Annotated in this window: 197 protein-coding genes, 1 tRNA gene, 1 rRNA gene, 3 pseudogenes and 1 riboswitch (1 of these 203 cut by a window edge); of the genes and pseudogenes, 102 read left to right on the forward strand and 100 right to left on the reverse strand. The window is 60.9% G+C overall.

All coding sequences use genetic code 11. From position 1 onward, the window contains the following. Both EGM97_RS02255 and tyrS read right to left on the reverse strand, forming a co-directional pair. Window positions 1-184, reverse strand: a 16S ribosomal RNA gene (locus tag EGM97_RS02255); the annotation flags it as partial. A 545-nt stretch (window positions 185-729) separates the two neighbouring features. Continuing rightward, window positions 730-1,929: a tyrosine--tRNA ligase gene (tyrS, locus tag EGM97_RS02260; RefSeq protein ID WP_238962321.1), complete on the reverse strand. Its 1,200-nt coding sequence runs from the start codon at window positions 1,927-1,929 to the stop codon at window positions 730-732. A gap of 210 nt (window positions 1,930-2,139) precedes the next feature. Between tyrS and EGM97_RS02265 the strand changes: the two genes are divergently transcribed. Continuing rightward, window positions 2,140-3,555: a peptidoglycan DD-metalloendopeptidase family protein gene (locus EGM97_RS02265; RefSeq protein WP_238962322.1), complete on the forward strand. Its 1,416-nt coding sequence runs from the start codon at window positions 2,140-2,142 to the stop codon at window positions 3,553-3,555. A 3-nt stretch (window positions 3,556-3,558) separates the two neighbouring features. Next, on the forward strand, window positions 3,559-4,650 hold the full coding sequence (locus tag EGM97_RS02270; RefSeq protein WP_238962323.1) for an anhydro-N-acetylmuramic acid kinase: 1,092 nt from the start codon (window positions 3,559-3,561) through the stop codon (window positions 4,648-4,650). Window positions 4,651-4,731: 81 nt separating this feature from the next. Here EGM97_RS02270 and erpA read toward each other — a convergent pair whose 3' ends face one another. Both erpA and argC read right to left on the reverse strand, forming a co-directional pair. Next, window positions 4,732-5,082 (reverse strand): iron-sulfur cluster insertion protein ErpA, encoded by a 351-nt coding sequence (gene erpA, locus EGM97_RS02275; protein ID WP_053156455.1) that lies wholly within the window; start codon window positions 5,080-5,082, stop codon window positions 4,732-4,734. Window positions 5,083-5,239: 157 nt separating this feature from the next. Continuing rightward, complete coding sequence (gene argC, locus EGM97_RS02280) at window positions 5,240-6,274, reverse strand: N-acetyl-gamma-glutamyl-phosphate reductase (protein WP_232776577.1); 1,035 nt, start codon at window positions 6,272-6,274, stop codon at window positions 5,240-5,242. Window positions 6,275-6,406: 132 nt separating this feature from the next. Between argC and hemJ the strand changes: the two genes are divergently transcribed. The 6 genes from hemJ (at window position 6,407) to coq7 (ending at window position 10,831) form a co-directional block, all read left to right on the forward strand. Further along, a complete protein-coding gene (hemJ, locus tag EGM97_RS02285) occupies window positions 6,407-6,838 on the forward strand; it encodes a protoporphyrinogen oxidase HemJ (RefSeq protein WP_238962324.1) in 432 nt (143 codons plus the stop codon). Between the two features lie 36 nt (window positions 6,839-6,874). Beyond that, entirely contained in the window at window positions 6,875-7,843 is a 969-nt protein-coding gene (locus tag EGM97_RS02290; protein WP_238962325.1) for an NAD(P)H-dependent flavin oxidoreductase, read from the forward strand. 53 nt (window positions 7,844-7,896) lie between these two features. Next, window positions 7,897-8,841 carry a DUF805 domain-containing protein gene (locus EGM97_RS02295; RefSeq protein ID WP_238962326.1) on the forward strand — a complete coding sequence of 315 codons (945 nt, stop codon included), beginning with the start codon at window positions 7,897-7,899 and terminating at the stop codon, window positions 8,839-8,841. Window positions 8,842-8,903: 62 nt separating this feature from the next. Further along, window positions 8,904-9,692 (forward strand): SDR family NAD(P)-dependent oxidoreductase, encoded by a 789-nt coding sequence (locus EGM97_RS02300; RefSeq protein WP_238962327.1) that lies wholly within the window; start codon window positions 8,904-8,906, stop codon window positions 9,690-9,692. Window positions 9,693-9,771: 79 nt separating this feature from the next. Further along, window positions 9,772-10,110, forward strand: coding sequence for a histidine triad nucleotide-binding protein (locus EGM97_RS02305; protein WP_003316306.1), 339 nt, complete (start codon window positions 9,772-9,774; stop codon window positions 10,108-10,110). Window positions 10,111-10,183: 73 nt separating this feature from the next. After that, entirely contained in the window at window positions 10,184-10,831 is a 648-nt protein-coding gene (gene coq7, locus EGM97_RS02310; RefSeq protein ID WP_238962328.1) for a 2-polyprenyl-3-methyl-6-methoxy-1,4-benzoquinone monooxygenase, read from the forward strand. A gap of 102 nt (window positions 10,832-10,933) precedes the next feature. On the opposite strand, the gene EGM97_RS02315 is transcribed toward coq7, so the two are convergent. Further along, window positions 10,934-11,356 carry an OsmC family protein gene (locus EGM97_RS02315; protein WP_042730268.1) on the reverse strand — a complete coding sequence of 141 codons (423 nt, stop codon included), beginning with the start codon at window positions 11,354-11,356 and terminating at the stop codon, window positions 10,934-10,936. A 261-nt stretch (window positions 11,357-11,617) separates the two neighbouring features. Between EGM97_RS02315 and crp the strand changes: the two genes are divergently transcribed. Beyond that, complete coding sequence (crp, locus tag EGM97_RS02320; protein ID WP_053156435.1) at window positions 11,618-12,262, forward strand: cAMP-activated global transcriptional regulator CRP; 645 nt, start codon at window positions 11,618-11,620, stop codon at window positions 12,260-12,262. Here the strand turns inward: crp and EGM97_RS02325 are convergent. From EGM97_RS02325 to EGM97_RS02340, 4 genes are read right to left on the reverse strand one after another with little or no spacing between them, the layout of a single operon-like run. After that, entirely contained in the window at window positions 12,259-12,954 is a 696-nt protein-coding gene (locus EGM97_RS02325; RefSeq protein ID WP_238962329.1) for a lipoate--protein ligase family protein, read from the reverse strand. The genes crp and EGM97_RS02325 overlap by 4 nt on opposite strands. A 4-nt stretch (window positions 12,955-12,958) precedes the next feature. Then, window positions 12,959-13,795, reverse strand: a complete 837-nt coding sequence (trpC, locus tag EGM97_RS02330; RefSeq protein ID WP_238962330.1) for an indole-3-glycerol phosphate synthase TrpC — start codon at window positions 13,793-13,795, stop codon at window positions 12,959-12,961. Beyond that, the gene (gene trpD / locus EGM97_RS02335; protein ID WP_238962331.1) at window positions 13,792-14,841 is read right to left on the reverse strand and encodes an anthranilate phosphoribosyltransferase; all 1,050 of its coding nucleotides are present in this window, start codon (window positions 14,839-14,841) and stop codon (window positions 13,792-13,794) included. The genes trpC and trpD overlap by 4 nt, the downstream gene beginning before the upstream one ends. Window positions 14,842-14,850: 9 nt before the next feature. Continuing rightward, entirely contained in the window at window positions 14,851-15,444 is a 594-nt protein-coding gene (locus EGM97_RS02340; RefSeq protein WP_238962332.1) for an aminodeoxychorismate/anthranilate synthase component II, read from the reverse strand. A gap of 410 nt (window positions 15,445-15,854) precedes the next feature. Between EGM97_RS02340 and estP the strand changes: the two genes are divergently transcribed. Next, window positions 15,855-17,762 (forward strand): esterase EstP, encoded by a 1,908-nt coding sequence (estP, locus tag EGM97_RS02345; protein ID WP_238962333.1) that lies wholly within the window; start codon window positions 15,855-15,857, stop codon window positions 17,760-17,762. 63 nt (window positions 17,763-17,825) lie between these two features. On the opposite strand, the gene trpE is transcribed toward estP, so the two are convergent. The 10 genes from trpE to EGM97_RS02395 all read right to left on the reverse strand — a co-directional run bounded on the left by trpE (window position 17,826) and on the right by EGM97_RS02395 (window position 30,208). Next, window positions 17,826-19,307 carry an anthranilate synthase component I gene (gene trpE, locus EGM97_RS02350; protein ID WP_238962334.1) on the reverse strand — a complete coding sequence of 494 codons (1,482 nt, stop codon included), beginning with the start codon at window positions 19,305-19,307 and terminating at the stop codon, window positions 17,826-17,828. Between the two features lie 71 nt (window positions 19,308-19,378). Continuing rightward, on the reverse strand, window positions 19,379-20,197 hold the full coding sequence (locus EGM97_RS02355) for a phosphoglycolate phosphatase (protein ID WP_238962335.1): 819 nt from the start codon (window positions 20,195-20,197) through the stop codon (window positions 19,379-19,381). Continuing rightward, entirely contained in the window at window positions 20,194-20,868 is a 675-nt protein-coding gene (rpe, locus tag EGM97_RS02360; protein ID WP_238962336.1) for a ribulose-phosphate 3-epimerase, read from the reverse strand. Before rpe ends, EGM97_RS02355 begins: the two co-directional genes overlap by 4 nt. A 78-nt stretch (window positions 20,869-20,946) precedes the next feature. Continuing rightward, window positions 20,947-22,095 (reverse strand): iron-containing alcohol dehydrogenase, encoded by a 1,149-nt coding sequence (locus EGM97_RS02365; RefSeq protein WP_238962337.1) that lies wholly within the window; start codon window positions 22,093-22,095, stop codon window positions 20,947-20,949. A gap of 203 nt (window positions 22,096-22,298) precedes the next feature. Further along, on the reverse strand, window positions 22,299-23,123 hold the full coding sequence (locus tag EGM97_RS02370; RefSeq protein ID WP_238962338.1) for an ABC transporter permease: 825 nt from the start codon (window positions 23,121-23,123) through the stop codon (window positions 22,299-22,301). A gap of 13 nt (window positions 23,124-23,136) precedes the next feature. Further along, entirely contained in the window at window positions 23,137-24,384 is a 1,248-nt protein-coding gene (locus tag EGM97_RS02375) for an ABC transporter permease (protein ID WP_238962339.1), read from the reverse strand. Between the two features lie 202 nt (window positions 24,385-24,586). Further along, window positions 24,587-25,630 carry an ABC transporter substrate-binding protein gene (locus EGM97_RS02380; RefSeq protein WP_232776593.1) on the reverse strand — a complete coding sequence of 348 codons (1,044 nt, stop codon included), beginning with the start codon at window positions 25,628-25,630 and terminating at the stop codon, window positions 24,587-24,589. 49 nt (window positions 25,631-25,679) lie between these two features. Beyond that, complete coding sequence (locus EGM97_RS02385; RefSeq protein ID WP_238962340.1) at window positions 25,680-26,804, reverse strand: ABC transporter ATP-binding protein; 1,125 nt, start codon at window positions 26,802-26,804, stop codon at window positions 25,680-25,682. Window positions 26,805-27,064: 260 nt separating this feature from the next. Then, on the reverse strand, window positions 27,065-27,694 hold the full coding sequence (locus tag EGM97_RS02390; RefSeq protein ID WP_053156383.1) for a response regulator: 630 nt from the start codon (window positions 27,692-27,694) through the stop codon (window positions 27,065-27,067). 117 nt (window positions 27,695-27,811) lie between these two features. After that, window positions 27,812-30,208, reverse strand: coding sequence for a PAS domain-containing sensor histidine kinase (locus EGM97_RS02395; RefSeq protein WP_477788773.1), 2,397 nt, complete (start codon window positions 30,206-30,208; stop codon window positions 27,812-27,814). A gap of 74 nt (window positions 30,209-30,282) precedes the next feature. Between EGM97_RS02395 and EGM97_RS02400 the strand changes: the two genes are divergently transcribed. Beyond that, window positions 30,283-31,278 (forward strand): alpha/beta hydrolase family protein, encoded by a 996-nt coding sequence (locus EGM97_RS02400; RefSeq protein ID WP_238962342.1) that lies wholly within the window; start codon window positions 30,283-30,285, stop codon window positions 31,276-31,278. A 61-nt stretch (window positions 31,279-31,339) separates the two neighbouring features. Here the strand turns inward: EGM97_RS02400 and EGM97_RS02405 are convergent, their stop codons facing one another. From EGM97_RS02405 to EGM97_RS02415, 3 genes are read right to left on the reverse strand one after another with little or no spacing between them, the layout of a single operon-like run. After that, window positions 31,340-32,107: a TerB family tellurite resistance protein gene (locus tag EGM97_RS02405; RefSeq protein WP_238962343.1), complete on the reverse strand. Its 768-nt coding sequence runs from the start codon at window positions 32,105-32,107 to the stop codon at window positions 31,340-31,342. Window position 32,108: 1 nt separating this feature from the next. Then, the gene (murU, locus tag EGM97_RS02410) at window positions 32,109-32,780 is read right to left on the reverse strand and encodes an N-acetylmuramate alpha-1-phosphate uridylyltransferase MurU (RefSeq protein WP_238962344.1); all 672 of its coding nucleotides are present in this window, start codon (window positions 32,778-32,780) and stop codon (window positions 32,109-32,111) included. Next, on the reverse strand, window positions 32,777-33,802 hold the full coding sequence (locus EGM97_RS02415; protein WP_238962345.1) for an aminoglycoside phosphotransferase family protein: 1,026 nt from the start codon (window positions 33,800-33,802) through the stop codon (window positions 32,777-32,779). Before EGM97_RS02415 ends, murU begins: the two co-directional genes overlap by 4 nt. Window positions 33,803-33,932: 130 nt before the next feature. Here EGM97_RS02415 and EGM97_RS02420 point away from each other — a divergent pair, with 130 nt between their 5' ends. The 11 genes from EGM97_RS02420 to EGM97_RS02470 all read left to right on the forward strand — a co-directional run bounded on the left by EGM97_RS02420 (window position 33,933) and on the right by EGM97_RS02470 (window position 47,997). Continuing rightward, complete coding sequence (locus tag EGM97_RS02420; RefSeq protein WP_238962346.1) at window positions 33,933-36,701, forward strand: LPS-assembly protein LptD; 2,769 nt, start codon at window positions 33,933-33,935, stop codon at window positions 36,699-36,701. Next, window positions 36,682-37,998, forward strand: coding sequence for a peptidylprolyl isomerase SurA (surA, locus tag EGM97_RS02425; protein ID WP_156315972.1), 1,317 nt, complete (start codon window positions 36,682-36,684; stop codon window positions 37,996-37,998). The genes EGM97_RS02420 and surA overlap by 20 nt, the downstream gene beginning before the upstream one ends. Continuing rightward, window positions 37,995-38,984, forward strand: coding sequence for a 4-hydroxythreonine-4-phosphate dehydrogenase PdxA (gene pdxA, locus EGM97_RS02430; protein WP_238962347.1), 990 nt, complete (start codon window positions 37,995-37,997; stop codon window positions 38,982-38,984). Before surA ends, pdxA begins: the two co-directional genes overlap by 4 nt. Continuing rightward, window positions 38,981-39,799 (forward strand): 16S rRNA (adenine(1518)-N(6)/adenine(1519)-N(6))-dimethyltransferase RsmA, encoded by an 819-nt coding sequence (gene rsmA / locus EGM97_RS02435; protein ID WP_238962348.1) that lies wholly within the window; start codon window positions 38,981-38,983, stop codon window positions 39,797-39,799. Before pdxA ends, rsmA begins: the two co-directional genes overlap by 4 nt. A gap of 114 nt (window positions 39,800-39,913) precedes the next feature. Beyond that, window positions 39,914-40,294, forward strand: coding sequence for a Co2+/Mg2+ efflux protein ApaG (apaG, locus tag EGM97_RS02440; protein ID WP_238962349.1), 381 nt, complete (start codon window positions 39,914-39,916; stop codon window positions 40,292-40,294). After that, entirely contained in the window at window positions 40,294-41,169 is an 876-nt protein-coding gene (locus EGM97_RS02445; protein ID WP_238962350.1) for a symmetrical bis(5'-nucleosyl)-tetraphosphatase, read from the forward strand. Before apaG ends, EGM97_RS02445 begins: the two co-directional genes overlap by 1 nt. Window positions 41,170-41,200: 31 nt before the next feature. After that, window positions 41,201-41,530, forward strand: a complete 330-nt coding sequence (gene glpE, locus EGM97_RS02450) for a thiosulfate sulfurtransferase GlpE (protein ID WP_238962351.1) — start codon at window positions 41,201-41,203, stop codon at window positions 41,528-41,530. Between the two features lie 300 nt (window positions 41,531-41,830). Then, complete coding sequence (locus EGM97_RS02455) at window positions 41,831-43,753, forward strand: PrkA family serine protein kinase (protein ID WP_053156351.1); 1,923 nt, start codon at window positions 41,831-41,833, stop codon at window positions 43,751-43,753. A gap of 120 nt (window positions 43,754-43,873) precedes the next feature. Further along, window positions 43,874-45,145, forward strand: a complete 1,272-nt coding sequence (locus EGM97_RS02460) for a YeaH/YhbH family protein (RefSeq protein WP_053156348.1) — start codon at window positions 43,874-43,876, stop codon at window positions 45,143-45,145. Beyond that, window positions 45,142-46,707, forward strand: coding sequence for a SpoVR family protein (locus tag EGM97_RS02465; protein ID WP_053156345.1), 1,566 nt, complete (start codon window positions 45,142-45,144; stop codon window positions 46,705-46,707). Before EGM97_RS02460 ends, EGM97_RS02465 begins: the two co-directional genes overlap by 4 nt. A gap of 63 nt (window positions 46,708-46,770) precedes the next feature. Next, a complete protein-coding gene (locus EGM97_RS02470; RefSeq protein WP_238962352.1) occupies window positions 46,771-47,997 on the forward strand; it encodes a multifunctional CCA addition/repair protein in 1,227 nt (408 codons plus the stop codon). 139 nt (window positions 47,998-48,136) lie between these two features. Here the strand turns inward: EGM97_RS02470 and folK are convergent, their stop codons facing one another. Next, window positions 48,137-48,664 (reverse strand): 2-amino-4-hydroxy-6-hydroxymethyldihydropteridine diphosphokinase, encoded by a 528-nt coding sequence (gene folK, locus EGM97_RS02475; RefSeq protein WP_238962353.1) that lies wholly within the window; start codon window positions 48,662-48,664, stop codon window positions 48,137-48,139. Further along, complete coding sequence (gene folB / locus EGM97_RS02480) at window positions 48,655-49,008, reverse strand: dihydroneopterin aldolase (protein WP_238962354.1); 354 nt, start codon at window positions 49,006-49,008, stop codon at window positions 48,655-48,657. Before folB ends, folK begins: the two co-directional genes overlap by 10 nt. A 73-nt stretch (window positions 49,009-49,081) precedes the next feature. Between folB and plsY the strand changes: the two genes are divergently transcribed. Then, window positions 49,082-49,651, forward strand: coding sequence for a glycerol-3-phosphate 1-O-acyltransferase PlsY (gene plsY, locus EGM97_RS02485; RefSeq protein WP_238962355.1), 570 nt, complete (start codon window positions 49,082-49,084; stop codon window positions 49,649-49,651). A gap of 7 nt (window positions 49,652-49,658) precedes the next feature. Here plsY and tsaD read toward each other — a convergent pair whose 3' ends face one another. Beyond that, a complete protein-coding gene (tsaD, locus tag EGM97_RS02490; protein WP_238962390.1) occupies window positions 49,659-50,684 on the reverse strand; it encodes a tRNA (adenosine(37)-N6)-threonylcarbamoyltransferase complex transferase subunit TsaD in 1,026 nt (341 codons plus the stop codon). 198 nt (window positions 50,685-50,882) lie between these two features. Here tsaD and rpsU point away from each other — a divergent pair, with 198 nt between their 5' ends. The 9 genes from rpsU to EGM97_RS02535 all read left to right on the forward strand — a co-directional run bounded on the left by rpsU (window position 50,883) and on the right by EGM97_RS02535 (window position 63,887). Further along, window positions 50,883-51,098 (forward strand): 30S ribosomal protein S21, encoded by a 216-nt coding sequence (gene rpsU, locus EGM97_RS02495; protein ID WP_002551877.1) that lies wholly within the window; start codon window positions 50,883-50,885, stop codon window positions 51,096-51,098. 484 nt (window positions 51,099-51,582) lie between these two features. After that, the gene (dnaG, locus tag EGM97_RS02500; protein ID WP_238962356.1) at window positions 51,583-53,538 is read left to right on the forward strand and encodes a DNA primase; all 1,956 of its coding nucleotides are present in this window, start codon (window positions 51,583-51,585) and stop codon (window positions 53,536-53,538) included. Between the two features lie 67 nt (window positions 53,539-53,605). After that, entirely contained in the window at window positions 53,606-55,453 is a 1,848-nt protein-coding gene (gene rpoD / locus EGM97_RS02505) for an RNA polymerase sigma factor RpoD (protein ID WP_238962357.1), read from the forward strand. 123 nt (window positions 55,454-55,576) lie between these two features. After that, a complete protein-coding gene (locus EGM97_RS02510) occupies window positions 55,577-59,320 on the forward strand; it encodes a bifunctional diguanylate cyclase/phosphodiesterase (RefSeq protein WP_238962358.1) in 3,744 nt (1,247 codons plus the stop codon). Window positions 59,321-59,335: 15 nt separating this feature from the next. After that, window positions 59,336-59,412, forward strand: a tRNA-Ile gene (locus tag EGM97_RS02515). Between the two features lie 249 nt (window positions 59,413-59,661). Continuing rightward, on the forward strand, window positions 59,662-60,117 hold the full coding sequence (locus tag EGM97_RS02520) for a Panacea domain-containing protein (RefSeq protein WP_477788774.1): 456 nt from the start codon (window positions 59,662-59,664) through the stop codon (window positions 60,115-60,117). A gap of 6 nt (window positions 60,118-60,123) precedes the next feature. Then, window positions 60,124-60,573 (forward strand): hypothetical protein, encoded by a 450-nt coding sequence (locus tag EGM97_RS02525; RefSeq protein WP_238962360.1) that lies wholly within the window; start codon window positions 60,124-60,126, stop codon window positions 60,571-60,573. A 415-nt stretch (window positions 60,574-60,988) separates the two neighbouring features. Beyond that, on the forward strand, window positions 60,989-63,391 hold the full coding sequence (locus EGM97_RS02530) for a DUF308 domain-containing protein (protein WP_275300613.1): 2,403 nt from the start codon (window positions 60,989-60,991) through the stop codon (window positions 63,389-63,391). Between the two features lie 34 nt (window positions 63,392-63,425). After that, window positions 63,426-63,887, forward strand: coding sequence for an Lrp/AsnC family transcriptional regulator (locus tag EGM97_RS02535; RefSeq protein ID WP_238962392.1), 462 nt, complete (start codon window positions 63,426-63,428; stop codon window positions 63,885-63,887). Here EGM97_RS02535 and EGM97_RS02540 read toward each other — a convergent pair. Together EGM97_RS02540 and EGM97_RS02545 are read right to left on the reverse strand one after the other, a co-directional pair. Further along, the gene (locus EGM97_RS02540) at window positions 63,875-64,189 is read right to left on the reverse strand and encodes an XRE family transcriptional regulator (RefSeq protein ID WP_238962361.1); all 315 of its coding nucleotides are present in this window, start codon (window positions 64,187-64,189) and stop codon (window positions 63,875-63,877) included. The genes EGM97_RS02535 and EGM97_RS02540 overlap by 13 nt on opposite strands. After that, entirely contained in the window at window positions 64,182-64,547 is a 366-nt protein-coding gene (locus EGM97_RS02545) for a type II toxin-antitoxin system RelE/ParE family toxin (RefSeq protein ID WP_238962362.1), read from the reverse strand. Before EGM97_RS02545 ends, EGM97_RS02540 begins: the two co-directional genes overlap by 8 nt. A 132-nt stretch (window positions 64,548-64,679) precedes the next feature. On the opposite strand from EGM97_RS02545, the pseudogene EGM97_RS02550 reads away from it, so the two are divergent. The 10 genes and pseudogenes from EGM97_RS02550 to EGM97_RS02595 all read left to right on the forward strand — a co-directional run. After that, a pseudogene (locus EGM97_RS02550) lies at window positions 64,680-64,763 on the forward strand (AsnC family transcriptional regulator); the annotation flags it as partial. Window positions 64,764-64,981: 218 nt separating this feature from the next. Next, entirely contained in the window at window positions 64,982-66,664 is a 1,683-nt protein-coding gene (locus EGM97_RS02555; protein ID WP_053156321.1) for a flavin monoamine oxidase family protein, read from the forward strand. A 25-nt stretch (window positions 66,665-66,689) separates the two neighbouring features. Then, window positions 66,690-67,484: a carbon-nitrogen hydrolase family protein gene (locus EGM97_RS02560; RefSeq protein ID WP_238962363.1), complete on the forward strand. Its 795-nt coding sequence runs from the start codon at window positions 66,690-66,692 to the stop codon at window positions 67,482-67,484. Between the two features lie 41 nt (window positions 67,485-67,525). After that, a complete protein-coding gene (gene pqqF, locus EGM97_RS02565) occupies window positions 67,526-69,979 on the forward strand; it encodes a pyrroloquinoline quinone biosynthesis protein PqqF (protein WP_238962364.1) in 2,454 nt (817 codons plus the stop codon). 136 nt (window positions 69,980-70,115) lie between these two features. After that, on the forward strand, window positions 70,116-70,190 hold the full coding sequence (pqqA, locus tag EGM97_RS02570) for a pyrroloquinoline quinone precursor peptide PqqA (protein WP_053156473.1): 75 nt from the start codon (window positions 70,116-70,118) through the stop codon (window positions 70,188-70,190). A gap of 80 nt (window positions 70,191-70,270) precedes the next feature. Continuing rightward, window positions 70,271-71,182, forward strand: coding sequence for a pyrroloquinoline quinone biosynthesis protein PqqB (gene pqqB, locus EGM97_RS02575; protein ID WP_238962365.1), 912 nt, complete (start codon window positions 70,271-70,273; stop codon window positions 71,180-71,182). A 192-nt stretch (window positions 71,183-71,374) separates the two neighbouring features. Next, window positions 71,375-72,127, forward strand: a complete 753-nt coding sequence (gene pqqC / locus EGM97_RS02580; protein ID WP_238962366.1) for a pyrroloquinoline-quinone synthase PqqC — start codon at window positions 71,375-71,377, stop codon at window positions 72,125-72,127. Then, entirely contained in the window at window positions 72,124-72,399 is a 276-nt protein-coding gene (gene pqqD, locus EGM97_RS02585; RefSeq protein WP_053156306.1) for a pyrroloquinoline quinone biosynthesis peptide chaperone PqqD, read from the forward strand. The genes pqqC and pqqD overlap by 4 nt, the downstream gene beginning before the upstream one ends. Further along, complete coding sequence (gene pqqE / locus EGM97_RS02590) at window positions 72,371-73,522, forward strand: pyrroloquinoline quinone biosynthesis protein PqqE (RefSeq protein ID WP_053156303.1); 1,152 nt, start codon at window positions 72,371-72,373, stop codon at window positions 73,520-73,522. Before pqqD ends, pqqE begins: the two co-directional genes overlap by 29 nt. After that, window positions 73,488-75,314: an alpha/beta hydrolase family protein gene (locus tag EGM97_RS02595; protein WP_238962367.1), complete on the forward strand. Its 1,827-nt coding sequence runs from the start codon at window positions 73,488-73,490 to the stop codon at window positions 75,312-75,314. The genes pqqE and EGM97_RS02595 overlap by 35 nt, the downstream gene beginning before the upstream one ends. Before the next feature lie 128 nt (window positions 75,315-75,442). Here EGM97_RS02595 and EGM97_RS02600 read toward each other — a convergent pair whose 3' ends face one another. From EGM97_RS02600 to bioB, 11 genes are all read right to left on the reverse strand, one after another. Next, window positions 75,443-75,601 (reverse strand): YqaE/Pmp3 family membrane protein, encoded by a 159-nt coding sequence (locus EGM97_RS02600; protein WP_003177654.1) that lies wholly within the window; start codon window positions 75,599-75,601, stop codon window positions 75,443-75,445. Window positions 75,602-75,930: 329 nt separating this feature from the next. Beyond that, window positions 75,931-77,709 (reverse strand): acyl-CoA dehydrogenase C-terminal domain-containing protein, encoded by a 1,779-nt coding sequence (locus tag EGM97_RS02605; protein WP_238962368.1) that lies wholly within the window; start codon window positions 77,707-77,709, stop codon window positions 75,931-75,933. Window positions 77,710-77,900: 191 nt separating this feature from the next. Then, window positions 77,901-79,697, reverse strand: a complete 1,797-nt coding sequence (locus tag EGM97_RS02610; protein WP_238962369.1) for an acyl-CoA dehydrogenase C-terminal domain-containing protein — start codon at window positions 79,695-79,697, stop codon at window positions 77,901-77,903. Between the two features lie 91 nt (window positions 79,698-79,788). After that, on the reverse strand, window positions 79,789-81,078 hold the full coding sequence (locus tag EGM97_RS02615; protein WP_238962370.1) for a GGDEF domain-containing protein: 1,290 nt from the start codon (window positions 81,076-81,078) through the stop codon (window positions 79,789-79,791). Between the two features lie 337 nt (window positions 81,079-81,415). Continuing rightward, entirely contained in the window at window positions 81,416-83,221 is a 1,806-nt protein-coding gene (locus EGM97_RS02620) for a phenylacyl-CoA dehydrogenase (RefSeq protein ID WP_238962371.1), read from the reverse strand. 271 nt (window positions 83,222-83,492) lie between these two features. Next, window positions 83,493-83,789, reverse strand: coding sequence for a pyrroloquinoline quinone biosynthesis protein PqqE (locus EGM97_RS02625; RefSeq protein WP_238962372.1), 297 nt, complete (start codon window positions 83,787-83,789; stop codon window positions 83,493-83,495). 108 nt (window positions 83,790-83,897) lie between these two features. Then, entirely contained in the window at window positions 83,898-84,578 is a 681-nt protein-coding gene (bioD, locus tag EGM97_RS02630) for a dethiobiotin synthase (protein WP_238962373.1), read from the reverse strand. Then, window positions 84,575-85,387: a malonyl-ACP O-methyltransferase BioC gene (gene bioC, locus EGM97_RS02635; protein WP_238962374.1), complete on the reverse strand. Its 813-nt coding sequence runs from the start codon at window positions 85,385-85,387 to the stop codon at window positions 84,575-84,577. Before bioC ends, bioD begins: the two co-directional genes overlap by 4 nt. Further along, the gene (locus EGM97_RS02640; protein WP_238962375.1) at window positions 85,380-86,111 is read right to left on the reverse strand and encodes an alpha/beta fold hydrolase; all 732 of its coding nucleotides are present in this window, start codon (window positions 86,109-86,111) and stop codon (window positions 85,380-85,382) included. The genes bioC and EGM97_RS02640 overlap by 8 nt, the downstream gene beginning before the upstream one ends. Further along, the gene (gene bioF / locus EGM97_RS02645; protein ID WP_238962376.1) at window positions 86,104-87,282 is read right to left on the reverse strand and encodes an 8-amino-7-oxononanoate synthase; all 1,179 of its coding nucleotides are present in this window, start codon (window positions 87,280-87,282) and stop codon (window positions 86,104-86,106) included. Before bioF ends, EGM97_RS02640 begins: the two co-directional genes overlap by 8 nt. A gap of 107 nt (window positions 87,283-87,389) precedes the next feature. Continuing rightward, window positions 87,390-88,445 (reverse strand): biotin synthase BioB, encoded by a 1,056-nt coding sequence (gene bioB / locus EGM97_RS02650; protein WP_053156271.1) that lies wholly within the window; start codon window positions 88,443-88,445, stop codon window positions 87,390-87,392. Between the two features lie 91 nt (window positions 88,446-88,536). Here bioB and EGM97_RS02655 point away from each other — a divergent pair, with 91 nt between their 5' ends. From EGM97_RS02655 to rarD, 5 genes are all read left to right on the forward strand, one after another. Then, window positions 88,537-89,277 carry a ComF family protein gene (locus EGM97_RS02655; protein WP_238962377.1) on the forward strand — a complete coding sequence of 247 codons (741 nt, stop codon included), beginning with the start codon at window positions 88,537-88,539 and terminating at the stop codon, window positions 89,275-89,277. A gap of 58 nt (window positions 89,278-89,335) precedes the next feature. Further along, window positions 89,336-90,100 carry a TOBE domain-containing protein gene (locus tag EGM97_RS02660; RefSeq protein ID WP_238962378.1) on the forward strand — a complete coding sequence of 255 codons (765 nt, stop codon included), beginning with the start codon at window positions 89,336-89,338 and terminating at the stop codon, window positions 90,098-90,100. A gap of 66 nt (window positions 90,101-90,166) precedes the next feature. After that, window positions 90,167-92,071 carry a PhoX family protein gene (locus EGM97_RS02665; protein ID WP_238962379.1) on the forward strand — a complete coding sequence of 635 codons (1,905 nt, stop codon included), beginning with the start codon at window positions 90,167-90,169 and terminating at the stop codon, window positions 92,069-92,071. 169 nt (window positions 92,072-92,240) lie between these two features. Next, complete coding sequence (locus EGM97_RS02670) at window positions 92,241-93,215, forward strand: serine/threonine protein kinase (protein WP_238962380.1); 975 nt, start codon at window positions 92,241-92,243, stop codon at window positions 93,213-93,215. A 134-nt stretch (window positions 93,216-93,349) separates the two neighbouring features. Further along, on the forward strand, window positions 93,350-94,237 hold the full coding sequence (gene rarD, locus EGM97_RS02675) for an EamA family transporter RarD (protein WP_232776655.1): 888 nt from the start codon (window positions 93,350-93,352) through the stop codon (window positions 94,235-94,237). Window positions 94,238-94,454: 217 nt separating this feature from the next. Here rarD and EGM97_RS02680 read toward each other — a convergent pair whose 3' ends face one another. Continuing rightward, entirely contained in the window at window positions 94,455-94,973 is a 519-nt protein-coding gene (locus EGM97_RS02680) for a glycine cleavage system transcriptional repressor (RefSeq protein ID WP_238962381.1), read from the reverse strand. 416 nt (window positions 94,974-95,389) lie between these two features. Here EGM97_RS02680 and EGM97_RS02685 point away from each other — a divergent pair, with 416 nt between their 5' ends. Beyond that, window positions 95,390-97,567 carry a malate synthase G gene (locus tag EGM97_RS02685; protein WP_238962382.1) on the forward strand — a complete coding sequence of 726 codons (2,178 nt, stop codon included), beginning with the start codon at window positions 95,390-95,392 and terminating at the stop codon, window positions 97,565-97,567. Between the two features lie 99 nt (window positions 97,568-97,666). On the opposite strand, the gene EGM97_RS02690 is transcribed toward EGM97_RS02685, so the two are convergent. Next, the gene (locus tag EGM97_RS02690) at window positions 97,667-98,113 is read right to left on the reverse strand and encodes a response regulator (RefSeq protein ID WP_030139271.1); all 447 of its coding nucleotides are present in this window, start codon (window positions 98,111-98,113) and stop codon (window positions 97,667-97,669) included. A gap of 251 nt (window positions 98,114-98,364) precedes the next feature. Between EGM97_RS02690 and EGM97_RS02695 the strand changes: the two genes are divergently transcribed. The 8 genes from EGM97_RS02695 (at window position 98,365) to EGM97_RS02730 (ending at window position 107,434) form a co-directional block, all read left to right on the forward strand. Next, a complete protein-coding gene (locus tag EGM97_RS02695; protein WP_238962383.1) occupies window positions 98,365-100,305 on the forward strand; it encodes a putative nucleotidyltransferase substrate binding domain-containing protein in 1,941 nt (646 codons plus the stop codon). Beyond that, entirely contained in the window at window positions 100,302-101,009 is a 708-nt protein-coding gene (locus EGM97_RS02700) for a 3'-5' exonuclease (RefSeq protein WP_238962384.1), read from the forward strand. Before EGM97_RS02695 ends, EGM97_RS02700 begins: the two co-directional genes overlap by 4 nt. A 121-nt stretch (window positions 101,010-101,130) precedes the next feature. Further along, window positions 101,131-101,649, forward strand: coding sequence for an RNA polymerase sigma factor (locus EGM97_RS02705; RefSeq protein ID WP_053156243.1), 519 nt, complete (start codon window positions 101,131-101,133; stop codon window positions 101,647-101,649). Continuing rightward, window positions 101,646-102,626, forward strand: a complete 981-nt coding sequence (locus EGM97_RS02710) for a FecR domain-containing protein (RefSeq protein ID WP_238962385.1) — start codon at window positions 101,646-101,648, stop codon at window positions 102,624-102,626. Before EGM97_RS02705 ends, EGM97_RS02710 begins: the two co-directional genes overlap by 4 nt. A gap of 258 nt (window positions 102,627-102,884) precedes the next feature. Beyond that, the gene (locus EGM97_RS02715) at window positions 102,885-105,323 is read left to right on the forward strand and encodes a TonB-dependent siderophore receptor (protein ID WP_238962386.1); all 2,439 of its coding nucleotides are present in this window, start codon (window positions 102,885-102,887) and stop codon (window positions 105,321-105,323) included. A 92-nt stretch (window positions 105,324-105,415) separates the two neighbouring features. After that, window positions 105,416-106,546, forward strand: coding sequence for a PepSY-associated TM helix domain-containing protein (locus EGM97_RS02720; protein ID WP_238962387.1), 1,131 nt, complete (start codon window positions 105,416-105,418; stop codon window positions 106,544-106,546). Then, window positions 106,543-106,722, forward strand: a complete 180-nt coding sequence (locus tag EGM97_RS02725) for a hypothetical protein (protein WP_238962388.1) — start codon at window positions 106,543-106,545, stop codon at window positions 106,720-106,722. The genes EGM97_RS02720 and EGM97_RS02725 overlap by 4 nt, the downstream gene beginning before the upstream one ends. Window positions 106,723-106,804: 82 nt before the next feature. Beyond that, window positions 106,805-107,434 carry a glutathione S-transferase gene (locus tag EGM97_RS02730; protein ID WP_238962389.1) on the forward strand — a complete coding sequence of 210 codons (630 nt, stop codon included), beginning with the start codon at window positions 106,805-106,807 and terminating at the stop codon, window positions 107,432-107,434. Window positions 107,435-107,545: 111 nt separating this feature from the next. On the opposite strand, the gene creD is transcribed toward EGM97_RS02730, so the two are convergent. The 4 genes from creD to rloA2 all read right to left on the reverse strand — a co-directional run bounded on the left by creD (window position 107,546) and on the right by rloA2 (window position 111,717). After that, window positions 107,546-108,919, reverse strand: coding sequence for a cell envelope integrity protein CreD (gene creD / locus EGM97_RS02735; RefSeq protein ID WP_238960823.1), 1,374 nt, complete (start codon window positions 108,917-108,919; stop codon window positions 107,546-107,548). A gap of 123 nt (window positions 108,920-109,042) precedes the next feature. Continuing rightward, window positions 109,043-110,461 (reverse strand): two-component system sensor histidine kinase CreC, encoded by a 1,419-nt coding sequence (creC, locus tag EGM97_RS02740; RefSeq protein ID WP_238960822.1) that lies wholly within the window; start codon window positions 110,459-110,461, stop codon window positions 109,043-109,045. Continuing rightward, window positions 110,461-111,141 (reverse strand): two-component system response regulator CreB, encoded by a 681-nt coding sequence (gene creB, locus EGM97_RS02745; protein WP_238960821.1) that lies wholly within the window; start codon window positions 111,139-111,141, stop codon window positions 110,461-110,463. Before creB ends, creC begins: the two co-directional genes overlap by 1 nt. 69 nt (window positions 111,142-111,210) lie before the next feature. Beyond that, window positions 111,211-111,717: a retropepsin-like aspartic peptidase RloA2 gene (rloA2, locus tag EGM97_RS02750; protein WP_238960820.1), complete on the reverse strand. Its 507-nt coding sequence runs from the start codon at window positions 111,715-111,717 to the stop codon at window positions 111,211-111,213. Between the two features lie 173 nt (window positions 111,718-111,890). Between rloA2 and EGM97_RS02755 the strand changes: the two genes are divergently transcribed. Beyond that, window positions 111,891-112,778: an acyltransferase gene (locus tag EGM97_RS02755; protein ID WP_238960819.1), complete on the forward strand. Its 888-nt coding sequence runs from the start codon at window positions 111,891-111,893 to the stop codon at window positions 112,776-112,778. Here EGM97_RS02755 and EGM97_RS02760 read toward each other — a convergent pair whose 3' ends face one another. Beyond that, window positions 112,779-113,348 carry a DUF2780 domain-containing protein gene (locus EGM97_RS02760; protein ID WP_238960818.1) on the reverse strand — a complete coding sequence of 190 codons (570 nt, stop codon included), beginning with the start codon at window positions 113,346-113,348 and terminating at the stop codon, window positions 112,779-112,781. It abuts the gene before it with no gap. Window positions 113,349-113,652: 304 nt separating this feature from the next. Here EGM97_RS02760 and EGM97_RS02765 point away from each other — a divergent pair, with 304 nt between their 5' ends. Together EGM97_RS02765 and EGM97_RS02770 are read left to right on the forward strand one after the other, a co-directional pair. Next, the gene (locus EGM97_RS02765) at window positions 113,653-114,075 is read left to right on the forward strand and encodes a DUF3757 domain-containing protein (RefSeq protein ID WP_238960817.1); all 423 of its coding nucleotides are present in this window, start codon (window positions 113,653-113,655) and stop codon (window positions 114,073-114,075) included. A 141-nt stretch (window positions 114,076-114,216) separates the two neighbouring features. Then, a complete protein-coding gene (locus EGM97_RS02770; RefSeq protein WP_238960816.1) occupies window positions 114,217-114,558 on the forward strand; it encodes a hypothetical protein in 342 nt (113 codons plus the stop codon). Window positions 114,559-114,658: 100 nt separating this feature from the next. On the opposite strand, the gene fdhA is transcribed toward EGM97_RS02770, so the two are convergent. The 8 genes from fdhA to EGM97_RS02810 all read right to left on the reverse strand — a co-directional run bounded on the left by fdhA (window position 114,659) and on the right by EGM97_RS02810 (window position 124,508). Continuing rightward, window positions 114,659-115,858 (reverse strand): formaldehyde dehydrogenase, glutathione-independent, encoded by a 1,200-nt coding sequence (gene fdhA / locus EGM97_RS02775; protein ID WP_053151494.1) that lies wholly within the window; start codon window positions 115,856-115,858, stop codon window positions 114,659-114,661. Between the two features lie 128 nt (window positions 115,859-115,986). Next, window positions 115,987-116,844: a formyltetrahydrofolate deformylase gene (gene purU, locus EGM97_RS02780; protein WP_238960815.1), complete on the reverse strand. Its 858-nt coding sequence runs from the start codon at window positions 116,842-116,844 to the stop codon at window positions 115,987-115,989. A gap of 88 nt (window positions 116,845-116,932) precedes the next feature. Continuing rightward, on the reverse strand, window positions 116,933-117,565 hold the full coding sequence (locus EGM97_RS02785; RefSeq protein ID WP_238960814.1) for a sarcosine oxidase subunit gamma: 633 nt from the start codon (window positions 117,563-117,565) through the stop codon (window positions 116,933-116,935). A 164-nt stretch (window positions 117,566-117,729) separates the two neighbouring features. Then, a complete protein-coding gene (locus tag EGM97_RS02790) occupies window positions 117,730-120,747 on the reverse strand; it encodes a sarcosine oxidase subunit alpha (protein WP_238960813.1) in 3,018 nt (1,005 codons plus the stop codon). Continuing rightward, window positions 120,744-121,073: a sarcosine oxidase subunit delta gene (locus tag EGM97_RS02795; protein ID WP_053156193.1), complete on the reverse strand. Its 330-nt coding sequence runs from the start codon at window positions 121,071-121,073 to the stop codon at window positions 120,744-120,746. The genes EGM97_RS02790 and EGM97_RS02795 overlap by 4 nt, the downstream gene beginning before the upstream one ends. A gap of 14 nt (window positions 121,074-121,087) precedes the next feature. Next, window positions 121,088-122,338: a sarcosine oxidase subunit beta gene (locus EGM97_RS02800; RefSeq protein WP_053156190.1), complete on the reverse strand. Its 1,251-nt coding sequence runs from the start codon at window positions 122,336-122,338 to the stop codon at window positions 121,088-121,090. 22 nt (window positions 122,339-122,360) lie between these two features. Then, complete coding sequence (gene glyA, locus EGM97_RS02805; RefSeq protein ID WP_238960812.1) at window positions 122,361-123,614, reverse strand: serine hydroxymethyltransferase; 1,254 nt, start codon at window positions 123,612-123,614, stop codon at window positions 122,361-122,363. Between the two features lie 174 nt (window positions 123,615-123,788). After that, window positions 123,789-124,508 carry a TraX family protein gene (locus EGM97_RS02810; protein ID WP_238960811.1) on the reverse strand — a complete coding sequence of 240 codons (720 nt, stop codon included), beginning with the start codon at window positions 124,506-124,508 and terminating at the stop codon, window positions 123,789-123,791. Between the two features lie 195 nt (window positions 124,509-124,703). Here EGM97_RS02810 and EGM97_RS02815 point away from each other — a divergent pair, with 195 nt between their 5' ends. After that, window positions 124,704-125,744, forward strand: coding sequence for a threonine aldolase family protein (locus EGM97_RS02815; RefSeq protein ID WP_238960810.1), 1,041 nt, complete (start codon window positions 124,704-124,706; stop codon window positions 125,742-125,744). A gap of 111 nt (window positions 125,745-125,855) precedes the next feature. Here EGM97_RS02815 and gbcB read toward each other — a convergent pair whose 3' ends face one another. After that, the gene (gene gbcB, locus EGM97_RS02820; protein WP_072389922.1) at window positions 125,856-126,956 is read right to left on the reverse strand and encodes a glycine-betaine demethylase subunit GbcB; all 1,101 of its coding nucleotides are present in this window, start codon (window positions 126,954-126,956) and stop codon (window positions 125,856-125,858) included. A 283-nt stretch (window positions 126,957-127,239) separates the two neighbouring features. On the opposite strand from gbcB, the gene gbcA reads away from it, so the two are divergent. Next, window positions 127,240-128,535, forward strand: coding sequence for a glycine-betaine demethylase subunit GbcA (gbcA, locus tag EGM97_RS02825; RefSeq protein ID WP_238960809.1), 1,296 nt, complete (start codon window positions 127,240-127,242; stop codon window positions 128,533-128,535). 100 nt (window positions 128,536-128,635) lie between these two features. Here gbcA and EGM97_RS02830 read toward each other — a convergent pair whose 3' ends face one another. The 9 genes from EGM97_RS02830 to EGM97_RS02870 form a co-directional block, all read right to left on the reverse strand. Next, a complete protein-coding gene (locus tag EGM97_RS02830; protein WP_238960808.1) occupies window positions 128,636-129,880 on the reverse strand; it encodes a metallophosphoesterase in 1,245 nt (414 codons plus the stop codon). A gap of 27 nt (window positions 129,881-129,907) precedes the next feature. After that, the gene (locus EGM97_RS02835; protein WP_238960807.1) at window positions 129,908-131,776 is read right to left on the reverse strand and encodes a c-type cytochrome; all 1,869 of its coding nucleotides are present in this window, start codon (window positions 131,774-131,776) and stop codon (window positions 129,908-129,910) included. A gap of 138 nt (window positions 131,777-131,914) precedes the next feature. After that, window positions 131,915-135,367: a GMC oxidoreductase gene (locus tag EGM97_RS02840; RefSeq protein WP_238960806.1), complete on the reverse strand. Its 3,453-nt coding sequence runs from the start codon at window positions 135,365-135,367 to the stop codon at window positions 131,915-131,917. Between the two features lie 1,124 nt (window positions 135,368-136,491). Then, entirely contained in the window at window positions 136,492-137,262 is a 771-nt protein-coding gene (etfB, locus tag EGM97_RS02845) for an electron transfer flavoprotein subunit beta (RefSeq protein WP_238960805.1), read from the reverse strand. Window positions 137,263-137,277: 15 nt separating this feature from the next. Further along, window positions 137,278-138,498 (reverse strand): electron transfer flavoprotein subunit alpha, encoded by a 1,221-nt coding sequence (etfA, locus tag EGM97_RS02850; RefSeq protein WP_238960804.1) that lies wholly within the window; start codon window positions 138,496-138,498, stop codon window positions 137,278-137,280. Then, on the reverse strand, window positions 138,498-140,447 hold the full coding sequence (dgcB, locus tag EGM97_RS02855; protein WP_238960803.1) for a dimethylglycine demethylation protein DgcB: 1,950 nt from the start codon (window positions 140,445-140,447) through the stop codon (window positions 138,498-138,500). The genes etfA and dgcB overlap by 1 nt, the downstream gene beginning before the upstream one ends. 108 nt (window positions 140,448-140,555) lie before the next feature. After that, on the reverse strand, window positions 140,556-142,616 hold the full coding sequence (dgcA, locus tag EGM97_RS02860; protein ID WP_053156152.1) for a dimethylglycine demethylation protein DgcA: 2,061 nt from the start codon (window positions 142,614-142,616) through the stop codon (window positions 140,556-140,558). A gap of 15 nt (window positions 142,617-142,631) precedes the next feature. Then, window positions 142,632-143,162 carry a DUF5943 domain-containing protein gene (locus EGM97_RS02865; protein WP_053156148.1) on the reverse strand — a complete coding sequence of 177 codons (531 nt, stop codon included), beginning with the start codon at window positions 143,160-143,162 and terminating at the stop codon, window positions 142,632-142,634. Between the two features lie 79 nt (window positions 143,163-143,241). Then, window positions 143,242-144,219, reverse strand: a complete 978-nt coding sequence (locus tag EGM97_RS02870; protein WP_053156145.1) for a dipeptidase — start codon at window positions 144,217-144,219, stop codon at window positions 143,242-143,244. A 234-nt stretch (window positions 144,220-144,453) separates the two neighbouring features. Between EGM97_RS02870 and EGM97_RS02875 the strand changes: the two genes are divergently transcribed. From EGM97_RS02875 to EGM97_RS02885, 3 genes are all read left to right on the forward strand, one after another. Next, window positions 144,454-144,855: a lysozyme inhibitor LprI family protein gene (locus tag EGM97_RS02875; RefSeq protein WP_238960802.1), complete on the forward strand. Its 402-nt coding sequence runs from the start codon at window positions 144,454-144,456 to the stop codon at window positions 144,853-144,855. Between the two features lie 104 nt (window positions 144,856-144,959). Further along, window positions 144,960-145,736 (forward strand): bestrophin-like domain, encoded by a 777-nt coding sequence (locus EGM97_RS02880; RefSeq protein ID WP_238960801.1) that lies wholly within the window; start codon window positions 144,960-144,962, stop codon window positions 145,734-145,736. A gap of 74 nt (window positions 145,737-145,810) precedes the next feature. Beyond that, entirely contained in the window at window positions 145,811-146,227 is a 417-nt protein-coding gene (locus EGM97_RS02885) for a DUF3010 family protein (protein WP_238960827.1), read from the forward strand. Window positions 146,228-146,354: 127 nt separating this feature from the next. Here the strand turns inward: EGM97_RS02885 and EGM97_RS02890 are convergent, their stop codons facing one another. Then, on the reverse strand, window positions 146,355-147,296 hold the full coding sequence (locus EGM97_RS02890; RefSeq protein WP_238960800.1) for a GlxA family transcriptional regulator: 942 nt from the start codon (window positions 147,294-147,296) through the stop codon (window positions 146,355-146,357). A 186-nt stretch (window positions 147,297-147,482) separates the two neighbouring features. Between EGM97_RS02890 and choX the strand changes: the two genes are divergently transcribed. The 6 genes from choX to EGM97_RS02920 all read left to right on the forward strand — a co-directional run bounded on the left by choX (window position 147,483) and on the right by EGM97_RS02920 (window position 152,984). Continuing rightward, complete coding sequence (gene choX / locus EGM97_RS02895) at window positions 147,483-148,427, forward strand: choline ABC transporter substrate-binding protein (RefSeq protein ID WP_238960799.1); 945 nt, start codon at window positions 147,483-147,485, stop codon at window positions 148,425-148,427. Window positions 148,428-148,498: 71 nt separating this feature from the next. Next, window positions 148,499-149,383 (forward strand): 3-dehydrocarnitine:acetyl-CoA trimethylamine transferase CdhC, encoded by an 885-nt coding sequence (gene cdhC, locus EGM97_RS02900; RefSeq protein ID WP_238960798.1) that lies wholly within the window; start codon window positions 148,499-148,501, stop codon window positions 149,381-149,383. A gap of 182 nt (window positions 149,384-149,565) precedes the next feature. Further along, window positions 149,566-150,531 (forward strand): L-carnitine dehydrogenase, encoded by a 966-nt coding sequence (locus EGM97_RS02905; RefSeq protein ID WP_238960797.1) that lies wholly within the window; start codon window positions 149,566-149,568, stop codon window positions 150,529-150,531. A 162-nt stretch (window positions 150,532-150,693) separates the two neighbouring features. Then, on the forward strand, window positions 150,694-151,170 hold the full coding sequence (locus EGM97_RS02910) for a thioesterase family protein (RefSeq protein WP_238960793.1): 477 nt from the start codon (window positions 150,694-150,696) through the stop codon (window positions 151,168-151,170). Window positions 151,171-151,184: 14 nt separating this feature from the next. After that, window positions 151,185-152,348, forward strand: a complete 1,164-nt coding sequence (locus EGM97_RS02915; protein WP_238960791.1) for a gamma-butyrobetaine dioxygenase — start codon at window positions 151,185-151,187, stop codon at window positions 152,346-152,348. Window positions 152,349-152,720: 372 nt separating this feature from the next. Continuing rightward, window positions 152,721-152,984 (forward strand): hypothetical protein, encoded by a 264-nt coding sequence (locus tag EGM97_RS02920; RefSeq protein WP_053156105.1) that lies wholly within the window; start codon window positions 152,721-152,723, stop codon window positions 152,982-152,984. Between the two features lie 112 nt (window positions 152,985-153,096). Here EGM97_RS02920 and gbdR read toward each other — a convergent pair whose 3' ends face one another. After that, a complete protein-coding gene (gene gbdR, locus EGM97_RS02925) occupies window positions 153,097-154,200 on the reverse strand; it encodes a choline metabolism transcriptional regulator GbdR (protein ID WP_053156102.1) in 1,104 nt (367 codons plus the stop codon). A gap of 560 nt (window positions 154,201-154,760) precedes the next feature. Then, entirely contained in the window at window positions 154,761-156,137 is a 1,377-nt protein-coding gene (locus EGM97_RS02930; protein ID WP_238960785.1) for an L-serine ammonia-lyase, read from the reverse strand. A gap of 416 nt (window positions 156,138-156,553) precedes the next feature. Here EGM97_RS02930 and EGM97_RS02935 point away from each other — a divergent pair, with 416 nt between their 5' ends. The 3 genes from EGM97_RS02935 to choV all read left to right on the forward strand — a co-directional run bounded on the left by EGM97_RS02935 (window position 156,554) and on the right by choV (window position 159,585). Continuing rightward, window positions 156,554-157,501 carry a choline ABC transporter substrate-binding protein gene (locus tag EGM97_RS02935; RefSeq protein ID WP_238960783.1) on the forward strand — a complete coding sequence of 316 codons (948 nt, stop codon included), beginning with the start codon at window positions 156,554-156,556 and terminating at the stop codon, window positions 157,499-157,501. A 63-nt stretch (window positions 157,502-157,564) separates the two neighbouring features. Beyond that, on the forward strand, window positions 157,565-158,410 hold the full coding sequence (gene choW / locus EGM97_RS02940; protein ID WP_053156093.1) for a choline ABC transporter permease subunit: 846 nt from the start codon (window positions 157,565-157,567) through the stop codon (window positions 158,408-158,410). Further along, on the forward strand, window positions 158,407-159,585 hold the full coding sequence (choV, locus tag EGM97_RS02945) for a choline ABC transporter ATP-binding protein (RefSeq protein WP_238960782.1): 1,179 nt from the start codon (window positions 158,407-158,409) through the stop codon (window positions 159,583-159,585). The genes choW and choV overlap by 4 nt, the downstream gene beginning before the upstream one ends. 228 nt (window positions 159,586-159,813) lie before the next feature. On the opposite strand, the gene EGM97_RS02950 is transcribed toward choV, so the two are convergent. Beyond that, the gene (locus EGM97_RS02950; protein ID WP_238960826.1) at window positions 159,814-161,382 is read right to left on the reverse strand and encodes a BCCT family transporter; all 1,569 of its coding nucleotides are present in this window, start codon (window positions 161,380-161,382) and stop codon (window positions 159,814-159,816) included. Between the two features lie 361 nt (window positions 161,383-161,743). Between EGM97_RS02950 and betI the strand changes: the two genes are divergently transcribed. From betI to yccS, 9 genes are all read left to right on the forward strand, one after another. Next, the gene (gene betI / locus EGM97_RS02955) at window positions 161,744-162,364 is read left to right on the forward strand and encodes a transcriptional regulator BetI (protein ID WP_232776710.1); all 621 of its coding nucleotides are present in this window, start codon (window positions 161,744-161,746) and stop codon (window positions 162,362-162,364) included. Between the two features lie 80 nt (window positions 162,365-162,444). Beyond that, complete coding sequence (gene betB, locus EGM97_RS02960) at window positions 162,445-163,917, forward strand: betaine-aldehyde dehydrogenase (protein WP_238960780.1); 1,473 nt, start codon at window positions 162,445-162,447, stop codon at window positions 163,915-163,917. Between the two features lie 223 nt (window positions 163,918-164,140). After that, entirely contained in the window at window positions 164,141-165,832 is a 1,692-nt protein-coding gene (betA, locus tag EGM97_RS02965) for a choline dehydrogenase (RefSeq protein ID WP_238960779.1), read from the forward strand. Window positions 165,833-166,145: 313 nt separating this feature from the next. Continuing rightward, entirely contained in the window at window positions 166,146-167,588 is a 1,443-nt protein-coding gene (locus tag EGM97_RS02970; protein WP_238960776.1) for a TldD/PmbA family protein, read from the forward strand. Further along, window positions 167,588-168,925 (forward strand): TldD/PmbA family protein, encoded by a 1,338-nt coding sequence (locus tag EGM97_RS02975; protein WP_238960775.1) that lies wholly within the window; start codon window positions 167,588-167,590, stop codon window positions 168,923-168,925. Before EGM97_RS02970 ends, EGM97_RS02975 begins: the two co-directional genes overlap by 1 nt. 206 nt (window positions 168,926-169,131) lie before the next feature. Further along, window positions 169,132-170,559 (forward strand): multidrug transporter subunit MdtD, encoded by a 1,428-nt coding sequence (mdtD, locus tag EGM97_RS02980; RefSeq protein ID WP_238960773.1) that lies wholly within the window; start codon window positions 169,132-169,134, stop codon window positions 170,557-170,559. 138 nt (window positions 170,560-170,697) lie between these two features. Further along, the gene (dbpA, locus tag EGM97_RS02985; protein ID WP_238960825.1) at window positions 170,698-172,035 is read left to right on the forward strand and encodes an ATP-dependent RNA helicase DbpA; all 1,338 of its coding nucleotides are present in this window, start codon (window positions 170,698-170,700) and stop codon (window positions 172,033-172,035) included. 150 nt (window positions 172,036-172,185) lie between these two features. After that, entirely contained in the window at window positions 172,186-173,364 is a 1,179-nt protein-coding gene (locus EGM97_RS02990) for a BaiN/RdsA family NAD(P)/FAD-dependent oxidoreductase (protein ID WP_238960772.1), read from the forward strand. A 236-nt stretch (window positions 173,365-173,600) separates the two neighbouring features. Next, the gene (gene yccS, locus EGM97_RS02995; protein WP_238960770.1) at window positions 173,601-175,784 is read left to right on the forward strand and encodes a YccS family putative transporter; all 2,184 of its coding nucleotides are present in this window, start codon (window positions 173,601-173,603) and stop codon (window positions 175,782-175,784) included. A gap of 26 nt (window positions 175,785-175,810) precedes the next feature. Here the strand turns inward: yccS and EGM97_RS03000 are convergent, their stop codons facing one another. Then, window positions 175,811-176,548 (reverse strand): substrate-binding periplasmic protein, encoded by a 738-nt coding sequence (locus EGM97_RS03000; protein WP_238960768.1) that lies wholly within the window; start codon window positions 176,546-176,548, stop codon window positions 175,811-175,813. 254 nt (window positions 176,549-176,802) lie between these two features. On the opposite strand from EGM97_RS03000, the gene EGM97_RS03005 reads away from it, so the two are divergent. After that, a complete protein-coding gene (locus EGM97_RS03005) occupies window positions 176,803-177,255 on the forward strand; it encodes a GNAT family N-acetyltransferase (protein ID WP_238960767.1) in 453 nt (150 codons plus the stop codon). Window positions 177,256-177,353: 98 nt separating this feature from the next. Here the strand turns inward: EGM97_RS03005 and EGM97_RS03010 are convergent, their stop codons facing one another. From EGM97_RS03010 to EGM97_RS03020, 3 genes are read right to left on the reverse strand one after another with little or no spacing between them, the layout of a single operon-like run. Next, complete coding sequence (locus EGM97_RS03010) at window positions 177,354-177,650, reverse strand: winged helix-turn-helix domain-containing protein (protein WP_238960766.1); 297 nt, start codon at window positions 177,648-177,650, stop codon at window positions 177,354-177,356. Window positions 177,651-177,654: 4 nt separating this feature from the next. Continuing rightward, a complete protein-coding gene (locus EGM97_RS03015; protein ID WP_053156468.1) occupies window positions 177,655-178,158 on the reverse strand; it encodes a M48 family metallopeptidase in 504 nt (167 codons plus the stop codon). Between the two features lie 41 nt (window positions 178,159-178,199). Further along, the gene (locus EGM97_RS03020) at window positions 178,200-180,323 is read right to left on the reverse strand and encodes a putative bifunctional diguanylate cyclase/phosphodiesterase (RefSeq protein WP_238960763.1); all 2,124 of its coding nucleotides are present in this window, start codon (window positions 180,321-180,323) and stop codon (window positions 178,200-178,202) included. Between the two features lie 316 nt (window positions 180,324-180,639). Between EGM97_RS03020 and EGM97_RS03025 the strand changes: the two genes are divergently transcribed. The 4 genes and pseudogenes from EGM97_RS03025 (at window position 180,640) to EGM97_RS03040 (ending at window position 183,951) form a co-directional block, all read left to right on the forward strand. Then, window positions 180,640-181,308: a polysaccharide lyase family 7 protein gene (locus tag EGM97_RS03025; protein ID WP_238960762.1), complete on the forward strand. Its 669-nt coding sequence runs from the start codon at window positions 180,640-180,642 to the stop codon at window positions 181,306-181,308. Between the two features lie 255 nt (window positions 181,309-181,563). After that, window positions 181,564-182,232 (forward strand): polysaccharide lyase family 7 protein, encoded by a 669-nt coding sequence (locus EGM97_RS03030; protein ID WP_238960761.1) that lies wholly within the window; start codon window positions 181,564-181,566, stop codon window positions 182,230-182,232. 932 nt (window positions 182,233-183,164) lie between these two features. Further along, window positions 183,165-183,448 (forward strand): annotated as a pseudogene (locus EGM97_RS03035) (fructose-bisphosphate aldolase). 212 nt (window positions 183,449-183,660) lie between these two features. After that, window positions 183,661-183,951, forward strand: coding sequence for an I78 family peptidase inhibitor (locus EGM97_RS03040; RefSeq protein WP_238960760.1), 291 nt, complete (start codon window positions 183,661-183,663; stop codon window positions 183,949-183,951). Window positions 183,952-184,010: 59 nt separating this feature from the next. Here the strand turns inward: EGM97_RS03040 and fba are convergent, their stop codons facing one another. The 6 genes from fba to tkt form a co-directional block, all read right to left on the reverse strand. Next, window positions 184,011-185,075, reverse strand: coding sequence for a class II fructose-bisphosphate aldolase (gene fba, locus EGM97_RS03045; protein ID WP_238960759.1), 1,065 nt, complete (start codon window positions 185,073-185,075; stop codon window positions 184,011-184,013). A 244-nt stretch (window positions 185,076-185,319) separates the two neighbouring features. Then, a complete protein-coding gene (locus tag EGM97_RS03050) occupies window positions 185,320-185,652 on the reverse strand; it encodes an MliC family protein (protein ID WP_238960758.1) in 333 nt (110 codons plus the stop codon). A gap of 57 nt (window positions 185,653-185,709) precedes the next feature. Further along, entirely contained in the window at window positions 185,710-185,931 is a 222-nt protein-coding gene (locus tag EGM97_RS03055; protein WP_238960757.1) for a hypothetical protein, read from the reverse strand. Between the two features lie 30 nt (window positions 185,932-185,961). After that, window positions 185,962-187,125, reverse strand: a complete 1,164-nt coding sequence (locus EGM97_RS03060; RefSeq protein WP_238960756.1) for a phosphoglycerate kinase — start codon at window positions 187,123-187,125, stop codon at window positions 185,962-185,964. A gap of 28 nt (window positions 187,126-187,153) precedes the next feature. Continuing rightward, a complete protein-coding gene (epd, locus tag EGM97_RS03065) occupies window positions 187,154-188,224 on the reverse strand; it encodes an erythrose-4-phosphate dehydrogenase (RefSeq protein ID WP_238960755.1) in 1,071 nt (356 codons plus the stop codon). A 151-nt stretch (window positions 188,225-188,375) separates the two neighbouring features. Beyond that, complete coding sequence (gene tkt, locus EGM97_RS03070; RefSeq protein WP_238960753.1) at window positions 188,376-190,373, reverse strand: transketolase; 1,998 nt, start codon at window positions 190,371-190,373, stop codon at window positions 188,376-188,378. Window positions 190,374-190,640: 267 nt separating this feature from the next. On the opposite strand from tkt, the gene EGM97_RS03075 reads away from it, so the two are divergent. Beyond that, window positions 190,641-191,636, forward strand: a complete 996-nt coding sequence (locus EGM97_RS03075; RefSeq protein WP_238960752.1) for an ArsR/SmtB family transcription factor — start codon at window positions 190,641-190,643, stop codon at window positions 191,634-191,636. Window positions 191,637-191,655: 19 nt separating this feature from the next. After that, window positions 191,656-192,846 (forward strand): methionine adenosyltransferase, encoded by a 1,191-nt coding sequence (gene metK, locus EGM97_RS03080; protein WP_053156023.1) that lies wholly within the window; start codon window positions 191,656-191,658, stop codon window positions 192,844-192,846. 91 nt (window positions 192,847-192,937) lie between these two features. Here metK and EGM97_RS03085 read toward each other — a convergent pair whose 3' ends face one another. Continuing rightward, window positions 192,938-193,558: a LysE family translocator gene (locus EGM97_RS03085; RefSeq protein ID WP_238960749.1), complete on the reverse strand. Its 621-nt coding sequence runs from the start codon at window positions 193,556-193,558 to the stop codon at window positions 192,938-192,940. Between the two features lie 206 nt (window positions 193,559-193,764). Here EGM97_RS03085 and ligB point away from each other — a divergent pair, with 206 nt between their 5' ends. Both ligB and EGM97_RS03095 read left to right on the forward strand, forming a co-directional pair. Then, on the forward strand, window positions 193,765-195,438 hold the full coding sequence (ligB, locus tag EGM97_RS03090) for an NAD-dependent DNA ligase LigB (RefSeq protein WP_238960748.1): 1,674 nt from the start codon (window positions 193,765-193,767) through the stop codon (window positions 195,436-195,438). A 101-nt stretch (window positions 195,439-195,539) separates the two neighbouring features. Next, window positions 195,540-195,935 (forward strand): DUF1090 domain-containing protein, encoded by a 396-nt coding sequence (locus EGM97_RS03095; RefSeq protein ID WP_238960747.1) that lies wholly within the window; start codon window positions 195,540-195,542, stop codon window positions 195,933-195,935. Between the two features lie 10 nt (window positions 195,936-195,945). On the opposite strand, the gene EGM97_RS03100 is transcribed toward EGM97_RS03095, so the two are convergent. Further along, complete coding sequence (locus EGM97_RS03100; protein WP_238960746.1) at window positions 195,946-196,395, reverse strand: c-type cytochrome; 450 nt, start codon at window positions 196,393-196,395, stop codon at window positions 195,946-195,948. Between the two features lie 125 nt (window positions 196,396-196,520). On the opposite strand from EGM97_RS03100, the gene mltA reads away from it, so the two are divergent. Then, complete coding sequence (mltA, locus tag EGM97_RS03105) at window positions 196,521-197,705, forward strand: murein transglycosylase A (RefSeq protein ID WP_238960744.1); 1,185 nt, start codon at window positions 196,521-196,523, stop codon at window positions 197,703-197,705. Window positions 197,706-197,754: 49 nt separating this feature from the next. On the opposite strand, the gene EGM97_RS03110 is transcribed toward mltA, so the two are convergent. Together EGM97_RS03110 and EGM97_RS03115 are read right to left on the reverse strand one after the other, a co-directional pair. Beyond that, window positions 197,755-198,138: an MAPEG family protein gene (locus tag EGM97_RS03110; protein WP_053156004.1), complete on the reverse strand. Its 384-nt coding sequence runs from the start codon at window positions 198,136-198,138 to the stop codon at window positions 197,755-197,757. Window positions 198,139-198,190: 52 nt separating this feature from the next. Beyond that, window positions 198,191-198,277 (reverse strand): annotated as a pseudogene (locus EGM97_RS03115) (EamA family transporter); the annotation flags it as partial. Window positions 198,278-198,443: 166 nt separating this feature from the next. Between EGM97_RS03115 and EGM97_RS03120 the strand changes: the two are divergent. Continuing rightward, the gene (locus EGM97_RS03120) at window positions 198,444-199,613 is read left to right on the forward strand and encodes an MFS transporter (protein WP_238960743.1); all 1,170 of its coding nucleotides are present in this window, start codon (window positions 198,444-198,446) and stop codon (window positions 199,611-199,613) included. Here the strand turns inward: EGM97_RS03120 and EGM97_RS03125 are convergent. After that, on the reverse strand, window positions 199,564-200,445 hold the full coding sequence (locus tag EGM97_RS03125; protein ID WP_238960742.1) for a formate/nitrite transporter family protein: 882 nt from the start codon (window positions 200,443-200,445) through the stop codon (window positions 199,564-199,566). The genes EGM97_RS03120 and EGM97_RS03125 overlap by 50 nt on opposite strands. A 131-nt stretch (window positions 200,446-200,576) precedes the next feature. Then, window positions 200,577-200,978 (reverse strand): acyl-CoA thioesterase, encoded by a 402-nt coding sequence (locus EGM97_RS03130; protein ID WP_275300478.1) that lies wholly within the window; start codon window positions 200,976-200,978, stop codon window positions 200,577-200,579. A 189-nt stretch (window positions 200,979-201,167) separates the two neighbouring features. Beyond that, a riboswitch (S-adenosyl-L-homocysteine riboswitch) is annotated at window positions 201,168-201,273 on the forward strand. Window positions 201,274-201,296: 23 nt separating this feature from the next. Here EGM97_RS03130 and ahcY point away from each other — a divergent pair. From ahcY to EGM97_RS03155, 5 genes are all read left to right on the forward strand, one after another. Continuing rightward, window positions 201,297-202,706: an adenosylhomocysteinase gene (ahcY, locus tag EGM97_RS03135; RefSeq protein WP_238960741.1), complete on the forward strand. Its 1,410-nt coding sequence runs from the start codon at window positions 201,297-201,299 to the stop codon at window positions 202,704-202,706. 179 nt (window positions 202,707-202,885) lie between these two features. Then, on the forward strand, window positions 202,886-203,731 hold the full coding sequence (metF, locus tag EGM97_RS03140; RefSeq protein WP_238960740.1) for a methylenetetrahydrofolate reductase [NAD(P)H]: 846 nt from the start codon (window positions 202,886-202,888) through the stop codon (window positions 203,729-203,731). Window positions 203,732-203,810: 79 nt separating this feature from the next. Then, entirely contained in the window at window positions 203,811-204,893 is a 1,083-nt protein-coding gene (locus EGM97_RS03145) for a hypothetical protein (protein WP_238960739.1), read from the forward strand. A 55-nt stretch (window positions 204,894-204,948) separates the two neighbouring features. Next, window positions 204,949-205,701, forward strand: a complete 753-nt coding sequence (locus EGM97_RS03150) for a substrate-binding periplasmic protein (RefSeq protein WP_238960738.1) — start codon at window positions 204,949-204,951, stop codon at window positions 205,699-205,701. A 261-nt stretch (window positions 205,702-205,962) separates the two neighbouring features. Next, window positions 205,963-207,816 (forward strand): RNA helicase RhlE2, encoded by a 1,854-nt coding sequence (locus EGM97_RS03155; RefSeq protein ID WP_238960737.1) that lies wholly within the window; start codon window positions 205,963-205,965, stop codon window positions 207,814-207,816. Window positions 207,817-208,068: 252 nt separating this feature from the next. Here the strand turns inward: EGM97_RS03155 and EGM97_RS03160 are convergent, their stop codons facing one another. The 3 genes from EGM97_RS03160 to EGM97_RS03170 form a co-directional block, all read right to left on the reverse strand. Next, window positions 208,069-208,665 (reverse strand): YceI family protein, encoded by a 597-nt coding sequence (locus tag EGM97_RS03160; RefSeq protein WP_238960736.1) that lies wholly within the window; start codon window positions 208,663-208,665, stop codon window positions 208,069-208,071. Between the two features lie 32 nt (window positions 208,666-208,697). After that, window positions 208,698-209,249 carry a cytochrome b gene (locus EGM97_RS03165; protein WP_238960735.1) on the reverse strand — a complete coding sequence of 184 codons (552 nt, stop codon included), beginning with the start codon at window positions 209,247-209,249 and terminating at the stop codon, window positions 208,698-208,700. A gap of 310 nt (window positions 209,250-209,559) precedes the next feature. Continuing rightward, window positions 209,560-211,329 carry a flavin monoamine oxidase family protein gene (locus EGM97_RS03170; protein WP_238960734.1) on the reverse strand — a complete coding sequence of 590 codons (1,770 nt, stop codon included), beginning with the start codon at window positions 211,327-211,329 and terminating at the stop codon, window positions 209,560-209,562. Window positions 211,330-211,556: 227 nt separating this feature from the next. Between EGM97_RS03170 and EGM97_RS03175 the strand changes: the two genes are divergently transcribed. Continuing rightward, the gene (locus EGM97_RS03175) at window positions 211,557-212,963 is read left to right on the forward strand and encodes an adenosylmethionine--8-amino-7-oxononanoate transaminase (protein ID WP_238960733.1); all 1,407 of its coding nucleotides are present in this window, start codon (window positions 211,557-211,559) and stop codon (window positions 212,961-212,963) included. 195 nt (window positions 212,964-213,158) lie between these two features. Next, window positions 213,159-213,878: a 16S rRNA (uracil(1498)-N(3))-methyltransferase gene (locus EGM97_RS03180; protein WP_238960732.1), complete on the forward strand. Its 720-nt coding sequence runs from the start codon at window positions 213,159-213,161 to the stop codon at window positions 213,876-213,878. A 128-nt stretch (window positions 213,879-214,006) separates the two neighbouring features. Here the strand turns inward: EGM97_RS03180 and EGM97_RS03185 are convergent, their stop codons facing one another. Both EGM97_RS03185 and EGM97_RS03190 read right to left on the reverse strand, forming a co-directional pair. Continuing rightward, complete coding sequence (locus EGM97_RS03185; protein ID WP_238960731.1) at window positions 214,007-214,909, reverse strand: transporter substrate-binding domain-containing protein; 903 nt, start codon at window positions 214,907-214,909, stop codon at window positions 214,007-214,009. Between the two features lie 23 nt (window positions 214,910-214,932). Then, window positions 214,933-216,174 carry a D-amino acid dehydrogenase gene (locus EGM97_RS03190; protein ID WP_238960730.1) on the reverse strand — a complete coding sequence of 414 codons (1,242 nt, stop codon included), beginning with the start codon at window positions 216,172-216,174 and terminating at the stop codon, window positions 214,933-214,935. 105 nt (window positions 216,175-216,279) lie between these two features. Here EGM97_RS03190 and EGM97_RS03195 point away from each other — a divergent pair, with 105 nt between their 5' ends. After that, window positions 216,280-217,188 (forward strand): LysR family transcriptional regulator, encoded by a 909-nt coding sequence (locus EGM97_RS03195; RefSeq protein WP_238960729.1) that lies wholly within the window; start codon window positions 216,280-216,282, stop codon window positions 217,186-217,188. Here EGM97_RS03195 and trhA read toward each other — a convergent pair. Then, on the reverse strand, window positions 217,185-217,802 hold the full coding sequence (gene trhA, locus EGM97_RS03200) for a PAQR family membrane homeostasis protein TrhA (RefSeq protein WP_238960728.1): 618 nt from the start codon (window positions 217,800-217,802) through the stop codon (window positions 217,185-217,187). The two genes, EGM97_RS03195 and trhA, sit on opposite strands and share 4 nt — an antisense overlap. Before the next feature lie 132 nt (window positions 217,803-217,934). Between trhA and EGM97_RS03205 the strand changes: the two genes are divergently transcribed. Then, window positions 217,935-218,849, forward strand: a complete 915-nt coding sequence (locus tag EGM97_RS03205; RefSeq protein ID WP_238960727.1) for a LysR family transcriptional regulator — start codon at window positions 217,935-217,937, stop codon at window positions 218,847-218,849. Window positions 218,850-218,963: 114 nt separating this feature from the next. Here EGM97_RS03205 and madM read toward each other — a convergent pair whose 3' ends face one another. The 11 genes from madM to EGM97_RS03260 form a co-directional block, all read right to left on the reverse strand. After that, on the reverse strand, window positions 218,964-219,728 hold the full coding sequence (gene madM, locus EGM97_RS03210) for a malonate transporter subunit MadM (RefSeq protein ID WP_238960726.1): 765 nt from the start codon (window positions 219,726-219,728) through the stop codon (window positions 218,964-218,966). 1 nt (window position 219,729) lies between these two features. Next, window positions 219,730-220,146 carry a malonate transporter subunit MadL gene (madL, locus tag EGM97_RS03215; protein WP_238960725.1) on the reverse strand — a complete coding sequence of 139 codons (417 nt, stop codon included), beginning with the start codon at window positions 220,144-220,146 and terminating at the stop codon, window positions 219,730-219,732. Window positions 220,147-220,212: 66 nt separating this feature from the next. Further along, entirely contained in the window at window positions 220,213-221,130 is a 918-nt protein-coding gene (mdcH, locus tag EGM97_RS03220) for a malonate decarboxylase subunit epsilon (protein ID WP_238960724.1), read from the reverse strand. Then, window positions 221,127-221,747, reverse strand: coding sequence for a malonate decarboxylase holo-ACP synthase (locus tag EGM97_RS03225; RefSeq protein ID WP_238960723.1), 621 nt, complete (start codon window positions 221,745-221,747; stop codon window positions 221,127-221,129). Before EGM97_RS03225 ends, mdcH begins: the two co-directional genes overlap by 4 nt. Then, the gene (gene mdcE / locus EGM97_RS03230; protein ID WP_238960722.1) at window positions 221,744-222,547 is read right to left on the reverse strand and encodes a biotin-independent malonate decarboxylase subunit gamma; all 804 of its coding nucleotides are present in this window, start codon (window positions 222,545-222,547) and stop codon (window positions 221,744-221,746) included. Before mdcE ends, EGM97_RS03225 begins: the two co-directional genes overlap by 4 nt. Continuing rightward, window positions 222,544-223,395, reverse strand: a complete 852-nt coding sequence (locus EGM97_RS03235; RefSeq protein ID WP_238960721.1) for a biotin-independent malonate decarboxylase subunit beta — start codon at window positions 223,393-223,395, stop codon at window positions 222,544-222,546. The genes mdcE and EGM97_RS03235 overlap by 4 nt, the downstream gene beginning before the upstream one ends. Continuing rightward, window positions 223,388-223,687: a malonate decarboxylase subunit delta gene (locus tag EGM97_RS03240; RefSeq protein ID WP_238960720.1), complete on the reverse strand. Its 300-nt coding sequence runs from the start codon at window positions 223,685-223,687 to the stop codon at window positions 223,388-223,390. Before EGM97_RS03240 ends, EGM97_RS03235 begins: the two co-directional genes overlap by 8 nt. Continuing rightward, the gene (locus EGM97_RS03245; RefSeq protein WP_238960719.1) at window positions 223,687-224,562 is read right to left on the reverse strand and encodes a triphosphoribosyl-dephospho-CoA synthase; all 876 of its coding nucleotides are present in this window, start codon (window positions 224,560-224,562) and stop codon (window positions 223,687-223,689) included. The genes EGM97_RS03240 and EGM97_RS03245 overlap by 1 nt, the downstream gene beginning before the upstream one ends. After that, window positions 224,563-226,233, reverse strand: coding sequence for a malonate decarboxylase subunit alpha (mdcA, locus tag EGM97_RS03250; RefSeq protein WP_238960718.1), 1,671 nt, complete (start codon window positions 226,231-226,233; stop codon window positions 224,563-224,565). It lies immediately after the preceding gene. Between the two features lie 229 nt (window positions 226,234-226,462). Further along, window positions 226,463-226,933, reverse strand: a complete 471-nt coding sequence (locus EGM97_RS03255) for a chemotaxis protein CheW (protein WP_238960717.1) — start codon at window positions 226,931-226,933, stop codon at window positions 226,463-226,465. Further along, window positions 226,926-230,686: the 3' portion of an Hpt domain-containing protein gene (locus EGM97_RS03260; RefSeq protein ID WP_238960716.1), read on the reverse strand. 2,146 nt of this gene lie beyond the right edge of the window; the window shows 3,761 of its 5,907 coding nt (coding positions 2,147-5,907); its start codon lies beyond the right edge, outside the window; its stop codon occupies window positions 226,926-226,928. Before EGM97_RS03260 ends, EGM97_RS03255 begins: the two co-directional genes overlap by 8 nt.

Consider the following 230,686-nt stretch of genomic DNA (forward strand, 5'->3'; position numbering starts at 1 on the left):
CGTAGGACGTATGCGGTATTAGCGTCCGTTTCCGAGCGTTATCCCCCACTACCAGGCAGATTCCTAGGCATTACTCACCCGTCCGCCGCTCTCAAGAGGTGCAAGCACCTCCCTACCGCTCGACTTGCATGTGTTAGGCCTGCCGCCAGCGTTCAATCTGAGCCATGATCAAACTCTTCAGTTCAAACATCTTTGGGTTTTGAGAAAACCCTAAACTTGGCTCAGCAATCGTTGGTTACATCTTTGATTTCTCGCGGAGTAACTTGTGATGCTGATAATCTGTTGACTAGCAGTCTGACTCCACAAGCACCCACACGAATTGCTTGATTCAGTTGTTAAAGAGCGGTTGGCTGAGGCTTTCGTCTCAACCGAGGCGCGCATTCTACAGCGCCCCGTGTATCTGTCAAGTGATTATTTTCGAAGTTTTCAAAATTTCTTTTTCAACTTCAACCACTTGCGCTTTCGATCTCTCGTTAGCGGGAGGCGAATTCTACAGCGTTAGTCGCTGCTGTCAACACCTCTTTTTTGCCGCTTTCGACCGAGAAGATCGAACCGTCGACCGAGCCAAGAAACCGCTCTAGCGACTCCTTCCGTGCTTCGATGATTGAAGCCCTGCTCCGCCGAAACTTACTTAACTCATTGAATTTCAAGGAGTTTTCCGTTTCGACTGCGCCGGAAGTGGGGCGAATTATAGAGACTCAGAATCTGCCGTCAACACCTATTTTCAATTTATTCCGGTTTCAGCGTAATGCGCGCAAAAGCCTTCTTACCCGCCTGGCAGACATGGGTAGCGCCAAGCTTATATATATAGGAGCGATCGACAACCTCACCATCCACGCGCACCCCACCCGACCCCAGGAGATCTCGCGCTACCGCCGCATTTTTAACCAGCCCCGCCTTATTAAGGACAGCCGCAATCGGCATATCTTCGCTGGCAGCCAACTCGATCTCAGGCAAATCATCTGGCAACTCACCATCCTTCATGCGATTACCTGCTGCACGGTGAGCATTAGCCGCAGCCTCTTCGCCATGGAAGCGAGCGACTATCTCTTCGGCCAGCTTGATCTTGATATCCCGCGGGTTAGCTCCAGCCTCGACGTCCGCGCGGAACGCGCTGATCTCATCCATGGAGCGGAAGCTAAGCAATTCGAAATAGCGCCACATCAGCGCATCAGGTATGGAAACCAGCTTGCCATACATAACTCCCGGCGCTTCCTGGATGCCGACATAGTTGCCCAACGACTTGGACATCTTCTTCACACCATCCAACCCCTCCAACAGCGGCATAGTCAGGATGCACTGGGCCTCCTGGCCATAGCCACGCTGCAGTTCACGCCCCATTAACAGGTTGAACTTCTGGTCAGTACCACCAAGCTCGACGTCGGCGCGCAACGCAACCGAGTCATACCCCTGGACCAGCGGATAGAGGAACTCATGAATGGCAATCGGCTGATTGGTCGTGTAGCGCTTGTCAAAGTCATCGCGCTCAAGCATGCGAGCCACGGTGTACTGCGAGGTGAGGCGAATAAAGTCCGCAGGCCCCATCTTATCCATCCAGGTAGAGTTGAACGCCACCTCGGTCCTGGCCGGATCAAGAATCTTGAAAACCTGAGCCTTATAGGTTTCGGCATTCTCGAGCACCTGCTCGCGAGTCAACGGCGGACGCGTTGCGCTCTTCCCACTCGGATCACCGATCATCCCGGTGAAATCACCTATAAGGAAGATGACCTGGTGCCCCAGCTCCTGAAACTGACGCAGCTTGTTGATCAGAACGGTGTGCCCCAGATGCAGATCCGGTGCCGTCGGGTCGAAACCAGCCTTGATACGGAGCGGCTGCCCACGCTTGAGCTTTTCGATCAGCTCGGACTCGACCAACAGTTCTTCCGCACCACGTTTGATCAGCGCTAGCTGCTCTTCAACCGACTTCATAACAGACCCGCAAGGCTCAGATTCAAAGGGCCCCAACCATACAAGATCGCGCACCAAATACAAGGTTTGCCCGGCGCACGGAGACCAATCCACAGACAGAGCGTCTGCGGGCTTGCTTCGAAGGGGATTTGGTTATATTTTATACAGTTATTTCATCTTCATCATGTCATTCATCTTTTCCAATTCATCTTTTTAAAAGTCAAATTACTCATGACCACAGAACCGTCTAAAGCGCCACCGCTTTACCCAAAAACCCACTTGCTGGCCGCAAGCGGAATCGCCGCCCTCCTCAGCCTGGCGCTTTTGGTCTTCCCTTCCAGCGACGTTGAAGCCAAAAAGACGACTCTGAGCCTGGAACTGGAAAGCCCCGCCGAACAACTGACACAAGATCAAGACGCTGCCGAAGCCGTCCAAGCCACAAACGAACCGACCGCATCACCTTTCGCGCAAATCGAAAGCAGCTCCGACGACATCACCGAGACCGCCCAGACCGAGCCCGCGGTCGTGGAAGAAAAGAAAGAGCCAGGCCATCGCGAGGTGATCGTGGCCAAGGGCGATACTCTTTCCACCCTGTTTGAAAAGGTTGGCCTGCCCGCGACCTCGGTCCACGAAATTCTGGCCAGCGACAAGCAAGCCAAGCAATTCACCCAGTTGCAACGCGGTCAAAAACTCGAATTCGAACTCAATCCGAATGGAGAGCTGATCAATCTACACACCAAGCTGAGCGACTTGGAAAGCATAACCCTGACCAAAAATGACAAGGGCTATGCATTCAATCGGATTACAACCAAGCCTACCGTTCGATCGGCCTACGTCCACGGTGTCATCAACAGCTCACTGTCGCAGTCGGCCGCACGCGCAGGCCTTTCCCATAGCCTGACCATGGACATGGCCAACGTGTTTGGCTACGACATTGATTTCGCCCAGGATATTCGCCAGGGCGATGAATTCGACGTGATCTACGAACAGAAAGTGGTCAACGGAAAAAGCGTCGGCAACGGCCCTATTCTTTCTGCACGCTTCACCAATCGCGGCAAGACATATACCGCAGTGCGCTATACCAACAAACAAGGCAACAGCAGTTACTACACCGCCGACGGAAACAGCATGCGCAAGGCGTTCATCCGCACACCGGTTGACTTCGCTCGCATCAGCTCGAAATTTTCCGCGGGCCGCAAGCATCCTATCCTGAACAAGATTCGCGCCCATAAAGGTGTCGACTATGCAGCTCCCCGCGGCACGCCAATCAAAGCTGCCGGCGACGGCAAGGTATTGCTGGCCGGCCGTCGTGGCGGTTATGGCAACACCGTCATCATCCAGCACGGCAATACTTACCAGACGCTGTACGGTCATATGCAAGGCTTCGCCAAGGGTGTGAAGACGGGCAGTAGCGTCAAGCAAGGTCAGATCATCGGTTATATCGGCACCACAGGGCTGTCGACCGGGCCACACCTTCACTATGAGTTCCAGGTCAATGGCGTTCACGTCGACCCGCTCGGCCAGAAGCTGCCGATGGCTGACCCGATCGCCAAGTCGGAGCGCGCCCGCTTCCTGGCTCAAAGCCAGCCGTTAATGGCTCGCATGGATCAAGAAAAGGCCACGCTGCTGGCTTCGAGCAAGCGCTAGGCCATGGCACTTTATATCGGTGTGATGTCCGGCACGAGCCTGGATGGGCTGGATATCGCGCTGGTTGAATTGACCTCGGCGATCAGATTGATCGCCACGCATTACACCCCAATGCCCGACGCCTTGCGCAGCGAGCTGCTCGGCCTCTGCACCAGCGGACCCGATGAAATAGCCCGCTCAGCCATCGCCCAGCAAAACTGGGTACAGCTCGCCGCCCTAGGCATCAATGCGCTGCTTGAACATCAGAATGTCAAACCCGAGGATGTAAGAGCAATCGGCAGCCACGGCCAGACTATTCGTCACGAACCAGCCCGAGGCTTCACCGTTCAGATTGGCAACCCCGCCTTACTGAGCGAACTGACCGGCATCACCGTCGTCAGCGATTTTCGCAGCCGCGACGTGGCGGCTGGTGGGCAGGGCGCTCCATTAGTCCCGGCATTTCACGAAGCATTGTTCGAGAAGCGTGATGGCAACCGCGCCGTGTTGAATGTCGGCGGCTTCAGCAATCTCAGCCTGATAGAACCGGGAAAGCCCGTTGCCGGTTTTGATTGCGGCCCTGGCAACGTATTGCTTGATGCCTGGATTTACCAACAGCGCAATGAGCATTTCGACCGCGACGGCCGATGGGCTGCCAGCGGGACAGTAGAGCCAGCTCTGCTCAAGGCCATGCTTAGCGATCCATTTTTTGTCACCAAGGGACCGAAGAGCACGGGGCGGGAAGTGTTCAATCTACCTTGGCTGACCCGACACCTGTCGTGCCTGCCCCCTTTCGCCGCCGAGAATGTGCAGGCAACCCTGCTCGAACTCACAGCCCTGACCATCGTCGAGTCTCTGCAAAATGCCCTGGCTGATACCCGAGAATTGCTGGTATGTGGCGGCGGTGCCCACAACCTCGCCCTCATGGAACGCCTGGCCGAGCTTATGCCGAGCACAAAGGTCAGCAACACCGCAGCCTATGGCGTAGACCCGGACTGGGTCGAGGCGATGGCTTTCGCATGGCTCGCTCACTGCTGCCTTGAAAACATTCCTGCGAATCGCCCCAGCGTCACGGGAGCTCGAGGCCTGCGGATACTCGGCGCCATTTATCCCGCCTGAGCTTTCCTGCACCCTCGGACAACAAAAAGCCGCAGGGCCTCTAAGGCTCTGCGGCTTTTTTCGCTGAAGCTGTCGCGACAATCAGATCGAGAACGACGAACCGCAACCACAGGTAGTCGTGGCATTCGGATTCTTGATCACGAAACGTGACCCTTCCAGACCTTCCTGATAATCCACCTCGGCACCTGCCAGGTATTGGAAGCTCATCGGATCGACGACCAGACTGACGCCTTCGCGCTCGACGACAGTGTCATCCTCAGCCACTTCTTCATCGAACGTGAAGCCATACTGAAAACCTGAACAGCCGCCGCCCGTCACAAACACCCGTAGCTTCAAACGATCATTCCCCTCCTCGTCGACCAGGCTCTTCACCTTGTGCGCAGCACCGTGGGTGAATTGCAAAGCCGTGGGGGTGAAGGTTTCGACGCTCATGCTGAATATCTCCCGGCGTTTACGCCGCCATAATGCGTGATGGCAGGCATTATCCGCTTCTCCTACAAAATCGGTCAACTATTTGAGGAGCAGCGGTGAACCACAACGTTTAAGAGCTGCAAACCGTTAGCCTTGAGCTTGCAGCCTGTAATTATAGTTACGGCAACATCCCCGCATGGGACAAGCCCAGCCGTTCATCCAGCCCGAACAGGATGTTGAGGTTCTGCACTGCCTGGCCAGAGGCGCCCTTGACCAGGTTATCAATGACCGACAACACCACGACCAGATCGCCATCCTGCGGGCGATGCACCGCAATCCGGCAAACGTTCGCACCCCGAACGCTACGGGTCTCCGGATGACTCCCGGCCGGCATCACATCGACGAAGGGCTCGTCGGCATAGCGTTTTTCGAACAATGCCTGCAGGTCTACGGAGCGATCGGCGACGGTCGCGTAAAGGGTGGAATGGATCCCACGGATCATGGGGGTCAGGTGCGGCACGAATGTAAGACCGACCTCTTTACCCGCTGCCCGGCGCAACCCCTGGCGAATTTCCGGCAGGTGGCGATGCCCTTTCACGGCATACGCCTTCAGGCTTTCCGACGTCTCGCTGTACAACGAACCGACGCTGGCACCACGACCGGCGCCACTGACACCGGATTTGCAGTCAGCAATCAGACGTGAAGTATCGGCGAGCCCAGCCTCGAGCAATGGCAAGAAGCCCAGTTGCGTCGCGGTCGGATAGCAACCCGGCACCGCGATCAACCGCGCCTGCCTGATTTTCTCGCGATTGACTTCCGGCAATCCATAGACCGCTTCATCCAGCAGCTCCGGCGCCCCGTGGGGCTGGCCGTACCACTTGGCCCATTCGTCCGCATCCTGCAGTCGGAAGTCCGCCGACAGGTCAATGACCTTGGTCCCGGCCGCCAGCAATTCGCCCGCCAGGGCATGGGCGACGCCATGCGGCGTGGCGAAGAACACCACATCGCAGGCACCGAGAGTCTTGATATCTGGAACGCTGAATGCCAGGCCATCATAGTGGCCTCGCAGGTTAGGGTACATATCGGCCACGGCCAGGCCTGCCTCGGATCGGGAGGTGATGACCACTACTTCAGCCTGCGGATGTTGTGCCAACAGACGCAGCAGTTCGACACCGGTGTAACCCGTGCCGCCGACGATACCGACCTTGACCATAAACCTGCCCTCAACGAACCACTGGAAAACCGTCGATGATAGGGCTGGCGCGGCGCTGCGACAACCGCCAAGGTGACGTGTGGCGACTCTAACCTCTACTATCGGGCTACCGTGAATCCTGGAATCGACAAAATGCTTTATCTATGGCTCAAAGCGCTGCATATCGTCAGCATGGTCTGCTGGTTCGCCGGCCTGTTTTATCTACCTCGCCTTTTTGTCTATCACGCCCAGAGCGAAGACAGCATCAGCAAGGAACGCTTCACCATCATGGAGCGCAAGTTATATCGCGGCATCATGGGCCCAGCGATGATCGCGACCCTGGTGTTCGGCGTCTGGCTGCTCAGCCTCAACGCCGGCGCTTACTTCACCCAGGCCGGGTGGATGCATGCCAAATTGACCCTGGTCGTGTTGTTGATAGGCTATCACCACATGTGCGGTGCCCAACTGAAGCGCTTCGCCCGTGGCGAGAACACCCGCAGCCATGTCTTTTATCGCTGGTTCAATGAAGTGCCGGTATTGATATTGCTGGCTATCGTAATTCTGGTCGTGGTTCGGCCGTTCTAACTTCCAATCGACGAATCTTATCCGGGGTACTTCCAGATGACGTTACCCGCTCTGCTTGAACAACGCCTGCGCCTGCCCGTCGTGGCGGCGCCGATGTTCCTGATTTCCAACCCGCAGCTGGTGCTGGCGTGTTGTCGCAACGGTATCGTCGGCAGCTTCCCCGCGTTGAATCAGCGCGAAAGCAGTGGCTTCAAGGCCTGGCTGGAGGAAATTGAAGCGGGTCTGAGGACGATGGAAAACCCTGCCCCCTATGCCGTCAACCTGATCGTCCACCAAAGCAATCCGAGGCTCGAGGCTGACTTGGCGATCTGCATCGAGCACAAGGTACCGATTGTCATCACCAGCCTCGGCGCAGTGAAAGAGCTGGTGGATGCGGTCCACGGCTATGGGGGCCTGGTGTTCCATGATGTGACCACACGCCGCCATGCCGAGAAGGCGGCCGCCGCCGGTGTCGATGGATTGATCGCCGTGGCTGCCGGCGCGGGCGGGCACGCCGGCACATGGAGCCCGTTTGCGCTGATCGCGGAAATCAGGCAATTCTTCGACAAGGCCCTGCTGCTGGCGGGATGCCTGAACCACGGCCATGAGATTCTGGCAGCTCAATTGCTCGGCGCGGACCTGGCCTACTTGGGAACGCGCTTTATCGGTACGACCGAAAGTCATGCGCCTGACGCTTATAAGGAGATGTTGCTCACATCCCGCGCCGCGGACATCGTGCATACTCCCGCAGTCTCCGGAGTGCCTGCGAGCTTCATGCGACAAAGCCTGGAAAACGCCGGTTTCGACCCGGCCGCCCTGCAACGCAAAGGGGAGGTGGACTTTGGTTCGAAACTCAAGCCGCTGAACGATGAAGCCAAGGCCTGGAAAACCGTGTGGTCCGCAGGCCAGGGTGTAGGTGAAATCCACGACTTGCCAAGTGTCGACCAATTGGTCAGACGCCTGGATGAAGAATACCGTCAGGCGCAGGCCCGGGCGGTGCGGCTTGGCGGTCAATGGCCTCGCTGAGACTAACTGATCACAACACAAATACTTAAATTCGAATGACAAGGATGCCCGGCATGAGCGAACCCCGTTTCAACATCGTATTCGACGGAGCCCTGCTGCCGGGCGTCGATACGAACACAGCCAAGCTCAATCTCGCTGAGCTGTTCAAGAGCGACGTCAGCGCCATCGAGCGATTGTTTGGCGGGCACAAGGTAGCCCTCAAAAGCAACCTGTCCCAGACCGAAGCGCAGAAATACCTGGAAGCCCTCAATAAGAGCGGAATCGATGCGCGCATCGAAGCAGAGCCATCCCTCCAACTGAATCTGAACGAAGTGCGGCACTCGCCACAGCAACCGCAGCCCCATGAATCAGTCATCGAACCCGCGTCGCCCTATGCGCCCCCACGGGCACAGGTCGGAGAAGCGGTCGCCGAGTTTGGCACGCTCAAGCCATTCAGCTTCGAAGGCCGTATCGGGCGGCTGCGATACCTGGCCTGGACCATGTCGCTGACGCTGGTCATGATGTTGATCGTCGGCGTGGCCTTTGCGCTCGGTGCGGCCTGGATTTTCACCTCCGCCTCGACGGCGGCCATGATCGTCGGCGGCCTGCTGGCGTTGATTGTCTTCCTCGGCTTTGCCTATGTAAGCATTCAGTTCAACGTCCAGCGCCTGCATGACCTGGGCTGGTCCGGGTGGCTTTGGCTGCTCACCCTTGTTCCGTTCGTGGGTAGCATCTTCCCGTTTGTGCTCATCATTGCTCCCGGCAACGAAGGGCCCAATCGCTATGGCCCACCGCCACCGCGCAACTCCACAGCGGTGAAAGTTCTGGCATCGCTCTGGCTGGTAATGATCGTGCTGATATTCTTCGCCACGCTGGCCGGTGTCTTCAGCGCTATCGAGGAACAATACGGCAGCAGTTCGCTCAGCAGCTACGAAAGCAGCGAGTACACCGATGACGCCGCTGCAGAACCCGCCGCCGAACCCGCCGAGCCTTCTGTAGACTATGAGGAGGAACAATAAGCGCGCTTCGCGCCGGTGACGGCTCAGTTCACTGGTAGCGGGCCGTTGCGATGGAGAACTGCATGACCCGTTACGCTCTGATCACCGGTGCTTCCAGCGGCATCGGCCTTGCCATGGCCGAAGCCCTGGCCCGGCGCGGCCGAAACCTGATCTTGGTGGCCCGCCAGCGTGATCGGCTGGAAAGTATTGCAATAGAGCTGACTCAACGGTTTGACGTGGAGGTCTTGTTCCGGGCATGCGACCTGGGGGAGCCACTGAGACTGTCTGGTTTTCTGCTGGAGCTGGAGGAAGGTGAACGGCAGATCGATCTGCTGGTCAACTGCGCCGGCATGGGCACCTGCGGTCCGTTCCTGGGCCAGGACTGGATGACCGAACAAGACCTGATCGAAGTCAACATCCTCGCCCTGACACGCCTCTGTCACGCCGTCGGCAATAGCATGGCCCTGCATGGCGGCGGACAGATCCTGAACGTTGCCTCGATCGCGGCGTTCCAGCCAGGCCCCTGGATGAGTACCTATTACGCCAGTAAAGCCTATGTACTGCACTTCTCCGAAGCCCTGCGGGTCGAGCTGAAGAAATGCGCAATCAAGGTATCGGTACTTTGCCCCGGACCGACCCGGACCGAGTTTTTCGCCAGGGCACAGCTGAACGAACGAAAACTCATCGACAGCCAGCCACTGATGAGCCCCGAGGAAGTAGCGCTTTATGCCGTACGCGCCCTGGACAAGAACCGGGCAATCATCATTCCGGGACGGCGCAACCGCTGGTTGGCCCGGTTACCGCGACTGGGGCCACGCTGGCTGGTCAGGTCTCTCGCAGGCATGATCAACAAGGCTTACTGTCCCCGTTGAATAAAACCAGAAGCGAAACCGAGCCCACCCGCCGAACCTTCAGTACACTCGAGCTCCACGACCCTAGGGAGAAACTGCTGTGGATACTCTGTTTACCAAGATCATCAACCGGGAGATCCCGGCCAAGATCATTTACGAGGATGATCAGGTCCTGGCCTTCCATGACATCGCCCCGCAGGCACCGGTACATTTTCTGGTCATTCCAAAGAAACCGATCCGCACCCTCAATGATTTGACCGAAGAAGACAAGGGACTGGCCGGGCATATTCTGTTCACTGCCCAACGCCTGGCGCTTGAGCTCGGTTGCGAGGAAGGATTTCGCGTCGTGATGAATTGCAATGAACTTGGCGGACAGACCGTCTATCACATCCATATGCATGTATTGGGACAGCGCCAGATGAACTGGCCACCGGGTTGATACCCTGATTCAACGCAAATCCTGAACGGCCGGTTGGGTTAAACTGGTCGCCATGATTTTTCCGGAGGTAAGCATGACCACCCAACGTCACTACTCGCCGATCGACCGCCTGTTGCTGCAAGCCGATACCGCGATGCGCACGCTACTGCCCTTCAGTGGTCAGCCGTACCGCCCTTCACCGGCAATCCTGCAGCCGGACGCGCAACTGAGTGACGAGCAGTCCCGCCACGTTGCGGGACTGATGCGCATCAACCACACCGGCGAAGTCTGCGCCCAGGCGCTGTATCAGGGCCAAGCCCTGACAGCGAAGCTGCCGCAGGTGCGCGAGGCGATGGAGCATGCAGCAGAGGAAGAAGTCGACCATCTGGTCTGGTGCGAACAGCGCATTCGCCAATTGGGCAGCCATACCAGCGTATTGAACCCACTGTTCTACGGTATGTCATTTGGAATAGGCGCAGTGGCTGGGTTGATCAGCGACAAAGTCAGCCTGGGATTCGTCGCGGCGACGGAACATCAGGTATGCAAACATCTGGACGAGCATCTTGAGCAACTGCCACCAGAGGATGAAAAGTCCCGAGCGATTCTGGAGCAGATGCGCGAGGACGAGGAACACCATGCGCAAAGTGCTCTCGAGGCCGGCGGTTTCCGTTTTCCGTCGCCGGTAAAGTTCGGCATGAGCCTGCTGGCCAAGGTCATGACCAAGAGCACCTATCGGATCTGATGACCGCGTCGCCTGTCAGAACGAAGCAGCACTACAAAAAAAGCGAGGGCCCAAACAGGGCCCTCGCTTTTTTTGTCCGGACGCGGCATGTTGCCTACCGGCTCAACCCAACTCGATGATTTCATAATCATGGGTGATTTCAACGCCGGCGGCGCCCAGCATGATCGACGCCGAGCAGTATTTTTCGGCGGACAATTCAATGGCACGCTTGACCTGGGCCTCCTTCAAGGCGCGTCCCTTGACCACGAAATGCATGTGGATCTTGGTGAACACCTTCGGATCTTCAGTCGCACGCTCTGCCTCCAGAAAAGCCTCGCAACTTTCGACAGCCTGGCGCGACTTCTTGAGAATGCTGACCACATCGAAGTTACTGCAGCCACCCACGCCCAGCAGGAGCATTTCCATCGGCCGTACACCCAGGTTCCGACCACCGGCATCGGGCGGGCCGTCCATCACGACCACATGACCGCTGCCAGACTCACCGAGGAACATGGCTTCGCCAGCCCATTGGATGCGTGCCTTCATCGCCAAGACTCCACTGTCTAAAAAAGGGTCGCCAGCTTAGCACAGCGCTCCTCCTGGCAGTCTTCAGCGTGCGATGCCAACACCATTCGTCAAGGAAACCCGCTTGCGGGACGGGGCGCTAGGTAAATTCTCGAATCAATTCAGAGAGCTCTGTTAAGCTGGCGGCCATTCGCTGGCGTATCGCCAGCTTTTAGCGATAGCCATTCGCATCCATAAAAAAAACCAAACCAACATATATCGCGCAGTCTTTCGGGATCAACCATGGTTGCCATTACTCCCACGTTCAAGATCAAGAACCTCGACAAGCTCTTGATGCATTGCCAGCGTCGCCGCTACCCGGCCAAACACAACATCATCTGCGCCGGCGATCGTTCCGATACGCTGTTTTTCATCATCAAGGGGTCGGTCACTATCCTGATCGAAGACGAAGATGGGCGAGAAATGATCATCGCCTACCTTAACTCAGGGGACTTCTTCGGTGAGCTGGGGTTATTCGAGCAGGCGGGCAAGGAGCAGGAGCGCAGCGCCTGGGTGCGGACCAAGATCGAATGCGAAGTTGCAGAAATCAGCTACAGCAAATTCCGGGAGTTGTCCCTCCAGGACCCGGACATCCTTTATGTACTCGGCGGCCAGATCGCCCAGCGCCTACGCAATACCACCCGCAAGGTGGGCGACCTCGCCTTCTTTGACGTGACCGGTCGTGTCGCCCGCTGCCTGTTGGAGCTGTGCAAGCAGCCCGATGCCATGACTCACCCGGACGGCATGCAGATCAAGGTAACCCGACAGGAAATCGGTCGCATAGTGGGTTGCTCAAGGGAAATGGTCGGCCGCGTGCTCAAGGACCTGGAAGAGCGCAATCTGGTAAGCGTGAAGGGAAAGACAATGGTGGTGTTCGGTACGCGCTAGAACAGCTCACCCGCCAGATCCCGATACAGCGCCTCGAGCCGCTCCAGCGCGTGAGGGGCGGGGAATTTCTCATGCAGGGCGATGTGGCTCTCGGCCCGGACCCGCTGCTCCAGGCCACAGGCTTCGTTGAAACGATTGACCGCGGCAACCATCGACTCTCGTTCGTTGTCCAGCAACAGCGCCCCATGCACCAGACCTACAGGACGTTGGCCACCCTTGCTCTGGCGCCAGCGCTGAGCGGTGCCAACCATTTTCCGACCATCGAGATTGACATTGAATCGACCGTCGCAAAATGCCCCGTCGACTTCCCCCAGCGAAGCCACTCCACCGAGCTCATCCAACAGCTGGCATATGGGATCGCACAATCGGCGATACGCGGTTTCAATCCGACCGTGATCACCTTCACTGCGTGGAGGTGCATAAACAAGGGCGATGTTGACAGTGGCAGCAGACTGCGGCACCGGCTCTCCTCCCGTTTCGCGCAGCAACACCGGCCAACCGTTCGCTGCCGATACGTCACAGGCGTGCTCGAATCCCGGCAAGCGACTCAAACGGCGCGGCATGACCAGCGCACGGTCGTCGGGGCGCCAGAATAGCAGGCCGAACTCGGCATCACCGGCACAGATACTGGCCAACAAATCCTGTTCGGCTTCCAGGCCAGTCTCTACGGCGAGGGAGATCACCGGTGACATGGCATCAATCAAGCGTCGAACCGCTCACCGGAATGCCACGCTCGGGAAAGAACAGGCGTTGCAGCTCCGTGCCCGGGCTTTCGGCGCGCATGAAGGCCTCGCCCACCAGGAACGAGTACACGTCGTTGACTTCCATCAGCTCGACGTCGGCACGGTTGAGGATGCCGCTTTCGGTAATGACCAGCCGATCACGCGGGATGCGTGGCAGCAAGTCCAGGGTGGTTTCCAGGCTGACGTCAAAGGTATGCAGGTTGCGGTTGTTAATGCCCACCAGCCGGGTGTCCAGGGTCTTCAGGGCCCGATCCAGCTCTTCGCCGTCATGCACCTCTACCAGCACGTCCAGGCCCACGCTCTTGGCAACGGCCGCCAGCTCAGCCATTTTCACATCGTCCAGGGCGGAGACAATCAGCAACACACAGTCGGCGCCCAGCGCACGGGCTTCAATGATCTGATACGGATCGATCATGAAATCCTTGCGAATCACCGGCAGATTGCATGCGCCACGCGCCTGCTTGAGGTAATCGTCGGCACCTTGGAAAAAGTCGATGTCGGTGAGTACCGAGAGGCAAGTCGCTCCGCCCTTCTCATAACTCCTGGCGATGTCGGCCGGAATGAAATGTTCGCGGATCACGCCCTTGCTGGGGGAAGCCTTCTTGATCTCGGCAATCACCGCCGGCTGCTTTTTCTTCGCTTGATCAATCAGTGACTTGGCGAAACCACGAGGCGCATCCGCCGAACGTGCCAGGTTTTCCAGCTCGGCCAGACTGACCCGGGCACTGCGCTCGGCCACTTCCTCAGCCTTGCGAGCCAGGATTTTTTCCAGAACCGTTGGCACGCTCATCCTTCGTTCTCCACTTTGAATACGGCGGTAAATGCACCCAGCTCTTCCAGCTTCTCCCGAGCCAGGCCAGTGTGCAAGGCATCATGGGCCAGTTCCACGCCCTGCTTGAGGGTGCTGGCGTGGTCGGCGGCATACAACGCCGCACCGGCGTTGAGCGTGATCATCTCAGCGGCCTTCTGGCCATTCTCGGTCTTGCGACGCCCCAGGGCATCACGGATCAGCTCCAGCGACTGGGCCGGCCCCTCCACGGCCAGACCATGCAAGCTCTGGCTCTTCATACCCAGGTCTTCAGGTTCGACCCAATATTCGCTGATCTGATCATTCTTCAGCTCAGCCACGAAAGTGGGGGCCGCCAGACTGAACTCGTCCAGGCCATCCTTCGAATGGACCACCAGCACATGCTTGCTACCCAAACGTTGCAGCACCTCCGCCAACGGCCGGCACAACGCCTGGCTGAACACTCCAACCACCTGATGTTTCACGCCGGCCGGATTCGTAAGCGGGCCAAGCATGTTGAACAGCGTGCGAAGGCCCAGTTCACGACGCGGTGCAGCGGCATGCTTCATGGCACTGTGATGAGTCTGGGCGAACATAAAGCCGATGCCGACATTGTCGATGCAGCGCGCCACCTGGACGGGCGTGAGGTTCAGGTAGATACCGGCGGCTTCCAGCAGGTCAGCGCTGCCGCTCTTGCCCGAGACCGCGCGATTGCCATGCTTGGCCACGGTGCAACCGGCCGCCGCAACGACAAATGCCGAAGCGGTGGACACGTTGAAGATATTCGCCCCGTCGCCACCAGTGCCAACCACATCCACCACACCGTCCAATGTCTTGAGCTCGACCTTGTCCGCCAGCTCGCGCATGACCGAGACCGCGCCGACGATTTCATCGATGCTCTCGCTTTTCATGCGCATGGCCATCATGAACGCGCCAATCTGCGCATCGGTGCATTGACCGGTCATGATTTCGCGCATCACATCGCGCATCTCGTCGGTGCTCAGGTCGAGATGGCCGACGATACGGCTCAGGGCTGTCTTGATATCCATGAAAAGTCCTTAGCGCGTGCCGCCGGTTTGTTTGAGGAAGTTGGCGAACAGCTCGTGACCCTGTTCGGTGAGAATAGACTCGGGATGAAATTGCACACCCTCGATATTCAACGTCTTGTGGCGCAGCCCCATGATCTCGTCCATGGAACCGTCTTCGAGCTGGGTCCAGGCGGTCACCTCCAGACAGTCGGGCAGGTTTTCCCGCTTGACGATGAGCGAGTGGTAACGAGTGACGGTGAGCGGCCGGTTCAGCCCTTCGAATACGCCCTTGTCCTCGTGGAATACCGGGCTAGTCTTACCGTGCATGACTTGTCGGGCGCGCACCACCTCGCCGCCAAAGGCCTGCCCGATTGACTGGTGCCCCAGGCAGACCCCCAGGATGGGCAGCTTGCCGGCAAAATACTTGATGGCGTCGATAGAAACGCCCGCTTCGGTCGGCGTGCATGGGCCAGGCGAAACCACGATGCGCTCCGGCTTGAGGGCTTCGATTTCGGCGATGGTCAATTCGTCGTTGCGCACGACCCGGACCTCGGAGCCCAGCTCGCCCAGGTACTGCACAACGTTATAGGTAAAGGAGTCGTAGTTATCGATCATCAGCAACATGGCGTAAGCAACCTTTTGAATTCACTGACTTTAATTACAGCCTTCGAGATAAACCCGCGCGGTATTGCGCTTGGCAGGGCATGTGATGCGCCAGCGAAGCGGCTTTCAAGCAGGTAAAGAAGGCAAATCGGTACAGGTCCGGCGCAGCCGGCAGGGAATATTCAGGCGCGCCAACGCCAACGGGCGTGTGCCTTGATCATTTGATCCGGAAGCTTGCTGACAATCGACACAGGGGAAGTCTCGTTCATACGTTCCGGCACAGTAGCCTAGCTGGGCGGAGCACGCAATATGACCGAACCCGAAGGGCTTTGAAACAATCGCGACCTTCGGGAAGATGGCAAAACGCGGAAAGTTTTTGGTACTGTCGTTCCGCCTTTCTAACAACAATAAGATAAAAACGGACTTTACCCATGAACAAAAAGACGTTGTTCGTACCGATTGCCGGTTGCCTGCTGGCGATGGCTTGTTCCCCGGCGAGCGCCGCCCCCAATCCGTACTCCCAGTTCATCGTGTTCGGCGACAGCCTCAACGATGCTGGCCAGTTCGCCGACCCGAACGGCCCGCCCGGCTCGACTACGCGCTATACCAACCGAACCGGCCCGAATTACACGAATGGCAGCGGTGAAGCCTATTCCGCCAACTCCACCCAGTTGCTCGGCGGGCGCCTGGGCTATTCCGCCGACGAAACAGCCGCCTCCACGTCGGCGGTCCGTGCCAGCGAGGGGCTGGCAGACGGCAATAACTGGGCGGTAGGCGGCTATCGCACCGACCAGATCCTCGAATCGATTACCGGCGTATCCGACACCGGCGAGCGCAGCCGTCCCGGCTACCTGCAATCCAATGGTCTGCGCGCCGACCCGAATGCGCTGTATTACCTTTCCGGTGGTGGCAACGATTTTCTTCAAGGACGTGTATTGACTCCCGAGCAAGCGAACCAGGCCGCGGGCCGCCTGGCCGACAGTGTCCAGGCACTGCAAACGGCCGGCGCCCGATATGTGATGGTCTGGCTGTTGCCCGACCTGGGCCTGACCCCCGCTCTCAATGGCGGCCCTTTGCAGGACACCTTTTCGCAACTGGGCAATCAGTTCAACCAACACCTGCTCACGCGATTGCAAGGCATCGATGCCGAAATCATTCCGTTGAACATTCCGCTTTTACTGAAGGAAAGCTTCGCCGATCCGGCAAGATTCGGCCTCGCCACCGGTGAGAACCTCACTGCAACCTGCTTCAGCGGCAATGGCTGCACGGAAAACGCCACCTACGGCATCAACAGTGCCACGCCGGACCCCAGCAAGCTGATCTACAACGACGCGGTCCATCCGACCGAAACCGGGCAAAAACTGATCGCCGACTATGCCTTCTCCCTACTCGCGGCACCATGGGAACTGACGTTGTTGCCGGAAATGGCCCACTCGACTCTGCGGGCTCACCAGGACGAATTACGCAGCCAATGGCAGTCGGATTGGGAGGATTGGCAGGCGGTCGGCCAGTGGCGAGCCATCGTCGCGGGGGGCGGACAACATCTGGACCTGGACAGTCAGGGCAGCGGCGCCAGCGCCGACGGCAGCGGCTACAACCTCAACGTAGGTGGCAGCTATCGCCTCAACGAGGCTTGGCGCGTAGGGGTCGCCGCCGGTTTCTACCGCCAGGACATGTCGGCAGGCCATAACGACTCGGACTACAAACTCAACAGCTACCTGGCGACCGCTTTCGCCCAGTTCCAACAAAATCGTTGGTGGGCCGATGCGGCACTGACCGGTGGCAAGCTCGACTACGACAATCTGGAGCGCAAGTTCGACCTGGGCGTCAACGAAGCACAGGAGAAAGGCGACACAGACGGCCATCTATGGGCATTCAGTACTCGCGTGGGCTACGACATTGCCCAGCCGGGCAGCGAGTGGCACCTTTCGCCGTTTATCAGCGCCGATTATGCGAAGGTGGAAGTCGATAAATATTCGGAAAAGAGCAACCGCTCCACGGCCCTGACCTTCGATGACCAGAAGCGCGACTCGAAACGCCTGGGCATCGGCCTGCAGGGCAAATACAACTTCACCCGTCAGACCCAGGTGTATGGCGAGTATGCCCACGAACGTGAGTACGAAGACGATACCCAGAAAGTGAACATCGCCCTTAACAGCCTGCCCGCCAACGACTTCACGCTTGAAGGCTATACGCCCCAGAGTCATCTGAATCGCCTGAGCCTGGGCGTCAGTCACAAGTTGACTAACGAGTTGGCTCTGCGAGGAGGTTATACGTTGCGAAAGGATGACGACCTCACCCAGCAAGGGATAAGTCTCGGGGTCAGCCTGGACTTCTGATTCGATGAACTGCAGATGCCTATGGTGAGCAGGCTTGTTTCCTCACCATAGGCATAAAGGGTTTCAGTCGCTCGGCGCCTGCTCGGCCAACGCTACCGCGCGGAACATCGCCCGGCGCTTGTTCAGCGTTTCTTCCCATTCCAGCGCCGACACCGAATCGGCAACGATGCCTCCGCCGGCCTGTACATGCAGTTCGCCGTTCTTGATGACCGCCGTGCGAATGGCGATGGCAGTGTCCATGTTGCCGTTCCAGGCGAAATAGCCGACGGCTCCGCCGTACACCCCCCGCTTGACCGGCTCCAGCTCATCGATGATTTCCATCGCCCGAATCTTCGGCGCGCCCGACAAGGTGCCCGCAGGCAGGATCGCTCGCAGGGCATCCATCGCCGTCAGCCCGGCCTTCAACTGCCCCGTGACGTTGGACACGATGTGCATGACATTGGAATAGCGCTCGATCACCATCTTCTCGGTGAGCCTGACCGAACCGACTTCCGAGACCCGCCCGGTGTCGTTACGGCCCAGGTCGATCAACATCAGGTGCTCGGCGATCTCCTTGGCATCCGACAGCAGATCCTCTTCCAGGGCGCGGTCAGCCTCTTCCGTGGCACCACGAGGACGCGTGCCGGCAATGGGTCGAACCGTGATCAGGTTGTCCTCGACCCGCACCAACACTTCCGGTGAACTGCCCACGACATGGAAATCGCCAAAATTGAAGAAGTACATGTAGGGCGTCGGATTGAAGCAACGCAGGGCTCGATACAGATCGATAGGCGCTGCCTTGAAGTCGATGGACATCCGTTGCGACGGCACCACTTGCATGCAGTCACCGGCCAGGATGTATTCCTTGATGGTATCGACAGCCCTTTCGTAATCGCCCTGGGTAAAACTTGAGCGGAATACCGGATCGGTCGCCGCCTGCTTGCTGAAATCCAGCCCGGGACGAGGCGTGATCGGTTGACGGAGCTTTTCCAGTAGCGCCTGCAGGCTTTTTTGACCTTGCTCGTAGGCATCTTCACGAGATGGATCGGCCAGCACGATAGCGTGCATCTTGCCAGCCAGGTTGTCGAAGACCACCACCGCGTCGGACACCATCAACAGAATGTCAGGCACGCCCAACGGATCCGGGTTCGGACAAGTGCCCAGACGCTTTTCCACGTAGCGCACGCAGTCGTAGCCGAAGTACCCCACCAGCCCACCGTTGAAACGCGGCAGGCCAGGGATGGTCGGCACGTTGTAGCGGGCCTTGAACGATTCAACGAAGGCCAACGGATCTTCGACCTCCATGCTTTCGATTTCGACGCCATCATGGGTCACGCTGATGCGATGATCATGAACCCTCAGTACCATGCGGCACGGCAGGCCAATAATGGAGTAACGCCCCCATTTCTCACCGCCCTGCACCGACTCGAGCAGGTAGGAGTTGGGTTGGTCGGCCAGCTTGAGGTAGATCGATAACGGCGTGTCAAAGTCGGCCAGGGTTTCGCAGGCAAGCGGGATACGGTTATAGCCGGCAGCGGCCAGGCGCAGGAATTCTTCGCGAATCATGAGGGTGCCTCGTAGCAAGAGGAGCTGATAGTCAGGTGTGCAAACGCGCCGGATGACCGGCCAGGATCACGTCAGGCGCGCCAACGCCACCGGGCCAGGGCCTTCATGACTTTCATCCAGAGTTTGCGAGTGACCACCACGATGGCGTTCCCAGAAGAGGATTGGACAGCGTCGGGCAACGTTATCTCAGCGGCCGGGTCCAGGCAACCGGGAATTAGCAGGCGCAAGTCGTCGATGACCAGCGTTGGAGACTCTTCGGCGATCGGTCGGCCAGGGTTGTAGCCGTAACTCAACCCGACACACTTGACCCCCGCCGCTTTCGCCGCCTGCACATCAATGAACGAATCACCGACGAACAGCGATTGGGACGCCGGGATATTGGCCATTTTCATCACGAAAAACAGCGCCGCCGGGTCGGGTTTGCGCTGCGGCAAGGTATCGCCGCCTATGATCCAGCGAAAATAGCGACCGATCTTCATCTGATCCAGCAACGGCGCCACAAAGCGCTCCGGCTTATTGGTGATCAGCGCCATTTCCACGCCCTGCTTTTGCAGCCACTTGAGGGTGGAGCGTACGCCAGGATAGACCACCGTCAGCTCATGACTGCCTTCGTAGGCTTCGTTGAACAACTGCAACGCCTGTTCGGCCTCGGCGTCCTCAACACCCTGGGCATCGATGTTGTTGGCCAGCGCCCGGCGCACCAGCGTGGGCGTACCGTTGCCCACCCACTGGCGCACCGCATCGAGCCCGGCCGGCGGACGCCCGAGCGCAAGCAGCATGTGATCCACGGCCGCCGCGAGGTCTGGAAGCGAGTCGATCAATGTTCCATCGAGGTCGAACATCACCAGACGCGGCAGGGTGCCGGGAAACAGCTGCTCGAAACCGCTCATGGGCGTGCCAGGGCCAGTTCGGCACGCATTTTCTCAATCACTTCTTTGTAGTCGGGAGCATTGAAGATCGCCGAACCCGCGACGAAGGTATCGGCGCCGGCCGCGGCGATTTCACGAATATTGCCCACGTTCACACCACCGTCGATTTCCAGGCGGATATCACGCCCCGAAGCATCGATCAGGGCACGGGCTTCGCGCAGTTTGTCGAGGGTGCCGGGAATGAACTTCTGCCCGCCGAAGCCAGGGTTGACGCTCATCAACAGGATCATGTCGACCTTGTCCATCACGTACTTGAGCACATCCAGGGGCGTGGCCGGGTTGAACACCAGGCCAGCCTTGCAACCGCCCTCGCGGATCAACTGCAGGGACCGGTCGATGTGCTGCGTCGCTTCGGGGTGAAAGGTAATGTAGGTGGCACCGGCTTCGATGAAGTCGCCGACGATGCGATCCACCGGGCTGACCATCAGGTGCGCGTCGATGGGTGCGGTGATGCCGTATTTGCGCAGTGCCGCGCAGACCATCGGGCCGATGGTCAGGTTGGGCACATAGTGGTTATCCATGACATCGAAGTGCACGATGTCGGCCCCGGCGGCCAGAACGTTATCCACTTCCTCCCCCAGGCGGGCGAAATCGGCGGAGAGAATCGACGGAGCAATAGCGAAGGGCTGCATGACGCACCTGTTTTGAGCGAAATCACGATGGCGCGCATTGTATACCTCAAGATTTGGCGCGCCCACCGTGGCCGACGATCAATACGCTGCGCGGTAGATCTTCTCGATATCGGCGGTGCTCAGCTTACGCGGGTTGTTGCGCATCAACCGCTCGATCCCCGCCGCTTCCGCCGCCATCGACGGGATCACGTCCTCCGTCACGCCCAACCCGCTCAAGCCCTTGGGAATTTCCACGGCGGCACACAGCGCCGTCATCGCCTCCACGGCTTCGTCCGCCGCTTCGAGATCACTCAGGTGAGAGGTCCTTACCCCCATCGCTTCGGCGATATCGCGCATGCGCTCGACGCAGGCCAATTTGTTCCACGCCATGACATAGGGCAGCAACAACGCATTGGCGACGCCGTGGGACACATGAAAACGGCCTCCCAGGGGATAGGCCAGCGCATGCACCGCTCCAACGCCTGCATTACCGAACGCCATGCCGGCCATCAGGCTGGCGGTGGCCATGTCCTCACGGGCCTGCAGATGGGAAGGATTACAGAAGGCTTTGGGCAATGCCTGGGTGATGAGTTTGATGGCGCCGATGGCCAGGGCATCGGTGATCGGCGAAGCGTTGAGCGACAGATACGCTTCGATGGCGTGTACCAGCGCATCGACACCGCTCGACGCTGTCACGCCGCGCGGGCAGGTGAGCGTCATCTGCGGGCTGACCAGCGCCACGTCCGGCAACAGGTAATCGCTGACGATGCCCTTCTTCAGTTGCGCGGCCTTGTCGGACAGGATCGCCACGTTGGTGACTTCCGAGCCAGTGCCGGCCGTGGTGGGGATGGCAATCATGGGCGGCCCTTTGCGCGGCACCTGATCCACGCCGAACATGTCTTCCAGCTCGCCGTGGTAACCGGCGTAGACACCCACGCACTTGGCAATATCGATGGCGCTGCCGCCGCCCAGCCCGATCAATCCGTCATGACCGCCATCGCGGTAGGCCTGCATGCAGTCCTTGACGATGGCGATTTCCGGGTCCGGCATGACTCGGTCGAAAATCTCGTAATCGCGCCCGCCCAAATGTTGCAGCGCCAGCTCCACGGTACCGGACCTGACCAGCGCGGCGTCGGTGACGATCAGCGGATTATCGACATCCAGCCGCGTGAGCTCGGCTGCCAGTTGCTCGATGGCAGCGGCACCGGTGATCAATTTGTGAGCGATCTTGAATGAGGAAAGACTCATGTGCGCGGCCTCTTGTTCGAGTATGGGCTGGCACAAGGATAGCTCGGTATTGGAGGTTGTTCCGTCATTCAGCTCATGAATGCACCACTAGCCGACTGTGGGAGCGGGCTTGCTCGCGAATGCGGTGTGTCAGTCGACATAAATGTTGAACCTGCCACCGCATTCGCGAGCAAGCCCGCTCCCACACGGATCGGTGTATGGCTTCAGGCCTGGGTTGTGCGCAGCTTCTCACTGCGCCCGCGCAGCCATTCCAGTGTCAGCAACAAGATCACCGAGAAGGCAATCAGCAACGTCGCCGCCGCTGCGATGGTCGGGCTGAGGTTTTCGCGGATGCCGCTGAACATCTGCCGTGGCAGCGTGGCTTGTTCGGGGCCGGCCAGGAACAGGGTCACCACTACTTCATCGAACGAGGTCGCAAAGGCGAACAATGCTCCAGAGATGACACCCGGGGCGATCAACGGCAAGGTCACGCGACGAAACGTCGTCAGTGGCGAAGCGCCAAGGCTTGCCGACGCCCGCACCAGGTTGTGGTTGAATCCCTGCAAAGTCGCCGAAACGGTAATGATGACGAACGGTACGCCCAGCACTGCATGAACCACAATCAGCGACAGGAAGCTGTTGCCCATCCCCAGCGGTGCGAAAAACAGGTAGCTGGCGACGCCGATGATCACCACCGGTACCACCATGGGCGAAATCACCAGGGCCATGACCAGCGACTTGCCCGGAAAATCGCCCCGGGTCAGGCCGATGGCTGCCAGCGTGCCGAAGACCATCGCCAGCACCGTTGCCGCTGGCGCCACGATGATGCTGTTCTTCAGCGCCCGCATCCATTCGGCCGAGGCAAAGAAGTCGTGATACCACTGCAACGAAAAGCCTTGCAATGGATACACCAGGAAGCTGCCGGAGTTGAACGACAATGGAACGATCACCAGCACCGGCAAGATCAGGAACAGCAAGATCAGCCCGCAGAGCGTGCGCAAGCAGTAGAACCACACCCGCTCAACGGGGGACATGTAAGGACTTACCATTTTCGATCTCCCCTCAGCTCAGGCGCAGGCGACTGGCGCCCACCAGCCAGCTGTAAATCAGATAAAGCACAATGGTCGCCAGCAACAGCAGGCCACCGAGCGCCGTGGCCATGCCCCAGTTGATGCTGGTGTTGGTGTAGAACGCGACGAAGTAGCTGACCATCTGGTCGTTCGGGCTGCCCAGCAACGCCGGGGTGATGTAGTAGCCGATGGCAAGGATGAACACCAGCAGGCAACCGGCGCCCACACCGGCATAGGTCTGCGGGAAGTACACCCGCCAGAAACTGGCGAACGGATGGCAGCCCAGGGAAATCGCCGCTCGCATATAAGTGGGAGAGATGCCCTTCATCACGCTGTAGATCGGCAGGATCATGAACGGCAACAAGATGTGGACCATGGAGATGTAGACACCCGTGCGGTTGAACACCAGCTCCAGGGGTTTATCGATGACTCCCATGGCCAGCAAGGCGCTGTTGATCAGCCCGCCCGACTGCAACAGCACGATCCACGCCGCCACCCGCACCAGGATCGACGTCCAGAACGGCAGCAGCACCAGGATCATCAACAAGTTGCTCTGGCGCGACGGCAGGTTCGCCAGCAGGTAAGCCAGTGGATAGGCCAGCACCAGGCAAATGGCGGTAATCACCAGCCCCATCCAGAACGTACGGGCAAAAATATCCAGGTAGATCGCCTGGTCGGGGGTGGCCGTGGCCAGTTCGCCGAGGTCGTCGATGCGATGATCGACGGCCGCCAGCAGGTAATACGGGGTGACATGACTGGTATTGCGACGAATCACCTGCCAGTACGCGGGGTCGCCCCAGCGTTCGTCGAGGTTTTCCATGGCTTCTTTATAAGAGGTCGGCTCGCTGGCGAAGGGCAGCGAACGAGCGGTCTTGGTCAACAAGCTGCGATAACCAGCCAGTTCCATATTCAGGCGCTTGGACAAGTCACCCAAGGTCTGATTCTTGCGGGCATCGGCCAAGTCTTCACTGGCGGCCTTGTACACCGGCTCCCCAGGCAGCCCGCGTCCGTCCCACGCGGCTACCGCCGCCACGGTGCGCGGCATGGCACTGACCACTTCGGGGTTACTGACGCTTTTGAACAGCAGGGCCACGATCGGCACCAGAAACACCAGCAACAGAAACAACACCAGCGGCGCGATCAAGGCCTGTGCCTTCCAGCGGTTGACCCGCTCGGCGCGCTTGAGCCGCTGCTTCAGGGTGGGGCTGGTGCCCGCGTTCAGTGGAACGGCGATGGCCATGGCGAACTCCGGAAATCTTTTTATCGTTACAAAGGCGGCCTACCGCCTCTGTTCTTTTGCAACACCCGAACCTGCAGCAGAACCTGTGGGAGCGAGCTTGCTCGCGATAGCGTAGTGTCAGCCAACATCAACACCGAATGTGCCGCCGCCATCGCGAGCAAGCTCGCTCCCACAAAAGGTCTCCCAAGTCCCCGTCCAGCAGTTACTTCGCAGCCCAAGAGTTAAAGCGCTGCTCCAGTTGCTCGCCGTTGTCAGCCCAGAAGCTGACGTCGATCTGCACCTGGTTGGCGATGTTTTCCGGAGTGGTCGGCATGTCTTTCAGGACGTCCTTGGACAACAACGGTACGGCCTGGGTGTTGGCTGGGCCGTAGGCGATGTTTTCCGAGTAGGTCTTCTGCTGCTGCGGAGCGACCGAGAAGGCGATGAATTTTTTCGCCGCTTCGGCACGGGCCTTGTCCAGGCCACGTGGAATGGCCCAGGCGTCGAAATCGTAGATGCCGCCGTTCCACACCACTTTCAGGTTGCTTTCCTTCTGTACCGCGGCGATCCGGCCGTTGTAGGCCGAGCTCATGACCACGTCACCGGAAGCCAGGTACTGGGGCGGCTGGGCGCCTGCTTCCCACCACTGGATGTTCGGCTTGAGTTCGTCGAGCTTCTTGAACGCACGATCCTGACCATCCTTGCCGGCCAGCACTTTATAAACGTCCTTCGGCGCCACGCCGTCGGCCATCAAGGCGAATTCCAGGGTGTACTTGGCGCCCTTGCGCAGGCCGCGCTTGCCTGGGAATTGCTTGGTGTCCCAGAAGTCAGCCCAACTGGTCGGCGCGGTTTTCAGCTTGTCGGCGTTGTAAGCCAGTACGGTCGACCACACGAAGAAACCCACGCCGCAAGGCTGGATGGCACCCTTGACGTAGTCTTCGGTCTTGCCGAACAAGGCCGGGTCCAGTTGCTCGAACATATCTTCGTCACAGCCACGGGACAGCTCCGGCGACTCGACTTCCACCAAGTCCCACGAAACGCTCTTGGTGTCGACCATGGCCTTGACCTTGGCCATTTCGCCGTTGTATTCGCCAGCCACGATCTTGCCGTTGCCAGCCGCTTCCCACGGTGCGTAAAAGGCTTTGACCTGAGCCGCCTTGTTCGCCCCGCCGAAAGACACCACGGTCAGGTCCGGGCCCGCCGCCATCGCGCTTGCCGCACCCATCATGCCCAGGGTCAGGGCGGTGAACTTCAGGGATCTCAACATTTATTGTTCTCTCCACGTGCAGGGTTGGTGTGTTGATACAGGGGGGCGATCAATTCGCCTCTAGAAGTGGATCGAGCGCACGCACGTGCTCGACCTGCCAGCCAAGCGGAACCACGTCGCCGACGGCCAGCTCGGGGTCGAGCTCGGCAATCGGTTGTTTCACGAAGAAGTCGCTCTTGCCGCAGACTTCCAGGCGAACCCGGACGTGGTCGCCCAGATAGATGAATTCCGCCACCCTCCCTGAGAAGCGGTTGACACATTGTTCGCTGGCGCCGTTGAGGCTCACCCGCTCCGGGCGAATCGACAGGGTCACCGGCTCGCCGGGCTTGCCGACGTTCACCGCCAGTGCCTCGACCTTTTCACCGCGCCCCAGCTCCACCAGGCAGCGGTCGCCGGTGTGGCTGTGCAAGCGCCCGCTCAGGCGGTTGTTCTCACCGATGAAGTTGGCGACGAAGGTATTTTTCGGCTCCTCATAAAGCGTACGCGGCGGCGCGATCTGCTGGATCTCGCCCTGGTGGAATACCGCCACGCGGTCAGACATGGTCAGGGCTTCGCCCTGATCGTGGGTCACGTAGACCACTGTCACACCCAGCCGCTGGTGCAGATGCTTGATCTCCATTTGCATGTGCTCACGCAGCTGCTTGTCCAGCGCACCAAGGGGTTCGTCCATCAATACCAACTGCGGCTCGAACACCAGGGCACGAGCCAGGGCCACCCGTTGTTGCTGGCCGCCGGACAACTGCGCCGGGTAGCGCTGGGCGAACGTGTCCAGTTGGACCATGCTCAAGACACGCTTGACCCGATCGCCCACGTCACTTTTGTTCAACCCCCGCACAGTCAGCGGGAACGCCAGGTTCTCGGCAACGGTCATGTGGGGGAACAGGGCATAGTTCTGGAACACCATGCCGATGTCGCGCTTGTGGGGAGGCACGTTATTGATCGCGCGCCCGGCCAGCTGGATCTCACCGGCGGTCGGTGTTTCAAACCCGGCGAGCATCATCAGGCTGGTGGTCTTGCCGGAACCGGACGGTCCGAGCAGGGTCAGGAATTCGCCTTTGCGAATGTCCAGGTTGAGATCCTTGACGATCAGGTTCTCGCCATCGTAGCTCTTTTGCACACCACGAAAGCTGACCAGCACATCGCTGGTCCCCGCGCTTGAATCAACCTGGCTCATACCCGCACCTTTTGTATTGATGACTGCTTGTGAATCAAGCCTAGTGGAGCCTGCTCCCCGCGCAAATCGGGGCGCAGGAGAGAATCGCCTCAGCCGGATGGAAGCGTCGGGGTAGGGAACGCCCTACAAGGATGGCGGGATTGGATAAAAGCAGCGGCAAGCTTCGAGCGGCAAGCAGCAAGCTTGGGGCAAAAGCGGGCTACGGGTGTGTCGCAAACAGGTATGTCGACACGTTTTCCCTGAGGGGACGGGGACAGAGCTTAGAGTAGCTTATGCTCCATCGCGTACTTCACCAGCTCCGCCAGCGAGGTGACGTTGAGCTTCTGCATCAATCGAGCCTTATGTGTGCTGATGGTCTTGCTGCTCAGGGCCAGTTGCTGGGCGATATCGTTGACGTTGGCGCCTTGGGCAAGGCGCTCGAAGACCGAGAACTCGCGCTCGGACAACAGCGAATGCAGCGGCCGGGTGTCGGTCAGGCCGACTTCGAAGACCATGCGGTCGGCCAGGTCCGGGTCGATGTAGCGGCCACCGGAGGCGACCTTGCGAATGGCCATGAGCAGCAAGGCCGGGTCGCTGTCCTTGGTCGCGTAGCCGGCGGCGCCGACCTTCAGCGCCCGGGCCGCCATCTGTGCCTCATCGTGCATCGACAAGACCAGGATGGCGGGCGGGTTGTTCAGCGCACGGATCCTCGGGATCGCTTCAAGGCCGTTGACCCCCGGCATGGAAATATCCAACAACACCACTTCACAAGGCACGTGCCGCAGGGTTTCGAGCAGTTGCTCGCCATTGCTCGCCTCTCCCGCCACCACCATATCCTTCGCCAGACCGATCAGTTGCTTGATGCCTTCGCGGACAATGGTGTGGTCTTCGGCTACCAGTACACGAATCACTTTATTCTCCAGACTCAGAATTTATCGCGAGCAGGCTCGCTCCCATATAGGGTGATGCCCGCAAGATATCTGTGGGAACGAGCCTGCTCGCGATAGCCACCAGACACCGCAAGAACATCAGGCCTCCTTCAACGGCACTCGCACCACCAGGGTAGTCCCCTCCCCCGGCTCACTCTCCAGGGACAACTGCCCGCCCATGATCAACACCCGCTCGCGCATGCCGACCAACCCAAAGGACGTCGGCCGAGCCGCATCTGCAATAAATCCTACACCGTCATCGCTGACCGTCAGACACAATTCATCCTCTTCCTGGACCAGAGTCAGCTCCACGGTATGGGCCTGGGCATGCCGCATCACATTAGTCAGCGCCTCTTGAAGAATCCGGAACAGCCCGATGGCCTTGGCATCGCTCATAGGTGGCAGGTTGTCCGGCACCTGCACCAGGCACGGGATTTGTGTACGCGCTTCGAAACGCCGGGCCTGCCACTCGATAGCCGAGGCGATACCCGCATCGAGAATCGGCGGGCGTAGCGCCGTCGCCACGTCCCGCACCAGTTGGAACAGCTGGGCAATCAGGCGCTTCATACTGTTGAGGCGTTCCTGCAGGCCCGGATCGAGCTGCCCATAGGCCAGTTCGCACATGGACGTCTCGAGCTTCAATACCGTCAGCATCTGTCCCAGCTCATCATGGACCTCTCGGGCAATGCGGGCCTTTTCCTCCTCCCGGACGCTTTCCAGGTGCGCTGACAACTCGCGCAGTTGCTCCCGGGAACTGGCCAGTTCCAGTTCAATGCGCTTGCTTTCGGTGATGTCCCAGACGATGCCATCCCAGACATAGGCGCCATCTTCGAGACGCCGGGTGATGGCCTTGATTTCGGCCCAGCGCTCACGGCCTTCGCGGGTCAGGATACGGCCTTGCCACGACCAGTCACTGTCACTGTCCAGCGCCAAGTCCTGGGGGCGGTGATAATCGGCCTTGTCCTGCGGATGCACCAGACTGCGCAAGCCAGTGTCGCTTCGGGCGAGGGTCGCCGGGGAATAGCCCACCAGGCTTTCGCTGCCTTCGCTGATATAGGCGAAGTCGATCTGCCCGGTCACGGGCGCCCGCTCCAGGCGAAAAACCAGGCCCGGTACGTTGGCGGCGATACCTTGCAGGCGCGCCTCGCTTTCACGCAACGCTGCCAACGCCTTTCGGCGCTCGGTGACGTCAGTGAGGTAAACCACCAGGTACTCGGCATCGCGAAAACGCAGGAAGCTCAAGGACACATCGGCTGGCAGGATACTGCCATCGGCCCGCACGCATTCGGTTTCGAAACTCTGTGGCCCCTCCTCACTGGCTCGGGCGCGTTTCCACAGATTCAACCAACGGTCCATGTGCAAGCCCGGCTCGAAATCGATCAAGGGCCGGTCGATGATCGCGCCCGATGCATAGCCGAGCATCGTTTCGGCAGCGCGGTTGGCATAGCGCACATGGCTGTCCCAATTGACCCAGAGGATGCCCACAGTGCTTTGATCAATGGAAAACTGCGTCAGGCGCAGGGCTTCTTCGCTGGCGGCACGTTGGGCAATGTCTTCACGGGCGCTACGCAGGCGACGTTCCAGTTGACGTTGCTGGCGACGCTGCCAGAACACAATGGCCACGCTGCTCAGCAGCATGACCAACATCAAAAGGGTCAAGTTCTGCCAAAAACCCGGCGTCTCGGTCAGACGCGGATACTTGGGTTTGAGCCAGCGACTGTGCAACTGCTCCAGGTCCCTGGCCGGAATCGCCTGCAGGACGCTATCAACGATTCCGGCCAACTGCGGCCAATCACGGCGGGTAGCGACCCGTAGCAGTTGCGGCAGACCGATATCTCCCACCACCACCAGCCCCGAGAACTCAGGCTCGACCATCAACCTCCCCAGCTCGGCCTCATCGACCACGGCGTAACGGGCCTGCTGGCTCAACAGCAGCTGCAAGGCCTGACGCTCCATGGGCACGCCTTGCAGATTCAGCATCGGATAGTTACCGCGCAGATAATCGGCCGTGGCGCTGGGCATGCGCACCGCGACCCGGGTCTGGGCGTCGAGCTTTTCCAGTTCCACCCCCTCGGCGCCCTTCTGCTCGCCAACGATCAGTTGCGGCACGCGCATGTAGGGGTCGGAAAACTGCCAGAGCCTGAGACCGCCCGGCGTCTGGGTCAGGCCCGGCGCTATATCCACCTGCCCCTCGCGTACCGCCGCCTCCAGTTGCGCCACGTCCTGGAAGTTGCGCCAGATCAGTTCGACGTTCATTGCCTTTGCGAGCCAGTGCATCAACTCGACGTTGGTCCCGGATAAGCGCTGAAGGCGCCGGTCGTATTGTGCGTAGGGTGCCTGCAACACCAACCCGACGCGCAATTGCGGATGTTGCGCCAGCCATTGGCGCTGCTCCGGATTCAAATGCGAACCATGCACCGACGGTGCGGGGGCGGCCCACGCCATCAAGGGGAGCCACAAACAGCCGATAACCCACAGGCAGCAAAAACGCATCATTGAATTCTCATGCACTGACAAACACTGACCAACCCATTAGGCTGCCGGAAATACTTCTGGTCATGGAATATCCAATGTCCTTTGTTTACCGCCTGGCATTGCCAGCATTGTGCCTGTCGCTGATCCTGCCGAGTGCGTTTTCTGTACAGGCCGAGGAACCCGCTCCCACCGCCGCGGACCAGCCTGCCGGGGAAAAACCCGTCGAACGCCAACCCTTGCTCGAGCGTAGCCAGGAAGAAGCCGCGGCACTTGAACGAAAAGTCCCGATCCAGGAACAGCAACAGCTACAAACCGGCAGCGATGCGTTCCTGGCCCTCTGGAAACCGGCCAACACCAGCGATCCCAAGGGTGCAGTCATCATAATCCCCGGCGCCGGCGAAACAGCTGACTGGCCTCAAGTGATTGGCCCTCTGCGTAAAAGATTGCCGGATGTCGAATGGAGCAGCCTGAGTATCACGCTGCCAGACCTGCAAAGCGATGTCATCGCACCGCGCACAGTGGAAACGCCCCCCGAGACCAAGCCGGCCGACACGGCTGCTGCAGCCCCGGACGCCACCACCGCAGCCCCGATCGAACAGGTGGCAGGCGGCGAAGCGGACGCGGTCGACCCGGTCATCGCTGAAACCGACGAAGAACATGCCAAGGCCGACGCCGAGCGCATCTTCGCTCGCATCGATGCCGCACTGGCCTACGCCGAGCAGCAGAGTGCGCGCAGCATCGTGCTGCTCGGCCATGGCACGGGGGCCTATTGGGCGGCGCGCTACCTCAGTGAACAACAGCCTTCGCAGATAGAGCGTTTCGTGATGGTCGCCGCGCAGACCCCGATTGCGGCCAAACCCGGACTGGCAGAAATCACGCCGACCCTGAAACTGGCCACCGCCGACATCTTCTACATGGACAAGCCCTTGGACCGCAACGCGGCGCTGGAGCGCCTGCAAGGAAGCAAACGTTTGAAAGGTTCGACGTTCAGCCAGGTGTCCCTGAAAGCCCTGCCCAATGCGTCGGCGCAGCAGGAGCAACTGTTTCGACGGGTTCGGGGCTGGCTGAATCCGCAAAGCCCTGAGAATTGAATCCAACCCGGCTTGACGGTGGCGAAGCGACTTGTCCCTTCGCCACAATCGTCCCGCGAACCTAGCGGAAATCCCGTCGCTCCCGAATCAGGCGATAGGCATTGTGCAGATCCCGGGTCTTGTCGGTGGCTTCGCGCACTTGCAACGGAGTCCCGCCGTTGCCGGCAATCTTGTCCGGGTGGTGGCGACTGAGCAGGCGACGGTATGCCCGCTTGATCTGTGACGGCTCGGTCGTGGCCGAAACGCCCAGCAGGCGCAACGCCTCCTGGTAAGTCACGCCACTGCTGGGCAGCGACGGTTTCTGTGGTTCGTAATCAATTGCCAACGCCTGGATTTGCTGGGGTGTCCAGCCCAGCCATTTACCCCACTGGAGCAGCAATTCGCGCTCGCTCGCGCCGGCGCGACCGTCGGCCCAGACCATACGCCAGCAGGCCCGCAGCACACCTTCCGCCGCGTGGGGCTGGGTGGCGAGTCGGCGCAGATAACCGCGCATACGGTCGTTCCCGGACTTGCCTCGATTGAACGCAGCGATTGCGCGGCGCTGGGCCGGCTCGCTCAGATCCAGCGCTCGCATTTCCTGGCGCGCCTGCTGGATATGGCCATCGACCACTCGACCATCGACCTTCGCCAGACGCCCCAACAGGACAAACAGCAATTCGTCGTTACGCAACGCCGGGCGCCCGCCCAGGCGTTCACGCACTTGCGCCCAACTCTGCAGGTTCAGGCGCCGATCCAGCGCCTGCCCCAACAATGCACCAAGCATGGCCCCCGGAATGCTGGCTATGGCAAAGCCCGCTCCGGCTCCGATCAGAGTCCCTGGCCACCACATATCAACGGCTCGCTTCTATCAAGGTTTCGACGTGCGCCAAACGTTCATGGGTCCCGACATCGACCCACAGCCCTTCCAGGCGCTCGCCGCTGACCTGCCCCTCGGCGATAGCCTGGCGCAGCAGCGGTGCGAGCTTGAACGCGCCGTCCGAGCAGCCTTTGAACAACGAAGGGTGCAAGACGGCAATGCCGCTATAGGTCAGTTTGTCGGCAGCCGGTTCGCCATCGTGAATCTTTCCATCAGCCAGGATGAAATCTCCGCCCGGATGATGCGCGGGGTTGTCCACCAGCACCAGATGCGCCAAGCCTTCGAGCGGCCGGCGCAGGGCACTGAAATCGTAATCGGTCCAGATATCGCCATTGACCACCACGAACGCCTCGTCACCCAGCAGAGGTAACGCCCGGAAGATACCGCCACCGGTTTCCAGCGGCTCACCTTCCGGCGAATAACGAATCTTCACGCCAAAGCGCGAACCGTTCCCCAAGTGTTCCTCGATCTGCTGACCGAGCCAGGCATGATTGATCACAATGTCGGTGAACCCTGCGCGGGCCAACGCGCGCAGATGGTATTCGATCAAGGGGACACCGCCGGCGCGAACCAATGGCTTGGGGGTCGTGAGGGTCAGCGGGCGCAAGCGTTCTCCCTTGCCCGCCGCCAGGATCATCGCCTTCATGCCATTGCCCCGGCCGGATGCCGCAAGCTGGAAAGCAGCTCACCCAACTGCGCCAGTTCGGGACGGCGGGCAATCACAGCTTCTATATAAGCGAAGAAGCGCGGCACATCACTCAGATACCGAGGTTTACCGTCGCGATGACAGATGCGCGCAAAAATCCCGATGACCTTCAGATGGCGCTGGACGCCCATCAGGTCGCTGGCCCGCAGGAAGTCCTCAAGATCCGGCTGGACCGGAATACCGAGCGTCCCGGCCTGCCGCCAATAGTCTTCCAGCCAACCACGCACGCGCTCCTCGGGCCAACTGAGGAAGGCATCCTTGAACAGGCAAGTCACGTCATAGGTCACCGGACCATACACCGCGTCCTGGAAATCCAGTACGCCAGGGTTCGGCTCGCTGAGCATCAGGTTGCGCGGCATGTAGTCGCGGTGTACCAGCACTTTCGGCTGAGCCAGGGCACTATCGATCAGCAGATCGCTGACCTGCTGCCAGAGCTGTTGCTGTGCCGTATCAAACTCGATCCCCAGCTCACGCTTGACGTACCACTCTGGAAACAACTCAAGCTCACGACGCAACAACGCGACGTCATAGGCGGGCAGCGGCGCCACCATTGGCAATTGCTGAAAAGCCAACAGGGCCTGCAAGGCATCCCGGAACAGGTCGTCGGCATTCTCGCCATTGATCACGTCCAGATAGGTCTGATTGCCCAGGTCATTGAGCAAAAGGAAACCCTGAGCGAGGTCTTCGGCATAAATTTTCGGCACGTTGATTCCGGATTTTGCCAGCAAAAACGCGATGTCAACGAACGGTTTGCAGTTTTCCTGAGGTGGCGGGGCATCCATCACGATCAGGCTACGACCGTCGCCTTCCCACCGGAAATAACGGCGGAAACTCGCGTCGCTACTGGCCGCGGTCAATGTGGCGGGGGGCACGGCACCCCAGCCTTGTGCAGCAAAAAGGGTCGGTAGTTGCTCATCGAGCCAAACTTTAAGGTGTTGCAAGCGTACATCTTGGTCGGGCATTGCAAGGGTCTCCGACGGCGCTAGCCGTCAAGCGGGTCATGCTTTATTATCCAGCATCTTTTTCAGACCATCGAGAGGCGTGCGGCCCACACCGCGGGCAGATGGCACGCAGGAAGCCCGGACTAATAAGATGGCATTGAAATCCCCCGCGTTTCGTAAAAAATTTCCGTTGCTGGTTACCGGCAGTCTGCTGGCCCTTCAACCTCTGGCCTCTTCATTCGTCGTCGCGGCGCAGCAGTATGACTGCTCCGTGTCCGCAACGGGTGCCTGGGACTGTTCGCCCAAGACTCCGGCCGCTGCCTTGCCGCCGCGCCCGGTGCATGAAGGCAGCGCCGTTTCCGACAGCAGCGAAGCCCCGACTGGCAGCAACTCGGTCGAAGAAGCCGGCGACAAGCCGATGCTGGTTACCGAAGCCAAGGGTCGTGGCCTGAAATCCCGCAGTGAAGACTACAGTCATCTTGACTGGGTTCCGCGGGAGAACCTCACCCCCGCGCAATTGGCCGAGACAGGTCCTTACTGCTCCGGTGCCTACATCGAGCCACCCCGTCCCGGCATGAACGACAAGACGGCCAAGAGCGATGCCCCGACCTTCCTCGGCGCCAAGGCTTCGCGCTATGAGCAGGAACAACAGGTGGCTACCCTGGCTGGCGATGTGGTCATGCGCCAGGGCAGCATGCAGGTCGAGGCCGATGAAGCCAGCCTGTACCAGGCGGAGAACCGCGGTGAGCTGAGCGGTAACGTGCGGGTTCGCGACAACGGCGCGCTAATCGTCGGCGACCACGCCGATGTCCAGCTGGACACCGGCGAAGCCAAGGTCGACAACGCGGAATACGTGATGCACAAATCGCGTATCCGCGGTAACGCCCTGTATGCCAAGCGTGCCGAAAACGCGATCATCCGCCTCAAGGACGGTACGTACACCACCTGCGAACCGAACAGCAACGCCTGGACACTCAAGGGCAATAACATCACCCTGAACCCGGCGACCGGCTTCGGTACCGCAACCAACGTGACACTGCGGGTCAAGGACATTCCGGTCCTGTACACCCCGTACATCTATTTCCCGATCGACGATCGTCGCCAGTCCGGCTTCCTGCCGCCGACCATCGGCAGCGGCAGCGATACCGGCTTCCTGTTGGTCACTCCTTACTACTTCAACCTGGCGCCGAACTACGACGCCACGTTGTACCCGCGCTACATGAGCAAGCGCGGCCTGTTGATGGAAGGCGAGTTCCGATACCTGACCAAATCCAGCGAAGGCCAGTTCGGCGCCGCGTACCTCAACGACGAAGAAGACGAACGCGCCAAGCAGTCCGACTACAGCAAGACCCGCTACATGTACAACTGGCAGCACAAGGGCGGCCTCGATTCGCGCGTGCTGACGGAAGTCGACTACACCAAGATCAGCGATCCGTATTACTTCCAGGATCTTCAGACCGACCAGATCGGTGTCGAATCCCGGGACTACGTGAATCAGCAAGGGGCTGTCAGCTACCGTGGGGACAACTTCACGGCGCGGCTGAATGCCCAGGCTTATCAAATGGCGACGATTTCGAAGATCACGCCATATAGCCGCCTGCCTCAAATCACCTTCAACGGCTCCCTGCCGCAACATCCGTATGGGCTGAACTTCGCTTACGAGACGGAACTGGTGCGCTTCGATCGTGACTTGAGGGATGGCCTGTACAGCGACGAAGAAGGCTTCTCCACGCCATGGCTGGATACCAATATCAGAGGGCTGGCCCGGGCAAATGGCAATCGCATGAATCTCGCACCGGTCGTAAGCCTGCCCATGACAGCGAGCTACGGTTACATCAAGCCAGCGCTCAAGTACCAATACACCCAGTACGACCTTGATCTGGACAGCACCGGAAGGTCTGCTGTGGGGAATGGATACGACAGCACGCCAAACCGTGCTGTTCCAATCGCCAGCATCGACAGCGGCTTGTACTTCGACCGGGACACCCAGTGGTTTGGCTCCAACTATCGCCAGACATTGGAGCCTCGCCTGTTTTACCTCTATGTACCGGAAAAAGATCAGGACGACATTCCTGTTTTCGATACCAGCGAATCCACCTTCAGCTACTCCTCGCTGTTCCGGGACAACCGTTTTACCGGCTCTGACCGTGTCGGCGACGAGAACAAGCTGTCCCTGGGCGTGACCAGCCGCTGGATCGAAGAAAACGGTTTCGAGCGCCAGCGTGTCAGCGTTGGCCAGGCGTTCTACTTCAAGGACCGCAAGGTTCAGTTGCCGGGCATTGACTTCGAGACCCGTGAAGATGCCAAGTCGGACGTCTCGCCGTACGCGCTTGAGTACGAATACCGCTGGAACCGCGACTGGCGCACCACCGCCACCTACAACTGGGACCCGGACACTCACAGCCCGCGCTCGGGTAGTGCGATGTTCCACTACCAGCCAGAAGACAACCCGAACAAGGTTATCAACGCCGGTTACCGCTATCGCAATGACCAGGTCCGTTACGACGAGGCCACCGGTCAGTGGCAAGTGGGTGGCGGCGACTACGGCACGCCAGGCACACCCGGTTACGTGAAGGACTACTACAAGATCAAGCAGCACGACTTCTCGATCATCTGGCCGATCGTGCCGCAATGGAACGCAATCAGCCGCTGGCAGTATGACTACAACCGCAACCGTACCCTGGAAGCCTTCGGTGGTTTCGAATACGACAATTGCTGCTGGAAACTGCGCCTGATCAACCGTTACTGGGTCGACTATGAAGAGTTCAGTCAAGCCGCCCCGGAAAACGAAAAAGGCGACCACGGCGTCTTCCTACAAATTGTCCTGAAGGGACTCGGCGGCCTCACCGGCGCCAAGGTAGAGAGCTTCCTCGACAAAGGCATCCAAGGTTATCGTGAACGTGAAGACCAAGCTTTCTGATTGTCTGCGCCCGCTGATGCTGGGCGCGCTGTTCCTGGGTACCGCGGCCAACGCCGCGGTACAGTCCATCGATAAAGTAGTGGCCATCGTCGATAACGATGTGGTCATGCAGAGCCAGCTGGACCAGCGCGTCCATGAAGTGCAGCAAACCATCGCCAAGCGCGGCGGCGGCCTGCCGCCACCGGGCGTGCTGGACCAGCAAGTGCTCGAACGCCTGATTGTCGAGAACCTGCAGTTGCAGATCGGCGAACGTTCCGGTATTCGCATTACCGATGAAGAGCTGAACCAGGCCGTCGGCACCATCGCCCAGCGCAACAACATGACCCTCGACCAGTTCCGTGCGGCCCTGGCCCGTGATGGCCTTTCCTACGAGGATGCCAGGGATCAGATCCGTCGCGAGATGATCATCAGCCGCGTGCGTCAGCGTCGGGTGGCCGAACGTATTCAGGTGTCCGAGCAGGAAGTGAAGAACTTCCTCGCTTCCGACCTGGGCAAGATGCAGCTTTCCGAAGAACTGCATCTGGCGAACATCCTGATTCCTACGCCGGAAAGCGCCAGCTCCGAAGCGATTCAGAGTGCTTATCGCCAGGCCATGGATGTTTACCAGCAACTCAAGCAAGGCGCCGATTTCGGCCAGATGGCCGTCGCCCGCTCCGGCAGCGAAAACGCCCTGGAAGGTGGCGACATGGGCTGGCGTAAAGCCGCTCAACTGCCGCCACCTTTCGACCGCGAACTGAGTGCCATGGCCGTGGGCGATATCACCCAGCCGGCCCGTACTCCGGGCGGCTTCATCATCCTGAAGCTGCTGGAAAAACGTGGCGGCGGCACCCAGGTACGCGATGAAGTGCATGTTCGCCACATCCTGATCAAGCCAAGCGAAATCCGCAGCGAAGCCGAAACCAAGCGTCTGGCCGAGAAACTCTACGACCGCATCGAAGCGGGCGAAGATTTCGCCGAGCTGGCCAAGAGCTTCTCGGAAGATCCGGGTTCGGCCCTCAACGGCGGCGATCTGAACTGGGTTGATCCAAACGCACTGGTGCCCGAGTTCCGCCAGGTCATGGCCCAGACGCCACAAGGTCAGCTGTCCAAACCGTTCAAGAGCCCCTATGGCTGGCATGTGCTGGAAGTCCTTGGCCGCCGCGCTACCGACAGCACCACCCAGGCTCGCGAGCAGCAGGCAATGACCGTATTGCGCAACCGTAAGTACGACGAAGAGCTGCAAACCTGGTTGCGCCAGATCCGCGATGAAGCCTACGTCGAAATCAAACTTCCTGGTGCAAGCCAGGCAGCGCAGTGAAACCCAAGCGTTTCGCGCTGACGCCCGGCGAGCCTGCCGGCATCGGTCCCGACCTGTGCCTTCTGCTCGCCGCGCAACCCCAGCCGTACCCGTTGATCGCCATCACCAGCCGCGACCTGCTCCTTGAGCGGGCCGCACAGCTGGGTGTGACTGTCGACCTGTTAGCTGTGTCACCCGACACCTGGCCGGATGTTCCGGCCCCCGCCAACAGCCTCTATGTCTGGGACACGCCTTTGGGCGCCCCTGTAGTAACCGGGCAGTTGGACAAGGCCAACGCAGGGTTCGTTCTGCAAACCCTGACCCGAGCCGGCCAGGGCTGCCTGGATGGAACGTTCGCAGGCATGATCACCGCACCGGTGCACAAGGGCGTGATCAACGAATCCGGCATCGCCTTTTCCGGGCATACCGAGTTCCTTGCAGACCTGACTCACACGGCACAAGTGGTAATGATGCTCGCCACACGAGGCCTGCGCGTGGCCCTGGTGACCACTCACCTGCCCCTGCGGGACATTGCCGACGCCATAACCCCTGAACGCCTGGAACGGGTGACGCGAATACTGCATGCCGACCTGCAGGAAAAGTTCGGCATCGCCCGGCCTCGCATCCTGGTGTGCGGGCTCAATCCGCATGCCGGTGAAGGCGGTCACCTGGGCCGCGAAGAGATCGACATCATCGAACCTGCATTGGAGCGGTTGCGCAGCGAAGGCCTGGACCTGCATGGCCCGCTGCCTGCCGACACTCTGTTTACCCCCAAATATCTGGAGCACTGCGACGCGGTGCTGGCGATGTACCACGACCAGGGCCTGCCTGTGCTGAAGTACAAAGGCTTCGGCGCAGCCGTCAACGTGACCCTGGGCCTGCCGATCATTCGCACCTCCGTGGACCATGGCACCGCCCTGGACCTGGCTGGCAGCGGCCGGATCGATACCGGCAGCCTGCAAGTCGCGCTGGAAACCGCCTACCAGATGGCCGAGACCCATTTATGACTGAGCAATACCAACACCGTGCGCGCAAGCGTTTCGGCCAGAACTTCCTGCATGACGCTGGCGTGATCGATCGCATCCTGCGCTCCATCAACGCCAAGCCCGACGACCGCATGCTGGAAATCGGCCCAGGCCAGGGTGCGTTGACCGAAGGCCTGCTGGGCAGCGGCGCACAACTGGACGTGGTGGAACTGGACAAGGATCTGGTTCCCATCCTCAACCAGCAATTCGCCGGCAAGAGCAACTTCAACTTGCACCAAGGCGACGCGCTGAAATTCGACTTCAACAGCCTGAACGCCGCACCGAACAGCCTGCGAGTCGTGGGAAACCTGCCGTACAACATCTCCACACCATTGATCTTCCACCTGCTGAACAATGCCGGCCTGATCCGCGACATGCACTTCATGTTGCAGAAAGAAGTGGTCGAGCGCCTGGCCGCCGGTCCTGGCGGGGGCGATTGGGGTCGGCTGTCGATCATGGTCCAGTACCATTGCCGGGTCGAACACCTGTTCAATGTGGGCCCTGGCGCTTTCAATCCGCCGCCGAAGGTCGATTCGGCCATCGTCCGGCTGGTGCCCCATGCCGTCCTGCCCCATCCGGCCAAGGATCATCGACTGCTCGAACGCGTCGTCCGTGAAGCCTTCAACCAGCGTCGCAAAACCTTGCGTAATACCCTGAAGCTGCTGCTCAGCAGCGCCGAAATCGAAGCGGCAGGCGTAGACGGCAGCCTGCGACCCGAGCAACTGGATCTGGCGGCATTCGTACGCCTGGCCGACAAACTCAGCGAACAGGCCGCGCCTAAAGCCGACGCCCTCTGACCGAAGAGGACCGCTATCGGGTGGCGAGCCCTCTGGTTTACTACCCGATATTTGGCCTAGACTGACCCGATCAGCCGTACCCGCGTCCCGCTTCGCTTTCCAAGGCCCTTTTGCATGTCCGATCCCCGTTATCTGGTCGACGTCAGCGTCACCACCCGCTTCCTGGCGGAACAGTCGCAACCCGAGCACAACCGCTTCGCCTTCGCCTACAGCATTACCGTACGCAACGATGGCTCGCTGCCGGCCCGGCTGCTGTCGCGGCACTGGGTTATCACCGATGGCGATGGGCATGTCGAAGAAGTGCGTGGAGAGGGCGTGGTTGGCCAGCAACCGTTGATCGGCCCTGGTAAAAGCCACAGCTATACCAGCGGCACAGTGATGACGACTCGCGTGGGCACCATGCAGGGCACCTACCAGATGCTGGCCGAGGACGGCAAACGCTTCGACGCCGTGATCAAACCCTTCCGCCTCGCGGTGCCCGGAGCCCTGCACTGATGGCCACCTATGCGGTCGGTGATGTCCAGGGCTGCCTCGCCCCGCTCAAATGCTTGCTGGAGCGAGTCGCCTTCGACCCGCAGAAGGACACGCTGTGGCTGGTTGGCGATCTGGTCAACCGTGGCCCGGAGTCCCTGGAAACCCTGCGCTTTCTCTATGGCATCCGTGATTCGCTGGTGTGCGTACTGGGCAACCACGACCTGCACCTGTTGGCCGCCTGGCAAAACATCGAGCGCTTGAAAAAATCCGACACCTTGAGGGAAATACTCGACGCTCCCGACTGCGTCGACCTGCTGGAATGGTTACGCCAACAGAAACTCATGCACTACGACGAGCACCGCAACCTGGCGCTGGTCCACGCAGGTCTTGCGCCCCAGTGGTCCTTGCGCAAGGCGCTCAAGTGCGCCGGCGAAGTCGAGCAGGCCTTGCGCGATGACAACCTTTTCGCTCCCTACCTGGACGGCATGTACGGCAACGACCCGGCGAAGTGGAACAACGACCTCACCGGCGTCGCCCGTCTTCGAGTCATCACCAACTACTTCACCCGCATGCGCTTCTGCACCCGCGACGGCAAGCTCGACCTCAAGAGCAAGGAAGGCATCGAGACCGCGCCGCCCGGCTACGCCCCCTGGTTCAAACACCCGGAGCGCAAAACCCGTAACGTGAAAATCATCTTCGGTCACTGGGCGTCGCTGGAAGGTCAGTGCGACGAACCCGGGGTCTTTGCTCTCGACACCGGCTGCGTATGGGGCGGTGCCATGACCTTGATGAACGTCGACACCGGCGAGCGACTGCGTTGCGATTGCGATGAGCTGGGCCGCTCCAAACCCCATCCCCCGACCACGAAATCAACACCGGCCGGCACCGTCGTCTGAGCGGCGCGTAGTTCAGGCCTCAGGAGTCCCCATGAGCGAATTCAAACGCATCCCCCCGGAAAAGGCCCAGGCCCTGCGCGAGCAAGGTGCTGTTGTCGTCGATGTCCGAGACCCTGCCACGTTTGCCGCCTCGCATATCAGCGGCTCCAGACACCTGGATAACCACTCCCTACACGATTTCATCACCCGCGCCGACCTCGACGCTCCCGTGGTTGTCGTTTGCTACCACGGAAACTCCAGCCAGAGCGCAGCTGCGTACCTGGTCGGCCAGGGCTTTACCGACGTCTACAGCCTGGACGGCGGCTTTGAACTTTGGCGTACGACGTATCCGTCAGAAACAGCGCAAGGCTCCAACGAATAATTTTTTATGCCGCTCAAAACCCGCGTAATCCGCGGGCTTGAGCGATGGCAGACGAACGGTCTGCCATAACTTATTACGCATTCCACCTGTGCCTCTCCGATTCCGAACTATTCTTAGCCTCAGGCCATCCAAAACAGGGGAGAGCCGGTACACCGGCGCGCGGATCATCGGGAGTCAGCTTTCAGGAACCTGGATTCCTGGAAGCATTCTGGGGGGTAAACGGCAGCTGGGTTCCCAGCGGCTGGCCAGCATCGACTGATTGATCCGACACCGGCTCCACGTATCGAGCGAGGTGACGTCATGAGTATTTTTAGCCACTTCCAGCAACGTTTCGAGTCCACGCGGCAGGAGGAGTACTCGCTGCAGGAATACCTCGAACTCTGCAAGCAGGATCGCAGCGCCTACGCATCGGCTGCGGAACGTCTGTTGCTGGCCATCGGAGAACCGGAACTGCTGGACACCTCGACCAACTCGAGGCTCTCGCGGATCTTTTCCAACAAGGTGATCCGCCGCTATCCGGCCTTTGAAGACTTCCACGGGATGGAAGAATGCATCGACCAGATCGTGTCGTATTTCCGCCACGCCGCCCAAGGCCTGGAAGAGAAGAAACAGATCCTCTATCTGCTCGGCCCGGTAGGTGGCGGTAAGTCGTCCCTGGCCGAGAAGCTCAAGCAACTGATCGAGAAGGTGCCCTTCTATGCCATCAAGGGCTCGCCGGTTTTCGAGTCGCCCCTGGGGCTGTTCAATGCCACCGAGGACGGTGCGATTCTTGAAGAAGACTTTGGCATACCGCGGCGTTACCTCAACACCATCATGTCGCCATGGGCCACCAAGCGCCTGGCCGAGTTCGGCGGCGACATCAGCCAGTTCCGCGTGGTCAAGCTCTACCCGTCGATCCTCAACCAGATCGGGGTAGCCAAGACCGAACCCGGGGACGAAAACAACCAGGATATTTCGGCACTGGTGGGCAAGGTCGATATCCGCAAGCTGGAAGAATTCCCACAGAACGACGCCGACGCCTACAGCTACTCGGGGGCACTGTGCCGGGCCAACCAGGGCCTGATGGAATTCGTCGAGATGTTCAAGGCACCGATCAAGGTACTGCACCCCCTGCTGACCGCCACTCAGGAAGGCAACTACAACAGCACCGAGGGCCTGGGGGCGATTCCGTTCAGCGGTATCCTGCTGGCTCACTCCAACGAGTCGGAATGGCACACCTTCCGCAACAACAAGAACAACGAAGCGTTCATCGACCGGATCTACATCGTCAAGGTGCCATACTGCCTGCGGGTCACCGACGAGGTGAAGATCTACGACAAGCTGCTGTTCAACAGTTCCCTGTCCAAGGCCCACTGCGCTCCGGACACGCTGAAAATGCTGGCCCAGTTCACCGTGCTGTCGCGCCTCAAGGAACCGGAGAACTCCAACATCTATTCCAAGATGCGCGTGTACGATGGCGAGAACCTCAAGGACACCGATCCGAAGGCCAAGTCGATCCAGGAATATCGCGACAATGCAGGCGTCGACGAAGGGATGAACGGGCTGTCTACACGCTTCGCGTTCAAGATCCTGTCCAAGGTCTTCAACTTCGACCCCCACGAGATCGCGGCCAACCCGGTCCACCTCCTGTACGTATTGGAACAGCAGATCGAACAGGAACAGTTCCAGGCGGAAACCCGCGAACGCTATCTGCGCTTCCTCAAGGAATACCTGGCGCCGCGTTATATCGAGTTCATCGGCAAGGAGATCCAGACCGCGTACCTGGAGTCCTACAGCGAATACGGCCAGAACATCTTCGACCGCTACGTGCTGTACGCAGACTTCTGGATTCAGGACCAGGAATATCGCGATCCGGAGACCGGGGAAATTCTCAATCGCGTAGCGCTCAACGAAGAGCTGGAAAAAATCGAAAAACCGGCTGGCATCAGCAATCCGAAGGACTTCCGCAACGAAATCGTCAACTTCGTATTGCGTGCCCGCGCCAACAACAACGGCAAGAACCCGACCTGGCTCAGCTATGAAAAGCTGCGGGTGGTCATCGAGAAGAAAATGTTCTCCAACACTGAGGATCTGCTGCCGGTCATCAGCTTCAACGCCAAGGCCAGCAAGGAGGATCAGCAAAAACACAACGACTTCGTTACACGCATGGTCGAACGTGGCTACACCGACAAACAGGTACGGCTGCTCTCCGAGTGGTACCTGCGGGTCCGGAAATCGCAGTAAAACAGCTACAAGCTACAAGCTACAAGCTGCAAGGAAAAAGCGCGTTACCCCCTGACAACCGGGTAACTGCTCTTACTTGAAGCTTGTAGCTCATCACTTGGAGCTGCCCGGAGGGCCCCTATGAGCTATGTGATCGACCGACGCCTTAATGGCAAGAACAAGAGCACGGTGAACCGCCAGCGGTTTCTGCGGCGTTATCGTGACCATATCAAGAAGGCCGTCGAAGAGGCGGTCAGTCGCCGCTCCATTACCGATATGGAGCATGGCGAACAGATCAGCATCCCTGGCCGCGACATCGACGAGCCGGTGCTTCACCATGGCCGCGGCGGCAAACAGACCGTCGTGCATCCCGGCAACAAGGAATTCACCAGCGGCGAACACATTCCCCGTCCACCGGGTGGAGGCGGCGGCAGAGGTCCCGGCAAGGCCGGTAATTCTGGCGAAGGCATGGACGAATTCGTGTTCCAGATCACCCAGGAGGAATTCCTGGAATTCATGTTCGAGGATCTGGAATTGCCGAACCTGGTCAAACGCAACCTGACTGGTACCGATACCTTCAAGACTGTACGCGCCGGAATCAGCAATGAAGGTAATCCGTCACGCATCAACATCATCCGCACCCTGCGCTCGGCCCATGCCCGGCGCATTGCCCTGTCGGGCAGCAGCCGGGCGAAACTGCGAGAGGTCAAGGAGGAACTGGCCCGCCTGAAACAGGAAGAGCCTGACAATTTCGGTGATATTCAAGACCTCGAAGCGGAGATCGAGAAGCTCAGCGCCCGAATTCATCGGGTGCCGTTCCTGGACACTTTCGACCTCAAGTACAACCTGCTGGTCAAGCAGCCCAACCCAAGCTCCAAAGCCGTCATGTTCTGCCTGATGGACGTGTCCGGCTCCATGACCCAGGCAACCAAAGACATCGCCAAGCGGTTCTTCATCTTGCTGTACCTGTTCCTCAAGCGGAACTACGACAAGATCGATGTGGTGTTCATTCGCCACCACACCAGTGCCCGCGAAGTGGATGAGGAAGAGTTCTTTTATTCCAGGGAAACCGGCGGCACCATCGTCTCCAGCGCCTTGAAATTGATGCAGGAGATCATGGCCGAACGCTACCCGGCCAATGAATGGAACATCTACGCAGCCCAAGCATCCGATGGTGACAACTGGAACGACGACTCGCCGATCTGTCGCGACATCCTGATCAACCAGATCATGCCGTTCGTCCAGTATTACACCTATGTGGAAATCACACCGCGGGAACATCAGGCCCTGTGGTATGAATACGAACGCATTGCCGAAGCCTTCTCCGACACGTTCGCTCAACAGCAACTGGTCTCGGCCGGGGATATCTACCCGGTCTTCCGTGAACTCTTCCAGCGCAGGTTAGTGACATGACCGCCAAAAAAGAGCAGAAGCGCCAGCCCATTTCCACCGGCTCCGAATGGACGTTCGAGCTGATCCAGGCCTACGACCGTGAAATCAGCCGTATCGCAGACCGTTATGCCCTCGACACCTACCCCAACCAGATCGAGGTGATCACCGCCGAACAGATGATGGACGCCTACGCGTCGGTCGGCATGCCGCTGGGTTATCACCACTGGTCCTACGGCAAGCACTTCCTCAGCACTGAAAAATCCTACACGCGTGGCCAGATGGGGCTGGCCTATGAAATCGTGATCAACTCCGACCCTTGCATCGCCTACCTGATGGAAGAAAACACCATCTGCATGCAGGCGCTCGTGGTCGCGCATGCCTGCTATGGCCACAACAGCTTCTTCAAGGGCAACTACCTGTTCCGCACCTGGACCGATGCCAGTTCAATCATTGATTATCTGGTGTTCGCCAAGCAGTACATCATGCAATGCGAAGAGCGCCACGGCATCGACGCGGTGGAGGACCTGCTGGACTCCTGCCATGCGCTGATGAACTACGGGGTTGACCGCTACAAAAGGCCATACCCGATCTCCGCCGAAGAAGAGCGCCGGCGCCAGAAGGATCGTGAAGAGCATCTGCAAAAGCAGATCAACGACCTGTGGCGGACCATTCCCAAGGGCGCCGACAAGTACAGCGAGAAGGACAACGCGCGCTTTCCCGCCGAACCCCAGGAAAACATCCTTTATTTCATCGAAAAACACGCTCCGCTGCTGGAACCGTGGCAGCGGGAAATCGTGCGTATCGTGCGCAAGATCGCCCAGTACTTCTATCCACAACGCCAGACCCAGGTGATGAACGAGGGATGGGCCACATTCTGGCACTACACGCTGATGAACGACTTATATGACGAAGGCCTGGTCACCGATGGCTTCATGATGGAGTTCCTGACGTCTCACACGAGTGTGGTATTCCAGCCCGGCTTCGACAGCCCCTATTACAGCGGTATCAACCCTTATGCGCTGGGCTTTGCCATGTACCGCGACATTCGGCGCATGTGTGAGAACCCCACCGAGGAAGACCGCCGGTGGTTCCCTGAAATCGCCGGCTCGGACTGGTTATCCACGATCAAATTCGCCATGAGCAGCTTCAAGGACGAGAGTTTCATCCTGCAGTACCTCTCGCCCAAGGTGATCCGGGACTTGAAGTTGTTCAGCATCCTCGACGATGACCAAAAAGATGACCTGTTGGTGCCCGCCATTCACGACGAAAGCGGCTACCGCATCATTCGCGAGACTCTCGCGGCGCAATACAATCTGGGCAATCGCGAGCCCAACGTACAGATCTACAGCATCGACCGCCGAGGGGATCGCTCGTTGACCCTGCGACACCAGGCACATAACCGTAAACCACTGGGCGATTCCACCGATGAGGTGCTCAAGCATCTGCACCGCCTGTGGGGGTTCGACATCCACCTGGAAACCCTGCAAGGCGACCAAGTGATGAAAACCCACCATGTGCCCCCCAGAGCCGAGCAAGCAGAAGGAGACTATGGCCGGCTGGACCTGGCTGTCATTCATCTTTGATTTCGCTTTCGCCTCCGAAGGTCCGGCGCAAAGGTTATCCTGTCGGATCAACGGAGGTTTTTTATGCAGATTTACAAAGTCGGCGGTGCCGTTCGTGATCGCCTGCTGGGCATTCCCGTCACTGATATCGACCGGGTTGTGGTGGGCGCTACCGCCGAGGAAATGCTTGCCAAGGGGTTTCGCCCCGTAGGTGCAGACTTTCCTGTGTTTCTTTCCCCGGACACAGGGGAGGAATACGCCCTCGCCCGCACCGAACGCAAGAGCGGTCGGGGTTATGGTGGTTTCGTGTTTCATGCCAGCCCTGAAGTAACGCTTGAAGAAGATCTGGTTCGCAGGGACTTGACCATCAACGCGATGGCCGAGGATGACGAAGGCAATCTCACCGATCCATACCATGGCCAACGCGATCTCGAAGCACGCCTTTTGCGCCACGTTTCCCCGGCATTTGCCGAAGATCCGCTCCGAGTCCTGCGTGTTGCACGCTTTGCCGCTCGCTACGCCCCGCTGGGCTTCAAGGTAGCCGATGAAACCCTCGAACTGATGCGCCAACTGAGCCATTCCGGCGAGCTGGAAGCCTTGACGGCCGAGCGCAGCTGGAAGGAAATCTCCCGTGCCCTGATGGAAAATCAACCACAGGTCTTCATCCAGGTCTTGCGCGACTGTGCGGCGCTCAAGGTCCTGATGCCTGAGGTCGACGCGCTGTTCGGTGTCCCCCAACCGAAAGCCCATCATCCGGAAATCGACACCGGAGTGCACACACTGAGCGTGTTGGAACAAGCCGCCTTGCACCAGCAACCGCTGACCGTGCGCTGGGCTTGCCTGCTCCATGACCTGGGAAAAGGCCTCACGCCCGAGCATGAATGGCCGCGACATATCGCTCATGAACACAAGGGATTGAAACCCATCAAAGCGGTCAACGAGCGCTTCAAGGTGCCTCGCGACTGCCAGGAACTGGCATTGCTGGTCGGCCAGTACCATACCCATTGCCATCGCGCACTTGAGCTGAAGGCCTCCACGCTGCTCGAACTGTTACAGAGTTTCGACGTGTACCGCCGACCTCAGCGCTTCGAGGAATTCATTGCAGCATGCGAGATGGATGCGCGCGGACGCAAAGGGCTTGAACAACGAAGTTATCCACAGGCTGACTACTTGCGCGGCGCGGCAGCAGCGGCTCGCGCAGTGGCGGTGCAGCCTTTGCTGGAGAAGGGTTTCAAGGGGCCGGAGCTGGGTGAGGCGATCAAACGCGAGCGGCTGAAGGCATTGAAGGCGTACAAGGAAGCAGCAAACTGACGGAACGTTGTGTCAGTTGGCATTTGTGGGTGGATGTACCACCGCTATCGCGAGCAGGCTCGCTCCCACAGGGTTTGCGGTGAATGGAGTCCTGATATCTACCGCAGTCAAGGTGGGAGCGAGCCTGCTCGCGATGGCGTCAGTTGCTTCGCAGAAGATCCAGCGGCGTGAGCTGCTCACCCCGCCATTCGAACGCCACCGGAGCCAACACCTGATCAATCTGCGACTCGCCCCACAACGTGGCGAAGCTCTTGCCTACGCCTGGATGAATCCGGTCCGGTGCAATCAACGATAAAGGCCACAAGACAAAGGCGTTCTTGAGGATTTCTGCGCGAGGCAGGACCAGCCCGTCGAAATTGCCCACTTGTTCGCCATACAGCAGAACGTCGATGTCCAGCGGCAGACCCTTGCGGTCCGGTGCATAGCGACCGTTGTCCGCCTCGATGAACTTCAGGCGACGATCCAGCTCCATCAATGGCAAGTCTGTGTAGGCCGACACGACGAAGTTGAAGAACGGTCCGCTCTTGATGCCCACTGGCTGGCTTTCGAACACAGCCGAACAGCGGATGTCCACCAGGAAGCCAGCGAGAGCTTCAAGCCCGGCACGCAAATGAGTTTCGCGCTCGATATTGCTACCGAGCCCGAGAAAGACCTGTATCAGCGACATCCGCGCTCGATCTCCACGCCAACACCGCGGGCCGCCGAGACGGCGCCAGGCTTGGTCACTTTCAGACGCAGCCAGGTAATCTTGAACTCGTCCATCAACTCCTGAGCCAGTCGTTCGGCAAATGTCTCGACCAATTGAAACCGGGCCTGCCCGGCAAATGCCTGGATACGCGACGATACGCTGGCGTAATCGAGCGCAAGGTTGAGGTCGTCACCGGCGGCGGCCGGGCGGTTATCCCAGGCGAAACTCAGATCAAGCCGCAGGCACTGTCGGATGTCTCGTTCCCAGTCGTAGGCACCGATTACCGTGTCGACTTCCAGGCCTTCGATAAACACTCTGTCCAAGCACTCTTCTCCGCAGACGACAAGGGCGCAATGCGCCGTTAGAATCAGGGCGTCCTCGCCCGGAATAGTTAGCATGTTTTGGTTACTGGCGGTCCTCGCCTACCTGCTCGGCTCGCTGTCCTTCGCCATTGTGCTCAGCCGCCTGACGGGTCGTCCCGATCCGCGAACGAGTGGCTCAGGCAATGCCGGCGCCACCAACATGCTGCGCCTGGCCGGACGCAAGCTTGCCGTCCTGACCCTGCTCGGTGACCTCTGCAAAGGCCTTGTACCGGTACTGATCGCCAACCTTGCAGGGCTTTCATTGCAGCAACAGGCCTGGATCGGCGTCTGCGCTGTCATCGGTCATCTGTTTCCACTGTACTTTCGCTTTCGAGGCGGCAAAGGGGTCGCTACCGCCGCCGGGATGCTGCTGGGGCTCTATCCACCCGCCGCACTGCTGGCCGTCTCGGCCTGGCTACTGATGTTCTATCTGACCCGCACCAGCTCACTGGCCGCACTGATCGCCACGCCGCTGACCTTGCCCTTGCTGGCCTGGCAGGAACCGCAGGCTCTGCTGCCGATGACCGCGCTTGTCGCGCTGATCGTCTGGCGTCACCGGGGCAATCTACGCGACCTGTTCGCCGGACGCGAACGGCATTTCTAGATACGTGTCACAGCGGCAACAGCTGCTCCATGGGCCAACGTGCCTGCACACTGATCGCCAGGCTCTCTTTCTGACCGGCCATGAGCCGCTGACAGCCGGCATAGGCAATCATCGCGCCGTTGTCGGTGCAAAATTGCGGTCGGGCGTAGTAGACACCACCCTTCATGTCACCGAGCATTTTCTCCAGGGACATTCGCAAAGCCTTGTTCGCACTCACCCCGCCAGCGATCACCAGGCGCTTGAGTCCGGCCTGCTTCAAGGCGCGCTTGCACTTGATCGTCAAAGTCTCCACCACGGCTTGCTGGAACGCCAGAGAGATGTCGCAACGGGCTTGCTCGCTGTCGTCCCCGGCGACGATGCACTGCTGCCAGGTATTCAGGGCGAAGGTTTTCAAGCCGCTGAAACTGAAGTCGAGGCCGGGCCGGTCACACATTGGGCGCGGGAACACGAAGCGTCCCTCAACCCCTTGGGCCGCAAGCCGAGCGATTTCCGGTCCGCCCGGATAGTTGAGCCCCATCATTTTTGCGGTTTTGTCGAACGCTTCCCCGGCGGCGTCATCAAGAGACTCCCCCAACAGCTCGTATTGGCCAATGCCATCGACCCGGACCAACTGCGTGTGCCCGCCGGAAACCAACAAAGCGACGAAAGGAAATTCCGGTGGCTGCGACTCCAGCATAGGAGCCAGCAAATGGCCCTCCATGTGGTGCACACCCAACGCCGGAATACCCCAGGCAAAGGCCAGTGCCTGGGCACAGGAAGCCCCGACCAGCAAGGCGCCCACCAGGCCGGGGCCTGCGGTGTAGGCGATGGCATCGATCTCGGTCGGCACACAGCCGGCATCGGCCAGGACCTGACGGATCAAGGGCAACATGCGCTTGACGTGATCGCGGGACGCCAACTCCGGCACCACGCCACCATAGGCGCGGTGCAGGTCGATCTGGCTGAACAACGCATCGGCCAGCAGGCCGCGTTCGCTGTCGTAAAGCGCGACGCCGGTTTCGTCGCAGGACGTTTCTAATCCCAGTACTAGCATGGCTTGCGCCTTGTGGAGGCTGAATTCGAAGGCGCGCATAATAGTCGCCGCGTTGTGCTCCGACCAGCGGTTTTCGATCAGAGGCTTTGCATTCCGAGCGTTGAGGGGTTAACATCCGCAACCCTTAAAAACCGACGTCTTCAAGTGCTCTTTTGCCGCGAGGATGTTGACCCCGGTAATGAATGAAGGTAGCTCTGGATGCCAGCCGTCAAAGTAAAAGAGAACGAACCCTTCGACGTAGCTCTGCGTCGTTTCAAGCGCTCCTGCGAAAAAGCCGGTGTTCTGGCTGAAGTTCGTAGCCGCGAATTCTACGAGAAGCCGACTTCCGAGCGTAAGCGCAAGGCAGCAGCCGCTGTTAAGCGTCACGCCAAGAAAGTCCAGCGCGAACAGCGCCGCGCCGTACGTCTGTACTGATACACAGACGTTCGTAGCAAGCTTCTGCCAAGCCCGGCCCTCAAGCCGGGCTTATGGCATTTGCGGATTAACGCTTGATGCTTCACCGTCGAAGCCGCAGACGCGACCGAGACAACTGTTTTACCGCGTCAGACCTGGCTCTTTTGCCAGCGGTGCACGTCTCTTCTGACGAGCCTTCCAAGGCTACTGACGAGCACACCCTGATTCCTCTAACGACGATCAGCCCAAGGCACCTGCATGCGTGCCCGCTCCGCGAGCTATCCGAGGCCTGACCGGCCGTTACCGGACTCAGCGCAACATTTTCAGACCGTCGAATGAATACTGACAGTAATTAACGTCAGTGGATTATCGGCAGATACACTTCCCGACAGCAATGACGCAGATGACCCGGTCGAGCCACCGCTTCAACAGTGCCTCAAGATCAGGAACCGGTTACGCCTGCTGATTTCGGGGCCCTATTTCACGCAGTGATGACGAGAACGCCATGGCCGGGTTGATTCCCCAGAGCTTTATTGACGACCTCCTGAACCGCACCGACATCGTCGACGTGGTCAGTTCTCGCCTGCAACTGAAGAAAGCCGGCAAGAACTACACGGCCTGCTGCCCATTCCACAAGGAAAAGACTCCATCTTTCAGCGTCAGCCCCGACAAGCAGTTTTACTATTGCTTCGGCTGTGGCGCTGGCGGCAACGCCCTCGGCTTTATCATGGACCACGACAACCTGGAGTTCCCCCAGGCTGTTGAAGAGCTGGCGAAAGCCGCCGGCATGGAAATCCCCCGGGAGGAAAGCGGGCGGACACGCAAACCGCGCCAACCGACCGACTCCCCACTCTATCCCTTGCTGGCCGCGGCGGCCGAGTTTTATCGCCAGGCCCTCAAAAGCCATCCAGCCCGCAAGGCAGCCGTTGACTACCTCAAGGGCCGCGGCCTGACTGGCGAAATAGCCCGAGACTTCGGCCTCGGCTTCGCCCCGCCCGGCTGGGACAACCTGTACAAGCACTTGAGCAGCGATACGCTTCAGCAGCGCGCCATGATCGACGCCGGTCTGCTGATTGAGAATGCCGAGACCGGCAAGCGCTACGACCGCTTCCGCGACCGGGTAATGTTCCCGATCCGTGACACCCGCGGGCGAATCATTGCCTTCGGCGGTCGAGTCTTGGGGGACGACAAACCCAAGTACCTGAACTCACCGGAAACTCCGGTATTCCACAAAGGCCAGGAGCTTTACGGGCTGTACGAGGCGCGCAAGAACAACCGCAACCTCGACGAGATCATCGTCGTCGAAGGCTACATGGACGTTATCGCCCTGGCCCAGCAAGGTCTGCGCAATGCCGTGGCGACCCTGGGCACGGCCACCAGCGAAGAACACATGAAGCGCCTCTTTCGCGTGGTGCCCAGCGTGCTGTTTTGCTTCGACGGCGACCAGGCCGGTCGCAATGCAGCCTGGCGCGCATTGGAGGCGACGTTACCGAGTCTGCAGGATGGCCGCCGGGCGCGCTTTCTATTCCTGCCCGAGGGCGAGGACCCGGACACCCTGGTGCGCTCCGAAGGTACCGATGCGTTCCGTGCGCGGATCAACCAGCACGCGCAACCTCTGGCCGATTATTTTTTCCAGCAGTTGACCGAAGAAGCCGACCCGCGCTCCCTCGAAGGCAAGGCCCACATGGTCACGCTCGCGGCACCACTGATCGACAAGGTGCCCGGCGCCAACCTGCGCACGCTGATGCGCCAGCGCCTGACCGAAATCACCGGACTCAGCAGCGAGGCCGTCAGTCAGATGGCTCACAGCGCCCCGCAGGAAGCCCCACCGGCTTACGACCCAGGTATCGATTACGACGCGATGCCGGATTTCGCCGACTATCATCAACCTCAACAGGACTACGCGCCGCAGCAGGAATGGACGCCGAAAAAAAACGGCGGCGGCAAGAAATGGGACAAGAAACCCTGGGACAAAAACGGCAAGCGCGGCGATCGCGACCAGCCACGTGCCCCACGCGTGCCGGCCGCCGTCGAACCTCCAACACTGGCCGCCCTGCGGACCTTGCTGCATCACCCGCAGTTGGCAGAAAAGGTCGAGAACGCGGGGCACTTCGCTGCCGAGGACCACAGCAATACGCAATTGCTGGTCGCACTCCTCGAAGCCGTGCAGAAGAACCCCCGGCTAAACTCCTTCCAGCTGATCGCACGGTGGCACGGCACCGAGCAGGGACGCCTGTTGAAGGCCCTCGCCGAAAAGGAGTATCTGATTGATGGAGACAACCTTGAACAACAGTTTTTCGACACCATTACTAGCTTGTCCGCCCGCCAACGCGAGCGAAACCTTGAAGAACTTCTGCGAAAAGCACGCCAGAGCGAGCTGACCAGCGAAGAGAAAAACCAATTGCGTGAGCTACTCAGCCGCAATGTTAGCGCATCAAACCCGACCTCAACTGGCGCGTGAGGTCACAGCTCAGGTATAATCCTCGGCTTGTTTTTTGCCCGCCAAGACCTTCAGTGGATAGGGTGTTATGTCCGGAAAAGCGCAACAGCAGTCTCGTATCAAAGAGTTGATCCTATTGGGTCGTGAGCAGGGCTACCTGACTTACGCGGAGGTCAACGACCACCTGCCGGAGGATATTTCAGATCCGGAACAGGTGGAAGACATCATCCGCATGATCAACGACATGGGGATCAACGTATTCGAGGTTGCGCCAGATAAGGATGCCCTTATGCTGGCCGACGCCGATACCGACGAGGCGGCCGCGGAAGAAGCGGCAGCAGCGTTGGCGGCGGTCGAGACCGACATTGGTCGCACCACCGATCCCGTGCGCATGTACATGCGGGAAATGGGGACGGTAGAACTTCTCACGCGTGAAGGCGAAATCGAAATCGCCAAGCGTATTGAAGAAGGCATCCGTGAAGTGATGAGCGCAATCGCGCACTTCCCTGGCACGGTTGACCATATTCTCTCCGAGTACAATCGCGTCACCACCGAAGGTGGTCGTCTGTCCGACGTCCTGAGCGGTTATATCGACCCGGATGACGGCACCACGCCGCCTGCCGCCGAAGTACCGCCGCCTCTGGACACGAAAGCCGACAAGGCTGACGACGACAGCGACGACGAAGACGCAGAGGCCAGCGAAGACGAGGAAGAGGCCGAAAGTGGTCCGGACCCGATCATCGCCGCACAGCGTTTCGGCGCCGTGGCCGAGCAGATGGAAATCACCCGCAAGGCCCTGAAGAAGCACGGGCGTGACAACAAGCAGGCGATTGCCGAACTGTTGGCGCTGGCCGAGCTGTTCATGCCGATCAAGCTGGTGCCCAAGCAGTTCGAAGGCTTGGTCGAGCGCGTTCGCAGCGCCCTGGATCGCCTGCGTCAGCAAGAGCGCGCAATCATGCAGCTGTGTGTTCGCGACGCCCGTATGCCGCGCGCTGATTTCCTGCGTCAGTTCCCTGGCCACGAAGTCGACGAAAGCTGGAGCGATGCACTGGCCAAGGGCAAGACCAAATACGCTGAAGCCATTGCTCGCCTGCAACCGGACATCATTCGTTGCCAGCAGAAACTGAGTGCGCTGGAAACCGAGACCGGCCTGAGCATTGCCGAGATCAAGGACATCAACCGTCGCATGTCGATCGGTGAGGCCAAGGCCCGCCGCGCGAAGAAAGAGATGGTCGAAGCGAACCTGCGTCTGGTGATCTCCATCGCCAAGAAATACACCAACCGTGGTCTGCAATTTCTCGACCTGATCCAGGAAGGCAACATCGGCTTGATGAAAGCGGTGGACAAGTTCGAATACCGTCGTGGCTACAAGTTCTCGACCTACGCCACCTGGTGGATCCGTCAGGCAATCACCCGCTCGATCGCCGATCAGGCACGCACCATCCGTATTCCGGTGCACATGATCGAGACGATCAACAAGCTCAACCGTATTTCCCGGCAGATGCTGCAGGAAATGGGTCGCGAACCGACTCCGGAAGAGCTGGGCGAACGCATGGAAATGCCTGAGGACAAGATCCGCAAGGTATTGAAGATCGCCAAAGAACCGATCTCCATGGAAACGCCAATCGGTGACGACGAAGATTCCCATCTGGGTGACTTCATCGAAGACTCCACCATGCAGTCGCCGATCGATGTCGCCACCGTCGAGAGCCTCAAGGAAGCGACTCGCGAAGTACTTTCCGGCCTCACTGCCCGTGAAGCCAAGGTCTTGCGCATGCGCTTCGGGATCGACATGAACACCGACCACACGCTCGAAGAAGTTGGTAAGCAGTTCGACGTGACCCGTGAGCGGATTCGTCAGATCGAAGCCAAGGCGTTGCGCAAATTGCGCCACCCGACGCGAAGCGAGCACCTGCGCTCCTTCCTCGACGAGTGACCCTTAGAACCCCCGGCCCAGCCGGGGGTTTCTTTATGTGCAGATAAAATCCCCTTCGCGACGCTCCCGCCCTGTTGCCCGTCTACACTCGAAACATCCTCCCAGATTCATGACGAGACCGTGATGCCCAGACTGACGGCCATGCTCTTGCTGTCATTGTTGACCTGGACCGCAACGGCTGGCGCGTTGACGCTCACTGAAGAAGAGCTGCGCTGGCTCAAGGCCCATCCCAACCTGCGCCTGGGCGTCGATGCCTCATGGCCGCCATTCGAATTTCGCGACGATCAGGGCCGTTATCAAGGGCTGGCCGCTGATTACGTCGATGTCATTCGTGAACGGCTGGCTATCACGCTGACCCCCATCGAGCCAGTCAGCTGGACTGCGGTGTTGGAACAGGTGGCCCAGGGCAAGATCGATTTGCTGCCGGGCATCATGTCTACCCCCGAACGCCAAAACTACCTGGCGTTCACGCGACCCTATCTCGACTTCCCGATTGTCATTCTGGCCCACCAAGGCAGAGCCCAACCTCATAATCTCCAGGACCTGTATGGGCTGAAAATCGCTGTCGTAGAGAACTACGCCCCCCATGAGTTGCTGCGCAATCATCATCCTGACCTGAATCTGGTGGCACTACCCAACGTCAGCTCAGCCCTGCAGGCCTTGGCAACCGACCAGGTGGATGCTGTGGTGGGCGACCTGGCATCCTGTGTCTGGAGCTTGCGCCAGCTCAAACTGGAAGGGCTCTACGTCAGTGGCGAAACGCCTTATCGCTATCAGTTGGCAATGGCCGTACCTCGCGACGAAAAGATACTGATCAGTATCCTGGACAAAGTCATCGCGGACATGAGCCCGGCCGAGGTCAGCGAAATCCAGGAAAAGTGGATCGGCAACGTAAGGGATTATCGACAGCTCTGGTCGGATCTGCTGTTCTATGGCGTGCCCGGTTTGTTTATCCTGGTCGGCATCCTGGCGGTGGTGATTCGCATCAATCGTCGCCTCAGTTCAGAGATTGCCCGCCGGGTCGATTTGGAACAGGAGCTGCGCAGCAGCGAATATCACTACCGCGGACTGGTGGAAAGCCTTTCGGCGATTGCCTGGGAAGCCAGGGTCAGCGATTACACTTACAGCTACGTGTCGCCCCATGCCGAAGACTTGCTCGGCTATCCCTTGGCCCATTGGCTGATTCCGGGCTTCTGGCGCAACATCATTCATCCGGCCGACCTGATCCGCGCCCAGACTTATTGCGATCAGGAAATACATGCCGGCCGCGACCATTGTATCGATTACCGGGTGATTACCGCCGATGGCCGCTGCCTGTGGGTACGCGACATTGTCAGCCTGATCCAGCACGGTCATGAGCCCGTGCTCCGCGGGCTGATGATCGACATCAGTGAAGCCAAGCGCACCGAGGAAGCGCTGCGTTTCTCTGAGCAGAAATTCGCATCGGTGTTCCGACAGTGCCCGGACATTCTGGTCATTGCGCGCTTAATGGACGGATGCCTGCTGGAGGTCAATAAGGCCTTTGAGGAACAGATCGGCCTGAGCGCCGAAGACGTCGTGGGCCAGACCGCGACCGAACTGAATATATGGGGCATCCAGGGCGTCGGCCCGAGCCTGCTGCAACGTTTGCAAGCCGGTAGTATCCGCAACCTGGAAATGCCCTTTCGCCGCAGCAACGGTCAGGTGTTCACCGGCCTGATCTCTGCCGAACCCTTCGATCTCGACACGACGCCGGCCCTGGTCGTGGTGGTGCGTGACATCAGCCAGCTCAAGGAAACCCAGCAACAACTGCAGATTTCCGAGGAGAAGTTCGCCAAGGCTTTCCATGCTTCGCCCGACGGACTGCTGCTGTCCCGGCAGAGCGACGGCCTGCTGATCGAGGTAAACGAAGGCTTCAGTCGCATTACCGGCTTCAACAGCGCGCTATCGGTAGATCGCTCTACCCTGGACCTGGGCATCTGGGTCAACCTCAATGAGCGAAAGCATATGCTGGAACTGCTGCAACGGGACGGTTTCGTGAGGGATTTCAGCTGCCATATTCGTCGCAACGACGGCCAGATAAGGTTATGCGAAGTGTCCAGCCGTCCGCTGCCGATCGGCAACGAGAACTGCATGCTGACCATCGCCCGGGACATCACCGAACGTCATCTGATGCAGGAAAAGCTGCAGCAGGCCGCTACCGTGTTCGAAAGCACGGCCGAAGGCGTGCTGATCACCGATACACAGCAACATATCAGTGCCGTGAACCGCGCTTTCACCGAGATCACGGGTTATAGCGAAACCGAGGCTTTGGGCCATACGCCGCGCTTGCTGGCTTCCGGCCTGCATGACAGCGCGTTCTACGCCGCGATGTGGCATCAACTGACGGCGGAAGGACACTGGCAGGGGGAGATTTCCAATCGGCGCAAAAACGGCGAACTGTACCCCAGCTGGCTCACCATCAGCGCCGTGCGCAACCGGGAGCAGCAGATCACCCATTTCGTAGCCGTCTTCGCTGATATCTCCAGCCTCAAGCATGCCCAGGCCAAACTCGACTACCAGGCCCATCACGACCCGCTCACCGGCCTGCCAAATCGCACGCTGTTCGAAAGCCGTTTGCTCAGCGCGCTCAACAGCCAGCAGGAAAACGGTGGCCAGGGCGCGGTGCTGTTTCTCGACCTGGACCGCTTCAAGCACATCAATGACAGCCTCGGGCATCCGGTCGGTGATCTACTGCTCAAAGGCATCGCCGTGCGCCTGCGCGAACAGTTGCGCGACATCGACACCGTAGCGCGCCTGGGCGGCGACGAGTTCATCATCCTGCTTCCTGGGCTGCAACAGCCCAGCGACGCCGAACACATCGCCCAAAAGCTGTTGAACTGCTTCGCCGCCCCCTTCCAGGCCGGCGAGCACGAGTTCTTCATCAGCGCCAGCATCGGCACCAGCCTCTATCCCCAGGACGGCTGCGACGTCGCCACGCTGGTCAAAAACGCCGATGCGGCCATGTACCGCTCCAAGGCCAAGGGTCGCAACCGGGTGGAGAGCTACACTCGCGACCTCACCGCCCAGGCCAGCGAGCGTGTGGCCATGGAGTACGAGCTGCGACGGGCGATCGAGCGTAACGAGCTGTCGCTGTCCTTCCAACCTAAAATCAGCCTCATCGACAACCAACTGGTAGGCGCCGAAGCATTGATTCGCTGGTACCATCCGACCTTTGGCGACGTGCCGCCGGAACACTTCATTCCCCTGGCGGAAGAAAACGGCATGATCCTGCAAATTGGCGATTGGGTCCTCGAACACGCCTGCCGGCAGTTGTGCGAATGGAACAGCACCTACGAAAGCCTCGGCCCGCTCTCCGTCAACCTCGCCGGCGCCCAACTGCGCCAACCCAACCTGCTGGGGCGTATCGAACAACTGCTGCGGGAAAACCGTCTCAAGCCCGGCTTGTTGCAACTGGAAATTACCGAAAACTTCATCATGAGCCAGGCCGAAGAAGCCCTGACGGTCTTGCACCAACTGAAAAAACTGGGCGTACAACTGGCCATCGACGACTTCGGCACCGGCTATTCCTCCCTGAGCTACCTCAAGCGCCTGCCACTGGACATCCTCAAGATCGACCAGTCCTTCGTCCGCGGCCTGCCCGACGATCCCCACGATGTGGCGATCGTACGGGCGATCATCGCCCTGGGCCGCAGCATGCAGTTCTCGATCATCGCCGAAGGCGTCGAAACCCTGGCCCAGCAACAATTTCTGACCGAAGAAGGCTGCGAACAAATCCAGGGCTACATCGTCAGCCTTCCTCTGTGCGCCGAAGAGTTCGCCGCAACGTTTCTGCGTGTGACCGTATCGGATTTTTCGGATAGCACAGCCGAGAAACCGTCGCTATAATCCGCGGCCTACTGAGGGCCTATAGCTCAGTCGGTTAGAGCAGAGGACTCATAATCCTTTGGTCCACGGTTCGAGTCCGTGTGGGCCCACCATACTCAAAGCCGCGCATAGCGCGGCTTTTGTGTTTCTGAGGCTGCGAGGCCGTAACGTTGGTTGAATCGCACCACTGTTCGATAACTCTTCGTTTGAAGTGACAAAATAACTGTATACATGTACAGTACCCTGCGCCGAGGTCCCACTGAAGAGGACTTATCGAGCGCAACCGGGATATATGCACTATATATTCCCCCGTATGGATGCGTGCGAGGTATAGTCGCCCGCAGATGTTCATGGAGGTTTACATGGCTGTGAAACACACCCCTGTCAAAGCCACAGACGTAGCAGCTTTTATCCTTGAAAAAAAAGGAGAAATGACTGCAATGAAGCTACAGAAGCTTGTTTATTACAGCCAAGCTTGGTCCTTGGTTTGGGATGAAGCACCATTGATCCAGGAAAAAATCCAGGCCTGGGCAAATGGCCCTGTCGTTCCGGAACTCTACTTTGCGCACAAAGGAAAATACACGGTTGCTCCTGGGGAAATCGAAGGAACCTCTGCCGTTCTCGATAAGGATCAGCGCGAAACTGTTGAGGCAGTTCTCAGTCACTATGGTGATAAACACTCTCAGTGGCTAAGTGATCTCACGCATGCAGAAGATCCATGGAAGTATGCCCGCAAAGAAGCAGGTCTTCCCGATGGCGCACGTGGAACTGCAGAAATCACCCAAGCAGCGATGGCTGAGTATTACAGTTCACTGTGAGGCTACATGGCTAAGGGAAATGGCAAAAAGATAGCTAAACACAAAGCTTCTCAAACTCCTGACGAAAAACCAGCTAAACAGCCTCATTCCCGGCAAATCCCCGCCGGCGGTATATCTTGGCGATTCAGTCGGGCAGACAAGGGCGGCCCCTTTGCTTGGAGTAGTTTGACGGACGCATCTGATTACAAAGCGGTAATGGAGCGCCTGCACTGCTTTGAAACGATGAGCCTGGAAGAAATAGCAAAGAGCGGCTCCCATGATATCGAGTTGGGCAGGCTTTCAAAAGATGCCCAACAACGCCTCCAAGAAATACAGCAGGATGATATTGACTCCCTCATGTCCTTTCGAGTGACCGGTCCGAAGAGAGTTTTCTGTATACGGGAAAGAGAAGTCATGCGGGTACTTTGGTTTGATCCAGACCATCAAGTCTGTCCCGCGCCTAAAAAACATACCTAACGCTCTATTGCTAGCTCACGGAAAAAGCGAGCACATCCTACGGGATCAGACTCAGCCATGTGATCATGATGGATCGTTCACCGGACATTCCTCCATGTGACCACTACAATGACTGTCGATGCGTCAGTAGGGACCATCTGAGCGGATCCGCTGAGCAAGTCGTTTCACGATAAGAACATAATCCATGTTCTGTATATGTAACAAATGCTATCCGATGTAGTGTATAGCAGACCTGCGGAATATCAGCGCGGATACCCCTACACTCAGATCAATAATCCGACCAAGCCGCGCATTGCGCGGCTTTCGCGTTTCTGCGAGGGTAGCCGCTGCACTTCTTCGGCCTATTGCACCCATCTTCAACGAGACGCCCATCATCGCCAGCCCTACCCCCAGCCTCCCCCGCCTGTTCCTCGACTTGTTCTGGCAGCTCGGCATCCTGCTGGTGCCCGCCTTTTTCGTCACGGTGCTGCCTCCTCCGCTGGCGTTAACAGCGGTGTTGCTCTTTGGCCTGTTAATGTGGCTTGCGGCGCGCCTGGGCTTTTTATCGCTGGCTCGGGGCTGTGCCCGGTTGATGATCGGCGCTGTGTTTGGCCTGGGGTTCAGCCTGGGGAGGGCATTGCCCGAATGGTGGGGCATCCTGATGGCAATTGTCGCCATCATTGGCGGGCTCGCATGTGTCAGCAAATGGGAGCGACGCCTTGGCCTGGTTACGGATCCCGTCAAAGGACCCAGCGCCTGGGGTGGATCCGAGCCGCAACTGACCCCTGAAGGGGAGCCGATCAGGGTGTTCAATCACGGGGAAATCGCAATGGGTGGACCGACCTATTGCGACTATCTGTTCCCCGATGGCGTGCTTCTGCAAGGCCTGGGTTCTTCTGCCGTGTTTTCTGATGACGGACGGTATTTCGCCGCGCCTGTGCCGTCCCGGCAGAGCTGGGGACTGGTGCTGCTCGATCGTCAAAAGCGCCGGGTATACCGCTGCGAAAACAGCGAGTTCTGGGAACTGGATACGCTGGATCTCAACGGGTTGAGCGGCCGCCACAGTCCGCTGGTGGACAACAGCGCACGTCAGGGCCAGCTCGATGAACTGTTACAAACGGCCAACGTCGTCGATCTGGTGGCGGTCGTCGACCTGTGGCTGGAGCCCGGTTGGTATCCAGCGCATGTTCCGCAAACTTTCGAACGGCGCTCTGCGGATGGCCTGCAATGTCTGCGGGGCGAGCTATCGCTGCCCACGACTTTCCGGGACCTGCCCCAGCCGTTGGAGCCGCTGAGTTCACCGCGCTATACGGTCAGTATCAATGAACAGCCGTCCGGCCTGACGATGGCAGCCGATACACCGGTGATATGGAGCACTGACCAGCGCGCCCTGGTGTGTCAGGCCCAGGAGCAGTCCGGTCATCCGAGGGACGACCGCTACTGGTTGTGGCATGTCGACAGCGGCTGGCGTGCCCTTCCCTCTCCCTGGGTGAAAAGCGACGCGGAGCCTTCCTTCTATTGGCACGAATTGTTGAGCCTTGACGAGCAGCACGTGCATATCGCCTCGTACCTCGACTATCCACGACCCAGCAGCGGTCGTTATGGCTACCGCCTCGAAAGCATCCACAGCGACACCGAAATCCAGGCAGGCCATAACGCCGAAGGGCGCATGCAGGTCGCTGAGTTTCAGTTGACCCGCATGAGTATCGCAATGCCCCTCGACAGCCTGGGCCGGCGAGGCGACTCATTCATCGAGACGCAGCCGATGCTGGGCGGTGTCCGTGCTCATCTGGTCTGGCTGGCTGACAGCCATGACGGCCTCGGGGCCTACCGCTGCGAAATCGGCGACTGGAAATTACCGGGACGCTGGTTGCTGGACCATCGCGTCTCCGATTGCGGGCGCTATCTGGCGTTGTTGCCCTTCACGGATTCGATGCCTTTAGCCACACGTGCGGTGGTGGTCGACGTGGAACACCGCCGCCTGTGGGAGGGCCCTGATATGTGGACGGCCCGAGTCCTCGATTTTCGCGATGGCTGCCTGAGCCTGGCCGTCGTTGCCGGCGCGCTCGACGAGGGCCTGGAAAGCAGCGCACTGCAACGCTTCAACATTCCGGCGCCGCCAATCGGCAGCGACCCTGCGTTCTTTCACCCCAACGGACGCTCCCGGCTGTTCTACGACACGGTTGAGCTGCAAGTGACAGACTCACAACTCTACCGCGTTGCTCCCTGGCGCCAAGTGGATCGTCCGCAAGTAGCCAACGCCGACGGCGACTTCATCCAGCCCGCCCCCGATCATCAGGACGCCGCCTGGTTGTTCGGCAGCGAGACTGAATATGCAGACAGTTGGGTACGGCCCGATACGCCGCGACTCGGCGGTTATCTCCTGACGGCATCTGGCTGTGCCTTGAGTGATCTGGCACCCTCGATGGTCTGGTCAGCGGACAGCCGCTACCTCGCCCTGACCCGTATGGCTACGGATGCGACAGAGCTCTGCGGAAACTACCGGGGCTGGCAGCTACTGTTACTCGATGTCCAGGAACACACTTTACGGGTGCACTCCCAATGGCTGGGCAACCGCCCGCTGTTCGAGGGGTTCGATGAAAAGTACGTGCATGTACGCTGTTTCGAGCGAGACTGGGAAGCCGAAGATGATGATGATGATGATGATGATCAGGGTTCGCTGCGCGCGTTCGCCCTGGATCTGTTGCTGAAATTGCCGGCCGAACAACTGATTTGCCAGGACGGTTTCTGGCTCAGGGCTTCGCAAACGCACCTGGCTCCTGCCTGGCGAGCGTTGACGTTACCTTCCGTTGACTATTTCGAGCGGCGGAGCCTGTAACATGCCCGCCACGATGCCTGCGCCGGAGTTCACCTTGGCTGACACCCGCCCTCCCGTCCTTGACGAAATCGACCGCCAATTGATCGCGGCCCTGCAGATAAACGCCCGGGAAAGCGTCGCCATGCTTGCCCGCCAGTTGGGCATCGCCCGTACCACCGTGACCTCGCGCCTGGCACGACTGGAAAAAGCCAAGATTATTACCGGATATGGCGTGCGCCTGGGGCAGCGCGTGATCGATGGTGGTCTGCAGGCCTACGTCGGCATCAAGGTCCAGCCGCGCTCCGGCAAGGACGTGCTGCGCCGGTTGAGCGCCATGGCCCAGGTCCAGCAGTTATGTGCGGTCAGTGGCGAATTCGATTATGTGGCCTGGCTGCGTACCGATTCGCCGGAACAATTGGACCAGTTGCTGGACCAGATCGGTAGCGTGGACGGCGTGGAGAAGACCACCACCTCGATCATTCTCAGCAGCAAGATTGATCGGGGTCAGCCGGTCTGATGGGAAAAGTTCTCGATCCTGACCTGCCCATCCGGAAAAGTGGCGATAATCTCCAGCTCCCCCCCCATGGCACGAATGTAGTTGCGCAACGTGCTGATATACATATCGGTACGACGCTCCATTTTCGAGACCGCTGCCTGGTTGATATGCAGGGTCTTGGCCAAGGCGTCCTGACTCAGTTCCTGCGCCTGTCGCAATTCGTGTAACGGCATTTCTGCACGCAATTTCTGATACAAAGCCTGCGTGCGAGCTTGGGAATCAGGTGAACGGCGCGCCACCAGATCGGCAAACTTCTTAGCCATTATCAAAGCCCTCTCTTTTCAAAACTTTCAAATGCTCGTCATAGAGACGTTCAGCCAAAGGCACATGTTCCTGATACCAACGGTCCTGACCAGTTTTATCCCCACCGAGGAGCAGAATGGCACAGCGACGAGGATCAAACGCGTAAAGCACACGATATGGCCGGCCTGCATGTTGCACCCGTAACTCACGAAGGCAACCATGACGCGAACCTTTTATATCGCTGGTATGAGGAAAACCGAGATGCGGTCCGGTATCGCCAAGCAGCATCACCGAGACCTGCACAGAATCCTGTTCAGATTCACTGAGACGGTTCCACCACACCTCAAATTCGTCGGTGTATTCAACATCCCATTTCATTCAATATGCCATCCAGGATATATAACCTCAAGGGAATAACCTTAGAAGCTACAACGTCTGCCTGGATACCCTGAGCGTACCGGCAATTGTTAAAGGTCTTTTCTGGCAGAGCTCAACCCTCTACGGCAAACCCAGATCGGTAGCGTGGACGGCGCGGAGAAGACCACCACCTCGATCATTCTCAGCGGCAAGATTGATCGGGGTCAGCCGGTCTAGAGATCTGCATTGCACACCCCCCCTGTGGAAGCGAGCAGGCTCGCTCCCACAAGGGCCGAATTCGTCATTTTGAGCGCAGCATTTGTCTAAATGACATATATCCAATCAAAACGACGACACATTGCATCTTATTAACGTGTTTCACGCTCTCTAGAATGACCGGCATCTTTCCTATACTCAGACGCGAGTGCCGCGTCGAGTCGCCATCAAGGTCAGCCATGAACAAGAACAATCGCCACCCCGCAAACGGCAAAAAGCCCATCACCATTTTCGGGCCGGATTTTCCTTTCGCCTTTGATGACTGGATCGAGCATCCGGCGGGCCTGGGCACCATTCCGGCTCATAACCATGGTGCCGAAGTGGCAATTGTCGGCGCCGGGATCGCCGGGCTGGTGGCGGCGTACGAATTGATGAAGCTGGGCCTCAAGCCGGTGGTCTACGAGGCGTCGAAGATGGGCGGACGCCTGCGCTCACAGGCGTTCAATGGTGCCGAAGGCATCGTCGCCGAGTTGGGGGGCATGCGCTTTCCGGTGTCGTCCACGGCGTTCTATCACTACGTTGACAAGCTGGGCCTGGAGACCAAGCCCTTTCCCAACCCGTTGACCCCCGCCTCGGGCAGCACCGTCATCGATCTGGAAGGCCAGACCTACTACGCCGAGAAGATGGCGGATCTGCCGGCCCTGTTCCAGGAAGTGGCGGATGCCTGGGCCGATGCGCTGGAGGACCGCTCGCGCTTCAGCGAGATCCAGCAGGCGATTCGCGACCGCGACGTGCCTCGCCTCAAGGAACTGTGGAATACCCTCGTCCCCCTGTGGGATGACCGCACTTTCTACGATTTTGTCGCCACTTCCAAGGCGTTCGCCAAACTCTCTTTCCAGCACCGCGAAATATTCGGCCAGGTCGGTTTCGGCACCGGCGGATGGGACTCGGACTTTCCCAACTCTATGCTGGAAATTTTCCGTGTGGTGATGACCAATTGCGACGATCATCAACACTTGGTGGTCGGCGGTGTCGAACAGGTGCCCCACGGCATCTGGAAACACGTGCCGGAGCGGTGTGCGCACTGGCCGGAAGGCACCAGCCTGAGTTCGCTGCACCTCGGCGCTCCCCGCAGCGGTGTAAAACGCATCGCACGTGCCGACAATGGCCAGTTCAGCGTGACGGACGTATGGGATAACACACGCGAATATGCCGCCGTTCTGGTCACTTGCCAAAGCTGGCTGCTGACCACCCAGATCGAATGTGAGGAAGCGCTGTTCTCGCAAAAGATGTGGATGGCCCTGGACCGCACCCGCTACATGCAATCGTCCAAGACCTTCGTGATGGTCGACCGGCCGTTCTGGAAAGACAAGGACCCGGAAACCGGTCGCGACCTGATGAGCATGACCCTGACCGACCGCCTGACCCGTGGCACTTACCTGTTCGATAACGGCGATGACAAGCCGGGGGTCATCTGCCTGTCGTACTCGTGGATGAGCGATGCGCTGAAAATGCTGCCGCACCCAGTGGAAAAACGCGTGAAGCTGGCACTGGATGCCCTGAAGAAGATTTACCCCAAGGTGGACATCGCCGCGCGGATCATCGGCGACCCGATCACCGTATCCTGGGAAGCCGACCCGCATTTCCTCGGCGCATTCAAGGGCGCCCTGCCCGGCCACTATCGCTATAACCAACGCATGTACGCGCATTTCATGCAGGACGACATGCCGGCCGAACAACGAGGGATCTTTATCGCGGGCGACGACGTCTCATGGACACCGGCCTGGGTTGAAGGCGCGGTACAGACCTCGCTCAATGCCGTGTGGGGAATCATGAAACACTTCGGCGGTGAAACTCACCCCGAGAACCCGGGTCCAGGTGATGTGTTCCACGAGATCGGTCCGATCGCACTGCCTGAATAAGCGGCCCGAATAAAAGGAGTTGTCGATGCGCGTAGCCCTTTACCAATGCCCACCGCTGCCACTGGATCCGGCTGCCAATCTGCAACGCCTGCACCGGGTGGCGTTGGAGGCCAGGGGCGCCGATGTGCTGGTACTGCCGGAAATGTTCCTGACCGGCTACAACATCGGCGTCGACGCGGTGAATGTATTGGCCGAGGTCTACAACGGCGAATGGGCACAGCAGATCGGCCGCATTGCCAAGGCGGCCGGCCTGGCGATTCTCTATGGCTATCCCGAACGCAGCGAAGACGGGCAGATTTACAATTCGGTGCAACTGATCGATGCCGAGGGGGAACGCCTCGCCAACTATCGCAAAAGTCATCTGTTTGGCGATCTCGACCACGCGATGTTCAGCGCCGGTGATTCGGCGCTGCCGATTGTCGAGCTCAACGGTTGGAAACTTGGATTCCTGATCTGCTACGACCTGGAATTCCCGGAAAACGCCCGGCGCCTGGCCCTGGCCGGTGCCGAGTTGATCCTGGTGCCGACCGCCAACATGCAGCCCTACGAGTTCATCGCCGATGTCACCGTGCGCGCCCGGGCCATCGAGAACCAATGTTTTGTGGCGTACGCCAATTATTGCGGTCATGAAGGTGAGTTGTTGTACTGCGGTCAAAGCAGCATCGCCGCACCGGACGGCAGCCGCCCCGCGCTTGCCGGGCTGGATGAGGCCTTGATCGTGGGCGAGCTGGATAGGCAGTCGATACAGGCCTCCCGCGAGGCCTACAACTACCTGCATGACCGTCGCCCCGAGCTTTATGGCGACTTGCACAAACGTTGACCTTATCCGAGCATGAGCGCTTCTCTGCCCTGGAAGCGCTCATGCCGGCCCCCGACACCCTCCACCCTCATACTGAAACCCTGGCTAACGGTTTGCAGGTGACGCTGCGTCATGCCCCCGATCTCAAGCGTAGCGCCGCCGTGTTGCGAGTGGCGGTCGGTAGTCATGACGCACCGCAGGCCTGGCCGGGAATGGCGCACTTTCTCGAGCATCTTTTCTTCCTCGGTACAGAGCGGTTTCCTGCAAAACAAAACCTGATGGCCTATGTGCAACACCACGGCGGCCAGATCAATGCTCGCACCAGCGAGCGCACCACGGATTTCTTCTTCGAGTTGCCACCCACCGCCCTCGCCGACGGGCTGGACCGGCTGGCGGACATGCTCGCCCATCCGCGCCTGGATGAAGCCGATCAGTCAAGGGAGCGGGAAGTGCTGCACGCGGAATTCGTTGCCTGGTCCCAGAACGTGACGGCCCAGCGGCAGGTTGCCTTGTACGAAGGATTATCGGCCGCCCATCCATTGCGAGGCTTCCATGCCGGCAATCGAGACAGCCTCGCCGTGCAACAGCCTGAATTCCAGACAGCGCTGAGGGATTTTTACCGACAGTTCTATCAGAGCGGCCAAATGACCCTGAGCCTGGCGGGCCCGCAGCGCATCGACGAACTCAAGACACTGGTTGAACGTTTCGCTGGCAACCTGCCCCAGGGGCAAACCGTTGTCAGGCCATCGCCGTCGAAGCTGATGGCCTCGCCAGCAGCCAGTTATCAACAGGTCGGCAAGGCTCGCCTCGATCTGCTGTTCACCTTCGAACAATTGCCGGTCGCCTCGCCTCAAGCCATGGACTTTCTCTGCACATGGATGAACTCCAGCAAAGCTGGGGGACTGCTCGCCACGTTGCGCCAGCTTGGCCTGGTCGACAGCCTCAAGGCCACGCCGCTTTACGCGTTTGCAAGGCAGGCGCTGCTGCACATTGAATTCAAGCTGGAAAACGAACAAGCGATGGAACGTATCCGGCCGCTGTTACACGACTGGTTGGGATTTTTCGCCGCCCAGGATGACTGGGCGCCCTTGCGCGATGAGTTCACAGCCGTGCTGCGTCGCCGACAGGAGATCGCCACGGCTTTGCAACTCGCCCGCCGGGACAACGAAGGGCGAGAAGCATCGCTGTCGGAAAACGACCTCGCACGGCTCAGGGAAATTCTCAATCAGATGCAACCTGCTGAGCACGTCACGGGAACATGGCAACTGCCCGCGCCCAATCCTTTCCTGCAAACACCCGGCGAACCTCCCCGTGCCGGGCTGATACGCGGCCAGACCAGCGCCCACCGGGGTTTGCGCACCTTCGCCCAGGACCGCTCCCGCAGTCGTCGCGAACGCTCGCCCATGCAGTTCAGCCAGGCACTGCCCGATCACGCCCGTGAAGGAGCGATATACCTGCGCTGGCGTTTGGCGGGGCAAGCGCCAGGCGGCCTTCAAACCAGGCTCGAGCGACATTTTCAGGATCTGCATGAGGACGCCAGTCAGGCAGGCGTGGACGTCACTTTCGAAACCGGCAGTGACCAGTGCCTGTTGAAACTGACCGGCTTACAAGCGCCCATGCCGCGGGTTCTTGAGCACGTGCTGGCGAAGCTGGAACAGCCGTTGCCTCCGTCCCAAGCGGAAAGCGAAACGCCGTTGATGCCGATTCGACAGTTACTCAAGGCACTGGCTGATCGCGGCTTACACCACTCGCACCCAACGACGATGCCAACGCCCGATGCCACCCTTTGGTCCACAGCCCAATGGGACGGATTGGCCTTGGGCCTGTCGGCGGCCACCCAGGCGGCCATGGGCCCGGCACTGGCTCGGGTCCCGGGCATTGCAGGGCACCCGGCCGAATCCACGCGACCAAACATGCAATGGACCTGGAACCGGCTTCAGACCGAGGGCGACGAACAGGCCGTATTGCTGTTTTGTCCGACACCCACCACAGAGCTGTCCGACGAGGCCTCCTGGCGGCTGTTGGCACAGCTCTGTCAGACCCCGTTTTACCAGCGCCTGCGGGTGGAGCTGCAATTGGGTTATGCAGTGTTCAGCGGCTTGAAACAGATCAATGGACAAACAGGCCTGCTGTTCGGCGTCCAATCTCCCGATATCCCGGCGCCTCAACTGGTCGCCCACATCGAACAGTTCCTGGAGGGGCTGACGGATCTGATCCGACAGACCGACGATTCGACTTTGTGCAGTCAGCAGCGGGCTCTGTCAGCACAATTCCAGGGCCATGTCCTGCCCTGCGCCCAAGCGGCCGAACTGCTCTGGCAGGGGAAACTGGCTGGAAGGCCATGCGATTATCTCCAGCAGTTGTCCGGCGCCATCGGACAGATAAACAGAGAGCAACTGCTGACCGCCGCCCGGCGTTTGATCGATGCCGAAGGTGGGCGTCATTGCTTGAGCAACGGCCCTTGTCCGCAAGGACGCTGGCAAGCGGCACCACGATCGTTACAACCGCTGCAATGAGCTTTCTCAAAGAATCGCCGCGAACGAAAATGTCAGATTTAGTAACATAGCCGCCTAAGCATCTGAACATCTCCGAATGGAGGTGGACTAAATGTATAGATCTCACCTGTCCCACCCCAACCAAAGGAGTATTTCCATGTCCTGGTCCAAACCCGCATATATCGACCTGCGTATCGGTTTCGAAGTCACCATGTACTTCGCCAACCGTTAATTGCTGCAGGCGGTTGAACGCGCAGCAAACGCCTCGGTCAGCCGGGGCGTTTTTTATTTCGGTTTGCAGATGGAGCGGCCATGTTTGTCCAGATTCTAGGTTCCGCCGCCGGCGGCGGTTTCCCTCAGTGGAACTGCAATTGCGCCAATTGCGCCGGGTTTCGCGACGGCAGCCTGCGGGCCCAGGCCCGTACCCAGTCGTCCATCGCGATCTCCGATGACGGTGTGAGCTGGGTGTTGTGCAATGCCTCCCCGGACATCCGCGCCCAACTTCAGGGGTTCGCCCCGATGCAACCGGGCCGGGCCCTGAGGGACACCGGTATCGGCGCCGTCATCCTCATGGACAGCCAGATCGACCACACCACCGGCCTGCTCAGCCTGCGCGAAGGTTGCCCGCATCAAGTCTGGTGCACCGACATGGTCCATGAAGACCTGAGTACCGGTTTTCCGCTGTTCAACATGCTGACCCACTGGAACGGCGGGCTGAACTGGAACCGCATCGAACTCGACCAGAGCTTCACCATCCCCGCCTGCCCGAACCTGCGCTTCACCCCGCTGCCGCTGCGCAGCGCCGCGCCGCCCTATTCACCGCACCGCTTCGATCCACACCCCGGCGACAACATCGGGCTGATCGTCGAGGACCTGCGCTCCGGCGGCAAGCTGTTCTATGCGCCTGGCCTGGGCAAGGTCGACGGGCCGTTGCTGGAGATCATGGCCGACAGCGATTGTCTGCTGGTGGACGGCACGATGTGGGATGACGATGAAATGCAGCGTCGTGGTGTCGGCACCCGTACTGGCCGGGAGATGGGGCATCTGGCGCAAAACGGCCCCGGCGGCATGCTCGAAGTACTGGAGCAACTGCCCGAGCCACGTAAGGTGCTTATCCACATCAACAACACCAACCCGATCCTGGACGAAGACTCGCCGGAACGGGCGGAGCTGGTACGCCGGAAGATTGAAGTGGCTTACGACGGAATGAGTATTGAGTTGTAGCAAGGGTGGGATGATTGTGGGGGTGAGTCAGTGCTGGCTGGGGCTGGCCTCATCGCGAGCAGGCTCGCTCCCACAATGGTCCGAGTGACACTGGATATTTCATGCACCACAACCCCTTGTAGGAGCGAGCCTGCTCGCGATGGGGCCGCCCCCGACACCACAGAACCCGCGGGAATCGCCCGGAGAACCAACATGACCGACACCCCCCTGTCCCCCGCCGAGTTCGAAGCGGCCCTGCGTGCCAAGGGTGCGTATTACCACATCCATCACCCATATCACGTGGCGATGTATGAAGGCCGTGCCACTCGCGAGCAGATTCAGGGCTGGGTCGCGAACCGCTTTTACTATCAGGTGAACATCCCGCTCAAGGACGCCGCGATCCTGGCCAATTGCCCGGACCGGGAAATCCGCCGGGAGTGGATCCAGCGCCTGCTCGACCACGACGGTGCTCCTGGCGAAGACGGCGGCATCGAGGCATGGCTGAGGCTGGGCCAGGCGGTGGGGTTGGACCCCGATCAACTGCGCTCCCAGGAACTGGTGTTGCCCGGTGTGCGTTTCGCGGTGGATGCGTATGTCAACTTCGCCCGCCGCGCCAGTTGGCAGGAAGCCGCCAGCAGCTCGCTGACCGAGCTGTTCGCCCCGCAGATCCACCAGTCGCGCCTGGACAGCTGGCCGCAGCATTACCCTTGGATCGACCCGGCCGGCTACGAATACTTCCGCACCCGCCTGAGCCAGGCCCGTCGCGATGTGGAGCATGGACTGGCCATCACCTTGCAGCACTACACCACCCGCGCCGGGCAGGAGCGCATGCTGGAGATTCTCCAGTTCAAACTGGACATTCTCTGGAGCATGCTCGATGCCATGAGCATGGCCTACGAATTGAATCGCCCGCCCTATCACAGCGTGACCGGGGAACGGGTGTGGCACAAAGGGATCAGTTTATGAGCTTCGACCGCAGCAAAACCCCTCGCTGGCGCCCCGGCTATCGCTTCCAGTACGAACCGGCACAGAAGGGCCACGTGCTGCTCTATCCTGAAGGCATGATCAAGCTCAACGACAGCGCTGCGCTGATCGGTGGCCTGATCGATGGCGAACGGGATGTCGCGGCCATCATCGGCGAGTTGGGTAAACAGTTTCCCGACGTGCCGGAACTCGGTGACGACATCGAGCAGTTCATGGAGGTCGCCCGTGCAGAGCACTGGATCACCCTTACCTGAAAAACCGGCGATCGGCCTGCCGCTTTGGCTGCTGGCCGAGTTGACTTATCGCTGCCCGCTGCAATGCCCGTATTGCTCCAACCCGCTGGACTTCGCCGAGCAAGGTCAGGAGCTGAACACCGAGCAGTGGTTCAAGGTCTTTCGCGAAGCCCGGGAAATGGGCGCAGCGCAGTTGGGTTTTTCCGGCGGCGAGCCACTGGTGCGCCAGGACCTGGCCGAACTGATCGGTGAGGCGCGCAGACTGGGGTTCTATACCAACCTGATCACCTCCGGCATCGGCTTGACCGAGCAGAAAATCAGCGACTTCAAGAACGCCGGCCTGGATCATATCCAGATCAGCTTCCAGGCCAGCGACGAGCAGGTGAACAACCTGCTGGCCGGCTCGAAGAAAGCCTTTGCGCAGAAGCTGGAAATGGCTCGGGCAGTCAAGGCCCACGGCTATCCGATGGTGCTGAATTTTGTCACCCATCGGCACAACATCGACAAGATCGACCGCATCATCGAGCTGTGCATCGCCCTGGAGGCCGATTTCGTCGAACTCGCCACCTGCCAGTTCTATGGCTGGGCGCAGCTCAACCGCGTCGGGTTGTTGCCCACCCGGGAACAACTGGAGCGCGCCGAGCGCATCACCAACGAATATCGCGCGCGGTTGGAAGCCGAGGGCAACCCCTGCAAGCTGATCTTCGTGACGCCGGATTACTATGAAGAACGCCCCAAGGCCTGCATGAATGGCTGGGGCAGCCTCTTTCTGACCGTCACGCCGGATGGCACGGCGCTGCCCTGTCACGGTGCCCGGCAGATGCCGGTGCAATTTCCCAACGTGCGCGACCACAGCATGCAACACATCTGGTACGACTCGTTCGGCTTCAATCGCTTTCGCGGCTATGACTGGATGCCCGAGCCATGCCGTTCCTGCGATGAAAAAGAGCAGGATTTCGGCGGCTGCCGCTGCCAGGCGTTCATGCTCACGGGCGACGCCAGCAATGCCGACCCGGTGTGCAGCAAATCCGAACATCACGCTGTAATTATCCAGGCTCGCGAAGACGCCGAGCACGCCACGCAAACCATTGAGCAACTGGCCTTTCGCAATGAACGAAACTCACGCCTCATCGCCAAGGGTTGAACCGCTCAGCGCCACCGAGGCCGTTGCCGCGGGCATCGATTTCGCCGAGCTGCACCTTGGCCCGCTTGGCCTGTTCTGGAATGAATATCGCCCCGAAGACGGTGCGTGTCGGATCTGGCACTGGACGGACGGCCAGGCCCGATGCATGACCCCGGACGGGTTCAGCGCCCGCAGCCGGGTCTATGAATATGGCGGTGGATCGTTTTGCCTGAGCGACGACGGCATCCTGTTCGTCAACGAAGCGGACCAGCAGTTGCACCACCAGCCACTGTCCGGTGGAGCGCCTGTCGCGCTCACTTCAGGCACTTGTCGATACGGGGATCTGGGGTATGTCGCCGGGCAGGTACTGGCGGTTGAGGAAGAGGCCAATCAGCATCGCCTGGTGTCGATCAGTCTGGCGGATCATCGCCGGCAGGTGCTGGCCGAAGGCGCCGACTTCTATGCTTCGCCGACCTTGAGCCCGGATGGCCAGCGACTGACCTGGGTGGAGTGGAGCCGTCCCCATCAGCCGTGGACAGCCACGCGGTTGATGCTGGCCGAGCGCAACGCGTCAGGTTGGGGTGAACCGCGTTGTGTGGCGGGCAGTGCTGAAGAGGAATCCATCCAGCAGCCGCGTTTCGATCATGCCAATCGCCTGTATTGCCTGACTGACCGTGGCGGTTACTGGCAGCCGTGGGTTGAGTCGGGTCACGGCCTGGCACCGCTGCCCTGCGCCGAAGCCGATCACGCGCCTGCGCCCTGGCAACTGGGCGGCCGAACCTGGCTGCCATTGGACGCAAACAGTTATCTGGCCAGCTGGACCGAAGCGGGCTTCGGACGGCTGGGCCTGCGCCGCGGCGGCGACAACGAAGAATTCACCGGTACCTACACCCGGTTTCGCAGCCTGGCGTTGGACGATCGGTTCATCTACGCCATCGCCGCCTCGCCGGTCAGCCCCTCGGCAGTCATTGCGATCAGCCGGCAGAGTCATGAAGCAGTCGTGTTGGCCGGTGGAGTGGCGCCGTTATCCGCCGATCAGATCAGCCGTCCCCGAACACTGCGCTATCCCAGCGCTTCGGGTGAAGTCCATGGTTTCTTTTATCCAACCCGGCCCTCCGAGACGAAACCGCCGCTGGTGGTATTCATCCACGGCGGACCGACCTCGGCCTGCTATCCCCTGTTCGATCCGCGTATCCAGTACTGGACCCAGCGTGGCTTTGCAGTCGCAGATCTCAATTATCGAGGCAGTAGCGGCTATGGACGGGCATATCGCCAGGCGCTGCATTTGAAGTGGGGTGTGGTGGATGTCGAGGATGCCTGCGCAGTAGTCGCCTATCTGGATGAGCAGGGCCTGGTCGATGGCCAGGCTGCGTTCATCCGCGGCGGCAGTGCCGGCGGGTACACAACCCTTTGCGCCTTGGCGTTCCATGACGTCTTCCGTGCCGGCGCCAGCCTCTACGGCGTCAGCGACCCGGTCGCCCTGGGCCGCGCCACGCATAAATTCGAAGGCGATTACCTCGACTGGTTGATTGGCGATCCGCAGCGGGACGCCGAACGCTACCACGCTCGCACACCGCTGCTCCACGCCGGGCAAATCCGTTCACCGGTAATTTTTTTCCAGGGGGAATTGGACGCGGTGGTCGTACCGCAGCAGACCCGGGAAATGGTCAAGGCGCTGGAAGGCAACGGCGTTACGGTCGAAGCGCATTACTATCCGGACGAACGCCACGGCTTTCGCAAGGCGGCGAACCAGGCCCATGCGCTGGAGCATGAGTGGTTGTTCTATCGCAGGGTAATTGATCGCAACCTTTAGCCCACCCCAAAACCATTGTGGGAGCGAGCCTGCTCGCGATAGCGGTGTGTCAGTCAGCGGTTAAGTGACTGATGTACTGCTATCGCGAACAGGCTCGCTCCCACAGGGTATGGGCGGAAATTGAATGATCAACGCTTGGCGATGATATACACCGCATGCACGATGCCCGGGATGTAACCCAGCAGCGTCAACAGAATATTCAGCCAGAAAGCCCCGCCGAAACCGACTTGCAGAAATACACCCAACGGCGGCAGCAGAATGGCGATGATGATACGAATGAAATCCATGGTGGGCTCCTGATGGGCGACGGCTACATTGCCATATAGCTCATTGACCCATGGCCGCTCGTCAGGGTTCAAATCCGTCAGTGAGTTGAAGAAGCCGAGCGAGAAAAAAACGCGGGCAAAAGAAAACCCCGCCGAAGCGGGGCTTTGCAGACTGTTTCCCTGACATCCTTTTCACTCTGCCGTCCTGGCAGAATCCTACGTGTCCGTGTTGTTTCTCTTGCGCATCCTGCGCGACGTCCATGGGAAGTAGATTAGCCCTGGATCCAATCTGCCGGTAGAGGGAAAACGGCATCACGTCGTGTAAGCATTCGCTTACAAAACTTCCCTCATCAGAATTGCCCGGCATCCAGCAGAAACAGCGACTCGCTGCCTGCTTTCACTGAAGCGCTCAAGGAATGGATACGCGGCAGCAGGCGTGCGAAATAGAATCGCGCCGTTCCCAGCTTGCTCGCGTAGAAATCATCCTGGCCTTCCTTGCCCAGCGCGGCCTTGGCCATTAACGCCCACATGTAGGCATACGCGGTGTAACCAAACGCTTGCAGATACTCCACCGACGCCGCGCCGATTTCGTTCGGGTTGCTCTTCGCTCGGTCCAGCAGCCACTCGGTCAGCTCATCCAGCGTGTCAACGGCATTGCCCAACGGTTGGGTAAACTCCGCCAGATCCACACCCGCCGTGTTGATGAAATGGCGAATTTCCTCAGCGAACAGCTTGTAGAACGCACCGCCATTACCGACGATCTTGCGCCCCACCAGGTCCAGCGCCTGGATACCATTGGTGCCTTCGTAGATCTGGGTGATGCGGACATCGCGAACCAGTTGTTCCTGTCCCCATTCGCGGATGTAACCATGACCGCCGAAAATCTGCTGGCCGTGCACAGTCGTTTCCAGGCCCAGGTCAGTCAGGAAGGCTTTCGCCACTGGCGTGAGCAAGGCCACCAAGTCTTCGGCACGCTTGCGGGTGGCCGCGTCTTCGCTGAACTTGGCGGTGTCCAGTTGCATTGCAACGTAGGTCGAAAATGCCCGGCCACCTTCGTTCGAGGCTTTCATGGTCAGCAACATCCGGCGCACGTCCGGGTGGACGATGATCGGGTCGGCAACCTTGTCCTTGTTTTGCGCGCCGGTTGGCGAACGGCTTTGCAGGCGGTCGCGGGCGTATTCAATAGCGTTCTGGTAAGAGCGCTCACCAGAGGCCAGGCCTTGGATACCCACACCCAGGCGTTCGTAATTCATCATGGTGAACATGGCTGCCAGGCCTTTGTTCGGTTCGCCGACCAGATAACCCACGGCTTCGTCGAAGTTCATCACACAGGTAGCGGACGCCTGGATGCCCATCTTGTGTTCGATCGACCCGCAGTTGGCCGCGTTGCGGGCGCCCAGGCTGCCGTCGGCATTGACCATGAACTTGGGCACGAGGAACAGCGAAATGCCTTTCGGACCAGCCGGCGCGTCCGGCAGTTTCGCCAGCACCAGGTGGATGATGTTCTCGGTGAGATCGTGTTCGCCGCCGGTGATGAAGATCTTGGTCCCGCTGACCTTGTAGGAACCATCAGCCTGGGGTTCGGCCTTGGTGCGGATGATCCCCAGGTCCGTACCGGCATGCGGTTCGGTCAGGCACATAGAACCGGCCCAGACACCGGCGTACATGTTCGGCAGATACGCCGCCTTCAACTCTTCGCTGGCATGCGCGTTGATAGACAGACAGGCACCGGCGGTCAGCATCGGGTACAGACCGAAGGACAGGCTGGCGGAGTTGACCATTTCTTCGACCTGGGCCGAAACGGCCTTGGGCATGCCCATGCCCCCGTAGGCTGGGTCGCCACCAACCCCCACCCAGCCGCCTTCAGCGTAAGTTTTGTAGGCCTGTGGGAAACCGGCCGGCGTGGTGACGGCTCCGTCAGCCCAGTGGCAACCCTCTTCGTCAGCGGCGCGGCTGAGAGGAGCGATGCTCTTGCTGGTCACCTTGCCGGCTTCCTCAAGAATCGCCTCGACGGTTTCAGCGTCCACGGTCTCCGCCAGCGCCGGCAATTCGGCCCAGAGTTTCGCGACCTCGAATACTTCATTGAGGACGAAGCGCATATCGCGCAGGGGCGCTTTGTAGTCAGCCATGGCAAACCTCGCAGGATCTAAACAGTTGGTTCGTAAGAAACGGTTTTGGTATGGCTCGGAGTGTACCTCAACAACTTTTACGACACATAGGGTCAACCCATGACTGTTTTGTTATTTTTGGTCATACAGAAAGGCAACGCAAATCACTGCGGCGAGGGGCAAGCGCCTTCGCCGCAATTGTGCTTCTATCGTTAAAGGGCGAACAGCTCCGCTGGCAGCTTCATCAAGCAGTCGCTCCCTGCCTCGACGGCGGCCCGGTGGGCGGCGGTCCTTGGCAGCAGGCGCTTGAAGTAGAACTCACAGGTCGCCAGTTTAGCCCGGCAGAAATCCCCGTCGCCGGTGTCGCTGTCGAGCTGCGACTGAGCCACCAGCGCCATGCGCAACCACAGGTAGGCCAGGATGATGTAGCCGCTGTACATCAGGTAATCCACCGAGGCAGCGCCGACTTCATCCGGATTTTTCATGGCCGCCAGGCCGATCTGAGTCGTCAACGCTCCCCATTGACGATTGAGTTCGTCAAGTTGAGCGACATAACCCTTGAGCTGCGGATGCTCGGCATTCGCGATGCAGAATTGATGGACGATCCGGGTGAATCCCCGCAACAACTTGCCTTGGCTGCCTAACACCTTGCGTCCCAGCAGGTCCAGCGCCTGGATGCCGTTGGTGCCCTCATAGATCGGGGCGATACGACAATCGCGCACCAACTGCTCCATGCCCCACTCGCGAATGAAACCGTGACCACCGAACACCTGCATGCCGTGGTTGGTCACTTCCAGCCCGGTGTCGGTCATGAAGGCCTTGCAGATTGGGGTGAGGAAGGCCAACAGATCCTCGGCGTCCTGGCGGGCCGCTTCGTCGGTGCTCAGGTGGGCGGTGTCCAACAATTGCGCGGTGAAATAGGTCAATGCCCGGTTGCCTTCGTTGAAGGCTTTCATGGTCAGCAACATTCTTCGCACGTCAGGATGAACGATAATCGGGTCGGCGGCTTTTTCCGGGGCCTTGGGACCGGTCAGCGAGCGCATCTGTAAACGCTCGTTGGCGTATCGGATCGCCCCCTGGAAGCTGGCTTCTCCCAGGCACAAGCCCTGCATGCCGGTGCCGAGCCGGGCATGGTTCATCATGGTGAACATGCAATTGAGGCCCTTGTTCGGCTCACCGATCAAAAACCCCTTGGCCCCATCGAAATTCAACACGCAAGTGGCCGAAGCCTTGATGCCCATTTTGTGTTCGATCGAGCCGCAACTGACGCCGTTGCGCTGTCCCGCTTCGCCGTGCGCGTCGGGCAGGAACTTGGGCACGATGAACAGCGAAATACCCTTGGTCCCCGCCGGAGCGTCCGGCAGCTTGGCCAGCACCAGATGAACGATGTTCTCGCTCATGTCGTGCTCGCCCGCGGAAATGAAGATCTTACTGCCGGAGATCGCGTAGCTGCCGTCGGCCTGGGGCACGGCGCGGGTCTTGATGATGCCCAGGTCGGTGCCGCAATGGGCTTCGGTCAGGCACATGGTGCCCGTCCACTGGCCAGCGGTAAGCTTGCTCAGGTACGTCTGCTTCTGTTCTTCGGTCCCGTGGGCATGGATGGCCGACATGGCGCCATGGGTCAGGCCTGGGTACATACCCCAGGACGTGTTGCTGGAACCAATCATTTCACTGATGACCAGACCCAGGGAACTGGGCAGGCCCTGACCGCCATACGCCGGGTCCGCCGCCAGGCCGTGCCAGCCGCCTTCTACGTATTGTGCGAAAGCCTGCTTGAAACCTGTGGGCGTCGTCACCACGCCGTTATCGAAATGACAGCCTTCTTCGTCGCCGGAACGATTGAGTGGCGCCAGAACGTTCTCACAGAACCGTGCGCCCTCCTCAAGAATCGCACTGATCATATCCGGGCTCGCGTCAACAGCACCCAACTCGGCATAACGACCTGGGAAATCAAAGACGTGATCGATCAGAAAACGCATATCGCGCAGGGGGGCTTTGTACTCGGGCATGGTGGTTTTCTCCGGTAGCAGATCGTTCAAACCTACTGCCGGCCACCGGGCCCCACAATCACAGTCCAGACGCTGAATGCGTCATCATTACTCAACCCGCGGCGGCTTCCATGCGCACCGCGCCACGACGATTCTGACCGAAGGCGACCACACAGTTACGCCCGGCCCCTTTGGCGTTGTAGAGCGCCTGGTCGGCGGACTTGAGCACTTCTTCGGGGGTGCGTTGCTCGATGCGTTCGGCAACGCCAATGCTCACTGTCACCGACACACTGGAAGCGCCGGCACCGGAGCGCCGTTGACGCCCTTGCTGATCATCCTTGGGGCGATTTTCCGGATTGCGCAACTGAATGCTGTACGTCTCGATGGACTGACGGATGACTTCCAAGTGAGGCATGCATTCATCGATCGTCTTGCCGGCGAACACCAGCGCAAATTCCTCGCCGCCGTAGCGATAAGCCCTACCCCCACCACCGATTTTCGACAGTTTGCTGGCCACCAGACGTAACACCTGATCGCCGACATCGTGACCATGGGTGTCGTTGAATTTCTTGAAATGGTCCACATCACTCATCGCCAACACATAGTTGCGACCCAGGCGCTGCATGCGTTCGTTCAGCGCACGGCGTCCCGGCAGCCCGGTCAGCTCATCGCGAAACGCCATTTGGTAGGCTTCATGGGCGACCGCCGCCGCGATCATCAGCATCACTTGGCTGCACATGATGTTCAGGGTAAACGGCAGGATGAAGGTTTTGGGCAACATCCAGAATATCCCCAGCAACCCCACCAGTTGCGCGGCGTGTAGCGGTCGCGGATTGCGCCAGTATTGCCAGGCCAATAACAGGAAGGCGGCAACGAACACTGGATAGGACAACTGAATCAGGCTCATCCAGGCCCCATGCAGTGCAGGCCAGCGAATCTCCGAAAGCCACAACAGCAAGGCTTGCGGAAAGCTCTGCTCCAAGGCCAGTGCCACGCCGCCGAAAGCCAGCAATACCGCGAAACGCGCCACCATGTCCTGGAACAGATGGGTGCGCTCCTGCCACGCGGCGAACAGACCAAACAACAGCGGTAGCAACAAGCAGACAAGGTGGAATACAACGGCGGCATCCTCGCGCACCTTGCCGTTGTCACGGTAGAAATCGGTCTGGGTGTCCAGCAGGAAATAGGCGATGTACACCGTGACCATCAGAAACAGCTCACGTTGACGTCGGTAAACAGCGCAATACGCACCGCCAAGGAGCAACACCAACGTAGGAAGAACGTTGAAAAGCGAAGTGAAGAAGACGTTGAGATCCTTGACGTAGGCAGCCGCAAGCCCGGCCAGCAACAGTAACAGCGAGGGCAGGAAATGACTGAAACGTACGGCGGAAGAACGCGACAAGGGTAGAGCTCCGACCCGGCTGATCAAAGATGGCATTGTGCCTTCTATCGCAGCAGTAAGGCACGAAAGATGTGACAGATGTCACACTGCCATTGCTGTAACGGCAGAAGGGAGGGTTTTCTTAGGGGTGAGTTGGATGAATATTGTTTCAGGATCGCCTTTGATCGTATGTGGGAGCGAGCTTGCTCGCGATGGCGTTTGTTCAGTCAGCATCTCCATAGGCTGACACACCGCTATCAAGAGCAAGCTCGCTCCCACAGAGATAATCATGGCGGACAGGAAAAAGCCGCTGCATCCCGAAGGAAGCAGCGGCTTTTCCAGAAGCACCGCGTAGGGCTTAGTAACCCAGCGCGAAGTCTTCCTCTTTCATGTCCATCAGGTTGTTGGCGCCCGACAGCATGGCCGCCACGTGAGTGCGGGTACGCGGCAGGATGCGCTGGAAGTAGAAGCGCGCAGTTTGCAGCTTGGCGGTGTAGAAGGCTTCTTCGGTGGTGCCGGCCGCGAGTTTTTCTGCTGCCAGGCGCGCCATGTCAGCCCAGAAATAGGCCAGGCAGGCGTAACCGGAGTACATCAGGTAATCCACCGAGGCCGCGCCGACTTCTTCGCGATCCTTCATGGCCGCCATACCGACCTTCATGGTCAGCTCGCCCCATTCCTTGTTCAGCGCAGCCAATGGCCCGATGAACTCCTTGACCGCCTCGTTGCCTTCATTGCCCTGGCAGAACTTGTGGACGATCTTGGTGAAGCCCTTGAGCGCTTCGCCCTGAGTCATCAGCACTTTGCGGCCCAGCAGGTCGAGGGCCTGGATACCGGTGGTGCCTTCGTACAGCATCGAGATACGGCTGTCGCGTACGTTCTGCTCCATGCCCCACTCGGCGATGAAACCATGGCCGCCGTAGATCTGTACGCCGTGGTTGGCCGATTCGAAGCCGACTTCGGTCATGAAGGCCTTGGCGATCGGCGTCATGAACGCCAGCAGCGCATCGGCTTTCTTCTTCTCTTCTTCATCCACGCCGTACTTGACGATATCGACCTGCTTGGCGGTGAAGTAGACCATCGCACGGTTACCTTCGGCGAAGGCCTTCATGGTCAACAGCATGCGGCGCACGTCGGGGTGGACAATGATCGGGTCAGCCGCCTTGTCCGGCGCTTTCGGGCCAGTCAGGGAACGCATCTGCAGGCGGTCGCGGGCGTATTTCAGGCCGCCCTGGAAAGCGATCTCGGCGTGGGCCAGCCCCTGCAACGCGGTGCCCAGGCGTGCAGTGTTCATGAAGGTGAACATGCAGTTCAGGCCTTTGTTCGCCGGGCCGATCAGGAAACCGGTGGCCGCGTCGAAGTTCATCACGCACGTGGCGTTGCCGTGAATGCCCATCTTGTGCTCGATCGAGCCGCAGTTCACAGCGTTGCGCTGGCCGATCGTACCGTCGGCGTTGGGCAGGAACTTCGGAACGATGAACAGCGAAATGCCCTTGGTACCGGCCGGTGCGTCCGGCAGGCGCGCCAGGACGATATGGACGATGTTGTCGGCCATGTCGTGTTCACCGGCGGAAATGAAGATCTTGGTACCGGTTACCTTGTAGGAACCGTCAGCCTGGGGCTCGGCCTTGGTGCGCAACATACCCAGGTCGGTGCCGCAATGGGGTTCGGTCAGACACATGGTGCCGGTCCATTCACCGGACACCAACCTGGTCAGGTAAGCCTCTTGCTGCTCGGGCGTACCGTGTTCGGAGATGGTGTTCATCGCACCATGGGACAGGCCCGGGTACATGCCCCACGACCAGTTGGCCTCGCCAACCATTTCGCTGACCGCCAGGCCCAGGGACTCCGGCAAGCCCTGACCACCATGCGCCACGTCATGAGCCAGGCTTGGCCAGCCGCCTTCGACGAATTGCTTGTAGGCTTCCTTGAAGCCGGTCGGGGTTTTCACGCCGGACTCGCTCCAAGTGCAGCCTTCGAGGTCACCCACGCGGTTCAGCGGTGCCAGCACCTGCTCACAAAACTTGGCGCCTTCTTCGAGAATGGCGTCAACCATGTCCGGCGTTGCGTCCTGGCAAGCCGGAAGGCTCTGATAATGCGCTTCATAGCCAAGCAGTTCGTCACGAACGAAGCGAATATCACGCAAGGGGGCCTTGTAGTCAGGCATAGCGATAAACCTCTGCTGATGTAACCGGGAATGAACGACCGCGTGGATTTGTTGTGACGGTCAAACAGTTGTTTGAAACATACGTTTACGCCCAAATCTTGTCAAGCGTCGATCCTTGGCCGTTCGTCATCAGCTTTTAGACTAAGCGGGCACGGAAATCCCCCGCGCAAGGAAATACGCAACGCGTGTGTGAAAAGACTAGTTGAGTCAGATGAGCCAGAGACGAAAACGCCGCGAATATTCGCGGCGTTCGGACAATGGGCAGGCAGGGTCAGGCAAAGGTATCGATCAGCGTGCCCAACATTTCATCGGACGCCTTGGCGACATTAACACCCGCCTGCACCTGAAACTTGCCTTGGGCCATCTCGACCATGTCGGTGGCCAAGTCAGACTGCTGGCTACGATCCACCGACCGCAGGCGATCGATCTGGATTTCGGAAGATTGACTGGTGACCGCACGCTCGATCGTATTGTTGGCGATCTCGGCCGAGGCTTGATCGACACGGTTCTGCCCTGTCTGAATCGTGCTCAGACCGGCATAAAACGCGGTACTTCCTGAGATTTGCATGGCAGGGCTCGTCATCTTGAAGGGGCGACAGAGGCCATTGAAACAGATCCCCTGGGAAAACACCCGACAAAAACACTAATGGCACAGTGCCGCGTCATAGTGAAAAACCTAATCCAGCAGGTCCAGGTGCAGGTAGCCGGCCACGCCTTCGGCTGTTACGCCCTTGATTCGCGGAACCCGGCCCAGACAGGGCGCCGGCAGGCGTTCTGCCAGGGTTGCGAGGTTCTCTTCCAGCCGCGATGTCTTGGGGTCGATGATGTTGGCGACCCAACCGGCCAATTGCAGGCCATCCCGGGCTATGGCTTCGGCAGTCAACAGCGCATGGCTGATGCAACCCAGGCGCACCCCCACCACCAGGATAACGGGCAAGCCCAACGCCATCGCCAGGTCCGAAAGGTTGTCCTGGTCCGCCAAAGGTACGCGCCAGCCGCCAGCACCTTCGATCAAGGTGAAATCGGCCTGCATCCCGAGCACGTCCCGCATCGGCCCCACCAGCGATTGCACTGTCAGCGCCACCCCTGCCTCCCGAGCCGCCAGATGAGGCGCAATCGGTGGCTCAAACGCCACTGGATTGACCTGTGCATACGTCAGTGGCAACGAGCATTCGGCCAACAGCGCCAGGGCATCGGCATTACGCAGGCCCTTGGGCGTCACTTCGCAACCGGAAGCCACCGGCTTGCCGGCTGCAGTGCTCATGCCGGCCTGTCGCGCGGCATGCAACAGGCCGGCGGCGACGGTGGTCTTGCCGACATCAGTGTCGGTACCGGTGATGAAATAGGCCTGGCTCATAGCGGTTTCTCCAACACGGCGTAGACCACCTGGTAGGTTGCAGGCAGCCCCTTGGCCTGGCGAAACCGCTCATAGGCTTCGACCAGTGCCAGGATCCTCGCCCTGCCCGTCAACCCACCGGGTCGACCGGGGTTCAAATTATGGGCGCCCAACGCTTTCAATTCATGAGTCAACCCGCGCACATCCGGGTAATGCAACACATGGGGACGGGTCTCGAGGCTGACGACCTTCAGTCCACTGACTTCACACAGCTGCCGATAAGTCTCAAATTCGCGGAAACGGTTGACATGCACCAGGCCGTCCACCTGACGCCAACTGTCGCGCAATTCGTACAAGGTACCGACACAGAGGCTCGTAAAGGCAAATACCCCGCCCGGCTTCAAGACACGGTGCGCCTCACTCAGCACCGAGGCAAAATCCGCACACCACTGCACCGCCAGGCTGGAAAACACCAGGTCGCATGTCGTGTCCTGCAAGGGCAAGCGCTCAGCATCACCGGCCAGGAAATACGCAGCCCCACCCTGGGGACGCGCATGGTTGAGCATGCCTTCGGCAATATCCAGCGCCAGACCGCCCGTTGCACCAAAGCGCGCACCCAACGCCCGGGTGAAATAGCCGGTGCCACAGCCCAGGTCCATCCAACGCCGCGGTGCGAACGATAGAGGCAATCGCGCCAGCAATTGCCGCCCCACGTCGCGCTGCAACTCGGCCACGCTGTCGTAGCTGGTCGCCGCCCGGGAAAACGAAGCTGCCACCTGGCGCTTATCAGGCAGAACACTGGGCGATCTTGGAAGAGACAAATCAGTCATCCCCGGACTCATGCAAAAAAGCCTGGATGGCCCCCGCGATGCCATGCGGGTCATCCAGCAGGAAACCATGGCCGGCCTGTTCGATCAGACCGATTTCGACATCCGGCAGCAGGGCCAGCAATTCGCTTGCCGCTTCGGCCGGCACTAATGCGTCGAGCCCGGCGAACAGATGCAATTGCGGCCCGCGAAAACGCTGCAGCGCGGCACGGGTGTCCAGTCGAGCCAACAGTTCCAGCCCGGCCAGCAAAACCTCAGGTGAAGTGGATGGCGCCCCAGCCAGCAGCAACCGCGACAGCCCGCGTGGATCACTGCAGCCCTGGGCGCACAGCAAACTGAAGCGCTTGAGGGTCTGGCGTGGATCGGCGCTGCATCCGGCGAGAAAACCGTCGAACGTCTCGCCGGCCATCGCGGCCGGCCATTGTTCGCGGGCGACAAACGAAGCATTGCTCGCCAGAGTCAGTAAGCCACAGCAGTGCTCGCCCCGCCGCGCGGCCAACTCCGCCGCCAACATGCCGCCCAAGGACCAGCCACCCAGCCAGGCGTCCTGGGGCACACTGGCATCCAGTTCGTCGAGCCATTCATCGAGGTCACTCGACGTCAGGGCCGGCAACGGCTCGATTTCAACCCGCAAATGCTCATCCAGCCCTCGCAACGCAGCGGCCAGGGGCTCCAGCGGAGAAATACCCAGGCCCCAACCGGGCAGCAGTATCAATCGATCACGCATGGTTTGGCTCCGGTCCCAACAATGCAAAACACTCGGCCAGTGCGCTTAACAATAGTTGCACCTGGGCTTCGCTGTGGGCGGCGGTCAGGGTCACCCGCAAACGGGCACTGCCCACCGGTACGGTGGGTGGCCGGATCGCGCCGACCATCAGCCCACGTTCTCGCAGCATCTGCGACAGGCGCATCGCCCGCCCTGCATCGCCGATCAGGATCGGCTGGATCGGCGTGAAACTGTCCATCAGTTGCAGGCCGATCTGCCCGGCGCCTTCGCGGAACTGCCGGATCAGTACCTGCAGATGCTCGCGCCGCCAGTGCTCGTTGCGCAGCAGTTCGAGGCTCTTGAGGGTCGCGCAGGCCAGGGCCGGCGGCTGGCTGGTGGTGTAAATGTAGGGACGCGCGAATTGGATCAGGCTCTCGATCAGTTCCTCGCTGCCCGCCACAAAGGCGCCGGCAGTGCCGAAGGCCTTGCCCAGGGTCCCCACCAGTACCGGCACGTCATCCTGGCTCAAGCCGAAATGCTCGACGATACCGCCCCCATGGGTGCCCAGCGGACCGAAACCGTGGGCGTCATCGACCATCAGCCAAGCGCCTTTGGCCCTGGCTTCACGCGCCAGTGCCGGCAGATCGGCGATGTCACCGTCCATGCTGAACACACCATCGGTCACTACCAAGGTATTGCCGGTCGCTTTTTCCAGGCGCTTGGCCAGGCTCTGGGCATCGTTATGCAGATAGCGATTGAAACGCGCCCCCGATAACAGCCCGGCATCGAGCAATGAGGCATGGTTGAGCCGGTCCTCGAGCACCGTATCGCCTTGTCCCACCAGCGCGGTGACGGCGCCGAGGTTCGCCATGTAGCCGGTAGTGAACAGCAATGCCCGTGGACGGCCGGTAAATTCGGCCAGAGCTTCCTCCAGTGCATGATGAGGAGTGCTATGACCGATCACCAGATGCGAAGCGCCGCCGCCCACGCCCCAACGGGCCGCCCCGGCGCGCCAGGCTTCGATCACCTGTGGGTGATTGGCCAGGCCCAGGTAATCGTTGTTGCAGAACGCCAGCAACGGCTGGCCGTCCACCACCACTTCCGGTCCCTGGGGGCTTTCCAGCAGCGGGCGTTGGCGGTAGAGGTTTTCGGCACGACGGGCAGCCAGGCGTGCGGCGAGATCGAAGGGCATGCAGGCCTCGGGGTGAAACGCCATTTAAAGACTGAATGGGTTCCCCTGTGGGAGCGAGCCTGCTCGCTCCCACAGGGGCCCGCATTTCAAACAAGCAATCGGGTTGATCAGACGGCAGCGTTGTAGAACTGCTCGCTACTCTTCTGCTCCACCAGTGCCTGCTCGATGGCCGCCTGGTGCACTTCGTCGGCATGTTCTTCACGGGCCTCGGGCTGGATGCCCAAGCGGGCGAACAACTGCATGTCCTTGTCGGCCTGTGGGTTGGCGGTGGTCAGCAGTTTGTCGCCGTAGAAGATGGAGTTCGCACCCGCCAGGAACGCCAGGGCCTGCATCTGCTCGTTCATCGCCTCACGACCGGCAGACAAGCGCACGTGGGACTTTGGCATCAGGATCCGCGCCACGGCGAGCATCCGGATGAAATCGAACGGATCGACGTCCTCGGCATTCTCCAGCGGCGTGCCGGCGACTTTTACCAGCATGTTGATCGGAACCGATTCCGGATGCTCCGGCAGGTTCGCCAGTTGGATCAACAGGTTGGCGCGGTCGTCCAGGGACTCGCCCATGCCCAGGATGCCGCCGGAGCAGATCTTCATCCCGGAGTCACGTACGTAGGCCAGGGTTTGCAGGCGTTCGCTGTAGGTGCGGGTGGTGATGATGTTGCCGTAGAACTCCGGCGAGGTGTCGAGGTTATGGTTGTAGTAGTCCAGGCCGGCCTTGGCCAATGCCTCGGTTTGCTCCTGGTCGAGGCGACCCAGGGTCATGCAGGTTTCCAGGCCCATGGCCTTCACGCCTTTGACCATTTCCAGCACGTAAGGCATGTCCTTGGCCGACGGATGTTTCCACGCCGCGCCCATGCAGAAACGGGTCGAACCAATGGCTTTGGCGCGCGCGGCCTCCTCCAGGACTTTTTGCACTTCCAGCAGCTTTTCCTTGTCCAGGCCGGTGTTGTAGTGGCCGGATTGCGGACAATATTTGCAATCTTCCGGGCAGGCGCCCGTCTTGATCGACAGCAGCGTGGAAACCTGGACGCGGTTGGCGTCGAAGTGCGCGCGGTGCACGGTCTGCGCCTGGAACAACAAGTCATTGAAGGGCTGGACGAAGAGTGCTTTGACTTCGGCCAAAGACCAGTCATGACGCAGGTTGGCAGTGGTGCTGGCGCTCATGGGCAATTCCTTGATTATGCTTGGCTGGCGCCTGGGGCGATGCAATACCCACAGGCGCGACACGGATGTTCGGCATATTTAAGGAAGAGTCATGAGCTGTCAACCGCAACACGAAAACCCGGTTTACATCTGGTTAAAAAACAAACAACCCTGCCTCTTATGTGGCGAAACCACCGATACAGTCCACCCCCTCTGCACACCATGCGAAAGTGAATTGCCCTGGTTGGGCGATCAATGCAGCCGCTGCGCCCTGCCGCTGCCCATGGCCGGCCTGCGGTGCGGACAGTGCGCTGTACAGCCACCGGCCTACGAACGGGTCCTCGCGCCCTGGGCCTATGATTTCCCGGTGGACAGCTTGATTACCCGATTCAAGCACCAGGCCAAATGGCCTCTCGGCCGCTTGCTGGGCGAATTGCTGGCGCAGTCGCTGCAACATCATTTCAATGAAGGCCTGGAACGGCCCGACGCGTTGATACCGGTGCCGTTGGCTGCGCGGCGCTTGCGCCAGCGCGGATTCAACCAGGCCGCACTGTTGGCTCGCTGGCTCAGCGGTTCGTTGCAGATGCCTTGCGAAGAACATCTGCTGCGGCGCATCCACGACACCCCGGCGCAACAGGCACTCGACGCCAGGGCCCGGCGTCGTAACCTGCGTCACGCCTTCGCCATGATGCCACGCGCCCAGGTACGCGACCGTCACCTGGCGCTGGTGGACGATGTGCTGACCACCGGCGCCACTGCCCAGACGCTGGCCCGATTGCTGCTCGACGCCGGCGCTGCACGGGTGGATGTGTATTGCCTGGCCCGCACGCCAAAACCCGGCGAAGCGACTTGACGCACAGCGACCGAGGCGCCAAGTTCCATTCACTCACTCCTGTGCATACTTTTACGCCATGTCACTACCCACGCTTCTGACCCAGCACATCGTCCGGCGCCCTCAACGCATCGCCTTGCTGCAGCACATCGCCGAACAAGGTTCGATCACTCGAGCAGCCAAGAGTGCGGGCCTGAGCTATAAGGCCGCGTGGGATGCCATCGACGAGCTGAACAATCTCGCGGACCAACCGCTGGTGGAACGCAGCATCGGGGGCAAGGGCGGTGGCGGCGCCCGATTGTCGGAAGAGGGCCAGCGCGTGCTACGCCTGTACCAACGCTTGCAAACCCTGCAAGCGCAGTTGCTGCAAGCCAGCGATGACGCCGGCGACCTCGGCCTACTGAGCCGCCTGATGTTGCGCACCAGCGCCCGTAACCAGCTACATGGCAAAGTCCTGGGCATCGAGGCCCAGGGCCACAACGACCGGATACGCCTGGAATTGGCGCGAGGGCTGGTGGTCGATGCGCAGATCACCCACGACAGCACCGTGCGCCTGGAGCTGGACATTGGCACCGAGGTAGTTGCCCTGATCAAGGCCGGCTGGCTGGAATTGTTTCCCGTCGGGCAAGCGCCCGAATCGGAAAATAACGTGCTGCCAGGGGTGATCGAGCACATCGACAACGCCAGCGGCGGTCCCAGTGAAGTTCGCATCGGCCTGCCCAATGGCCAGACCCTCTGCGCCCTGGCCGAGCCGCTTCTGTTGCAGGCCCGGCACCTGGACGCCGGGTCGTCAGTACACGTGGCGTTTTCGCCGACGAATGTGCTGCTCGGCACACCGTTGTAGCGGGCTGCAACAATAGTTTCATCGACCCCCTTTAAGGTGACTGCCAAAACCAGCAGGGAGCCTGAGATGAGCCTATTAGAAGAAAACCAATCCACCGACCTGGAAAAAATCGTTGGCCTGAGCCGACGCAGCTTCATCAGCGCTGGCGCCCTGTGCGGTGCGGCGATGTTCCTGGGTGGTAACCTGTTGAGCCGTAGCGTCCTGGCCGCCGCCGTGAGCGAAGGTAACAGCCGGCTGCTGGGTTTCAAGAGCATCGCCGCCGCCACCACCGATACCATCACCCTGCCGCCAGGCTACAAATCCTCGGTGCTGATCAGTTGGGGCCAGCCGCTGCAAAAAAATGCACCGGCCTTCGACCCCAGCGGTAATGGCACCGCCCGGGCCCAGGAAATGCAGTTCGGCGACAACAACGATGGCATGAGCCTGTTCCCCTTCCCTGGTGACAACAACCGGGCGCTCATGGCGATCAACAACGAGTACACCAACTATCGCTACCTCTTCGCCCACGGCGGCCAGCCGCAGTCGGCCGAAGACGTGCGCAAGGCCCAGGCCAGCGAAGGCGTGTCGGTGATCGAGGTCCAGCGCCGTCGCGGCGGCCAATGGCAGTTCGTCCAGGAGTCGCGCTACAACCGGCGGATCCACGGCAACACGCCGATCCGCCTGCGCGGCCCGGCTGCCGGACACGAGCTGATGAAAACCAGCGCCGACAAGAGCGGCAAGAAGGTCCTCGGCACCTTCCAGAACTGCGCCAACGGCATGACACCGTGGGGCACCTACCTGACCTGCGAAGAAAATTTCACCGACTGCTTCGGCAGCAGCAAAGCCGATCTGCAATTCGATGAAGCACAGAAGCGCTACGGCGCCACGGTCACCAGTCGCGAGATCAACTGGCATCTCTTTGACCCCCGCTTCGACCTGGCGAAGAACCCCAACGAACTCAACCGTCATGGCTGGGTCGTGGAGATCGATCCGTTCGATCCGGACTCCACACCGGTCAAACGCACCGCCCTGGGCCGCTTCAAGCACGAGAACGCCGCCCTGGCCCAGACCAACGACGGTCGCGCCGTGGTGTACATGGGCGACGATGAGCGTGGCGAGTTCATCTACAAGTTTGTCAGCCGTGAACGTATCAACCACCGCAATGCCAAGGCCAACCGCAACCTGCTGGACCATGGCACCTTGTACGTGGCGCGCTTCGATGCCGGCGACGGCAATCCGGATCATCCGAAGGGCAAGGGCCAGTGGATCGAGTTGACCCATGGCAAGAATGGCCTCGATGCCAGCAGCGGTTTCGCCGACCAGGCCGAGGTGCTGATCCACGCGCGTCTGGCTGCCAGCGCCGTTGGCGCCACGCGCATGGACCGTCCCGAGTGGATCGTGGTCAGCCCGAAAGACGGCCAGGTCTATTGCACCCTGACCAACAACTCCAAGCGCGGCGAAGACGGTCAACCAGTAGACGGACCGAACCCTCGGGCCAAGAACGTTTATGGCCAGATCCTGCGCTGGCGCACCGACCGCGACGACCATGCGTCCAGGACCTTCTCCTGGGACCTGTTCGTGGTCGCCGGCAACCCGACGGTGCACGCCGGCACGCCGAAGGCCGGTTCGTCCAACATCAACCCACAGAACATGTTCAACAGCCCCGATGGCCTCGGTTTCGACAAGGCGGGCCGGCTGTGGATCCTCACCGACGGCGACTCCAGCAACACCGGAGACTTCGCCGGCATGGGCAACAACCAGATGCTCTGTGCCGACCCCAACACCGGTGAAATCCGTCGATTCATGGTCGGCCCGGTGGGCTGCGAGGTGACAGGGATCAGTTTCGCGCCGGACCACAAAGCCATGTTCGTCGGGATCCAGCATCCCGGGGAAAATGGTGGCTCGACCTTCCCCGAGCACCTGCCGAACGGTAAGCCACGGTCCTCGGTGATGGTGATTACCCGTGAGGATGGTGGCATCATCGGCGCCTGACCGGCCTCATCGCGAGCAGGCTCGCTCCCACATTGGATCTTGGTATCTCGCCGATCCATGTGGGAGCGAGCCTGCTCGCGATAGCGTCACCAAAGCCCCCCTATCTAACTCTGTCTGCGCTACCATGCCGGGTCGGACGCGGCAGCCCTGCCGCTGAGCAGGAGTCAGCATGTCCCATCCCTTCGATACCCTCACACCCGACCTGGTGCTCGATGCCGTTGAAAGCATCGGCTTTCTCAGCGACGCCCGCGTGCTGGCGCTCAACAGTTATGAAAACCGTGTCTACCAGGTCGGCATCGAAGATAGCGAGCCGCTGATCGCCAAGTTCTACCGCCCTCAGCGCTGGACCAACGAGGCGATTCTCGAAGAGCACCGCTTCACCTTCGAACTGGCCGACTGCGAGGTGCCGGTGGTTGCGCCCCTGGTCCACAATGGCGCCAGCCTCCATGAACACGCCGGGTTCCGTTTCACTCTGTTCCCCCGTCGCGGCGGTCGGGCACCGGAGCCGGGCAACCTCGACCAGCTCTATCGCCTCGGGCAGTTACTCGGGCGCTTGCATGCCGTGGGCGCCAGTCGCCCGTTCGAGCATCGCGAAGCACTGGGGGTAAAAAACTTCGGCCACGATTCACTGGCTACGGTGCTGGAGAGCGGATTCGTCCCCAGCAGTCTGCTACCGGCCTACGAGTCGGTCGCCCGGGACCTGCTCAAGCGCGTCGAAGAGATCTATGCCGCCACGCCCCATCAGAACATTCGCATGCACGGCGATTGCCACCCCGGCAACATGATGTGCCGCGACGACATCTTCCACATCGTCGATCTGGACGATTGCCGCATGGGTCCGGCGGTGCAGGACCTGTGGATGATGCTGGCCGGCGATCGCCAGGCATGCCTGGGACAGTTGTCGGAATTGATGGACGGTTATCAGGAATTCCATGACTTCGACCCACGGGAACTGGCATTGATCGAGCCCCTGCGGGCCCTGCGCCTGATGCATTACAGCGCCTGGCTGGCGCGCCGCTGGGACGATCCGGCCTTTCCTCGCAGCTTCCCGTGGTTCGGTAGCGAACGCTACTGGGGCGACCAGGTGTTGGCGTTGCGTGAGCAACTGGCGGCGCTCAATGAAGAGCCGTTGAAGCTGTTCTGAGAACCACCGCCGAGCTCCTGCGGGAGCGAGCAGCCTACAGTTATTTTCACCGCGCCCATCAAAAACGCTCACCCCACAGTCCGACAAATCTCCTTACAATCACCTTTTGTTAGCTGCCTAAGCAAGGATTCTGCATGCAAGCCGCCAACCCGCGCCGGGGTTATATCCTGGGTCTGAGTGCCTACATCATCTGGGGACTGTTCCCCATCTATTTCAAAGCCATCGCCAGCGTGCCCGCGGTGGAGATCATCATCCACCGGGTGCTGTGGTCGGCCCTGTTCGGCGCGGCGCTGTTGATGGTCTGGAAGCACCCGGGCTGGTGGCGTGAACTGCGCGACAACCCGCGCCGCCTGGCCATCCTGGCCCTGAGCGGTACGCTGATCGCGGCCAACTGGCTGACCTACGTGTGGGCGGTGAACAATGGACGCATGCTCGAAGCGAGCCTGGGGTATTACATCAACCCGCTGGTCAACGTATTGCTGGGGATGTTGATCCTGGGCGAACGGCTGCGGCGCATGCAGTGGGTGGCCGTGGGGCTGGCGGCGGTCGGCGTGGCGCAGCAAGTCTGGCAAGTGGGCAGCCTGCCCTGGGTGTCGCTGGCGCTGGCGCTGAGCTTTGGCTTCTACGGGCTGATCCGCAAGCAGGCGCCGGTCAAGGCCTTGCCTGGGCTGGTGGTGGAAACCTGGATGCTGGTACCGATTGCCATCGCGTGGTTGCTGTTCAACCCGACAGCCACCAGTGCCCAAGCGGCATTCTGGACCACCTCCGAAGCCTGGTGGCTGGTGGCCGCCGGCCCGGTAACCCTGGTTCCCCTGGTGTGTTTCAACGCCGCCGCGCGGCACCTGCCCTACACCACGTTGGGTTTTCTCCAGTACATCGCCCCGACACTGGTATTGATGCTCGCTGTGCTGTTGTTCGGTGAACACCTGTCGTCCAGCACGCTGGTAGCGTTCCTGTTCATCTGGGCCGGGCTCGCCGTGTACAGCATCGATGCAGTGGTCAGCATGCGGCGGCGCAGCTGATCAAAAATCATACAACCCTATACAGGCCACGTCCTGCGTGGCTTGCGCGGATCCGTCCCAAGGTTATCCACAACGTGATCCCCGCCGTTTGTGCACAAGCCCTTGAAAAATGGTGATTTTTTGATCAGCACGCGGCAAGGCACGGCGGGCTTGGCCTGGCGTCAGGTCTCTACAGGTTATCCACAGGCAGGCGCAGTTTTTCCTTGGATAACCGGCCTTACCCTTCGTCGCTGAATTTCAGTTCCACCATTAACTCGTCGGCAAGGGTTTCCAGACGTTCTTGCAAAGTATCCAGCGACAGGGTCAAGGGCACCCCGAGGATGGCCTCGGCATGGAACAGCAGTTCACTGCTCATCGGCGCCGGGCGCACGTGAGTCACCAACCGTTCGACATTGACGCCCTGCTCACTCAGCAATCGGGTGATGTCTCGCACGATACCTGGGCGATCATTGCCCACCAGTTCCATGGCGATGGGTTTCCAGGCACAGGACTCTTCAACCGTACTTTCAGCGATCAGCACTCGGATGCCATGGGTCGACAATCCCTGCAGGGCTTCGATCAACTCGGCATGGGACTCGGCCGGCGCACTGAGGCGCAGGATCCCGGCGAACTGCCCGGCCAGGTGTGACATGCGGCTTTCCAGCCAGTTGCCGCCATGCTCGGCAATGCACTGGGCAATGCACTCGACCTGCCCCGGCTTGTCCGGAGCGAAAACAGTAATCACGAGATGGTCCATGGCGCAGCCCTCTTGTTGTGGAAGCAAGAGTATAGGCAGAGCAGTTCCAACCTGTGGGAAGTACAAATCGTGTACAACCATCAAGATTTATATGGAACAATCCACACGTTTTTTGAGAACATCCCGTGCTTCGTCGTGACTGTACTGCTTTAGTCGGTCGCGGAACGACGTAATTAGTCTGATTTTCACAACCGCAAGTGATCATGTAGTATGCCTCGGCGCGCACTACATAACGTTGGACCGATGTCTGCTTAAGGCGCAGTCGCATCCCTGAAAAGCCCATCCGCAAGGCTTACTATCCCGCCGCCAGTGATGGCATGTACGGGTTCCGGGGTTTGTGGTTTAAATGTCCCGAGGCTTCATTGTCAAAATCGAAGAGCTGAAAAGCGAAATAGCTGAGCAGAGTGAGGCAAGCAATGACTGAACACGTTCAAGTCGGTGGCCTTAAGGTCGCCAAAGTCCTGTTCGACTTCGTAAATAACGAAGCCATTCCCGGAACCGGCCTCACCGCCGACGTGTTCTGGGCCGGTGCCGACAAGGTCATCCACGACCTGGCGCCGAAGAACAAAGCCCTACTCGCCAAACGCGACGATTTCCAGGCACGCATCGATGCCTGGCACCAGGCCCGTACCGGCCAGGCCCACGACGCCGTGGCTTACAAAGCCTTCCTGCAAGACATTGGATACCTGCTGCCAGAAGCGGCGGATTTCCAGGCAACGACCCAAAACGTCGATGACGAAATCGCCCGCATGGCCGGCCCGCAGCTGGTCGTGCCGGTGATGAATGCCCGCTTCGCCCTCAACGCCTCGAACGCCCGCTGGGGTTCGCTGTACGACGCGCTGTACGGCACCGATGCCATCAGCGAAGCCGACGGCGCGGAAAAAGGCAAAGGCTACAACAAGGTACGCGGCGACAAGGTCATCGCCTTTGCCCGCGCCTTCCTTGACGAAGCGGCCCCCCTGGCGGCCGGCTCCCATGTTGACTCCACCGCTTATAAAATCGTCGACGGCAAATTGGTCGTCACCCTCAAGGGTGGCAGCAACAGCGGGTTGCGTGACGATGCGCAACTGATCGGCTTCCAGGGCGACGCCTCGGCTCCGGCCGCCGTCCTGCTGAAACACAACGGCCTGCATTTCGAAATCCAGATCGACGCCACTACCCCTGTCGGCCAGACCGACGCCGCTGGCGTCAAAGACATCCTGATGGAAGCCGCACTGACCACCATCATGGACTGCGAAGACTCGGTCGCCGCCGTCGATGCCGACGACAAAGTGGTGATCTACCGCAACTGGCTCGGCCTGATGAAGGGTGACCTGTCGGAAGAAGTCGCCAAGGGCGGCCAGACCTTCACCCGCACCATGAACCCCGACCGCGCCTACACCGCCGTCGACGGTTCGAGCCTGACGCTGCACGGCCGCTCGTTGTTGTTCGTGCGCAACGTCGGTCACCTGATGACCATCGACGCGATCCTCGACAAGGACGGCAACGAAGTGCCGGAAGGTATTCTCGATGGCCTGGTCACCAGCCTGGCGGCGATCCACAACCTCAATGGCAACACATCGCGGCGCAACAGCCGCACCGGCTCGGTGTACATCGTCAAACCGAAGATGCACGGTCCGGAAGAAGCGGCGTTCACCAACGAGCTGTTCGGCCGCATCGAAGACGTACTGAACCTGCCGCGCAATACCCTAAAGGTCGGCATCATGGACGAGGAGCGCCGGACCACGGTCAACCTCAAGGCCTGTATCAAGGCTGCCAGCGAGCGCGTGGTGTTCATCAACACCGGCTTCCTCGATCGTACCGGCGACGAGATCCACACCTCCATGGAAGCCGGTCCGATGGTGCGCAAGGCCGACATGAAAGCCGAGAAGTGGATCGCGGCGTACGAAAACTGGAACGTCGACATCGGCCTGAGCACCGGCCTGCAAGGTCGCGCGCAAATCGGCAAGGGCATGTGGGCCATGCCGGACCTGATGGCCGCAATGCTCGAACAGAAAATCGCCCATCCGATGGCCGGCGCCAACACCGCCTGGGTGCCATCGCCGACCGCCGCCGCGCTGCACGCTCTGCATTACCACAAGGTCGACGTGTTCGCCCGCCAGGCCGAACTGGCCAAGCGCGCCCGCGCTTCAGTGGACGATATCCTGACCATCCCGCTGGCCGCGAACCCGGACTGGACGCCAGAGCAGATCAAGAACGAGCTGGACAACAACGCCCAGGGCATCCTTGGCTATGTGGTGCGCTGGATCGACCAGGGCGTGGGTTGTTCCAAGGTGCCGGACATCAACGACATCGGCCTGATGGAAGACCGTGCGACGCTGCGCATTTCCAGCCAACACATTGCCAACTGGCTGCGCCACGGCATCGTGACCCAGGATCAGGTGATGGAAAGCCTCAAGCGCATGGCGCCGGTGGTGGATCGCCAGAACGCCGGCGACCCGCTGTACCGTCCGCTGGCGCCGAACTTCGACAGCAACATCGCCTTCCAGGCGGCGGTCGAACTGGTGATCGAAGGCACCAAGCAGCCCAACGGCTACACCGAGCCGGTGCTGCACCGTCGTCGTCGCCAGTTCAAGGCAGCCAATGGACTGTAACTGAGCGGTAGCGTTAAAAAAGGGCCCTGATCTCGCGATCAGGGCCCTTTCTATTCATTGGGGAAATGATTCAGAGGCAATTCTTGTGGCGAAAGGGACCTAGAGATCCATCCCCAACTCATGCTTGACCAACCCCAGCAACTTCTCGGTATCGATGGGCTTGAGCAGGAAATCCACCACGCTCAGGTGCATCGCTTCAATGGCGTCCTTCACGTCGGCGTCGCCGGACACGATGATGATCGGCAGCGCGGCGCGCTCCGACTCGCGCACCAGGCGAACCAGTTCCAGGCCATCGACATTGCCCATGCGAAGGTCGGTGATCAGTAACCCGATCGACGGCTTGGTCTCCAGCATCTTGAGCGCGGTTTCACCACTGGCCGCGGTCATGCAGCGGATGCCGTCCAATGCCAGGATTTCCGACAACAACTCGCGGGCGTCCTTATCGTCATCGACAATCAGGACGCGCTGCGGCGGCAGGTCAGGTTCCAGCATGACGGCACTCAGCGCCTCGCGCTCGGCGTCACTCAAAATATCGTGGTCGGACATGGTGCTCTCTACGTTCTATAAATCGATCCCCTGGCACAGTGGTCAGACATCGTTCGGCAGCGCTTCAATGTGCACTTCGTCGGATTTTTTTCCAAGAAGCTTTGATGAAGTTTTTTTCAGCGTCCTGGGTGGGATGGTTCCGTCATCCCGGCGCAACGTCGTGACCTAGACTTACGTCCAATGGGCACTCCACTCGCAGAAGTCGACCATGGGGACAGATCCGACCACAACAATTCAAAAAAGATTGCGCAATGGTTATGAAAAAAGCGGACGCCTTCATCCAGGCAGGGAAAACCGCGGTGTTACAGAACATTCAGGGCACGTTGCAGTTTCTCCAGCGCTTTCCCCCGTTCAACCAGATGGAAAACGCTCACCTGGCTTTTCTGGTGGAACAATGCCTGCTGCGTTTCTACGCAACGGGCGAAACCATTATCAAACCGGCCGACGGCCCGGTGGAGCACTTCTACATCGTCAAGCAGGGCCGGGTGGTAGGGGAACGTCCGCATTCGGCGAAGGGTGGCACCGAAACCACGTTCGAGATCACCACCGGCGAGTGTTTTCCCCTCGCCGCATTGCTTGGCGAACGGGCTACCCGAACCGAGCACAGGGCAGGTGAAGACACCTTCTGCCTGCAGTTGAACAAGCAGGCCTTCATCAAGTTGTTCGCCCTGTCCGGCCCGTTTCGCGATTTCGCCCTGCGCGGGGTCAGCAGCCTGCTCGACCAGGTCAACCAACAAGTCCAACAGAAGTCTGCGCAAACCCTGGGCACCCAGTATTCGCTCAATACACGCCTGGGTGAGCTGGCGATGCGTCATCCGGTCAGTTGCAGCCCGCAGACGCCGCTGCGTGAAGCGGTCAAGCTGATGCACGAGCAGCAGGTCGGCAGCATCGTGGTGGTGGACGAACACAAAGCGCCGGTGGGAATTTTTACCCTGCGCGACCTGCGGCATGTCGTGGCCGACGGTACCGGGGATTTTACCCAAGCCATCGCCGAGCACATGACCCAGACACCGTTTTACTTGACGCCGGATCACAGCGCCTTCGACGCCGCCATCGCCATGACCGAACGCCACATCGCCCATGTCTGCCTGGTCAAGGAGCATCGCCTGTGCGGTGTGGTGTCGGAGCGCGACCTGTTTTCGCTGCAACGGGTCGATCTGGTTCACCTGGCACGGACCATTCGCAACGCGCCACGCGTGGAGAACCTGGTCAGCCTGCGCGGCGAAATCGGCCAACTGGTGGAGCGCATGCTGGCCCACGGTGCATCGTCAACCCAGATCACCCACATCATCACCTTGCTCAATGACCACACCGTATGCCGGGTCATCGAGCTGACCCTGGCAGACAAGGGCGACCCGGGCGTACCGTTCAGCTGGTTGTGTTTCGGCAGTGAAGGCCGTCGGGAACAGACCCTGCACACCGACCAGGACAACGGCATTCTCTTCGAAGCCCGGGATGCGGCCCATGCGGCGCAGATTCGTGGCCTCCTGTTGCCCATCGCCCAGCAGATCAACCAGAGCCTGGCGCTCTGCGGCTTCACCCTGTGCAAAGGCAATATCATGGCCGGCAACCCGGAACTGTGCCTGTCCCGTGCCGAATGGGCCCGTCGCTTCGCGGCGTTCATTCGCGAAGCGACGCCGGAGAACCTGCTGGGCTCAAGCATCTATTTCGATTTGCGAGTGGTGTGGGGCGATGAGCAGGGTTGTGAACAATTACGCCGACAGATACTCGACCAAGTGGCCGATAACCGCCTGTTCCAACGCATGATGGCCGATAACGCCTTGCGTCACCGACCGCCGGTGGGACGTTTCAGGGATTTCGTGCTGAGTCGCAAGAATGGTGAAAAAGCCACCCTCGACCTCAAAGTGCAGGGCCTGACTCCCTTTGTCGATGGGGCCCGCCTGCTGGCCCTGGCCAATGGCATCGAGGCCAACAACACGCTGGAACGCCTGCGGCAACTGGTTGCCAAGGGCGTGATCGAAGCGCTGGATGGCGCAGCCTATGAAGAGGCTTATCACTTCATCCAGCAGACCCGCATGCAACAACACCAATTGCAGACCCGTGAAAACCTGCCTTACTCCAACCGCGTCGACCCCGACAGCCTCAACCATCTGGACCGTCGCATCCTGCGTGAATCCCTGCGCCAGGCCCAGCGCCTGCAAAGCAGCCTGACGCTGAGGTACCAGCTATGAACCTGTTTTCCTGGCTGCGCCCGGCCCCGCCCCTGCTGCCGGACGCCTTGCAGCGGCGCCTGGAAAACCTGCCCGCGCCATCGCCCCTGGGTGAATGCAGCCTGCGAGAACAGCGCTGGGTGGTGATGGACCTGGAAACCACCGGCCTGAATCTGAACAAGGATCAGGTGTTGTCCATCGGCGCCGTGGTGATCGAAGACGGCGCCATCGACTTCAGCCAGCAGTTCGAACGCACCCTGCAGTGTGACAAGGAAAAACTGGGGCCAAGCGTGTTGATCCATGGCCTGGCACCCAGCGCGATTGCCGCCGGCAGCGATCCGGCCGAGGCGCTGTTGGCGTTCATGGAGTTTGTGGGTGACAGCCCATTGCTGGCCTTTCATGCCCCCTTCGATGCCCACATGCTCGGACGCGCCTTGAAGGATTACCTGGGTTACCGCTTGCAGCACTCGTTCCTGGACGTGGCGGACCTGGCGCCGATGCTTTGCCCCCAGGCCAGCCTGCGCAAGGGGGGACTGGACGACTGGATCGGCTGGTTCAAGCTTGAGGTGCAGGAGCGCCATAACGCCAGCGCCGATGCCCTGGCCACTGCGGAACTGGCGCTGATCCTGTTCAGCCGCGCCCGCCAGCGGCAAATTCATAGCCCGTTCGAGCTGCAACAAAGCCTGGGCCAGTGGAAACGGCGACAACAGGCGCCTTCGATTTAATCCCTGATCCAACCAGTTGTTGACCAGTAGGAGTGTCCCGACCAGCGCCAATTGCTTTCCCGACCCCGCCTCTGCCACAATCGCGAACAATTCTCGTTACTTGAAACATCGGTGAAGTTCCGTGTCCTCAATTCCTGGCCCCCACAGTGATCTGGTTGGTGCGTTGTACCGTGACCATCGCGGCTGGCTGTTGAGTTGGTTGCGGCGCAACGTGGCTTGTCCACAGCGGGCGGAGGATTTGAGCCAGGATACGTTCGTGCGCCTGCTGGGCCGCGAGGAATTCAAGACGCCCCGCGAACCCCGGGCCTTCCTGGTCGCCATCGCCAAGGGCCTGCTGTTCGATTACTTCCGTCGGGCGGCGTTGGAACAGGCTTACCTCACCGAACTGATGCTGATTCCCGAAGATGAACAGCCGTCGCTGGAAGAACAGCAACTGATCCTCGAAGACCTCAAGCACATTGATCGCCTGCTCGGCCAGTTGTCCAGCAAGGCCCGAGCCGCCTTCCTTTATAACCGCCTCGACGGCCTCGGCCATGCCGAGATTGCCGAGCGCCTGGGGGTTTCGGTTCCGAGGGTGCGTCAGTACCTGGCCCAGGGCATGCGCCAGTGCTACATCGCACTGTATGGGGAGCCGACATGAGCCCGGCCCATTCCAAACCGGTGTCCTCCAAGGTCCTGGACACAGCCATCGCCTGGCAATTGTCCCTGGATTCAGGCAGCGGCAGCCCTCAGGATCGCGAAGCGTTCGCGCAATGGCACGCCGCCGACGAAGAACATGCCCGGGCCTGGCAACAACTGGGCATGCTCGATCAGCGTTTCAGTGTTGCCAGCGGCCCCGCACGGGCCGCGCTGCTGCAATCGAGAGTGAGCATCCGGCGTCGGCTGCGCAAGGTAGGCAGTGGCCTGGCCAGTATTGTCGCGGTCGTCGGCCTGGCCCTGTTCGCCGGGGAGCGTTTCCTGCCGCTGGATTACTGGCTGGCCGATCAGCGCACCGCCACCGGCGAACAGCGCACCTTGCGCCTGGCCGATGGCACGCTGATCAACCTCAACACCCACAGCGCGCTGAATGTGCGCTTCGACGACCGGCAACGGCGCATCGTCCTCCAGGAAGGCGAGATCCTGGTAGAGACCGGCCACAACGACCCCCGTCCGTTTATTGTCGAAACCCGCGAAGGCAGCCTGCGTGCCCTGGGCACACGGTTCCTGGTCAAGCGCGAAGAAGACGCCACGCGCCTGAGTGTCTTGCAATCGGCCGTGGCGGCCCATCCCCAAGCGGCGGCGCAGGAACAGATCCTGCGCGAGGGCCAGCAAGTGCTGATGCGTCGCGATGGCTTCGGATCGACGCAGGCCTTGCCCCTCGGCGCCGATGCCTGGACCCGAGGGATGCTGGTGGTGGACAACGCCCGCCTCAAGGACCTGGTCGATGAGCTGGGCCGCTACCGCCGTGGCTACCTGGGCGTCGCGCCACAGGTGGCGGACCTGCGCATCACCGGCAGCTTCCCGCTGCACGACACCGACCTGGCCCTGGCCGCGCTGCTGCCGACCTTACCGGTGCAGATCGAGCATCACACGCGGTGGTGGGTGATGGTGGGGCCAAGGACTTCGACAAAACCTTGAAACATGGGCTGTCTGGCAAGTAGCTATCGCGAGCAGGCTCGCTCCCACAAGGGTTCTGCGTTGAACACAATACAGCGGGCAACTGGGTCACTGTGGGAGCGAGCCTGCTGGCGATACGGCCATTAGACCCACCACCAAACCCCAACAAATGGCATCCACCCAACCTGAATAGAAATTATTTTCATCACCCCCTATCACTTTTCAATTTTCATCCGGCATCCAGGCAATTGAGAAATATTTCCATTCAGGAGTCGCCGTATGTCCCGTCCGCTAGACACCCTGTTGCGCCCCAGCCTGTTGGCCGTTGCCATCGCCTTTGCCGCCCCGTTGGCCAGCGGCCCGCTATGGGCCGCCGAACAGGCGTCGAACGTGCGCACCTACAATCTGCCCGCCGCGCCACTGGCCAGCACGCTGAACCAGATCGCCAGCCAGGCTGGCCTCGCCTTGAGCCTCAATCCGGCTCTTGCCTCAGGCAAGACTTCGGCGCCGGTCCAGGGGCAGTTCGACGCCACCGGCGCACTGCGTGAAGCCCTGCGCGGCACCGGTCTGCAACTGGAGCGCAGCAGTACCGGCACTTACACCCTGGTAGCGGTACCCGAAGGCGTCATGGCCCTGCCGGAAACCAGCGTGATCGGCGCCGGTATCAGCGAAACCGCGTGGGGCCCGACCGAAGGTTATGCGGCCACCCGCACCGCTGCCGGCACCAAGACCGATACACCGATTGTCGAACTGCCACGCTCGGTGTCGGTGGTGACGCGTCAACAGATGGAAGACCGCTCCGTCCTCAACCTCAACGATGCCCTGCGCTACACCGCTGGTGTGCAGAGCAGCGGCTACGGCTCGGACTCGCGAAACGACTGGTTGCTGGTACGCGGCTTCGTGCCGACCCAGTTCCTCGATGGCCTGCCTTTGCCCAAGGGCAACTACGTGACACCGAAAATCGAGACCTGGAACCTGGAACGCATCGCCGTGTTGCGCGGCCCGGCCTCCTCGGTCTACGGCCAGACGCCACCGGGCGGCATGCTGGACATGGTCAGCCGCCGCCCACAGGCCGAGAGCAGCCATGAGGTAGAGGTGCAGGCCGGCAGCTACGAGCACAAGCAGATCAATTTCGACAGCACTGGCAAGGTCGACGACGAAGGCCAGCTCCTTTATCGGGTCAGCGGCACCGTGCGCGACAGCAATTCCCAGGTCGATCACATTCCGGACAAGCGCTACAACCTCGCGCCGAGCCTGACCTGGAACATCAACGACGACACGCGCCTGACGCTACTGTCCCAATACACACGCGACGACACCGGTATCACCGGGCAATTCCTGCCGCTGCAAGGTACCAAGCTGTCCTCGCCGGCCGGAAAGATCTCCCATCACAAGAACCTGGGCGATCCGGACTGGGAGTTCTATGACCGCACCTACTACGCTCTCGGCTATGCGTTCGAGCATCGTCTCAATGACACCTGGCAGTTCCGTCAGAACCTGCGCTATACCAAGAGCGACCTGGAATTTCAGGGCATCACTGCCGGCGGACAAATCTGGCCTGCCGGCCCCGACGAGGCCGTCAGCCCAGACGGCACCATTCAACGCACGGCCGGCATCGTTGACGAGGACATCAGCCAGTTCGCCGTGGATAACAATTTCCAGGCCGACTTCCAGACCGGGGCCCTGAGCCACACCCTGCTGCTGGGCCTGGATCACCAGCGTTCCAACAGCAATTCGCGTTGGTTATGGGGCTCGACCGGCGTGCCGACCAGCAACATCCACAACCCGATCTACGGACAGGATTTCTCCAACGTCCAGTACTTCACCATGTACGACTACAACCAAAAGACCCACCAGACCGGCCTCTACGTCCAGGACCAGATGGCCCTCGACAACTGGCGCCTGACCCTCGGTGGTCGTGAAGACTGGATTCATACCGGCACCGAGTTCCACAACCTGAACAACGTCACCAATACTCAGCGCGACAAGAAATTCAGTGGCAACGCGGCGCTGAGTTATGTCTTCGATAACGGCGTAACTCCGTACATTTCCTTCGCCCAGTCCTTCCAGGCCGCAGCCGGCTCGACGGTCAACAGCACCGATGCGTTCAAACCGACCGAGGGTGAGCAGTACGAGGCCGGGATCAAGTACCAGCCCCCTGGCACCAAGACGTTGCTGACCGCCGCCGTGTTCGACCTGACCCAGAAAAACAACGCCGTGAGCGAAAACAACGTCACCCGCCAGGTGGGCGAAGTCCAGGTCCGCGGCCTGGAGCTGGAAGCGTCGGGTGACGTAACCGACAACCTGAAACTCATCGGTTCCTACACCTACAACGACAGCGAAATCACCAAAGGCACCGCAGCCGAAAAAGGCAAGCGCATGGCCCAGGTGCCGCGTAACCAGGCCACCGCATGGGCCGATTACACCTGGCACAACGGCCTGCTCGATGGCTTCGGCGTGGGTGCAGGCGTGCGTTATGTCGGCGACACCTATGGCAACACCACCAACACCGATTGGGGCCACGTCGGCTCCTACACCGTGTATGACGCCTCGGCCCACTACGACCTGGGGCGCCTGAACAGTTCGCTCAAAGGCGTCTCGGTGGCGGTGGATGCCAAGAACATTTTCAACAAGGACTACCTGTCCACGTGCGACGGTTTCTATTGCTACTACGGTGACCAGCGCAATGTCGTCGCCAGCGTGAATTACAAATGGTAATCGGTTAGCCTTTGCGCAAACCTTTCGAGGGCCAGCCGTGGCGAGGGGATTCCTTCTCGCCACAGCTGAGCCCTTTTGCATTCGGATCCGTCATGAAAAGCAAAACCATCCGCCGCTGGTCCTTCATCCACACCTGGACCAGCCTGATCTGCACGGTGTTCCTGCTGATGCTCGCGATCACCGGGTTACCGCTGATTTTCCATCATGAAATCGAACACTTGCTGGGCGATGCTCCCGAGTTCCGGGAGATGCCCGTCGACACGCCACATCTGGACCTTCAGCAACTGGTGGAAAAAGCCAAGGCCCATCGTCCGGGTGAAGTGGTCCAGTATTTTGGCTGGGACGAAGACGAACCCAACGGCGTCATTACCATCATGGCGCCGACGCCGGACACCGAACCCAACGCCTCCCACACCTTCATGCTCGATGCGCGCACGGGCGAAGCCCTGGAAATGCCTTCGGCCAATGGCGGTTTCATGATGGTCATGCTGCGCCTGCATGTGGACATGTTCGCCGGGTTACCGGGCAAGCTGCTGCTGGCGTTCATGGGCCTGCTGTTCGTGATTGCCATCATTTCCGGCGTGGTCCTGTACCTGCCGTTCATGCGGCGCCTGAGGTTCGCCACGGTGCGCCAGGACAAATCCAGGCGCCTGCGCTGGCTCGATCTGCATAACCTGATCGGCGTGGTCACGCTGGTCTGGGCGCTGACGGTAGGCATCACCGGGGTCATTGCCGCCTGCGCCGATCTGATCATTGCGGCCTGGCGCAACGACAGCCTCAGCGCGATGGTCGAGCCCTACCGCAACGCTCCGCCGCTGACTCAGTTGGCGCCGGCTACCCGTCTGCTCGACATCGCCAAGGAAGCCGCGCCGGGCATGGAGCCCAGTTTTATCGCGTTCCCCGGCACGCTGTTCTCCAGCCAGCATCACTATGGCGTGTTCATGAAAGGCAACACCCACCTGACCTCCCACCTGCTGACACCGGTATTGATCGACGCCAGCACCCTGGAGGTCACCGCCGTGGCGGAGCGGCCTTGGTACATGGACGTCATGAGCCTGTCCCTGCCCCTGCATTTCGGCGATTACGGCGGCAGGCCCATGCAGATTTTCTGGGCGACGCTGGACGTGTTGACCATCATCGTCCTCGGCAGCGGTGTTTATCTGTGGGTAGTGCGGCGCAAAGCGGCCAGGCGGGCAACCGTTGGCGCGGAGGTCACGTCATGAAACCCCGGCAGTCGAGTTTCTGGAAAGTGTTCGGCGCGCCCATTGCCATCGGTACCCTTTGCGCGGCCGGATTGTTCAGCGCATTGCTGGGCGACGGCCCCTGGGACGCTGTGAGTTGGCTGGGGCTGGGCCTTCCTTGCGTATTGGCGACGTGGGGACTGGTCCCCCGTCGCTGAGGCATCCGGCGTGTCCCATTTGCCTTGAGCCCAAGGTAACGCGCTATGCTGCGCAACCAGTCCTACTGACCGAGACGCTGCCATGTCCACACCCAGCATGACGCTGTTCTACAACCCCGCCTCCCCCTTCGTTCGCAAGGTCCTGGTGCTGCTGCACGAAACCGGCCAGCAGGATCGCGTGGCGTTGCAACTCAGCCAGCTCACGCCGGTCAAGCCGGATCGGGCGCTCATCGATGACAACCCGTTGAGCAAGATCCCGGCCTTGCGCCTGGCGAACGGCAGCGTGATCCATGACAGCCGCGTCATCCTCGACTATCTCGACCACCAGCACGTCGGCAATCCGCTGATCCCCCGCGACGGCGCGGCCCGCTGGCGGCGCCTGACCCTGGCTTCCCTGGCCGACGGGATTATGGATGCGGCGGTGATGATCCGCTACGAAACCGCCCTGCGTCCCGCGGAAAAACACTGGGACGAATGGCTCGATGCGCAACGGGACAAGATCCGCCGCGCCCTGGGCGTGCTCGAAGCCGAGGCCATTGCAGAACTGGCCAGCCATTTCGATGTGGCATCCATCAGCGTGGCTTGTGCCTTGGGCTACCTGGACCTGCGCCATCCGGACCTGGAATGGCGCAAGAACCATCCGCAATTGGCGGCTTGGTTTGCCGAAGTGAGCTTGCGGCCTTCGATGGTGGAGACGGTGCCCAGGGTATAGTTTTTCGCTGTATGCGATGGCAGCGCACCGGATCCAAGGGAAACAACCCGGCAATCCGCATCACCAACACCTCCCCCAACCGCTGATCCTCGCGCAACCCCAACGACCGACTCATTTCACCTCTCCCAGATCGAAGGTCATTGCCGCAGCAGGCCTGGCTCCCACTCCGTACCAGTCCAGCTTGCGGGTCAGCACCATGAACACCCCCAACAGGCCGAACAACAGCAGCGAGCCCATCAACAGCGCGTAATCCTCGGCGCTCAGCAAGCCGTAGAGCAAGGCGTACAGTGCCGCCAGTCCCGCCGAGAAGCCCAGGCCGTGGCTCACGCTGCGCAGCACATGACAGACATAGAATCCGATCAGCAACACACAGGCACTGGCTGACAACAGGTACGCCAGGGCAAAGCCGATGTGCTCCGACAGTGACAACAGCAACAGGTAGAAGAACGCCAGCGCCACGCCCACCAACGCGTACTGGACCGGGTGCACCGCGAGGCGCTTGAGCACTTCGAAGAGGAAGAAACCGGCAAAGGTCAGGGCCACGAACAGCAGCGCATATTTAATCGCCCGATCACTCTTGAGGTACTGATCCACCGGATCGATGAAGCTCACCCCGAAGGCCCGGCTGCGGAAGGTTTCACAGCCTTCGCTCGACACACAGTCCGCCAGCGCTTCTTCGAGGTTGGTGGAAAAGAACGAGGTCTGCCAATCGGCACTGAAACCCTGCTCGTTGATTTCGCGATTGGTCGGCAGGTATTGACCGATGAAGCTGGGGTGCGGCCAGTCGGCGGTCAGGTGCACTTTGCTGGTCTTTCCCACCGGCAAAATCTGCAACTCGCCAGTGCCTTGCAGGCTCAAGTCGAAACCGAAGGTCAGTTCGGCGACATTCTGACCGTTGACCATCGGCAACGGCACATGCACCCCCTGCCCCAGCCAGCCAACCCGCGAGCCGGGCAGGAAATCGACGGTCTGTTGGTTGAGCTTCATGGTCAGGGCATTCTCGATGCCACGGATGTCGCTGATACCCACGCTCAGGTACGGTTCGTCGAAGCGGTAATCGGCCACTTCCTTGGCTGACAGACCAAAGCGCTCGGGCACCTTGAAACGGCCATCGATCCGGCTCGCGGCATGGAACAACCGCGCCTCGTAAATACCCCGGGCACGGGTTTCGGTCCGGACCTGACCGTCGAGCTCGAATTGCTCCGGCAGGAAATACAACTCGCCCTTGTGCTCGACGGTTTCAAGGAAACGCACACCGGTCTTCTCGTTGGTGTTCCAAACCCGCACGTCCTTGCGAAACGGCACCACAATCATCGGCCCGATGAGCTGCTGGCTGTGGCTGGAACTGCTGGCAATCTCCTGCAACACGCCATCACGCAGGGACTGGCGCTCATCGATGAGCCCGCTGATCATCAGCAGCGGGATCATCAGCAAGAGAATCAATAGGGCGATCATGCCCAGTTTTATGGCGAGACTGCGGTTCATGTGGGGCTCTCCCTGTTCGAATGGGGAGAGTCTGGCGAGCTTGTGTGGGGTGTTTATGGGGTGAATGTGGAGATTGTGTGGAGACTGTACGAGGCCTGCTCGCGAAGGCCGCACCGCGGAATTTCAAGGCAATCGCAACACCACTTCAACCCCCCCCTCGACATTGCCGATCCCGAACTCGCCACCGTGCAACTGCACCACTTCGTCCACAAAATTGAGCCCCAGGCCGGTGCTCTTGCGGCCGCTCTCAGGGCGCGGCAAGGAGTAGAAGCGCTCGCTCAGGCGTGGCAGGGCATAGTCGGGAATCGGATCGGCCTGGTTGAACAAGCGGATTTCGACACGGCTGCCGATACGCTCGGCGCTGAGGCGCAACAGTCCGCTGGCAGGTGTGAAGTCCAAGGCGTTGTCCAGCAGATTGCCCAGGGCCTGGCGCAACAGAAAGGCTTCCCCGGTCAGGATGAGGTCACGGGCAATGTGGCGTTCGACGCTCAACTGACGACGCTCGATCCAACCACCCCGAGCCTCCAGCAACTCATCGACTAACGCGGCCAGCGGCACGGCGACGACGTCCTCCAACCCTTGGCGCTGCTCGACCTGGGCCAGGTTGAGCAGTCGCTCGATCAGTTGCTGCATGCGTACGCTTTCGTTGTCGATGTTGCTGACGAAACGTTGGTGCTGGGCCGCCGGCATGTCGCTTTGCAGCAGCTCGGCGGCGCCGCGAATAGCCGCCAGCGGGCTCTTGAGTTCGTGGGTCAGGGTATGCACGTAACGCTCGACATACGCCTTGCCTTCGAGCTGCGTGCGCATGTGCTCCAGTGCATGGGCCAGTTGTTCGAATTCGCCGCCGCGATAATGCGGTACCTCCACCCGTTGCCCCTGGCTGACGGCCTGGGCATAGCGCGTCAAACGGCGCAGCGCCGAGCTGAGCCACCACGACAGCAGGGCTCCGAGCACCAGGCCCAGGCCGATCAGCCCCGCGCCATAGAGCAGCAATCGCCGCTCCGTGCGATCGATATAGGGTTGCAACGAGCTGTTGGGCTTGGCCACGGTGACCACGCCGATGATCCGACCGTTGTCGCGGATCGGCGCACCGACATGCATCACCGAGGAGGCCGGGTCGTCGGCGATGCTGCGGGATGAGCGGGCGCCATACTGACCGCGCAGGGTCAGGTAGACGTCGTTCCAGCGCGAGTAGTCCTGGCCCACCGCGACGCCGCTGGAGTCGAGCACCACGATGCCCTTGGCATCGGTGACGTAGATACGATGGCTGACCTGGTTCTTCGGCAAGCCCCAGATCGTCGCCGCCGGCTGGCGCTCGCCATAGGCCTTGAGCAACTCGGGCCAGCGATTCTGGTTGAGGGTGCCGGCCTTGAAATCGTCCCGCAGGATCTCGGCCATCAGGTTGGCCGTGTCCACCAGGGTTTCCTCGGTGGACTGGCGCACACCGGGACGGATCTGTTCGATCACCGTACCGAGCACGAAATACCCGGTCAGGCCGATAAAGAGCACATAGACCAGGAAAATCCGGATCCCCAGCGGCATCAGCTGTGTCCCGGACTGTAGCTGTAGCCCAGGCCGCGGTGAGTCTGGATGGGCTCAGCCTCGGCCCTGACCAGGCGCAGCTTGGCGCGCACGCTCTTGATGTGGCTGTCGATGCTGCGCTCGTAGCCGGCATCGCTGGCCACGCCCAGGGCGTCGAGCAATTGTTCGCGGCTGAAGACCCGCTCAGGCTGCTCCAGCAGGCAGTTCAGCAAGCGGAACTCATGGCGAGTCAGGTTCAGCGGTTTACCGCGGTAGCTGATCTGCACCCGATCACTGTCCACCTGAAACAAGGCCGTGCCCGGCTCCACGGCAGGCCTGGGCGCCACCCGCTTGAGAATTGCCCGGACCCTGGCCGCCACCTCGCGGGGGCTGAAGGGTTTGACCACGTAGTCGTCGGCACCGATTTCCAACCCCACCACCCGGTCGATCTCGCCATCCCGAGCTGTCAGAAAAATAACCGGAACCTCACTGAAACGTCTGAGATTCTTGCAAGTTTCAAAACCGCTGATATCCGGCAGGCCCACGTCGAGAATGATCAGGTCCGCCGGGGTGTTTTTCTGGTGCTCCAATGCAGCTGCGCCAAGGCTCACCCAGGTGGTGTCGAAACCCTCGCCTTGCAGCGCAAATACCAGCGTATCGGCAATGGCGGCTTCGTCTTCGACAATCAGAATATGAGGCATGTCTTGCGAGCCCGACAATAAAGTTGCCGGAACGGTGCCCCAACCCTGGGGGCACGTCAATCGGGGAAATCAGCAGTCAGGCTTGTCCGCCGTGAAGCGTCGGGCCGGGTTCACCGCCGCACCGAACTCGCGCATGGCCTTGGCACCGATCAACAGGGGGTAATTGAAGCTGCTGCGGTCGGTCAGGTTGACCTCCACGGTGCGCTTGACGTTGCCCAGGCACATCTCCAGCTCTACCACCGGACGCTTGCTGGGAGCGATTTTCTCGTCTTCGTCCTCGTCTTCTTCGGAACGGGTCTTGATCTTGCTGATCCGTGCGATTTTCTGCTCGTAGAGCTTGTTACTCGCATCCTTGGTGGCCAGGCGGAACCGCACCCAATCATCACCGTCGCGGGTGAAGGTTTCGATGTCCTTGGCCGACAACGAGGCCGTCAGGGCGCCGGTGTCCATCTTGGCCTTGAGCACTTCGCCGCCTATTTCCGGCAGCGCAATGTATTCGTAGCGCCCGTACAGGGTAGGCTCGGCGGCCAATACTGGAAGGGCTATCAGGGAAAACAGGGCGAGGAAGGGTTTCATGTCATAGAGCTTCCTGTGAGAGGTGGCTTTTAGACCATGGCCTGGCCATTGGTTTCATTTACGTCACGAGCGCAGCCTACCCAAAACGATGTGAAACAATCGTCCACGGCGGATTTGGCCTGTCGGCCGAAGCTGCTTATCATGGCCCGCCTACCTGTTTTCAAGAGTCCTTTATGCGCCGTCTGCTCACCGGCTGTTTAGTCACCCTGCTGCTGTTGCTCAACACCTTGGTGCTGTTCGGGCCGTTGATGGTGTTCGCGCTGCTCAAATTGATCCTGCCAGGGCGCTTTCGCGACTATGCCTCATGGGCGGTGATGTGGATCGCCGAGACCTGGGCCGAAATCGACAAGTTGATCTTTGCCCTGTGCATCCCCACTCGCTGGGACATCCGCGGCGGTGCGGACCTGCGCGGCGATACCTCTTATCTGGTCATCAGCAACCACCAGTCCTGGGTGGACATCCCCGCCCTGATCCAAACCCTCAACCGGCGCACGCCGTTCTTCAAGTTCTTCCTCAAGAAAGAGCTGATCTGGGTTCCATTCCTGGGCCTGGCCTGGTGGGCGCTGGATTACCCGTTCATGAAGCGCTACACCAAGGCTTTCCTGGCGAAGAACCCGGAACTGGCCGGCAAGGACCTGGAAATTACCCGGGCGGCCTGTGAGCTGTTCAAGCGCCAACCCGTCACCGTGGTGAACTACCTCGAAGGCACACGATTCACCGCCGCCAAAAGCCAGCAGCAACAATCGCCCTTCACCCACCTGCTCAAGCCCAAGGCCGGTGGCGTGGCGTTCGTACTGGCGGCGATGGGTGAACAGCTGGACGCGATTCTGGATGTGACAGTGGTGTATCCCCAGGACCGGATTCCCGGTTTCTGGGATCTGATCAGCGGCGCAGTGCCCCGGGTCATCATCGACATCCAGACCCGGACACTGGACCCGGCACTGTGGCAAGGGGACTACGAGAACGATCCGGTGTTTCGCCAGCACGTGCAGGACTGGGTCAACCAGCTCTGGACCGAAAAGGACCAGCGCATCGTCGCTCTGCGCAACGAGCGCGGCTGATCAGATACCGACGCCGGCGCCCCAGAGACCGCCCAGGTTCTGCAGCAACGAACTGGCCACGCCCTGCTGGCCCAGGTACTCGAGGATCACCGGGGCAAACCGGCCAATCATGCCGCTGTCCATGCCCAGGGCGCTGAAGGTGTTGTTCAGGTCATTGAAGTCCTTGACGTTGCCCAGCAGGCCATCGAGCAGTGCGTTCTTTTCCGACCCTCCCCCCAGCAGGCCACCCAAACCGTTGAACCCGCCAATCAGGTTGTTGCCGGCGATCTGGTCCAGGCCCGGCACGCTTTTGCTCAACTCGGAAAACTGCGGTTCGCTGAGGCGGTTCTTCGCCAGCCCCAACATCGCACCGGCCCCCCCAATGGCTTGCTCCGGCGTGATGTTCAGCTCCGATCCCAATGTATTGAGCAACCCGGCGGCCTTTGGCGCCGCCGCAACAGCACCGTCTCCCTGACTCCCCTGCATTGCCGCCACTGCGTTAACCGCATCATTGAGGTTGAACTGCGCGAAGGCCGGACTGGCTGCCAACGACAGCAGGCAAGACAGTGCGAAACCGCGTAAAACCTTCATCCCGAACGTCCTCTGGAGCATGGAAAGCCACCCAAGGGATGGCGCGAAATCGTGGGGTTGGACGGGAGTTAGCAGGAATTGTTCCCAGTGGCTCCTCATCAATTCCCATGCCTGTTTCAGAAAACGATTCCACAACGATCGGACGCAGCCGATAGCTGCAAAAAAAAAGAAATGGTTATAACCAATAACGTCACAAATACTAACTGATAATTCAAAATTGACATAAATAACTGTCAGCATTGACAGTAGCCCGTCCCGCCGTAATCGCGACCATAGGATTGAATCGAGCCACGGAGTCTTGAAGATGCAGAAGATACTGGCTGGGGGCGCGGGACTATTCATGTTGTTGAACGGCTATGTTCATGCCGGCGAAATAATTTGTCCTGCCGTTACCGACATTCAGAAAGTCGTCGGAGCCGTGGAAGACGTTTATTCGGTGGACATACCGGATGAACATAAATGGGCGAGCGAAAGCCTCGTAGACGTCGTCGATCCGGACTCATTGAAATTCAACGGTGCCGAATATGCTCCTCATGAGATCAACGAGAACGGGCAAGCGACACGACGAGCAACCCTTACGTGCAGGTACGGCCAGATAAACCTGATATTGGAATATGTTCAGCTCCAGGAATCCTCATTCTCGCAATGGGCCGAAAACCGATGCGAGAGCCACGAGCCCAGGATATGCGCGCTCATCGATGCCGATTATTTCAATGTGAGCTTCTGATCACTGCTACTGCCCACGCGTGTATCTATATAAAACAGCTGAGTTATCACTTCTCGGTCTTGCCTACTGTCAGTATCGACAGTAGGCAAGACCGAGCCCGGCAAGGAGCATCTGAATAACAATAAACAACGGAGACCGGCCATGTACAAAACCATGATTACCAGTATGCTCCTGGCGACAAGCTTGTCGGGAAATGTTCACGCGGCAGTCTCCTGCCCCGCCGTAAGTGCTCTCAAGGCGTCCTTCGCCTCGGCAAACAATCCGCCGCCCAATAACGAAGGTTATAAATACGACGCTGTCGATTCAAACGGAAATGCCTGGTCGGGACAGTATTTTCATAATGCAGAGGACATCAAGAACTACAACCTGCGATTAATAGGACCCTCACCCGCGGGAAACGCTTGCTTGTACAAGGCAGATCCAGAGAGAGACCAATATGGTGACGAGGTATTCTTCCGGGAGTTGACGTTGACGAAGCAATGACGAGTCATTCAGAACACGCCACGGCCTTGCGCGACTATAAAACCAGGGACAAATAAAAAGGGCGACATCGCTGTCGCCCTTTTCCCGTCTTGCTTCCAACTTACGCCGCGCTGAACATCTTGTGCGGGTCGATCACGAATTTCTTCGGCACGCCGGCATCGAACTCACCGTAGCCTTTCGGTGCGTCATCCAGGCTGATGACTTGCACACCGACGATTTCCGCGATGTTGATACGGTCCCACATGATCGCTTGCATCAGCGCGCGGTTGTACTTCATCACCGGGGTCTGGCCAGTGTGGAAGCTGTGGGACTTGGCCCAGCCCAGGCCGAAGCGGATGCTCAGGGCACCGATCTTGGCGGCGGCATCCACCGCGCCCGGATCTTCGGTTACGTACAAGCCGGGGATACCGATCTTGCCCGCGACGCGGGTGACTTGCATCAGCGAGTTGAGCACCGTGGCCGGGGCTTCGTGCTTGACGCCTTCGTGACCGTGACCACGGGCTTCGAAGCCCACGGCGTCGACGGCGCAGTCCACTTCCGGCTCGCCCAGCAGATCGGCGATCTGCTCGTGCAACGGGGTGTCCTTGGACAGGTCGGCGATTTCGAAACCCTGGGCCTTGGCGTGGGCCAGGCGAACCGGGTTGACGTCGCCGACGATCACTACCGCCGCACCCAACAGGCGCGCCGAAGCTGCCGCGGCCAGGCCAACCGGACCGGCGCCCGCAATGTACACGGTGCTGCCAGGACCGACACCGGCGGTGACGGCACCGTGATAGCCGGTCGGCAGAATGTCGGAGAGGCAGGTCAGGTCACGGATTTTCTCCATGGCCTTGTCGCGGTTCGGCAGTTTCAGCAGGTTGAAGTCGGCGTACGGCACCAGCACATACTCGGCCTGGCCACCGGTCCAGTCGCCCATATCGACATAGCCGTAGGCGCCACCGGCACGGGCCGGGTTGACGGTCAGGCAGACGCCGGTGTGTTGCTCTTTGCAGGAACGGCAGCGCCCGCATGCGACGTTGAACGGTACAGACACCAGATCACCGATTTTCAGGTTCTCGACGTCGCTGCCCTTCTCGATCACTTCACCGGTGATTTCATGGCCCAGGACCAGACCGGTCTGGGCGGTTGTGCGACCGCGTACCATGTGCTGGTCGGAGCCGCAGATGTTGGTGGATACCACGCGCAGGATGACGCCGTGCTCGATCTTCCTGCCACGCGGGTCCTGCATTTTTGGATAGTCGATTTTCTGTACTTCAACCTTGCCTTGGCCGAGATACACGACACCACGATTACCAGACATGCTTTCACCTCGCTGTTGTTTTTGTGGAACTGCGTCACCCAGGCAGGCAGCGCGCTTGTGCTCGGATTAGTACTGGGATTATCGGAGAAGAACTACTCGCCAACGGGCCTCAAAGCGCCGCCAAGCATCTAGAGAACGACAGTGCGATTGGCGTTCAGGAACACGCGTCTTTCAATGTGGTACCCCACCGCCCGGGCCAACGTCAGCCCTTCGATATCCCGTCCCTTGGCAATCAGGTCCTCGGGATAGTGGCTGTGATCCACCACTTCCACGCCCTGGGCGATGATCGGGCCTTCGTCCAGGTCGTTGTTGATGTAGTGCGCCGTGGCGCCCACCAGCTTCACGCCTTTGTTGTAAGCCTGGTGATAGGGCTTGGCGCCTTTGAACCCCGGCAGCAGGGAGTGGTGAATGTTGATGGCCTTGCCGTCGAGCTTGCGGCACAGCTCCGGCGACAACACCTGCATGTAGCGGGCGAGGATCACCAGTTCGGCGCCGGTTTCTTCGATCACCTGCCACACCTGCCGTTCCTGGGCCGGTTTGTCGTTCGGGTCCAGGGGGAAATGGTAGTAGGGAATCTGGTGCCAGTCGGCCAGCGGCTTGAGGTCCGGGTGGTTGGACACCACGGCCACCACGTCCATGGACAACTGGCCGATGCGCTGGCGATAAAGCAAATCGTTGAGGCAGTGATCGGCCTTGGAGACCATGATCACCACTTTCGGCCGGTAGTTGGGTGGCGTCAGCTCGAACACCATGCCAAAGGCTTCGGCACGCTCGGCCAGGCCGGCACGGAAAGCCTGCTCGGCAAAACCGTCAGGCTGGCGGAATTCCACACGAATGAAGAAACGCCCCGAGAGGCGGTCATCGAAGGAGTGGTGTTCAGTGACGTAGCAGCCCTGCTCGAACAGAAAGCGGGTCACCGCGTCCACCGTGCCGAGCACGCTGGGGCAGTCGGCGGTCAAGATCCATGTATCCGGGGCGCGGCTCATTGCGGTGACTCCTGTTCGTTATGGCTAAACCCTGTGGCGAGGGGATTTATCCCCTCGTCACAAAAGTGTTCGGCTTTAGACCGTGTTGTTAAGCCTGAACGCTCAACCCATACTCAGCCGACGCATCCTGCAACCACAGCCACCAGTAATCGGAGAAGCTGCGACGGATCAGCAACTCCCAGGTGTTCTCGGCGGTGTGGCGGATCACCAATTGCGACTTGGCGAACACCGTGCCCACGGCCTTGCCCACCGGGAAGTTGCTGGGGTGGACGTCGTAGCTGGTGGATTTCATCAGCACGTCACGCACGTTCGGGCCGGACAGCTCGAGGATCTGCTGGCCGCCGCTGACGTTGACGATCTGGATGTGCAGGTCGCCCAGCGCTTCGCGCAGCTTCTTCTCGGCGGCGAATTCTTCGCCGGTCGGCACGACCAGCAGCCATTCATCCGGCCCCATCCACTGCAGGCTGGTTTCGCCCTTGACGATGATGCTCAGTGCACCCGGCAATTCAATGCCCAGTGCCTTGTGGACGCCAGCAGCGAAGGCCGCATCATGACCATCGCCACGGATGGTCAGGTGACCCAGGAGTTTTTTCTCGCGCACGATCACGCCGGCGTTCTTGCGACCCTTGCCCACCAGGCTGGCGAGGTCGGCATGGTGCAGCGACGACTCGGCCTTGGCCCCGGTGGTCGGGCGTTGTTGGTACACGTTGACTGCGGTCATATAGCACCTGTCTTGAATTCTATGGTTCCGGCCTTTGTGGGGGCTGATCCGCCGCCATCGCGAGCAGGCTCGCTCCCACAAGGGTTACGCAATCTCCTGTGGGAGCGAGCCTGCTCGCGATGTGGACAACGCGCAGCAGCTGCTCACCACAGGCTTGAAGGTCATCAAATATTCTGCCGATCCCCCTTCGGATCGAAGAACACCGAAGAAACGATCTCTGCCTCGATTACGCTGCCATCGGCCTGGGGCGAAAACACCCGCTCGCCGATGCGCTTCAGACCACCCTTGACCACGCCCATGGCAAACGAATAGCCCAGCGAGTTGTGCGCGTAGCTGGAGGTCACGTGGCCGACCATGGTCATCGGGATCGCCTGCTTGGGGTTGAAGACCAGTTGCGCGCCTTCCGGCAGCCAGACGTTCGGGTCGATCGGCTTGAGGCCCACCAGTTGCTTGCGGTCTTCGCGCAGGCAATCTTCGCGGTTCATGCCACGCCAGCCGATCCACGAGAACGGTTTGGTACGGCCCACGCACCAGCCCATGTTCAGGTCGTCCGGAGTCATCGAGCCGTCGGTGTCCTGGCCGACGATGATGAAGCCCTTTTCGGCCCGCAGTACGTGCATGGTCTCGGTGCCATACGGCGTCAGGTTGTACTTTTTGCCGGCCTCGACGATCTGTTCGAGCACGCCCATGGCGTAGTCGGCCTGCACGTTGATTTCGTACGAGAGCTCGCCGGTGAACGAGATCCGGAACACCCGCGCCGGCACGCCGCCCACCAGGCCTTCCTTCCAGGTCATGAACGGGAAGCCGTCCTTGTCCAGGTCGATGTCGGTGACTTCGCTCAACAGTTTGCGGCTGTTGGGGCCCGACAGGGTCATGGTCGCCCAGTGGTCGGTAACGGAGGTGAAGTACACCTTCAGGTCCGGCCATTCGGTCTGCTGGTAGATCTCCAGCCATTGCAGCACACGGGCCGCACCGCCAGTGGTGGTGGTCATGATGAAATGGTTGTCGCCGACGCAGGCAGTCACGCCGTCGTCGAACACCATGCCGTCTTCCTTGCACATCAGACCGTAGCGGGCCTTGCCCACGTCGAGCTTGGTCCAGGCGTTGGTGTAGATGCGGTTGAGGAATTCGCGGGCATCCGGGCCCTGGATGTCAATCTTGCCCAGGGTCGAGGCGTCCAGCAGGCCGACGCTTTCGCGCACGGCCTTGCATTCGCGCTTGACCGCAGCGTGCATGTCTTCACCGTTTTTCGGGAAGTACCAAGGACGTTTCCATTGGCCGACGTCTTCGAATTCGGCGCCGTTCTTCACATGCCAGGCATGCAGCGCGGTGAAGCGTACCGGTTCGAAGATGTGCCCGCAGTGCCGGCCCGCTACCGCGCCGAAGGTCACCGGCGTGTAATTCGGACGGAACATGGTGGTGCCCATCTGCGGGATGCTCACGTTCAGCGAGCGGGCCGCGATGGCCAGGCCGTTGACGTTGCCCAGTTTGCCCTGGTCGGTACCGAAGCCCAGTGCGGTGTAGCGCTTGACGTGCTCCACCGACTCGAAGCCTTCGCGGGTGGCGAGTTCGATGGCGGCGGCAGTGACGTCGTTCTGCAGGTCGACGAATTGCTTCGGCGCCCGTGCGGTGGATTTTTCGTGAGGCACCTGGAACAGCGCCAGGGTTGGCTCTTCATGACGGCTCAACGCTTTGGGCAACATGCCCTCCACCGCCTTGAAGCCGGCTTCGCTGGCTGCGCGCACGCCGCCCTCGAAGCCATCGGCCAGGGAGTCACCGAGGCTGTAGACGCCATTCACGCCGCCGACACACACGCGTTTCTGCGGTGCTTCGCCGGGCACGAAACCGAGGATGTCTTCACGCCAGATCGGCTTGCCGCCCAAGTGCGAAGCCAGGTGGACCACCGGACTGTAGCCGCCGGAGCTGGCCACCAGGTCGCAGTCCAGCCACTCTCCAGGACTGGTGACTTTGTGTGCCTTGACGTCGATGGCGGCAATGCGGGCGCCAGTGACGCGCTTGCTGCCACGGGCTTCGATCACGGCGCTGCCGGTGAGGATACGAATGCCCTTGGCCCGTGCTTCTTCTACCAGCGCACCACGAGGGTTGCTGCGGGCATCGGCGACGGCAACCACTTGCAGGCCGGCGTCGAACCAGTCCAGGGCCACGCGATAGGCGTGGTCGTTGTTGGTGGACAGCACCAGTTTCTTGCCCGGCGCAACGCCGTAGCGACGCACATAGATGGACACCGCGCCGGCCAGCATGTTGCCCGGCACGTCGTTGTTGCCGTAGACCAGCGGACGTTCGCAGGCACCGGTCGCCAGTACCACGCGCTTGGCGCGGACACGGTTGATACGCTGGCGCACCTGACCGATCGGCGCACGATCACCGAGGTGGTCGGTCAGGCGCTCGTGAATGGTCAGGAAGTTGTGGTCGTGGTAGCCGTTCACGGTAGCGCGAGGCAGCAGCACCACCTCGGGCATCGAACGCAATTCAGCCACAGCCGCGGCGACCCATTCGGCCGCCGGCTTGCCGTCCAGGCTCTCGCGGGAATCGAGCAGGCTGCCACCGAACTCTTCCTGCTCGTCCGCCAGGATCACTCGCGCACCGCTGCGGCCGGCAGCCAGCGCAGCGGCCAGGCCGGCAGGACCCGCGCCGACCACCAGTACGTCGCAGTGGCGGTTCATGTAGTCGTAGGTGTCCGGATCGTTCTCGGTCGGCGAGCGACCCAGGCCGGCGGCCTTGCGGATGTACTTCTCGTAGGTCATCCAGAACGATTGCGGGTACATGAAGGTTTTGTAGTAGAAGCCCGGCGGCATCAGCTTGCCGCCGACCTTGCCGAGAATGCCCATCATGTCGTTGTTCACGTTCGGCCAGCCGTTGGTGCTGGTGGCGACCAGGCCCTGGTACAGCGCCTGTTGCGTGGCGCGCACGTTAGGGATTTGCGTGGCTTCGGTGGCACCGATCTGCAATACCGCGTTCGGCTCTTCGGCACCGGCGGCGAAGATGCCGCGGGGACGGGAATACTTGAAGCTGCGGCCAATGATGTCCACGCCGTTGGCCAGCAATGCAGCGGCCAGGGTGTCGCCTTCAAAGCCTTTGTAGGTCTGGCCGTTGAAGGTGAAGCTCAGCGCTTTGTTGCGGTCGATCCGTCCGCCGTTGGACAGGCGATTGATCTGGCTCATACCTTCTCTCCCAGAGCCTGTGCGGCCGCTTTCGGACTGTCAGCCTTGTCGGTGAATTGCGGCTTTTGGCCGATCTTGTAGGTTTCGAGAATCTCGTAGGTCACGGTGTCGCGGGTCGCGTTGAAGTACTGGCGGCACCCGGCAGCGTGGATCCACAACTCGTGATGCAAACCACGAGGGTTGTCGCGGAAGAACATGTAGTTGCCCCACTCCTCGTCGGTGCAGCTATTGGGGTCCAGTGGACGCGGGATGTGCGCCTGGCCGGACGAATGGAATTCCTCTTCGGAGCGCAGTTCGCCGCAGTGAGGACAGAAGATGTGCAACATAGGGATTTCTCCTGTTAGTGGGCGACGGCAGCAGCGCCGTGTTCGTCGATGAGCGCACCGTTGTGGAAACGGTCGATGGAAAATGGCGCGGCCAACGGGTGCATCTCACCCTTGGCCAGGCTGGCGGCAAACACGTTGCCCGAGCCAGGGGTGGCCTTGAAGCCACCGGTGCCCCAACCGCAGTTGAAGAACATGTTCGGTACCGGCGTCTTGGAGATGATCGGGCAAGCGTCCGGCGTGGTGTCGACGATGCCGCCCCACTGGCGGTTCATGCGCACGCGCGAGAGGATCGGGAACATCTCGACGATGGCCTGGATGGTGTGTTCGATCACCGGGTACGAACCGCGCTGGCCGTAGCCGACCCAGCCGTCGATACCGGCGCCGATCACCAGGTCGCCCTTGTCGGACTGGCTGATGTAGCCGTGCACGGCGTTGGACATGATCACGCTGTCGATGATCGGCTTGATCGGCTCCGACACCAGCGCTTGCAGTGGGTGGGACTCGATCGGCAGGCGGAAGCCGGCGAGCTTGGCCATGTGCCCGGAGTTACCGGCGGTGACCACGCCGACGCGCTTGGCGCCGATGAAACCCTTGTTGGTTTCCACACCGATGCACACGCCGTTTTCCTTGCGGAAGCCGATCACTTCGGTCTGTTGGATCAAGTCCACGCCCAAGGCGTCCGCCGCCCGGGCAAAGCCCCAGGCCACGGCATCGTGACGGGCCACGCCGCCGCGACGCTGGACGGTGGCGCCCATCACCGGGTAGCGAGTGTTCTTCGAGCAGTCCAGGTACGGGATCTCCTCGGCCACCTGCTTGGCGTTGAGCAGTTCGCCATCCACGCCATTGAGGCGGTTGGCGTTGACCCGACGCTCGGAGTCGCGGATGTCCTGCAGGGTATGGCACAGGTTGTAGACGCCACGCTGGGAGAACATCACGTTGTAGTTCAGGTCCTGGGACAGGCCTTCCCAGAGTTTCATCGCGTGTTCGTACAGGTGGGCCGATTCGTCCCACAGGTAGTTGGAGCGCACGATGGTGGTGTTGCGGGCGGTGTTACCGCCGCCCAGCCAGCCCTTCTCGACCACGGCCACGTTGGTGATGCCGTGTTCCTTGGCCAGGTAGTAGGCGGTCGCCAGACCATGCCCGCCACCGCCGACGATGACCACGTCGTAGACTTTTTTCGGGGTGGGCGTGCGCCACATCCGCTGCCAGTTTTCGTGATGGCTGAGAGAGTGCTTGAAGAGGCCGAAGCCCGAATAGCGTTGCATAGTCATTTACTCCAAAACCGACTCAGCGATAAACCGGGAAGTCCGCGCACAGGGCTGCCACTTGCTGGGCAACATTGGCCTCGACATCGGCGTCGCCGAGGTTGTCGAGGATGTCGCAGATCCAGCCGGCCAGCGTCACGCATTGGGTAACCTTGAAGCCGCGAGTGGTCACCGCCGGGGTGCCGATGCGCAGGCCCGAGGTCACGAAGGGCGACTGCGGATCGTTCGGCACGGCGTTCTTGTTGACGGTGATATGAGCGCGACCCAGGGCGGCGTCGGCGTCCTTGCCGGTCAGGCCCTGACGGATCAGGCTGACCAGGAACAGGTGGTTATCGGTGCCGCCGGACACTACATCGTAGCCGCGCTTGATGAACACGCCAGCCATGGCCTGGGCGTTCTCGATCACTTGCTGTTGGTAGGCCTTGAAGCCAGGCTCCAGCGCTTCCTTGAAGCACACGGCCTTGCCGGCGATCACGTGCATCAACGGGCCGCCCTGGGCACCTGGGAACACGGCGGCGTTGAGTTTTTTCTCGATCTCTTCGTTGGACTTGGCGAGGATCAGGCCACCACGGGGACCGCGCAGGGTCTTGTGGGTGGTGGTGGTGACCACGTCGGCGTAAGGCAGCGGGTTCGGGTACAGACCGGCGGCCACCAGACCAGCCACGTGGGCCATGTCGACGAACAGCAAAGCACCGACCTTGTCGGCGATCTGACGGAAGCGTGGGAAGTCGAGGGTCTTGGAGTAGGCCGAGAAACCGGCGACGATCATTTTTGGTTTGTGCTCCACCGCCAGGCGCTCGACTTCGTCGTAGTCGATCAGGCCGGTGGTGGTGTCGATGCCGTATTGCACCGCGTTGTAAAGCTTGCCCGAGGACGACACTTTGGCGCCGTGGGTCAGGTGACCGCCATGGGCCAGGCTCATGCCCAGGATGGTGTCGCCGGCTTGCAGCAGAGCCAGGTACACGGCGCTGTTGGCCGAAGAACCGGAGTGCGGCTGGACGTTGGCGTAGTCGGCGCCGAACAGTTGCTTGGCGCGCTCGATCGCCAGGGCCTCGACCTTGTCGACGTGCTCGCAGCCACCGTAGTAGCGCTTGCCCGGATAGCCTTCGGCGTATTTGTTGGTCAGGCCACTGCCCTGAGCCTGCATGACGCGCTTGCTGGTGTAGTTCTCTGACGCGATCAGTTCGATGTGATCTTCCTGGCGTTGCTCTTCGGCGTTCATCGCCGCCAGCAGTGCATCATCGTAACCCTGGATCTGGTCTTGCTTGCTGAACATCGCGTCTCTCCCAGCGGCGTCATTGCGCCTTTTGTCTTGGTGAGGCACCGCCCGTTCGACAGTGCCCTTTGGATGCGATGGTATGGCTGGCGCAGGCAGGTCAAATGCCTATGGACGCCACGCAACGGCGCGTTTACGACATGGCATATGACGCGATCCCCTCGCCACAGATCTTTAACTCAGCATTGCGTGGGTGATCACTTGGCGAACCGCGAGCAGAACCAGAAAATGCGCCGGATAAAGTGCATAAGCCCAACGCCGCATCGCCGGCGGACGAACACGACCCGCCTGTCGCAAAAGCAACAGCCCTAGCCCCGGCGCAAACAGACAGCCCAGCAAGCCCCACACGGCCACTTCGTTGCCGAGCCATGCCGCGCCATACAGAACACGCCATTGATTGGCCGCCACGCACACAATTCCCGGCAGCAGGGCCAGGTACCAGGGCCGACGCAACACCAGCACCATTGCCCACGGCAGCAGAACGCCAAAGACGCCGAACATCAGCCGCGACGAGAACAGCGCCGCCAACAATAATGCTGCCACCGCCAGCATTCGCGCCTGTCGCGTCGGAATCTGCCAACCGCGTGCGACCAACAAACCCAGGACCAGGGTCGGCATTACATTGAGGGTCGCGGGGTCGGGGAAAAACAACCGGTAGGGAATTTCGCTTATGGCGCTGAACAGCAGCAACCAGCCCAGGTAGCGCCCTCGACCAGCGTTCGGCCCGCTGCGCGCCAGATTGACCGCCATCGCCAGGCAAAACCAGGGGAATGCCAACCGCCCCGGCACGTACAGCCAATCGGCGGAGAAACCGACATATCGCAGATGATCGAGCACCATCGCCAGCAGAGCCAGCCACTTGAGCAGGTCGAGGGCACCGTCGCGCTGGTTCATGCGGGAGGAAACTCGATGACTTTATGACTTGCTGACAGAAACATCCGGTGTGTTCCCCCACTAATCTTGGGTAAAGTGCGCACCAACATCGAACACGGCGTCGTGGACCCAAACACGCCGGACCATAGGATTCCCCACACGGGAATTCCGCCAGGGATCTCTTTACCCAGGACTCTCTACCTAAGGAGCAAGGCCATGACCGACAAGAGTCAACAGTTTGCCAGCGACAATTACTCAGGCATTTGTCCCGAAGCCTGGGCCGCCATGGAAGAAGCCAACCAGGGCCATCAGCGCGCCTACGGCGATGATGAGTGGACCCATCGCGCGGCGAATGATTTCCGAGCCTTGTTCGAAACCGACTGCGAAGTCTTCTTCGCGTTCAACGGCACGGCAGCCAACTCCCTGGCGCTGTCCTCACTCTGCCAGAGTTACCACAGCGTGATCTGCTCGGAAACCGCCCACGTCGAAACCGACGAGTGTGGCGCACCGGAGTTTTTCTCCAACGGTTCCAAGCTGCTACTGGCGCGTACCGAAAACGGCAAGCTGACGCCCGAGTCGATCCGCGAGATCGCCCTCAAGCGTCAGGACATCCACTATCCCAAGCCGCGGGTCGTAACCCTGACCCAGGCCACCGAAGTCGGCAGCGTCTACACCCCGGATGAAATCCGCGCCATCAGCGCCACTTGCAAGGAGCTGGGCCTGAACCTGCACATGGACGGCGCGCGGTTTTCCAATGCTTGCGCCTTCCTCGGTTGCACCCCGGCGGACCTGACCTGGAAAGCGGGCGTCGACGTGTTGTGCTTTGGCGGTACGAAAAACGGCATGGCGGTGGGCGAAGCAATCCTGTTCTTCAACCATGACCTGGCCGAAGACTTCGATTACCGTTGCAAACAGGCCGGGCAACTGGCCTCGAAAATGCGTTTCCTGTCCGCGCCCTGGGTCGGCCTGCTGCAGAACGATGCCTGGCTCAAGCACGCCCGCCACGCCAACCACTGCGCGCAATTGCTGGCGCAATTGGTCAGCGACATCCCTGGCGTGGAACTGATGTTCCCGGTCCAGGCCAACGGCGTGTTCCTGCAACTCTCGGAACCGGCCATCGCCGCCCTCACCGCTCGCGGCTGGCGCTTCTACACCTTCATCGGCAAGGGCGGCGCACGGTTCATGTGCTCGTGGGATACCGAAGAAGCACGGGTGCGGGAATTGGCGGGGGATATTCGGGAAGTGATGGCGGGCTAGAAGGTACACACTCAAGGCCTGTCAGAACAGGCCTTTGTGGCGAGGGGATTTATCCCCTCGCCACAGATGAATCCCATTGCCACAGGGAAACCATCGACATCTGAAAGCCGATCAAAAGTCGATCCGCACATCCCCTTTCGGCACGCTGCAGCACGACAGGATGTAGCCTTCGGCCTCGTCGTCCTCGGTGATCCCGCCGTTGTGGTCCATCTCCACTTCCCCGCCCAGTTTCAACACCTTGCAGGTACCGCAGATGCCCATGCCGCAAGCCTTGGGAATCATCATGCCAAGCTTGGCGGCCGCGGCGTGGACGGTTTCGCCCGGCGCCACGCGAATGCTCTTGCCCGAGGAGGTGAATTCCACCAGGTGCAAATCCGCCGCATCGACTTCCGGCGCCTCGGCGGCCTGTTCGGCCTGCTCCACCGCGTCGGCACGGGCTTCCGGCGGCGTGGCGCCGAAGGACTCCTCGTGATAACGCTTCATGTCAAAGCCGGCATTTTCCAGCAGGCGCTTGACCGCGTTCATGTACGGCGTCGGGCCGCAGCAGAACACTTCGCGCTCAAGGAAGTCAGGCGCCATCAGTTCCAGCATCTTGTGGTTCAGGTAGCCGCGATAACCCGCCCACGGCTCGCCCAGGCCGTGTTTCTCGCAGATCAGGTGCAGGCTGAAGTTGTCGATCCGCGACGCCATGTGCTCCAGCTCGCGGTGATAGATGATGTCCTTCGGCGAACGGGCGCTGTGGATGAACACCATGTCGACGTTGCCGTTGGTGTCGTAGTACCAGCGCGCCATGGACATCACTGGCGTGATACCGACGCCGCCGCTGAGGTAGAGCACTTTCGGGGCAGAGAAATCGATGGCATTGAACAGCCCCACCGGCCCGTGCACCGCCAGCTCCTGGCCTTCGTGCAGGGTGTCGTGCAGCCAGTTGGAAACCTTGCCCCCCGGCACACGCTTGATGGTCACCGAAAAGCTGTAAGGCACCGAAGGCGAGCTGGAGATGGTGTAGGAACGCATGACCTGCTGGCCTTCGATTTCCAGCTCCAGCGTTACGAACTGCCCCGGTTTGAAGAAGAACATGATCGGCTGGTCGGCCATGAAGCAGAAGGTACGCACATCCCAGGTTTCCTGGATGACTTTGACGCAACGCACGATATGTCGGCCATTGGCCCAGGTCTGGGTGGTGACCGGGTTCAGGAAATTATTGGACATACTGTTCTCCACGGCCGACTGCCGGCCTTCATGGTGGCGATTGTGCGCAGGCGCCGGGAGCGTCGTTTACCTATTCGCGACATCCACGTACTTATCGCGACCAGCCCCCAACCACCGGGGCTTGCGCGTCGGGAACAGATTGGGCCATGTCGCCCATGGATAAGGTTCCGGCCCTGCGCGGCCCCACACTCGCCCCAACAGACAAACAACGTTTTCTGCCTTGCGTAGCACAACCGATTAGCCATATTTCGCCGGCCACACAGATGGCCATGAGGATAAAACGATGGACGTAACCACAACCCTGAGCCTGGGCGATCCGCTGGAACCCGCACGCAAGGCTACCGCACAGATGCTGCAGGAACGCGAGCGCACGTTCTCGCTGCCGCAGCCGTTCTATTGCGATGAACGCCTGTTCGACATCGACATGCAGGAAATCTTCCAGAAGGAATGGCTGATCGCCGGCATGACCTGCGAGATCCCGACCAAGGGCAACTACCTGACCCTGCAGGTAGGCAAGAACCCGATCATCGTGATTCGTGGCGCCGAAGGCGTGGTGCATGCGTTCCACAACGTCTGCCGTCACCGTGGCTCCCGGTTGTGCACCAGCGACAAGGGCAAGGTCGCCAAACTGGTCTGCCACTACCACCAGTGGACCTACGAGCTGGACGGCCGCCTGCTGTTCGCCGGCACCGAAATGGGCGCCGACTTCGACATGAAGCAGTACGGCCTCAAGCCCGTGAACGTGAAGACGGCCGGTGGTTACATCTTCATCAGCCTGGCGGAAAACCCACCACCCATCGATGACTTCCTGTCCACGCTGAGCCACTACATGGAACCGTACGACATGGAAAACACCAAGGTGGCGGTGCAAACCACCTTGATGGAAAAAGCCAACTGGAAACTGGTGCTGGAGAACAACCGCGAGTGCTACCACTGCGGCGGCTCGCACCCGGAATTGCTCAAGACCCTGCTGGAATGGGACGACGTCACCGACCCGCGCGCCGACCAGGCCTTCAAGGACCACGTGGCCGAATCCGCCGCCGCCTGGGAAGCCGAGAAGATCCCTTACGCCCACAAGAGCTTCGGCCTGCGTAACCGCATCGTGCGCATGCCACTGCTCAAGGGCACCGTGTCGATGACCATGGACGGCAAGCAGGGCTGCGCCAAGCTGATGGGCCGCATCAAGAACCCGGACCTGGGCTCGATGCGCATCCTGCACCTGCCGCACTCGTGGAACCACTGCATGGGCGACCACATCATTGTGTTCACCGTGTGGCCGATCAGCGCCCAGGAAACCATGGTTACCACCAAGTGGATCGTGCACAAGGACGCGGTCGAAGGCGTGGACTACGACGTGGAGCGCATGCGCCAGGTCTGGGACGCCACCAACGACCAGGACCGTCGCCTGGCCGAAGAAAACCAGCGCGGCATCAACTCCACCGCCTACCAGCCAGGCCCGTACTCCAAGACCTACGAGTTCGGCGTGGTGAACTTCGTCGACTGGTACAGCGGGCGCATGCTCCACAACCTGGGGGCTGAACCGGCGCCGTACCTCAAGGACATCAAGGTCCAGGCCTAAAAGCTTCGCGAGCAAGCCCGCTCCCACAAGGGATTTTCAGCGCAATGAAGATCCAGTGTGGGAGCGGGCTTGCTCGCGAAGGCAGCCTGAGCCGCACCGATCACTTCGAAGACCAGCGCACCGACCCATCCTCGCCATAGAACGTCTCTTCGATGTTCTCCCCCACCAACCGCACCTTCACATACCCGTTCAAGACCCGCTCCGGATACGCCGGATCCCCCGCCAACTCCGTCTCCGACCACAGCACCCGGGCATGCCCGTTCAGTTCGCTGGTGGTGCCGTAGGGAATCGCCCCATGTCCGGCGCAACGTGCGTGCAAACCGCCTTGAGGCGCGTAGCAGATGCCGTTGTGCAAATGCCCCCAGTACCAGTAGTCCGGCTCGCGCCCGAGGGCGTCGCACACCGGTTGATAAAGCGCAGTCTTGTGGTGTCCGGAAATATCGAAACCCTGGTGATGACTGAGCACCATCAGTTTCTTGCGTATGGGCAGGCCTTTCATCCAGTTGATCTGTTGCTCGTTGAGGGTGCCGTCCATGTACAGGTTCATGGCATCCGAGGCATAGGCGGTGTCCAGGCCGACCACCAGCCAGTCGTCGTTGTACAAGGCAAAGTAGCTGGTGCCTTGTTGCACCGGAAAGCGCTTGGCCAGTTCCTTGAAATAGCCATGGGCGCCGCTGTACATCTCGTGGTTGGAGTTGAGGGTGAACGAGCCGTGCTTGCCTTGGGGCCAGCCCGCCATATCGACATCTTCCTGGGACTGAGTCCCGGCGTAATACACATCCCCCAGGTGAATGGTGAAATCGGCCTGGGCCAACTGCATCTGATTGGCTACGGCTACCGCCGGCGCGTGACTGTCGAAAGGTCCTGTCCCCCAGTCGCCGGCAATCGCCAGGACCACATCGCTGTCCATTTTCACCAACGCCGGATTGGTCGCGAAGGTTGCGTGATGGCGCAGGTTCTCGATCCATTTGAGCAGCGCCTCGCTCCACAGCAGGTCCAGCAATTCCCATTTACGACAGCCCAGCAAGGTGCCGTCCTTGAGTACACGGGTCGGCAACTCGTCCTCGCTTTGCGGCAAGGGCGTGGCGTTGCCGATCTTCAGGATCGACAGACCGTGGGCCAGTTCCCATGGGACGGCCGGTTCGTCATCCGGCAGGTCACCGTGCTCGATGACGTGCCGGGCCTGGTCATGACCCCGTTGCAACAGTTTGACGATGGCCTGGAACTCCTCGGGCTCCAGGTCGTTGACGAGTTTTTTCCAGGACATTTCCAGGCGCGTGACCAACCCGTGCAACCGGACCTTGACCTTGTCGAACTCATGTTCCAGATGATGCAGTAATGACATGTGAACGCTCCTTCGCAATGCCCTGGGTCACAGGGTTTTCATGAACTCGATCAAGGCCCGTTTGTCGACGTCCGACAGCTGCGTGCCATACAGGTGGCCGCCGTTGTGATTGCCTTCCAGGCGAGTGTCGTATTTGAAGTCCGCCGATGCTTTCATCTGCTCGCCACTGGTGATGAAGCCCACTTTCTCCGGGTCGTAGATGTCGGAGCCGGTGTAGAACACCTGCGGACGCCGTTCCGGCGGCTGCAACAGATCCCACAAGGTCGGTACAGAACCGTTATGCAGGTACGGCGCCCGCAACCAGATACCGTCGGTGGGCGTGTTGCTGTAGCTCTGGGTCTTGCGGTAGGCACCGAAGTCGAACGGCGGCTTCTTGAAGCCGTGGAACGCATCCACCAGCCCCGTGGTGAAGGAGTTCAGGCGATGGGGATCGGTGCCCAGTTGGTCGATGTTGGTGGTGACCTGCCCGGTGTCGGCGCGACCGAAGTCATGGCAACCGGCGCAGTTCTGCTCCCAGATCGGCTTGCCCTGGGCAACTTTTGCCTGATCCAGGGCGAACGGCCAGGCCGGCGCCTTGTGGCCCAGCAGCCAGTTGGTGACCCGGTTGAAACTCGGCGGCAGCACCGATTCCGGCGTCGCGCCCACCGCCATGGCCGCGGCGTAGTTGCGCTCGTGGATCTTGTTGTTATTGCCGTCCCAGTGCAGGTACATCGACTCCCGGGGTTTCTGGTTCCAGACCTGCGGCAAGTCCACGGTGCCGATGGTGGAATCATCCGGGAAGCCGAACACCACCATCTTGGTCGGGTTGAACGTGTCGGTCCGTCCCGGTCCCTGGGCCGGGCGCAGCTTCTGCCAGGCGTAGGCCTGCTTCTGCTTGATCAGCGCGCTCTTGGCCATCGGGATGATCAGGTAGCGGTTGTACAGTTTCTCGAAAAAGCCCAGCTGGAATTTGGCGTTGATCGCCGTCATTACCGCATCGGTGGTGAATTTCGGGTCACTGGCGCAGTCGTAGGCGAACCACTGGAAGGCCTGCAGTTGCAGCGTATTGGCCGGTGCGCTGGCGACCGGGATCGCTACGTCAGTGGCATTGGCCCGATAGGACCCGGTGTGGCACAAGGCGCAGTTCGGCTCTACCGTGGGGTAACCGAGCTGCCGCTTGGCCATCCCGATGGGCAGGTCGTTGCCGTTTTCATAGAGGAAACCGAACACCTCGTAGCCACCGGGCTTGGGCATTTTTTCCGGGCACATCTGCGGCAGCACGGCGAACAGGTAGTAAGGAATCCGCGCCTCGATGCCCAGCCCGATGGCCGCGTATTTGTAATGGTCCTCGTCGGACTTGAAGTCCGGTTGCGGCACCTCTCGTATCATCTGATACCAGGTCTGGTAGCCGATAAACCCCAGCATCAGCACCACGACCAGCGCACCGACCTTGAAGCCATGGCTTTTCCAGCGTTGCGCCCAGCCTTCGCGCCACGCTCGCCACCCGGCGCAAAGCAAGGCCAGCGGGCGATTGGCGACCGGACTGCCCAAATACAGCAGGGTCCCCAGCACCAGGAACATGGTCAGGTCGCCCATCAGCATCGGCTTGAACAAAGGGCCCTGGCTGTTGGTGTTGATCAGGTAGATCCAGAACACCACCGCCACCAGCCGCGACAGCACGCACAGCCAAGAATGGATCACGAAACGCGGCGCGTTGAACCCGGAAGGCATATAGAAGAGGCTGATCCCCACCAGCAACATGCCGGTGTTTTCCAGCCAGGGATCGGACAATACGGGGGGCAGGCCGAGCATGGACGTCAGCAACGCCGGCGCGAACAGCGCCGGAATCGCGAAGACCATGTTCATGACAATCCCGACCCAGATGATGCGTTGGAACCAGCGGATGTAAGTATTCATGGGCATCCTTTTTCCTTGGATCTATTCATGAAATGCGGCGTTCTTCAGTCCGCTTTCGCGAGCAAGCCCGCTCCCACAGAAGATTGCATACCCCTGTGGGAGCGGGCTTGCTCGCGAAGAAGGCGACTCGATCTGAAGTCAACCCAGCGCAGTCTTCTCCAGGTGCCCAAGGATGATCGGATACACATCCACCACCGCATCCTTGCCGAAGATGCAGTCGATATGGCCGTAGCCCGGCACTTCATGGCGGCTGAACAGTTGCGGGCCGTGCATGTCGCACAGTCGCTCGTAGGTCTTGAGGGTGCTTTGCGGCAGGTAGCATTGGTTGTCGGCGCCGCTGATGAAGCAGATCGGCAGCTTCAGCCGGTCGAAATGCGGCATGTAGACGTCGTTGCCCTTGAAGTCCACCAGATGCCCCTTGCGCACGATCAGGGCCAGGTGCTCGAAGGTGTGCATGTTCGACTCGCCGAACAACTCATGAAGATTGTCGTGCAGGGTTTCATTAAGGGTGTCGTGGCGATACAACGAGGCGTACATGAAGGTGATGCGGTGGCAAACCGGGTTGGTGCAGTAGCCCTGGGCCTCGATCCGGGCATAGCCATTGAGGGCCTTGTCGTAGAGTTTGTTGAACCAGTTCTCCTTGGTGTCGGCATAGGCCGTCAGTGATTTGATGCCGATGGCGTCGAGCATCCCCGGCAGATGCAGGCCGGCCTTCAGACCGGTGGCGGTGGCGACCACCGTGTCGGCGGCGATCTGCGAGCAGACCACCGAGCGCACCCCTTGCAGGCCCGCCAGCATCGACATGAAGAAGGTCGTCGCGCCATAGCAATGCACCACGCACTGCACGTCACGGGCCAGGGTCGCCTGCTGGATCTGCTCGATGGCGGCCTTGAAGTCGTACTGGGCCACCTGGTCACCGTTCCATTCCCGCTTGCTGGCGGGCAACAGAATGCTCACCCGCAGGTCCAGCAGCCAGACGTCGTACTCGTGCTTGCACAGGTATTCCAACAGATTGGTATGGATGGTGTCGGTGGAAAAGATGTTCGAGCCCACACCCAGGCCATGCACCAACATCACCGGGCCCTTGCTGCCCGCCTGGTAGCGGGTCAGACGCAGTTGGACGTGGTCTTCTGTCTCGAAGAAATGCACGGTCGGCGCCGGCGCGTCCAGCGGCCGCTTGATGCGCGGCGGCGCATCCGGGTTGAAGTAGATGTCGCCGGCAAACACCCCGCCATAGCTCTCCCACAGGATACCGGCGAAGAACTTGCCGAACCGCGCCAGGGCGTCCAACCGTTCGCGCTCGTTACGTGCGTTGAGCACTTTCATGGTGGTCATCTGCTTGGCGAAGTCGGTTGGCAGAATGTGCATCACCCCCGAACCGATCACCGCGCCGGTCTTGTCCGGCCCGTGGTAAAGCGTGACATAGAGGGTACTGGTATCGTGCCAGATGTTCAGCACGCCGTTGTCCTCGGGCACGGTTTTGAAGGCGCTGAAGTAATAGTCGCTGCCGTCCTCGGCGGTCAGTTTCATGTCGTAGTTCATGTGCCGCACGCCGACCTGTTCCTGGTATTGCTCGAACAGATTGAACACCCCGTTGCTGGCCACCAGCGGTTGTGGCGAGATCAGCGGCGCATCCAGGGTGCCAACGATGGTCGCGGCGTGTTCGGGCTCCTTGATCAGGCGATTGAGGTCATCGGCGGTGATGGTCAGCGTGAACTCGATGGGCGAATTGTCTGCCTTGCCACGCTTGGCCGCCGCTTCGTACAGCGTAAGGTCGGTGCCCTGCGGCTGGGTGAACGCCGTAGAGAAAAAGCCTTTCATGGTTTCAGTGAACTGCACCCCGAGGGTGGGCGCCGCCACCGGTTTGCGCGGCGCCGAAGGCAGGGTGTAGTCGATCAGCCAGCCATGATCGGCCGCCAGCAGCGCCATGTTGCGCTCGCTCACCGCCGAAATGGTCAGCAGCGGGTTGACTGCCAGGGACGTCGGGATCACCGCACCGTCGGCCACGTACAGGTTGGGGTAGACCTCCGTGCCGCTGGCACCGCTGAACACCTGCCCCTTGTGATTGACCACGCCCTGGGTGGCATCCTCACCCATCACGCAACCACCCAGCGGGTGAACCGAAACGATGCTGTGCTTGAGCAGCTTGGTCCAGATCGGGTTCTCGACCCAGATCCCGCCCAGCGCCTTGGTGCACTGGTGCAGGCGCTCGTTGCCCAGGGTGACGTTCTCCTGCTCGCCGACGCCGGGCCAATCAATGCGCAACTGATCCTTGTCGTCGAGCACCATGCGACCCTTGCCGTTGTCGTGGCTCATGATCAGGTAGGTCTGCATGTTATGCAGCGCGCCGTGATAGGGACCGCGCAGGAAGCTTTCGGCCTCCCGTCCCTTGTATTTGAGGCTGGCACCGAAGCCGGTGTCGGTGGGTACGCCGATCATCCCGGCGAACGCCGCCATGCTCGGCACCATCGGCCGGCCGAGGGCGCCGGGGATCGAGCCTTCTTCGATGACCATGCGGCTGCGCCAGTCACCCTCGGTGCGCATGTCGATGATCGAGGTGATGCACGGCCCCACCGGTTCCAGCTCCTTGGCCGAATGGGCGCCGAAGCCAATGCCGTTGATGGTCTGGTCGCAGTTGTGGCCGAACCCGAGGATGTCGCCATTGCCGCTCATGTTTTCGCCCAACTGATTGGACATCGACAGGCCCTTGGCCCGGGAGCGCAGCATGATTTCGGTAGTGCCCAGGGTGCCGGCGGACACCACCACAATGTCGGCCCGCACGAACAGCGTTGGCGCCGAGAACAGCTCGCGGCCGCTGTCCAGGTACTGGAAGTGCACGATCCAACCGTTGCCGTCGCGCTCCAGGTGGCGCACCTCGGCCTGGCAGAAAATCTCCGCGCCGAGGTTCCAGGCATCGGGCAGGTAATTCATCAGCGTGGTGTTCTTGGCCTTGTTGTTACAGCCCGAGACGCAATCGCCGCAACCATTGCACGGCAATTGTTCGACGCCGACGTGGTTGAGGTTGTTGGGCAACTTGTCGAACGTCACGTTGATCGGCGGCTTGTAGAAATGGGCGCTCTGCTTGAGATAGTCGGCCGATTTACTGTGGGCATCGAGCTTGGGCAGGTTCGGCTCCGAGGCCGGATAGGCGTTGGGCTTGAGCATCTCGCGGGCCCGGGCATAGCCTTCCTTGAGCAACGTGTCCTGATGGTCACGTACCGCCTGTGGCCAGCGCGGATCCTCGAATACACCAGGCTCCGGCTCCAGCGAGACGTTGGCATTGATCAGCGAAGTGCCTCCCAGACCGCAACCGACCACCACGTTCTGCTGAGCGTTGACGTGCAGGTCGTACAGCCCGGTGCGCGAGCCAATGTGACCGTCCGGGTCATGAACCTGCAACTCCTCGGTGGCCGCGAGCATGGTGTTGGGGTACTCGCCGGGCTGGATCTCCCGACCACGCTCCAACAGACACACCTTGCGTCCGGCCCGGGACAGGCGCGAGGCGGCGATGCCGCCGCCATAACCTGAACCGATGACGATCACATCGTAATGTTCCTGGATTTGGCTGATGGGGGTCGATATCCGTGTCATGTTCAAGTCCTCTCAGGCGGAAGGGGCAACTCTGCGGTTGCCTGTCGATCAGGCGTACAGACGCCTGGCCACTCTCCCTGTGGGATTGAGCGGCAGTCAGCGGTGCTACAGGGAAAAACCAGATACGTATCGACGCGCTATAGCCGCGCACGCTGATGAATAGCGCGCCGTCGGGGTAACAGCGCGGGAGGCGTCGGGACGCACTTCACAGGGGGGACCACGCAAAAACGGGAGAGCGGGTTATCCATCGTGTGTTCTCCCTGAACTTGGCATGGATAAGGAAGCGATGTCCTTGTGCCATTGGAGTGAAGACAGGCGACAGCGCCCCGTCAAGGCAGTTCCTTAGAACTGTATGAAATTTGATCTATTGCGGTTTGAGCTAAGCCCGGCGTGATCCGCAGCCTTTGGCAAACATGTTATCCACAAGCCCACCCACAGCTATTGGGGAAAAGTACGTCTTCTCGGGCGATATCCTGATCGACAAAGCCATATAAAACCGTGAGTTATGAACAGGGGAGCCGTTGGCTGCGCGCAGATCATTTTTTGATCAAATTCGTTAACCCCTTGATTGGCTTGGCCTACAGGGCGGAGCGAACACCTTATCCACAGATGCACCAACAGCGTTTGGGGGTAAATTTGACGTTTCTGTGGAAAACAGCCTCTACCCTCTATAACTCGCCGCTTTCCAGGGAAAATTGCGGTGTCACCCAGGTGTTTGATCATTTAATGATCAATCACCTGGAAGGTGCGTACTGCATGGCTTGCAGACAATGGCGAACATCTTATCCACAGAAACGCCAACAGAGATTGGGGGCAATTGTGGGTGGCCTCAGCCCACTAGCGGCCAGGAAAACCCAGGAAAAACCGTGAGTTAGACTGGTTATTTTTTGAGCGAAGGCTCGAAGGGCTTGATTGACGTGGGGTATGGCGGGGAGCGAACAGGTTATCCACAGAGGCGCGCACAGGGATTGTGGGAAACCTGGCAAGGTCTGTGGGTAAATAAATGCTCCTGTGGGAGCGAGCCTGCTCGCGATGACGGACGATCAGCCGACATCGTCAGCGGCTGATAGATCGCTATCGCGAGCAGGCTCGCTCCCACAGGGATAGGTGGGGCATTTTTGGCGTCAGCGTACGACGCCTTCTTCGATCAGCAGCTTGAGAATCGCCTCGGCACCTGCTTCGGGGCTGACGCCCTTGAGCACCTGCCCGCCTCCGCCGCTGGCCTTGGCTGTGGCGGCTTTCATGCGGTCGGCGCCGCTCTTGGCCTTGATCACTTTCAGGCGCTTGGGCCGTGGTTTGGCCGGTTGCAGAATAGCCACTGCCAGCAGAGTGTCGTCGATCACTTCGACTTCCTCGGCGTGCAGCACGCCCCGTCTGGCCGGGCCATAGGCGCTTTGCCGAGGTTTGGGCGCGGCGTTATCCACAGTTGCCAGGAAAGGCAGGCGCACCTTCAGGCGGCGGCGCTGCCCTCGAGGCAAGGCTTGCAGCACCAGGGCCGCCCCATTCTCGATGGATTCCACCTGGGCCAGCCCCACCACCAGCGGCCAACCGAGGTTTTCCGCCAACAGGAACGGCAGCATGCCCGAGCCCTCGCCGGTCTCCGCCTGACTGCCGGTGAGCACCACTTGGGGCGCGGCGTCGCGCAGGTAATCGGTCAGGGCCGGCAGCGCGTCGGCGCCCGTCGGGTTTTCCAGTACGTGAAGTTCGTCCAGGCCCATTCCCAGGTAAGCGCGCAAGGCCGGTTCGGCGACATCGCCCGCATGCAGCACCTGCAAGTCGTTGCCAGCCAGTTGCAGGCCCAACTCTACGGCACGGGCGTCCTGCTCGGCGCGCCGTGGGCGACCGGAGGTCGGGTGGGCGCCAATGGACACGAGGCTGATCACTTGAGTCGTCATGGTTGAATCCTTAGCTTAAGCCGCATCGCGTTTGGCTTCGTTGCGGTAAGCCTCTACCGCCGCAATCAGGGCGTGGAAAATCGCCGTGCTATCGCCGATCACCGACAAATCCGCCCGTTTGATCATGTCGCAGCCCGAATCGAGGTTGATTGCCACCACCTTGTCGCAGGCACCGATGCCTTGCAGATGCTGGATCGCCCCGGAGATGCCCACCGCGACATAGACCCGCGCCGTGACCCAGGTGCCGCTGGCGCCGACCTGGCGGTCGCGGGCCATGAAGCCATCGTCCACCGCCACTCGCGACGCGCCTTCGGTTGCGCCCAGGGCTGCGGCAGTCTGATGGAACAGCGCCCAGTCCTTGACCCCGTTGCCACCGGAGAAAATGAACTCGGCTTCGGCCATCGGGATCGCGCCCGGATCCACCGCCACCGCGCCGAGATCTTCGATGCGCGACAGGCTGCGGGCCACGCTTGTGGATAACTCCACCGGCAAGGCTTCGTGACGGGTCTCACTGACCGGCTCGGCACATTCGGCCGCGGCCAGGATCAACCGGGCCAACGGTCGGGCCAGGTCTTGCAGGCCCGCGCCAGCACGGCCGATGCACTCCTCGCCTTTGACCTGCCAGACCCGCGTGGCCGGGCGTTCGCCCAGGGCTGCGGCAAAGCGGCGGCCCAGTTCGGCGCCACCGCTGCGACTGTCAGGCAGCAACCAATGACGTGGGTTGAACTGGTTATCCACAGCCCGCAGGCCCTGGACCCGTTGTTCCGGTGCATAACCGCTGAACTCTTCACCTTCCAGCACCAACAGGCGGTCGACACCGGCCGTGGCGAAGGCATTTTCCTTATGCTCACCGAAGACCACCGCCAACACCGCACCATCGGAACCGGCCAACTGGTGCGCCAGGCCCAGCAGATCGCGGTCGTGGCTGCTCAGGCGGCCACCGACCATGTCGGGCACGACGCTGATGTAAAACGCCGGTTGCGCCACCTGATGCAGCGGCAGTTGCACTTCAGCGGCGGCGCTGCGCTTGGTGGTCCCGCCCTGCTGGGCGCCGCTGCGATCGATGCGCTTGATGCCGTTGGGGCCGATGAAACCCACCCCATGGACATTCTTGCGGACGATGCCGTTGGGCCCCATCCAGCTGTGTTGTACCGGTTGCATGGCCGCATGCAATGGATGCAGACGGTTGCGGGCGATCCGCTCGGCGCGAGGGTCGCGACGGATGATGTCGCTCATTAATGCACCTCCGCAGGTTCACGTTTGGCCGAGGCCATGGGCTTGCTCGGCACAGCGTCTTCAAGCAGCGCGTCGGCCACCAGCTCGGCGATGTCCTTGATCATCGGGCGAGGCTCGACCACGCCTTCGAGCATTGCGGTGCATTGTGGACAACCCACGGCCACCAGCTCGGCACCGGTCTCGCGGATGTCTTCCATGCGCATGTCGGGGATACGCTGCTTGCCCGGAATGTCGGTGATCGGCGCGCCGCCACCGCCACCGCAGCAGCGGGAGCGGAAACCGGAGCGCTGCATTTCCTTGACCTCGATACCCAGCGCACGCAACACCTGGCGTGGCGCCTCGTATTCACCGTTGTAGCGGCCCAGGTAGCACGGGTCGTGATAAGTCACGCTGTCGCCCTTGTGCTGACCGAGGTTGAGAGCGCCAGCGTCGATGACTTCCGCCAGGTAGGTGCTGTGGTGTTGCACCAAATAGTTGCCATCGAAGGCGCCGTATTCGTTTTTCAGCACATGGAAGCTATGAGGGTCGCAGGTCACGATGCGGTTGAAGCGGTACTTGGCCAGGGTCTGGATGTTGCGCTTGGCCAGGAGTTGGAACGTCGCTTCGTCACCCAGGCGTCGGGCCACGTCGCCACTGTCGCGCTCTTCGAGGCCGAGCACGGCAAAGTCGATGTTCGCCGCCTTGAGCACTTTGACGAAGGCCCGCAAGGTGCGCTGGTTGCGCATGTCGAAAGCGCCGTCGCCGACCCAGAACAGCACGTCGGTGGCTTTCTTGTCGCTGAGCAGGTTCAGGTTCAGGTCCGCCGCCCAGTTCATCCGCCCGCCCGGGGCAAAGCCACCTGGGTTGTCGGTGGCGATGAGATTCTCCAGGACCTCGGCGCCTTTGTTCGGCGTGGCGCCTTTTTCCAGGGTCAAGTGCCGACGCATGTCGACGATGGCATCGACGTGCTCGATCATCATCGGGCATTCCTCGACGCACGCCCGGCAGGTGGTGCAGGACCACAGCGTCTCGGCGTCCACCAGGCCGTTGACGATCGGCTGATGAGGATTGCCGCCGTGCTCGCCCACCGGCTTGCCAGGGTACGGGCTGCCGGCGAATTTGGCATCGGTGCCGCCGGCCAGTCCGACGACCATGTCCTGGATGAGTTTTTTCGGGTTCAGCGGCTGACCGGCGGCGAACGCCGGGCACGCGGCTTCGCATTTACCACACTGCACGCAGGCGTCGAAGCCGAGCAGTTGGTTCCAGGTGAAATCCTTGGGTTTCTCCACGCCCAGCGGCGCGGCAGGGTCGTTCAAATCCAGCGGTTTGAGACCGGTGGAGCGGCCGCCACCAAAGCGCTCGGCGCGACGGTGCCAGGCCAAGTGCAGGGCGCCAGCGAAGGCGTGCTTCATCGGCCCGCCCCAGGTCATGCCGAAAAACAACTCCGAGACGCCCCATAGCACGCCCACCCCCAGGATCGCCGCCAGCAGCCAGCCACCGAAGTTCTCCGGCAGGATACCGGCCACCGGCAGGGTCACCAGGAAGAACGAAGCCGAGAACGCCAGCAGGCTTTTCGGCAGGCGCATCCATGGGCCTTTCGACAGGCGCGACGGCGGATTGCGCCGACGCAGGTAGACGAAGATCGCACCGACGAACATCACCGCCGACATCAACAGCAGCGCGTAGCCGAGGAAGCGGTTATGCAGGCCGAAACCGTGGACCAGGATCGCCAGCACGACGGACGCTACCGCGCCACCTGCCGTGGCCACGTGGGTATTGGCGATGTATTTGTCCCGCGCCACCACGTGGTGCAAGTCCACCATGTAGCGCTTGGGCATGGCGAAGAGACCGCCGACCAGGTCAACCTTGGACGGCCGGCCCCGGCGCCACATGTTTACCCGGCGCAAAGCGCCGAGGACCGCGAGGCCCAGGGCGGCGAAGAGCAGGATGGGGAGAAGGGTGTTAAGCATCAGAGTCACCTCTGCGAGGTGCGAGCTACAAGCTGCAAGCGGCAAGAAAGAGCAGCGGAGGCCGTGCTTTTACTTGTAGCTTGTAGCTTGCCGCTTGCAGCTACGCCGTCAAAAATCCTTACAGAGCCGAAGCGCGTCATAGATGGCGGCGTGTGTATTACGCTGGGCCACGCAGTCGCCGATGCGGAACAGCAGGTAGCCGTCGCCGCTCTGCTCCAGGCACGGTTGGGGCTTGATCGCGAACAGGGCTTCGACGTCGATCTGGCCCTTGTTGCGCGAACCTTCCTTCAGCGCGTAGTAGATTTCTTCATCCGGCCGCACGCCGTTCTCCACCACCACCTGATCCACCACGCGTTCTTCCTTGGCACCGGTGTATTCGTTCTCCAGCACCGCCACCAGCTTGTCGCCTTCGCGGTAGACCTTCTCCAGCATCATGTCCCCGGTCATGATCACTTCCTTGGGGTACATGCTGCGGTAGTAGGTCGGGAACGAGGTGCCGCCAATCGCAACGCCCGGCTTGATGTCGTCAGTGACGATCTCGACCTGGCTGCCCTTGTCGGCCAGGAAGTCGGCCACCGACATGCCGGTGAATTCGCAGATGGTGTCGTAGACCAGCACGTTCTTGCCCGGCGCAACCTTGCCGTCGAGCACGTCCCAGCTGCTGACCACCAGCCCTTCGGCGGCGCCCCAGTGCTCGTTCTGCTCCAGGTTCGGATGCCCGCCGACGGCCAGCACCACCACATCCGGACGCAAATCCATGATGGTCGCCGCGTCAGCCGCCACGCCCAGGCGCAGGTCGACTTTCAGCCGCGCCAGCTCCAGTTGGAACCAGCGGGTGATACCGGCGATCTGGTCCCGTTGCGGCGCCTTGGCGGCGGTGGTGATCTGCCCGCCGATGAATTCCTTCTTCTCGAACAGGGTCACGTCGTGGCCACGCTCGGCCGCCACGCGAGCGGCTTCCATGCCCGCCGGGCCGGCACCGACTACCACCACCTTGCGTTTCGGCCCGGTGGATTTCTCGATGATGTGCGGCACGCCCATGTATTCACGGGAAGTCGCGGCGTTCTGGATGCACAGCACATCCAGGCCCTGATACTGGCGGTCGATGCAGTAGTTGGCGCCGACGCACTGCTTGATCTGGTCGACCTGGCCCATTTTGATCTTGGCGATCAGGTGCGGGTCGGCGATGTGGGCGCGGGTCATACCGACCATATCGACGTAACCGCCTTCCAGGATCCGCGTGGCCTGGTTCGGGTCTTTGATGTTCTGCGCGTGCAGCACGGGAACCTTGACCACTTCCTTGATACCGGCGGCCAGGTGCAGGAATGGCTCCGGTGGATAACTCATGTTCGGAATGACGTTGGCCAGGGTGTTGTGGGTGTCACAACCCGACCCCACCACGCCGATGAAATCCAGCATGCCGGTGTCGTCGTAATACTTGGCGATCTGCTTCATGTCCTCGTGGGACAGGCCGTCTGGGTGGAATTCGTCACCGCAGATGCGCATGCCCACGCAGAAATCATCGCCCACTTCGGCACGCACGGCTTTCAGCACTTCCAGGCCGAACTTCATGCGGCCTTCGAAGCTGCCGCCCCATTCGTCGGTCCGCTTGTTGACCCGCGGGCTCCAGAACTGGTCGATCATGTGCTGGTGCACAGCGGACAGCTCGACGCCGTCCAGGCCACCGGCCTTGGCCCGGCGTGCAGCCTGGGCGTAGTTGCCGATCACCCGCCAGATTTCTTCCGGCTCGATGGTCTTGCAGGTAGCACGGTGCACCGGCTCGCGCACGCCGGACGGCGACATCAGGGTCGGCCAGTTGAAACCGTCCCAACGCGAGCGACGCCCCATGTGGGTAATCTGGATCATGATCTTGGCGCCATGCTTGTGCATGGCATCGGCCAGGTTCTGGAAGTGCGGGATGATGCGGTCGGTGGACAGGTTCACCGAGCTCCACCATTCCTGAGGGCTGTCGATGGCAACCACCGACGAGCCACCGCAGATCGCCAGGCCGATACCGCCCTTGGCCTTCTCTTCGTAATACTTCACGTACCGGTCGGTGGTCATGCCGCCGTCGGTCGCGTAGACCTCGGCGTGGGCGGTGCTGAGCACGCGGTTGCGGATGGTCAGCTTGCCGATCTGGATCGGCTGGAACATTGCTTCAAAAGCCATGGCGCGATCCTCGACTTACAACGGCTTGACGATGAACAGGCCGTCGTCGTGGCCTTCTTCGGAACCACCATAGACCTGCTCGGCCACGGTGCGGATCGAGCTGCCACGCGCGGCGAGGATCTGGTCCATCGCGCCAGCAAACCAGCCCGTGAACATATAGTCGACCTTGCGCCCGACTTTGCCGTACACGTAGACGAACGCCGAGTGTTCGAGCTTGACGCTGGCGGTGCCTTTGTCCAGGTCGATGTCCTGGATCTTGAACAGGCCCCAGCCACGCTGCGACAGACGCTTCATGTAGTGCTCGAACACCGCGACGCCTTCCAGGCCATGGCATTCGGCTTCTTTTTCACACCAGTGCCAGGCGGATTTGTAGCCGGCCTTGTAGAGGATCTCGGCGTAGGCTTCGGCGCCCAGCACTTCTTCGATGCCCATGTGGTTATTGACGAAGAAGTGGCGCGGCACGTACAGCATCGGCAGGGCGTCGGAGGTCCAGACACCGGTTTCGCTGTCGACTTCGATAGGCAGTTGGGGGGCGATTTTGGCCATGAAACTTGACTCCGGAAATTCGTGGTGTTGCCTGCGGCACGGGCGGCCGCAGGTAAAGGATTCAGCGATGCGGTGGCGTTTATTCGCCCCAGACGTCCTTGAGAACGTTCACCCAGTTTTCGCCCATGATCTTGCGCACCACTCGCTCGGAGTGACCGCGCTTGAGCAGCGTCTCGGTGAGGTTCGGGAACTCGCCCACGGTGCGGATGCCCAGCGGGTTGATGATCTTGCCGAAGTTGGTCAGGCGGCGGGCGTAGCCCTTGTCATGGGTCAGCATCTCGAAGAACGCCTGATCGTGACCCTGGGTGAAATCGGTGCCGATGCCGATGGCGTCTTCGCCAACGATGTTCATGGTGTATTCGATGGCTTCGGCGTAGTCGTCGATAGTCGAATCGATGCCCTTGGCCAGGAACGGCGCGAACATGGTCACGCCGACAAAGCCGCCGTGGTCGGCAATGAACTTCAGCTCTTCATCGGACTTGTTGCGCGGGTGTTCCTTCAGGCCGGACGGCAGGCAGTGGGAATAGCAGACCGGTTTCTTCGATTCGAGGATGACCTCTTCGGAGGTCTTGGAACCGACGTGAGACAGGTCGCACATGATGCCGACCCGGTTCATCTCGGCGACGATCTCACGACCGAAGCCCGACAAGCCGCCGTCGCGCTCGTAGCAGCCGGTGCCAACCAGGTTCTGGGTGTTGTAGCACATCTGCACCACGCCGACGCCGAGCTGCTTGAAGATCTCGACGTAGCCGAGCTGGTCTTCGAACGCGTGGGCGTTCTGGAAGCCGAAGATGATGCCGGTCTTGCCCTGCTCCTTGGCGCGACGGATGTCGGCGGTGGTTTTCACCGGGATCACCAGGTCGCTGTTTTCGCGGATCAGTTTCTGGCTGGCAGCAATGTTGTTGATGGTGGCCTGGAAGCCCTCCCACACCGACACGGTGCAGTTGGCCGCCGTCAGGCCGCCCTTGCGCATGTCTTCGAACAGGTCACGGTTCCATTTGGCAATGATCAGCCCGTCGATAACGATGCTGTCGGCGTGCAATTCGGCTGGGCTCATCAGGCAGTCCCCTTTTGTCAGATTTCATGCGCCGAATCGTGTGCCGGCGCTTTGGGGCCAGCATATGCCTGAGGGCCGTGGCGACCGGGTGCAAAAACGACAGGGGAATTGCCGAAAGCGTCAATCGGTGACAAAGGGCAGTGAAGGGCCTGCCGTCACCGTCTGTTCTTTGCCAGGCGCTTGCGCCAGAATCCGCCGCACCACTGGCTTTCACTGGACTCGAGCGGCAACGCGATGAAATCAATCTTCCTGGCTTTGGCACTGATCAGCACCGTCGCCCATGCGACAGAAGACACCGAACCGAACCCTTGCGACGCCGTCGAAAACGACGTCCAGACCCTGGCCTGCTCGGCCTATGGCAGAGCCGCCGCCGAACAATTGCTCAACGAAAACCTGCAAAGCCTCAACGAACGCCTGCAAACCCGCTACGCCAGCGACAAGGCCAAGCTCAGCGACATCACCGGCAAGATCAAGGCAGCCCAGCAATTGTGGCAAAAACAGCGGGACGCCGATTGCGCCATCGCCGCCTTCCCGGCCAAACCCGGCAGCGACGCCTACAAGATCGCGGAAAACGACTGCATGGCCCAGGTGAGCGATGACCGGTCGGAGTTTCTGGAGTCGATTGGGCAGGAGTGACCCAGAGACGCCACTCCGCCCCGCCTACTGTCAACTCTGACAGTAGGCGGATCACAACGAGGATCCTAGGATGACGCCACGCTTCGCTTTGCGGGGGGCCTCGTATGCATGCTCTTACTGTCCTGCCCTTCTACGGCCTGGCCATTTTCATCGCTATCGTGCTGGGCATCGAGGCCGGTCGCCGGATTGGTAACCGTCACCTTGTGCAGGATCCAGAGGGTGCCCGCCAGGGCATCGGCGCGATTGAAGGTGCGGTGTTCGGCCTGTTGGCGCTGTTGATCGCCTTTACCTTTTCCGGCGCCGCCTCGCGCCTGGATCAGCGTCGAGCGCTGATCGTTGCCGAAACCAACGCCATGGGCACCGCCTGGCTGCGCCTGGACCTGTTGCCCGCCAGCGAACAACCGATCGTGCGCCAGGCGTTCCGGGACTATGTCGACGCCCGCATCGAGTATTACCGCGACCTGCGAGAGGACCAGGTCGACGAGACGGCCCATGACCGAGCCAACGCCTTGCAGCAGACCATCTGGAAAAGCACGATCGGCGCCTTGCAGAAGATGCCCACCCCGACGTTGGGCACCAGCGTGCTGCAAGCGCAGAATGAAATGATCGACATCACCACCACCCGCGCCGTGGCCCACGAAACCCACCCGCCCCTGATCATCTACCTGATGCTGGTGACCATGACCCTGGTCAGCGCCGTACTGATCGGCTATGGCATGGCCGGCACGGCGCAACGCCATTGGCTGCACAGCCTGGGCTACGCGACGGTCATGGTGTGCGTGCTGTATGTGATCCTCGATTTCGAGTACCCCCGCTTCGGCGTCATCCGGGTCGACTACTTCGACAAGATCATGCTGGACCTGCGCAAGACCATGGACTGAGGCAAATTCAAGGCGCCCCCACGGGCCGATGTGGATAGACTTGTGCCCTGGACTACCAGACCTTGAAGGCTCAAATGATCATCTGCGGCATTGAAATCAAAGGCAGCGAAGCCATCATCGCCGTTGCCTCGCTGGATCAACAGGGGTTGAGCCATGTCGCGCTCAACACGAAGAAAATCACCCTGGACGACGATGACGAAACTGCCAACGTCAAGGCGTTCGCCACCCAGGTGCGTGCGTTCGTTGGGCAAAACGGCATCGAACGCATCGCCATCAAGAAGCGCAGCAAGAAAGGCGAGTTCGCCGGCGGCCCCACGACGTTCAAGATCGAAGGGATTTTCCAATTACTGGAAGGCTGCGACGTGACGCTGCTGTCACCGCAAACGATCAATGCACAGTACAAAAAACACGACTTTGTCCTGCCGGCGACGCTGAACAAGTATCAGCATGAGGCATACAAGGCGGCGTGTGCGGCGCTGGTGAAACTATAGACCGTCATGGCCGGCCCTTTGTGGGAGCGGGCTTGCTCGCGAAAGCGGAGTGCCAGTCAACATCATCATTACTGATATACCGCTTTCGCGAGCAAGCCCGCTCCCACATCTTCCTTGTATTGCAGCCTCAGACCACCTTGCGCCGATCTTCCCGCGGACACCGCTCGAACCTTGCCCGATAACTGCGGGTGAAATACGACGGCGACTCAAACCCGCAGGCGATACTCACCTCCAGCACACTCATGTCTGTCTGGCGCAGCAGTTGCCGGGCCTTTTCCAGGCGCAGGCGCAGGTAGAAGTTGCTGGGGGTGTCGTTCAGGTGCAGGCGGAACAGACGCTCGAGCTGGCGCCGCGTGACATTGATGGACTCGGCCAGGGCCAGGGTGCTCAGGGGCGGCTCGCTGTGTGCTTCCATCTCACCGATGACGTGCACCAGCTTCTTGTTGCGAATGCCATAGCGGCTGGCGATCTCCATGCGCTGGTGATCCTTGCGCGGCCGGATGCGCCCGAGCACGAACTGCTCGCTGACCTGGATCGCCAGGTCGGCGCCGTGGGCCTGGCCGATCAGGTCGAGCATCAAGTCGATGGAGGCGGTGCCACCGGCGCAGGTGATACGACGGCGGTCGATTTCGAACAGTTCCTGGGTCACGCTGAGCGTTGGATAGGACTCCTTGAACGCCTCGATCGCTTCCCAGTGCAGGGTCACGCGGTGCCCTTCCAGCAACCCAGCTTCGGCCAGGACCACGCTGCCCGTGTCGATACCCCCCAGGGTCACGCCATCGCTGTCCAATCGGTGCAACCAACGCTCCAGCGTCGGGGTGGCGAATTTCAACGGCTCGAACCCCGCCACCACCCACAGGGTCGCGCCTTTCTTCAAGGGTTCCAGTGCAGCATCGGCGTTGACCGACATGCCGTTGCTCGCCAGCACTGCCCCGCCATCGGCACTCAACACATGCCAGCGGTACAGCTCGCCACGAAAGCGATTGGCAACCCGCAACGGCTCGATGGCCGAAATGAAGCCGATGGCCGAAAAACCTGGCATCAACAGAAAGTAGAAATCCTGGGACATGGCGCACTCGGTCGACGGGTAGCGTGGGAATCTTGATACGCCACTTGCCTGAGCCGTTCAAGAGGTCGCTGCAGTGCAAGTGCGCGTCGCCGCAGTGCGTTTTGCAAAGGGGCCGGCTGCGTAACTTGGCATCACCGGCGCACAGACGCCGGGCACTCATAACAATAAGCTGCCGAGGACCCCGCGATGAAACGATTGATCAGCACCTGCGTTCTTGCTTTGAGCGGTACTACTTTCCTGACCAGCGCAGCCATGGCAGCCGAGCCCGCCGCGTGTCAGAACGTGCGCCTGGGCGTGGTCAACTGGACCGACGTGATCGCCACCAGCGCCTTGACCCAAGTGCTGCTCGATGGCCTCGGCTACAAGACCAAACAGACCAGCGCTTCCCAGCAAATCATCTTTGCCGGCATTCGCGACCAGCGCCTGGACATGTTCCTCGGCTACTGGAACCCGCTGATGACCCAGACCATCACTCCCTTCGTCGAAGCCAAGCAGGTGAAGGTGTTGGACCAGCCCAACCTCGGTGATGCACGCGCTACCCTGGCCGTGCCGACGTACCTGGCCGACAAGGGCCTGAAGACCTTCGCCGACATCGCGAAATTCGAGAAGGAGCTGGGCGGCAAGATCTACGGCATCGAGCCGGGCTCCGGCGCCAATACCCAGATCAAGGCGATGATCGCCAAGAATCAGTTCGGCCTGGGCAAATTCCAATTGGTGGAGTCCAGCGAGGCCGGCATGCTCGCGGCGGTGGACCGCGCCGTACGGCGCAAGGAAGCCGTGGTGTTCTTCGGCTGGGCGCCCCATCCCATGAACGTCAACGTGCAGATGACCTACCTGACCGGCAGCGACGATGCTCTCGGCCCGAACGAAGGCAAGGCCACCGTCTGGACCGTCACCGCACCGAACTACGCCGAGCAATGCCCGAACGTCAACCGCCTGCTGAGCAACCTGACCTTCAGCGCCGAAGACGAGAGCCGGATGATGCAGCCGCTGCTCGATCACAAGGATCCGCTGGAGTCGGCCCGGCAATGGCTCAAGGACCATCCGCAGGACAAACAACGCTGGCTCGAAGGCGTGACCACCTTCGACGGCAAGCCGGCCGCCGACAACCTGAAACTGACCAGTAACTGACCGAACGTTCTCCATCTGCGCAGCGCCGAACGGCTGCGCAGTGACTCAACACGCCTGAAGGAAACCGCACCATGAACCACGACGTCATCATCACCTGCGCACTCACCGGTGCTGGCGACACAACCGCCAAGAGCCCTCACGTACCGGTCACTCCGAAGCAGATCGCCGAGGCCGCCGTCGAGGCCGCCAAGGCCGGCGCCACCGTGGTGCATTGCCATGTTCGCGATCCTCGGACCGGCAAGTTCAGCCGCGATGTGGCGCTGTACCGCGAAGTGATGGAGCGCATCCGCGAGGCGGACGTGGACATCATCGTCAACCTCACCGCCGGCATGGGGGGCGACCTGGAAATCGGTGCCGGTGAACGCCCCATGGAGTTCGGCCCCAACACCGACCTGGTGGGCCCGTTGACCCGCCTGGCCCATGTCGAGGAGCTGCTGCCGGAAATCTGCACCCTGGATTGCGGCACCCTGAACTTCGGCGACGGCGACACCATTTATGTCTCCACCCCGGCGCAGCTGCGGGCTGGCGCCAGGCGCATCACCGAACTGGGGGTCAAGGCCGAACTGGAAATCTTCGACACCGGCCACCTGTGGTTCGCCAAGCAGATGATCAAGGAAGGCCTGCTGGACAACCCGCTGTTCCAACTCTGCCTCGGCATCCCGTGGGGTGCGCCGGCCGACACCACCACCATGAAAGCCATGGTCGACAACCTGCCGGCGGACGCGGTGTGGGCCGGCTTCGGTATCGGCCGCATGCAGATGCCGATGGCCGCCCAGGCGGTACTGCTCGGCGGCAACGTGCGGGTCGGGCTGGAAGACAACCTGTGGCTGGATAAGGGCGTGCTTGCCACCAATGGGCAACTGGTCGAACGCGCCAGCGAAATTCTCAGTCGCCTCGGGGCACGGGTACTCACCCCGGCTGAAGGGCGTAAGAAGATGGGGCTGACCAAGCGTTGAACCGAACCCGCACATCACACCTGCTGGGGACGCAGATTTTTTGTACACCACAGAACAAAGGTGGGAGCGGGCTTGCTCGCGAAGACGGTATTCCGTTCACGAGATAGCCATTGGATGTACCGGCCTCTTCGCGAGCAAGCCCGCTCCCACATTTAGATCGCTACACACTTCAGGAAATCACCATGCGCTTTATCACGGACATCAAAACCTTCGCCGCCCTGGGCAGCGGTGTGATCGGCAGCGGCTGGGTCAGCCGCGCCCTGGCCCATGGCCTGGACGTCGTGGCCTGGGACCCCGCGCCGGGCGCCGAGGCAGCCCTGCGCAAGCGTGTCGCCAATGCCTGGGGCGCGCTGGAAAAACAAGGCTTGGCGCCCGGCGCCTCCCAGGACCGCCTGCGTTTCGTCGCCACTATCGAAGAATGCGTGCGCGACGCCGATTTCATCCAGGAAAGCGCTCCCGAACGCCTGGAACTCAAACTCGAGCTGCACAGCCAGATCAGTGCCGCCGCCAAGCCAGACGCATTGATCGGCTCCAGCACCTCGGGACTGTTGCCGAGCGAGTTCTACGAAGGGTCCACCCATCCGGAGCGCTGCGTGGTCGGCCATCCGTTCAATCCGGTGTATTTGTTGCCGCTGGTAGAGGTGGTGGGCGGCAGGCACACCGCGCCCGAGGCGGTCCAGGCCGCCATGCAGGTGTATGAATCACTGGGCATGCGGCCCCTGCACGTGCGCAAGGAAGTACCCGGCTTCATCGCCGACCGACTGCTCGAAGCGCTGTGGCGCGAGGCGCTGCATCTGGTCAACGACGGCGTGGCCACCACGGGTGAGATTGATGACGCCATCCGCTTTGGCGCAGGGCTGCGCTGGTCGTTCATGGGCACGTTCCTGACGTACACCCTGGCCGGCGGCGACGCCGGGATGCGCCACTTCATGGCCCAGTTCGGCCCGGCCCTGCAACTGCCGTGGACCTACCTGCCGGCCCCGGAACTGACCGAGAAACTGATCGACGATGTGGTAGACGGAACGCGCGAACAACTGGGCAACCACAGCATCCCGGCCCTGGAGCGCTATCGTGATGATTGCTTGCTGGCGGTGTTGGAAGCGGTGAAGGTCACAAAAGAAAAACATGGGATGGCCTTCACCGAGTAATCCTGGATTTCCGGGCCTAGTCATCTGGCCTCATCGCGAGCAGGCTCGCTCCCACAGGTTTGGCGGTGTGAACACCATTGATTTCACCCAGCAGATCCCCTGTAGGAGCGAGCCTGCTCGCGATAGCGCCAGTCCAGCCAAACAACTGTCGGAAACTGAACCATGCCCACCCTCACCACCTACCAAACCCACATCCGCCCCGAATGGGTCGATTACAACGGCCATCTGCGCGACGCCTATTACCTGCTGATTTTCAGCTACGCCACCGACGCGCTGATGGACCTGCTCGGCATGGACAGCCTGAACCGTGACACCAGCGGCCATTCGCTGTTCACCCTCGAACTGCACCTCAACTACCTGCACGAAGTGAAGGTGGACGTCGACGTGGAAGTGCGCACGCAAATCATCGGCCATGATGCGAAGCGCCTGCACCTCTACCACAGCCTGCACCTGGCCGGCGGGGATAAAGCGCTGGCGGGTAATGAGCAAATGCTGCTGCACGTCGACCTGGCCGGCCCGCACTCGGCGCCTTTCACGGAACCGACCCTGGGCAAACTCAAGGCCTTGCTTGAAGCTCAAGCCGACCTGCCGACCCCGGCCTACATCGGTCGGGTCATCGCCCTGCCCCCTGCCCGATAGGACTGGAGACCGTCATGAACACCGCCGCCGCGTTTGCCGACTTCCGCCGTTACCCGTTGGTCCAGGCACTGACCGCCGCAACGTCCCTGACCGACCGGGTGCAGGTTACCTGGGCCGATGGCCGGATCAGTCCGTTTCACCATCAATGGTTGCGGGACAATTGCCCTTGCCCGGTATGCGTCTACACCGTCACCCGTGAACAGGTGCTGGAAATCGTCGATGTGCCTGAAGACCTGGCACCGACCGCGACACGCCTCGACGACGAAGGTTGCCTGTGCGTGGATTGGCAGGACGGTCACCAGAGCCGCTTCGATCCAGGCTGGCTGCGCGCCCATGCCTACGACGACCAGTCCAGGGCCGAGCGCCTGGCGGGCAGACCGCGGCGCCAGCTCTGGCAGCACGATTTGCAAATACCGGTATTCGATTACCAGGCCCTGATGGACGAGCCCGGCGCCTTGCTGCAATGGCTGCTGGCAGTACGCGACATCGGCCTGACCCAGGTGCGCGGCGTCCCCACCGAGCCCGGTTCGCTGAAACAGGTCGCCCAAAAGATCTCCTTCATTCGCGAAAGCAACTTCGGCGTGCTGTTCAACGTGCAATCGAAGGCCGACGCCGACAGCAATGCGTACACCGCTTTCAACCTGCCCCTGCACAGCGACTTGCCAACCCGGGAATTGCAGCCGGGCTTGCAGTTTTTGCATTGCCTGGTGAACGACGCCGAGGGCGGCGAGAGCATTTTTGTCGACGGCTTTGCCATCGCCGAGGCCCTGCGCCAGGAAGACCCGGAGGCCTTCGATGCGCTGTGCCGGATCCCGGTGGAATTTCGCAACAAGGACCGCCACAGCGACTACCGCTGCCTGGCGCCCATCATCGCTTTGGATGCCCTGGGGCAGGTGGCCGAAATCCGCATGGCGAACTTCCTGCGCGGGCCATTCGACACGTCGGTCGAGCAGATGCCGAGACTCTATCGCGCCTATCGCCGCTTCATCGCCCTGACCCGCGAGCCACGATTCCGGGTCATGCGGCGCCTGGAGCCCGGCCAGCTCTGGTGCTTTGACAACCGCCGCACCCTGCACGCCCGCAATGCCTTCGACCCGGCTACCGGAGGCAGGCATTTCCAGGGTTGCTATGTGGATCGGGATGAGCTGTTGTCGCGGATTCTGGTGTTGCAGCGCTAGACCGCGTCATCGTTCATCGCGAGCAGGCTCGCTCCCACAAGGGATATGCGGTCCCCTGTGGGAGCGAGCCTGCTCGCGATAGCGGTCTATCCGACAACCCGACAATCCCTGATTCAAGCAGGCAAAAAAATCCCCGATCAAGCCGTGACAGGATCGGGGCAGGTTGCATTACTGGAGGAGCTTTCGCGCGAGGGTGACCAAACCATCGTGATCCAGCTTGAGGCCAGTGTGCCCCAGTCGCCGCCGTGAGGAGTTAACCGAAAACGACCTGTTCATAGGTATCCGTGCCATTGCGACAATCTGCCCTTGCCGCCGCTTCGGGTGGCTACCAGAATCGAGGCAGACCCCAATCCCCGAACAAGGAAAAGCGTCATGATGTACGCCGATTTGATCGACCAGGAAGACCTGTTGGGCCACCTCAAGTCCCTGGGCCTGCAGATACCCAACGGTTACACCGCCGAGCAGGCCTGCTTGTGCGCCGTGCGCGGCCTGGACAACGCTCGCGCCAACGACCTGCGTCGGATGGTCAGGGACATGTACACCAGCAGCGCAACCATACTGCCGGCCGTGCGCCAGGCGATCGAAGAGCAGTTGTTGCCGGCATTGGCGGATTACCAGAAAAACCACAACACCTGAAACCAATCGCGAGCAGGCTCGCTCCCTCAAGGACCTGCGGTGTGCACACTACTTATGGCATCCGCAACATCCCCTGTGGGAGCGAGCCTGCTCGCGATGAAAGCGCCTCGGTCTACAGCCTCACACTGGCAAACGTCGACTCATTACGCGCCTGGCTCAACGCCGACAGCGGGCCGGACAATGGCGACAGCACCATGGCCTGTGGCAGCGGCACCATGGCGACCTGTTGCGTGGTGTTGGAGCCGACGCGCTCGTCTCGTGGCGGAATGCCGAAGTATTCGCGGTAGCACTTGGAGAAGTGCGGCGTGGAGACGAAACCGCACACCGAGGCCACTTCGATGATCGACATCGGCGTCTGCTTGAGCAGTTGCCGTGCCCGGATCAGTCGCAGCTTGAGGTAATAGCGCGACGGCGAGCAGTGCAGGTATTTCTGGAACAGGCGCTCCAGCTGACGTCGGGACACGGCGACATACACCGCCAGTTCGTCCAGGTCGATCGGTTCTTCCAGATTGGCCTCCATCAGCGCAACGATTTCCTGCAGCTTCGGCTGGTTGGTGCCGAGCATGTGCTTGAGCGGCACGCGCTGGTGATCCTGCTCGTTGCGAATGCGCTCATAGACGAACATTTCGGAAATCGCCGCCGACAGCTCGCGACCATGATCGCGACTGATCAGGTGCAGCATCATGTCCAACGGCGCGGTGCCGCCAGAGCTGGTGAAGCGGTTGCGGTCGAGGGTGAATAGACGAGTGCTCATCGACACCCGCGGGAAAGCTTCCTGCATCGCCGCCAGGCATTCCCAGTGCACACTGCAATCGAAGCCGTCCAGCAGGCCGGCGCAGGCCAGGGCCCAACTGCCGGTGCAGACCGCGCCCAGGCGGCGCGATTGGCGTGCCTGACCTTGCAGCCAGGACACGTGCTCACGGGTCACAGTGCGCTGGATGCCGATACCGCCACACACAATGACAGTGTCCAGGTGTGGTGCTTTGTGCATGGAGGCGTCGGGGGTGATCTGCAGACCGTCACTGGCCCAGACTTGCCCGCCGTCGACGGTGAGGGTGGTCCAGCGATACAGCTCGCGACCGGATAACTGGTTGGCCATGCGCAGCGGTTCTACCGCGGACGCCAGGGAAATCAGCGTGAAATTGTCCAGCAGCAAAAAGCCGATGGATTGAGGCGCACGGTTCTGGGGTTGGGCCCCGGAGTTGGACGTCGTCATCGCGGTATCTCCTCACACAAAGCGGGTGATGGCCTCAGGCGGAGGCTCTTGTTATTGCCATCGTCCTGTTGCCAGAGACGGGCTTTTCGGTGATAGAGCAATTGCCGTGCCTAAAGTTGAATGTGTGTTCAATAACTCCTGAAAACGACATCGCGCCCTGTCTAAACAAGGTGCGCATCGAGTACGGATATCAGCACTATTCTCGGCTGGCGACGGCTGTCACGGTGGGCGGTGAGCAGTTCGGTAGCACTTGTGGTAACTGGGCTGCGCCGCTTGCGCAACCGGTATCACCATAGGATGGGTGACCAACGGTCGGGCGCCGTAAAACGGCTGGCCCGACAAACGGCGTCTTGTCTGTTAGCGACGCGCTAAAAGGTGGCGTGCCTGGGGCCTGCTGCTCATTTTTCGAGCGATTTGAAAGCATTTGTGGCGAGGGGATTTATCCCCGTTGGGGCGCGAAGCGGCCCCTCAGTTTTTTCTGATACAGCGAGTCATTTGAATGAGGGGCCGCTTCGCAGCCCAACGGGGATTTATCCCCTCGCCACAGGTGCCGGGTGTTGTCAGCACTCCACCGCACTGACCGCCAACCCGCCCCGCGAAGTCTCTTTATATTTGTCATGCATGTCGGCGCCGGTATCCCGCATGGTACGGATCACCCGGTCCAGGGAAATGAAATGCTGGCCGTCGCCGCGCAGCGCCATCTGTGCAGCGTTGATAGCTTTCACGGCGGCAATGGCGTTGCGCTCGATGCACGGCACCTGTACCAGGCCCCCCACCGGATCGCAGGTCAGGCCGAGGTTGTGTTCCAGGCCGATTTCCGCCGCGTTGCACAGTTGTTCCGGCGTAGCGCCCAACACCTCCGCCAGCCCTGCCGCTGCCATGGCGCAGGCCGAGCCCACTTCCCCCTGGCAGCCGACTTCGGCGCCGGAGATCGACGCATTCTTCTTGCAGAGAATGCCCACCGCCGCCGCACCGAGGAAATAATCCACCACGTTGGCGTCGGTAACGTCCTCGCTGAACTTCATGAAGTAATGCAGCACCGCCGGAATGATGCCCGCCGCGCCATTCGTCGGCGCCGTCACCATGCGCCCACCGGCAGCGTTCTCCTCGTTGACCGCCAGGGCGTACAGGTTGACCCATTCCATCGCGCTCAACGTCGAGCCGATGACATTGGGCTTGTTCAACTCCTGCAAGCTGCGGTGCAACTTGGCCGCACGCCGACGCACGTTCAAACCGCCGGGCAGAATGCCTTCATGCTTGAGGCCATGCTCGACGCATTCCTGCATGGCGCGCCAGAGTTTCATCAGACCGCTGCGAATTTCTTCTTCCGAACGCCAGACCTTTTCGTTGGCCATCATCAACTCGGCGACGCGCAGGTTGTGAGTGCGACACAGCTCAAGCAACTCTTGGGCACTGGAAAAATCGTAAGGCAACTCGGTCGTGTCCAGGTCCACCACGCCGCTGGACGCCTGGGCCTGATCGACCACGAAGCCGCCGCCGACCGAATAGTAAGTGTCACGGTGCAACTCGCCGTTGTCGCCTTCGGCCACCAGCGTCATTGCGTTGGGGTGGAACGGCAGGTTTTCATCGATCAGGCGCATGTCCCGTGCCCAGATGAATGGCACCGAGAGGCGGTTATCCAGCAGCAGGGTTTCGGTTTCCCGCAGCCGCTCGATGCGCGGGCCGATCTGCGACGGGTCGATTGCGTCCGGCCACTCTCCCATCAAGCCCATGATCACCGCGTTGTCGCTGCCATGGCCAATACCGGTGGCCGACAACGAACCGTATAACTGCACTTCGATCCGGCGCACATTCTCCAGAAGCGACATCCCGCGCAGCGCCTCAACGAACAGCGCCGCGGCGCGCATGGGCCCCACGGTGTGGGAACTGGACGGACCGATACCGATTTTAAACAGGTCGAAAACACTGATTGCCATTGCCTAGAACCTCCAGAACGGGCACCGGAGCGCCCAGTGACGGAGCTGCTACGCTCAACGCCGGGATGGCCGCATCATCCGGCTTTTGCCTTGGGGTTCGACGTCTGACACCGACGCAATCATGCCCACCAACGTCGCCTGGTTTACGACCGGCTCCTGCGCCGTTTTTTTGCGTGTCAGGGACCGGCCAGGGGCGGAAAAAATCTGTAAACGACGTCACCGACACTGGATGCGACCATCCCTGTACTGGATACGACCCACCCTGTAGGCGACAGATTTGCACTGGTACATGATCGGTTACGGCTCGTTTTCAAGGCCGCGTGTCGAGACAGTGTTCACGCGCCACCAACCGCAACACTCATACAAAGCGCGGTTGTCCGACCGGACACCGCCGATAAAACACCAGGAGTCCACTCATGAAAGGTTCCAAGCCGTTGTTGTTGGCCGCCATGCTGAGTCTTCCGATGCTGGCCAACGCTGCTGAACCCGCACAATGCAGCACCGTCAACTTCTCCGACGTCGGTTGGACCGACATCACCGTGACCACCGCCACCACCAGCGTGATTCTCCAGGCCCTGGGCTACAAGACCAAGACCACCATGATTTCCGTACCGGTGACCTACAAGTCCCTGGCCGACGGCAAGAACATGGATGTATTCCTCGGCAACTGGATGCCGACCATGGAGAACGACATCAAGCCCTACCGCGATGCCGGCACCGTGGAAACCGTGCGCACCAACCTCAAGGGGGCCAAGTACACCCTCGCCGTGCCCCAGGGCCTGTACGACAAGGGCCTGCATGATTTCTCCGACATCGCCAAATTCAAGAAAGAACTCGACGGCAAGATCTATGGCATCGAGCCGGGCAACGATGGTAACCGGCTGATCCAAAGCATGATCGACAAGAACGCCTTCGGTCTGAAGGACGCCGGCTTCAAGGTTGTCGAATCCAGCGAAGCGGGCATGCTGTCGCAGGTTGAGCGGGCCTCGAAACGCGGCACCGACGTGGTGTTCCTCGGCTGGGCACCGCACCCGATGAATACCCGCTTCAAGATCCAGTACCTGACCGGCGGCGATGACTTCTTCGGTCCGGAATTTGGCGCAGCCACCGTGGCGACCAACACCCGCAAGGGTTACGTCCAGGAATGCAGCAACGTCGGCCAGCTGTTGAAGAACCTTGAGTTCACCGTCGACATGGAAAGCAAACTGATGGGCAACGTGCTCGACGACAAGATGAAGCCGGAGGCCGCCGCCAAGGCCTGGCTGCAGAAAAACCCACAAGTACTCGATAGCTGGCTCGCTGGCGTGACCACCATTGACGGTAAACCTGGCCTGGAAGCCGTGAAAGCCAAGCTCGCCCAGTAATCGTTATGCCGGGCGGGTTCGCCCGCCCGGGCTGTTTATCCCTTGCATGCGGACGTTCATACCATGCTGATTGATCAGAAAATACCCTTAGGCCAGTACATCGCGAGCTTCGTCGAATGGCTGACGCAACACGGCGCCAGTACCTTCGATGCCATCGCCGCGTCACTTGAAGCGATGATCCACGGCGTGACATTTGCGCTGACCTGGTTCAACCCGCTGGCGTTGATCGGCCTTATCGCCCTGCTGGCACACTTCATCCAGCGCAAATGGGGCCTGACGGTATTCGTCATCGCGTCGTTCCTGCTGATCCTGAACCTGGGTTACTGGCAGGAAACCATGGAAACCCTCGCCCAGGTGATGTTCGCCACCCTGGTTTGCGTAGTGATCGGCGTGCCGCTGGGCATTGTTGCCGCGCACAAGCCGATGTTCTACACGATGATGCGTCCGGTGCTCGATCTGATGCAGACCGTACCGACCTTCGTGTACCTCATTCCTACCCTGACCCTTTTCGGTCTGGGTGTGGTCCCGGGCCTGATCTCAACGGTGGTGTTCGCGATTGCCGCGCCCATCCGCCTGACTTACCTGGGCATCTGCGACGTTCCGGAAGAACTGATGGACGCCGGCAAGGCCTTCGGCTGCTCCCGTCGCCAGCTCCTGTCGCGCATCGAACTGCCCCATGCGATGCCCAGCATCGCGGCCGGTGTCACCCAGTGCATCATGCTGTCGTTGTCGATGGTGGTGATCGCCGCGCTGGTGGGCGCCGATGGCCTGGGCAAACCCGTGGTCAACGCACTGAACACCGCCGATATCGCCCTGGGCTTCGAAGCAGGCCTGGCAATCGTACTGCTGGCGATCATGCTCGACCGAATCTGCAAACAACCCGACGCAAAAGCAGGGGGTGACGCATGAGCATCATTCGTTTCGAAGACGTCGATGTCATTTTCTCCAACCGCCCCAAGGCCGCACTGGACCTGCTGGACAAAGGTTTTTCGCGTCCGGAGATCCTGCAGCAGACCGGCCTGATCGTTGGCGTGGAAAAAGCCAGCCTGTCCATCGAGAAAGGTGAGATCTGCGTCCTGATGGGCCTTTCCGGTTCTGGCAAATCCAGCCTGCTGCGCTGCATCAACGGCTTGAACACCGTCAGTCGTGGCAAGTTGTTCGTCGAGCACGAAGGACGGCAGATCGACATCGCCTCCTGCTCCCCTGCCGAACTGAAGATGATGCGCACCAAGCGCATCGCCATGGTGTTCCAGAAGTTCGCCCTGATGCCTTGGCTGACCGTGCGCGAGAACATCAGCTTCGGCCTGGAAATGCAGGGCCGCCCCGAGAAGGAACGACGCAAGCTGGTGGATGAAAAACTCGAGCTGGTGGGCCTGACCCAGTGGCGCAACAAGAAACCCAACGAGCTGTCCGGCGGTATGCAGCAGCGGGTGGGCCTGGCCCGTGCCCTGGCGATGGACGCCGACATTCTGCTGATGGACGAACCCTTCTCGGCCCTCGACCCGCTGATCCGCCAAGGCCTGCAGGATGAGTTGCTGGTACTGCAACGCAAACTGCAGAAGACCATCGTGTTCGTCAGCCATGACCTGGACGAAGCCCTGAAACTGGGCAGCCGTATCGCGATCATGAAGGATGGCAAGATCATCCAGTACAGCAAGCCGGAAGAGATCGTGCTGAACCCGGCGGACGACTATGTGCGCACCTTCGTCGCCCATACCAACCCGCTCAACGTGCTCTGCGGTCGCAGCCTGATGCGCACCCTGGACAATTGCAAGCGCATCAACGGTTCGGTGTGCCTGGATCCGGGCGGTGACTCCTGGCTCGACCTGGCCGAGGGCAACACCATCAAGGGTGCACGCCAGAACGGAGCGGCACTGGATCTGCAGAACTGGGTCCAGGGGCAACCCGTCGACGGCCTGGGTCGTCGCCCGACACTGGTAGACTCCAACATCGGCATGCGCGATGCGTTGCAGATTCGCTACCAGACCGGCAACAAACTGGTGCTCCACGACAACCAGAAAGTGGTCGGGATCCTCGGCGACAGCGAGCTGTACCACGCGCTGCTCGGCAAGAACCTGGGCTGAGCCCACCCCAACAAAAACGCCGTGAGAGATCGCGGCGTTTTTGTTGGTGCGGTGTTCAAGCCAAACACCGCCCCTGTGGCGAGGGGATTTAGCGAAACGTCGCACCGCCCCGTTGGGTTGCGAAGCGACCCCAAGACGGTTGAATGCAATAAACCAGATATACCGAGGCGGCAGTTTTAGGGCTGCTTTGCAGCCCAACGGGGATAAATCCCCTCGCCACAACAGTGTTTACAACTGTCGGTCCAGTTGCATCATGCGCTCGCTGAAACGATGCCAGTCACGGGTCGCCAACGCGGCCTGTTCCTGCTCGATCTGCACATCCCGGCGCATGGCCTTGTGCAAGCCAAACATGAAGAACACCAGCACCACCGAGAACGGTAATCCGGCCAGCACCACCATGGTTTGCATGGCTTCGAAGTTACCGGCAAACAACAGACCGATGGTCACCAGCGTAATCACCACCGACCAGAAGATCCGCAGCCAATGTGGCGCATCTTCATCCACCGTGCCGCCCTTGCACGAAAGGTTGGCCATCATCACGGCACCGGAGTCCGCCGGTGTCAGGAACAGCACGAAACCGACAAAGATCGACACGCCGATTACCACTTTCGACGCCGGGTAATGCTCGAGCAATTGGTAGATCGCCATGGAGGGCTGTTCCAGCGCCGTCTTGCCCAGTTCCACGGCGCCCTGGTTCATCACCAGGTCCAGGGCCGAGTTACCGAAGATCGACAGCCAGGCCAAGGTAAAGCCCAGGGGAATCAACAACACGCCGGCCACCAGTTCGCGCACCGTGCGGCCACGGGAAATACGCGCAATGAACATGCCCACGAATGGCGCCCAGGAAATCCACCAGGCCCAGTAGAACAGGGTCCACAGGCCCAGCCAGCGGTCGGCCTCGGCGCCGTCGCCCTGATACACGTACAGGTCGAAAGTCTTCAGTACCACGCCGTTGAGGTAATCGCCGATGTTCTGCACGAAGCCGTTGAGCAGGTGCAGGGTCGGACCGAACAGCAAGACGAAGATCAGCAAGCAACTGAACAGCACGATGTTCAGGTTGGACAGCCGGCGGATGCCGTTTTCCACACCGGACACGGCCGCGACGGTCGCCACGGTGCTCATGACGATGATCACGATCAGCAGGTTGGTGTTGCTGTGTGCCATGCCAAACAGGTTTTCCAGCCCGGACGCGACCTGCAGGGAACCGATCCCCAGGTTCGTCACCAACCCCAGCAAGGTCACGAACATGCCGAAACCGTCCACGGCGTGTCCGGCAGCCCCCTTGACCCAACGTTCGCCCACCAGCGGATACAACGCCGAACGCAAGGCCAGTGGCTGATGATGCCGGTAGGCGAAATACGCCACGGCCAGGCCGACCAGAGCGTAGATCGCCCAACCGTGCAGGCCCCAATGCAGGAAGGTTAGCTGCACCGCCTGACGCGCCGCCTGATGGGTACCGGCCGCGCCCTCCGGCGGATTGAAGAAGTGATCCAACGGCTCGGAGGCGCCGAAGTACAGCAGCGAAATACCGATGCCCGACGAAAACAGCATCCCGGCCCAGGCCCCGTAGCTAAAGTCCGGCGTATCGTCCCGGCTGCCCAGCTTGAGCTTGCCGTAGGAAGAAAATGCCAGGCCGACCACGAAGACCAGATAGGCCGCAATCACCACCATGTAGTACCAGCCGAAGCTGCGCGACAGCCACGCCTGGGCGATGCCGAGCAACCGACCGGCCTCCTGCGGCGTGGCGATCAGGACGGCGGTCAGCAGCAGGATCAACACGGTGGAGGTGTAGAACACCCAACCGTTGACCGTCACCTTCTGCGGTGGGTTTTTTATTAGAGAGGCAGAACTCATTGCACGGATGCTCCAGGCAGTGCGAGAGAAGGACATGACACGCAATCCCCGACCAATCGGTAAGTGGGCAGCCGACCGGCGGGTGTTATAAAGACACCCGCAAAGCGCCTGCCCCGCAAATCGTGGGTCATAGGCTTCGGATGTCTTGTTTCTGCGCCATTTACACGTAGGAAATTTCGGTAAATCGCGACGAATTGTCGCAGAGCTTATTCTTTGTTGATTGAACGTTCAATCAAAACAAAATAGACTGGCCCTCGATGGCTGGACGTGACCCGTCCGCCGGATGGCCTAAGGAGATGTGCAGATGCCCAAGGTCGGTATGCAACCCATACGCCGCCAGCAATTGATCGAAGCCACGTTGCAGGCTGTCGATCAGGTCGGGATGGGGGACGCCAGCATTGCGCTGATTGCCCGCTTGGCCGGTGTCTCGAATGGCATCATCAGTCACTACTTTCAGGACAAGAATGGCCTGATCGCGGCCACGGCCCAGTACCTGATGACTGTCCTGAGCGAGAACGTCACCGCGCGCCGTCAGGCGCTGGAGGATACGAGCCCGCGGGCGCACCTCAAGGTGATCATCGAAGGCAACTTCGACGCCAGCCAGGTCAACGGCCCGGCAATGAAAACCTGGCTGGCCTTCTGGGCCACCAGCATGCATCACCCGTCTTTGCACAGGTTGCAGCGGATCAACGATCACCGTCTGTATTCCAACCTGTGTTGCCAGTTCCGTCGCGTGTTGCCCGTCGATGAGGCGCGCAGTGCGGCACGGGGCCTGGCCGCTCTGATCGACGGGTTGTGGCTGCGCGGCGCGCTGTCGGGAGACGCGTTCGACACCGCCCAGGCACACCGGATCGCTTACGAATACATGGATTTCCAACTGGCCAAGTCAGGGGCGCCAGAGCACACAGAACCGCTCGACTCCTGAACCGCCACCGACCCGCGTAGTCAGCTGTGAAGGACGCGCCCGGTGGATACGCCAACCACTTATGCACTTGCGAGGACTTTATGGCCCGTTTCGAACTGCAAAAACTCTACATCGATGGCGCGTACAGCGATGCCAGCGGCGACGCCACTTTCGAAGCCATCAACCCGGCCAACGGTGAAGTGCTCGCCCTGGTGCAACGCGCGACCAAGGAAGACGTCGAGCGCGCCGTGGTCAGCGCCGAAAAGGGTCAGAAAGTCTGGGCGGCCATGACCGCCATGCAGCGCTCGCGCATCCTGCGCCGCGCCGTGGACATCCTGCGCGAGCGCAACGATGAACTGGCCGCGCTGGAAACCCTGGACACCGGCAAGGCCTACTCCGAAACCCGTTACGTGGATATCGTCACCGGCGCCGACGTGCTGGAGTACTACGCCGGCCTGGTGCCCGCCATCGAAGGCGAGCAGATCCCGCTGCGCGACACCTCTTTTGTCTACACCCGTCGCGAGCCCCTGGGCGTGGTGGCCGGTATCGGCGCATGGAACTACCCGATCCAGATCGCCCTCTGGAAATCCGCCCCGGCCCTGGCGGCCGGCAACGCGATGATCTTCAAGCCAAGCGAAGTCACCTCGCTGACCACCCTCAAGCTGGCCGAGATCTACACCGAAGCAGGCGTTCCGGCGGGTGTCTTCAACGTCCTGACCGGCAGCGGTCGTGAAGTCGGCACCTGGCTGACCGAGCACCCACGCATCGAGAAAGTCTCCTTCACCGGCGGTACCGACACCGGCAAGAAAGTCATGGCCAGCGCTTCGAGCTCGTCGCTCAAGGACGTGACCATGGAGCTGGGCGGCAAGTCGCCGTTGATCATCTGCGACGACGCCGACCTCGATCGCGCCGCCGACACTGCGATGATGGCCAACTTCTACAGTTCCGGCCAGGTCTGCACCAACGGCACCCGCGTGTTCGTACCGAGCCATCTCAAGGCTGCATTCGAAGCCAAGATTGCCGAACGCGTGGCGCGCATCCGCGTGGGAAATCCAGAGGACGAAAACACCAACTTCGGCCCGCTGGTGAGCTTCGCCCACATGGAGAGCGTGTTGGGCTACATCGAGAAAGGCAAGGCTGAAGGCGCACGCCTGCTGTGCGGCGGCGGTCGCCTGACCGACGGCGAGTTTGCCAAGGGTGCATTCGTCGCTCCGACGGTGTTCACCGACTGCACAGACGACATGACCATCGTGCGCGAAGAAATCTTTGGCCCGGTGATGAGCATCCTCACCTATGACACCGAGGAAGAAGTCATCCGCCGCGCCAACGATACTGATTTCGGCCTGGCTGCCGGCGTCGTGACCCGCGACCTCAACCGCGCCCACCGCATCATTCACCAACTGGAAGCCGGTATCTGCTGGATCAACGCCTGGGGCGAGTCCGACGCCAAGATGCCGGTCGGTGGCTACAAGCAATCGGGCGTGGGCCGCGAGAACGGGATCAGCTCGCTGAACAACTTCACGCGCATCAAATCGGTACAGGTCGAGTTGGGCAATTACGCGTCGGTGTTCTGATCTGACGTTGGACCTGGGGACGGGCGGAGGCTTTTATGGCGAGGGGATTTATCCCCGCTGGGCTACGGAGTAGCCCCAAAAGCTGCGAACTCATTCTGCCTGACACACCGAGATCCCAGGTTCCGGGGCTGCTTCGCAGCCCAGCGGGGATAAATCCCCTCGCCACAAGTTGCGCGGCGCCAAGGCAACCGCGACCTGAACCCATTAAAAGAGGGTGCATTTCATGTCCCAAGAATTCGATTACATCATCATCGGTGCCGGCTCGGCCGGTAACACCCTGGCAACCCGCCTGACCGAAGACGAAGGCGTCACCGTCCTGCTGCTCGAAGCCGGCGGCCCGGACTATCGTCTGGACTTCCGCACCCAGATGCCCGCCGCCCTGGCGTTCCCGCTGCAAGGCCGGCGCTACAACTGGGCCTACGAGACCGACCCGGAGCCGCACATGAACGGCCGCCGCATGGAGTGCGGTCGCGGCAAGGGGCTGGGTGGTTCTTCGTTGATCAATGGCATGTGCTACATCCGTGGCAACGCCCTGGACTATGACAACTGGGCAAAACTGCCTGGCCTCGAAGACTGGACCTATCTGGACTGCCTGCCGTATTTCCGCAAGGCGGAAACCCGTGACATCGGCCCGAACGACTACCACGGCGGCGACGGTCCGGTCAGCGTGACCACGCCCAAGCCCGGCAACAACCCACTGTTCCAGGCCATGGTCGAAGCCGGCGTCCAGGCCGGTTACCCGCGCACCGAAGACCTCAACGGTTATCAGCAGGAAGGCTTCGGCCCGATGGACCGCACGGTCACGCCGAATGGCCGTCGCGCCAGCACCGCCCGCGGTTACCTGGACGTCGCCAAGAAGCGCTCGACCCTGACCATCATCACCCACGCCCTGACCGACAAGATCCTGTTCGAAGGCAAGCGTGCCGTGGGTGTGCGTTACCTGGTAGGTGCCGCCGAGGAACGCGTCGAGGCCCGTGCCCGCCGGGAAGTGCTGCTGTGCTCCGGCGCCATCGCCTCCCCGCAAATTCTGCAACGCTCTGGCGTCGGTCCGGCCCAGTTGCTCAAGAGCCTCGACATTCCGGTGGTCCACGACCTGCCGGGCGTGGGTGAGAACCTGCAGGATCACCTCGAACTGTACCTGCAATACGCCTGCACCCAACCGGTTTCGCTGTACCCCTCGCTGCTCTGGTACAACCAGCCGGCGATCGGTGCCGAGTGGCTGTTCAACGGCACCGGCATTGGCGCCAGCAACCAGTTCGAAGCCGGCGGCTTCATCCGCACCCGACCGGAGTTCGAGTGGCCGAACATTCAGTATCACTTCCTGCCGGTGGCGATTAACTACAACGGCAGCAACGGTGTGAAGGAACACGGCTTCCAGGCGCACATGGGCTCCATGCGCTCGCCGAGCCGCGGCCGGATCCGACTGAAGTCCAAGGACCCGCGCCAGCATCCGAGCATCCTGTTCAACTACATGGCCACCGAGCAGGACTGGCAAGAGTTCCGCGACGGCATCCGCCTGACCCGCGAAATCATGCAACAGCCGGCGCTCGATGCGTTCCGCGGCCGCGAGATCAGCCCGGGCATCGAGGTGCAGACTGACGAGCAACTGGACCAGTTCATCCGCGAACACGCCGAAACCGCGTTCCACCCGTCCTGCTCGTGCAAGATGGGCACCGACGACATGGCCGTGGTCGATGGCGAAGGCCGTGTGCACGGCCTGCAAGGCTTGCGCGTGGTGGATGCTTCGATCATGCCGATCATCACCACTGGCAACCTGAACGCGCCGACGATCATGATGGCCGAGAAAATCGCCGACAAAATTCGCGGCCGCCAGCCCCTGCCCCGCAGCACCGCGCCGTATTATGTCGCCGGCGACGCGCCGGTGCGGGGCAAGCCGGTGCGTGACGCGCAGTAACCGTCACACCGTCTTCGCGAGCAAGCCCGCTCCCACAAGGATTCTCGGCGGACACAGATTTTGTGTCCGACACAGATCAAACTGTGGGAGCGGGCTTGCTCGCGAAGAGGCCGGCATATCCAACATCTTCATCGCCTGTCACACCGCCTTCGCGAGCAAGCCCGCTCCCACAAGGGATCCGCGGCGGACACAAATCCTGTGCCCGCCCTGACCTCCACCATCCCTTGATCCCTCCCCCACCCAGGCCTAATCTAGAGCCGCCGCGTCAATGCGCCACACCTCGCTGCACCGTCACTTCCAACAAGGAGGTTCCATGTTCGACTTCCACCCCCAGCTCAAGCAGCGCTTCGCTGCCTTGCGCACGGGCGCCGAATTTTTTTCCCTGCGTTATGTGCGCGAGTCCGGCCAGCATCTGTCGGTACGCAAGAACATCGCCGAACCGCCCAGCCTGAACCGTGACGAAGGCGCGATGCTTACCGTCCGGGTGAACGGTGTCGAGGCTTACGCGGCCACCAACAACTTGTCCCAGGCCGGCCTGCAAGCGGCGCTGGAACGGGCCGAGCAGCAAGCCCGCCGACTCAAGCCCCATGCCTTGCTCGACTTGCGCGAGCAAGCGGTATCCAGCGACCGCGCCGATTACTTCTCGCCCCATTTCGACCAGGCGTTCCCCTCGCTGAGCGATTGCTACCAACTGCTGGGCGACGAATCGGCAGCGGTCCCCCGGGACGAGCGCCTGGTGAACTGGCAAGTCAGTATCGGCCTGACCCAGGTCGAGCAGATCTACCTCAACAGCGCCGGCGCCGAACTGCGCCAGGCCCAACGTTTCATCTACCCGGCCCTGGAAGTTACCGCCTTCGACGGCCATGACAGCCAGACCCGCACCCTGGGGCGCGAGAACTTCGGCCAGCAGGGCGGCTTCGACGTCATCCAGCGTTGCGGCCTGGTCGGTGCCGGACCGAAGATCGCCGACCAGGCCCTGCAACTGCTGCTGGCACCGAACACCCCGCAAGGCCCTCGGGATCTGCTGCTGATGCCCGACCAGATGATGCTGCAGATCCACGAGTCCATCGGCCATCCGCTGGAGCTGGATCGGATCCTGGGGGACGAGCGCAATTACGCCGGCACCAGCTTCGTCAAGGCCAGTGATTTCGGGCACCTGCAATATGGCTCCAGCCTGCTGAACGTGACTTTCGACCCGGACATTCCCGAGGAACTGGCCAGCTACAGCCATGACGATGACGGCAGCCCCGCCAGCAAACAGTTCCTGATCCGCGAAGGCCTGCTGCTGCGTCCACTGGGGGGTGCGCTGTCGCAGTTCCGTGCCGGCCTGGACGGTGTCGCCAACAGCCGCGCCTGTGGCTGGAACCGCCCCCCTATCGATCGCATGGCGAACCTCAACATCGAGCCGGGCGATCAGTCTCTGGAGCAACTGATCCAGGGCATCGAGCACGGCGTGCTGATGCGCACCAACCGTTCCTGGTCCATCGACGATGCGCGGAACAAATTCCAGTTCGGTTGTGAATGGGGACAGTTGATCGAGAACGGCGAACTCAAGGGCGTGGTGAAAAACCCCAACTACCGGGGCATTTCCGCGCAGTTCTGGAAGAGCCTGCGGGCCGTGGGCGATGCCGCTACCCGACAGGTCCTCGGCACGCCGAACTGCGGCAAGGGTGAGCCGAACCAGGTCATCCGCGTCGGCCATGCATCGCCGGCGTGTGTGTTCAGCAACGTTGATGTGTTTGGGGGAGACGCCTGATGAGTACCGTCAATAATCAGGCCGAGGCGTTCAAGACGCTGGTCGACTGGCTGCACGGTGCACTGCGTGCGCCCGAACAGTTCACCCTTGGCTATGCCGCCGAATCCTCGGCCTTCGTGCGCTTCAACCATGGCAAGGTCCGTCAGGCCGGGCAGGTGCAACAGGCCAACGTAAGTTTCAAACTGATCGACGACGGTCGCCATGCCGATTTGCAGATCACCTTGTCCGGCGACACCGCGACGGACCTGCAACGCCTGGCCGAAGGGCTGCAACAACTGCGCGATACCCTGCCGCTGCTGCCAGCCGATCCGTACCTGCTGCTCAACCACAACCACTGGCATAGCGACAACGTACAGGCCCATCCGCTGCCGGACACCGAACAGGCCGTTGCCGAAATCACTGGCGCCGCCGAAGGCCTGGATCTGGTGGGGATCTATGCCGCCGGGCCCATCAGTCGCGGTTTCGCCAGCTCTGCGGGCGCGTTCGGCTGGCATCAAGCCAACAGCTTCAATTTCGACTTCAGCCTGTTCCATGAAAACGGCCAGGCCGTAAAGGCCAGCTACGCCGGACACCAGTGGAGCACCGAAGGTTTTGCCCAGCGCTTCGAACTGGCACGCCAGCAACTGGCATTCCTGGGTCAACCGCTGCGTACGCTGCCACCCGGCGAGTACCGCGCCTATCTGGCGCCGGCCGCGTTGGAAGAAATCATGGGCATGCTCAGTTGGGGCGGTTTCTCGGCCCAAGCGATTGGCAGCAAGCAGAGCCCGTTGCAGAAGTTCTACGCCGGCGAAGCGCATTTCAGCCCCAATGTGTGGCTGCGCGAGCAGGTCAGTGGCTCACTGAGCCCGGCGTTCTCCGATGAGGGTTATCCACGCGACGATCTGGCATTGATCGCCAAAGGCACGGCGCACGATCGCCTGGTCAACTCCCGCAGCGCCGCCGAATATGGCCTCGCCGCCAACGGTGCAAGCAGCTACGAGTACCCCACGGCGCTGGACATGAAAGAAGGCCACCTGGCGCAGAAGGACATTCTTGAGCAGCTCGGCACCGGGTTGTATATCAGCAACCTCTGGTACCTGAACTACTCGGATCAAGCCGCCGCCCGCCTGACCGGCATGACCCGCTTCGCCACGTTCTGGGTCGAGAATGGCCGGATTGTGGCGCCGGTCAGCACCATGCGCTTCGACGACAGTGTCTACAGCCTGCTGGGTTCGCAGCTCGAAGGCCTGACCCGGGAGCGGGAACTTCTGCTCTCGGCCAGCACCTACAGCCAAAGAGCCACGGCCTCGATGCTGCTGCCGGGGGCGTTGGTCAAGCGGTTGACGCTGACGCTGTGAACCAGATGCAAACCTGTGGTGCAGATGATGTGTGGCGAGGGGATTCATCCCCGTTGGGGTGCGAAGCGCCCCCAAATCAAATGAACACAATCAGCCTGATTCACCGAGGCGACAGTTTTGGGGCTGCTTCGCACCCCAGCGGGGATGAATCCCCTCGCCACAACAGCGACACCTGTTCCTGATCAACACATCACCCAAGAGGCCCCATGCCCAACCGCGCCCCGCTTGATGCCGTCACTGCCCGCTGGCTCCCCTGGGTGGTGGCGATCGCTTTCTTCATGCAGTCCCTGGACGGGACTATTCTCAACACGGCCCTGCCCGCCATGGCCACTGACCTGGCGGAAAACCCGCTGCGCATGCAGGGCGTGATCATCGCCTACATGCTCACCGTGGCGTTGTTGATCCCGGCCTCGGGCTGGATCGCCGACCGCTTTGGCACGAAGAAGATTTTCTTCGGCGCGATCCTGCTGTTCAGCTTCGGCTCGCTGCTGTGCGCCTTGTCCAACTCACTGACCATGCTGGTGGGCGCACGGGTGATCCAGGGACTGGGCGGCGCGCTGATGCTGCCGGTCGGCAGGCTGGTGGTGCTGCGCGCTTACCCGCGCTCGGAACTGGTGCGGATCATGGGCTTCATCACCATTCCCGGCCTGCTCGGCCCATTGATCGGCCCGACCATGGGCGGCTGGATGGTGGAGTACCTGACCTGGCATTGGATCTTCCTCATCAACCTGCCGGTGGGCGTGATCGGTTGCTATGCGGTGTGGAAATTCATCCCCGATCTGCGTGGCAGCGAACGCACGCGGTTCGATGGGCTGGGCTTCTTGCTGTTCGGCGCGGCAATGGTGTTGATCACCATCGCCATGGAAGGCTTGGGTGAACTGCATTTGCCGCACCTGCGGGTGATGTTGCTGCTGTTCGGCGGCATGGCCTGCCTCGCCGCCTACTGGTTGCGGGCCGGGCACGTCGAAAATGCCCTGTTCCCGCCCTCGCTGTTCAAGACCCGGACCTTCGCGGTGGGCATCCTCGGCAACCTGTTCGCCCGCCTGGGCAGCGGCGCCTTGCCGTTCCTGGTGCCGTTGTTGCTGCAAGTCGCCCTGGGTTATTCACCGTCTCAGGCCGGGATGAGCATGTTGCCCCTGGCGGCCGCGGCGATGGTCGCCAAGTCCGTGGCCCGACCGTTGATTGAGCGTCTGGGCTATCGCATCGTCCTGACCGGCAACACGCTGGCCTTGGGCATCATGTTGGCGAGCATGGGCCTGGTGAGCGAACAGACGCCGTACTGGCTGCTGCTGGCGCAACTGGCGGTGCTGGGAGCCATCAACTCGTTGCAATTCACGGCGATGAACACCGTGACCCTGATCGACCTCGACGACGCCAGCGCCAGCAGCGGCAACAGTTTGCTGTCCGTGGTGGCGCAACTATCCCTGAGCCTGGGCGTGGCCTGCGCCGGTGCCCTGCTCGGTGGTTTCACGGCCCAGGTCGGTAATGACGGCGTGGACACCGTACTGGGCGCGTTCCAATTGACCTTCGTGACGGTGGGGATCATGGCAATGTTGGCGGCGACGATTTTCTCCCAGTTGTCGAAGGAGGATGGCCGGCGGCGCAAGCGTCCCGATGAGCATATCGAGCACTAGAACTTTGAACCCACAGCTCGTCCAGAAGGTTCGAAGGAAGTGGCACGAGGCTGCTACACTGCGCGACATTTTGTTTTGCAGGCCCGCCCCGTGACCACCATCGCCACCGCTTTTAATACTTTGCCGCTGTCCGCTGCCATGCTGGCTAACCTCGAATCACTCGGTTATGCCCAGATGACGCCGATCCAGGCGCAAAGCTTGCCGGTGATCCTCAAGGGCATGGACCTGATCGCCCAGGCCAAGACCGGCAGCGGCAAGACCGCAGCCTTCGGCATTGGCTTGCTGAACCCGATCAACCCGCGCTACTTCGGTTGCCAGGCGCTGGTGATGTGCCCGACCCGCGAGCTGGCCGACCAGGTCGCCAAGGAAATCCGCCGCCTGGCCCGGGCCGAAGACAACATCAAGGTCCTGACCCTGTGTGGCGGCGTGTCCTTCGGCCCGCAGATCGCCTCCCTCGAACACGGCGCCCACATCATCGTCGGCACCCCGGGGCGCATCCAGCAACACCTGAGCAAGGGCACGCTGGTGCTCGACGGCCTGAACACGCTGGTGCTCGACGAAGCCGACCGCATGCTCGACATGGGCTTCTACGATGCCATCGAAGACATCATCCAGCAGACCCCGGAGCGCCGTCAGACGTTGCTGTTCTCCGCCACGTACCCGGTAGGCATCAAGCAATTGGCCTCCAAATTCATGCGCGACCCGCAGCAAGTCAAGGCCGAGGCCCTGCATTCCGACGCGCAGATCGAGCAACGCTTCTACGAAATATCCCCTGAAGCGCGCATGGAGGCCGTGGTCAAGGTGTTGGCGCATTTTCGTCCGGCCTCTTGCGTGGCCTTCTGCTTCACCAAACAGCAAGTGCAGGAAACCGTCGATCACCTGACGGCCAAGGGTATTTCCGCCGTTGGCCTGCATGGCGACCTGGAACAGCGCGACCGTGACCAGGTGCTGGCGATGTTCGCCAACCGCAGCACGTCGGTGCTGGTGGCCACCGACGTGGCGGCCCGTGGCCTGGACATCGATGCCCTGGACATGGTCATCAACGTCGAACTGGCCCGAGACCCGGAAATCCACATCCACCGCGTCGGCCGCACCGGACGCGCCGGTGAAAAAGGCATCGCGATCAGCCTGGTATCGCCGTCCGAAGCACACCGCGCCCAGGCCATCGAACAGTTACAGAAGTCCCCACTGAATTGGGACCAACTGGACAACCTCAAGCCCCAGGGCGGCGGCCCGCTGCTGCCGGCCATGAGCACCTTGTGCATCGCCGCCGGACGCAAGGACAAGGTCCGCCCCGGCGACATCCTCGGCGCCCTGACCGGTGAAGCCGGCATTCCCGGCACCCAGGTCGGCAAGATCGCGATCTTCGACTTCCAGGCTTACGTGGCCGTGGAACGTGGCATCGCCAAACAGGCACTCAAGCGCCTGAACGAAGGCAAGATCAAGGGTCGGTCGTTGCGGGTGCGGATTTTGTAAAAACGATCTTCAATCCAACGAAGATCCCCCTGTGGGAGCGGGCTTGCTCGCGAAGACGGAGTATCAGCGCATTCAATGCTGACTGGCACGCCGCCTTCGCGAGCAAGCCCGCTCCCACATTCAATTGTGGCGATTTGAGAGGACACCGTTTTGCGCTCTACCGAAGTCGTGATCATTGGCGCTGGCGCCGCAGGGTTGATGTGCGCGATGACCGCCGCCGGGCGTGGTCGACAGGTCATGTTGCTGGACCACGCCAACAAGGCTGGCAAGAAAATCCTCATGTCCGGTGGCGGGCGTTGCAATTTCACCAATATGTACACAGAACCGGGCAATTTTCTTTCGCAGAACCCGCATTTCTGCAAATCAGCCCTGGCTCGCTACACCCAGTGGGATTTCATCGCCCTGGTGGCCAAGCACGGCGTGCCCTATCACGAGAAGAAACTCGGTCAATTGTTCTGTGATAACAAGTCCAGCGACATCCTCGGCGTTCTCCTGGACGAGTGCGACCAGGCCGGTGTGAACCTGCACCTGGACACCTCCATCGAGCAGATCGAAAAAACCGACGGCGGCTATCGTTTGCAAACCACCCTCGGCGCCGTCGCCTGCCAATCCCTGGTCATCGCCACCGGCGGGCTGTCGATCCCGACCCTGGGGGCCACCGGTTTCGGTTATCAGGTGGCCAGGCAGTTCGGCCACCAACTGCTGCCGACCCGCGCCGGACTGGTGCCATTCACCATTACCGATCAACTCAAGACGCTGTGCACCGAACTTTCCGGCACGTCGGTGGACTGCCTGGTGAGCTGCAACGGCCAGAGCTTTCGCGAGAACATTCTGTTCACCCATCGCGGCCTCAGTGGCCCAGCGATCCTGCAAATCTCGTCGTTCTGGGAGCCAGGCGACACGGTGCAGATCAACCTGCTGCCGGATCACGACGTGCCGCAATGGCTACAACAACAGCAAGCCGAGCGCCCCAACAGTGAGTTGAAAACCCTGTTGGGCGAGTTGTTCACCAAGAAAATGGCCAATCTGCTGGCCGACGCCTGGTTCGTCTCCAAGCCCATGAAGCAGTACACCCACGCGGAGCTGGCGGACATCGCCGAGAAGCTGGCGAGCTGGAACGTCATCCCGGCGGGCACCGAAGGCTACCGCACCGCCGAGGTCACCCTGGGCGGCGTCGACACGCGGGAAGTCTCCTCCAAGACCATGGAATCGCTGAAAAGCCCCGGCCTGTATTTCATTGGCGAAGTGCTGGACGTCACCGGCCACCTGGGCGGGTTCAACTTTCAGTGGGCGTGGGCATCGGGGTATGCGGCGGCGCAGTACGTCTGACCTGGCATGATTTGAATGTGGTCACTAACCCCTGTGGGAGCGGGCTTGCTCGCGAATGCGGTGTGTCAGTCAATTCGATGCTGACTGACACACCGCATTCGCGAGCAAGCCCGCTCCCACATTAGTTACGCGGTGGGTCGCGGAACACTTTTTGCTGTCGGATGTGATCGCCCCCATTGCGTCGGCGTCATTACTGCCTCAAGTTAGTGTCATTGCCCGTCAGGCCTGTGCATTTCATGTCATCGACCTCGTTCCGTCAGTCTCTGCGTCGCCTTTGGGCGTTGGATAAATTCAGCTACAGCGTGCGGGTATTCATCGCCCTGACCGGCAGCATGGCGCTGTGCTGGTACCTGGACGAAATGACCCTGCTGATTCCCTTGTTCCTGGGCATCATCGCCAGCGCCCTGGCCGAGACCGATGACAATTGGCAGGGCCGTCTCAACGCACTTGCCGTGACCCTGGTCTGCTTCAGCGTTGCCGCGCTGTCGGTGGAACTGCTGTTTCCCTACCCCGTCCTGTTCATCTTCGCCCTGGCCCTGGCGAGTTTTGGCCTGACCATGCTCGGCGCCCTGGGTGAACGCTACGGCGCGATTGCCTCGGCCACGTTGATTCTTTCGGTCTACACCATGATCGGCGTGGACCAGCGTGGCGGCGCGGTCAATGACTTCTGGCACGAACCCCTGCTGTTGGTGGCCGGCGCCGCATGGTATGGCATGCTGTCGGTGCTGTGGCACGTGCTGTTTTCCAATCAGCCGGTGCAACAGAGCCTGGCGCGGTTGTTTCGCGAGCTGGGTCGCTACTTGAAACTCAAGTCGTCGTTGCTCGAACCGATTCGCCAACTGGACATCGAAGCCCGGCGTCTGGAGCTGGCCCAACAGAACGGCCGGGTGGTGGCGGCGCTCAACACGGCGAAGGAAATCATCCTGCACCGCGTCGGCAATGGCCGACCGGGTTCGAAGGTCAGCCGCTACCTGAAGTTGTATTTCCTCGCCCAGGACATCCACGAACGCGCCAGTTCCTCCCACTACCCTTACAACGCGTTGGCCGAGGCGTTCTTCCACAGCGATGTGCTCTTTCGTTGCCAACGCCTGTTGCGCCAGCAAGGCAAGGCCTGCCAGGCCCTGGCCGAGTCGATCCAGATGCGCCAGCCGTTCGTCTACGACGACACGTTTGCCGAAGCCCTCAACGACCTGCACGCGTCCCTCGAACACTTGCGTATCCAGAGCAACCCGGCCTGGCGTGGCTTGTTGCGTTCGTTGCGGGCACTGGCGGCGAACCTCGGCACCATGGACCGTTTGCTCAGCGATGCCAGCAACCCCGACGCCCTGGCCGACGCCACCGACAGCAGCTTGCTCGACCGCTCGCCGCGTAACCTCAAGGATGTCTGGCTACGCCTGCGTACCCAGCTCACGCCCACCTCGCTGTTGTTCCGCCATGCCCTGCGCCTGCCCCTGGCGCTGAGCGTCGGCTATGCCATGGTGCATTTGATCCACCCGTCCCAGGGCTACTGGATCATCCTCACCACTCTATTTGTCTGCCAACCCAACTACGGCGCGACCCGACGCAAGCTCGGCCAGAGGATCATCGGCACCGCCATCGGTCTGACCGTGGCCTGGGCGCTGTTCGACCTGTTTCCCAACCCGCTGGTGCAATCGTGCTTCGCCATTGCCGCCGGGGTGGTATTCTTCACCAATCGCACGACCCGCTACACCCTGGCGACGGCCGCGATCACCATCATGGTGCTGTTCTGCTTCAACCAGGTCGGCGACGGCTATGGGCTGTTGCTGCCGCGCCTGTTCGATACCCTGCTGGGCAGCCTGATCGCCGGGCTGGCGGTGTTCCTGTTCCTGCCGGACTGGCAGGGTCGCCGGTTGAACAAGGTGCTGGCGAATACGCTGACCTGCAACAGCATTTACCTGCGCCAGATCATGCAGCAATACGCCGCCGGCAAGCGCGATGACCTGGCCTACCGCTTGGCCCGCCGCAACGCCCATAACGCTGACGCCGCGCTGTCTACCACCCTGGCGAACATGCTGATGGAGCCGGGGCATTTCCGTAAGGAGGCCGACGTCGGATTCCGCTTCCTGGTGCTGTCGCACACGCTGCTCAGCTACCTCTCGGGCCTGGGCGCCCACCGGGGCACGGAGTTGCCGGGCGATGTGCGCGAACATTTGATCGAGGGGGCCGGGGCGAAGCTGGCCTCCAGCATCGACGAGATCGCCCAGGGTCTGACCAGCAAGACGCCAATCGCGATCCAGAGCGATGAGGAAGAAGCCCTGGCCAATGAGCTCGAACAGATGCCTGACGAAATCGATGAAGGTCAGCGACTGGTGCAGACGCAACTGGCGCTGATCTGCCGCCAGCTAGGCCCGTTGCGCACCCTGGCGGCGCACCTGATCAAGGATGCGGCCGAGGCTTGAGGCCTGCGATGAGGCCGCAACAGCCTCTACATCCCATGCTGCTTCAGTAACCGCGCATAACTTCCATCCGCCTTCATCGCGGCGATCGCCCGATCGAACCCCGCGACGATCTGCTCATGTTCCGGGTTCTTCAGACTGACCAAGATATGCAGGCTGTTTTCGCTCAGGGGCTTGGGCAGGAACTCTACGGAATTGCGCACCTTGGCCGACTCTCGGGTCAGGTAGTAACGGGCTACGTACTCATCTTCCAAAGTCAGCTTCACCCGGTCGGCGGCGAGCATGCGTACCGCCATCGCAAAATTATGCACAGGGACTTTCTGCAACTGCTGGTCTTCATCGAATGCCTTTGAATAGGCATAACCGCGAACCACGGCGATGGGATAGGCGTATAGCTGTTGCAGATTGTCGAACTCGACGGTGGCATCCTTGCGTTTGAGAAAGCGCACGCGGTTGAGCAGGTATTCGGCGGAGAACTGGCCTATCAGGGTGCGCTCCTCGCTGTACCAGGCATTGACCAGCACGTCATAACGGCCTTCGCTGATCCCCAGCATCGCTCGGGCCCAGGGTACCTGCTCGAATTCACTGGCATAACCCGCCCGCGCCAGCGCGGTACTGACGATGTCGGTCGCCAGTCCCCCATTGACCAGCGTCGAATCGGTAAAAGGTGGCCATCCATCGCCCACCAGGCGCAATTTCTGCGCGCAGGCGTCGTAGCCCCATAACAGCAACCCGATCAAAACAAGAGCTCGATGCAATCGCGGCATGCCAAACATCCTTGAAGGGTGCAAAGCCCGTGTTTTTAGCCGAAACTCAGGCACAGCCCGAAACCTGCGTTCTAACATTAGCTCATTGAAGCCACTGCGCAGCGCCTGCCAACAGATTACATAAAGGCGACAGCACCGTGACAAATGAATAATGGCATTTTGGCCTTTTCCAGGTTTTTTCCGGTCGTGACAAAAAAAGACATGCGGTGACAGGGCACTTAATATCGGCATCGGTTTCTTCAGGGAATTCAAAAATGGGCATCGATTGGGTCTGCAAACACCACAGTGACCTGAGCAGGGAACAGCTGTACGCCATCTTGAAATTGCGTGCCGAAGTATTCGTCGTCGAGCAGAACTGCGCCTATCCGGACGTCGACGGCCTGGATCTGGCGGGCGACACCTGCCACTTGATGGCTTGGCAGGATGATCACCTGGTGGCCTACCTGCGCTTGCTCGACCCCCATTCGCAAAACAGCGACGTGATCATCGGACGCGTAGTGATCGCGCCACAGGCTCGTGGGCAGGGCCTGGGCCACGCGCTGATGGAACAGGGACTCAAGCACGCCGAAAAGCATTGGCCCGGAACGGCGATTTCACTGTCTGCGCAGGCGCATTTGCAGGGGTATTACGGGCGCTACGGCTTTCAAGCGGTGGGGGTCGAGTATCTGGAAGACGGGATTCCACACATCGGTATGCATCGTCCCTGAATACGCCGTCGCGAGCAGGCTTGCTCTCACACCGCACCGCGTGCTTTTGGTGGGAGCGGCTTGCCCGCGAAGAGGCCAGTCCAGACAAAGCCCAACAGTCAGGGATACTCGAGCACCGCCTTGATCCGCTCCAGATTTCCCTCGATCCACCGCCGGTCAATCGCTCCCCAATCGCGAATCCGATAACACCCGGCATGGTGACGAGCCCCCTCCTGCTGCTCGAACTCGCACACGATGTCCAGGTCCGCCAGCGCCGCGACGGTGTCCTGGGCGGTACGCCGTGGCATGCCGGTGACTTCGGTGAGCGCCGGAACGTTGCGGGCCACGCCACTGTCGATCAGATAGGCCACATACAAGCGGCGATAAAAGCTGCTTTTTGTCTTGCTGACATCCATCCGGTCATTCCTTTTGTGATTGCAGATCGCGCCAGGTCAGGTACACCCGCAAGTCGAATTCCAGTTGGTGGTACCCCGGCAGCATGTGCTCACAGAGTTGATAGAACGCCTTGTTGTGGTCCGACTCCTTGAAGTGAGCCAGCTCGTGCACCACGATCATCTTCAGGAATTCGGGCGCCGCCTCCTTGAACAGCGATGCGATGCGGATCTCTTTCCTGGCCTTGAGTTTGCTGCCCTGTACACGCGACACCGTGGTGTGCAGGCCGAGAGCCCGATGCGTCAGGTCGAGGCGGTTGTCGAACACCACCTTGTCGATGGCCGGTGCGTTGCGCAGATGCTGTTGCTTGAGATCCAGCGCATAGCCGTACAGGGCCTTGTCGCTCTGGATCGGATGTCGGCCGGGATAACGCTGGTGCAGGTAATCGCCCAGGCGGTCCTGGGCAATCAATTGCCGCACCTGGGCTTGCAGGGCGGCGGGGTACGCCTGGAGGTATTTGAGCGCGGTCATCGGCACGGGAACGTCGGAAAAAGGCTGACAGTTTAGCGAATTCAAGCCTGGACCGTGCTCCAGTCAAACGGCTTGGCGAAGGCATCGGTGTCTTCGGCCATCAGAGGGTGAGCCACGAGAAACCCCTGCACATATTCGCAGCCGTGTGCTTGCAGCCATTGATACTGCTCCACGGTTTCCACCCCTTCGGCGATCACCCGCAAGCCCAATTGCGAGCACAGGTCGATCACCGAGGCGGCCAACGCTGCGTCCCGAGGCGAACCCGGTAATCGGGCAATGAGGTGCCGGTCGAGCTTGAGCGTATCGAGTTCAAGGTCACGCAAGTGCGTTAACGAGCACGGCCCCGAGCCGAAATCATCCAGCGCGACCCGCACTCCGAGGTGACGCAGCAAGCGCAACTGCTTGTGAGTTTCGTCAGGGTTGCGCATCAGCGCATCTTCCGTCACCTCGACCTCCAGCTGTCGAGGTTTCAAGGCATGGCGCTCCAACACCTGGCGCAGTTCGGTCACCAGGTTGGGCATACCGAACTGGGTGCTGCTCAGGCTCACGCCCAATACCAGATCATCGGAGAACAACCGCTCCCAGACTTTGCGCTGGGCCGCGCTGCGATGATAGATCCAACTGCCCAGCCGACTGATCAATCGCGCCTCCTCCAGCAATGGCAGGAACAGGCCCGGCGGCACATCGCCGACGCTCGGATGCTGCCAACGCAATAGCGCTTCGAACCCGCGGATACGCCCATCGCCGATGCTCACCTGAGGTTGGTAGACCATATTGAAATCGCGGTTCTCGATGGCCGAGCGCACGCTCTCTTCGAGCATCAGCCGCGAACGAGCCCGACCGTTCATTTCGTGGTCGTAGAAGCGGTATTGCTGGCGACCGGCGCGCTTGGCCTCGTACATGGCGATGTCCGACGCGCGCAACAGGCCGTCGAGATTGGCACCGCAATCCGGATACGTCGCAATACCGATGCTGGCCCCCAGCGTGACATCCATGCCCTCGATCTGCTGGCAGATCGAGACACGCTCGATCAGCATTTCGGCAATCTTGGCGGCCTGCTCCGGATGCTCCAGATCCAGCAGGGCCGTGAATTCATCACCACCGAGCCGCGCCAGGATGTCGAACGGTCGCAGACAGGCTTTCAACTGCTCGGAAACCCAGCGCAACACCCGGTCGCCAGCATCATGGCCCAGCGAATCGTTGACCCGCTTGAAGCCATCAAGATCCAGGTACAACAGCACCCAGTTGCTCTCCAGCCGCTCGCTGCGCATCAGCAGGTTCTCGGCGGTCTGATAGAAGCCCCTGCGATTGAGCAAACCGGTCAACGGGTCCGTGACAGCCTGGAATTCAAGTTGCTGGTGCAGGTGACGAACCACCGACATGTCCTGGAGAGTCACCACCATGGCTTTCTGCTCCGACGGCAACGGTGCGCAGGACAATGCCACCGACACCTGCTGGCCGGGCGCTGTGCGCAACACCGCGTCATGCAAGCGCCAGGTCTGCCCTCGGCAATACGCGGCATGGATCTCGGAATCGATCCATCGGGGAATGTGCGGCTTCTGCAGGAAATCCAGAAGCGGCATGCCCTGGAGCTGCTCGGCGGTAGCGTTGAGCAGGCGGCAGGCCGATGGGTTGACGAAACGGATGTCGCCATTTTCATCCACCACCAGGATCCCTTCGGCGGCATTGTCCAGCACCGAGGCGTTGAAAGCCCTGGCCGCTTCCAAGTCCTGACTCAGGCGCTGCAAGGCCCGTCGATTGCGCTGGTGCTCCAGCAAGGCATGGACCTTGGGCTTGAGGATCTGCGGATCGAAGGGCTTGAACAGGTAATCCACGGCACCACTGGCATAGCCTTTGATCACCGCATCCTGGGATTGCTCGTTGGCGGTCAGAAAAATGATCGGCGTGAGCCGGGTCCGCTGGCTACCACGCATCAGGCGGGCCACCTCGAACCCGTCCATGTCCGGCATCTGCACGTCCAACAACACCAGATCGATGTCATGTTCGAGCAGCAGATTAAGGGCCTCGACACCCGAGGACGCGGTCATGACCTGCCAATCCTGACGCTGCAACAACGCACGCATGCTGAGCAGGTTTTCAGGGTAATCATCAACAACCAGAAGGACGGAGCTGTCTTCACCAAGCGTAGGTTGCACGCATTCCATGCTGCTTCTCTTATCGGGGCGCCATGTCCGTTTTAAGTAGCAAAACGGACAAATTACTGTGATCTCACTCTAGACCGGGTTTCCAAAAAGCAGTAGCTGTCATCGCGCCATCATCCTGACAAAGCCCGAAATAGCCGACTAACGGTCACCCTTCTCGGGCACAAAAACTGCAATGACTGTTCGCGACGCTCAATTGACGTCAAACATCCGCCGACAGAACCACAAAAAGCTCATTCCGGTGTTATCAGGGCGCCCCGAAAGCGCGGGTTAGAGCCTTCGCTGTGGCGTGCAACATTTTTAACGACAGGATCTGAACATGATTGACCTTAACACCTGGAACCTGAGCATCCCTGAAGGCAGCCCAGCGATCACCATCGAAACCCCGCGTCTGGCACAAGGGTTCAAAGACCAATACTTCAATGCCGAAACCGGCACCGCATTCTTCTGGGCGCCGGTAACCGGCACCAAGACCGCCAACGCGATTTACCCGCGCAGCGAACTGCGGGAAACCTACAGCGACGGCACCCTGCGCAACTGGTTGTATCCGGCGGCGGACAACACCTTGCGGGCAACCCTGGCCGTCAACCAGGTGCCCAGCACCGGCAAAATCGTGATTGGCCAGATCCACGCCAAGGACAGCACCAGCCCCATGGTGAAACTGGAATACCAGTACAAGGCCTACAGCTCCACTGGCAACATCGTTGCAAAGGTACGCATGCGTCCCGATGATGAAAGCGGTCAGGTCATCACCGTCGCCACCGGCGTGAAGCTCGACCGCAATTTCTCCTACATGATCCACCTCAGCCCGAAGGGCGCCCTGGGCATCAGCGCGGCGGGTTACAACTGGAGAACCACCATCGACCCGAGCTGGAAGGACAAACCGCTGTATTTCAAGGCGGGCGTCTATGTGCAAGACAACACCGGATACGCGACGGAAGGCGGGAAAGTGACGTTCAGCTTGCTGGAAATCAAGCACGCCATTTAAGGCCGCGCAGCAAGCCTATAGCAGCAAGGATCGCTGCTTGCGTCACACCCGAAAGCGACAGGTGCCATAGCGCCATCGTTCAATTCCAAATCGAAGTCGCCGACCAACGGTCATTTTTCTCGGGCACAAAAGCGCCAAAGACCACTCTGACGGACTGGAAAAAGTTCATCCGCGCCTATCAAGGCCCCTGGAATGCTCGACATAGAGCCTTCGTCAGATCTTTCAGCTTTTAACTCCGAAGATAAGGATCCGTACATGGTCGATCTAGCCACCTGGAACTTGAGCATCCCCGAAGGCAGCCCGCCGAAAACCATCGAAACACCCCGCCTGGTGGATGGTTTCCAGGATAAATACTTCAACTCTGAAGGCAGCACGGTGTATTTCTGGGCACCGGTCACCGGGACAAAGACTGAAAACGCTATCTATCCGCGCACCGAACTGCGCGAGACCTACAAAGACGGCACCTTGCGCAACTGGTTATACCCTGAAGCCGACAACTTTCTGAATGCCACCCTGACCGTCAACCAAGTGCCCAGTAGTGGCAAGGTGGTGATCGGTCAGATCCATACCAAAGACAGCAACAAACCCATGGTGAAACTGGAGTACCAGTACAAGGACACCAACAACCTCGGTGACATCGTTGCCAAGGTCCGCATGCGTCCCGATGACAGCACGGCCCGGATTATCACCGTTGCCAGCGGGGTAAAGCTTTCCCAGGCGTTTTCCTACCGTATTCATCTGGATCGTACCGGTGATCTGGGCATCACGGCGGCGGGGCGGAGCTGGTATACCACTATCAGTTCCACTTGGCGGGTCAAGCCGTTGTACTTCAAGGCTGGGGCGTATGTGCAGGACAATACGGGCTATACCAGCGAAGGCGGAAAAGTGACGTTCAGTCGGTTGGATATTGATCACAACACCTGATATGGATGGGTGTGTATATCCGTTTCTTCGGTAACGGCGGCTTAGGGTTCCGCCCTTACGGCGGGTTACTTTTGAAAAGGCGCCAAAAGTAACCAAAAGCGCCTTGCCCCACCACTGGGCACCTCGCTTACGCGAGGTGTTCCCTCACTCCGGCATTGCTCAGTGGGCCCGCCGCGAAGGGCCATCCATGGCCCAGCGCGGCTAACCCGGCATCCATGCCGGGTTGCCCACTACACAATGCCTGCGTTCGGCCCTTGTGGTTAACGGGGCGCCCAAGATCAAAAGCAAAAGCGAGGCGCCCTTGCGGCCTTGGGTCGGCCTATTCTTTACGGTTGCACTCCGCTCCAATTGTGGGAGCGGGCTTGCTCGCGAAGGCGGCCTCACAGCCGACCAAACTCCCTCGGCTGTACCTAATCCACCAAAGCACCAGCCCAGGCGTTGCGACAGTGAAAATACTGGGCACCTGCCCTTCTGAAAACCTCGTAGGAAAACACGCACCGTGGCGAGGGAGCGTGCTCCCGCTGGGCTGCGAAGCGGCCCCTTCTTTTTGTCAGGCCTAGCCGATGTCCAATGTTTACGGCGACTGCGCCCCCGAGCGGGAGCAAGCGCCCTCGCCACGGGGTTCACGGGCGTCCTACAGGTCGATTGTTGCGTCAAAAATCCGCTCTAAATCCGCTCTATAGTTAGGGGCGTCGCTGGCTTTGGTCGGTGACGGGGTTTCGCAGCCCAAAAAAGAGAATGATACCTTGCACCGTCGAATGAAAACTCAGGCAAACTTGCCGGCGTTCATTTTATGGCGGTTGCGTGTGGGAGACCTTCGGGTCTGCCGGGTTTGGTCTCTTCCTCGGTCTGCGAACCCGCACGCAACTGCCACCCATTTGTTTCGCAGCAAAAAGGTGGCAATTCTATTTCCTTGATAGAGCCTAACCTTAATGACAACGAATGAATCATCCAGCCGCTTCGCCCCCTTAACTCCAATCGCGACCACCAATCCCGTTCTGTTCATCGACAGCGCAGCCCCCTGTCCGAACTCCACGCCTGCGCCAGCGAACGCCTGCACGCTACCCTCGACTACCTGACCCTAATGGCCTGCACCACCCTGCGCGACTCGGCCGGGAACGACATCAACACCATCACCAATATCGCCCGGATCATGGTCCAGGACGTGGCGGATGTTTTCGCAGTGATTGAACGACGCGGACTTGAAGAGCAATAAAGTGCTCGCGATGGCCGGGTCAGTAGAATAAAACAACTGTAAGAGTTGGCACTCCTTATACCCCCTGCTTATACCAATCAAGAGCAACAAAAAAAAGGGTAAAGTCGGAAAACTCTAAAGAACTGTTACTTATTACAGTAGCCCAAAACGCTGCATTCTCCAGACTGAGTTTACCCATATGGGTAAGCATTCAAAAACAGGAGTTCAGCATCATGATCAGCAAACCTTTACTTTTGGCGCTACCGCTGTTGCTCGGCGCCGCCACTCAAACGCATGCGGCTTGCGACAGCTCTTTGGTCCAAAGCTTCGTGGGCAAGGTAGCAGACGCCACAACCGTGGAAGAAGCCGTTAAAACCGCGAACGCAAGCCTTGCCAGAACAATCCCACCGCCAGGCATAGCAACAAAGGACTTCGTTCAGGATCGTCTTAACATCTACACTGACAAGAACAATAAAATCACATCACTAAGTTGTGACAAAGGCTCGGCAATTAAACTTCAGTAAGTGAACACGCCGCCATAAAAAAACCCGCATCTCTGCGGGTTTTTTATGACACCTGAAACTCAGTTGACCTTAGCGTTCAACTCGCCCTTCAGATACCGCTGGAACATCCCTTCCAACGAGATCGGCTTGATCTTCGAAGCATTGCCGGCGGTGCCGAATGCTTCATAGCGCGCGATGCACACATCCCGCATGGCAGTCACGGTGGCGCCGAGGAATTTGCGTGGGTCGAATTCGCTCGGGTTGGTCGCCATCAGGCGGCGCATCGCGCCAGTGGAGGCCAGGCGCAGGTCGGTGTCGATGTTGACCTTGCGCACGCCGTGCTTGATGCCTTCGACGATTTCTTCAACCGGTACGCCGTAGGTTTCCTTGATGTCGCCACCGTACTGGTTGATGATCGCCAGCCACTCTTGCGGCACCGAGGACGAGCCGTGCATCACCAGATGGGTGTTGGGGATGCGCTTGTGGATTTCCTTGATGCGGTCGATGGCCAGCACGTCGCCGGTAGGCGGCTTGGTGAACTTGTAGGCGCCGTGGCTGGTGCCGATGGCGATGGCCAGGGCGTCGACCTGGGTTTTCTTCACGAAGTCGGCGGCTTCTTCCGGGTCGGTCAGCATCTGGCTGTGGTCCAGCACGCCTTCGGCGCCGATGCCGTCTTCTTCACCGGCCATGCCGGTTTCCAGCGAGCCCAGGCAACCCAGCTCGCCTTCCACCGAAACGCCGCAGGCGTGAGCCATGGCAACGGTCTGCTGGGTGACGCGCACGTTGTATTCGTAGTCGGTCGGGGTCTTGCCGTCTTCGCCCAGGGAGCCGTCCATCATCACCGAGCTGAAGCCCAGTTGGATGGAGCGCTGGCAGACGTCCGGGCTGGTGCCGTGGTCCTGGTGCATGCACACCGGGATGTGCGGGAATTCTTCGATCGCAGCCAGGATCAGGTGACGCAGGAATGGCGCACCGGCGTATTTGCGAGCACCGGCCGAAGCCTGGACGATCACCGGAGAGTCAGTCTTGTCAGCGGCTTCCATGATGGCGCGCATCTGCTCGAGGTTGTTGACGTTAAAGGCTGGAACGCCGTAGCCGAACTCGGCTGCGTGGTCCAGCATCTGACGCATGCTGATAAGTGCCATTGTGTGTCTCTCCCGGTCGAGGGTCGTTAATCGTGCCAGCCTGCCGGAGCGGCGGCGGCTCTTCAAGTCATTGCGGATCGGGGGTTGTCCCCGGCCCGGGTGTTCGGTGAAGCAGAATTCTCGAAACTATAGAGGCCCCTGTGGGAGCGGGCTTGCTCGCGAATGCGGTTTCACATTCAACAAAAATGCAAGCTGACCCACTGCATTCGCGAGCAAGCCCGCTCCCACACCGGATCTCTGTGAGTCAATCGGCCTTGCAGCCACGCCCAATCAAGTCATTGGTCGCAACCCAGTACGCCAGGCCTTCCTCGCCCTTGATGTGGAACGCCAGCATGTCGTCGCTGTACAGCGCACCCGACGCCCCCGGTTCCAGTTTCAGGCGATAAACCTGCTCGGCGCCGCCGAGGCGGACGTCGACGGCCTTGTGGGCGTCATCGGTGTAGCGCCAGATCACCTTGGCCTCGCTGTCGCAAGTCCAGGTGGTCCAGCCCGCCACAGGCTCGGACGGATGCAGCAGATTCAACTGCGCGCAACCGGCCAGCAATGCCAACGCCACGACGGCGATAAAGCCTTTCATCCGTGTTCCTCGACTGACGACACACGCCGCCAGCCCTGAGTTAAAGGGTCAGACCCGTCAAGGACAACCATGTTCCTTGGCCGGGGTTTGCGTTTCGTATTTGTCCAGACCGTCCGGCCCCGAACGCTTGTTCAGGACCGGGTTGGTTTCCGCTTGCCAGTCCGCCTGGTAGCAGCCCGACGCGGGCTCACTGGGGACCGGCTCCGGGGTGGCTTGCGGCTGACTGCCGCAAGCGGCCAGGGCCACGGTCAGTGACAAAAGCATCCACGTTTTGACCATCGGAACACTCCTTTGCCTGGTCACCTGGTCTCAGGCCTTGGCCCGGCTTTCCAGCACTTCCACCGCCGGCAGCACTTTGCCTTCGACGAATTCGAGGAACGCACCGCCGCCCGTCGAAATGTAGGAAATCTGCTCGGCCACGCCGTACTTGTCGATGGCCGCCAGGGTGTCGCCACCCCCGGCAATGGAAAACGCAGCGCTTTCGGCGATGGCCAGGGCCAGGACCTTGGTGCCGTTGCCGAACTGGTCGAACTCGAACACACCGACCGGACCGTTCCACAGAATAGTCTGGGAAGATTTCAGCAATTGGGCGAAGTTGGCCGCGGTCTGTGGGCCAATGTCCAAAATCATGTCGTCTTCGGCGACATCGGCGATGGCCTTGACGGTGGCGGCAGCGCTTTCAGCGAATTCCTTGGCAACCACCACATCCACGGGCAGCGGCACGCTGACCTTGGCGGCGATTTCACGGGCAGTGTCCAGCAGATCCGGTTCATACAGGGACTTGCCGACAGGATGACCGGCCGCCGCGAGGAAGGTGTTGGCGATGCCGCCGCCGACGATCAACTGGTCGCAGATCTGGCTCAGGCTGTTCAGCACGTCGAGCTTGGTGGACACCTTGGAGCCGGCGACGATAGCCGCCATTGGCTTGGCCGGTGCGCCCAGGGCCTTGCCCAGTGCGTCCAGTTCAGCGGCCAGCAAAGGGCCCGCCGCCGCGACCTTGGCGAACTTCGCCACGCCATGGGTCGAGCCCTCGGCGCGGTGAGCGGTGCCGAACGCGTCCATCACGAACACGTCGCACAGGGCAGCATATTGCTGGGCCAGTTCGTCGGCGTTCTTTTTCTCGCCCTTGTTGAAGCGTACGTTTTCGAACAGCACGACATCGCCGGCCTTCACGTCAACGCCGCCCAGATAATCCGCCACCAGCGGTACTTCGCGGCCCAGGGCCTTGCTCAGGTAATCGGCCACCGGCTTGAGGCTGTTCTCGGCCGAGAACTCACCTTCGGTCGGGCGACCCAGGTGGGAGCAGACCATCACGGCCGCACCTTTTTCCAGGGCCAGCTTGATGGTCGGCAGCGAAGCCAGGATACGCGCGTCGCTGGTGACGACACCGTCCTTGACGGGGACGTTGAGGTCTTCGCGGATCAGTACGCGCTTACCTTGCAGATCGAGGTCGGACATCTTCAACACGGTCATGGGTCGCAATTCCTGGATAACTGTTTGGTTAGAGAGCAGGTTTGTTGGAAGCAGAACGCGAAGTCGCTGCTTGCAGATAATGTTCGGCAACGTCCAGCATTCGATTGGCAAAACCCCATTCGTTGTCGAACCAGGCCAGGATGTTCACGAGCCGTGGCCCGGAGACACGGGTCTGGCTGGCATCGACGATGGCCGAATGTGGGTCATGGTTAAAATCACAACTGGCATGGGGCAACTCGGTATAGGCCAGAAGGCCTTTGAGCGGGCCGCTGGTGGCGGCATCGCGCAGGATCCGGTTGACCTCGGTGGCGTCGGTATCGCTCACGGTCTGCATCGTCATGTCGAGGCAGGACACGTTCACCGTCGGCACCCGCACCGCTTTGGCCTGAATTCGCCCGGCAAGTTCCGGCAGCAGCCGTTCGATACCACGCGCCAGACCAGTGGACACCGGAATCACCGACTGGAACGCCGAACGGGTGCGGCGCAAATCTTCATGGTGATAGGCGTCGATCACGGGTTGATCGTTCATCGCCGAGTGAATGGTGGTGATCGATACGTATTCCAGGCCGATGGCCTGGTCCAGCAGACGCAACAACGGAACACCGCAGTTGGTGGTGCAGGAGGCGTTGGACACCAGCAGCTCATGCCCGGTCAGGCAATCCTGGTTCACACCGTAGACGATGGTGGCATCCACGTCCGCTTCGCTGGCCATCGGCTGGGAGAACAGCACCCGCGGCGCACCGGCCGCGAGGAAACGCTCGCCATCTTCGCGGGAGTGATAGGCACCGGAACACTCGAGCACCAGATCGACACCCAGGGACGCCCAATCGATGCCTTCGGGGGTGGCGCTGCGCAGGACTTTCACGCAGTCGCCATTAATGTGCAGACAGTCGCCGTCGACCCGCACATCACCGGGAAACCGGCCGTGGGTGGAGTCGAAGCGTGTCAGGTATTCGATGCTGGCCATGTCGGCCAGATCGTTGATCGCCACAATTTCGAACCCGGCCTTCGCCCCTCGCTCGAACAACGCACGCAAGACGCAACGACCAATCCGGCCGTAGCCGTTGAGTGCAACTTTGTAGGGACGCGGTTGGGGCATGGGGGGGTTCTCTGACCAGGGTGAGTCCATCAGGGCGCGTCGACTGGACCGACACTATCGCGAGCAGGCTCGCTCCCACAGGGTCGGTGAAGATCCTAGTGGGAGCGAGCCTGCTCGCGATGACGTCAATCCGGACGACGCAACTTTCGGATCAGTCTTCCAGCAGCTCTTCAGCCTGACCCAAGATGTTCTCCAGGGTGAAACCGAATTCCTCGAACAATGCCGACGCAGGCGCGGACTCACCGTAGGTGGTCATGCCAATCACGCGGCCTTCCAGGCCCACGTACTTGTACCAATAATCGGCGTGAGCGGCCTCGATGGCGATCCGGGCGCTGACTTGCAGCGGCAGCACCGACTGTTTGTAGCCGGCGTCCTGAGCATCGAACACGCTGGTGCACGGCATGGACACCACGCGCACGTTGCGGCCCTGTGCGGTCAGCTTGTCATAAGCCTGGACGGCCAGGCCGACTTCCGAACCGGTGGCGATCAGGATCAGCTCAGGCTCGCCAATGCAGTCCTTGAGCACGTAGCCGCCACGGGCGATTTCGTCGATCTGGCCGGCTTCGCGGGCTTGGTGCTGCAGGTTCTGACGGGAGAAGATCAGCGCCGATGGGCCGTCGTTGCGCTCGATGGCGTATTTCCAGGCCACCGCCGACTCCACGGCATCGCATGGGCGCCAGGTGTCCAGGTTCGGCGTGCAACGCAGGCTGGCCAGTTGCTCGATCGGCTGGTGAGTCGGGCCGTCTTCGCCCAGGCCGATGGAGTCGTGGGTGAACACGTAGAGCACGCGTTTTTTCATCAGCGCCGACATGCGCACGGCGTTGCGGGCGTATTCCATGAACATCAGGAAGGTGGCGCCGTAAGGCACCAGGCCGCCGTGCAGGGCTACGCCGTTCATGATCGCGCTCATCCCGAACTCACGCACGCCGTAGTACATGTAGTTGCCGCTGGCGTCTTCGGCGCTGACACCTTTGCAGCCTTTCCACAGGGTCAGGTTGGAACCGGCCAGGTCGGCCGAACCGCCCAGCAGCTCCGGCAACAGCGGGCCGAAGGCGTTCAGGGTGTTCTGACTGGCCTTGCGGCTGGCGATGGTTTCGCCCTTGGCAGCCACTTCGGCGATGTAGGCCGAGGCTTTTTCGGCGAAGTCGGCCGGCAGCTCGCCGCTGAGACGACGCACCAGCTCGTTGGCCAGCTCAGGGAATTCGGCGGAATAGGCGGCGAAACGCTGATCCCAGTCGGCTTCCAACGCACGACCTTTTTCCTTGGCGTCCCATTCGGCGTAGATGTCGGCCGGGATTTCGAATGGACCGTGTTCCCATTTCAACGCGGCACGGGTCAGGGCGATTTCCTCGGCACCCAGCGGGGCGCCGTGGCAGTCTTCCTTGCCTTGTTTGTTGGGCGAGCCGAAACCGATGGTGGTCTTGCAGCAGATCAGGGTCGGCTGGGCGCTTTTGCGAGCCGTTTCGATGGCGGTCTTGATCTCTTCCGGATCGTGGCCGTCGACGTTACGAATCACCAGCCAGTTATAGGCTTCGAAGCGTTTCGGGGTGTCGTCGGTGAACCAGCCTTCGACTTCGCCGTCGATGGAAATGCCGTTGTCGTCGTAGAAAGCGATCAGCTTGTCCAGGCCCAGGGTACCGGCCAGGGAAGCGACTTCATGGGAAATGCCTTCCATCATGCAGCCATCACCCAGGAAAACGTAGGTGTGATGGTCGACGACCTTGTGCCCCGGACGGTTGAACTGCGCCGCCAGGACTTTTTCCGCCAGGGCGAAGCCCACGGCGTTGGCCAGGCCCTGGCCCAGCGGACCGGTGGTGGTTTCCACACCTGGGGTGTAGCCGTACTCCGGATGGCCCGGGGTGCGGCTGTGCAGCTGGCGGAAGTTCTTCAGGTCGTCGATCGACAGGTCATAACCGGTCAAGTGCAGCAGCGAGTAGATCAACATCGAACCATGGCCGTTGGACAGCACGAAGCGGTCACGGTCAGCGAAAGCCGGATTGGCCGGGCTGTGCTTGAGGTAGTCGCGCCACAGCACCTCGGCGATATCCGCCATGCCCATCGGGGCACCGGGGTGGCCGCTGTTGGCTTTCTGCACGGCATCCATGCTGAGGGCACGAATGGCATTGGCACGCTCACGACGGCTGGGCATCGCTGTTCTCCTGCGGGAATTGAGTAGAGTGAATAACGAAACTGAAAAAAGGCGTGCATTTTCCCTCACCCACCCCCTGGGAGCAATGACAGATAGACGTCCAGAGCGGTTTTTCGGGTGGATAAAGTCGCTTTCGCCAAGTGAAACCTGTCCACTGGAAGCTTGTAGAGTCCATAAAGACCAGCGAAGTGCCATTTATCGAGCAATATCAAAAGTTTTTGATATTGAACTTGCGGTGATGCCACCCCCTGTCTAGACTGCCGCGTTATGAACTTACGCGCGCCCTCCATCCAGCATCACCATAGCGACGAACTGGCGGCCCTTTGCAAGGCCGGTGGCGACCCGTTGCGGCTCAATGTATTGCGCGCCCTGGCCAATGACTCATTCGGCGTGCTGGAACTGGCGCAGATCTTCGGCATCGGTCAGTCTGGCATGAGCCATCACCTCAAGGTCCTGGCCCAGGCCGACCTGGTGGCGACCCGCCGTGAAGGCAACGCCATTTTCTACCGCCGCGCCCTGCCCCACACCGATCTTATGGGTGGCAAGCTGCACGCTGCATTGCTTGAGGAAGTGGACGAACTGAGCCTGCCGACGGACGTTCAGGCCCGTATCGCCCAGGTGCACGGGCAACGGGCCGCGGCCAGCCAGGATTTTTTCGCACGCGTGGCGGAAAAATTTCGCGCCCAGCAAGACCTGATCGCAGGGTTGCCGCAATACCGCGAAAGTGTCCTGGCGCTGCTCGACAAACTGAACTTCGAGCCTACAGCCACTGCCATCGAGGTCGGCCCCGGCGACGGTGCGTTCCTGCCGGAACTGGCACGCCGTTTCAGCCAGGTCACGGCGCTGGATAACAGCCCGGCCATGCTCGAGCTGGCTCGCCAGGTGTGTGAACGTGAAAACCTGACTAATGTCAGCCTGCGTTTGGCCGATGCCTTGGATGGCGTGCACCTGCAAGGTGACTGCGTCGTATTGAACATGGTCCTTCATCATTTCGCCGCTCCGGCCGATGCACTCAAGCACATGGCCGGCCTGTTGCGACCGGGCGGAAGCCTGTTGGTGACAGAGTTATGCAGCCACAATCAGAGCTGGGCCAGGGAGGCCTGCGGTGATCTCTGGCTGGGGTTCGAACAGGACGACCTGGCCCGTTGGGCCACCACTGCGGGCCTCGTGCCCGGGGAAAGCCTCTATGTAGGCTTACGAAATGGTTTCCAGATCCAGGTCCGCCATTTTCAGCGGCCGGCTGGTGACACTCACCATCGGTAACTTGTAGGAAAACATCGAGATGAGCGAATACTCCCTTTTCACCTCCGAGTCCGTGTCTGAAGGGCATCCGGACAAAATCGCCGACCAGATTTCTGATGCGGTGCTGGACGCCATCATTGCTGAAGACAAGTTCGCCCGCGTGGCGTGCGAGACTCTGGTGAAAACGGGCGTGGCGATCATCGCCGGCGAAGTCACCACTTCGGCCTGGGTCGACCTGGAACAGATCGTCCGCGACGTCATCCTGGGCATCGGCTACAACAGCTCCGACGTCGGTTTCGACGGCGCAACCTGCGGCGTAATGAACATCATCGGCAAGCAGTCGGTGGACATCGCCCAAGGCGTTGACCGCAGCAAGCCTGAAGACCAGGGCGCCGGCGACCAGGGCCTGATGTTCGGTTATGCCAGTAACGAAACCGACGTGTTGATGCCGGCACCGATCACGTTCTCGCACCAACTGGTGCAGCGCCAGGCCGAAGCCCGCAAGTCCGGCTTGCTGCCATGGCTGCGTCCGGATGCCAAATCTCAGGTCACTTGCCGTTACGAGAATGGCAAGGTGGTTGGCATCGACGCCATCGTGCTGTCGACCCAGCACAACCCGGAAGTGTCCTACAAGGACCTGCGCGAAGGCGTGATGGAGCTGATCGTCAAGCACGTGCTGCCTGCCGAGTTGCTGAACAAGGACACTCAGTTCCACATCAACCCGACCGGCAACTTCATCATCGGTGGTCCGGTGGGTGACTGCGGCCTGACCGGACGCAAGATCATCGTCGACAGCTACGGCGGCATGGCCCGTCACGGCGGTGGCGCGTTCTCCGGCAAGGATCCATCGAAGGTCGACCGTTCGGCGGCCTATGCCGGTCGCTACGTGGCCAAGAACATCGTCGCCGCCGGCCTGGCCGAGCGCTGCGAGATCCAGGTGTCCTACGCCATCGGTGTCGCCCAGCCTACGTCGATCTCGCTGAACACCTTCGGCACCGGCAAGATCGGCGACGACAAGATCATCAAGCTGGTCCGCGAAGTGTTCGACCTGCGTCCATACGCCATCACCACCATGCTTGACCTGCTGCACCCGATGTACCAGGAAACCGCAGCCTATGGCCACTTCGGCCGTACGCCGCAGACCAAGACTGTCGATGGTGATACCTTCACCACCTTCACCTGGGAAAAAACCGACCGCGCCGACGCCCTGCGCGCTGCTGCCGGCCTGTAATACCCGTTGAGATGAAAAAGCCCCTGGCGACCCGTTCGCCAGGGGCTTTTTCATTCTGGATGTTTCTCCCTCCAGCGAAGAGGGAGCAATGCTATGTCCGCCGGGCCACCAGTAAAAACGAAGCCGCACTGGCCAACAAGCCAGCACACAGCCGGTTGAACAGGCGCTTGCCACTGGGGCGGGCGAACAGTCGCCGCGCGTAGATCCCCATGTAGCAATACAAACCGATGGCGATGCACTCCAACGCCAGGAACAGCCCGCCCAATACAGAGAACTGCTGGATGACGGTGCCGGAACGGTCGACGAATTGGGGCAGGAACGCCGTGAACAGCAGGATCGCCTTCGGGTTGCCGATGGCCACCAGAAACTCCTGGCGCGCCAGACGCCCCATGCCCATCGAGCCGCCCGCCATTTCTTCACCGGCCTGAGGTTGCGCACGCCACAGCTGTACGGCGAGATAGAACAGATAGCCGGCGCCAACAACCTTGATCCCCAGGAACAACAGTTCCGAGGTGTGCAGCACTGCGGTCAGTCCGGCCGCGGCCAGGGCAATCATGATCGCAAATGCCAGCAGCCGACCGATGCCGCCACTGCACGCCCGCACGAAGCCATAACGCGAGGCGTTGCTGATGGACAGCAGGTTGTTCGGCCCAGGCGCCATGTTCAGCGCGAAGCAGGCCGGAATGAAAACGGCGAGTGTCGTCAGGTCCATCGCAGGCACTCCTGGGAGGGTGGATCGAAACGTCATTCTGCCCCGGCCAACGACAGGCGCAAGGGACAGTTGCACGGCTAAATCACCCTGCACTGTACCGCCACGACGTTGCCATCGGGCACCGCAACGTTCGGTAACGCTCCAGGCCTCGCTGCTTGCGCAACCGTGGCTAGCCTTGAAAGACCTGACCAAGCAAGGATGCTTCAATGCCACCGTTATTTCACGCACTGCTCTATTCACTTTTCATCGCTGCCCCTGCTATCGCGGCGCCCTGTCCTGACTGGCCGGCCGAACGTACCCAGGCACAAATCGAAGCCCGGCAACGGCAGATCGACGCCTGGGACGACAGTTATCACCGCCTCGGCCAATCGCTGGTGGCCGACGAGCTTTACGATCAGTCCCGCGCACAACTGGAGCATTGGCGCAGCTGCGTCGACCTGCACACGCCAACCGATCCCTTACGAACGGCGCGGGGAAAAGTGCCGCACCCGGTGGTCCATACCGGCCTTGAAAAGCTCAAGGATGCGACTGCAGTGCAAGCCTGGCTGAATGGTCGAAAAGACGTCTGGGTCCAACCGAAAGTCGACGGCGTGGCGGTAACCCTGGTTTACCGCGACGGACGCCTGCACCAGGCGATCAGCCGCGGGGATGGCACCCAGGGTCAGGACTGGACGTCCAACGCCCGCAAAATCGGCGCCATCGCGCAGCAGTTGCGTCAGCCCGTGAACCTGCTCGTGCAGGGCGAGCTGTACTGGCGTCTGGGCCACCATGTCCAGGCTGATAACGGCAGCCTCAACGCCCGCGGGACCGTGGCGGGCCTGATAGCACGCGGCAATCTCACCGCGCAGGAGGCGTCGGATATCGGCCTTTTTGTCTGGGAATGGCCGGAAGGGCCTGACACCCTGCCCGAACGGATGGCTGCGCTGGCTGAGCTGGGTTTCGCCGGCACCCTCGACTACAACCAACCTGTCCGGGCATTGGCCGATGCCGAACATTGGCGTGACCACTGGTATCGCACTCCGCTGCCCTTCGCCAGCGACGGAATCGTCCTGCGCCAGAGCCGCCGCCCACCGGCCAACCGCTGGCAAGCCCGGCCACCGTTCTGGAGCGTGGCCTGGAAATACCCCTATGCCCAAGCCCTGACCGGGGTGAGGAAGGTACGCTTCAACATCGGTCGAACCGGGCGCATCACCCCCGTACTGGAACTCGAGCCCGTCCTGCTCGACGACCGCCGGATCCGCCGGGTGAGCGTCAGCTCCCTCAAGCAATGGGAGGAAATGGACATCCGTCCCGGCGACCAGGTCGCCATCAGCCTGGCCGGACTGACCATTCCGCGCCTCGACAGCGTCGTGCTGCGCAGCATCGTGCGGGAGGACGTCAATGTCCCGGTGGCAGCCAACCATCACTTCCTGAGCTGCTGGCAACCGACACCGGGCTGCGAGAGCCAATTTCTTGCGCGCCTGAACTGGCTAAGCGGCAAGCAGGGGCTTGCCCTGCCCCATGTCGGCCCTGGCACCTGGGGAAAACTCCTGGCGGCGGGCCGACTCGACGGATTGCTGGATTGGATGACACTCGATGCCACCGAGCTTGCTAACATGACCGGCTTCGGCGAACGCAGCGGAGCCCACCTGCTCGAAGGTCTGCACAGTGCCCGCCAACGGCCGTTCGGACAATGGCTCAAGGCGCTGGGCCTGCCGCCTGTCGGCGAAGCCCGGCTGGAAGGGCCATGGCACGCGCTGGCCGAGCGTGACACCGAACAGTGGCAAGCCGAGGCCGGTATCGGGCCGGAACGTGCTGCGCAATTGAGCGCTTTTTTCCGCCACCCGCAGGTACAGGCGTTGAGCGAAGTATTGCGGGCTGCCGGGATCGACGGTTTTTGATCGGCCCGTGCGGTTGAACCCAAGGGGCACGCGTGCGTTCCAACAGCGCACCTGAGCCGGATGACTCGCGCGTTTTCACGGATTTGTTTTTTGGAGTTGCTATGAATTTCCTGCCACCCGCTATCCTGCTGGCCTTATGCAGCGTCATGGCCGCCCCCCTGTGGGCGGACGAGCAAGCGCCGGAACTCACTGGCTGCGCCGCCAAGCGTCAAGGCATCGTCAACCAGATCGAACTGGCCAAGTCCCAGGGCAACCAGGACCAGCAGGCCGGCCTGGAAACGGCGCTGAACGAGGTCACCACCCATTGCACCGACGCTTCCTTGCGCAAGGAGCGTGAAAACAAGGTGCTCGAAGCCAAGCACGAGGTCAGTCGTCGCCAGGAGGACCTGGAGAAAGCCATGAAAAAAGGTGATCCGGAGCGGATCAACAAGCGCAAGGACAAACTGGCCGCTTCCCGCAAGGAATTGCAGGAAGCCGTGGATGAGCTGGATAAATGAACGAACGGCTTCAGTAATCCCGAAACTCTTTATGGCAGGCACTGCAGGCGTCTTCCACTTTCTGCACCGCCGGGCCCAGGTAACTGGCCCTGTAGGGCTGAACCTTGCTGGCAACCACCAATTCAGCGGTGGCGGCCTCCAGGTTACGGGCCAGTTCCTGGAAGCGCGCCTGCTTTTGCCAGACCTCATCCCGGGCACTGGTGTGATCTTCCTCGCGCACTTGCGGGAAATGCTTCCACGGCTCGCGGGACAGCTGGTCCAGTTGCACCGCGCCTTCGGCGAAACGCGGACCATCGAACGGAACGCGACCGCGCAACATACCGCCCAGCTCTTCGTTGGTCTTGAGCATCTGCTTGAAGATAGCCTTGCGCTGGCCCAATGGAGAGTTGGGGTCGACACCGCCGCAGGCGGAGAGCATCAGGCAGGCCAGCACAGCCACGGAAAAACGTTTTGCAAACATCTTGGCCTCGGGTCGGGAAACGGCAGCCAGTATCCTCGTGTCGCCGACAAAGACCAATAGCCCTATTCACAATGCGGGTTGTCTGCATGCCCTGAACGTGCACGCCATCCGCGAAGGACATTTTCATGAACCGCTTCAAGACCTGGCATAAAAGCCTGGCGCTGTCCCTCTCGCTCATTGCCTTGTTGAGCGCCTGCAACCGCGGCGAAAAGACCGAGGAGCCCAAGACCCACGCGCTCGCCACTTATGTCAGTGCACCGTGGGAAGCGTTGCCGAAAGTCTCCGATGAAGACCTGCTGGCCGGTTTCGGTTCCTGGCGCAGTGCATGCACCCGCCTCAAGGCCGATGCGACCTGGGGCGCGACCTGCGCGGCAGCGGCCAATGTGCCGCTGGCGGCCGCCGATGTACGCAAATTCCTGAAGCTACACCTGGATGTCTATGGCCTGCGTTCCGGGGATAACAGCCCCAACGGTCTGATCACCGGTTATTACGAGCCGGTTTACCCTGGTAGCCTGACCCGAACCGCCACTGCCAACGTGCCGGTGTACGGCGTACCTGACGACATGATCATTGTGTCGCTGGACAGCATCTACCCCGAGCTCAAGGGCAAACGCCTGCGCGGCCGCCTTGAGGGCCGGGTGCTCAAGCCCTACGACGACGCGGCCACCATCGAAAACAATGGCGTGAAGGCGCCCGTGATCGCCTGGTTGACCGACCCGATGAACCTGCAATTCCTGCAAATCCAGGGCTCGGGCCGCATTCGACTCGATGATGGTCGCCTGTTGCGCATCGGCTATGCCGACCAGAACGGCCACCCTTACCGACCCATCGGCCGCTGGCTGGTGGAACAGGGCGAGTTGAAGAAAGAAGAGGTGACCATGGGCACCATCGGCGCCTGGGCCAAAGCCCACCCGACCCGGATTCCCGAATTGCTGGGCAGCAATCCCAGCTACGTGTTCTTCAACCGCAACCCCGACAGCAACGAAGGGCCACGCGGCTCGCTGAACGTACCGTTGACTGCCGGCTATAGCGTGGCGGTAGACCGCAAGGTGATCCCCCTGGGGAGCCTGTTGTGGTTGTCCACCACTCGACCCGATGGAAGCCCGCTGAATCGACCGGTCGCCGCCCAGGACACCGGTGGCGCCATTGCCGGCGAGGTCCGGGCCGACCTGTTCTGGGGAACCGGCGAAGCCGCGGGGGAACTGGCCGGGGACATGAAGCAACAGGGCCAGATCTGGATGCTCTGGCCCAAGGGCATGCCATTGCCGCAAATGCCGCAGGTGTCGAATACCGTAACAGCCAATCCTTGAGCGTCGTGTTGCCTGTGGGGCCCCACAGGCAACACGAAATCAGACAGGCTCAGATCGAAACAAAGAAGAAACTGGCGATCAGCCCCAACCCCACCAGCCACACCAGGGAGCGCAGGATTGCCCAGTCCGCCAGGTAACAAATGATGTAGAGCAGACGGCTGGTGATGAACAGCACCGCCAGCACGTTGATGGTCACCAACTCGGCATTGCCGGCCAGGTGCGCAACGATCACCGCGGCGGCGAATGCCGGGGTGATTTCAAAGCTGTTCAGGTGCGCGGCGTAGGCACGCCGGGGTGCGCCTTCGAGACTCTCCAGGAAATCCCGGGGGTCGTGGTTATCCTGCAACCGGTACCTTCCGCCGATCTTGGCGATGGCAATGCACACATAAGGCAGGATGATGGCGATCAAAATACACCACAGGGCAACCGTCATGACGCAGTTCCTTCTTTGGGTTTCATGGATAAATCAGGGATCCAGTCTCCGGTCAGCGCTGCATCACCCACATGCTGACCAGCACCAGTGCGCAGGCTAAGAGCCGCAGCCGACCAAAAGGTTCTTTCAAATAGCGCATACAACAGCGCCGCCACCAACATCTGTTTATACTGCAAACGACCACGCCGCATTCAGTTGCGCATAAATCAATTCCAATAATTTCGCTGCTGCCCCCGTTTGCTCGAAGGGCATCGGCATGCGTATGCCTGATCAGAGCGTCAAGACTACAGACAGAGACCTTGCGCATGCCACTCGCCTTGCTTGCCCTGGCCGTTGCCGCTTTCGGCATCGGCACCACCGAATTCGTCATCATGGGACTGCTGCCGGATGTCGCCCGCGACCTGGCCGTGAGCATCCCCCAGGCCGGGCTGTTGATTACGGGCTATGCGCTGGGCGTCGTGTTCGGCGCGCCGGTGCTCGCGGTCGGCACCGCCAACATGCCGCGCAAGGCCACGCTGCTGGGCATGACATTAATGTTCATTCTGGGCAACGTGCTCTGCGCCCTGGCCCCGAACTACCTCACCCTGATGGCTGCGCGGGTTATCACCGCGTTATGTCACGGCGCATTTTTCGGTATCGGCTCGGTGGTAGCTGCCGGACTGGTGGCGCCGAACAAACGGGCCCAGGCCATCGCGATGATGTTTACCGGTCTGACCCTGGCCAATGTCCTGGGCGTACCGCTGGGCACGGCATTGGGACAATACGCCGGCTGGCGTTCGACGTTCTGGGCGGTGTCGGTGATCGGCGTGATCGCTGCCATTGCCCAATGGGCCTGGCTGCCCAGGGAGATACCCATGGAAAAAGCCAACCTCGCCAGCGAGTTCAAGGTTCTGGGCAAGGCCAACGTGCTGCTCGCTCTGGGCATGAGCGTGCTGGCATCCACCAGCCTGTTCAGCGTTTTCACCTACATCGCGCCCATTCTGCAGGACATTACCGGCGTCAGCCCGCACGGCATCACGATCATGTTGCTGTTGTTCGGGGTCGGATTGACGGCGGGCAGCTTTCTTGGCGGGCGCCTGGCGGACCGACGCCTGCTGCCGTCGCTGGTCGGCATGGCCCTGGCCTTGGTGCTGGTACTGGCGGCGTTCAGCCAGACCAGCCAATCCGTGATTCCGGCGGCGATCACGCTGGTGTTGTGGGGAATATTCGCCTTCGCCCTGTGCCCGATCCTGCAACTGTTGATCATCGATCAGGCCCACGAAGCGCCGAACCTCGGCTCGACCCTGAACCAGAGTGCGTTCAACCTTGGCAACGCGGCCGGTGCCTGGATCGGCGGCCTGGTGGTGTCCAGTGGCGTCAATCTGGCTGACTTGCCGTGGACCGGCGCCCTTGTCGGCGGTCTGACCGTGCTGACCGCCCTGTACTTCATTTACCGCCAGCGTCGTCAGGAGATCCCGCTGGGTGCGGCCGACTAGGCGTGCCGCTCTCGCTGCGCACCTGTGCATGACTGAGCAAGGCGAAAATGAAGCTGCCGCCCATGATATTCCCCGCCAGGGTCGGTGCGGCAAATACCAGCCAGAAGTCCTCCCAGGACAGTTGGCCGGCGAACACCAGGTAGGACACTTCGGCCGAGCCGACGACGATATGGGTGAAGTCCCCAAGCGCCATCAGGTAAGTGATCAGGATAATGATCCACATCTTGGCGCTTTCCATGGAAGGAATCATCCAGACCATCGTGGCAATCATCCAGCCGGAAATGATGCCCTTGGCGAACATCTGGCCGGTGTCGTTCTCCATGACCTTGCGGCCGATCTCCAGGAAAGCCAGGTCGGTACGCTGGTCGAAAATCGGCAAATGCAGCATGACATACGCCACCAACAGGGTGCCGCACAGGTTGCCCACCAGCACCACACCCCATAAACGCAACAGCCGGCCGACATTGTCCAGCGTCGGCTTGCTCATGATCGGCAGCACGGCGGTCAGGGTGTTTTCAGTGAACAGTTGCTGGCGGGCGAGAATCACCGCGAGAAAGCCTGCGCAATAGCCAAAACTGGCGATCACCTTGAAGCCTTCGTGATCCGGCAACCGGGAGTTGAGCAGCCCCATCGCCATCAGCGACAGGCCCATGGTCAACCCTGCGGCCAGGGCCGACCACCAGAGCGCGGTGATGCTACGCTCCAGCTCCTGGTTGCCCTGGGTGCGGATGATTTCATGCAACACTGCGGCCCGCGGTGGCTGGTTGCGGTCGACTTCATGCTTTTCCTGTGGGGACAGGTCAGGGGTCTTGCCGTCTTTGTGAGTGTCCATAAGGCGCCTGTACCGGTGACGTGATGAAGCTACGACACGCGGCGTTCGGCGCTGTTCAGTGATGACGCGACGTTCGCGATGGCATTGGAGGCCTCATCGCGAGCAGGCTCGCGATGGCCGCGCCGCCGATCTCACTCGGCGATACCGTCCTTGAACTGGTCCTTGACGTACTTGATTTCGGTCCGGCCATGGGGGGCCGGCAGGCCGTCTTCACCCAGGTTGACGAAGACCATCTTCTCAACGGTCAGGATGCTCTTGCGGGTGATCTTGTTGCGCACTTCGCACGTCAGGGTAATGGAAGTGCGACCGAACTCGGTGGCGGTAATGCCGAGTTCTATGATGTCGCCCTGGCGAGAAGCGCTGACAAAGTTGATTTCCGAGATGTACTTGGTGACCACTCGCTGGTTGCCGAGCTGGACGATGGCATAGATCGCCGCCTCTTCGTCGATCCAGCGTAACAGGCTGCCGCCGAACAGCGTGCCATTGGGGTTGAGGTCTTCGGGCTTGACCCATTTGCGGGTGTGGAAATTCATGATCACTCCTGAGTGTCGACCGCTGAATAGCCGCATCATGGCAGACCGGACAGGCAGGCTCTACGTCGCTGTTTCAATAACGTCCATCGGCAATTTTGATTTGCCGACAGAAACCCTTTGGAAGATCCGATTAGCCCGTTATAATCGCCCCGTTTTATCCGGTCCTCCCATTTGGGCCGTTCCCGCCACCTGTCCGAGGGGCGCTGCAGCAGGCTCGACCTGTCAGGCTCGGATGGGGCGTTGTTCGTACGGGTTACCCGCACGGACACTAAACGCACAACGGCGCCCATTCGCATACATTACGAATGGAGGCTCTTCATGAGCGCTGTCATCACGCCTGCAGATTTTACCGATTACAAAGTCGCCGACATGTCCCTGGCTGCCTGGGGCCGTCGCGAGATCATCATCGCCGAATCCGAAATGCCAGCCCTGATGGGTCTGCGTCGCAAATACGCCGGCGAGCAACCGCTCAAGGGTGCGAAGATCCTCGGCTGCATCCACATGACCATCCAGACTGCCGTGCTGATCGAAACCCTGGTTGCCCTGGGTGCCGAAGTGCGCTGGTCATCCTGCAACATCTTCTCGACCCAGGACCAGGCCGCTGCCGCCATCGCCGCTGCCGGTATCCCGGTATTCGCCTGGAAAGGCGAGACCGAGCAGGAATATGAATGGTGTCTGGAGCAGACCATCCTCAAGGATGGCCAGCCATGGGACGCCAACATGGTCCTCGACGACGGTGGCGACCTGACCGAGCTGCTGCACAAGAAGTACCCGGCCGTCCTGGACAAGGTTCACGGCGTGACCGAAGAAACCACCACTGGTGTACACCGTCTGCTGGACATGCTGGCCAAGGGCGAGCTGAAAATCCCGGCCATCAACGTCAACGACTCGGTGACCAAGAGCAAGAACGACAACAAGTACGGCTGCCGTCACAGCCTGAACGACGCCATCAAGCGTGGCACCGACCACCTGCTGTCGGGCAAGCAGGCGCTGGTGATCGGCTACGGCGACGTGGGCAAGGGTTCGGCCCAGTCCCTGCGTCAGGAAGGCATGATCGTCAAGGTGTCCGAAGTCGACCCGATCTGTGCCATGCAGGCCTGCATGGACGGCTTCGAAGTGGTTTCGCCGTTCATCGATGGTAACAACGACGGTTCCGAGGCCAGCATCGACAAGGCACTGCTGGGCAAGATCGACCTGATCGTGACCACCACCGGCAACGTCAATGTCTGCGACGCCAACATGCTCAAGGCCCTGAAGAAGCGCGCCGTGGTCTGCAACATCGGCCACTTCGACAATGAAATCGACACGGCTTTCATGCGCAAGAACTGGGCGTGGGAAGAAGTGAAGCCACAGGTCCACAAGGTTCACCGCACCGGCGCTGGCAGCTTCGACCCGCAGAACGATGACTACCTGATCCTGCTGGCCGAAGGCCGCTTGGTGAACCTGGGCAACGCCACCGGTCACCCAAGCCGCATCATGGACGGTTCGTTCGCCAACCAGGTCCTGGCCCAGATCTTCCTGTTTGGCCAGAAATACGCCGACCTGCCACCGGCCCAGAAAGCCGAGCGCCTGACCGTGGAAGTACTGCCCAAGAAACTCGACGAAGAAGTGGCCCTGGAAATGGTCCGCGGTTTCGGCGGCGTGGTCACCAAACTGACCAAGCAACAGGCTGACTACATCGGCGTCACCGTCGAAGGCCCGTTCAAGCCGCACGCCTATCGGTACTGACAGCAGCTGCAAGCCTTGAGCTTCAAGCCACGAGTGAAAGCAGTTTATTTTACTTGTGGCTTGGGGCTTACCTCTTCATCGCTATTACGCAGCTGCAAGCCGCAAGCTGAAGCACAAGAATTCGGCGCACCGCCCTCTTGCAGCTTGTAGCTTGAAGCTCACAGCTGGAGACCTCCTCCATGTCCCAAGACCGTCGCTACAGTTTCGAGTTCTTCCCGACCAAGACCGATGCTGGACATGAAAAACTGATCGCCACTGCTCGTCAGCTGGCCAGCTACAACCCCGACTTCTTCTCCTGCACCTATGGCGCGGGTGGTTCGACCCGTGACCGCACCCTGAACACCGTGCTGCAGCTGGAAAGCGAGGTCAGAATTCCCGCCGCTCCGCACTTGTCCTGCGTGGGTGACAGCAAGGACGATTTGCGCAACCTCCTGACCCGTTACAAGGCCGCCGGAATCCAGCGTATCGTTGCCCTGCGCGGTGACCTGCCGTCGGGCATGGGCATGGCCAGCGGTGAGCTGCGCCACGCCAATGACCTGGTGAGTTTCATTCGCGAGGAAACCGGCGATCATTTCCACATTGAAGTAGCCGCTTATCCGGAAATGCACCCTCAGGCGCGCAATTTCGAAGATGATCTGCTCAATTTCGTACGCAAGGCAAACGCTGGCGCGAACAGTGCCATCACCCAGTATTTCTTCAACGCCGACAGCTATTTCTACTTCGTCGAGCGTGTGCGCAAGCTGGGTGTGGACATCCCCGTCGTACCGGGAATCATGCCGATCACCAACTACAGCAAGCTGGCGCGCTTCTCCGATGCCTGCGGTGCCGAGATCCCGCGTTGGATCCGCAAGCAACTGGAGGCCTACGGCGATGACTCCACCAGCATCCAGCGCTTCGGTGAAGAGGTCATCACGCAAATGTGTGAGCGTTTGTTGCAGGGTGGTGCACCAGGGCTGCATTTCTATACCCTGAATCAGGCCGAGCCCAGTCTTGCGGTCTGGAACAACCTCAAGCTGCCGCGTTAACGCTTAATGTGGTGGTAATCAAGGCCTTGGCGAAAACCAAGGCCTTTTTACTATCCAATGACACCAAGGATTGCAGCCGATGCCAAACGGTCAAAGGTCAACGACCCCACAACTCATTTATCTGGTCTACGGGGCCGAGACCTATCACCAGGAAGCAGTATTCAGCATCGCCAGTGCCATCGCCGGCCTGCGCGAGACGCCGGATGAAACGTTGGACATCCAGGTATTTACCGACAACCCGATGCCTTACGCCGGGCTGCCGGTGCGGTTGCGCGCCCTGGACAACGAAACCCGCCAAACCTGGATCCAGCCCCACGGCTATCACTTTCGCGCCAAGCATGTGGTCATGCAAAAGGTACTCGAAGAAGCTGAACTGGCCCTGTTGATCGATACCGATACCTTCTTCCATTGCTCGCCCCTGGAGCTGTTCCGGCGCGTCCAGCCAGGTACGCTGCTCTGTAACGCAATCACGCTGAACTATGGCGCCAACAAGGATGCCGAGCTTTACGTGACCCTGTCGCAAGCCCTGCAGCAACGGCAACTGGCGGACGATGACATGCCCTTGCTCAACTCCGGAGTGATCGGCCTGCATTGCAGCGACGCACACGTGCTGGACCGCTCCATTGCCCTGATGGATGAGTTTTATCCAATGGCCCAAGGTGCCTACACCCTGGAAGAGTTCTGCCTGTCAGTGGCGGCCTATGGCCAGGTGCAGGTACGCGAGTGCCCGGACCTGATCCACCACTACTGGAGCCGCAAGCAGCTGTTCCGCGCCAAGACAAAGGCCTGGCTCGATAAACACCATGCTGCGCCCGTATGTCAGCGAGCCCTGGATGAAACACGGCAGGTCACCGCCACCCTTCCCCGTCCCCCAACCATGCAGCGCCTGCTCTATAAGCTGGTCACTGTGGCATTGCCCGGCCAAAAACGGCAGTTCATGCGCGAAATTCTCTACGGTTGCTATCGCCACGCCAATCAGTTCGACCAGGCCTGCGCCCCGGTCTGGTGGGAAAAGGCCCTGGAAAACGTTGAGCACCGCCTGAAAAAACCGTTGGAAGATCATGAACTAAAACGCTGGTTCAACCACCCGTTGATCCGCCTGGTATTGGGCCGGCGGCGCGAAGCGATTTATCAGCACCTGATGCAGGCAAAAGGCAACTGACCCGCAAGCCAGAGCGCTCTGGCTATTTGTAGTGCACTCGTCGTAACCTCCGGCCATGCCCATCATTGCCCGGTTACTGACTGTCTTTTTTCTCTTGTGCCTGAGCATGGCTGCCCGGGCCGAGAAGTTGCGCATTGTCACCGAGCCCTGGGCACCTTACGTCTACGAGGAAGGCGGCAAGGTCATGGGCCTGGACTACGAAACCGCGGTCATTGTCTTCAAGCGGCTGGGAATCGATGTCGAATGGCAGCTCCTGCCCTGGAAACGCTGCCTTGCGATGCTGGAGCAGGGGCTGGCGGACGGGGCTCTGGACATTTTTCGCAGCGACGAGCGCGAAGCCCTGCTGCTCTACCCCAGCGAACCGTTGTCGCAAGTCGAATTCGTGCTGTTCCATGCCAACGCACGACCCCACCCGTTTCGCACCCTCGACGACCTGAACGGCCTGACCGTCGGTACGTCCCCCGGCTACCTGTACAGCCAGGCCTTCCGGGAATCGACCTTGTTCAAGCGCGAAACGGCGCCCACCCACGAAGCCAACTTCGGCAAGCTGCAACTGGGCCGGATCGACCTGCTCATCACCGATCGACGAGTGGGCCGGCAATTGCTCAAACAAATGCAACTGGACGACCAGATCACCGAAAACCCGACGGTCGTGAGCCGCCAAAGCCAATATCTGGCGGTACGACGCAAGGCCGGAATGGATTTGCTGGCGCAACGCTTCAGCGCCGAACTCAAACGGTTCAAGCGTGAACCCGCCTATGCCGAGCTGAGCGCTCGCTATGACAGCACCCCAGCGGCGCGACGCTGAAATCAGCCGTTGAGCAGCAGGAAAGCAACGCAAGGCGATTGCTCTGTTATACTCGCCCCTTCCCGCCAGGCTCACGCCCGGACGCCCGGTCTTGCAAAAGGCACCCCGACACCGCTACAGCGCAGCTTTCAGCCCGTGCGAGCCTTGTCCGGTCCCGCCTTCCAGACCCGGCAGGACCGGACGGGATGACGTCTTGTTGAACGTCATTCGCGCCAGGCAAGACATCCCTTGGGCCAGGCCCTCACTAAAACAGGATTACTCATGTCCTTTGCTTCCCTCGGTCTCTCCGAGGCTTTAGTCGGCGCCATCGAAGCCGCCGGCTACACCGAGCCTACCCCGGTGCAACAGCGGGCCATCCCCGCCGTGTTGCAAGGTCGCGATCTGATGGTCGCAGCACAGACAGGTACTGGTAAGACTGGCGGTTTCGCCCTTCCAATCCTGGAGCGGCTATTCCCCAATGGTCACCCGGACAAATCCCAGCGTCACGGCCCGCGCCAGCCGCGCGTACTGGTCCTGACGCCCACTCGCGAACTGGCCGCCCAGGTGCACGAGAGCTTCAAGGTTTACGCTCGCGACCTGAAATTCGTCAGCGCCTGCATTTTCGGCGGCGTCGGCATGAACCCTCAGGTCCAGGCCATGGCCCGTGGCGTCGACGTGCTGGTGGCCTGCCCCGGTCGCCTGCTGGATCTGGCCGGCCAAGGCAGCGTCGATCTGTCCCACGTCGAGATCCTCGTGCTGGACGAAGCCGACCGCATGCTGGACATGGGCTTTGTCCATGACGTGAAAAAAGTCCTGGCCCGCCTGCCCGCCAAGCGCCAGAACCTGCTGTTTTCGGCGACGTTCTCCAAGGACATCACCGACCTGGCCAGCAAGTTGCTGCACAACCCGGAGCGCATCGAAGTCACGCCGCCGAACACCACGGTCGAACGTATCGAACAGCGTGTATTCCGCCTGCCGGCCAGCCACAAGCGTGCGTTGCTGGCACACCTGATCACTACGGGTGCCTGGGAACAGGTTCTGGTGTTCACCCGTACCAAGCACGGCGCCAACCGCCTGGCCGAGTATCTGGACAAGCACGGCCTGCCGGCCGTCGCGATCCACGGCAACAAGAGCCAGAACGCCCGCACCAAAGCCCTGGCCGACTTCAAGGCCGGTGAGGTGCGCATCCTGGTTGCCACCGACATCGCCGCCCGCGGCCTGGACATCGACCAGTTGCCCCACGTGGTCAACTTCGAGCTGCCGAACGTCGACGAAGACTATGTGCACCGTATCGGCCGTACCGGTCGGGCCGGTCGTTCGGGCGAGGCAATCTCGCTGGTCGCGCCGGATGAAGAGAAGCTGCTCAAAAGCATCGAGCGCATGACCAAGCAGAAGATCCCGGACGGCGATCCGATGGGCTTCGATGCCAGCACGATCGAGGCCGAGAAGCCTGAAGTGCGTGAACGTCCGGACGTGCGTAACCCACGCAATGCCCGTGGCACACGCGGCGACGGCCCGAACGGCAGCGGCGGTGGTCGCAAGGACAAAGGCAAAGACAAGGGTAAGGAAAAACCGGCCGGCAACGGCCGTGGTGAACGTCCGACCCGTGAACACAAGTCTCGCGAAGGCACCCCGGCCCGCGAAGCGCAGCGCCAGACACCTCCTCGCCCGGCCGCCGACCGCGCCCCGGATGAGTTCCTGGACGACGATATCGATAACTTTGGCAACCGCGTCGACTACGTGCCGCAGCAGAAACCCGCTCAAGGTCGCGGCCGCCGCTCAGGCGCCCCGGGCCAGGGCTCGGGCGCTCCACGCGGTGGTCAGTCCCAGGGTCGTCAGAACGGCCCGCGCAACGGCGGCGGCTCCTCCAGCGGTAATCCATCGGGCAAACGCAGTGGTCCACGTAGCGGTGGCACTCGTGACGGTCAGGCTCGCCGCGAGGACTCCCGCCCTCGCCGCCCGGCCCGCGATGACCAGGCACGCCAGGAACCAGCCGTGCAGAGCCCACGCGGCAACCAGCCGAAAATCATGCACAAGGAATCGAAGCTCGATCGTTTCCCGACGCCTGAACAGCTGGATCAACTGCCAAGCCGTCCTCGGGGCGAAAAACCGGCGCTGCTGACCCGTAATCGCTGAGTTTTTCCAAGCCGTAGAAAATGCCCCTGATCCCGCGATCAGGGGCATTTTTTTATTCGATCGCCACACCCCCCTGTGGGAGCGGGCTTGCTCGCGAATGCGGATTGTCATTCAACATAGGTGTGTCGCCTGATACATCGCTTTCGCGAGCAAGCCCGCTCCCACAGGAGGGCCTGTGCGGCGGGGAATCCGCGCAATAAAAAACGCCCCTCGACCGCAAGGCCGGGGGCGTTTTTTTTTCAGGCGCGAAAATTACTTCGCTTTGACACCTTCAAAGGTCACGTACAGCTCAACCACATCGGAAGCCGGACCCAGGTCCATTTGCTTGCCGAAATCGGAACGCTTGATGCTGGTGGTCCCTTCGAAGCCGGCACGGTAGCCGCCCCATGGATCCTTGCCCTCACCCAGGAAGGTGGCCTTGACCACGACCGGCTTGGTCACGCCCAGCAGAGTCAGGTTACCCGTTACGTCCGCAGTGTCCTTGCCATCGGCGTTCTTGCCGGTGGACTTGACGCTGGTCGATACGAACTTGGCATCGGCGAACTTGCCTACGTCCAGGAAGTCTTTGCTGGCGATATGCTTGTCACGCTCGGCGTGGTTGGTGAACACGCTGGCGGTGCGGACGTTGAATTCGATCTTGCTGTCTTCCGGCTTGGCCGCGTCGAAGCTGAACTTGCCGTCGATATCCTTGAAGGTACCGGTGATGTAGCTGTAGCCCAGGTGGCTGATCTTGAAGTCGACGAAGGCGTGCTGGCCTTCCTTGTCGACCACGTAGTCGGCAGCCATGGCCTGACCAGCCGTCAGCAGGGCGGAACCGATTGCCAGGGCGGCGAGCGTCTTTTTCAACATGCTTTCTATTCCTTTGGAGTCGAGGTTGAACATCAGGCTTGGCGCCCCAGCATTCGCTTGAGGGTCGCGTCACGGTCGATAAAATGGTGTTTCAATGCTGCCAACGCATGGAGGCCGGAAAAAATTACCAGCGCCCAGGCGAGGTACAGGTGAATCTCGCCGGCGACGTCTGCCTGGTCGGGCAGTCCGGACACCAACGCGGGGACTTCGAACAAACCAAACACCGGTATCCCGACACCGTCTGCGGTGGAAATCAGGTAACCGGCGATCATTACGGCGAAAAGGCCGAAATACAGCGCGCTATGACCAAGCTTGGCGCCGACGCGGGTCAGGCGGCCATAGGTATCCAGGGTCGGTGGCGGTGGGCTGACGACGCGCCAGATCACCCGCAGCAACATCACCGCCAGCAACACCAGGCCGATGCTCTTGTGCAGGTCCGGCGCATCTTTGCGCCAGCTGCTGTAGTAGTCCAGGCCGACCATCCACAAGCCCAGCGCAAACAGCCCGTACACCACCAGCGCAACGCCCCAGTGCATCACGATACTGACCCAGCCATAGCGGGAAGAAGAGTTGCGTAGCTGCATTGCTCATATCCTGTAAAAACTGCGATCAAGACTAGCGAGTTATCTATCGAATTAAAGCGGAAAATTTCGCTTTGAAAGATCGAGAAATACGATCATCAGTTTGGTTGGGGTCGGTTAAGGAAAGATTAAAACGAATACAACCTGTGGTAATCAGAGTCACAGCACCCCTCATCGCGAGCAGGCTCGCTCCCACAAGAATCGCATTCCGCCTGGTCACCGCAGCCCCATGTGGGAGCAGTCTGCTTGCGATGTTTTTTCCAGACAAAAAAAAACGCGGCTGACTCGCCGCGCTTTTTTTGTAACACCTGTTTTACTGAGGCTTGGTCTCAGTGGCTGCCGGTGTGGATGCTGCCGGCTTGGCTGCTGGCTTCTTCGCCGGTTCGGCCTTTTTTGTCGGAGCCTTGGCCGGCGTTTTTTTCGCCGGCGTCTTGGCGGCCGGTTTCTTCGCTGGTGCCTTCTTGGCAGGCTCGACTTTTTCCGGCGCCACAGGTTTTGGCGCTTCTACCGGTGCAGGTGCAGGTGCAGGTGCCGGAGCGGGCGTCGGTGCTGGCGGAGCCACCGGTTCTGGAGCCTTGACCGGCTCAGGCTTCTTGTCGTCATCCGAACCGCCAAACAGGTTGGAGAAGAAGTTGCCCTTCTTCGCCGCGACCGCACCGGCAGCTGCTGCCGTTGCAGCCGGAACGACCTTGGGCGGCTCGAACGACTTGCCCGCCGCCAGGTCTTGCACTTGGCTGGCAGCACGCTGACCGCTGCGCAGCGCGCCCTCCAGAGTGCCTGGATACAAGGCGTCGGTGTGTTCACCGGCAAAGGCTACACGCTGCAGCGGCTTTTCCCACAGGCGCCAGAACTTGCTGATCTGGCCCGGGCCGAAGGCCAGGTAGGAACCGCCGGTGGACGGGTCGGTGCTGTAGCGACGGATTTCGTAACCGGTAAACGCGCCACGGGCCTGTGGATAAAACGCGTGCAGGCGGATCAGCACCTGATCGACCATTTGTTTGTCGCCGAAGGACTGCATCAACCGGGCGTTATCCCCCGAAAGGTTGATGATGACATTGGCGCCACCTTTGAGGGCCGGTTCGATCCACATCATGCCCAGGCCGGTATTGCTGAAAATCTCACCCGACATGCGCGCCTTGCTGTCCCAGACCGGGGTCTTGAACTTGAGCATGATCTGGTCGCGCCAGCCGTAGTTGGTGCCCTTGATCGCGGCCTGGTGCTGGGCGTCCAGGGCCGGTGTCAGTTGAATCTTGTTCAGCGCTCGCAGCGGCACGGCCAGCACCACGTAATCGGCCTGATAGCCCACGCTGCCGACCTTGACGGTCACACCGTCCTTGTCCTGGGAAATGGCCGACACCGGCGAGTCGGTCTTGATGGTTTTCAATTGCTTGAGGAAGGCCTGGGCCAGCACCTGGCTACCACCGAGCAGGCGCGAAGCCCGCAGGTCGCGGTCGGACACTCCACGATTGACCCGGTTCTGCTGTGCGAAATACAGCAGCGACAGACGCGAAGGTTCGTCGTAACGGGTACGAATTTCCTGATTCACCAGTTGCCGCGCGGTGGCCGGCAGCTGCAAGCGGTCCAGCCAGGCGGATACGGTCATCTGGTCCAGCGCGTGCAGCGTGCTGGTGGCCGTCGGATTCAGCGGGTCCTCGATGGAACGCGCCAGCTCGTCCAGGGTGGTTTCGTAGCGCTTGAGCGCTTCGGCGGTGGCCGGCTGCTTAGTGGTCAGGTCGGCGGCGGTGAAGTAGGTGCCGTCAATCAGATAGCTGGGAGTGCGCACGAATTCCGGCGCCGGCGTGGTGCCCAGCTTGAAAGTCGAGACGTATTTATTCAGCACCGGCTGAGTCTTTTCATTGCCGATCCACTCACTGGTGGCCATCCCCGAACGACCGCCCACACTGGGCTTGGCCTCCAGCAGGGTCACCGTCCAGCCTTTATTCTGCAACTCGTAGGCCGCCGTGAGCCCCGCCAGGCCGCCACCGATGACGATGGCCGTCGGTTGCTTGTCCTTCGCCAGCGCCGTAACGCTGAACAGCCCTATCACCACCAGCGCACACGTGCGCAGCCAACCAGCAGACATTCTGCGAACTCCGGAATAAAAACCTGGGAAATTTCTGTTCTTTCGAGCCAGCCGGCTCAGAGAACGGCGAAGAATACGTCAGCCATCATAACGCCGCCAGCGACGTCTATCGCCTGGCTCAAAGTAGCGGGGACCGACACAATGGGTTGTCCCCGGGGCCGCCATTGCATAGGCTTGCCCGATTGTTTGGCCCGCGCCCGCCGCGAGCCGCCTCGAGGAGACTGTACATGGGCCTGAATAACCAGTGGATGCAACGCGATCTCGCGGTGCTATGGCATCCCTGCACCCAGATGAAAGATCACGAACAACTGCCGCTGATCCCTATCAAGCGCGGTGAAGGCGTGTGGCTGGAAGACTTCGAGGGCAAGCGCTACCTCGACGCCGTCAGCTCCTGGTGGGTCAATGTGTTCGGTCATGCCAACCCGCGCATCAACCAGCGGATCAAGGATCAGGTCGACCAGTTGGAACATGTGATCCTCGCCGGCTTCAGCCACCAGCCAGTGATCGAACTATCCGAACGCCTGGTCAAGATCACGCCCGAAGGCCTGACCCGTTGCTTCTACGCCGACAACGGCTCGTCATGTATCGAAGTGGCGATGAAGATGAGCTTCCATTATTGGGTCAATCGCGGCCGTCCCGAGAAGAAGCGCTTCGTGACCCTGAGCAACAGCTACCACGGCGAAACCATCGCGGCGATGTCGGTGGGCGACGTGCCGCTGTTCACCGAAACCTACAAGGCGTTGCTGCTGGATACCCTCAAGGTACCGAGCCCCGACTGCTATGACCGCCCTGAAGGCGTGAGCTGGGAAGAACATTCGCGCACAATGTTCGCGGCCATGGAACAGACCCTTGCCGAGCACCACGACAGCGTAGCCGCGGTGATTGTCGAACCGCTGATCCAGGGCGCCGGTGGCATGCGCATGTATCACCCGATCTACCTGAAATTGCTGCGCGAGGCCTGTGACCGCTACGGCGTGCACCTGATCCACGACGAAATCGCCGTCGGTTTCGGCCGTACAGGGACGATGTTCGCCTGTGAGCAGGCCGGTATCACGCCGGATTTCCTCTGTCTGTCCAAGGCCCTGACCGGCGGTTACCTGCCACTGGCGGCGTGCCTGACCACCGATGAGGTCTACAACGCGTTCTACGACGACTACCCGACCCTGCGCGCCTTCCTGCATTCCCACAGCTACACGGGCAACCCGCTGGCTTGCGCGGCGGCGTTGGCAACACTGGACATCTTCGAGCAAGACAACGTCATCGAAAACAACAAGGCCCTGGCCTCACGCATGGCAAGCGCCACCGCGCATCTGGCCGACCACCCCAACGTGGCCGAAGTGCGCCAGACCGGTATGGTGCTGGCGATCGAGATGGTCAAGGACAAGGCCAGCAAGACCGCCTACCCCTGGCAGGAGCGTCGCGGCCTGACCGTGTTCCAGCACGCCCTTGAACGCGGTGCGTTGTTACGGCCACTGGGCAGTGTGGTGTACTTCCTGCCGCCGTATGTGATCACGCCCGAGCAGATCGACTTTCTGGCCGAAGTGGCCAGCGAAGGCATCGACATCGCCACCCGGGACAAGGTCAGCGTGGCGGTGCCAGAGGATTTTCATCCGGGCTATCGCGACCCGGGCTAAACGCAGGGTTGTGTTGAAACTCTGTGTGGCGAGGGGATTTATCCCCGTTGGGCTGCGCAGCAGCCCCAGATGCGTCCAACGCGTTTTGCCTGAATCCCTCCGGGGTCCGGCTTAGGGCTGCTTCGCAGCCCAACGGGGATAAATCCCCTCGCCACAGAAACCGCATCGCACCGTTAACTTTTTCAGAGATTCAAAATGAGACTGTCCCGCTTCTTCATCGACACCCCCCTGAGCCTCGGCGAGCATGAACTGCCCGAGGCCCAGGCCCATTACATCAGCCGTGTACTGCGCATGGCCGAGGGGGATGCGGTGCAGGTATTCGACGGTTCGGGGCAGGAGTTCAGGGGTGTACTGGCCGAAGTCGGCAAGAAACATGTGCGGGTACAACTGAACGAGCAGTTCGACGGACAGCCGCAATCGCCGCTGCACATCCACCTCGGCCAGGGCCTGTCCCGGGGCGAACGCATGGACTGGGCCATCCAGAAGGCCACGGAACTGGGCGTCAGTGAGATCACGCCGATATTCAGCGACCGCTGCGAAGTGCGCCTCAAGGACGAACGCGCCGACAAACGCCTGTTGCATTGGCGTCAGGTGGCGATCAGTGCCTGCGAGCAATGCGGTCGCTCGACCGTGCCGCTGATTCACCCGCCGTTGCTGCTGGCCGACTGGCTGAAGCAGACCGACGCCGAGCTGAAGCTGGTTCTGCACCCGGTGGCCGAGCCGCTGGTCAGCCACGCCCGACCATCGACCCTGGCGTTTTTGATTGGCCCCGAGGGCGGCTTGTCCGACGCCGAAGTCGAACAAGCCAGGAGCGCCGGCTACCACGCTGCCCGTCTCGGCCCACGCGTGTTGCGGACCGAGACCGCGCCGGTGGTGGCGCTCGCGGTGGCGCAGCAGCTGTGGGGGGATTTCTAACGTTTGAATGCGAGCGTTTCCTTGTGGGAGCGAGCCTGCTCGCGATAGCGTCGGGCCGGTCAAAAAATAGCGACTGACAGACCGCCATCGCGAGCAGGCTCGCTCCCACAAAAGGACAGTGAGAGCCGCTACTGCACCGGATCACTCACAGGCCTGGCAATGATCGCCTTCAGCTCAGTGGTCATCGGGAATTCCAGGTTCAGCCCCTTGGGTGGAATCGGTTTCTGGAACCAGCGGTCGTAGATCTCGTTGATCTCCCCGGATTTGTACAAATCCCCCAGGGTCGCGTTGACCAGCGCCAGGAACTGCGGATCATCCTTGCGCACCATGCAGCTATAGATTTCCCGCGATTGTTCTTCGCCTACCACCACCCACTTGTGCGGGTCACGAGCCTTGGCCCGCTCGCCGTACAGCAGCGCATCGTCCATGTAGAACGCCGCCGCCCGGCCCGTTTCGAGCATCTGAAAGGCTTCGCCGTGGTCCTTGGCGCTGATGACGAACATATCGGCCTTGTTGTCCTGGTTGTAGCTTTTCAGGAAACGTTCGTTGGTGGTGCCCGCGGTGGTGACCACGTTTTTGCCGCGCAAGTCGGCAAAGCGTTGGATGCCACTGTCCCTGGCCGTCAGCAACTGGCCCTTCACGTAGATGAAGCCATAGGAAAACGCCACCTGTTTCTGCCGCTCGGCGGTCACACCGGTGGAGCCGCACTCCAGGTCCACGGTGCCGTTCTGCACCAGCGGGATGCGGGTCTGGGACGTGACCAGGTTGTACTTCACATCCAGTTGCGGCAGCGCCAGTTGAGTCTTGATGCGCTCGACGATCTTGTTCGCCAGCTCCACCGAATAGCCCATCGGCTTACCGCTGCCGTCACCGATGTAGGAAAACGGCACCGATGCATCGCGATAACCCAGGGTAATGCTTCGGCTGCTGGCGATTTTCTCCAGGGTGCCGGTCAGGGGCTCTTGCGTCGCGTGGGCCTGGAAGCTCAACAACAGGCTCAGGGTACAGCCGATCAACGTGTGTTTTGACATTGTTATTCTCCGTTGCGGGTGGGTCAGGCGGCACGGGGCGCGAGGCCCCGCAGATCGATGGACGGTTCGCGCTGGCGGATCAGTTCGCTGAGCAGGCGGGCGCTGCCGCAGGCCAGGGTAAAACCCAGCGCACCGTGGCCGAGATTGAGCCACAGGTTAGGGTAGCGGGTGGCGCCGATCAGCGGCACGCCACTGGGGGTAGCCGGGCGCATGCCGGCCCACTCGCTGGCGTGCTCGTAATCCGCGGCCAGAGGGAACGTTTCCCGGGCCTGGCGCTTGATCAGGGCCAGGCGTCGAGGGTCGGGCGACGGATCGAAGCCGACGATGTCCACCATCGCCGCCACCCGCCATTGCTCGCCGATACGGGCGTAGACGATCTTGCGGTCATAGTCGGTGATGCTCAGCTCCGGCGCCCGATGCCGAGCGCCGATGGGCGCCGTCAGGCTATAGCCCTTGAGCGGATACAGTGGCATTCGCACCCCCGGCAACCCCAGGGCCGCACTGCGGTGGCCGGCAGCGATGACGAGGTGGTCCACAGGAAACAGCTGTCCACCCGACTCCAGCGCTTTCACCCGGCCATCGGCGTGGTGAATCCTGGTCACTGTCCGTCCCATCAGGAACTCGCAACGGCCCGAGGCCCGCAAACGGGCCGCCAATTGCTGGCAAAAGCCATGACAATCGGCAACTTCTTCATTCGGCGTATAGATGCCGCCCACGAAGGGCACGCCGTTCAGCGCCGGCTCCAGCTCCGCGCACTCGGCGGCACCCAGCACCTGTTGATGGAGGTTATCGGTCACCCGCTTGCGGGCATGTTCGAAATGCCCGGCATCGCGGAACGTGACCAGTTTGCCGTTGCGCCGCCAGTCAAAGCCATCGAGGCGATCATCTTCACGCCAACCCTGCAAGGTCGCCTGGCTCAGCAACGCCAGGCGCAACAAATGAGCGCCGTTACGTCGGTTGATCGACGTCCGGCAGGCGCCGATGAACGAGGCCATCCAGCGCCACTGCGCCGGGTCCAGGCGTGGCCGCAACTTGAGTGGCGAATCACCGCGCAGCATCCAGCCCAATGCCTGCCATGGCACGCCGGCATCCGCCAGCGGAGCGACGTAGCGGTAGGACAACTGGCCGCCATTGGCAAAACTGGTTTCGCTGCCCAGGGTGTCCCGGGCTTCCAGTAACGTCACCTCGATACCCTCGCGCACCAGCGCATAGGCCGTCGTCAACCCGACCACGCCGCCACCGATGATGCAAACCCGCTGAGCCATGTCCGTCTCACACCTGTTTCGAATGGCGTCAGATTAGGGGCAGGTGACAGCCACCGAACAATCAATAAAGATGGACCACCTATAAGCAAAGGTTATGGGGTTGCCATGCGCCTTCGTCACATCGAGGTTTTCCAGGCTATCCGCCAGACCGGCTCCATCAGTGGTGCCGCGCAATTGCTGCATGTCTCCCAGCCAGCGGTCACCAAGGTGCTGCAGCATGCCGAGCAGCAACTGGGATTTGCCCTGTTCCTGCGGGTTCGCGGCAAGTTGCAGGTCACGCCCGAAGCGTTGGCGCTGGAGCGCGAAGTGGACAAGGTCAGCGAAAGCCTGCAAGGCGTGCGACGGCTGGCCCAGAGCCTGCGCCGCGCGCCAGGTCATCGTCTGCGCATCGGTGCGACGCCGGCCCTGGCCCTCTCACTGCTGCCGGAGGCCGTTCATCAATGGACCCAACGTCATCCGGACATCGTCTGCGAATTGTCCAGCGCCCATAGCCGCGAGCTGGTCCAGAATCTGTTGATGCGCGAGATCGATGTCGCCCTGACGTTGCAACCGCCCGAGCATCCCGGACTCAAGGCCCAGGCCCTGGCCAACGGCGTATTGGTGGCGCTGGCACCGAAAGGGCATTGGGACGAAGCGGCGGTCGGTACCCCGATGCCATTACAGGCGCTGGCCAATGCGCCGCTGATCGGCTTGTCCAGTGCCGACCCACTGTCCGCCAGGCTGAACGGTTACCTCGAATCCGTGGAGCCGCCGCCACGGGTCAGCATTGCCGTGCAGACTTATTCACTGGCCCGGGCCATGGTGGAGTCAGGTGCCGGATTGGCAGTGATCGACCCGTTCACGGCGCTGGGCGCTTCGGCCAGCCGCACGGCCATCCGACCGCTGTCGCCACCACTGCCCATCTCGCTGTATGCCGTGACCCGGGCCAACGAAGCGCCGGTGCACACCCTGGGCGCGCTGCTGGAGATTTTCGCCTCGCGGGCACAGGCGCAACTGGATCGTTTGTCCACCTAAAGGACATAAAACAGAATCGCCACGAAATGCAGCAGGCTGCCGGCGATCACGAACAAATGCCAGATGCCATGGGCGTGGCGCAGTCGTTTATCAAGCGCAAAAAAGAGGATACCCACGGTGTACAACACACCGCCCGAGGCCAGCCAGGCGAATCCGGCGCTGCCCAGCGCCGCCAGTAAAGGCTTGACCGCCACCAGCACGATCCAGCCCATCACGGCGTAGATCACGATCGACAGGATCCGCGCTTCGGAACGCGGCTTGATCTCCTGCAGGATCCCGATCAGCGCCAGCCCCCAGACAATCCCGAACAAGGTCCAGCCCCACGGTCCGCGCAACGTCACCAGGCAGAACGGCGTATAACTCCCGGCGATGAGCAGGTAGATCGAAAAGTGGTCAACCTTCTGCATGATCGCTTTCTTGCGCCCGCGCACGCTGTGGTAGACGGTCGAGGCGCTGTACAGCACCAACAAGGTAAAACCATAGATCGCTACGCTGACGATCTTCCACGGATCGCCGGCCATCCCGGCAATCACCAGCAACCACACCGCACCGACAAATGCTGCGACCGCCCCGACCAGATGGGTCCAGGCATTGAGTCGTTCCCCGTGGTACATCCATCCCCCCTCACATTCCCGAACAGGCGCCAAGGCTCGGGCCTGGCGCGTCAAAGTGCAATGGTTTGCCACAAGATAGGTCTCCCAGAGGTATTGGGGCACAATCGGATGACACGACCAAGAGCCCCGCCCATGCTGATCGACGAAGAATTGACCCTGAAGAAACTCGAGGTGTTCCTGGCCTTCATGCGCACGGGCAACCTGGCGCGGGCGGCCGCCGAATTGCAGACCAGCAACGTCAGCGTGCACCGGGCCATCCATTCCCTGGAGAGTGCCTTGCGTTGTCCGTTGTTCAAGCACGAGGGGCGCAACCTCACGCCATTGGAAAGTGCGTATGTGCTCGAGGAACGGGCGCAAAAGCTGATCCAGGACGTGGTCGACAGCGTGCGCCTGACCCGCGAGGCGGCCGGGTTCTCCGCCGAACGCTTCAAGCTCGGTTCGCTGTATTCACTGACGGTCAAGACCGTGCCGCAGCTGATCATGGGTTTGAAAATCCGCCGCAGCGAACTCAACATCGACCTGATCATGGGCTCGAACATCGACCTGTTGTACAAGCTCAAGAACATGGAAGTCGACGCGATCCTGGTGTCTCTGGACGACAGCGTCAACGACCCGGACTGCGAGCAAATAGCCCTGTTCTCCGACGATATTTTCCTCGCCACGCCGGCAGACTCGCCATTTGCCCAACGGACCGAAGTCGACCTGGCCGAGGTGCGCAACGAGACCTTCATCACGCTGACCCAGGGCTTCGCCACGCATCAGGACGGGATCCGGGTGTTCAGGCAGGCGGGGTTCGAGCCGAAGGTGGCGATGCAGGTCAACGACATCTTCACCCTGCTGAGCATGGTCAGTTCGGGGGTGGGTTATGCCCTGCTGCCGGGGCGGATTGCGGCGGTGTACGAAAACCGGGTGAAGTTGATCCCGTTGCAGGAAAAGTACCGGTTGCAGCAGCACATCGGCGTGGTGTTCCTCAAGGCCAAGGAACGCGATCCGAACCTGCTGGCGTTGCTCGCCGAATGCCGGATGTATGCCAATCGCCAAGCTTGAAACGGTGTCGACACCTTCGCGAGCAAGCCCGCTCCCACAGGGGAACGCGGTTGGCTGTGGGAGCGGGCTTGCTCGCGAAGGCGTCACAACAGGCGATACAAATCCAGGGGGGGGTTAACCGACAATCCCGCGAACGATGAAGAACAGCAACGAAGGCCCCAGCAGGCAACCAAGCCCGGTGTGGAACGTTGCCGTCAACGCACCATACGGCACCAGCCGTCGATCCGTCGCGGCCAACCCGGCCGTCACCCCGCTGACGGTCCCGGCAAGACCGCCGAAGACCATGGCCGAGCGCGGATTGTCCAGGCCCATCCAGCGTGCCGCCACAGGGGTGCCGACCATCACCAGGATCGCCTTGATCAATCCGGTGGCAATCGACAGCGCCATGACATCGGAAGTGGCACCAATCGCCGCCCCGGTCACCGGCCCGACGATGTAAGTCACCGCGCCCGCGCCGATGGTGGTCATGCTCACCGCGTCGCGATAGCCGAACGCCCAGGCCACACTCGCGCCGACAATGAAGGGCAGGATCGTGCCCAGCAACAGCGCGACGACGCCAATCATCCCGGCCTTTTTCGCTTCGGTAGCCTGGACCTCGAACGCCGTGGCGACGATGGCGAAGTCACGCAGCATTGCCCCGCCCATCAGGCCAATGCCGGAAAACAGCGACAGATCCGCCAAGCCCTTTTGCCCGCCGGTCATGGTTCCGCCCACCCAGGCCAGCACCAGGCCAATGACGATGGCGATGGCCGAGCCGTGAATGCGTCCGAAGGTCAGGCGCTTGGACAACACCACCGACACCCACATGATCACGCCGACAAAAGCGAACGCCGTGATCAGGCCATTATGTTCCAAGCCTTTCTCGATGAGATCCCACATATCAGCGACCTCCTACAGGCGTGCCGAGCGGCGTCACGTCGGCCGGTTCGTCGGGCAAGGGTTCGCCCTTGTGGGTCCGGCTGATCAGCGCAATGGTCACGCCGCACAGCAACACCGAGCCAATCGCTCCCAATACCGCCACCGGGCCGCCGTGCAAGGCCGTGACAACGTTCTGTTGCGCGGCCATTGCGACTACTACCGGAATGTACATGGCGCCCCAGAAGGCGACACCCATCTCGCAGTCCTTGGTCATGCCGCCGTGCCGGTGCATCCACAAGCGCGCGCAAATCAGCAGGATCATCGCAATGCCGACCCCGCCGACGTTGGATTTCACCCCCAACAACACGCCCAGCATGTCGCCCAGGATCACCCCTGTCAGCGTACAGATCGCCAACAGTGCCACACCGTAAATAATCATTGTCGTAGTCCTCAAAATGCATCGTCGGGATTGTTGTTTTTGTCGTTCGAAGCCTGAGTCGGTGGTCTAGAGTCGTTGGCTTCCCTCCTCACGCAACAGGGCTTGCAAGGTGTCGAGCCGCGCACCGTCGAACGCAATGACGGTGCCCTGTTCAAATACCCGGCGCGCCAGCCCGGTCAGCACCGCACCGGGCGGTAATTCGATTTGCAGGCGTACGCCGCGCTCGTAGGCGCTCTGCACGGTGCCGCGCCAGTCGACGACGCGGCACATATTGAATGCCAGGTCGTCGCGCAGGGCCTCGGTGCTCATCACGGGCCGGGCGCGGCTGCCGCTGAGGTAACCCAGGCCCGGCAGTTTCAATGACACATTGCTGAACGCCTCGGCGAGCGCTCGCGCCGGAGCCTCCAGCAACGGGCAATGGGACGGTACGCTGACGGCCAGCCGACACGCTTTCGCGGCGCCCTGACGCCGTGCCTGTCCGGCGACGATGGCCATGGCCTCGTCGCTGCCGGCGATAACCACCTGGTTATCGGCGTTGATGTTGGCCAGGTAGACCGGCGTTGCATCGCTGTGCACCTGGGCCAGCAACGTCTCCACCGTCGCCAGCTCCAGGCCGATGATGGCGGTCATGCCGTAGCCCTTGGGGTACGCCTGCTGCATCAATTCGCCCCGCAGGCTGACCAGCCGCAAGGCATCGGCAAACCCCAACGCACCCGCCACCACCGCCGCCGGATACGCACCGATGGACAGCCCCGCCACGTAATCCGGCGCGGGCGCCTGTTCCAGCAACCGTCGAGACGCCGCCACGCCAGCGATCAGCAGGCACAGCTGCACCGCGCGGGTCGACTGCAACGCCTCGGCGCTGTCCAGTTGCTTCACGTCCTCACCCAGCACCTCGCTGGCTTCCTCCAGGACCTGCGGCGCCAGCTCACGGAGCATGCCCGCTCGCTGCGCGCCCTGGCCGGGGAACACGAACATCTTCATGGCATCGGCTCCAGCGACGGCTGCCAGGGATCGCACACCAGACGCGCCTGCCGGTTGTCCTTGAGCAGCACCCGGCGCGCCGGACCGGCCCACTCCCTCAACGCGACGGCACCGAGGGGCGTTTGCAACTGCATGTCCACCACGCACACCGACGCATCCAGTTGCGCCAGTAGCTCACGGGCTTGGCCACGATCCAGCGGATGTGGCACGCGCAGGATCAGGTCGAGGTCGCTGCGCTCATGCAACGCTTCGACGCCACTGGCGAGTTCGAACCCGACGGCGCCGCTGACACCCCACACCCAACCGCAACCGTCGAGCATCGGCCTCAGCCGGCCCAATGCGTGCAGCGCTGGCAGATCGCGGGCCGAGGCGGCATGGCCGAGTTCTTCCGGCCTGACCCGCCGGGTGATCGCGGACTTCGCCATGGTTGTGGCATAACGCTGCTCACGCAAGCGTCCACGAACCCCGACGGCGATACGGTTCGCTGCCGTGGTGGCACGCCGAACCACCACCGGCTGACCGGCACCCAGGGCTTCGTACGCCCACGCAGGCGCGTCCACCGGTAATTGCTCCGGCGTCATGCCCCACAGCAGGTCGTGGGCCAGGAACGTGTTCACCACTGTTCTCTCAGCAGCTGGCGAACTGTGCTCGACGCCATGCGATTGGCGGCGCCCAGCCGACCGCGCAGGTCCCGTGAACCGGTTTCGACGTCCCGTATGGCCTGGATGAGGCATTCATGGACCCGCGCCAGATCCGCCGCCGACGGTTGCTCGATCTGCTCCACCGACAGGGTTTCCCACAGCAGCCCAAGGCTGGCATAACTATCGATGTCATAGGCCATCGGCGGCACGCTGGCGGCCAGGGCTTCCAGCGCCTCGACGCTGCGCAGCGTCACCCGCGCCGCCGAGGCCTTGCCCATGGCGTGGACCATCACTCCCGGGTCGCGCAGCGCAATCAAACGGTTGGCTTGATACCCATGGGCCAGGAACGCGCCGGACATCGCCTTGCCCACCAGCAGGCCGATCACCGGGTGTCCGCCCAGACGGGCACGGGCATAACTGTCCGCCGCCCCGGCCAGTGCCTGATGGATGCCCAAGGCTTCTTCCCGACGGCCATAAGCCTGGCTCGGCACATCGACGATGGCGATCAGCGGCCGCTTGACCGGCGCATCACGGTCGGCTTCCACGGCATCGTTCACGGCCTTGGCCAAGCCCCAACCTTCCAGCAAGCCAACCTCACCGTTGCGCGCCCGAGGGAAACGGTTATCCGGATCGGCCACGACCGCCAACAGGCGCACGTCTTGTCCGCCCAATTGGGTGTCGGCCACTTTCAACGAAGCCGGCAGGCCATGCAGCAGCCTGGCGCCGTTGCTCAACGCCTCGAACCAGCGCAGGCCTCTCAACGAATACGAACTCATGAGCGTTCTCCCTGATACAGCTGGCGAACCGCTGCCGGTTCGATTTGCGCCTCGGTGTCCAACCGCTCCAGGCATTGCAGGAACCGTTCGGCCTGGCTACTGCGATGTTCGGCGGGCACGCCAAGGTTCAACAACTGACCGACCTGCTGGCGAATCTGTGCGACGTCATCGCTGGCGTAGCGATCCACCAGGCCGCTGGCGAAACGCTGTTCGCCACCGGTCAGGCTCCAGATGAACGGACGGTCCCGGGCGTCATATTCCTCGATACCGGCTTCCTGCTCGATCACCTGCGGGCCGTTCAGGCCCAGCCGCGCTTCCTGAGTCACCAACAGGTAACTGCACAGGCCGGCGGCGATGGACATGCCGCCAAAGCAGCCGACGCTGCCGGCTACCACGCCGACCACCGGCTGGTGCTGGCGCAGGTCGACGATGGCCGAGTGGATCTCCGCGATGGCCGCCAACCCGAGGTTGGCTTCCTGCAAACGCACGCCGCCGGTTTCCAGCAGCAACACGGCACGAGTCGGAGTTCCTTTGCGATTGTCCTCGGCGGCCAGCTCCAGGGCGCCGGCGATTTTCGCCCCGCCGACTTCACCGAGGCTGCCGCCCTGGAATGCCCCTTCGATGGCGGCAATCACCACCGGCAAGCCATCAAGGGTGCCCTTGGCGATCACCACACCGTCATCGCTTTGCGGCACCACGCCCTGGCGCGACAACCACGGTGACATGACCCGTTGGAACGGATCGAGCAGCTCACGGAACGAGCCGTCATCCAGCAAGGCCTGGGCCCGTTGCCGGGCGCCCAGCTCGACAAAGCTGTGTTTATTCAAAAGCGTTGCGCTGTCAGTCATGACCGATCTCCTCGAAGCCCTGTTCCAGGCGCAGGCGCACCACGCCGGGGGTGGCGCCGAAATCGTGGATATCAATCGCCAACGCCGGCAGCGTCTGGCCATCGAACATGCGAGCAAAGAGATGCTGCCAGCGTTGTTCGCTGCCGTTGACCGAGGTCTGCACCTGGATGGTCAACTTGCCCGCCGGCCCGGGCTCGATCAGCACTTCCAGGTCGCCCGAGCCGACACAGCCCACCAGCGCCCGGCCCCGTGGCGGCTGCCCGGCGGGGAATTCAAAGGACAAGGTTTCCATCAGCACACTCCAGGGAAAAAACCATCGCCACGCTCGACACGGTCGAGCAGCAGGCAGGCGGCGAGCAGGTCCGCAGCGCCGCCGGGCGAGGCGTTCAAGGCAATCAGTTGTTGATCCAGCAGATGCAACTGGCGGCGACCGCCCAGGCTGGCACTGCCACCCGCGTCGAGCACGGCTTTGGCACCTTGTTGCATGGCTTGCAGACCTGCTTCGCCGGCGCGATACAGCACGCAGGTGTCAGCCAGGGTGGTCATGATCGCCAGCAAGGCATCGAGCCGGGCGTTCTGCTCCCCTGCCCCGGCTGCGCGACTGCGCTTGAGTTGCGGCAGGCCCAGGCCCGTCACGGCCGGGAACGCCAGCTGTGCTTCTTCACGGGCACCACGCACGCCGTAGCGCTGGGCGACCTGGGCGCCGTGGCTCAAGGGTCTTGGCGCGTAGCGGTCGTCGAGCAAGGCCAGGCGCGCTGCGCGCAACGTGACGGCGCCCGCACCGCTGGATTCCGGTTCCAGCGCGGCGGCAGCGACCAACAGGCCCAAGGCCCAGATCGCGCCGCGGTGCGTGTTCACGCCGCCCGTGGTGGCGAGCATCGTGGCTTCGCCTTCGCGGCCGATCCGTCCAAGGGCTTCGCGCAGCGGCAGGCCGATTTCAGCGTAATCGATGGCAGCCTCGGCCATTTCCTTGAACGCCGGCCACAGCGACAGCGCCGAAGCGTGCATCAGGCCCAGGTGCAGATCGGTATGGGCACCGCTGCCACGGCGGTCCACCAAGGCCGGTTTGGGCGACAGGTCGGCTTCGTCGATCAGCGCGTCGACTGCCAGGTCCGCCAGGCGCTCGGCCAGGGACAGCGTTTTGGGTTGCCGGTTGAGTGCGTGCATTTACCAGCTCCTGAACTTGGCGGGGGGGTTGTAGAGGCCACCGGACCACTCCACCAGATCGGCCACGCTTTTGGCGGCGAGCAATTCGCGGGTGGCGTCGGTGCGGCGGATACCCAGGTCCTCAGGCAAGGCGATCAACCCTTCGCGACGCATGCGGGCCGTCTCTTTCGGGTTGTGCCGCAGGCCGATGGCGGTGACGCCGGCCACCGCCGCGATCATCGCCTGGCGCTCTTCCAGGGAGCGAGCCTTGTACAGATAGGCAATGCCTTCCTCGGTGAGCAAATGGGTGACGTCGTCGCCGTAGATCATGATCGGCGCCAGGGCCATGCCGGCTTTCTTCGCTACATCCACTGCATCAAGGGTGTCGACGAAGGTCGGTTTGCCGCCTTCCTGGAACGTCTCGACCATCTGCACCACCAGTTTCTTGCCACGCTCGAGCAGCGGCGCCTCGCCATCGCCGTGGCGCATGTCGAGCCAGGCCGGCGTGCCGTGACGCCGGCCGCGCGGATCATGGCCCATGTTCGGCGCGCCTCCAAAGCCGGCCAGCCGGCCACGGGTGACGGTGGAGGAATGACCATCGCCGTCCACTTGCAACGTGGCGCCAATGAACAGGTCCACCGCGTATTGCCCGGCCAGTTGGCAGACCATGCGATTGGAGCGCAGCGAGCCGTCACGGCCGGTGAAGAACACGTCGGGCCGGGCGGCGATGTAGCGTTCCATGCCCAGTTCGGTGCCGAAGCAATGCACGCTTTCGACCCAGCCGCTTTCGATGGCCGGGATCAGGGTCGGGTGCGGATTCAGGGTCCAGTTGCGGCAGATCTTGCCCTTCAGGCCCAGGGATTCGCCGTAGGTCGGCAGGATCAGCTCGATGGCGGCGGTGTTGAAACCGATGCCGTGATTGAGGGACTGAACGTTGTGTTTTTCATAGATCCCGCGGATCGCCATCATCGCCATCAGCACATGCACCGGCTTGATGTGGCGCGGATCACGGGTAAACAGCGGTTCGATGTAGAACGGCTTGTCGGCCACCACCACGAAATCCACCCAGGAGGCTGGAATGTCCACTCGCGGCAGCTCACTGACGTCATCCACCAATTCGTTGACCTGGACAATGACAAGGCCATCGCTGAAGGCCGCCGGCTCGATCAACGCCGGAGTGTCTTCGGTGCTGGGGCCTGTGTAGATGTTGCCGGCCCGGTCGGCCATGAAACCGGCCGAGAGCACCACGTTGGGGATCAAGTCCACCACCAGCCGGGCGTAGAGCTCGATGTAGGTGTGGATTGCGCCGATTTCCAGCAGGCCGTCTTCCAGCAACTGGCTGATGCGCAGGCTCTGGGTGCCGGCGAAGGAAAAGTCCAGCTTGCGGGCGATGCCGCGTTCGAACAGGTCCAGATGCTCGGACCGGCCAACGCTGGGCATGATCATGTGTAGATCATGCAACTTCGCCGGATCGGCTTTCACCAGGGAGCGCGACAGGAAATCCGCCTGCTTCTGGTTGTTGCCCTCCAGCACCACGCGGTCACCCGGCAGGATCAATGCCTCCAGCGCCGCGACGATTTTGTCGGTGGGCAACACCACACCGTCGACAAGCCCCTTCACCTGTTCGAGCCGCCGCTGCTTCTCGCTGCGTCGCCGCGTCCAGCGCGAGTCGGGGGATATTGTTGTTGTCATGACCACTCCACGGGTTCGCTGTCGTGGGGGTTACCTTAGGAGTGTCGTGTCGGGTGCATCAATCAAGCTCAGCGACGGATCGTTACGGTTGGAGTAACGGTGGGGAAAACAGGCCTTATCCCCTGTGGGAGCGAGCTTGCTCGCGATAGCGAAGGATCCGTCAACTTTGAGTTGGCTGACACTCCGCTATCGCGAACAAGCTCGCTCCCACAGCGGGGCTGGGCATGGCTCAGGATTTTTTGTGCTCAGCCAATCCCGCAGCCACCACCAACTCCTCCAGCGCCAACAAATCCGGCACCTTTGCCACATGCTCGCCGATCTGCACCGCCGCCTGCTCCAACCCGCACAGCGGCACGTCGACGTAGCTCAGTTGGCTGTCGAGCTTGTGGGAGCGCGGGATGCCCTGCACCAACAGCGCGATGAACCTCAGTTCCGGTCGTCCGCCCAGGGCGTTGAGCACGACGATGCGCGCTCGTTCGCCGATCACGGTTTTCTGGCCGCAGGCCGATTCGAAGCTCAGCAGCGGGATCTGTCGTTCGCGCCAGCTGACCCAGCCCAGGAACCAGGGCGGGGTGTCCATATCGAAGGCGCTGCTCTGGTAGTCGATCAGCTCGGCCACCGCGACGTTGGGCAACACCAGATGCCGATCGGAGAGCGGCAGCAGCAGGCCGGTGAGGTAACGAGTGCGGTCTTCATGCATGGGTTCTGCTCCAGCGGGCAATGCTCTCGAGCAGTACCGATTCCTGATACGGTTTGCCCAGGTAGTCGTTGACGCCGATGGCCATGGCCCGGTCGCGGTGTTTCTGGCCCGTACGAGAGGTGATCATGATGATCGGCAGGTGTGCCAGGCGTGGGTCGTTGCGCACCTGGGTCGCCACTTCAAAACCGTCCATGCGCGGCATTTCGATGTCCAGCAACATCAGGTCCGGGGAGTGTTCGCTCAGCAAGGCCATGGCATCCACCCCGTCCTTGGCGGTAAGCACGTGCATGCCGTGGCGCTCCAGCAAGCGACTGGTGACCTTGCGCACCGTCACCGAATCGTCCACCACCAGTACCAGCAGCGGCCGTTGATGTTCGCCCTCGCCTTCGGCCGGTGCCTGGCGCCTTGGGATCTGGCCAGGCAAGGCGCGGATCGGCGCCAGCAAGTCGAGGATGAGCACCACCCGACCGTCCCCCAGGATGGTCGCGCCGGACAATCCCTGCACCGAAGAGAATTGCGGACCTAGACTTTTGACCACGATCTCCCGGGTCCCAAGGGTGGCGTCCACCTGCACCGCGACATGCCGCTCGTTGCACTGCATCAGCAGCAGCGGCAAGGGCTGGCTCTGGCCCAGCAGCTTGGCACGGGCGCCAGTCTTCAATACTTCGCCCAGGTAGTACAGCTCATGCCGTTGCCCGGCGTAGGTGTAGACCGGCGGATCGAGTTGGTAATAGGCATCCAGCTCGGCGGGCAGCACCCGCACAATGCTTTCGATGGTGTTGAGCGGGATCGCGTACTGGTCTTCATGACACTGCACCATCAGTGCCCGATTGACCGCCACGGTAAAGGGCAGGCGAATACGGAAATGCACGCCCTGCCCCGGCGTGGAGTCGATCATCATGCTGCCGCCCAGTTGCCGCACCTCTTCGTGGACCACGTCCATGCCGACGCCGCGCCCGGAGATCTGGGTAATTTTCTCCGCGGTGGAAAACCCCGGCTGCAGGATGAACTGCAACACATCGCGGTCGCTGATGTCGCTGTCCGGCGCCAGCAGCCCACGCTTGATCGCCTTGTTCCGCACCGCCTCCAGGGGCACGCCGGCGCCATCGTCGCGGATGTCGAAGATGATGTCGCCGCCTTCCCGTGAAAGTTCCAGGCTGATGCGGCCGCGCGCCGGTTTGCCGGCGGCGATGCGCACATCGGCGGGCTCCAGGCCATGATCAACGGCGTTGCGCAACATATGCTCCAGCGGCGCGGCCATGCGTTCCAGTACATTGCGGTCCATCTCGCCTTCGGCGTTATCGACCACGAACTCCACGTCCTTGCCCAGTTCCTGGGCCACCTGCCGGACGATGCGCTTGAGGCGCGGCAGCATGCGCTCGAACGGCACCATGCGCGTGCGCATCAAGCCTTCCTGGAGTTCGGTGTTGATACGGCCTTGCTGTTGCAGCAGGTTTTCCGCGTCGTGATTACCCCGGTCCAGGGTTTCCTTGAGGTCGAGCAGGTCCGAAGCGGATTCGAACAGAGCCCTGGACAACTGCTGCAACTGGGAATGGCGGTCCATTTCCAGCGGGTCGAATTCTTCGTAGCCCAGCCGCTCGGCTTCCACCTGCTGGCGACTGAGGATCCGTCCCTGGGTTTCGGTGTCGAGGCGCCGCAATTGATCGCGCATGCGCTCGATGGTGGTTTCCATCTCGCCCAAAGCCACCCGTGCGTCATTGACCTGCTGTTCGATACGGCCACGGAAGATCGAGGCCTCCCCCGCCAGGTTCACCAGGTCGTCCAGCAGTTCGGCGGAGACCTTGACCATGTCCGCACCTTCGCCCGACGCGCCGGGCTCAGGCTTGGCAGGCGCGGGGATCGGAGCAGGAACCGGCACAACCGCGGCTTCGGGGGCCGGGCTTTCCTGTGGCTGGTTGACCGCCTGGATCTGGGCGATCAGCCGGTCCGCCGGCGGACAGGGTTGGCCGGCCCGCACCGCGTCGAGCATGTGCGCCAGCCGGTCATGGCTGCTTTGCAGCAGCGTGAACAGCGTCGGAGTCGCTTGCAGCAGACCTGCCGACAACCCCTCGTATAGGTTTTCCAGCTCGTGAGCAAGATCGCCGATGGGACCGATTTCCACCATCCGCGCACCACCCTTGAGGGTATGCAGGTCGCGCAGCAGGGTTTCCACGGCCTGGCGGTTCGACGGCTCGGCCTGCCAGCGCAGCAACGCCGCGCCGGAACTGTCGAGGATGTCGAAGCCTTCCTCGAGGAAGATCTCCAGCAGTTCGGGATCATGATGGGTGCCGTCGCCCTGAGTCGCTCCGCTTGCCTCGACGGCGTGCGGTTTGTCCTGGCGGAACCTGCGGATGGCGTCGATCAGCGAAACGGGATCGCCCAGCACCTGGCCCTGCTGCAATTGCCCGAGCAGCAGCTCAAGGCGCTCATGGCTGCTGTTGAGCAGTTGCGCCAACTCGTCACTGTAACTGTAGCGGCGGTCCACCAACCCTTCGTAAAGGTTTTCCAGCTCCTGGGCCAGGTCGCTCACCGGCCGGACATCGGCCATCCAGGCACCGCCCTTGAGGGTGTGCAGGTCCCGTTGCAGCGAGGACAGTGGCGCGCCGTTGTCCGGGTCGGCCAGCCAGCGTTGCAGGGCCTGGGCGGCGCTTTCCAGGATGTCCTGGGCCTCCTCGAGGAAGATCGAGGTGATGTCGTCGTCCATGGCCGCATCGTCACGTTCCAGCGCGGCCGTCGCATCGCCCAGTTCGCGAATGCTCAGGGTCCGGCTGCCGTCGCTGCGGATCACGCCCGTGGCCGACGGATCGAGACCGGCCTCGAGCAAGCGACGCAGGGCCTGCACCCGCTCGGGCTGCGGATGGACCTGTTGCCCGGCCGCCAATTCATCGAGCATGTCGACCAACGCCTCATGGGCGAGTTGCGCTTGCTGGAAAAACGCATCGCTGACCGCCAGGCTGCTTTCCTCCACCGCGCCATAGAGGTCGAGCAAGGCTTCGCACAGCTCATCCATCGGATGCAGCTCGGCCAGGTGCGCGCCTTCACCGAGGGTGGTCAATTCGTCCAGCAGCGCACTCAGCTCCTGGCCTTGGCCGGGATGCTGCTGCCAGCGCTGCAACAGGCTTTCGGCATCCAACAGGATGTCCATGCCCTGGGCAAGGAAATCATTGATCAGTTGCGGATCACGCTTGGGCCGCAGGCCCTTGTCCGGTGCGTTGAGCGCCGCCTGCAGGCGCTCGGCCAACAGGGCCTGGGTTCGCTGGATCAGGTCCTCGGCGCCGGGAATCGGCGCCAGCGGATCGCTTTGCAGCTGGCGCAGCCCCAGGCGCAGCAGGCCCTCGGCTTCCAGCAGACATTCCACCTCATCGAGGTCGAGGGCAATCAGATGCGCCCGGTATTCCCGGGCGAGCTGGTCCATCGTCCCGGCCAGTTCGGCGATGGGCAACACGCCGGCCATGAACGCACTGCCCTTGAGGGTGTGCAGGGCCCGATGCAACTCATCGCCCGCCTGCAACGGCATGTGTTCGGCGGCCTGGTCGAGAAAGCGCCGCAAGCTGGCGAGATGGCCCTGGGCTTCGTTGTCGAAGATTTTCAGCAGCAAAGGGTCCAGGGCGGCCACGTCCCGCTGGTCCTCATCCTCCTCGTCGCTGCCCCTGGCCAGGGCATGGGCGCGAGCAGCCAGACGGTCGACATCGTCGCGCTGGCGCTGGCGCTGGTCGGCGAATTCAGCCACCAGGGCGGGGAGCAATTGCACCG

The sequence above is a fragment of the Pseudomonas sp. AF32 genome (assembly GCF_022342325.2).
Classification (GTDB): Bacteria; Pseudomonadota; Gammaproteobacteria; order Pseudomonadales; family Pseudomonadaceae; genus Aquipseudomonas; species Aquipseudomonas uvaldensis.

Excerpts from the sequence above, each read along its gene's own strand:
- rpe (WP_238962336.1), bottom strand. The coding sequence starts at position 20,868 with ATGCAGCCCTTCGCTATTGCTCCGTCGATTCTCTCCGCCGATTTCGCC.
- choV (WP_238960782.1), top strand. The coding sequence starts at position 158,407 with ATGAGCATCATTCGTTTCGAAGACGTCGATGTCATTTTCTCCAACCGC.
- madM (WP_238960726.1), bottom strand. The coding sequence starts at position 219,728 with ATGTGGGATCTCATCGAGAAAGGCTTGGAACATAATGGCCTGATCACG.
- creB (WP_238960821.1), bottom strand. The coding sequence starts at position 111,141 with ATGCCTCATATTCTGATTGTCGAAGACGAAGCCGCCATTGCCGATACG.
- apaG (WP_238962349.1), top strand. The coding sequence starts at position 39,914 with ATGTCCGATCCCCGTTATCTGGTCGACGTCAGCGTCACCACCCGCTTC.
- EGM97_RS02405 (WP_238962343.1), bottom strand. The coding sequence starts at position 32,107 with ATGTGGTGGCCAGGGACTCTGATCGGAGCCGGAGCGGGCTTTGCCATA.
- EGM97_RS02970 (WP_238960776.1), top strand. The coding sequence starts at position 166,146 with ATGTTCGACTTCCACCCCCAGCTCAAGCAGCGCTTCGCTGCCTTGCGC.
- EGM97_RS02975 (WP_238960775.1), top strand. The coding sequence starts at position 167,588 with ATGAGTACCGTCAATAATCAGGCCGAGGCGTTCAAGACGCTGGTCGAC.
- EGM97_RS02300 (WP_238962327.1), top strand. The coding sequence starts at position 8,904 with ATGACCCGTTACGCTCTGATCACCGGTGCTTCCAGCGGCATCGGCCTT.
- EGM97_RS02915 (WP_238960791.1), top strand. The coding sequence starts at position 151,185 with ATGAACACCGCCGCCGCGTTTGCCGACTTCCGCCGTTACCCGTTGGTC.
- EGM97_RS02815 (WP_238960810.1), top strand. The coding sequence starts at position 124,704 with ATGACCGACAAGAGTCAACAGTTTGCCAGCGACAATTACTCAGGCATT.
- EGM97_RS02810 (WP_238960811.1), bottom strand. The coding sequence starts at position 124,508 with ATGAACCAGCGCGACGGTGCCCTCGACCTGCTCAAGTGGCTGGCTCTG.
- EGM97_RS02625 (WP_238962372.1), bottom strand. The coding sequence starts at position 83,789 with ATGCAAATCTCAGGAAGTACCGCGTTTTATGCCGGTCTGAGCACGATT.
- epd (WP_238960755.1), bottom strand. The coding sequence starts at position 188,224 with ATGCCCCAACCGCGTCCCTACAAAGTTGCACTCAACGGCTACGGCCGG.
- EGM97_RS02525 (WP_238962360.1), top strand. The coding sequence starts at position 60,124 with ATGGCTAAGGGAAATGGCAAAAAGATAGCTAAACACAAAGCTTCTCAA.
- EGM97_RS03030 (WP_238960761.1), top strand. The coding sequence starts at position 181,564 with ATGGTCGATCTAGCCACCTGGAACTTGAGCATCCCCGAAGGCAGCCCG.
- EGM97_RS02325 (WP_238962329.1), bottom strand. The coding sequence starts at position 12,954 with ATGTCACCGGTGATCTCCCTCGCCGTAGAGACTGGCCTGGAAGCCGAA.
- EGM97_RS02560 (WP_238962363.1), top strand. The coding sequence starts at position 66,690 with ATGCGCGTAGCCCTTTACCAATGCCCACCGCTGCCACTGGATCCGGCT.
- fdhA (WP_053151494.1), bottom strand. The coding sequence starts at position 115,858 with ATGTCTGGTAATCGTGGTGTCGTGTATCTCGGCCAAGGCAAGGTTGAA.
- gbdR (WP_053156102.1), bottom strand. The coding sequence starts at position 154,200 with ATGACGACGTCCAACTCCGGGGCCCAACCCCAGAACCGTGCGCCTCAA.
- EGM97_RS02905 (WP_238960797.1), top strand. The coding sequence starts at position 149,566 with ATGCGCTTTATCACGGACATCAAAACCTTCGCCGCCCTGGGCAGCGGT.
- EGM97_RS02355 (WP_238962335.1), bottom strand. The coding sequence starts at position 20,197 with ATGAGCGGTTTCGAGCAGCTGTTTCCCGGCACCCTGCCGCGTCTGGTG.
- argC (WP_232776577.1), bottom strand. The coding sequence starts at position 6,274 with ATGGTCAAGGTCGGTATCGTCGGCGGCACGGGTTACACCGGTGTCGAA.
- hemJ (WP_238962324.1), top strand. The coding sequence starts at position 6,407 with ATGCTTTATCTATGGCTCAAAGCGCTGCATATCGTCAGCATGGTCTGC.
- EGM97_RS02510 (WP_238962358.1), top strand. The coding sequence starts at position 55,577 with ATGCCCAGACTGACGGCCATGCTCTTGCTGTCATTGTTGACCTGGACC.
- trpC (WP_238962330.1), bottom strand. The coding sequence starts at position 13,795 with ATGAGCGTGCCAACGGTTCTGGAAAAAATCCTGGCTCGCAAGGCTGAG.
- EGM97_RS02720 (WP_238962387.1), top strand. The coding sequence starts at position 105,416 with ATGAAAAGCAAAACCATCCGCCGCTGGTCCTTCATCCACACCTGGACC.
- EGM97_RS02620 (WP_238962371.1), bottom strand. The coding sequence starts at position 83,221 with ATGCCTGACTACAAGGCCCCCTTGCGTGATATTCGCTTCGTTCGTGAC.
- dbpA (WP_238960825.1), top strand. The coding sequence starts at position 170,698 with ATGCTGGCTAACCTCGAATCACTCGGTTATGCCCAGATGACGCCGATC.
- betB (WP_238960780.1), top strand. The coding sequence starts at position 162,445 with ATGGCCCGTTTCGAACTGCAAAAACTCTACATCGATGGCGCGTACAGC.
- EGM97_RS02395 (WP_477788773.1), bottom strand. The coding sequence starts at position 30,208 with ATGATGCGTTTTTGCTGCCTGTGGGTTATCGGCTGTTTGTGGCTCCCC.
- rpoD (WP_238962357.1), top strand. The coding sequence starts at position 53,606 with ATGTCCGGAAAAGCGCAACAGCAGTCTCGTATCAAAGAGTTGATCCTA.
- EGM97_RS03050 (WP_238960758.1), bottom strand. The coding sequence starts at position 185,652 with ATGAAAGGCTTTATCGCCGTCGTGGCGTTGGCATTGCTGGCCGGTTGC.
- EGM97_RS02270 (WP_238962323.1), top strand. The coding sequence starts at position 3,559 with ATGGCACTTTATATCGGTGTGATGTCCGGCACGAGCCTGGATGGGCTG.
- EGM97_RS02835 (WP_238960807.1), bottom strand. The coding sequence starts at position 131,776 with ATGAATACTTACATCCGCTGGTTCCAACGCATCATCTGGGTCGGGATT.
- EGM97_RS03245 (WP_238960719.1), bottom strand. The coding sequence starts at position 224,562 with ATGCACGCACTCAACCGGCAACCCAAAACGCTGTCCCTGGCCGAGCGC.
- EGM97_RS03015 (WP_053156468.1), bottom strand. The coding sequence starts at position 178,158 with ATGACCGCGCTCAAATACCTCCAGGCGTACCCCGCCGCCCTGCAAGCC.
- EGM97_RS02695 (WP_238962383.1), top strand. The coding sequence starts at position 98,365 with ATGGTTATGAAAAAAGCGGACGCCTTCATCCAGGCAGGGAAAACCGCG.
- EGM97_RS03195 (WP_238960729.1), top strand. The coding sequence starts at position 216,280 with ATGCGCCTTCGTCACATCGAGGTTTTCCAGGCTATCCGCCAGACCGGC.
- EGM97_RS03085 (WP_238960749.1), bottom strand. The coding sequence starts at position 193,558 with ATGGACCTGACGACACTCGCCGTTTTCATTCCGGCCTGCTTCGCGCTG.
- EGM97_RS03235 (WP_238960721.1), bottom strand. The coding sequence starts at position 223,395 with ATGACTGACAGCGCAACGCTTTTGAATAAACACAGCTTTGTCGAGCTG.
- rarD (WP_232776655.1), top strand. The coding sequence starts at position 93,350 with ATGCAAGCCGCCAACCCGCGCCGGGGTTATATCCTGGGTCTGAGTGCC.
- gbcB (WP_072389922.1), bottom strand. The coding sequence starts at position 126,956 with ATGTCCAATAATTTCCTGAACCCGGTCACCACCCAGACCTGGGCCAAT.
- mdtD (WP_238960773.1), top strand. The coding sequence starts at position 169,132 with ATGCCCAACCGCGCCCCGCTTGATGCCGTCACTGCCCGCTGGCTCCCC.
- EGM97_RS02875 (WP_238960802.1), top strand. The coding sequence starts at position 144,454 with ATGAAATCAATCTTCCTGGCTTTGGCACTGATCAGCACCGTCGCCCAT.
- EGM97_RS02640 (WP_238962375.1), bottom strand. The coding sequence starts at position 86,111 with ATGCGTGATCGATTGATACTGCTGCCCGGTTGGGGCCTGGGTATTTCT.
- pqqB (WP_238962365.1), top strand. The coding sequence starts at position 70,271 with ATGTTTGTCCAGATTCTAGGTTCCGCCGCCGGCGGCGGTTTCCCTCAG.
- EGM97_RS02540 (WP_238962361.1), bottom strand. The coding sequence starts at position 64,189 with ATGGCTAAGAAGTTTGCCGATCTGGTGGCGCGCCGTTCACCTGATTCC.
- EGM97_RS03185 (WP_238960731.1), bottom strand. The coding sequence starts at position 214,909 with ATGTCAAAACACACGTTGATCGGCTGTACCCTGAGCCTGTTGTTGAGC.
- EGM97_RS02455 (WP_053156351.1), top strand. The coding sequence starts at position 41,831 with ATGAGTATTTTTAGCCACTTCCAGCAACGTTTCGAGTCCACGCGGCAG.
- EGM97_RS02715 (WP_238962386.1), top strand. The coding sequence starts at position 102,885 with ATGTCCCGTCCGCTAGACACCCTGTTGCGCCCCAGCCTGTTGGCCGTT.
- EGM97_RS03170 (WP_238960734.1), bottom strand. The coding sequence starts at position 211,329 with ATGTCTGCTGGTTGGCTGCGCACGTGTGCGCTGGTGGTGATAGGGCTG.
- EGM97_RS03120 (WP_238960743.1), top strand. The coding sequence starts at position 198,444 with ATGCCACTCGCCTTGCTTGCCCTGGCCGTTGCCGCTTTCGGCATCGGC.
- bioB (WP_053156271.1), bottom strand. The coding sequence starts at position 88,445 with ATGAGCGCCAGCACCACTGCCAACCTGCGTCATGACTGGTCTTTGGCC.
- purU (WP_238960815.1), bottom strand. The coding sequence starts at position 116,844 with ATGAGCCGCGCCCCGGATACATGGATCTTGACCGCCGACTGCCCCAGC.
- EGM97_RS02340 (WP_238962332.1), bottom strand. The coding sequence starts at position 15,444 with ATGTTGCTGATGATCGATAACTACGACTCCTTTACCTATAACGTTGTG.
- rloA2 (WP_238960820.1), bottom strand. The coding sequence starts at position 111,717 with ATGAAACCCTTCCTCGCCCTGTTTTCCCTGATAGCCCTTCCAGTATTG.
- EGM97_RS02600 (WP_003177654.1), bottom strand. The coding sequence starts at position 75,601 with ATGGATTTCATTCGTATCATCATCGCCATTCTGCTGCCGCCGTTGGGT.
- glyA (WP_238960812.1), bottom strand. The coding sequence starts at position 123,614 with ATGTTCAGCAAGCAAGACCAGATCCAGGGTTACGATGATGCACTGCTG.
- estP (WP_238962333.1), top strand. The coding sequence starts at position 15,855 with ATGAACAAAAAGACGTTGTTCGTACCGATTGCCGGTTGCCTGCTGGCG.
- tyrS (WP_238962321.1), bottom strand. The coding sequence starts at position 1,929 with ATGAAGTCGGTTGAAGAGCAGCTAGCGCTGATCAAACGTGGTGCGGAA.
- EGM97_RS02385 (WP_238962340.1), bottom strand. The coding sequence starts at position 26,804 with ATGAGCCAGGTTGATTCAAGCGCGGGGACCAGCGATGTGCTGGTCAGC.
- EGM97_RS02710 (WP_238962385.1), top strand. The coding sequence starts at position 101,646 with ATGAGCCCGGCCCATTCCAAACCGGTGTCCTCCAAGGTCCTGGACACA.
- EGM97_RS02865 (WP_053156148.1), bottom strand. The coding sequence starts at position 143,162 with ATGGCCAAAATCGCCCCCCAACTGCCTATCGAAGTCGACAGCGAAACC.
- ahcY (WP_238960741.1), top strand. The coding sequence starts at position 201,297 with ATGAGCGCTGTCATCACGCCTGCAGATTTTACCGATTACAAAGTCGCC.
- tkt (WP_238960753.1), bottom strand. The coding sequence starts at position 190,373 with ATGCCCAGCCGTCGTGAGCGTGCCAATGCCATTCGTGCCCTCAGCATG.
- EGM97_RS02790 (WP_238960813.1), bottom strand. The coding sequence starts at position 120,747 with ATGAGCCAGATCAATCGCCTGTCCAACGGCGGACGGATCGACCGCAAC.
- crp (WP_053156435.1), top strand. The coding sequence starts at position 11,618 with ATGGTTGCCATTACTCCCACGTTCAAGATCAAGAACCTCGACAAGCTC.
- metF (WP_238960740.1), top strand. The coding sequence starts at position 202,886 with ATGTCCCAAGACCGTCGCTACAGTTTCGAGTTCTTCCCGACCAAGACC.
- EGM97_RS02415 (WP_238962345.1), bottom strand. The coding sequence starts at position 33,802 with ATGCCCGACCAAGATGTACGCTTGCAACACCTTAAAGTTTGGCTCGAT.
- EGM97_RS02520 (WP_477788774.1), top strand. The coding sequence starts at position 59,662 with ATGGCTGTGAAACACACCCCTGTCAAAGCCACAGACGTAGCAGCTTTT.
- EGM97_RS02555 (WP_053156321.1), top strand. The coding sequence starts at position 64,982 with ATGAACAAGAACAATCGCCACCCCGCAAACGGCAAAAAGCCCATCACC.
- EGM97_RS03165 (WP_238960735.1), bottom strand. The coding sequence starts at position 209,249 with ATGCAGCTACGCAACTCTTCTTCCCGCTATGGCTGGGTCAGTATCGTG.
- EGM97_RS03020 (WP_238960763.1), bottom strand. The coding sequence starts at position 180,323 with ATGGAATGCGTGCAACCTACGCTTGGTGAAGACAGCTCCGTCCTTCTG.
- EGM97_RS03060 (WP_238960756.1), bottom strand. The coding sequence starts at position 187,125 with ATGACCGTGTTGAAGATGTCCGACCTCGATCTGCAAGGTAAGCGCGTA.
- EGM97_RS02265 (WP_238962322.1), top strand. The coding sequence starts at position 2,140 with ATGACCACAGAACCGTCTAAAGCGCCACCGCTTTACCCAAAAACCCAC.
- EGM97_RS02920 (WP_053156105.1), top strand. The coding sequence starts at position 152,721 with ATGATGTACGCCGATTTGATCGACCAGGAAGACCTGTTGGGCCACCTC.
- cdhC (WP_238960798.1), top strand. The coding sequence starts at position 148,499 with ATGAACCACGACGTCATCATCACCTGCGCACTCACCGGTGCTGGCGAC.
- tsaD (WP_238962390.1), bottom strand. The coding sequence starts at position 50,684 with ATGCTAGTACTGGGATTAGAAACGTCCTGCGACGAAACCGGCGTCGCG.
- EGM97_RS02870 (WP_053156145.1), bottom strand. The coding sequence starts at position 144,219 with ATGAGCCCAGCCGAATTGCACGCCGACAGCATCGTTATCGACGGGCTG.
- EGM97_RS02460 (WP_053156348.1), top strand. The coding sequence starts at position 43,874 with ATGAGCTATGTGATCGACCGACGCCTTAATGGCAAGAACAAGAGCACG.
- erpA (WP_053156455.1), bottom strand. The coding sequence starts at position 5,082 with ATGAGCGTCGAAACCTTCACCCCCACGGCTTTGCAATTCACCCACGGT.
- EGM97_RS02685 (WP_238962382.1), top strand. The coding sequence starts at position 95,390 with ATGACTGAACACGTTCAAGTCGGTGGCCTTAAGGTCGCCAAAGTCCTG.
- mdcE (WP_238960722.1), bottom strand. The coding sequence starts at position 222,547 with ATGAGTTCGTATTCGTTGAGAGGCCTGCGCTGGTTCGAGGCGTTGAGC.
- pqqF (WP_238962364.1), top strand. The coding sequence starts at position 67,526 with ATGCCGGCCCCCGACACCCTCCACCCTCATACTGAAACCCTGGCTAAC.
- EGM97_RS02785 (WP_238960814.1), bottom strand. The coding sequence starts at position 117,565 with ATGACCGCAGTCAACGTGTACCAACAACGCCCGACCACCGGGGCCAAG.
- bioD (WP_238962373.1), bottom strand. The coding sequence starts at position 84,578 with ATGAGCCAGGCCTATTTCATCACCGGTACCGACACTGATGTCGGCAAG.
- EGM97_RS02370 (WP_238962338.1), bottom strand. The coding sequence starts at position 23,123 with ATGGTAAGTCCTTACATGTCCCCCGTTGAGCGGGTGTGGTTCTACTGC.
- EGM97_RS02725 (WP_238962388.1), top strand. The coding sequence starts at position 106,543 with ATGAAACCCCGGCAGTCGAGTTTCTGGAAAGTGTTCGGCGCGCCCATT.
- EGM97_RS03010 (WP_238960766.1), bottom strand. The coding sequence starts at position 177,650 with ATGGATGTCAGCAAGACAAAAAGCAGCTTTTATCGCCGCTTGTATGTG.
- trhA (WP_238960728.1), bottom strand. The coding sequence starts at position 217,802 with ATGTACCACGGGGAACGACTCAATGCCTGGACCCATCTGGTCGGGGCG.
- metK (WP_053156023.1), top strand. The coding sequence starts at position 191,656 with ATGAGCGAATACTCCCTTTTCACCTCCGAGTCCGTGTCTGAAGGGCAT.
- etfA (WP_238960804.1), bottom strand. The coding sequence starts at position 138,498 with ATGAGCGACATCATCCGTCGCGACCCTCGCGCCGAGCGGATCGCCCGC.
- EGM97_RS02765 (WP_238960817.1), top strand. The coding sequence starts at position 113,653 with ATGCAGAAGATACTGGCTGGGGGCGCGGGACTATTCATGTTGTTGAAC.
- EGM97_RS02680 (WP_238962381.1), bottom strand. The coding sequence starts at position 94,973 with ATGGACCATCTCGTGATTACTGTTTTCGCTCCGGACAAGCCGGGGCAG.
- EGM97_RS03110 (WP_053156004.1), bottom strand. The coding sequence starts at position 198,138 with ATGACGGTTGCCCTGTGGTGTATTTTGATCGCCATCATCCTGCCTTAT.
- EGM97_RS02690 (WP_030139271.1), bottom strand. The coding sequence starts at position 98,113 with ATGTCCGACCACGATATTTTGAGTGACGCCGAGCGCGAGGCGCTGAGT.
- bioF (WP_238962376.1), bottom strand. The coding sequence starts at position 87,282 with ATGCCCTTCGATCTCGCCGCACGCCTGGCTGCCCGTCGTGCCGAAAAC.
- murU (WP_238962344.1), bottom strand. The coding sequence starts at position 32,780 with ATGAAGGCGATGATCCTGGCGGCGGGCAAGGGAGAACGCTTGCGCCCG.
- rpsU (WP_002551877.1), top strand. The coding sequence starts at position 50,883 with ATGCCAGCCGTCAAAGTAAAAGAGAACGAACCCTTCGACGTAGCTCTG.
- EGM97_RS02365 (WP_238962337.1), bottom strand. The coding sequence starts at position 22,095 with ATGAGTCTTTCCTCATTCAAGATCGCTCACAAATTGATCACCGGTGCC.
- EGM97_RS02770 (WP_238960816.1), top strand. The coding sequence starts at position 114,217 with ATGTACAAAACCATGATTACCAGTATGCTCCTGGCGACAAGCTTGTCG.
- gbcA (WP_238960809.1), top strand. The coding sequence starts at position 127,240 with ATGGACGTAACCACAACCCTGAGCCTGGGCGATCCGCTGGAACCCGCA.
- EGM97_RS02290 (WP_238962325.1), top strand. The coding sequence starts at position 6,875 with ATGACGTTACCCGCTCTGCTTGAACAACGCCTGCGCCTGCCCGTCGTG.
- EGM97_RS03190 (WP_238960730.1), bottom strand. The coding sequence starts at position 216,174 with ATGGCTCAGCGGGTTTGCATCATCGGTGGCGGCGTGGTCGGGTTGACG.
- plsY (WP_238962355.1), top strand. The coding sequence starts at position 49,082 with ATGTTTTGGTTACTGGCGGTCCTCGCCTACCTGCTCGGCTCGCTGTCC.
- trpD (WP_238962331.1), bottom strand. The coding sequence starts at position 14,841 with ATGGATATCAAGACAGCCCTGAGCCGTATCGTCGGCCATCTCGACCTG.
- EGM97_RS02840 (WP_238960806.1), bottom strand. The coding sequence starts at position 135,367 with ATGACACGGATATCGACCCCCATCAGCCAAATCCAGGAACATTACGAT.
- betA (WP_238960779.1), top strand. The coding sequence starts at position 164,141 with ATGTCCCAAGAATTCGATTACATCATCATCGGTGCCGGCTCGGCCGGT.
- EGM97_RS03075 (WP_238960752.1), top strand. The coding sequence starts at position 190,641 with ATGAACTTACGCGCGCCCTCCATCCAGCATCACCATAGCGACGAACTG.
- EGM97_RS02655 (WP_238962377.1), top strand. The coding sequence starts at position 88,537 with ATGAGCTGTCAACCGCAACACGAAAACCCGGTTTACATCTGGTTAAAA.
- EGM97_RS03205 (WP_238960727.1), top strand. The coding sequence starts at position 217,935 with ATGCTGATCGACGAAGAATTGACCCTGAAGAAACTCGAGGTGTTCCTG.
- creD (WP_238960823.1), bottom strand. The coding sequence starts at position 108,919 with ATGAACCGCAGTCTCGCCATAAAACTGGGCATGATCGCCCTATTGATT.
- bioC (WP_238962374.1), bottom strand. The coding sequence starts at position 85,387 with ATGACTGATTTGTCTCTTCCAAGATCGCCCAGTGTTCTGCCTGATAAG.
- EGM97_RS02610 (WP_238962369.1), bottom strand. The coding sequence starts at position 79,697 with ATGCCCGAGTACAAAGCCCCCCTGCGCGATATGCGTTTTCTGATCGAT.
- EGM97_RS03095 (WP_238960747.1), top strand. The coding sequence starts at position 195,540 with ATGAATTTCCTGCCACCCGCTATCCTGCTGGCCTTATGCAGCGTCATG.
- EGM97_RS02295 (WP_238962326.1), top strand. The coding sequence starts at position 7,897 with ATGAGCGAACCCCGTTTCAACATCGTATTCGACGGAGCCCTGCTGCCG.
- dgcB (WP_238960803.1), bottom strand. The coding sequence starts at position 140,447 with ATGCTTAACACCCTTCTCCCCATCCTGCTCTTCGCCGCCCTGGGCCTC.
- EGM97_RS02420 (WP_238962346.1), top strand. The coding sequence starts at position 33,933 with ATGGCATTGAAATCCCCCGCGTTTCGTAAAAAATTTCCGTTGCTGGTT.
- ligB (WP_238960748.1), top strand. The coding sequence starts at position 193,765 with ATGCCACCGTTATTTCACGCACTGCTCTATTCACTTTTCATCGCTGCC.
- EGM97_RS03100 (WP_238960746.1), bottom strand. The coding sequence starts at position 196,395 with ATGTTTGCAAAACGTTTTTCCGTGGCTGTGCTGGCCTGCCTGATGCTC.
- EGM97_RS03160 (WP_238960736.1), bottom strand. The coding sequence starts at position 208,665 with ATGTTGAAAAAGACGCTCGCCGCCCTGGCAATCGGTTCCGCCCTGCTG.
- EGM97_RS02755 (WP_238960819.1), top strand. The coding sequence starts at position 111,891 with ATGCGCCGTCTGCTCACCGGCTGTTTAGTCACCCTGCTGCTGTTGCTC.
- EGM97_RS03150 (WP_238960738.1), top strand. The coding sequence starts at position 204,949 with ATGCCCATCATTGCCCGGTTACTGACTGTCTTTTTTCTCTTGTGCCTG.
- EGM97_RS02660 (WP_238962378.1), top strand. The coding sequence starts at position 89,336 with ATGTCACTACCCACGCTTCTGACCCAGCACATCGTCCGGCGCCCTCAA.
- EGM97_RS03145 (WP_238960739.1), top strand. The coding sequence starts at position 203,811 with ATGCCAAACGGTCAAAGGTCAACGACCCCACAACTCATTTATCTGGTC.
- trpE (WP_238962334.1), bottom strand. The coding sequence starts at position 19,307 with ATGATTCGCGAAGAATTCCTGCGCCTGGCCGCTGCCGGCTATAACCGT.
- EGM97_RS03125 (WP_238960742.1), bottom strand. The coding sequence starts at position 200,445 with ATGGACACTCACAAAGACGGCAAGACCCCTGACCTGTCCCCACAGGAA.
- EGM97_RS02465 (WP_053156345.1), top strand. The coding sequence starts at position 45,142 with ATGACCGCCAAAAAAGAGCAGAAGCGCCAGCCCATTTCCACCGGCTCC.
- coq7 (WP_238962328.1), top strand. The coding sequence starts at position 10,184 with ATGACCACCCAACGTCACTACTCGCCGATCGACCGCCTGTTGCTGCAA.
- mdcH (WP_238960724.1), bottom strand. The coding sequence starts at position 221,130 with ATGAAGATGTTCGTGTTCCCCGGCCAGGGCGCGCAGCGAGCGGGCATG.
- madL (WP_238960725.1), bottom strand. The coding sequence starts at position 220,146 with ATGATTATTTACGGTGTGGCACTGTTGGCGATCTGTACGCTGACAGGG.
- EGM97_RS02445 (WP_238962350.1), top strand. The coding sequence starts at position 40,294 with ATGGCCACCTATGCGGTCGGTGATGTCCAGGGCTGCCTCGCCCCGCTC.
- EGM97_RS03240 (WP_238960720.1), bottom strand. The coding sequence starts at position 223,687 with ATGGAAACCTTGTCCTTTGAATTCCCCGCCGGGCAGCCGCCACGGGGC.
- EGM97_RS03175 (WP_238960733.1), top strand. The coding sequence starts at position 211,557 with ATGGGCCTGAATAACCAGTGGATGCAACGCGATCTCGCGGTGCTATGG.
- EGM97_RS02885 (WP_238960827.1), top strand. The coding sequence starts at position 145,811 with ATGATCATCTGCGGCATTGAAATCAAAGGCAGCGAAGCCATCATCGCC.
- EGM97_RS02315 (WP_042730268.1), bottom strand. The coding sequence starts at position 11,356 with ATGAAGGCACGCATCCAATGGGCTGGCGAAGCCATGTTCCTCGGTGAG.
- EGM97_RS03255 (WP_238960717.1), bottom strand. The coding sequence starts at position 226,933 with ATGCATGAAGACCGCACTCGTTACCTCACCGGCCTGCTGCTGCCGCTC.
- EGM97_RS02880 (WP_238960801.1), top strand. The coding sequence starts at position 144,960 with ATGCATGCTCTTACTGTCCTGCCCTTCTACGGCCTGGCCATTTTCATC.
- EGM97_RS03055 (WP_238960757.1), bottom strand. The coding sequence starts at position 185,931 with ATGGTCAAAACGTGGATGCTTTTGTCACTGACCGTGGCCCTGGCCGCT.
- etfB (WP_238960805.1), bottom strand. The coding sequence starts at position 137,262 with ATGACGACTCAAGTGATCAGCCTCGTGTCCATTGGCGCCCACCCGACC.
- choW (WP_053156093.1), top strand. The coding sequence starts at position 157,565 with ATGCTGATTGATCAGAAAATACCCTTAGGCCAGTACATCGCGAGCTTC.
- EGM97_RS02800 (WP_053156190.1), bottom strand. The coding sequence starts at position 122,338 with ATGCAACGCTATTCGGGCTTCGGCCTCTTCAAGCACTCTCTCAGCCAT.
- EGM97_RS02830 (WP_238960808.1), bottom strand. The coding sequence starts at position 129,880 with ATGTCATTACTGCATCATCTGGAACATGAGTTCGACAAGGTCAAGGTC.
- mltA (WP_238960744.1), top strand. The coding sequence starts at position 196,521 with ATGAACCGCTTCAAGACCTGGCATAAAAGCCTGGCGCTGTCCCTCTCG.
- EGM97_RS03005 (WP_238960767.1), top strand. The coding sequence starts at position 176,803 with ATGGGCATCGATTGGGTCTGCAAACACCACAGTGACCTGAGCAGGGAA.
- EGM97_RS02670 (WP_238962380.1), top strand. The coding sequence starts at position 92,241 with ATGTCCCATCCCTTCGATACCCTCACACCCGACCTGGTGCTCGATGCC.
- choX (WP_238960799.1), top strand. The coding sequence starts at position 147,483 with ATGAAACGATTGATCAGCACCTGCGTTCTTGCTTTGAGCGGTACTACT.
- EGM97_RS02595 (WP_238962367.1), top strand. The coding sequence starts at position 73,488 with ATGAACGAAACTCACGCCTCATCGCCAAGGGTTGAACCGCTCAGCGCC.
- EGM97_RS02545 (WP_238962362.1), bottom strand. The coding sequence starts at position 64,547 with ATGAAATGGGATGTTGAATACACCGACGAATTTGAGGTGTGGTGGAAC.
- EGM97_RS02730 (WP_238962389.1), top strand. The coding sequence starts at position 106,805 with ATGTCCACACCCAGCATGACGCTGTTCTACAACCCCGCCTCCCCCTTC.
- EGM97_RS02380 (WP_232776593.1), bottom strand. The coding sequence starts at position 25,630 with ATGTTGAGATCCCTGAAGTTCACCGCCCTGACCCTGGGCATGATGGGT.
- EGM97_RS02890 (WP_238960800.1), bottom strand. The coding sequence starts at position 147,296 with ATGTCCCAGGATTTCTACTTTCTGTTGATGCCAGGTTTTTCGGCCATC.
- EGM97_RS02605 (WP_238962368.1), bottom strand. The coding sequence starts at position 77,709 with ATGGCTGACTACAAAGCGCCCCTGCGCGATATGCGCTTCGTCCTCAAT.
- EGM97_RS03040 (WP_238960760.1), top strand. The coding sequence starts at position 183,661 with ATGATCAGCAAACCTTTACTTTTGGCGCTACCGCTGTTGCTCGGCGCC.
- EGM97_RS02910 (WP_238960793.1), top strand. The coding sequence starts at position 150,694 with ATGCCCACCCTCACCACCTACCAAACCCACATCCGCCCCGAATGGGTC.
- EGM97_RS02375 (WP_238962339.1), bottom strand. The coding sequence starts at position 24,384 with ATGGCCATCGCCGTTCCACTGAACGCGGGCACCAGCCCCACCCTGAAG.
- EGM97_RS03000 (WP_238960768.1), bottom strand. The coding sequence starts at position 176,548 with ATGCCGCGATTGCATCGAGCTCTTGTTTTGATCGGGTTGCTGTTATGG.
- dgcA (WP_053156152.1), bottom strand. The coding sequence starts at position 142,616 with ATGGCTTTTGAAGCAATGTTCCAGCCGATCCAGATCGGCAAGCTGACC.
- creC (WP_238960822.1), bottom strand. The coding sequence starts at position 110,461 with ATGCCGCTGGGGATCCGGATTTTCCTGGTCTATGTGCTCTTTATCGGC.
- yccS (WP_238960770.1), top strand. The coding sequence starts at position 173,601 with ATGTCATCGACCTCGTTCCGTCAGTCTCTGCGTCGCCTTTGGGCGTTG.
- mdcA (WP_238960718.1), bottom strand. The coding sequence starts at position 226,233 with ATGACAACAACAATATCCCCCGACTCGCGCTGGACGCGGCGACGCAGC.
- EGM97_RS03130 (WP_275300478.1), bottom strand. The coding sequence starts at position 200,978 with ATGAATTTCCACACCCGCAAATGGGTCAAGCCCGAAGACCTCAACCCC.
- EGM97_RS02930 (WP_238960785.1), bottom strand. The coding sequence starts at position 156,137 with ATGGCAATCAGTGTTTTCGACCTGTTTAAAATCGGTATCGGTCCGTCC.
- EGM97_RS02470 (WP_238962352.1), top strand. The coding sequence starts at position 46,771 with ATGCAGATTTACAAAGTCGGCGGTGCCGTTCGTGATCGCCTGCTGGGC.
- pqqD (WP_053156306.1), top strand. The coding sequence starts at position 72,124 with ATGAGCTTCGACCGCAGCAAAACCCCTCGCTGGCGCCCCGGCTATCGC.
- EGM97_RS02700 (WP_238962384.1), top strand. The coding sequence starts at position 100,302 with ATGAACCTGTTTTCCTGGCTGCGCCCGGCCCCGCCCCTGCTGCCGGAC.
- glpE (WP_238962351.1), top strand. The coding sequence starts at position 41,201 with ATGAGCGAATTCAAACGCATCCCCCCGGAAAAGGCCCAGGCCCTGCGC.
- EGM97_RS02665 (WP_238962379.1), top strand. The coding sequence starts at position 90,167 with ATGAGCCTATTAGAAGAAAACCAATCCACCGACCTGGAAAAAATCGTT.
- EGM97_RS02400 (WP_238962342.1), top strand. The coding sequence starts at position 30,283 with ATGTCCTTTGTTTACCGCCTGGCATTGCCAGCATTGTGCCTGTCGCTG.
- pqqC (WP_238962366.1), top strand. The coding sequence starts at position 71,375 with ATGACCGACACCCCCCTGTCCCCCGCCGAGTTCGAAGCGGCCCTGCGT.
- EGM97_RS03025 (WP_238960762.1), top strand. The coding sequence starts at position 180,640 with ATGATTGACCTTAACACCTGGAACCTGAGCATCCCTGAAGGCAGCCCA.
- EGM97_RS02935 (WP_238960783.1), top strand. The coding sequence starts at position 156,554 with ATGAAAGGTTCCAAGCCGTTGTTGTTGGCCGCCATGCTGAGTCTTCCG.
- EGM97_RS02795 (WP_053156193.1), bottom strand. The coding sequence starts at position 121,073 with ATGTTGCACATCTTCTGTCCTCACTGCGGCGAACTGCGCTCCGAAGAG.
- folK (WP_238962353.1), bottom strand. The coding sequence starts at position 48,664 with ATGTCGCTGATACAGGTCTTTCTCGGGCTCGGTAGCAATATCGAGCGC.
- fba (WP_238960759.1), bottom strand. The coding sequence starts at position 185,075 with ATGGCACTTATCAGCATGCGTCAGATGCTGGACCACGCAGCCGAGTTC.
- rsmA (WP_238962348.1), top strand. The coding sequence starts at position 38,981 with ATGACTGAGCAATACCAACACCGTGCGCGCAAGCGTTTCGGCCAGAAC.
- EGM97_RS03155 (WP_238960737.1), top strand. The coding sequence starts at position 205,963 with ATGTCCTTTGCTTCCCTCGGTCTCTCCGAGGCTTTAGTCGGCGCCATC.
- EGM97_RS03180 (WP_238960732.1), top strand. The coding sequence starts at position 213,159 with ATGAGACTGTCCCGCTTCTTCATCGACACCCCCCTGAGCCTCGGCGAG.
- EGM97_RS02760 (WP_238960818.1), bottom strand. The coding sequence starts at position 113,348 with ATGAAGGTTTTACGCGGTTTCGCACTGTCTTGCCTGCTGTCGTTGGCA.
- betI (WP_232776710.1), top strand. The coding sequence starts at position 161,744 with ATGCCCAAGGTCGGTATGCAACCCATACGCCGCCAGCAATTGATCGAA.
- dnaG (WP_238962356.1), top strand. The coding sequence starts at position 51,583 with ATGGCCGGGTTGATTCCCCAGAGCTTTATTGACGACCTCCTGAACCGC.